The following is a 173,807-nucleotide window of genomic DNA, read 5'->3' on the forward strand; positions in this document are numbered from 1 at the left end:
CCGCGACGTCTGGACGCTCAACGGCCTGATGCGGGAGCTGTCCGCGGAGAACCCGCGTCGGCACAGGATCCTGCGTGCCCTGGAACGGATGATGGACATCGCGGATCCGGCCGACATCGCCGGCACCGCCGCCGACGCCCGCACCGAGATCGCCGAGGTCCTGGCGAGCCCCGCCAGCGCGAGCGCGCACGAGGTCGTGGCGATCGGCCACGCGCACATCGACTCGGCGTGGCTCTGGCCGTTCCGCGAGACGATTCGCAAGTGCGCGCGTACGTTCTCGAACGCGCTGTCGCTGATGGACGAGTACCCGGAGTTCCGCTTCGCGTGCTCCTCGGCGCAGCAGCTGAAGTGGATGAAGGACTTCTATCCGGCGCTGTTCGCGCGGATCAAGGAGAAGGTCGCGGGCGGACAGTTCCTCCCCGTAGGCGGCATGTGGGTCGAGCCCGACATCAACATGCCGGGCGGGGAGGCGATGGCCCGCCAGTTCGTTGCCGGCAAGCGCTTCTTCCTTGAGGAGTTCGGCGTCGACACCCTCGAGGTGTGGGTGCCGGACACGTTCGGCTATTCCGCCGCTCTTCCGCAGATCATTGCGGCGAGCGGATCGAAGTGGTTCGTCACGCAGAAGATCTCCTGGAACCAGACCAACCAGATGCCGCACCACACCTTCCTCTGGGAGGGCATCGACGGAACGCGCGTCCTCACCCACTTCCCCTCGGCCGACACGTACATCTCGGAGCTGAACGGCGAGGAGCTGGCGCACGCTGAGCGCAGCTTCCGCGAGGCGGGGGCGTCCTCGCTCTCGCTTGTGCCGTTCGGCTGGGGTGATGGGGGCGGCGGCCCGACCCGCGAGATGATCGCGGCGGCATCCCGACTGCGCTCCCTCGAAGGGTCCCCCACGGTCACGATCGACTCGCCCGCACGCTTCTTCGAGCGGGTGGAGGAGGAGTACCCGGAGCCGCCGGTCTGGTCCGGCGAGCTGTACCTGGAGCTGCACCGCGGGTCGCTCACCTCGCAGCACCACACGAAGCAGAACAACCGACGCAGCGAGCACGTCCTGAGGGAGGCGGAGCTGTGGGCGGCCACCGCGGCGGTGCGCGAAGGCGTTCCCTATCCGTACGACGTGCTGGAGACGAGCTGGCACACGGTGCTGCTGAACCAGTTCCACGACGTCCTGCCCGGGTGCTCGATCGCCTGGGTGTACGAGGACGTGGCGCGCAGCTACGCGGAGGTCGCCGACGCGGCCGAGCGGATCATCGCCGACTCCGCGGCAGCCCTGGTCGGTGCGGGCGAGCGCACCCTCGTGCTGAATCCGCGGCCGCAGAACGACGACGCGGTCGCCGCCTTCGGCATCGCCGAGGCCGCGTCGTCCGCATCCACGGCGACAGTGACGGCGGAGGGCGACGGCTTCGTCCTCGACAACGGACGAGTCCGCGCCATGATCGACGGACGGGGCCTGCTGGTCTCTCTGATCGATGCCGCATCCGGACGGGAGGCGATCGCCCCCGGCGCGGCCGGCAACCTGCTGCAGCTGTTCCGCGACATCCCGAACAAGTGGGACGCGTGGGACATCGACGAGCACTACCGCCGGGTCGGGAGGGATCTCGTCGACGTGGACGCGATCCGGGCGGAGCAGGACGATCGCGGGGCCGCCGTGGTCGTCGAGCGCTCGTTCGGCGGATCCCGCATCGTCGAGACCATCCGCCTCGACACCGACGCCGACGCCCTTCGTCTGCTGTTCGACGTGGATTGGCACGAGACCAGGCATCTGCTCAAGCTCGCCTTCCCGCTCGACGTGCACGCCGACCGGTCGGCGGCCGAGACGCAGTTCGGCCACGTGTTCCGCCCCACCCATACGAACACGTCGTGGGACGCCGCGCGCTTCGAGATCTCCGCGCACCGCTGGATCCACGTCGCGGAGCCGGGCTACGGCGTCGCGATCGCGAACGAGTCCACCTACGGCCACGACGTATCGCGCACGACCCGTGCCGACGGCGGAGCCACCACGACCGTGCGGCTGTCGCTGCTGCGCGCCCCCGTCTTCCCCGACCCCACCGCGGACATCGGCACGCACACCCTCGCCGTCTCCATCCGCCCCGGCGCCGACATCCGTGCGGCCGTCGACGAGGGGTACCGGATCAACCTCCCCGTGCGCACCGTGACCGGGGCGCGCGAGGTGGCGCCGCTGGTGCGCGTGACCCATCCCGCCGTGCGCGTGGAGTCCGTGAAGCTGTCCGAGGACCGCTCGGGCGACCTCATCGTGCGTCTCTACGAGTCCGAGGGCGCACGGGCGACCACCGAGGTCGTCTTCGACGTCCCCGGCATCGCCGGCCTGCGCGTCGTCGATCTTCTCGAGCGAGAGGTCGAGCCGCCCGCGGACGCCGTCCTGGGCGGCGCCGATGCCCGCCTGACCCTCCGTCCCTTCCAGCTCCTCACCCTGCGCGTCGCGAGAGGAACGGCCGCGCAGGGATGAGCGCGGCGAGGCCCCGTGCCGTCGTCGCAGACCCGAAAGAAGCACCACGACCCGAACTCTCGCCATCCCGATGCACCACAGCGGACGCGGTGCCGTCCCCTACGAAGGAGTAGCAATGCACATCACCAGGAAGACCAGGGCGCTGGGCGTCATCGCCACGGCGGCCGTCGCCGGCATCACCCTTGCCGGCTGCTCGTCCGGCGCCCCCGCCGGCGGCGACGCGAAGCCGGATCCGGACGCCAAGGTCACGATCATCGTCGGAGAGATGCCGACGGCCGACCAGGCCGAGTCGCTGGCGACCTTCAACGAGCGCGTGGAGGCCTTCGAGAAGGAGAACCCGAACATCACGGTGAAGGGCGAGGAGACGAAGTACGACACCTCGACCTTCAACGCCCTGCTCGTCGGGGGCACCGCCCCCACGACGCTCGCCATCCCGTTCACGGACATGCAGGCGCTCATCCAGCGCGGGCAGGCCGCGGACGTCACCGAGCTCGTCGACGAGATCCCCGCGATCGCCGACCTCAGCCCCGAGCTGAAGTCGGTCGTCCAGGCCGACGACCGCACCTACGGGATCGTGCGCCAGGCCTACACGATGGGCCTCATCTACAACCGCGCGCTCTACACGCAGGCGGGCCTGGACCCGGACGCCGCCCCGACGGACTGGAAGGGCGTGCTCGAGAACGCGAAGACCATCGCCGAGAAGACCGGCAAGACGGGCTTCGTCATCCCGACCACGGGCAATCAGGGCGGCTGGCTGCTGACGACCATGTCGTACAGCAACGGCGCGCTCGTGCAGGAGGTCAAGGGCGACAAGGCCACCGTGACGATCGACACCGACGCGATGAAGGACTCGCTGCAGCTGTTGAAGGACGTCCGGTGGACTGCGAACGCGGCCGGAGCCAACTTCCTGCTCGGCGGTGACGACATCCGCAACGAGTACGCCGGCGGCAACGTGGGCCAGACGATCAACGGGGCCACGATCTACAACGACCTCGTGGTCAACCGCGGCATGAAGGGCGAGGACATCGGCATCGCCCCGCTCCCGCAGGGCTCGAAGGGCCTCGGCGCCCTCGGCGGCGGCGCGATCCAGTGGTTCAACCCCAAGGCGACGCCGGAAGAGCTGGCCGCGGCGGTGAAGTGGACCGACTACTACTGGCTGAGCAAGTACACCGACGAGGCCAAGGCGGTCGACCTCGCCGCGTCCCAGGCCGCGGACGGGCGCCCGGTCGGCGCGCCGGAGCTGCCGATCGTGAGCCAGGAGGCGTACGACCAGTACCTGGAGTGGATCGCCGGCAGCATCAACGTCGCGCGGGAGAACTACACCGCGTACCTGGAGTCCGACCTCGACATCGTGCCGGAGCCGTCCGTCAAGGCGCAGGAGCTGTACGCCGCGCTCGACCCGATCGCGCAGGCGGTGCTGACCGACGAGAACGCCGACATCGACGCGCTGCTGGCCGAGGCCGAGAAGCAGGTGCAGGCGCTCGTCGACGCCGGCTGATCCGAACTGCCGGGTGCGGGGACATCGCCCTCGCACCCGGCACCCCACCCCTTCCATCCGCGAGAGGATCGAGCCCATGGCGCAACCGATCACCTCGGAGGCTCCCGACCTCCGTCCCGCGACACGCCGACCCCTCGGACGCCGTGTCGTCGCCTGGGTCCGAAACGGCGGGATCTCCACGTTCCTGTTCTTCGTCCCGATGCTGTTCGTGTTCGGCTACTTCGCGTGGTGGCCCATTCTGCGCAGCCTCACCCTGGCGCTGCAGAAGACGAACCTGGTCACCGAGCCCAGCTGGGTCGGCCTGGAGAACTTCCACCGCGTCCTCGCGGATCCGCTGCTGGCGACCGCCGTGGGCAACACGCTCCTGTTCGCGGTGCTCGCTCTGCTGATCGGCTTCCCCGTCCCGATCCTGCTCGCGACCTTCATGGCGGAGATGCGACGCACCCGCCAGGTTGCGAGCGTGCTCGCCTATCTGCCGGTGATCATCCCGCCCGTGGTGTCGGTGCTGCTGTGGAAGCAGTTCTACGACCCGTCGCCCAACGGCCTGTTCAACTCCGTGCTCGGTGTCTTCGGCGTCGGCCCCCTGCCCTGGCTGCAGGACGGCAACTCGGCGATGCTCTCGATCGTCATCCAGGCCACCTGGGCCGGGTTCGGGCAGTCCACGATCATCTACCTGGCCGCGCTGATGTCCGTCCCGCCGGAGCTGTACGAGGCGGCGGAGATGGACGGCGCGCGCGTGGTCCGCCGCTTCTGGCACATCACCCTGCCGCAACTGCGCGGAATCATGCTGCTGATGCTCCTGCTGCAGATCATCGGCACGATGCAGGTGTTCACGGAGCCGTTCGTGATGACCGGCGGCGGCCCCGTCAACCGCACCACCACGGTGCTGATGCTCATCTACAACTACGCCTTCCAGCAGGGCGACTACGGCAAGGCGACGGCGTTGAGCCTGTTGCTGGCCGTGGTCCTCACGATCGTCTCCGCCGTGTATCTGCGGCTCACCCGGAGCTGGAGCAAATCATGACCGACACCCTGATCCCGCCGAGCACCGAGGCCATCGTCACGGGAAAGCAGGCCACGCCGCGCGTGCGACCCACCCGCCTGGAGAAGAAGGCGGAGTCCCAAGACCGCACCAACCTCTCCGAGCTCGACCGCCGTCAGCGCAGCACCCGGATCGGCCTCGGCATCCTCAATGTCGTCCTGATCGCGGTGCTCGTGGTCATCTCGGCGGGGCCGCTGATGTGGCTCGCCAAGGCGGCGGTGTCGACGTCGCAGGACATCCTCCGCGAGCCCTTCGGCTGGTGGCCGAGCGGCATCCAGTGGCAGAACCTCGTCGACGCCTGGTTCAAGATCGACATCGGCACCTACTTGATGAACACGGTGTGGATCGCCGTGGGCGTCTGGTTCTTCGGGATGTTGGTCGCGCTCACCGGGGCGTACGGGCTGACGATCCTGCGACCGAAGTACGCCAAGGTGATCAACGGCGCCGTGCTCGCGACCCTGTTCATCCCGGGCGTCGTCTCGCTGATCGCGCAGTACGTCACCGTGCTGGACATGCCGCTGCTGCACCTGAACCTCATCAACACGTTCTGGGCCGTGTGGCTGCCGGGAGCCGCGAACGCCTTCAACGTGCTGCTGGTGTCGCGCTTCTTCGAGAGCCTGCCGCGCGACGTGTTCGAGGCGGCGCGCATCGACGGCGCGAGCAACGTGCAGATCTTCTGGCGGATCGTGCTGCCCATGTCGAAGCCGATCATCGGCGTCACGTCGCTCATCACCATCATCGGCGCATGGAAGGAGTTCCTCTGGCCGCTGCTGGTGCTGCCCAAGCCGGACATGCAGCCGCTGTCGGTGGGGCTGTACAAGGTCACGTCGAGCGCGGAGATGAGCCTGCTCATGGCGGGCATGTTCATTTCGGTGATCCTGCCGGTGCTGCTCTTCCTGATCTTCCAGAAGCAGTTCCTACGCAGCGCGGGTCAGGCCGGCGCGATCAAGGGCTGATCCGGGACGACGAGCGACGGTCGTCGTCCCGGGGCTCAGCGGCCGGACGGGAAGGCGCGCAGCCAGCCGCACATGCCGAGCCGGCCATCGGGCTCGGCACCGTGGATCCCGGCCTCCGCGAAGTGCGTGACGTCCCCGGCGGCGATCGCGGAGAGCTGGACGTCGGTGGCCGCGGTCGCGCTCCACGCGCCGGCGCGCCAGCGCTCGCGCCAGGCATCCGTGCGGTCCGCCACGAGGGCTGCGGCCCGGGCGTGGAAGGCGTGCAACGGTCCGGGATCGCCGGCCTCCGAGGCCCAGCGCAGCGCGAGGAAGCCGGTGACCGCGCGGTCACGACGACGACGGACCGCGGCGAGCCGAGCAGCGTCGTCCGCGCCCGTCACGCGCGCGGCGGCGTCGTACGCGACGCGGGCGCGCAGATCCTCGTCGGGAAAGGTGAGCACGGCGTCGCCGGCCTCCGGCAGCCCGGAGTTCTGCATGAGCACCACGAGCTCGAGATCGCCGTCGTTGACGAGACGGTGGATCGTGCCCGGCCCGAACCAGAGCAGCGCACCCGGGGCGAGCGCGGTCTCGCGGAACCCGTCGGCGAGGGTGAGCGTCTGCACGCGTCCTCGCCCGCCGGTGACCAGATACCCCTCGGTGCACACGGTGTGCAGGTGCGGGCTGCCCCCGTGCGCACCGTCCGGGGCGGCATCGGTGTAGACGCGCAGCAGGGAGACGCCGACGGCTCCCGGGAACAGCCCTCGTCCCGCCTGCGACGTCGTCATCGGGCGGCCTCGACGCGGTGTCTCTCCACGTCCTCGACATCCCAGGCGCCGTCCGCGACCGTCACCCGATGGGCGATGTCGATGCTCTCTCCTGGGGCGAGCGGGAACGGCTCGGTGAACGCCCACGACGGGTTCACGATCGCGAACTCGGCCGAGCGGACGAACCAGCGGGTGGCGATGCGTTCGGGGGTGAGGATCGGCTCGAACACGAGGGTCGAGGAACGGTCGACGCCGTCGTGGGCGCCGACGAACGCGAGCCAGGCGGCCTCCGCGCCGCGGGCGTCCTCCTCGGGCGTCTCCCCGCTCGGCAGGAGCACGCGCCCGCCGCTGAAGCTGCGCGGCCCTCGCCACATCAGACCGCTGTAGCCGGAGCCCGGCAGTCCTCGTGTGGCCGGGCTGCCGAAGGACAACGGCTCGGGAGTGAGAGCGGTGAGGGTGCTCCGCCACTCCAGCGACCAGGTCACGCCGTCGTGCGCGCGGAAGGCGAGGCGACGCTCCTCCCGCACCAGGTCGTCCCCGCGGGCGGTGCGCCACACGAGCCGATGGGAGAGGGCCCCGTCGGCGGCGGCGACGGGGCCGTCCGCGTCCATCCGCCCGACGTTGTCGAGCGGGACGTAGCCCTCGCCTTGCACCCACGTGTTCCCGCCCCAGAGGTTGGCGCCGGACAGGTCCGTGCAGGTGAGCTGCAGACCCTTGTGCCAGCGGTGGTCGTGCGGGCGGTGGTTCGTGACGACGTCTCCGGCCAGGGTCCGCAGCGGGTGCAGATACGGCTTGGGCCCCTCGAACGGCGCGGGATCCGGCGTGGTCGCGTAGTGCGCGATCTCGACGCCGTCGTGCACGACGGCCCATCCGCGGTCGGTCGGGCGCAGGCCCGGGAGCACCCCGCTCACGAGCGCCGCTCCGGGACGGGCCGGCCGCCGTCGAGCGCCGCGTGGAATGGATCGCCCTGGCGGATGCTGCCGCGCGCGACTGTCCGGCCGGTCAGCGCGGACTTGTACAGCGCCGTGACGAGCTCGAGCGCGCGGCGCCCGTCCTCGCCCGTGGCCGCCGGTCGCCGCCCCGCGCGCAGATCCGCGAGCACCGCACGCAGCTGCGGGGTGTGGGTGCTGTGCTCGTCGGGGAGCGGATTGGTCCATCCGGCGGCCTCCTCCGCGTCGACGTCGGGCGCCGGCGTGTACGTCCAGTCGTCGTTGCCGTGGCCGTACAGGTGACTCAGCTCGACGGTCGCGCGCTCCGCGTCGATCCGTATCCGGCTCTGCTGCGCTGCACCGAGCGGCGTGTTCGCGATCGTCGCGAGCGTGCCGTCGTCGAAGCGCACCCAGGCCACCGCGACGTCGTCCGTCTCGATGTCGCGCGCGCGGCGGACGACCTGGGCCGACACCTCCGCCCATTCCGTGCCGAGCAGATCGAGCATCAGATCGATCTGATGGATGCCGAGGGCCATGACCGGTCCGCCGTCGCCGGAGAAGGACCCCCGCCACGGCGCCGCGAAGTAGGCGTCGTCGCGGAACCAGGTGGTCTGGCACTGGGCGAGCAGCGGGCGCCCCAGCGCACCGGAGCGGAGCAGGTCCCTGGCGTGCCGAGAACCGGACCCGAAGCGCTGCTGGAACACGATCGGCGCCCAGGGGCCGCCCTCGCGTTCCCCGGAGGTCATGTCGTCGTACTCGGCGAGGCTCAGGGCGGGCGGCTTCTCGCACCACACGGTGACGCCCGCGGCGAGGCACCGCGCGACCTGGTCGCGGTGCACCGTCGGCGGAGTGCAGAGGATGACGAGGTCGGGGCGGCGCGTGAGCGCCTCCGTCAGGGAGGCCGTGGAGAACGGGACCCCCCACTTCGCGGCGAACTCCGCACCGCGGGCCTCGTCGACCTCGACGACGGCGTCAACGACGATCTCGTCGGGTCCGAGCTCGGTGATCGCTGCCATGTGCACGGCATCGGCGATGTGCCCCGCCCCGACGAGGACAGCGCGGACCGGCCGGTCCGGATCGATGCCGGTCACGAGCCCAGCACCCGTTCCAGGAAGTCGAGGTGACGGCGGGTCTGCACCCACTGGCCGCCCTCATGGCCGTTGTACGGGTACACGGCCATCTCCTTGTCGGTGCCCGCGTAGGCGTTGTACGCGGCGTACACCGTGGACGGCGGGCAGACCGCGTCGCGCAGGGCGACGGAGAACAGGGCGGGGGCGCTAGCGCGCGCGGCGAAGTTCACGCCGTCGAAGTACGACAGGGTTCGGAACACGTCGTCCTCCTCGCCCCGCCGCGACTGCAGGTAGGTGGCGAGCTCGAGGTACGGCAGCGCATCGGTGATCTGCACTGCGCGGCGGAAATGGCTGAGGAACGGCACGTCGGCCATCACCCCGGCGAGCCCGTCGCACAGTCCCGCGGCCGCGAGGGCGATCCCGCCGCCCTGGCTGCCACCGGCGACCACGACCTTCGCCGGGTCGACGGCGGGGTGGCTGCGAGCGGCCGCCACGGCGCCCACGGCGTCGGCGAAGAGCCGGCGGTAGTAGTAATCGCGCGGGTCGGTGATGCCGCTGGTGAGCCGACCGACGTGCTGCGGGCCGCTGCCGATCGGATCCGTCGTCGCGCCCGCGTTGCCCGCCGACCCCTGACCGCGGCTGTCCATGATGAAGTGGGCGTAGCCGGCGCTCGGCAGCAGCGTCCACTGCTCCGGCACGCCGCGGCCGCCGTTGTAGCCGATGAACTGCACGACGGTGCCGCGCACCGGGGCGTCCGGGTGGCGCAGCATCCAGCCCTTGATCGGGTGCCCCGCGAAACCGGGGAAGGTCACATCCTCGACCACGAGGTGCGGCATGCGCGTCTCGATCCGGACGAACTCGGCGTCGCCGTGACCGCGGGAGAGATCCCGGGTCTCCTGCCAGAAGGCGTCGAAGTCGGCGGGCTCCTCGCGCTCAGGTCGGTAGGTCTCGAGCTGGGCGAGGGGGAGATCGAACTGTGCCATGGGATTCCTTGTCTGAATCGGTGCGCGGTCAGCGGACGGGGGCCGGTGCGTCGGCCTGAGCGGGAACGAGGGCGTGGTCGAGGCGCGAGCCGGGCGTCGTCGGGGCGATGAGCACGAGCGGGGTGCGGTCGCCGCCCGTGTGGGCGAGACGGATCACGCCGTCGGTCTCGTCCGTGGTGAGCACGGCGTCGTCGTCCAGCTCGGCGGCGTCGGCGGCGTCCCGCATCCGCAGGCGGCCGGCGACCGTCGTGGCGCCGAGCTGCGCGATCACGAGGGGCAGAGGGCGCTCGCCGCGGATCCAGCAGATCTCGATCACCACCCGGTCCGCGTCGATCCGCACGGACGCCGGCCGGTCCGCGCCGTCGAACGCGGCGAGGGCGAGCTCCCAGTCGATCGCGACGGCCGGGCTGCGTACCGACAGGCGCCGGACATCGGGGTGCTCGGTGCCCGGGGCGGCAGGCTCGCCGTCGACCCTCACCTCGGCGAGCTCGGTGCCGGCGAGCGTGAAGCGCACGGCGAGCTCGGTGGTCGCCACCGCGGCACCGCTGGCGATCGCGTCCAGGTGGATGTGGGCGTCGCCGGAGGGCGTCGCCAGCCCGAGAGACCACAGGACGTCTCCGCCCTGCTGCGCGGCGCGGAACGACCCGCCGGCGAAGCCGTGCCCGTCGCGGATGACCTCGACCTCGATGAAGCGGGCGCGCTGGGCGGGATCCGTCGGGTCGTCGTCCTGCTCGACCCAGTAGCCGAGGAGCGGCCGCCGCTGCAGCCAGGTGTCGCCGTGGTTGACGGTGCCGAGGGTGGCCGTCGCCCCGCGCCAGGTCGCCCCGGCGGTCGGGACGACGACGGGCGGGAAGCCCTCGGCGGCTGCCGCCGAGACTCCGGCGACCTGGCCGGGGATGAAGTGCGTGTCCGCGAAGGTCTCGCGCACGAACGGCTCGGCGTCGCGATCCAGCAGCGGACGCAGGTCGGCGGGGATCCGGTAGTCGAGCACGGCATCCTGCGACAGGTGCACGCTCGGCGGAAGGGTGGACGGATCGAAGAGGGTCCACGACTCCGGGGCGACGCGCTGGACGACCAGCAACGGCCCCGGCCGCTCGCGCAGGTTCGTCTCGTAGCAGCGCGCCATCGGTCCCGACAGCTGACCGGTCGGCGGGTGCCAGCGGGCGAGGAAGTGCTCCCAGGCGACGCGTTCCAGCTCCGCCGCCGCCACGGCGTGCTCCGGCAGGTACTGGCGGATCGCCGAGAACGCCTGGATGACGACGTGCCAGTATGACGGCGAATTGTACTCGGCGATGCTGCGTTGCCTCATGAGACGGTCGTGCAACCGGGCGAGGCGCTCGGTCCCGTACGCCGTCAGGGCGGCGTCGTAGAGCAGAGACCCGGCGGCGAGGGTGACGAAGGCGCCCTTGACGGCGATGTTCGTGTAGTCCAGGTCCACGTTGCGGCGGACGATCGCGGCGGCGGCCCGGGCGAGGGCGGTGCGGATGCGCTCGACGAGCTCGTCGCCGAGCGCATCCGCGCGCCGGAACAGGATGAGAGCGAGGAGCTCGCCCATGAAGTCGGCCCAGTTGTGGTCCGGCGGCACCATCTCGGCGAGCGGCTCCTCGGCCCAGTACGCCCAGATCCCGAACGTCGGGCTGTCGGGATCGGTATCCTGCAGGTCGGCGACCGCGTCCAGTGTTCGCGCCGCCCGAGCGCGCCGGGACTCTCCGTCGACCGTGTGGTCGCCGATCCCGTCCAGCTCCAGCAGGGCGAGCGCGTACGCGAGGCTCTCGCGGATGCCGTGCGCGGAGCCGCTGACGATCCGGGTGTGGATCGGGTTGGGTTTCGTGGGGATGAGCAGCAGTCCGCGGGCCGGGTCGTAGGAGGCGTCTCCGCTGCGGCGGGCGGCGTCGAGGGCCAGCATGTCGGGGGTCACGATCATCCTTCGTTCGGAGGGAGCGGGGTCGTAGTGTGTGCGATCAGGGAGCGTGCGTGAGCGGCGAGCGGTGTGGTGGACGCGTCCGCGCGGGTCGGGATGCCGTGGGTTCCGAGGCGATCTCTTGCATCGGGACCATCCGTAGACCGAGGTTGTGAGCACGCGCGAGGATGGCGGCGAGGCGGTCGGGGTGGATGTGGTTGCCGGGTCCGCGCGCGGCGATGTCATGGGCGTACAGGATCAGAGACCCGTCGCCGTCGGCCAAGTCGTGCAGCAGGGTGTCCAGCACCGCCTCGTCCGCTAGATGAGCCTCTGCCCCGCGCCCGGTGTCGATTCCGCGTGCGGGATGCGTCGTCTGGGGGGAGTCGGCCGGCACGATCGCGCCCCGTGCGGCATCTGGGTCGAGAGTGCGTGGCCCACCGCCGCGCAGGCGGGAGAAACGCGTGAGGAGTGCGGCGTCGCTGGCGTCGTCGCGGCGGGAGTTCGGATAGGCGAAAACGGAAGGATAACCGCCGAGCGCGCAGAGCGCGTCGATGCTGGGGTCGATCTCCTCGGCGAGATAGGCCGCAGCGCCGCGCGCGGCGATTTCAGCGTCCGCGTTCCTGTGGCGAAGGCCGTGGCTCCCGATCCCATGGCCGGCGTCGAGGAGCGTGCGGATGGCAGCGCGTTCGTCGGCGTCGAGGAGATCCGCCTCGACGATGAAGAAGGTGACGCGGGCGCCGGCCGCGTCGAAGGCGGGCAGTGCGTCGACCCACGAGCGAAGGTGCCGGTCGTCGAAAGTGAGCGAGAGGAGGCCGGTCATCGGCATGGCTCCAAAAGACCGTCTCGCGGTCGGGTCCGTCCTGCGCGTGTGGATGACACCTGCTCGCCTCTCGCGACGTGTTCGGGATCCCCACTCTATTTCAAATCTTTAGATTAAGTCCACACGGGGTCGGTGAATCGTCGTTCGAGGACCGCGACCGGTTTCCGCGCCGGGCGGACGGAGGCTGATCTGTATCCTCGGAACGGTCTTGCCCGGTAGCGGGGGAGACCTCCCAGCGCCGGCGATCGCGCTGGGGTCAATCCCGAGCTTCGCGGGTCTGCGCGGCCTCAGTACGGCCCACCCGTCGGCCGGCAGGTTCGGACGACGAACCAGGTAGCCACCCGCGGCCCCGGACCCGAAGATCTCCTCGGACGTGAACACCGTCGCTCCCTGCGGGCGCCGGTACAGGCCTCGCGTCTCCTGCATCGCCTCACGGTCCTCGTGCAGTCGTCCCAGCCAGATCCGGAACGCGGTGAAGACCCGCGCGGCCTGCTCGGTCGTCCACCACACGGGGAGCGCGTGCGCGTGGTGGCAGGGATTCTCGGGTCGTGCCTTGCGACGGTGCGGGATCACGAGGAACCAGCGGTGGTGTCGGTCGACGCACGTGACGAATCCGCCGACACCGTCTGGTCCGAACTGCAACTCGGTCGGGAGCACCTCGGGGTCCTCGCGCCTCCAGCGCCGCCAGAACTCCGTGTAGGCAGTGGGGTCCTTCTCGAGCTGGGTCGCCCACTGCCCGCATGCTCTGACGATCCTGACGGCCTGCTCACCGCCGATCCGCACGTGGTCGCCGTCGATGCCGCCCCCGCCGAGGAGGATGGTCGCGACCGCGGCGTCCGACGGGTGCTTCCGTAGCCGCAACCGGTACGGATGCGCCTCGCACAGCATCGCGTGCCCAGCCACCCACGCGGCAGGCCCCCACGCGTGTCGCGGGTACAGGAGCAGGAGCAGACCCATCCAGACCATCGCTGCGAATCCTGCGGGGATCAGCGCCAGGACGGGGATCATCGTCCACGTGAAGTGCTCGGATGTCAGCTGCGACGATGCGGTATCGACGAAAGACGGCGCGAAGGAAGCGAGCACAGCTGATCCGATCAGCAGCGCGACCCCGGACACGCGGTTCGTGAGACCGCTCATCCTCCGCAGACGCGCGCTGAGGTCGTTTATGCGCGGGACCGAGGCGGGCCGGTCGGAGAGCCGCTGCGTCTTGGCGTGTCCTCGACGGCGGCCCATGCCGAGTCGGGGTTGCCGGGCCAGGGGCGAGTCATGATGCCTCTCCTTCGATCTTCGAGCGCACCTGATCCGCACGGTGTCCGCAGGCCACGTAGACCCAGAACCCCATCGGCACCGCGACGACGCTCGCCGCGAACACCACGACGGGCTGCAGCCAGGCAGGAAGGCCGCCGACCGTCTCCGTCCCGAAGATCAGCTCACCGACGAGGCTGCACAGCGACGCCATCAGGAGCAGGATCCCGCCGCTGCCGATCACGAAGCCGAGCCCCCAGAGAAACGACCACACGCGATACGCGGACGCTCCTCGCCCCCGAGGACGGGCCGGTTTCAAAGCTGCAATCTCATTCGGCCATTGCTCCACGAGCACATCGTCGGCGAGGGACGCATCGAGCGTCGTGTGGCGCACGAGCACTTCGCGTCCGACGAGCTTGCGCCCCGCGCCCGCGCCGAGCAGCGGGGAGGGCACGGTCCGCAGCAGCGTCACGGTCCCGTCGGGTCCCTCTGCCTGTATCTCGATCACCAGGTCATCGTCGAAGTATCCGCCTTCGGGGGGCTCGTCCGACCGCGCAGAGATGATCACTCCGACGGCACTGCGCCCACTCTGGAGCTCGGCGCGCGTGGGGTGGGGTCGCGGCTCCGGCGGTGGCGCGTACTCCCGGATCGTACGACCGATCCGCTGGAGCGCCGCGCGGATCGGACGCCGAGGAGAAGGAGTTTCAGCCATGATCGATCCTCCTAACCCATCCACGACGGCCAGGCGACGAGCCGCGGTCGCCGGTCGTGACCTGTCGGAGGCCGCCCTTCGTTCTGTACTCGATGCGGAACCCCCGCCTGCGGGCTTCTCGGTCGCGGGACCCGAGTGGAGGGGACGCTCACCCGGCAGGACTTCTGCATCCCGGCTCTCACAGCCGGCTCCCGGTCCGGCTGATGCTCACCGCAGCTCGGTATCGGAGTCGATCAGGCAGGTATCGCACCTGCATCCGCTGTCCCGTCGTTGCCTCGCCGGCGATGGTGTCGCTGGCCCAGCGGCTGTTGCCCTGTTGGTCGGTGAACTTCACGGTGACCTTCGTGACCCGCTGATAGTTCATCGAATAGCCACGGGCTCGCGTGACGACACCGGTGGTGGTGACGCCCGAGCGTGCGACTCTCTGCTGTAGAGCCTCATTGCGCTGGGCGCGTCTGCGCAGCGGGATCGACACGATGATCGCGACGATGCCGGCGACGGCAAAGGCGACGAACTGGAGATGCCACCATTCCAGACCACCGGGTGACACTGCGCCGCCGAAGACGGCTCCGACGCCCATGGCGATGAACAGGCCCGCCAGCGGCCAGACGACGTACCGTGAATCCATCTCGTCCGGAGTGCCGAAAGCGATGAGGAACGAACCGCCCAGGAGCAGCGGCAGCGGCGGGATCACCAGGAACACGAACCACTCGGGCAGCACGGAGGCTTCTCCGGCCATCACGTGCGCCATGCTCACCGCTGCCGTCACGAACGAGAGCCCGAACAAGACAGAGGCGAGGATCCGGCGCGTGGAGTCTCGGTTCCACCAGCGGGATTCCGGGTCGACGAGGCTCATGACGGGGACCCCTCTCCGATGCTGCGTTTTCTGCTCTCCGCGCCGTCGTCCGTCCAGCCGACCAGCTGCACGTCGTCGAACGCCTCCGGATCGAGCGTGTTGTGGCGGAACCTGATCGGGCCGCCCACGCGGCGGTCGTGTCGTTCGCCGTCGAGGTGCAGCCGTCGACGCAGCGTCGTGCCGTCGGACAGCTCCGCGCTGATCCGCAGGTCCCACCAGGTCGCGTCATCGCCGCTGCCGGGATGCTCGATCGCTCGATCCACGGTGCCCGTCGCTTCTTGGCCGTCGGCGAAGCAGGCCCGCTGCCGTCGCGAGGTGGCGACCAGGCTCGCCGCCGTCCCGCTCGCGAGCACTCCGAGTGTGACGCCCCAGATCCACCAGTGCAGCCAGGGTTGGTCGACGTCGCTCACGCTCGACCAGATCGCGACCGCGATCGAGGCGAACGGGGCCAGGCAGAGCAGCGCGATGCCCACCAGCGTCATGAGCATGCCGAGGGTCTCGATCTTCGACCAGAATCGGATGCGCGCCCGGGTCTCCGGAGTACGCGCCGCGGCCATCCACTCCCGGGTCTGCTCGTCGGTCGCGATCAGGCCGATGAGGGAGAGCTGCTTCATCACGTTCATCGCCCGCGCCTCTCGGCTCTCCGGCGCAGCGTCGACCGGATCTTCTCCCGCTTCTTCGGCACCGGCACCGGCGTGACGATCACGTCGCGCGCCTCGCCGTCGCGGGCAGGGGACTCCGTGATGAGCACCCACTGGTGCTCCGCCGACTCGCCCCCGGTCTGGGACACCGGCAGGTGCAGGAAGTAGTAGCCACCCTTCGCCTGCGGGCCGAACAGCGTCTCCGAGGAGATCGGCCCTGAACCGGAGGGCGGCGTGCCCGTGCCGGCGAGCCACTGCTCGAACGCCTCGTGGATCCGGGCGGCTTGTCTGTAGCCCAGCCGGTGATCCAGCGCGATGTGGGTCGCCCAGGTTCCACCCTCGCCGTCGTCGTAGCTCACCGATGCCGGGTGGATCGAGTGTGCGATGCCGTGCTCGTAGATCCACTGGTTCTCGCTGTCCAACCGTCTCCATGCGCCCAGCCGCAGCGCCAGCACGCAGACCGCCACGAGCAGCCAGACACCCACCGCGATCCAGACGAGCCAGAGGAACCATGCCGGCCAGACCTCCACAGTCTCGCCGAAGAAGGACTTGTTCCACCCCTGGCCCGTCGGGTCCGTGACCGTCTGCTGGATGAGGAAGCCGAGCGCCGCCAGCGGCAGCAGCACCCAGAAGACCGGTGCCGTGACGAGCACAGTGCGGCGGAAGTCCTCGCTGCCCGCCCACGCGGCGACCTCGTCGACCGATTCCGGCCGAGGCACGGAAGAAGGGCGCTGGACGCCGGGCGCCCGTCCGGCGATCACGCGCTCCCAGATCTCGGCGTAGGAACCTGGCGTGGTCTGCATCGCGGCTCTCTCCCTCATCGTCCAGGAGTGCCACGGCGGCGAGTCGACGGTGGATCGCGTGGTGTTCGGGAGCGGCAGGTGCCGCCTCGACGGACACCGGTGACGCCCCTCTCTTCCTCGACAGTGTCTCATCGGGCGCTCTCCCGATCACAGCTCACGACGGGCGGATCGGCTCAGACGACCGCTCTGACGACCACTCCCACTGTGGTGTTTCCGCACTGTCGCCTCTGCTCGTGGAGCAGATTCGGGGAACTCCTGAACCCCGACGACGCGGGTGAAGGCTTCCCGCAGATTCCGTATCAGGAGGCCATCGAGGCGATGGGCCGTGCCGCCGATACGGGCGACGTCGACTCCATGCGCGGCATATGGAACGACGAACTGAAGGCCATGTTCCGTGACCCCGTCGTCATCGATCAGATTCAGAACGAGTTGGATTCCGGAGACCTGACGGTGCTCAGCCAGATGTTCTCCTGACGGAAGCCTCTACCGCTGACGGAAACGCGGTGGCGTCCCGTTTCACGAACACCTCACGCTTGCGGCTCGCGACATGCCGAGCGCCGCGCTCGGAGAGGCGACCACGACGGGGACACCCGCGACGGTGCATCGGGCGAACGGCGCCCGATGCAGAGAAGGTTGGCGGAACGCGGTGGAGATCCCTCATCGAGTGACCTGCGGCGCCCGTCAGGGGACCACCGGCTTCGTCCACTCGACGGTGTGACGGAAACCGAGCTGCCGACGGAGCATTGCTCCCGGCATCGTCTGCCGCAGGGCGGTGCGGATCTGGGCGATGGTGTACTCCGGATCCCGGACGGGGAACGGCGGAATCGCCGAGGCGGGCTGCTGCGCCACCCAGGGGTGCTTCACGAACCCGATCACCGGGTTCGTGAGCATCGAGGCCACGTCCCAGGCCTGGTCGACGACGGAATCGGGCCGGGCCAGCCCGACGCAGAGGAAGCGCCCGCCGGGCTTCAGGATCCGAGAGACCTGCCGGAGCGCCGGGACGAGGTCGAGGTGATGCAGCACCGCGATCATCGTGACCACGTCCTTGCCTGCGGGCACGCCTTCCAAAGGGGTCTCGTCCACGGTGACCTTCGGAAGACCCGCGCAGCGCGCAGCGCTCGCCTGGCGCATGGCGGGGTCGACGTCGATGCCGTGTGCCGCGGTGAAACGCCCGCCCAGCAGCGCGAGGAGCTCGCCTCGGCCGCAGCCGACGTCCAGCGCCTCGTTCCGTCCCGGGGGGAGGCGGCTTTCGATCCATGGATGGAAGGCGTCGTTGTGACTCCACGGGTGTCGGGCGTTCAGGGTGCGCATGGCGGCGGCGGCCCGGGCTCCGACTCCGGTACGCAGCGCATTCCTCACCTGCATGCTGGCCAGTGTCGCACGCCGTCTTCGGGGGAGCCTTGTGCGAGGCAGCTTGCCCCCGGCGGCGCTGCCGGGCGCCCTGTCCCGCGGCCAGGTCCTTCCTATGCTGGAAGCTCGGTGTCTCCGCGCGGATGAGTTCTCGCGGCAAGGAGACTTTTCGGGGATGCGGCCGTCGGTTGGGACCGATGCGGTCGCGGCTAGGGGAGCCCATGTTTCGTGTTGCTGTTGTCGAGGACCATCTGCTTCAGCGCAAGTACGCGACGGCGTTGATCAATGCGCAGTCGGACATGACCGTCGCGTACGACGGTGAAGACCTGCCGTCGTTCGTGAGCTGGGTGGGGGAGCAGCCGCCGTTCTCCCGACCGGCTCTCCTCCTGCTCGACCTCATGGTGGAGCGTGGCCCGAACGCGAGCCCGGAGCTCGTGAAGCGTCTGGTGGCTTCCGGAATGAAGGTCGTCCTGTTCTCCGGGTTGGCGTCCCCGCCGTTGGCCAGACAACTGATCCGGGCTGGAGCGAGTGGCGTCGTCGGCAAGCGGGACAGTGAGACGAGCATCCTCGCCGCGCTGCGCGCGGTGCTCGCCGGAGAGGTCTGGGTGTCTCCGGACCTCGCCGTTCTGATCGTGCAGGACCCGAACCAGCCGAGGCTCAGCGATCAGGAGGAACGCGCGCTCGTTCTCTTCGCGTCGGGTCTGTCGATCGATTCCGTGGCGCGCTCGATCGGCGTCAAACCCGGCACCGTGAAGAAGTACCTTCAGCGGGTGAGGGAGAAGTACGCGGCCGTGAACCGCCCGGTCCGGACTCGCGAGGAGCTCATCAGGGCTGCCGCGTCCGATGGGTACCTCATGTCGTTCGGATGACGTACATCCCGCCGCTCCCAGGTCGGGGCACTCCGTGAACCGTCACGAGGCACGCCGGGCGAGCGACCACCACCGGTTGTCAATTCGAGATCGGCTGACCGCGCGGAGTGGTCATTTTCGATCCGCGAACAACCGGGTCTCGTGTGTGCGCGATTGGCTCGAGCCGAGGGAGGCTGCGTGACGTTCCCGCCGATACGACCGGGCGGTGTCACGCATCGTCGGTCGTTCGGCGCGCGGCGTCCGAGCGACCCTGTGTCATCACGCCCGTGATGCGCGCACGTCCCTCGTGGCGATCGACGTCATGAGGCTCCGAGGAGCCTCATGATCATGCGAGAGGAATCACGTGCACGACAGGAATGGATGGAGCCTTCGCGGCTCGGATCGCACTGAGGGGGTGGCGATCGATCGGAGACGGCGCAGAGTCGGCATCCGGGGTACGAGGTCTCTCGCTGCGGTCGCCGCGATCTCGCTGCTGACGGTCGGGGTCTCGGGGGCCGCGTACGCGGTGGAGTCGTCGACTCCGCCGGCGCCGAACCCGCCGATGCCCGGGCAGTGCGAACTGGACCTGGCGCTGAGCCTGGATCTGTCCAACTCGGTGGATGACACGCAGTTGCAGCAAATGCGCGACGGCGTGACCGAGCTGGCTCAGGCATTGAGCGAGTACCCGGTGCGGGTGGCGCTGCACAACTTCGCGTCCAATGCGCCGGCAACCGGCGGTGGGATCAACGCGCCGCTGCCACTGACGGCTCTCGACGACGCGGGGGTCACGTCGGTCACCGACTGGGTGCAGGGCATCCAGCGCCCGGCATCGGCGCAGGGCGGTACGAACTGGGATCGCGCCTTCGCGGCGGTCGATGCGGCTGACGAGTCCTACGACGCGCTGCTGTTCGTCACCGACGGCAACCCGACCCAGTACAGCAGTCCTGCTCAAGGTCCGGGGAACTCCACGAACGCCGCCACGATCACGGCGGCCGTGGACTCCGCGAACGCGCTGAAGGCCTCGGGCACGCGGGTCGTGGGCGTCGGCCTGACCGACAACATCACGAACATGGACGAGTTCCGCGAGCACATGTCGCAGATCTCCGGCTCGGTCGAGGGAAGCGACTACCTGTCCACCAACTTCGAAGACCTGGCGGACGTCTTGCGGGCGCTGGTCGAGGAGAACTGTGCCGTCACGCCGTCACCGGCGATCGAGCTCGTGAAGACCGCGAGGCTCGCGCACGGAGCGACCGGCGCGGTCGGCGACACCGTCGAGTACACCTTCGCCGCGACGAACACCGGCGACCAGACCCTCACGGACGTCACCATCGATGACCCGAAGCCGGGCCTGTCCGACCTCGACTACACCTGGCCGGGCGAGCCGGGAGTGCTGGAGCCCGGACAATCGGTGACGGCGACGGCGACGTACCACGTGGCCGAGTCCGACCGTGACAACCGGGTCGTCCAGAACTCGGCGAGCGTGTCCGGCAACCCGCCGACCGGCCCACCGGTCACGGACGAGGACGCCGCCGAGCTGACGCTGCCGGATGATCCGGAAATCGAGCTGGTGAAGACCGGCGCGCTCGCGCAGGGATCGACCGGCGCGGTCGGCGACACCGTCGAGTACACCTTCACGGTCACCAACACCGGCAACGTCACGCTGACCGGGGTCTCGGTCACGGACAAGCTCGACGGCCTGTCTGCGCTCGTCTACGGCCCCTGGCCGGGCACCGAGGGCACGCTGCGGCCCGGGGAGCAGGTCACCGCGAGGGCGACTTACGTCCTGACCCAGGCCGACGTGAACACCGGCCTGGTCGAGAACACCGCGACGGCGACAGGTACGCCGCCCGCGGGCGACCCGGTCACGGATGAGGACGTCGAGATCATCCCCGTCGATCCCGCACCCGCGATTGAAATGATCAAGACCGGCGGCCTGGAAGCGGGCGCGACCGTCGCGACCGGTGAGCGGGTCGAGTACACGTTCACCGCTACCAACACCGGCAACGTGACGCTCACGAACGTGTGGATCAGCGATGAGCTGGCGGGCCTGGCGGAGATCGTCTACGCGTGGCCGGGGGCGACGGGCGTTCTCGCGCCCGGGCAGTCCGTCACCGCGACGGCGACCTATGCGCTCACCCAGGCCGACATCGATGCGGGCACGGTGCACAACGCCGCGACGGTGGCGGGCACCCCTCCCTCGGGCAAGACGGTCGAGGACGAGGATGAGCACGATGTGCCGCTCCCGCAGCTGCCGAGGATCGACCTGGTCAAGACCGGGGCGCTCGACGGCGACGGCGGGGCCGGGGACGTCGTGACCTACGCGTTCACGGTCACCAACACCGGAAACGTCACCCTGTCGGGAGTCGCGATCGACGACGCGCTGGCCGGGCTGTCAGAGATCGCGTACGCGTGGCCGGGTGAGGCCGGCGTGCTCGCGCCGGGCGAACGCGCCACGGCGACGGCGACGTACGTACTGACGCAGGCCGACGTGGATGCCGGCGGCGTCGACAACACCGCGACCGCGACGGGGAACCCGCCCAGTGGCGCGCCCGTCTCCGACGAAGACGACGTGACCGTTCCGGTGGTGCCCGGCCCCGGAATCGATCTGCGCAAGACCAGCGGCCTCGACCGGGGTGCGGGTTCGGTCGCCGGAGATCCGGTGACGTACTGGTTCACCGCCTCCAACACGGGCAACGTGACCCTCACCGGCGTCTCGATCAGTGATGAGCTGGCCGGGCTGTCGGAGATCGTGTACGCGTGGCCGGGCGAGGCGGGCGTGCTCGCGCCGGGTGAGTCGGTGACGGCGACGGCGATCTACACGCTGACGCAGGCGGATGTCGACGCGGGGAGCGTGGATAACCACGCACTCGTGCGCGGAACCTCGCCCGAGGGGCGGACCGTGCAGGACGAGGACGAGGTGACCACGCCGCTGCCGCAGCACGCGGCGATCGGCATCGTGAAGACCGGGAAGCTGAGCGGAGACACGATCACCTACACGTTCGTGGTGACCAACCGCGGCGCCGCCACCCTGTCGGGCGTCGAGATCGCGGACAAGCTTCCGGGCCTGTCCGCGATCGCCTACGGCCCGTGGCCGGGTGAGACCGGGTCGTTGGCCCCGGGCGAGCGGGTGACGGCGACCGCGACCTACATCGTGACCGGCGCGGATCGCAGCCGCGGGCACGTGGACAACCACGCCTCCGTGACCGGGGTGCCGCTGGTCGGGGATCCGGTCACGGCCGGGGACGACGAGCGGATCGGGGTCGGTTCGCTCGCAGTGACCGGTGCCGAGCCGGCCTGGGGCATCTCGACCTTTGCTCTGCTGCTGCTGGCAGGAGGCGCCATCCTGCTGCTGCTCCGCCGCCGCACCGCGGCGAGTTAGCGCGCCGGTGCCGGAGCGGTCCTCCTTCCGCGAGGGGCCGCTCCGGCACCTACACCGGCAGCACCGAGGCGCGCGGAGGTGTCAGTCACGGCGATCGAGACGGACTTTGTCATATGGACGGCGGTCGTTGGCACTCGGGTCCTATGGGCGTGGCGATGAGCGTTGCTCAGGTATCGACTCCAGCATCTCTGAGAGCAAGTCGAACGTCACCAGCGGAGTCTCGACCTCCAGCTCACGTTCCGACATGTAGGTGTCGATTCCCTCAATGACGATCATCGCCAGATCGACATCGCGGCCAAGGGATCTCTCGCACCAGTCGCGTTTTCTGCGGAGCCTCGTTCGCCATTCATGGCTGTCGGGCCCGAGCTTCTCTGCGATGTTCCGGATCTTGCCCATCGAGAAGATCGACTTGCATTCGAGGACGAACAGGGCGTCGCCCCGGATCGCGAGGACATCGATCTGGCCAGGGAGCTGCGCGCCAAGCGGCAGATGCTCACGCCCCGTCTGAGTCGTCCACGTTCCGCTCCGGTCCACCGGACCCGCGGTGAACCCATGGGCGCGAAGATGCTCCACGACCTTGTCTTCGAACGGTTGCGATATGACCCGCTCGCGGAGATCGGTTCGCTGAATCGCAGAGAGGAGCCACGGGGCGAGGGAGTCTGCGAGGAGGTAGGAACTGGTCCAGCATGCTCCGGCGGAATCGATGACCGGATAGGCCGCAACCTCTTCGTCGCTATTGATGAGCAAGGTCCGGGCTTCGGGATACCCGAGCACGCGTGACTGACCAGTCTCGGAGTAGATCTGCGTGGAGAACTGCTCCGAGATCGGCGCAAGCTCCGGGTCCCACGGCGCCAGGCGAATGATCAATGAGAGTCGAAGGTACAGGGCCAGCCAGATCGGTTCGGCTTCTCCAGTCGCGGGAAGTCGTGAGAGATGGGGAAACCTAGCGGCGGGAAGAACGTCGCCAGGGTCCGTCCTGTGCGAGACGATCTCCGCGATCGCCATGATGCTGCGGCTGAGGTCTGACACCAGGGCGCGCGCGTCGCCCGCCGTAGGGAGGCGCGCGCCGCTGATCTGAATCGTCACCGCGCGGTCCGGCTCGGTCGACGTCCACAGGGCCGCGAGGTCCTGCGCATCGGCCTCGTGACGGAGCCAACATGATGACACCAGTTCGGCGAGGTCAGTGAGTGCCCTGGACCTACCGGTCCCCGGCTTTCTCTGCAGCAACTCCAGTGCCCGTTTCACATGCGGACGGACCGCGTCCCCGGGCGCACGCAGCGAGTTCCAGAATGCGAGCAGAACGATCGAGGCCCACTCCGAATCGATCTCGGCAGCGAGTTCGCCGAACTTCGCTCGTAGCCGGATCTCATCGATCTCGTGGTCGTCGCGCATCTTGTCGAGAAGGGTGGAGAGGCCGGCGGCATCGAGCTGCGCGCGCCTTCCGACATGACGCAGCTCTTTCCTCACCGTCTCTCCGATCTTGCCGGCCGCCTGTCGTTCGGTCGCCGTCCTCGGTTCGGGTTCAGCCGGGGGGCGACGTCCATGCTGGGCAGTGTATCTGTCATGTCGAGGCGCCTCAGGTCAGGTCGGTTGTCGGCCCTTAGTCCTTCCTGAGCCGTTTGGACGGGCGCTCCACCCGACGTTGCCAGAGGAGCACCAGCGCATAACCGAGAGCGATCCCGATCGGCTGCAGCGTGAGCAGCAGCGGGGCAGGGAGCGTGCCGCGCAGGAACAGCACAGCGCTGCCGGCGAGGACGCCGTGCATGAGCATCCCCGACAGCAGCAGCGGGAGGATCGCCGTCGGGCGGAACGGTCCGCCGCGGCCGGCCGTCGTCGCCATCGCCCAGATGCTCAACGGCAGGAAGAGCAGTGTCGCCGTGAGGAGCCCGGGGTCGTACTCGCGCGATGCGATCGCGGGAACGATGTGCACGACGGCGTTGACCGCGATGACGCCCCACAGGGTGAGGGCGATCAGCCGCGATCCGGCGAGTATGGCCGCCAGCGGCGCGGCGACCCAGACGAGCGGAAGGTTAACGAGCAGATAGAACCCGGTGGGCAGGGCGCAGTCCGGGTACGGCTGCTGGCCGAGGACCGTGCACAGGGAGTCGGGGAAGGCGTGCACGACGCCGGTGGCGGAGATCCCGTACTCCTCGACGTTGTGCACCATGTAGGTCGCGACGGCGAGGAACGACAGCCAGCGCGTGTCCTGCCACCGAGAGCGCCCCGCGTCGGCGCGGAGCAGATCGGTGGCGAAGAGCAGGACGAGGAGCACGGCGGCGAAGCACAGGCCGATCCACGGCCACGCGTAGTCGAACCATCCGAACACGCCCACATGATAGGCGCGTGGCTCCCGATTCGCACAGAGCGGGCCGCGTGACCTCCCGACGGCGGCATAGCGGGGGTCGGTACGATGTCGGAGCCGGCGTGATCCGCTGCGCAGCGGCGGTCCGCCCGACATCGGCACCCTTCGAGAGGACACACGAACAGTGAGCGAGAGCAGCATCTTCGAGCCGGACGGCCGCGCGATCCCGTACTTCGACGAGGGCGTGGGCGACGGACCGTCGCTCGTCCTCATCCCGGGGCGCGGCGCAGAGGGCGGAGCGCTCGGCTCGATCGCGCACATCCTCGAGGGGGAGGGCATCCGCGTGCTGCGGATCGGCACCCGCTCGACCCCGGAGGGGGAGGAGCTCTCGATCGAGCAGCGCGTCGAGGACGCGATCGCCGTGATGGACCACGTGGGATTCGCGGGCGGCTGGATCGGCGGCCACGGTACGGGCGGCACCGTGGCGCGCTCCCTCGTGCTGGCGCATCCCGAGCGGGCTCTCGGCCTCCTGCTGCTGGGCGTCGAGGACGTCGAGGTGCCCCTGGCCCCGGCGATCCCGGTCCTCATCATCCAGGGCTCGGCCGACGACGTGACCCCGCCCGTGAACGGCGAGCGCCTCCAGGCGACGGCGCCGGATCGGGCGAGCATCGTGACGATCGACGGCGGCGGGCACCTCTTCCCCGTCACCGACCCGGTCGACACGGCGTTCGCGATCGAGGACTACCTCGCCTGGGACTGACCCGTCCCGCCGGTGAGGCGGCTCGCCCGCATCACCGGCGCGAGAGCAACGAGGTGATCCTGAGTCGGTTGCTGTCTACCCAGACGTCCGAGTACTCGACAGGACGGCCGTCGGCGAGATAGGTCACCTGCTGCAGATACTGCACGGGCCGGTCCTTCGGGATGTCCAGAGCCGCGCTCACGGTGTCGTCCGCAGCCTCGGCGGAGAATGTCCGACGCGCCGAGCCGATCTTGAGGCCGTAGCGGCCCTCCAGCGTGCCGAACAGCGACTGCGTCGTGAAATCGACCGTCTCGATGCCCGGGGCGAGATCCGTGCGGACGTAGTTGACGATCAGCGCCACCGGTCCCGCGTCGGTCGAGCGCACCCGGACGAGGCGGAGGGGGAGGCTCTCCCTGGGCAGGTCGAGCAGGGCGGCGACCTGTTGCGGCGCAGCGGTCGGTGCGCACTCCCGCACCGACGTCCGCGTCGCGATCCCCAGGCCGTTCAGGTCCTCGCTGAGGGTGCTCAGCCGCTGGGCGATGGCCGGCTCGATCGTCGGCGCGGTCACGAAGGTGCCGCGTCCTCGCACCTGGCGCAGAAGGCCCTCGTCGATGAGCGTCGAGAGCGCCCGGCGCAGCGTGCCGCGACTCACGCCGAGTTCGTCCGCCAGCTCCGGCTCCGGCTTGAGCCGGTAGTTGGCCGGCCACTCGCCCGCGGTGATGCGGCTGCGCATCCGATCAGAGATCTGCCGGTGCAGCGCGATCGGCAGATCCCGCTGCGGGGCGGCGTTCTCGGGGGCGGAGGGCGTGTGCATCGAGGTCTCTCCGGTGTGTGGTGCGCCGACATGGCGGCGGGGGTCATCAGCACCATATCCCGTCGCCGCGTCGGGGATTGACAGGCGTGGCCAGCGTCTCTATGTTCTTATATGTTCATAGACAAGAACCGAGTGAAGGCGAGACCAATGAAGGTCACGGTCGCGGGCGGCTACGGAGTCGGCCTCGTCATGCGTGTGCATCGTGCACCGGAGGCGGGCGAGTCCCTGAGCGACGGGGTGCTGTCGCGAGGACACGGCGGGAAGGGATCGAACCAGGCGGTCGCCGCCCGTCGCCTCGGCGCGAGCGTGGCACTCCTCACCGCCGTCGGCGACGACGCCGCCGGGGCGGACGCTCAGCGTCTGTGGGCGCAGGAGGGGATCGACGCGACCGGCGTACGGGTCGTGCCGGACGCCTCGACCATGACCGGATTCATCGTGGTGGACGCCACGGGGGAGAACCGGATCATCATCGCCCCCGGCGCGCTGGAGGCGCTCACGCCCGAGGACGCCGAGGCCCAGCGCGCGACGATCGCCGGCTCCGACGCCCTCATCGTGTCGCTCGAGGTGCCGGCGGCCTTCGCGGGTGCGGCGCTGCGTATCGCCCGGGAGGAAGGCGTGCTGACCGTGTTCAACCCGGCGCCCGCCACGGACGTGCCCGCCGATCTCTGGGCCGCCGCGGACATCGTGACTCCGAACCTCACGGAAGCCCGAGCCCTGCTGGGCCTCGGAGACGAGACGGCCCCGGCGCACGAGCTCGCGTCCCGGCTGCGGGCGCGGCTGGGAGCCGACGTCGTCCTGACTCTCGGCGGCGAGGGCAGCGTCGTTGCGGATGCGAGCGGGATCCGCCCCGTCGCCGCCGTCGCGCCCGACCGGGTCGTGGACACGACGGGCGCGGGCGACGCCTTCACCGCCGCGCTGACCGTCGGCCGGCTTGCGACCGGGTCGCTCGCCGCGGCGGCGGCGTTCGCCGCCCACGCGGGCGCGCACGCGGTGGCACGTCCCGACGTGATCCCGGCGCTTCCTCGACGGGACGAGCTGCCCGCCTTCTGACCGGTGCCGTCCTGACAGGCAGACGCCGGCCCACGATCCACCTCCGGCCTCGGCACCTCGAGGCCACACCTCCGACGGAGGGCGACGACCGTCGCCCGGATGGGAAGACACATGACCACGACCGATTACCGCGCGCTCGCTCCCGCCGAGCTCGCGCCCTTCATCCAGCACACCAAGATCGGAGTCGGCATCACCCGCGATCAGATCGTGGCTCATGCCGAGGAGGCCGCTCGCTACGGGTTCGGTGCCGCGATGGTGCCCGGATCCTGGGTCCGCACCGTCGCCGAGGTCCTCCGCGGCACGGGCGTCCCGGTCGCGTCGGCACTCGACTTTCCGACCGTGGGAGTGATGAGCAGCGCAGGCAAGGCGGCGGAGGCCGCTGAGCTCGCCCGTCTCGGTGCCCAGCAGCTCGACATCGGGGTGCAGATCGGCTGGCTGAAGTCGGGCGAGTTCGATCGGTTCCGCGACGACATCGCGGGCGTCGTCCGTGCCTCGGGCGTTCCGGTCAAGGTCATGCTCGAGCTGCCGCTGCTCACCGATGCGGAGAAGGAGGCCGCCGTGGCGCTCAGCATCGAGGCGGGAGCCGCCTACCTCAAGAACGCCAGCAGCGGTCAGATCGAGACGGCGAGCCCCGAGAACGTCCGGTACCTGGTGCAGAGGGCGCCGGAGGGCGTGCGCGTCAAGGCGTCCGGGGCCATCACCGGGTTCGCGCAGACGATCGAGCTCCTGGAGGCCGGCGCCGCCTGCGTCGGGACCAGCGCAGGGATCGAGATCGTCACCAACACCGCAGACCGCGACACCACCAGCTACTGACCGGTCCGCCGGTCGCTTCGTTCAGAGAGGAACACCCGCGCATGACCCGCATGATCATCGACACCGACACCGCACAGGACGACTGCATCGCCCTGCTCGTCGGTCTGCTCGATCCCGGCGCGACGCTCGAGGCCATCACCATGGTCGTCGGCAACGTCGGCTTCGAGCGTCAGGTGCAGAACGCCTATCTGACCCTCAACGCCGCGGGACGCCTCGGCGACGTGCCGATCCATCTCGGCTGCACCCGTCCCATGGTGCGCGAGTGGGTCTCGGCCGAGGACGTCCACGGCGATGGCGCGGGCGGGCTCACGATGGACACGACCGGATGCGCTCCGGAGGCCGAGCACGCCGTCGACGCGCTCATCCGGCTCACGGCAGAGAGCCCCGGTGAGATCGACATCGTGGCGATCGGACCGCTCACGAACATCGCGATGGCGCAGGTCAAGGATCCCTCGTTCGCGTCGAACGTGCGCTCGCTCACGGTCATGGGCGGCTCGAACAACGGCCGCGGCAACATCACGGCGGCCGCGGAGTTCAACTTCTACGTGGACCCGGAGGCCGCCCGGACCGTGTTCGAGGCGGGGTTCCGGATCACGGTCGTCCCGTGGGCGCCGCTGACCTTGAACGATGCGGTGTTCGGCCGGGAGCGCCTGGTGGAGATCGCCCGGATCGGGACGCCGCTGGCCCAGTTCTTCGAGCGCGTGTGCGCGGCGACCCTGGCGTTCGACGAGGCCGTCGGGATCCCGGGGACCACGCATCCGGACTCGCTCTCGGCCAGCGTGCTCCTTCATTCGGAGCTGATCACGCGCCAGGCGGAGTACCACGTCGCGGTGGAGACCGGGTCGGAGCTCACCCGCGGATACTCCGCGATGTCGTGGGGCGTGCACGGTCTGACCCCGAACGCGACGGTCGTCGAGGCGGTGGACGCCGACGCGTTCTTCGCCTACATCGTCCGGATCCTGTCGACTCCCACGACGCCCGATCGTCCCTTCGGCGGCACCGCGTGACCGTCGCCGAGCTGCGGACCATGCGCGGCGGCGCGGTCCGTCCGCCCCTGGTCCTCACGGCGCTCCTGGTGGCGGTGGCGAGCTTCCAGATGAACGCCACCATGCTGGCGCCGGCGGTCACCTCGATGACCACCGAACTGGGCACCGATGCGCCCACGATCGGGATCTCCGCCTCGGTGTTCACCTTCGTGGCGGCGCTCGCCGGGCTGTTCTGGCCTCCCCTGAGCGACGGGATCGGCCGGCGCAGGGCGCTGCTCGTCTCGCTGTCGGTGATGTCCCTCGGCAGCCTGATCGCGATGCTCGCGGTGGACGTGCCGATGCTGATGGTCGGACGCGCGCTCCAGGGAGCCTGCGGCGCGACGTTCTCCCTCGCCTTCCTGCTCCTGCGGGAGATGCTGGATGCGCGGAGGTTCGGACGCTATCTCGGCATCGTCACCGCGGTCAACGCCGGCGTGGGCGGCGTGGACACGCTGCTCGGCGGCGTCATCGCGGACGCGATCGGGTTCCGGGGGATCTTCGGGCTCACGCTGGTCCTCGAGATCCTGGCGGTCGTGCTCATCGCCGCGTGGGCGCCGGAGGTGCGTCCCGCCGGGAAGACGCGGATGGACTGGGGCGGCATCGGGGCGCTCACCCTGGCGCTGTTGGGAATCAACTTCGCGCTCTCCAGCGCGTTCTCGCCCGGTGGCTGGGGCGCCGTCGCGACGTGGGCGTGGTTCGGGGTCGCGGCGATCGCCCTGGTCGCGTTCCGCTTCATCGAGGATCGGGTGGCCCAGCCGCTGCTCCCGGTGCGCGACTTCGCGGACCGCGCGGTCTGGGGCACGCTGCTGACCACGTTCTTCACACTCGCGTCGAGCTTCGCCCTGCTGATCTTCCTCGTGCCGACCCTCAGTCAGGATGCGACCGCCGGGTTCGGCCTGAACGGCACGGTGTCCGCGCTGATGTTCCTCGTCCCGTACTCCCTTCTGGGCTGGGCCACCGCGCCGCTGGTCGGCACCTTCGCGCCGAGGATCGGCTATCGGCTCCTGCTGCGATGCGGGCTCGGCGGGAGCCTGCTCCTCGCCACCGGCATGGTCCTCGGCCACCAGAACCCGTGGACGCTCGCGATCCTCGTGTTCTTCATGGGCGCGACGTACTCGGCGTGCGCGGCGACGACGCTGAACGGACTGGGCATCATCTATGCGCCGAAGGCGCACCCGGGGATCCTCCCGGGGTTGACGTCGACCATGTTCAACTTCGGCGCGTCGGTCGGGATCGGCATGCTGGCCGCGACCGTCGCCGCCAGCCCAGGGCCGGACGGATACCGGCAGGCGTTCGTCGTGGCCGCCGTGCTGGCGGGGCTGGCACTGCTGGTCTCCTTCGCGCTCCCTGCCCGTGAGCGAGAAGGCGAGCGCGTCTGAGCGGTCGCGTTCCCGGGCGCCCGGACGCATCCGCGACCGGGCGCCCGGTGCTGCTCGTCGCGGGGCCGCACCGATGTCGGGGACGGGTGGCAGGATGTCGGCATGCCCGAGTCGCCGGAGGTACAGGCGCTCGCCGAGTTCCTCGGCGAGCGGATGACGGGTCGCGCGATCACGGCGGTCGACGTCGTCGAGCCGCGGATCGTGAAGACGAGGCAGCGTCCGCCTGCGGAGGTGCGGGGTGCACCGGTCGCCTCGGTGACGCGCCGCGGCAAGCATCTCGGCATCCTGCTCGGAGCCCGCTGGCTGGTCGTGAGCTTCGGCCGCAACGGATGGGTGCGGTGGCATCCGCCGGGAGCCGCGGACGCCGGTGACGACCAGTCCGCTCCGGCGGTCCCCGTGGTGGCGACGTTCGTCCTCGACGACGGTGCCCGCGTCGACCTGGTCGAGACCGGCGATTTCCTCGCCGTCGGGATCTGGGTCGTCGACGCGCTCGAGGACGTTCCGGCGATCGCGACGCTCGGCCCGGACCCTCTCGCCGCGGAGTTCACCGCGGACGATCTCGCCCGGGCGCTCGGCACGCGCCGCAAACAGGTGAAGGCGCTGCTGCAGGAGCAGCGGTCGCTCGCCGGCATCGGCAACGCCTACTCGGACGAGATCCTGCACCGAGCGCGCATCGCCCCGACCGTCCACGCGGTCGCGCTCGGGGCGAAGGAGCGGGACCGCCTGTTCCGCGCGACGACCACTGTCCTCCGTGACGCGGTCGAGCAACGCCGCGGACTGGCGCCGACGCAGCTGAAGCCTGCGAAGGTCGCCGCGATGGCCGTCCACGGACGCGGCGGACAGGCGTGTCCGGTGTGCGGTGACACCATCGTCGACCACGTGTTCTCCGGAGCGTCGGCGCAGCTCTGCCCGACCTGCCAGGCGTCGCCCTGACGGGGCGGCCGGGTCGGGCGGGATATTCTGCGGACATGAACGCGCTGGGTCCCCGCAGGCAGTGGCGGCTGCGCGCGGTGATGGGTCTCCTGGCCGGGATCATCGTGGGCACCGGAGCGGGCCTTGCGCTGGGCGTGGCGGCAGGACTCCTCGCCGGTTGGACCGCCCTCGCCCTCGTGGAGGTGATCTGGGTGGTGCTCGTGGTGTGGCGCATGGATGCGACGCAGACCCGTGCCCACGCCACGATCGAGGATCCCGGCCGGCGTCTGGCGCGCGTGATCGCGCTCGTGGGCAGCCTGGCGAGCATCGCGGCCGTGCTCGTCGTGGTCGTCCAGGCCCGGCACGCCGACGGGTGGACGGCGTTCGCGCTGGCGGGCGTGTGCGTGCTCAGCGTCGCCGCCTCGTGGTCCCTCATCCAGGTGGACTACATGCTCCGGTACGCGCGGATGTACTACGCCGAGCCCGCGGGCGGGATCGTGTTCAACCAGGATGCGGATCCCGAGTACACCGACTTCGCGTACTTCTCCGTGGGCCTCGGCATGACCTATCAGGTCGCCGACACGAACGTGACCACCAATCCGATCCGGCGCCTCGTCATCGCCCAGACGATGCTGGCGTATCTGTTCGGCGCGCTCATCCTCGGGACGATCATCAACCTGATCACGGGCCTCGGCTGACCGGACGCACGAGACCCCGCGTCCGACAGGAACGCGGGGCCTCGGCGAGACGGTCGTCAGGCGGTCTGAGGGAGGACGGCGAAGGACACCGCCCCCTCGTCGTCGACCCCCGCGTCCAGCACCTTGTCGTCGAGGGCGATGGCGGCCCCCTCCTCGAGGTAGACGCGGGCGCCGGGCACCTGGATGACCTGATCCTGGGGCTCCGGGGTGGGGACGACCACGACGGCGAGTCGGGACTCGCCCGCAGGACCGGTCGTCTCGGCCGTGTGGATGCGCAGGCCGGCGTCATCGGCGTCGCTCTGGCGGTTGACCAGGGTGGCGACGATGGCGGAGGCGTTGTCGGTCAGGGTGAGCACGATGGGCTCTCCTTCCGGTTGCGGACATGCCGCGGTCGCGGGCATGTCCGTGCCACGATTCCCCATCCGGTGCGGGGTCTCAATCCGAGGCGGGGGATTCGGAGGGTCTTCCCACCTGCGGGCTCTCCGGCGCGGCATCCCGGTAGCGGCGCCGGACGCCGAACGGAAGCACCGCCCAGAGGACGATGACGACGAGCGAGGCGACCACCAGCGCGACGATCCCCGCCGTGCGGCCCAGCGCGACGTCCACGATGAGCGCGGTCACGCCGACGGTGAGCAGCGCCAGGATCACGAGCGCGGCCGTCATGGCGCGGGCGGCGATGCGCACGAGGTCGGGCTTGCGGCGGCGTCCGAAGAGCGCGCGGTGGATCCCGACCGGGGTCAGAGCCACCATGGTCGCTGCCGCGGCCAGGCCCACGAGGACGATGTACGTCGCGAGCTGGAGCGTGTCGAGCTCCTGGAACCGGGGCTGGAAGACCACGGCCAGAAGGAAGCCCGTCAGGATCTGGGTGCCGGTCTGCAGGACCCGGAACTCCTGGAGGAGCTCGATCCAGTTGCGGTCGGCGCGTTCCGTGCGTGTCTCGTCCCGGCCGTCGTGCCAGTAGTCTCCGGGACTCTCATCGGGAAGGGGCTGCGGATCCATCGCCTCAGTCTCTTGAGCCGCACGCCCTCCTGTCCAGGGGTTGCGCGTGTGCGCCGACTCACTCCGCGGCGGCCGAGACGAGGGCGCGAGCGATCGCCGGATCGAGCCCGGGAACGTCGTCGACCGGCACGGCCAGCGCGAGCAGCGCGCGGCTGAAGTAGTTGCGTGCCGCCGCAGCGAGGGTGATGTCGACGATCTGGCGGTCGTCGTACCCGACGGCGCGGAGCTCGGCGGCGTCCTGGTCGGTCATCGCCGAGGCGTCGCGCGAGAGCCGCGCCGCGTAGCGCACCACCGCCTGCTCTGCGGGGGAGAACGCGGTGTCCTCGCCACGGGCGAACCCGGCGAGTCCGTCCTCGGAGAGGACCTCCGCGCGCAGAGCCTTGCGCCCATGGGCGAGCAGACAATGGGCAGAGCCGATCGCCCGAGCGGCCCCGAGCGTGGCGGCCTCGTACGTCCGCACACCGATGCTCGGGACGATCGCGCGGATCAGGTTCTCGAAGGCCGCGTGCGCTTCCGGGTTGACGGCCATCACGCGCGTGTGATGGAAGACGAGGCCGTCGTTCTCCACGTCGTCGGCGTACATCTCCGCGGCATGCCCCGTTGCCGTCTCCGTCGGTGGAGTGCTGATGATCATGGATGCCCCTTTGCGTCCGCGCGGGCGTCATCGCGACGAGCCCGCCCGATCGAACAGTACGCCGGGCGGACGCGGAGCGGTATAGCGATCGCGAACGGCGCCACCGTGTGCGTGCGGGCGTACCATCGAGGGATGACCACCGCAGCCGACCGCGTGCCGCACACCCCCGTCGAGGCGCAGACGCCGCCGGGGGAGCCCTCCGCGGCGAGCCTGCTCACGCTGCTCCCCGTCGCGGACGCGACCGACGCCGGTCTCTGCGCGGGCGGGTTCTGCCGACTGCCCGGTGCGGCGTCGGACTGAGCCCGCGCACGACGCACGGCGGCGGACCGATCACCCACACGGACGACGAGACCCCGCACCCGGTGGGTGCGGGGTCTCGCGCGTGGGGCGTCAGTGCGCGATCGGCGCGTCCTCGGCGTGGGCGCCCTCGGCGACCGTGTCCGCGGGCTTGCGGATGATGAATGCGCCGACGATCGTGACGGTCGCGATCACGGCGCCGATGATGAACGCCAGCTGGGATCCCGCGGCCACGGCGGCGGGGTTCTCCGTGCCGCCGTGCGCGTTCACGACCAGCGTGAACACGGCGATCATGACCGCGATGCCGGCGGCTCCCGCCACCTGCTGCACGGTGCCGATGACCGCGCTGCCGTAGGAGTAGAACTTCGGCGTGAGCGAGGCCAGCGCGGCGGTGAACAGCGGGGTGAACGACAGCGCGAGCCCCACGGACAGCAGGGTCTGGGCGATGAGGACGAGCCACACGCTCGTCGACGGCGTGAGCGTGGTGAAGTACCACAGCGTCGCGGTCGCGAGGATCGACCCGGGGATCAGCAGCACCTTGGTGCCGCGGGCGTCGTAGATCCGGCCGATGACCGGGCCGAGAAGGCCCATCGCCAGCGCGCCGGGAAGCACCACGAGGCCCGCCTGGGTCGTGTCCAGCGACAGCGCCTTCTGCAGGAACAGCGGGATCACCGTGATCGTGCCGAAGAACGCCAGGGACAGCAGGAACATCTGCACCATCGACAGGGTGAAGTCGCGGGAGGCGAAGACACGGAGGTCGAGCAGGGCGTCGTCCTTGCGCTGCAGGACGATCTGGCGCCAGAGGAACAGGGCAAGGCCGATGACGCCCACCACCAGCGACAGGACCATCGGCACCGAGGAACCGCCGCCGCCCGCGAGGGCGCCGATCTGGCTCAGACCGAAGACCAGGCCACCGAACCCGAACGCCGACAGGACGATGGACAGCACGTCGATCGGGGCATCCGTCCGCTCGCCGACGTTCGTCAGCCAGCGCCAGCCGATCGCCATCGCGACGAGCGCGATGGGCAGCACGACGACGAAGATCGAGCGCCAGCTGAAGTGGTCCAGCAGGAACCCGCTCATCGTCGGGCCGATCGCGGGGGCCAGCGACATCACGATGCTGACGCGCCCCATCATCCGGCCGCGCGAGGACGGCGGGACGAGGTTCATCATCGTCGTCATCAGCAGCGGCATCATGATCGCCGTCCCCGACGCCTGCACGATGCGGGCGCCGAGCAGCATCGGGAAGCCGACGGCGAGCGCGGCGAGGAGCGTCCCGGCGGAGAACAGCGTCAGCGCGCCGAGGAACATCTGCCGGGTCGTGAACCGGCGAAGGAGGAACCCCGTGGTCGGGATGACGACCGCCATGGTCAGCATGAACGCGCTGGTCACCCACTGGGCGGCCAGCGGCGTGATCTGAAGGTCGTCGATGAGGTGCGGGATCGCCATGTTCATCGTCGTCTCGTTCAGGATCGCGACGAAGGCGGCGGCGAGCAGCACCCAGATGACCGCCATGTCCCGACGGGGGATCAGCGACGGCGTGGAGGAGGTCGGTAGGGAACCGGTTTGGGTTGCGGACATGCGTCTCCTCCGGAAGAAGTGTGTCAGGGGAAGCGGCGCGATCGCGCGGCGGAAGTACACAGCGTAACCGTCATGTCGGACATTCCATTCCCGTTCCGGGGAAATCGGTTCCCGATCCGCTCTCGGCGGCCGCGCCGCCGTGTCCGCGACCGCGGATACGCTGATCCTCATGAGCATGGGCGGCATGGGCGGAATGGGTCCTCGCGGAGGCTTCCGCGGCGTGGACGAGGCCAGCCAGCGCCGCCTCAACGCCCAGGCGCCGGTGGTCCCGGGGCTCGGACGCCGCGTGGCCGGCCTCTTCCGTCCCTACCGCGGACGGCTGCTGCTCACGGGCGTGCTCGTCGTGGTGGGTGCCGCCCTGGCCGTCGTCCCGCCGCTGCTCGTCCAGCGCATCTTCGACGAGGCGCTGTTCCCGCTGGACGGCGGGCCGCCCCGCCTGGAGCTGCTGCTCGTGCTGGTCCTGTCCATGATCGGCCTGTTCCTGCTGTCCGCGGCGTTCAACGTGGTGCAGACCTGGCTGACGGCGACGGTCGGCAACAGCGTCACGGGAGATCTGCGGGTGCGGCTGTTCGAACACCTGCAGGCCATGGAGCTCGGCTTCTTCACCCGGACGAAGACCGGCGTCATCCAATCGCGTCTGCAGAACGACGTCGGCGGGGTGTCGGGCGTCCTCACCAACACCGTCACGAGCATCCTCGGCAACACGGTGACGGTCGTGGCGTCCCTGGTCGCGATGCTGCTGATCGATGTCCGACTGACGCTCATCGCCGTCGTGATCATGCCGGTCCTGGTGGTGGTGCAGCGCCGCGTCGGCCAGGTGCGCGCGCGGATCGCGGGCGAGACCCAGGAGTCCCTGTCCGAGCTGACGAGCATCACGCAGGAGACGCTGAGCGTGTCCGGGATCCTGCTGTCGAAGTCGTTCAACCGCCAGCGCACGGAATCGGCGCGCTATCAGGACGAGAACCGCAATCAGGTGCGCCTGCAGGTGCGGCGGGCGATGAGCGGTCAGGGGTTCTTCGCGGTCGTCCAGGTGCTGATGTCCTCCGTCCCGGCGATCATCTACCTCGTCGCGGGGTATCTCGTCGCCGGGGGCACGGGAGCGATCACCGCCGGAACGATCGTGGCGTTCACGACGGTCCAGGCGCGCCTGCTCATGCCGCTGATCGGCCTCATGCGGGTCGCGCTGGACGTGCAGACGTCCTCGGCGCTGTTCGCCCGCATCTTCGAGTACCTCGATCTCGTGCCCCGGATCACGGACGCGCCGAACGCGCTGCCGGTCGCCTCGGCGCCCGGTCCGCGCGGTCGGATCGAGTTCCGGGACGTGGTGTTCCGATACCCGGACGCGGGCCCCGACGCGCCTCCCACTCTCGACCGCGTCTCCTTCACGGTCGACCCCGGCCGGCACGTCGCCTTCGTCGGTCCGTCCGGGGCGGGGAAGACCACCGTCCTGTACCTGGCACCGCGGCTCTACGAGGCCGACAGCGGCGCGGTGATGTTCGCGGGCGCCGATGTCCGCGAGCTGTCGCAGGAGTCCATCATCGACGAGATCGGGATCGTGTCGCAGGACACCTATCTGTTCCATGCCTCGATCCGGGAGAACCTCCGCTACGCGAAACCGGACGCCACGGACGACGAACTGGTCGCTGCCTGCACCGCCGCCAACATCCACCACATCATCGCGGGGTTCGAGAAGGGCTACGACACGGTCGTGGGGGAGCGCGGCTACCGATTGTCGGGCGGGGAGAAGCAGCGCATCGCGATCGCCCGGGTGCTCCTCAAGGACCCGCCCGTGCTGCTGCTGGACGAGGCGACCTCCGCGCTCGACACGGTCTCCGAGCGCGTCGTGCAGGAGGCCTTGGACGAGGCGGCCAAGGGGCGCACCACGCTGACTATCGCGCACCGCCTGTCGACGGTCATGGGCGCGGATGAGATCCACGTGATCGAGGCGGGGCGGATCGTGGAGTCGGGCACGCACGCCGAACTGCTGGCGGCGGGCGGTCTGTACGCCGATCTGGCCGCCCAGCAGGTGGCGGCGGCACGGGTCGACGGCGACACGCGGGCCTGACCCCGGGCGCACAGCGCGCGACGTCCGCGCACCGGCTCAGTGCACGGAGAGCCCGCCGTCGATGAACAGGGACTGGCCCGTGACATAGGCCGAACCAGGCCCGGCGAGGAAGACCGCGGCCGCGGCGAAGTCCTCGGGGAGGCCGTTGCGGCCGACCATCGTTCGCGCCGCGAGCGCCTGGACCTGGACCGGATCCTCCTGGAGGCGCGCGTTCAGCGGCGTCAGGACGAAGCCGGGCACGAGGGCGTTGCTCGTGACGCCGCGCGCGCTCCAGGCCTCGGCCTCCGATCGCATGAGGGACTGCACCGCTCCTTTGGAGACGCCGTAGACGCCGCTCTCGACGAACGCGCGGTGCGCCTGCTGGGAGCTGATGTGGATGATCCGCCCGTAGCCGCGTGCGGCCATGCCGGTGCCGAAGCGCTGCCCGAGGAGGAACGGCGCGAGGGCGTTGACGGTCATGGTCGCGTCCCAGTCCGCCACGCTGATCTCCGCGTACGGCGGGCGGATGTTGATCCCGGCGGAGTGGACGAGGATGTCCGGCTCCCCGAAGGGCGCCGCCGCGTTCTCGGCGGCGTCGCGGATCCCCTCCCGGCTGCTCAGGTCCCCGACCACCCCGGCGGCGACGCCCCCGGCGGCGGTGAGCTCCCGCACCGTGTCCGCCACGCGATCCCCGCCCCGGGCGAGCACGACCACGCGCGCGCCGGCACCGGCGAGCGCCGTCGCGATCCCGCGGCCGATCCCGGAGGATCCCCCGGTGACGATCGCCGTGCGTCCGTCGAGCGAGAACAGGGTGGACAGGTAGTCGGTCACGGTCTCTCCTTCGTCAACGGCCGGCCCCCTCACCAGGAGAGGGCCTCGGCGAGGGACGGGTCCGGTGCGGCGCCCTCGTACTCCGGGAGCGCGCGCAGACCCTCCAGGAACGCGGAGAGCACGGCGCCGTACAGGGGGTCCGGGTGCGTGGACGCGATCCGCTCCAGCGGGGGGACGTCCATCGCGAGGACCAGGCCCAGCCGGGCGCGGACGGCGTCGCCGGCCCCGGCGTCGCGCAGCACCTCGACGCCGCCGCGCAGCGCCGTCAGGTAGTCGCGGAGCACGTCCACGCGATGCTTCGACTGGGTGAGGGAGGATCCGTCCGCGCGGACGCGCCAGTGGACGACGGTGTCGGGGATCACGTCGAACGCCGCGGCCCGTGTGTACATGACCTGGGCGACGATCTGGTCCTCGTAGGCGACGCCCTCGGGGAAGCGCAGGTCGCTCCAGAACTCCGTGCGGCTGACCTTCGACCAGGCGACGACGTTGGCCGAGGCGTCGGGATGCTCGTGGATCGTCGTGCCGCGGCGTTCCGGAGCTGTCGACGACGCGACCCACGGCTGCACGCGACCCGGTCGGTAGTGCCCGGTGTCGTCCATCCGCGAGCGGACGTAGGCGCCGGTGACGAAGTCGCTCCCCGTCTCGCCCAGCGTCCCGACGAGCCGGGCGAGGGCATGCGGCGCGAACTCGTCGTCTCCGTCGAGGAAGCCGAGGTAGGGGGTGTCCACCAGGGCCAGCCCGCTGTTGCGGGCGGCTCCCAGCCCGCGCGGCTCGGCGTGCGAGACGAGCCGGAAGCGCGGGTCCTCCGCCGCGGCGGAGCGGAAGACGTCGCCGGTCGCATCCTGCGATCCGTCGTCGACGAGGACCGCACGCCAGCGCCCGTCGCTCTGGGCGCGCAGCGACGCGAGGGCCGCCGGGGCGTAGGCGGCGATGTCGCGGCCGGGCACGATGACGGTCACGAGCGGGGCGTCGGGCACGCACTCATCCTAGGGCCGCACGCGCGCAGGACGGGGTCAGAGGGCGCTCACGCGGTCGACCGCCTCGGCGACGAGACCCGCGAGCCGTTCCGGTGCATCCTCCGGCGCGCCCGGCCCGAGTCCCGCGCGTCCGAAGGTGAACCGCACGGCGGTCTGCGCCACGGCCGGGTCGATGCCGAGGGCGAGGAGCACGGGGGAGGGCTCGTCGCTTCCGGCCGCGCAGGCGGAGCCGCTGGAGGACACCACGCCGCGGCGTTCGAGCTCCAGCAGCACGGCCTCGCCGCTGGTCCCCGCGAATGTGAAGCTCACCGTCCCCGGAAGGCGGTGGACCGGGTCTCCGGTGAGGCGTGCGGAGCGCACCGCGGCGAGGACCGCGTCGGTGAAGCGCCGGCTCTGCGCGCCCACCCGACGGCAGGCCTGCTCCCGCTCGGCCTCGGCCAGCTCCAGAGCAGTGGCCAGCGCCACGGCCCCGGCGACGTTCTCCGTGCCGGAACGACGCCCGCGCTCCTGCCCGCCGCCGTGGAGGATCGGTTCGAGCGGGATCCGGCCCCGCACGGCCACGGCCCCCGTGCCCTTCGGCGCGCCGAGCTTGTGCCCGGCGATCGAGACGGCGTCGGCGCCGAGGCCGCGCAGCGCCAGCCAGCCGGCGGACTGGACGGCGTCGACGTGCAGGGGCACGCCCGCGCCCGATGCGACGGCGGCCAGACCGGGCACGTCCTGCACGGTGCCGACCTCGTTGTTCGCATGCCCGAGGGAGACCAACGCCGTGTCGGGCCGCAGCGCCGCGGCGAGCTCCGCGGGCGTGACCATTCCGGTCCCGCTCACCGGCAGCATCGTGGTCTCCACGTCCTGGAACCGCGCCAAGTGGTCCGCCGAGGCGAGGATCGATTCGTGCTCGATCGGCGTGGTGACGAGGTGCTTTCGGCCCCGTGCGAGCGCCGCGAGGACGATGCCCTTGACGGCGAGGTTGTTCGCCTCTGTTCCTCCGGACGTGAAGACGACGTCTCCCGGGCGCATGCCGAGCACTGCGGCGACGCGCGCACGGGCGTCGTCGAGGGCGGCGGCGGCGGCCTCGCCGACGGTGTGATGGCTGGACGGGTTGCCGAACGTGTCGCCGAGGAAGGGGGCCATGGCGGCGCGCACCTCCGCGCGGACCGGCGAGGTGGCGGCGTGGTCGAGGTAGAGCATGGCGTCCTCGTCAGTCGATCCGCACGTCCAGACCCAGATCCAGTGCGCGTGCGGAATGGGTGAGCGCCCCGACCGAGACGACATCGACGCCGGTCTCGGCGATCGCCCGCACCGTCTCCCGCGTCACCCCGCCGGAGGCCTCGGTCGTCGCCCGGCCGTCGATCAGCGCCACCGCCGCGCGGAGATCGTCGAGCGTGAAGTTGTCGAGGAGGACCGTGTGCGCGCCGCCGGCCAGGACGTCGGGGATCTGGTCGAGGCGGTCGACCTCCACCACGACATGGGTCGTGTGCGGGAGTCGGGACGCCGCGTCCCGCAGGGCCGCCGCTAGGTCGGCGCCACCGCGGCGCAGCACGGCGAGGTGGTTGTCCTTGGCCATCACGGCGTCGGAGAGGGAGAAGCGGTGATTGTGTCCTCCGCCCGAGGAGACGGCGTGCCGTTCGAAGGCACGCAGGCCCGGGGTCGTCTTGCGCGTGTCGGCGATGCGCGCCGCCGTGCCCTCCACGGCGCGGACGTACTGGGAGGTGAGTGTGGCGATGCCGCTCAGCCGCTGGGCGAAGTTGAGCCCGACGCGCTCCGCGGTGAGGATCGCGCGCGCCGGACCGGTGACGGTCGCGAGCACGTCGCCGGGCCCGAACGCGTCGCCGTCGGCGACGTGCAGGTCGACGACGACGGCGGGATCGGTCAGCGTGAACGCCGCGGCGAAGACCTCGCCGCCGCTCAGGATCCCGGCCTCCCGTGCGACGAGGTCGGCGGTTGCGGTCGAGGACTCCGGGATCAGGGCGGCGCTGGTGAGGTCGCCCCACGGGGCGTCCTCCTCCAGGGCGGCGCCGACGACGCGGTTCAGGAGAGCGGGGGTGAGCATCAGACTCCGATCAGGGCCGGTTCGGGTTCGAGGTGATGCGCTCCGACGGAGTCGGGGCGCGAGCGGGCCGCGGTCACCATGGCGAGGGCGACGAGGAGGAGGTTGGCGTCCTCGTGCTCTCGGACCGTGCCGGGATCCGGGGTGCCACGGCTCCACGCGCGGAGAGTGCGCTCGGCGACCGCGAGCCCCTCGCGGGTGCGCAGGAGGCCGGCGTGCCGCCACATCAGCTCCTGCAGCGCGGCGCGGCTGAACGCGGGCGCGGAGCGGTGATCCGCTGCGCCGGCCTCCGTGGCGGCCTCGGAGGCGGCGGGACCCGGCGGGACGGTCGGCATCGCAGGGGCGGGCACGTCGAGGGCGGCCGCGGCACGGGCGCCGAACACGGCGCCCTCCAGCAGGGAGTTCGATGCGAGCCGGTTGGCGCCGTGGACCCCGGTGCGGGCCACCTCGCCGACGGCGAGGAGCCCCGGGATGCTCGTGCGCCCGTCGAGGTCGGTCGTCACCCCGCCCATCAGGTAGTGCGCGGCAGGGGTGACCGGGATCGGCTCACGGGACCAGTCGAACCCCCGGGCCCGCGTCACCCGATCGATCGTCGGGAAGCGCCGGGCGAGCAGCTCCGCGCCGAGCGCCGTGGCGTCCAGGCGCACGGGCGAGCCCTGGGCTGCGGCCTGTCGCACGATCGCGCGCGCGACGACGTCCCGCGGGGCCAGCTCAGCGTCCGGGTGGGACTCCGCGAGGAACCGCCGCCCGTCGGCGTCCACGAGCACCGCCCCGTCGCCGCGGACCGCCTCGGACACGAGGAACGCCGCCCCCGGTGCGTCCAGGACGGTCGGGTGGAACTGCACGAACTCGAGGTCCGCGACAGCCGCTCCGGCCCGCAGCGCAGCGGCGACGCCGTCGCCGGTGCTGCCTGCCGGGTTCGTCGTCCGCGCGTACACGGCACCGGCGCCGCCGGTGGCGAGGACCACGGCATCCGCCGGGATCTCCCGAGGCCTGCCGCCGACGAGCGCGACGATGCCGGCGCACACCCCGCGTCGAACGTCGATTTCCCGCAGCAGAGCGTCCTCCACGACGGCGATGCCGGCCCGGCGGACCTCCTGCACGAGCGCCCGGGAGATCTCGGCGCCGGTCGCGTCCCCGCCGGCGTGCACGACGCGGGCGAACGCGTGCGCGGCCTCCCGGCCGCGCTGGAGGCCGCCGTCGGCGGCGCGGTCGAAGCGGACGCCGCGAGCCACGAGGTCGAGGATCCGGGCGGAGGCGTCGGCGGTGAGCACGGCGACGGCCTCGGGGTCCGCGAGTCCGGCGCCCGCCGCGAGGGTGTCGGCGGCGTGCTGGGCGGGGGAGTCGCCGGGGCCGTAGCAACCGGCGACCCCGCCCTGGGCGAGCGGGGTGCAGCCGCCGCCGAGGGCGCCCTTGGTCACGATCGTCACCCCGTGCCCGCGGTCATGGGCGTGCAGCGCGGCGGTGAGACCGGCGATGCCGGAGCCGACGACGACGACGTTCATCGGCGGTGGGCGTCCTGCGGCGGCTCGGTCGTCGGCCGGGCCGCCAGCATCCGCTCCAGCGCGACGCGGGCCGGGGCGGCGACGTCGTCCTGCACCCGGATGCGGTTCGGGGTGCGCCCCTCGACGAGCTCCTCGAGGACCCACGCGAGATACCCCGGGTGGATGCGGTACATCGTGGAGCACGGACACACGACCGGATCGAGGCAGAAGATCTCGTGCTGCGGATACTGGGCGGCCAGCCGTCTGACGAGGTTGATCTCCGTGCCGATCGCGAACACGGTCGGCTCCGTGGCGGCCGCGATGGCCCGGCGGATGTAGTCGGTCGAGCCGGACTCGTCGGCGGCGTCGACGACGTCCATCGGGCACTCGGGGTGCACGATCACCCGCACGCCGGGATGCTCGGCCCGCGCCTGGTCGATCTGGGCGACGGAGAACCGGCGGTGCACGGAGCAGAAGCCGTGCCACAGGATCACCCGCGACGCGACGAGGTCCTCGGCGCCGTTCCCGCCGAGCGCCTGCCGCGGGTTCCACAGCGGCATCCGCTCCAGCGGCACGCCCATCGCCTTCGCCGTGTTCCTGCCCAGGTGCTGGTCCGGGAAGAACAGCACGCGCCGCCCGCGTGCGAACGCCCACTCCAGGACGGTCCGGGCGTTCGAGGAGGTGCAGACGATGCCGCCGTGGCGACCGACGAACCCCTTGATCGCGGCGGACGAGTTCATGTAGGTGACCGGGATCACCGGGACGAGGCCGTCTGCGTCGGGCTCGTCGAGCGGCCCGAGCACGTCCGCGAGCTGCTCCCAGCACTCCTCGACCTGGTCGATGTCGGCCATGTCCGCCATGGAGCATCCCGCGGCGAGGTTCGGCAGGATCACGGCCTGATCGGGACCGGACAGCAGGTCGGCGGTCTCAGCCATGAAGTGCACGCCGCAGAAGACGATGGCCTCGGCGTCGGGGTGCTCGGTGGCCGCCGTGGCGAGCTGGAACGAGTCGCCGACGTAGTCGGCGTGCCGCACGACCTCCTCCCGCTGGTAGAAGTGGCCGAGCACCACGACGCGGTCGCCGAGCGTGCGCCGGGCGGCGCGGATCCGCTCGTCCAGCTCCGCCTCGTCGGCCTCGCGATACGCGGCGGGCAGCGCGCCCTGACGCGGAGCGCCGACCGGGATGACGTCGCCCATGGAGGAGCCGGGGCCGTAGCCGGGTCGCGCGTCGAAGTCCCACGGCCCCGCGGCGAGGTCGGTGCTGCAGGTCGCCTCGACGGACGAGCCGCCCGTGATCGCCTGGATGGCGTGGTCCACGGAGGGATCGACGCCTCGGAGCGCGGGGTCTCGGGCCTCGACGGTGTCGGCAACCGGGCGGGGGGTCATGACGTCCTCGTTTCTTCGGGGGCGAGCGGGCCGCGGTCGGCCAGTTCGACGTCGGTGTTGGATCGGTACAGCCGCGCGGGGCGGTGGCTTCCGGTGCGGAAGGACTCGGTGGGCACGAGGCTTCCCGCGCTCTCGACCTGCCGGCGGAAGTTCGCCGGGTCCAGGCGGCGGCCCAGGATCGCCTCGTAGGCCTCGCGCAGCTCGGCGAGAGTGAACTCCGGGGGCAGGAACCCGTGCGCGACGCGGCTGTAGCCGACCTTGTTGCGCAGGCGCCAGAGGGCGTAGTCGATGATCCGGGCGTGGTCGAACGCGAGGGAGGGGAGGCCGGCCGCGTCGAACCAGTCCACGTTCTCGGGCGCGGCCCCGGTCGCCCGGTAGGCGGCGCTCTGCGCGTCGACCGCGTCCGAGCGCAGCAACGCCCAGTACACGACCGAGACCACGCGGGTGGGGGAGCGGTGGACCGCTCCGAACGCATACAGCTGCTCCAGGTAGCTCGGCGCGAGCCCGGTGGTCTCGGCGAGGGTGCGCCCCGCGGCCTCCTCCAGGCTCTCGGCCACGTCCAGCCAGCCGCCCGGGAGCGCCCACGCGTCGCGGTGCGGGTCGCGGGTGCGGCGGACGAGGGGGAGGGAGATGCGGGGCGCTCCGTCGGCGTCGCGGCGCAGGGTGAGGATGACCGTCGAGACGGCGACGCGGATCCTGTCCTCGGGATCGCGAGTTCTGGTCATCATGACTTTAACCTCCGACTCGATCTTAGGGTGCGAACGACCTGAAGTCCAGGTCGATGACGCCGCCGATGGCGAGTCCGAAACGTTACCTTTCGGCGCGGGTCGCCACTTGGCGGACGGGGCGCTATTTGTTAGGTTGCTGTCCTAACAAACCCCAACCGGGGTCTGTCCTCAACGGGGAGTAGTCCCCTCCTCCTGCAACGCAGCACCGAGAGGAAGTCAAGGAATGATCCGTAACGGCAAGCGCGCGCTCGCGCTCACCGCCGTGGCGGGGGCCACGGTCCTCGCCATCGGCCTCACCGGTTGTTCGACCGGGGGCTCCGGCTCCGGCGGCTCGGGCGACGGCGACCGGGCACTGCGGGTCTGGGCCGGAAGCCAGACCCCGATCACGGCGAACTACAACCCGTTCGCGCCCACCGTGCTCCACGGAGCGCTCGGCCCGATCTACGAGCCGCTGTTCTTCTACAACAAGACCGCCGACGACAAGCCGGTCGGCCTGATCGGCGACTCCTTCGAGTACAACGAGGACGGCACCCAGATCACGGTCACCATCAAGAGCGGCCTGAAGTGGAACGACGGCAAGCCGCTCACCGCCAAGGACGTGGCGTTCACCTTCCAGTACGAGGCGAACAACCCCGAGGGCAACGGCCTGGTCTCGGCCGAGGCGACCGACGACACCACGGTCGTGCTCACGTACAGTGCCGCGCAGTACACCACCGAGTTCCAGCGGATGGGCTCGACGTACATCCTTCCCGAGCACGTGTGGGCGGACATCACCGACTTCGCGGACTTCGCCAACGAGGAGCCGGTCGGATCCGGCGCCTACAAGGTGCAGAAGACCACGGGCGAGTCCTACACGCTCGTGGCGAACGAGGAGTTCCGCGACGCCGACAAGCTCGGGGTGAAGAAGGTCCAGTACATCGCGGTGGACAACAACCAGACCGCGCAGGACCTCCTCGCCGCAGGCAAGCTCGACTGGGCGGGCATGTTCATCCCGAACCCGGACGACGTGACCGGCAACGGCAAGACCGACTGGATCAACACGCCGCAGGACCCGACGGTGCTCTACACCTGCTCCAACGCGGAACTGGGCTGCACGGGGCCGCAGACGGACGTCGCCGTGCGCCAGGCGCTCAACGTCGCCATCGACCGCGGGACCATCAAGGACAAGGCCTTCGTCGGGCTCACCGGCGACGTCTCTCCGACGTACGCGCTCCTGCCGCGCGACGAGAAGTGGCTCGCCGACCCCGCCAACGAGGTCAGCCCGCAGGAGGCGAACGCCGCCGAGGCCGGGAAGATCCTCGAGGCCGCCGGCTACGTCAAGGGCGGCGACGGCATCTACGCCAAGGACGGCCAGCCCGTCGAGCTCAGCCTCACCTCGGTGGACGGCTGGACCGACTACAACGACGCGGCGAAGCTCATCGCCGAGCAGGCGGCGAAGGCCGGCATCAAGGTCAACGCCTCCACCGTGCAGTGGCAGGAGTTCTCCGACGCCCGCCAGACCGGCAATTACCAGCTCATCGTGGGCGGAATGATCGGCACCTCCGTCGCCGACCCGTTCCAGATCTACCGCGACTGGTTCGGCGGCACCACCGTGGAGTCCACCTCGAAGGTGGGCGAGGAGGTCCCCGCGGGCCGCTGGAACTTCAGCCGCTACAGCAACCCGACGGTGGACGCCGCCATCCAGGCCGCCATCAGCACGAACGACGAGGCGAAGAAGAAGGAGCTCTACACCACGATCCAGAGCGAGATCGTGCGCGACCTGCCCTACATCCCGCTCGTGATCAACGCCACGCAGACCTTCTACAACACGAAGGACTACACCGGCTGGCCCACCGAGGAGGAGCTCTACGCCTTCCCGCCGTCGTGGGGCGCGATCGCCGCCGGGTACATCCTGCAGCACCTGCAGCCGGCGAAGTGAGCTGAGTGAGTCCGTGGGAGCAGGAAGTCTGAGGTGACAGTGACATGAAGTTCTATGCACGAAGGATCGGGTTCTACGCGTTCACGTTGTGGGCCGCGATCTCCCTCAACTTCCTGCTCCCGCGGCTCATGCCGGGGAACCCGGCCGACATCATGATCGCCAAGATGCAGCGCGCGGGCGGCGAGGTCTCCGAGACGACCATCCGCAACATCAAGCTGCTTCTCGGCTCCGACGACCAGCCCCTGTGGGATCAGTACCTCGGGTACTGGGGCCGGATGTTCCAGGGGGATCTCGGGGTCTCGGTCACGAAGTACCCCACTCCCGTCGCCGACCTGATCGGCGAGGCGCTGCCGTGGACGCTGATCCTCGTCGGCACCGCCACCGTCATCTCCTTCATCCTCGGCGTCGTCCTCGGCGCCTGGGCCGGATGGAAGCGCGGCACCTGGGTCGACAACCTGATCCCGGCGACGACCGTGCTGCAGTCCATCCCGTACTTCTGGCTCGCGCTCATCATGGTGTCGGTGTTCGCCGTGGGCTTGGGCTGGTTCCCGATCTTCGGCGGCTACGACGTCTTCGACTTCCCCGACGGGCCGGAGCCCACCTGGGCGTTCTTCGGCAACGCGGTGTCGCACGCGATCCTGCCGGCGGTGACGATCGTGCTGAGCTCGGTCGGCGGCTGGCTGTTCGGGATGCGCAACATGATGGTCCAGATCCTCTCCGAGGACTACATCACCACCGCCGAGGCCAAGGGGCTGCGCCCGCGCCGGATCCTGATGACGTACGCCGCGCGCAACGCGGCGATCCCCTCCATCGCCGGGTTCTCGATCACCCTCGGCTTCGTCGTGGCCGGCTCCATCGTCATGGAGCAGGTCTTCACCTATCCGGGCATCGGCAAGCTGATGTTCCAGGCGGTGACCAACAACGACTATGCGCTCCTGCAGGGGCTGTTCCTCGTGATCACCGTCACCGTGCTCGCCGCCAACTTCTTCATGGACCTGGTCTACGGGTTCATCGACCCGAGGGCTCGCCAGAATGTCTAACGCCGAGAAGACCGCACCGGACCTCATCGTCAAGGAGGCCCCGTCCGTCGAGCCGCCGAGCACGGTCGCGCTGGCGACGGCGCGCCGCCCGCGCAGCGGCCTGCGGGCCATGCTGCCCCGGCGCTCGCCGAAGCTCGTGACCGGGCTGGTCCTCGTGGCCGGGATCGTGCTCTTCGCGGTGCTCGCCCCGTTCCTCACCCAGAACCCGCGGGCGACCGGCAACGCGGCCCTCCAGCCGCCGTCGGGCGAGCACTGGCTCGGCACGACCAAGCTCGGCAACGACGTGCTCGCCCAGCTCGCGCACGGCGCCCAGGGCTCGCTCCTGGTGGGGCTCGTCGCCGGCGGCATCGCCATCGTCCTTTCGCTCCTGTTCGGCGTTCTCGCCGGCTACCTCGCGGGCTGGCGGGAGGACGTGCTCGCCCTCATCACGAACGTCGCACTGGTGATCCCGGGGCTCCCGCTCGTGATGGTGATCGCGGCCTCCTTCAACTCCCGGAGCTGGCAGCTCGTCGCGTTCGTGCTCGGGATCACGTCCTGGGCGGGAGCCGCCTACGTGCTCCGGCTCCAGGCGCGCTCCCTGCGGTCGCGCGACTACGTCTCCGCGGCGAAGGTGGCGGGGGAGAGGAGCGCCCGGGTGATCCTCGTCGAGATCCTGCCGAACCTCCTGCCGCTGCTCACCGCGCAGTTCCTGTTCGCGATCATCTTCGCGATCCTCGGCGAGGCGGGCCTGTCGTACCTCGGCCTCGGCCCCACCGACTCGATCACGTGGGGCACGATCCTCAACGACGCGCAGTCCGGGCAGGCGCTCGGGCGCGGGGCGTGGTGGTGGTTCGTCCCGCCGGGCGTGATGATCGCGCTCCTGGGCTGTGGTCTCGCGCTGATCAACTTCGCGATCGACGAGATCATCAACCCGAAGCTCCGCAACGCCCCGCAGGCGGCCCGCTCCGCCCGCAAGGCCACCAAGACGAAGGGGGTCACCGCATGAGCGGCGCCACCGAGGCGGTCCTCACCGCCCGCAACGTGTCGATCGAGTACGAGGTCGACCCGCCTGTGCAGGCGGTGCGCGACGTCTCCCTGACGCTGAACCGGGGCGAGATCCTGGGCCTGGCGGGGGAGTCCGGCTGCGGCAAGACGACCCTCGCCTACGGGATGAACCGGCTGCTGAAGCCGCCGGCCGTGATGACCGGCGGCGAGATCGTCTTCCACGACCGGGACGGCCACGACATCGACGTCGTGGGACTCGAGGCGGAGGGGCTGCGGGCCTTCCGCTGGGACAAGATCTCGATGGTGTTCCAGGGAGCGATGAACTCGCTCAACCCCGTCATCAGCGTCAAGGCGCAGATCTTCGACATCTTCGACACGCATCGTCCCGGCATGAGCACGGCGCAGAAGACGGCTCGCGCCCAGGAGCTGCTGCAGCTCGTCGGCGTGGATCCCGCCCGTCTGACCAGCTTCCCGCACGAGCTGTCGGGCGGCATGCGCCAGCGCATGATGATCGCCATGGCGCTCGCGCTGGACCCGCAGGTCATGATCATGGACGAGCCGACCACCGCGCTCGACGTGGTCGTCCAGCGCGGCATCATCCGCGAGATCATGCGCCTGCGCGAGCGGCTCGGGTTCGCGGTCATCTTCATCACCCACGACCTGCCGATGCTCATCGAGATCAGCGACCGCATCGCGGTCATGCTGCAGGGGCGGATCGTGGAGCAGGGCACAGCGGAGGAGATCTACCGGAACCCGCAGCACGAGTACACCCGGCGTCTGCTCTCGAGCTTCCCGAGCCTGCGCGGCGATCGGGGCGACTTCGTGCGCACCGGCGTCCAGACCCCTCAGGAGCAGGCCCGATGAGCGCATCCCCCTCCACCCCGACCCTCGAGGCGCGTCGTCTCGTCAAGGACTTCACCCTGCGCTCCGGGCTGAAGACCCGGAAGCTCCACGCGGTGAAGGACGTGTCGTTCACGCTCGAGGCCGGGAAGACCATCGCGCTCGTCGGCGAGTCGGGCTCCGGCAAGTCGACCATCGCGCGGATGCTGATGAAGCTGGAGACGCCGACCTCGGGGGCCATCCTGCTCGACGGGCGCGAGACCGGCACGCGCGGCCGCGACCTCGCGCGCTACCGCTCCGAGGTGCAGATGGTCTTCCAGGATCCCTTCGCGTCCTTGAACCCGTTCCACACCATCGCCCACCACCTCGAACGGCCGCTGCGCATCCACCATCCGGAGCTGAGCGCCGCGCAGGTGCGCGAGCGCGCCCTGCAGCTGCTCGAGCGCGTGCGCCTGTCCCCGGCGGAGAGCTTCGCGGAGCGCCGGCCGCACGAGCTGTCCGGCGGGCAGCGCCAGAGGGTGGCGATCGCGCGGGCGCTGGCTCCCGGGGCGCGGTTCATCGTGGCCGACGAGCCGGTCTCGATGCTCGACGTCTCCATCCGGCTCGGGGTCCTGAACCTCCTCGCCGACCTGCAGCGGGAGGACGACCTGGGCGTCCTGTACATCACGCACGACCTGGCCACCGCCCGCCACTTCAGCGACGAGATCATGGTGCTCTACCACGGCGACGTCGTCGAGCGCGGTCCCAGCGACGAGGTGATCCTGAACCCGCAGCACGAGTACACGCGGACGCTCCTGGATGCGGCGCCCGAGCCGGAGAACCTCGGACGCCTGCGCGACGAGGTGCGCCGCGAGCTCGCCGGCGCCTGACGACCTCCGTCCGCGCGCGGTCCCCCACGGCCGCGCGCGGACGGGGCACCTCCCGGTCCGTGCGGCGCCTTCCCAGCCGCCGAGCGCCGCGGGCGGCTAGCGTCAGCGCATGCAGCAGCCCACTCGGCTCGAAGCGCGGATCGACGCGGCCGCCCGTCGTCTCCTTCTCCGTGCGCCCTCGCGCGGTGTGCCCGGGTTCCTCGTGGAGGCCGCCGTGTTCGTCGCGAAGCAGGCGTGGGCGTGCGTGTTCGGCGCGGTCCTGCTCCTGGCGATCGTGGTCGTGCGCACGCTGTATCCCGCCGATCTCGCGCTCAGCCGGAACGATCTGCTGACGATCGTCGCGGTGCTCATCCAGGTGGTGATGATCACGACCCGCCTGGAGTCCGGCAGGGAGCTGTGGGTGATCATGCTGTTCCACGTCACGGGCACGGTCATGGAGCTCTTCAAGACGGACGTGGGCTCCTGGGCCTATGAGGCCGAGGGCGTGCTGCGCCTGGGCGCGGTGCCGCTGTTCAGCGGCTTCATGTACGCGGCCGTGGGCTCCTATCTCGTCCGGGTGCACCGGCTCTTCGACCTGACCTTCACCCGGTATCCGCCGCTGTGGGCCACGGTGGTCGTGGCCGGGCTGATCTACGCGAACTTCTTCACCCACCACTGGATGTGGGACGCCCGGTGGGTGCTGACCGCGGCGGTGGTCGCGCTGTGGCTGCCCACGGTCATGCACGCGCGGGTGTGGCGCGCCACGCTGCGGATCCCGCTGCTGCTGCCGTTCGTCGGCGTGGCGCTGTTCATCTGGATCGCCGAGAACATCGGCACGCTCACCGGCGCCTGGCTCTATCCGGACCAGGTGCAGGGATGGCAGCTCGTGTCGGCGTCCAAGATCTCGAGCTGGTTCCTCCTGATGATCATCTCGGTGGTCCTCGTCACCCTGGTCGCCCCGCCCCGGCCGCCGGCCCCCGCGCGGTCCCGGCTGCGTGGCGACGCCGGCGGCGCGCCCGTCACGGTAGAGTGAGCCACGACAAGTGAAGACGGCCGTACGATGCGTGCGGGAGAGCCCGGTGCACGCAGCCGGGCACCGAAGGAGCAAGCCTCCCCGCCAATCTCTCAGGTACCCCCACCGCAGGCATCCGGCCACTCTGGAAAGCGAGATCGCACGCTGCGATCTCCGCCGACGGTGAAAGCCCCCTCACGGGCGAAGCTCTCAGGCCCATGACAGAGGGGGAGTTCTCGGATGCCCGTGCCGCGGGTGCCCTTCCGACCCACGGGGAGAACTCCATGACCGACGCCCGCTACACCCCGCTCCGCGAGCGCCATGAGGCGCTGGGAGCGTCCTTCACCGACTTCGGCGGCTGGCAGATGCCGGTGCGGTACACCTCGGACCTCGCCGAGCACCACGCGGTCCGCGAGGCCGCCGGGGTGTTCGACATCTCGCACATGGCGGAGTTCACCGTCGACGGAGCGCGCTCCGGCGAGTACCTCGACTACGCGCTGGCGGGCCGGCTGTCGGCGCTGCCCGTCGGCAAGGCCAAGTACTCGCTGCTGCTCGCCGAGGACGGCGGGATCATCGACGACGTGATCGTCTACCGCCTGGCCGAGGAGCGTTTCCTCATCATCTCCAACGCCGGCAACCGGGAGGCCGTGAGCGCGGCGCTGAGCACGCGTTCCGCGCCGTTCGACGTGACGGTGGCCGACGTGTCCGACGACTACGCGCTGATCGCCGTGCAGGGCCCCGCCGCCGAGGCGATCGTCTCGGCGGTCGACGGGATCGACGACGTCAGCGTGCCCTGGGCCGAGCAGCGGTACTACGCCTGGGCGGACGCCACGTTCCGGGGTGAGCCGCTCCTGCTCGCGCGGACCGGCTACACCGGCGAGGACGGCTTCGAGCTGCTCGTCCCGGCGGCCGCCGCGGCGGCGCTCTGGGACGCGGTCCTCGCTGCGGGCGACGGGCACGGCATCGTCCCCGCCGGTCTCGCCGCCCGCGACACCCTCCGTCTGGAGGCGGGCATGCCGCTGTACGGCCACGAGCTCACGCGCGATACCAAGCCGGCCCAGGCGGGCCTCGGGCGCGTCGTCGTCACCGACAAGGACCGCTTCATCGGCAAGGACGCTGTCGTGCCCGCCGAGGACGCCCGGGTACTCGTCGGCCTGTCCGCCGAGGGACGCCGGGCCGGGCGCGCCGGCTACCCGGTCGTCACCGAGGACGGCGCCGTCGTCGGAGAGATCACCAGCGGCGCCCTGAGCCCCACGCTCGGGCATCCCATCGCCATGGCCTACGTCGATCCCGCGCTCGCCGCGGGGGAGACCCCCCTGTTCCTCGACGTGCGCGGGACGAGGATCCCCGCGAACGTCACCGCCCTGCCTTTCTACCGGAGGAAGAAATGACCGATCTGAACACCCTGCGTTACAGCGAAGAGCACGAGTGGGTCGCCGCTGACGGCACCACCGCGACGGTCGGGATCACCGACTACGCCGCCGACAAGCTCGGTGACGTCGTCTTCGTGGAGCTGCCCGCCGTGGGCACCGAGATCACCGCCGGAAGCGTCGTGGGCGAGATCGAGTCCACCAAGTCCGTCGGCGAGCTCTACGCGCCGGTGGCCGGCACCGTCGTCGCCGTGAACGAGGCCGTCGTGGACGACCCGTCCCTCGTGAACGCGGCGCCGTTCGAGGGCGGCTGGCTGCTCAAGCTCGAGGTCGCCGACGGCGCCGTCGACGCGCTGATGGACCGCGCCGCCTACGTGGCGCTCACGGAGGGCTGAGGGTGACCGCGTTCGCCGACCGCCACATCGGGACCACCGCCGCCGCGCAGCGCGAGATGCTCGCCGCGATCGGCATCGCCGTCGCCGAGCAGGAGCGTCCCGTCGACGCGCTCATGCGCGACGCCGTGCCCGCGTCGATCCGCGACGAGGGCCGCGAGAGCGTGCTGCCGGCCGCCGCCAGCGAGGCGCAGGCCCTGGCGGAGCTGCGCGGACTCGCCGCGCAGAACGTCGTCAACCGCGCCATGATCGGCCTCGGCTACCACGGCACGATCACCCCGAGCGTCATCCAGCGCAACGTCCTGGAGAACCCGTCCTGGTACACGGCGTACACGCCGTACCAGCCCGAGATCTCGCAGGGGCGGCTGGAGGCGCTGATCAACTTCCAGACGATGGTCTCTGAGCTCACCGGCCTGGACACCGCGAACTCGTCGATGCTGGACGAGTCGACGGCCGTCGCCGAGGGCATGCTCCTGGTCCGGCGGGCGTCGAAGGCCACCTCGAACGTGTTCGTGGTGGACGCGGACGCCCTGCCGCAGACCAAGGCCCTCCTTGCGACGCGCGCCGAGGCGGTGGGGATCGAGCTCGTCGAGCGCGACCTCGCCGGGGGCGAGACGCTGCCGGAGGAGCTGTTCGGCCTGTTCGTGCAGTACCCGGGGGCGTCGGGACGCGTCTGGGACCCGTCGGGTGTGATCGATGCGGCGCATGTCGCCGGCGGTCTCGCCGTGGTCGGTGCGGATCTGCTCGCGCTCACCCTGATCGCCTCGCCCGGCTCGCTCGGCGCGGACGTCGCGGTGGGCACGACCCAGCGCTTCGGCGTGCCGATGGGCTTCGGCGGCCCGCACGCGGGATACATGTCGGTGCGGTCGGGGCTGGAGCGCCAGCTGCCCGGCCGTCTGGTCGGGGTCTCGCAGGACGCGGACGGCCACCCGGCCTACCGCCTCGCGCTGCAGACCCGCGAGCAGCACATCCGCCGCGAGAAGGCGACGTCCAACATCTGCACCGCGCAGGTGCTGCTGGCCGTGATGGCCTCGATGTACGCCGTCTACCACGGCCCCGAGGGGCTGGCGCAGATCGCCCGTCGCATCGCCGCGCTGGCCTGGTTCGTCGCCGAGGAGCTGCGCACGTCCGGGGTCGAGGTCGTCCACGACGCGTTCTTCGACACCGTGACCGTGCGCGTCCCGGGCGGCGCGGCCGACGCGGTGGCGCGGGCCCGCGACGAGCACGGGATCCTGCTGCGCCTGGTCGACGCCGACACCGTCGGGGTCACCCTCGACGAGACGACGACCTTCGAGGAGGTGCTCGCCGTGCTCGGCGTCCTGGGTGCGGGGGGCGGGGCGTTCGGGTTCGCCGTCGGCACGAACGACGCCCTTCCGGACGGCCTGCGTCGGCGGGACGACTACCTGACGCACCCGGTCTTCCACGCGCACCGGTCGGAGACGGCCATGATGCGGTACCTGAAGACGCTCGCGGACCGCGACTACGCGCTCGACCGCGGGATGATCCCGCTCGGCTCGTGCACGATGAAGCTGAACGCCGCGACGGAGATGGCGGCCATCACCTGGCCCGAGTTCGCCCAGCTGCACCCGTTCGCCCCCGAGGAGGACGTCCGGGGCTCGCTGGCGCTCATCGATCAGCTCGAGTCCTGGCTCGCCGACGTGACCGGGTACGACGCCGTGTCGCTGCAGCCGAACGCCGGCTCGCAGGGGGAACTCGCGGGCCTGCTCGCCATCCGCGGCTACCACCACGCCAACGGCGACGCTCACCGCACCGTGTGCCTCATCCCGTCCTCCGCGCACGGCACGAACGCCGCGTCGGCGGTCCTCGCCGGGATGAAGGTCGTCGTGGTGGCGACGGACGAGCAGGGCAACGTCGACCTCGGCGACCTGCGCGCGAAGATCGACGCCCATGCGGACGAGCTCGCCGCTCTGATGATCACCTACCCGTCGACGCACGGCGTGTACGAGCACGACGTCCTCGACATCACCGCCGCGGTGCACGCGGCGGGCGGTCAGGTGTACATCGACGGGGCGAACCTCAACGCGCTGCTCGGCTACGCGCGCTTCGGCGACCTCGGCGGCGACGTCTCGCACCTGAACCTGCACAAGACCTTCGCCATCCCGCACGGCGGCGGCGGTCCCGGTGTGGGCCCCGTCGCGGCCAAGGCGCACCTGGCTCCGTTCCTGCCCGGGCACCCGCAGGCGCAGCGGGCCGAGCACGCCGGAGGTTTCGTGTTCGAGGGCGGACCGGTCTCGGCGGCCCCGTACGGGTCCGCCGGCGTCCTGCCGATCTCGTGGGCGTATGTGCGGATGATGGGCGCGGCGGGCCTGGCCGACGCGACGGCCGCGGCCGTGCTGGCGGCGAACTACGTCGCCGCGCGCCTGGAGGCCCACTACCCGGTCCTCTACACGGGCGAGACCGGGCGGGTCGCGCACGAGTGCATCCTCGACCTGCGTCCCCTCAAGGACGCGACGGGGATCACCGTGGACGACGTCGCCAAGCGGCTCATCGACTACGGGTTCCACGCCCCGACCATGTCCTTCCCGGTGGCGGGCACCCTCATGGTGGAGCCGACCGAGTCGGAGGACCTCGGGGAGCTGGAGCGCTTCATCGAGGCGATGATCCAGATCAAGGCGGAGGCGGACGCCGTCGCGTCCGGGCGCTGGCCCGCCGACGACAACCCCCTCGTGAACGCGCCGCACACGGCGGCGTCGCTGATCGCGGGGGAGTGGGGGCACGCCTACACCCGCGAGCAGGCCGCCTACCCGGTGCACTCCCTGATCGCCGGCAAGTACTGGCCGCCGGTGCGGCGGATCGACAACGCCTACGGCGACCGCAACCTCGTGTGCGCCTGCCCTCCGGTGGAGGCCTTCACCTGAGCGTGCGCGACCGATCGACGCGGGCCCCGGACACCGTCCGGGGCCCGCGGTGCGTTTCCGTCAGGCGGGGCTGAGCGCATAGAAGGACGATCGAACCACCAAATCTCGATGATATTCACACATTCACAATGTGAAATGGTGGCCTATAATCGATGAGTCCGTCTGGTGGCGGCGAATTTATCGGTAGAACCCCGCGATGGTGGTCAACTGGCCAGGCAGGACGATGTAGTTTGTCACCCGGAACACTTCGCCCGAGCTTCCCTTCGTCCATGTCTGGTTGACTGCCCAGTCTGTGCAGGGGGCGGGCATGCCTGCTCCCTTGATCATGTTCCTGGCAGGGCCGAGAGAGGTCTGATTGCTGCCCTCCCTGCTCAATTCCGGTCGAACCCAGATTCCGGAATTGTCTGGCCCGCTATAGCACAACCGAATGAAATCGATGTGGACTGAATCGGCCGTCTTATTTCCAAAGTAGGCGTTTACGGTGAGAACGTGCTTGTTGCCTGCGCTGTCGTACCAGTCCGTGACCAGGCCGAGGGCGGATGCCGAACCGATCGTTCCCGTCGCCAGAGGGGCGGCTTGCGCGGGAACCGAACCGACCAAGGCCAAAGCTGCGGATGCGCAGAATGCTGCTATGAGGCGAACTAGTCGAATTCGCTGGCGCGTTCCTTTGGATGTGTTGGCATGCTTCTGGGTGATTGAGTGGAACATCCTTGTCTCCTTTGGCTGCGGATGATTCCCTACTCAGTAAATGTGTGCATCCAAAAATTTCAAAGGCATATCCCCAAGGGGTTATAACCTTGTATGCTTATGTCTGGAGATTGGAATGCATAACTTAGTCAACACGCTGGTCCAGCATGGGGGCAGTCAGTCGGCCAGAATACTGGCGTGGTGAGTATTCGAGTAGTCCGGGCTGGTGAATCTTCGAGTTGAGACACGAAACTGTCGATCCTTTTTAAGGGATCCTCATAGCGTGCGAGGTTTCCTCGCCGAGCCTTGGCGGTCCTGCTGGTGGGCAACCAATGAGCCGCGAACGGCGCACGGGCACTCTGGGGCGTCACGGGGTGAGACAGCGTCGATCTGATCGCGCCACTGGAGGTACGTTCTGTCCTCAGGTCACCACTCAGTAACGGTTGATTCACGCGGTTACGGGATCGGCAGGACGGCGGTTACCCTGGGGTATCCCTACGCGCTCGATGACGAGCGCGCAGTTTGCTGTATCAGGTCCACAGGAGGACACAAGTGAAGCGCAACAAGATCGCCCTCACGGGCGTCGCGCTGCTCGCGGCGGGTACCCTCGCGCTCGCGGGCTGCGCAGGTGGTGGATCCGGATCGACCGACAAGGGCGACACCGGAAGCAACGCCAAGGCGGATCCCGACGCCATCATCACGACGAACGGTTCGGAGCCGGAGAACCCGCTGATCCCGACCAACACCAACGAGGTCGGCGGCGGCAAGATCCTCGACGAGATCTTCGCCGGTCTCGTCTACTACGACGCGGACGGCAAGCCGGTCAACGACATGGCCGAGGAGATCGTCACCGAGGACCCGCAGCACCTCACGATCAAGCTCAAGAAGGGCCAGAAGTTCACCGACGGCGAGGAAGTCACCGCGGACAACTTCATCAAGGCCTGGAACGAGGGCGCGAAGGCCTCCAACGCGCACCTGTCCAGCTACTTCTTCGAGGACATCGAAGGCTACAACGCCGAGACCGACTCCCCGCTCACGGGGTTGGAGCAGGTCGACGACTACACGTTCACGGTCGCGCTGAACAAGCCGGCCTCGGACTTCGCACTGCGCCTGGGCTACTCGGCCTACTACCCGCTCCCGGACGTCGCGTTCGAGGACATGGCCGCGTTCGGTGAGAACCCGATCGGCAACGGCCCGTACATGATCGGCGGCGACGGCTGGCAGCACGACGTGCAGATCGACCTCGTCCGCAACGACGACTACCAGGGCGGTCGCAAGGCGCAGAACGGCGGTCTGACGATCAAGTTCTACGCGACTCAGGAGGCGGCGTACGCAGACCTGCAGGGGAACGACGTGGACGTTGTCGACGCCATTCCTGCTATTGCGCTGCCGACGTTCCAGGACGACCTCGGCGACCGCGCGGTAAACCAGCCGTCGGCCGTGTTCCAGTCGTTCACGATCGGGCAGTTCCTCCCGCACTTCTCCGGTGAGGAAGGCGTCCTCCGCCGCCAGGCGATCTCGATGGCCTTCGACCGCGCGCAGATCACCGAGACGATCTTCTCGGGCACCCGGACCCCTGCTGCGGACTTCACCTCGCCGGTTATCGCCGGCTGGTCGGACGACATCCCCGGCAACGAGGTCCTGCAGTACGACCCCGAGAAGGCGAAGGAGCTGTGGGCCGAGGCCGACAAGATCTCGCCGTGGGACGGCACCTTCCAGATCGCCTACAACTCGGACGGCGGCCACCAGGAGTGGGTCGACGCCGTGACCAACCAGATCTCGAAGAACCTCGGGATCGAGGCCTCGGGGGCTCCGTACCCGACCTTCGCGCAGATCCGTGAAGAGGTGAACAACCGCTCCATCAAGACGGCTGCTCGCTCCGGCTGGCAGGCCGACTACCCGGGGCTGTACAACTTCCTCGGCCCGCTCTACGCGACGGGCGCCGGCTCGAACGACGGCGACTACTCGAACCCCGAGTTCGATGCCGCCATCAAGGCCGGTATCGGCAACACCGACGCGGACGCTCAGGTCAAGGACTTCCAGAAGGCTCAGGAGATCCTCTTCAAGGACCTGCCCGCGATCCCGCTGTGGTACTCGAACGTGACCGGCGGTTACAGCGAGAACGTGGACAACGTCACGTTCGGCTGGAACTCCGTCCCGCTGTACTACGAGATCACCAAGGCCGCGAAGTAGGCCATGTGTGACGCCTACGAGGCGGTGACGACACTCGTCACCGCCTCGTAGGCCGTCTGCGTGCACTGCTCGCGGTCCTCGAGAAGGGACAGCGGATGCTCGGATACATCCTCAGACGTCTACTGCAGGTGATCCCGGTCTTCTTCGGGGCCACCCTGCTCATCTACTTCCTCGTGTTCGCCATGCCCGGCGACCCGATTCTCGCGCTCTTCGGCGACCGCACCCCGGACGAGGCGCTCATCGAGCGCCTCCGGGAGCAGTACCACCTGAACGAGCCCTTCCTCGTCCAGTACTGGTACTACATCTCGGGCGTCTTCCGGGGAGATCTCGGAACGAGCTTCTCTGGGCGCCCGGTTGCTGATGTGCTCGCCCAAACTCTCCCGGTCACCGGACGTCTTGCCGTCATGGCGATCGGCATCGAGTTCGTGCTGGCGATCGTGATCGGCTCGATCGCCGCGCTGCGCAAGGGGAAGATCTTCGACAACGTATCACTGCTGGTGGCTCTGGTAGCCCTCGCGGTGCCGATCTTCGTCGTCTGCTTCCTCGCCCAGTACTTCCTCGCGATCCAGTGGGGCTGGTTCAAGCCGACGGTGGGCGCGGACAATGACTGGGGCGGACTGTGGCTGCCGGCCATCGTGCTGGGGTTCAGCCTGTTCGCGGTGAGCATGCGCCTCATGCGCAGCTCGATGATCGACACCCTGAACCAGGAGTGGGTGCGCACCGCCTACGGCAAGGGTCTGCCGCGGCGTCGCGTGATCCCTGTGCACGTGATGCGCAACTCCCTCATTCCCGTGATCACGAACTCCGCGACGAACTTCGGCGTGCTGCTGGTCGGTGCCACCGTCACGGAGGGCATCTTCAACGTGCCGGGGGTCGGGAACACCCTCTTCCAGGCGATCACCCGCGGCGAGGGACCCACGGTCGTGTCCTTCGTGACCGTGTTCGTCATCCTGTACGTGCTGGTGAACCTGGTCATCGACCTGCTCTACGGCCTGCTCGACCCGAGGATTCGCTATGCCTGAGCCCACAACGCCAACGCACTATGTCGCCCCGGTCGAGACCGAAACGATCTCGGTCGACGCTGTGCGCGTGTCCGAGAAGCCGAGCAACCTGTGGAACGATGCTTGGCGGGACCTCCGTCGAAGGCCGCTCTTCTGGTTCTCGGCGGTGCTCGCGGTGCTGTTCTTCCTCGTGGCCCTGTTCCCGGGTGCGTTCACGCAGGTGAACCCTCGGGACTGCGATCTTGTGTTCAGCAACCAAGGGCCCTCCGCGGGACATCCCTTTGGATATACGTTCCTGGGGTGCGATATCTATGCTCGGGTGATCTGGGGCGCACAGACGTCCCTGTCGGTCGGCATCATCGCGACGCTGCTCTCGGCCGTCATCGGTCTCATCATGGGCTCGCTCGCGGGGTTCTACGGGGGCTGGCTCGACAGCCTGCTCTCGCGCGTCGGCGACATCTTCTTCGCGATCCCGTACATCCTCGCGGCGGTGGTCGTGATGACGGTGTTCCACGAGTACCGCTCGGTCTGGACGCTCGCGCTCGCGATCGGCGGGTTCGCGTGGGCCTCGACGGCGCGGGTGTTCCGTGCCGAGATCCTCCGCGTCCGGCAGGCGGACTTCGTCATGGCGTCGCAGGCGCTGGGGCAGTCCAAGTTCCGGATCCTGGTGAGCCACGTGATCCCGAACGCCATCGCTCCGCTGCTCGTGGTGTCGACGCTGTCGCTGGCGGCGTCGATCGTGGCCGAGGCGACGCTGTCGTTCCTCGGCGTCGGTCTCGGCAGCACGGTCATGTCGTGGGGCAATGACATCAGCCAGGCTCAGGCCTCGCTGCGCGTCGCTCCGATGGCGCTCATCTATCCGTCGATCGCGCTCACTCTCGCGGTGCTCGCGTTCGTGACCCTGGGCGAGCTCATCCGAGACGCCCTCGACCCGAAGGCGAGGGCCCGCCGATGAGCGCGTCCGTACTGAATCCGGGCGGCGGCCCCGTGCTGTCCGTGCGCGACCTCAAGGTCGCGTTCAAGGGGCAGGACGGCGTCCGCGAGGTCCTGCACGGCGTCAGCTTCGACATGTTCGCGGGCGAGACCGTCGCGATCGTGGGGGAGTCCGGCTCGGGCAAGTCCACCACGGCCACCGCGATCATCAACTTGTTGCCGGGCACGGGTCACGTGACCGCCGGCAGCGTCACGCTGGAGGGGCGGGAGCTCACGACGCTCAGCCGCCGGGAGATCGAGGGGGTGCGCGGCCGGGACATCGGCTTCGTCCCCCAGGATCCGATGGCGAGCCTCAACCCGGTGTGGTCGATCGGCTTCCAGGTGAAGGAGGCGATCCGGGCGAACGGTGTCGCGCACGGACGCGAGGCCGTCAAGGACCGGGCTGTCGAGGTGCTGCAGCAGGCGGGGCTTGCCGATGCGGCCGCGCGTCTGCACCAGTATCCGCACCAGTTCTCCGGCGGCATGCGTCAGCGCGCGCTCATCGGCATCGGCCTCGCGGCCGACCCGAAGCTGCTGATCGCGGACGAGCCCACCTCGGCGCTGGACGTCACCGTGCAGCGCGTGATCCTGGATCACATGGCCCGGCTCACGAAGGAGCGGGGCACGGCCGTGCTGCTCATCACGCACGACCTCGGGCTCGCCGCCGAGCGTGCCGAGAAGATCATCGTGATGAACAACGGCAACATCGTGGAGGCGGGACCCAGCCGGCAGATCCTGGAGGATCCGCAGCACCCGTACACGAAGCGCCTCGTCGCGGCCGCGCCCAGCATCGCCTCGCAGCGCATCCAGGCCGTGGTCGAGGACCGCGGCGTGGAGACGATGCAGGACCTCGCCGACATCCCGCCGACGGTGCGGGTGGCGGGGCTCACGAAGGACTACAAGATCCGTCAGGGGTCGTTCCGGAGCATCCCGTTCCGTGCGGTCGACGACGTGTCCTTCGAGATCCCGCGCGGCAAGACCCTCGCCCTGGTGGGGGAGTCGGGCTCCGGCAAGTCCACGGTGGCGAAGATGGTGCTGAAGCTCGAGGAGCCCACCTCCGGCACGATCGAGATCGACGGCAAGGACGTCTCGAAGCTGTCGAACGCCCAGGCGTTCGGTCTGCGCCGCCGCATGCAGCCGGTGTTCCAGGACCCGTACGGGTCCATGGATCCGCTCCGCAACATCGGAAACACGATCGCGGAGCCGCTGAACATCCACGACATCGGAGACACGGCGTCGCGGCGCGAGCGGGTGCTGGAGCTGCTGGACCAGGTCTCCCTGCCGCGGGTGCTGGCGACGCGGTACCCGAACGAGCTGTCCGGCGGTCAGCGTCAGCGCGTGGCGATCGCCCGCGCGCTGGCGCTCAAGCCCGACATCGTGGTGCTCGACGAGGCGGTCTCCGCCCTCGACGTCCTCGTGCAGGACCAGATCCTCAAGCTCCTCGCCGACCTGCAGTCGGAGCTGGACCTGACGTATCTGTTCATCACGCACGACCTCGCGGTGGTCCGCGTCTCCAGCGACCTCGTGTGCGTCATGGAGAAGGGACGACTGGTCGAGAAGGGGACGGTCGACGAGATTTTCTCCAACCCGCAGGAGGAGTACACCGAGCGGCTCCTGCAGGCGATCCCTGGCGCATCGATCTCCCTGGGAGGCGGCGCGTCGTGAGCGGCGCCTCCCAGCCCGGGGGCGGACGGACCTACCGTTCGCCCCTGGGGCCGATCGTGCTCACCCTCGTTTCTGCGCTGGCGCTGTTCCTCCTCGGCGACGCCGTGGCGCGGGGCAGCTGGGGGCTCATGCTGCTGTACGCGCCGTGGGTGCTGCTGGCGGTGTGGATCGTCTACGAGATCAGCTTCGTCTCCGCCGTCCGCGTGGACGGCGAGGGCGCGACGGTGCGGAACATGCTGCGGACGACCCGGTTCGGCTGGCGTCGGGTCCGCGACGTGGACCTGCGCTGGCAGCTCGAGTTCGCGCTCGACGACGGGACCAGGGTGTCCTGCTTCGGCGGGCCCGGGCGCTCCCGCCCGCCGCGGCAGAGCGGCCGGGGCGAGGGGGAGGTCAGGGTTCCCGCGAGCTTGCAGGCGCTGACCGAGATCCGCGACCGGTGGGAGGCGGCGGTCGACGCCGCGCCCGGGCCCGCCCGTGAGGGCGCCGACGCGCCGATCCGCCGCGGCTGGGACCTCCCCGCCGTCGCGGCGCTGGCGATCATCGCGATCTGGGCCAGTGCCGCGATCCTCATCGCCTACGCCTGATCCCGCGCGCCTCGCGCACCCTGCATGCAAACCGCGTGGGTTCAGGCACACGCGTGGGTTCAGGCGTTCATCGCACGTACGTGCCTGAGCTCGCGTGTTCGCCTGATCTGGCGTGTTCGTCTGATCTCGCGTGTTCGCCGGATCTCGCGGTCCTCGCCTGCTGATTGCCTACCCTCTGCGTGTGCGTTCCGCGCGGGTTCAGGCAAACGCGTGGGATCAGGCGTTCATCGCACCTAAGTGCCTGATCTGGCGTGTTCGCCTGAACTCGCGTCGTGCGCCGCGGCACCCAAGAAGCACCCAGGCAGCGCCCCAGAATCAGCCGGGAGGCACCCCGCATCGGCCAGGACGCGCATCGCGCGGGGGAGCGGTCAACCGGGCAGCCCGAACAGGGCCGGCCAGGTCGCGGCGGCCCACGGGTACCCCACGAAGACGGCCGCGTCGATGAGGAAGTGCGCGACGAGGAAGGGCAGGAGCCTCCCGGTCCGCAGGAAGAGCAGCCCGAACAGCAGGCCCATGGCGAGGTTCCCGATGAACGCGCCGGGTCCCTGGTACAGGTGGTAGGTCGCGCGCAGCAGGGACGTCGCGGCAACGATCGCCCAGGGGGACCAGCCGAGCTGCCGCAGCCGGGCGAAGAGGTAGCCCAGCACGACGAACTCCTCCTCGATCGAGGCGCGCGCCGCCGCGAGGAGCAGGACCGGCACGGTCCACCAGTACGCGGACTGCGCGCCCGGGTCCACGGCGACGAACAGTCCCATCATCCGACCCACGAGGTACAGTCCGAGCCCCGGGATGCCGATCGCGAGCACGAGACCCGCGCCCAGGCCTGCGTCACGGCCGATCCGCGTGCCGTCCAGCCCCAGCGCGCCCAGATGCGGACGGCTCGTGCGCCACAGGAGGAAGCAGACCAGGAGCACGGGGACGACCGAGAACGCGATGCCGAGGAGCTGATAGACGAGATCGAACACCTCGCGGTCGCTGCGCGCGGGGTTGAGCGTCGCCGTCTGGTCCCCGAGGGGCGTCTCGGCGGTCAGCCGGTAGAGCAGCTGCACGATCGCATACACCGCGGACTGGCCGAGTCCGAGGGCGAGCACGATCCCGATCTCCGCCCACAGCCGTCCGCGGGTTTCGGGCACGGGGGCGGCGCTCAGGCTCATGACGACCGATCGTACGCGGATCGCCCCGCCCTCGCGTTCAGGCGCGGTTCAGAGCCGGCGTCGGCGTGTGCGCTATCCTGGAACGTCGCCCCTTCGAACGGATCAGGGACGGCGCTGCCACCTCCCACCTTCCTCTTCTTAGGACTTTCTGCATGGCGCACGCCCTCCGCCCCGATCTCCGAAACGTCGCGATCGTCGCCCACGTCGACCACGGCAAGACCACCCTCGTGGACGCGATGCTCCGCCAGACCGGTTCGTTCGGCGAGCACGCTCACGTCGAGGAGCGCGCCATGGACTCGAACGACCTGGAGCGGGAGAAGGGCATCACGATCCTCGCCAAGAACACGGCGATCACCTACAACGGCGCCCACACGGACGTCCCGGTGACGATCAACGTCGTCGACACCCCGGGACACGCCGACTTCGGCGGCGAGGTGGAGCGCGCGCTGTCGATGGTGGACGGCGTCGTGCTGCTGGTGGACGCGAGCGAGGGCCCGCTCCCGCAGACCCGCTTCGTCCTGCGCAAGGCGCTGGAGGGCAAGCTCCCCGTCATCCTCCTCGTGAACAAGACGGACCGCCCCGACGCGCGGATCGCCGAGGTCGAGGAGGAGGCGCACGATCTGCTCCTCGGACTCGCCTCCGACCTCGTGGACGACGTTCCCGACCTCGACGTCGACGCGCTCCTCGACGTCCCCGTGGTGTACGCGTCCGGCCGTGCCGGCGCCGCCTCCGCGAACCGCCCGGAGAACGGCACGCTGCCGGACAACGACGACCTGGAGCCGCTGTTCGCCGCGATCCTGGAGCACGTCCCGGCCCCGTCGTACGACGACGAGGCGCCGCTGCAGGCCTGGGTCACGAACCTCGACTCGAGCCCGTTCCTGGGCCGGCTCGCGCTGCTGCGTATCTTCAACGGCACCCTGAAGAAGGGGCAGACCGTCGCCTGGGTGCGCCACGACGGCTCCCACTCGAACGCCCGGATCACCGAGCTGCTGATGACCAAGGCGCTGGAGCGGTATCCGGCCGAGTCGGCCGGTCCCGGTGACATCGTCGCGATCGCGGGCTTCGACCAGATCACGATCGGCGAGACGATCGCGGATCCGGAGGACGTGCGACCGCTTCCGGCCATCACGGTCGACGACCCGGCGATCTCGATGACGATCGGCACGAACACCTCGCCGTTGGTCGGCAAGGTGAAGGGCCACAAGCTCACGGCGCGGATGGTCAAGGACCGTCTGGACCGCGAGCTCATCGGCAACGTCTCGCTGAAGGTCGTCGACATCGGCCGCCCGGACGCCTGGGAGGTGCAGGGCCGCGGTGAGCTCGCGCTGGCGATCCTCGTGGAGAACATGCGTCGCGAGGGCTTCGAGCTCACGGTCGGCAAGCCCCAGGTCGTCACCCGCAAGAGCGCGGACGGCAAGGTCCAGGAGCCCTACGAGCACCTCACGATCGACGCCCCGGAGGAGTACCTCGGCGCGATCACCCAGCTGCTCGCCGCCCGCAAGGGGCGCATGGAGGGCATGACGAACCACGGCACCGGATGGGTCCGCATGGAGTTCATCGTGCCGTCGCGGGGGCTGATCGGCTTCCGCACCGAGTTCATGTCCGTGACCCGCGGCACCGGCATCGCGAACGCGATCTCGCACGGTTACGACGACTGGGCGGGACAGATCGTCGCGCGCGCGTCCGGCTCCATCGTCGCCGACCGCGCGGGCGTCGTCACGCCGTTCGCGATGATGGCGCTGCAGGAGCGGATGAGCTTCTTCGTCAACCCGACCGAAGAGGTCTACGAGGGGATGGTCGTCGGCGAGAACACCCGCGCCGACGACATGGACGTCAACATCACCAAGGAGAAGAAGCTCACCAACATGCGCTCCTCGACGGCGGACGAGCTGGAGAAGCTCACGCCGCCGCGCCAGCTGTCGCTGGAGGAGAGCCTGGAGTGGGCCCGCGACGACGAGTGCGTCGAGGTGACTCCGGAGAAGGTGCGCATCCGCAAGGTGATCCTGGACCAGACGATCCGTGCGCGGGAGACCGCCCGCCAGAAGCGCCAGGACGCGAACGCCTGATCCCGGCCGGGCGCGCTCGTCAGCGCTGTTCGGAGATCAGCACGGCGATCGTGCCCGGCGCCAGCGCTTCGAAGACGTGCGGCGCGTCGCCGCGGTAGCGGAGGTAGTCGCCCGGCGCGAGGGTCTCCGGCGCCTCGGCGGGGCCGAGCAGCGCCGACCCGGCGACGAGCACGACGTGCTCGGTGGTGCCGGTGCGGTGGGGGAGCGAGCGCCGCGGCTCTCCCGGCTCGGCCTGGATGAGATAGAGGTCGCGTCGGGCGGAGGGCGGGCACACGGACAGGATCGTCGCGGAGTAGGGGGCGTCCGAGGACGGCACCCGTGCGGCGCCGCCGAGGTCGGCCAGGCGCACCAGCGTCGGCTGCTCCGCAGGCCGGTCTACGAGGTCGGCGAACGGGATGCCGAGCGCGTCCCCGAGGGCCCACAGCGTCTCGACGCTGGGGTTGCCCGCACCGCCTTCGAGCTGGGACACGGTGGCCTTCGAGACCCCCGCGCGCCGGGCGAGCTCGGACACCGAGAGGCCCGCCGCCTGGCGTTCCTGCCGCAGGGCCGTGGCGATACGCTGACGAAGCTCCATGTGGTCAGTATCGCAAACGATCGTTCATCTTGACGATCAGCCGGCGAGTGTTCAGAATGGTGGACATGCGTTCAGCAGGGCGAACATCGGGAGACCCGGCCTCCGCGGAGGAACGCGACGAGGTACGCCTCGCGCGCCGGGAGGGCCTCGGCGTCGTGATCGCCACGAGCGCGTACGGCGTCTCGTTCGGGGCACTGTCGGTCGCCTCGGGCCTGGACATCTGGCAGACCTGCGTGCTGAGCCTGGTGATGTTCACCGGGGGCTCCCAGTTCGCCTTCGTCAGTGTGGTGGGCGCCGGTGGCCTGGCGGCGCTGCCCGCCGCGATCGCATCCGCGGTGCTCCTCGGCGTGCGCAACGTCGCCTACGGCATCCGGATGTCCCCGGTGATCGGCCGGGGCTTCGCGCGGCGGGCCGCGGCGGCCCACTTCACGATCGACGAGTCGACCGCCGTCTCCCTCGCGCAGAGGTCCGAGCGCGCGCGACGCGCGGGATTCTGGCTGACCGGCATCGGCGTGTTCGTCGGGTGGAACCTCACGACCCTCGTCGGCGCGCTCCTCGGCGATGTCCTCGGGGACCCGAAGACGTGGGGGCTGGACGCCGCCGCGGCTGCGGCCTTCCTGGCCCTCCTGTGGCCGAGGCTGCGCCAGCGCCAGGCGATCGCGGTCGGCGTCGCGGCCGCGGTGGTCGCCACGGCGCTCACGCCGGTCCTCATCCCCGGGCTCCCCGTCCTCGTCGCGGCCGCGGTCGCCCTGATCGTCGGCTGGTTCAACTGGCTCGCCCCGCCCGGCGACGCCGCCGCCCGCCCCGCGGCGGGAGCGAGCGCATGACCCTGTGGAACGCCATCCTGCTCGCCGCCGTCGTCTGCTACGGCCTGAAGGCGATCGGGTACCTCGTGCCCCCGCGGGTGCTGGAGGCGCCCCGCCCGGCGCGCATCAGCGACCTGCTGACGGTCGCGCTGCTGGCGGCGCTGGTCGCCGTGCAGTCGCTGGCGGTCGGGCAGGCCGTCGTCGTCGACGCGCGGGTGCCCGCCGTGCTGGTCGCGGCCGGACTCCTGTGGCTGCGGCAGTCGTTCCTGGTGGTCGTGTTCGCCGCCGCGGCCACGGCGGCTCTGCTGCGGCTCGCCGGCCTGGCCGCCTAGGGCAGCCCGTGCGCCCGCGACAAGGGCACGCATAACCGGGCGGACTAGGCTCGTCCCGTGCCTGAGAACTGGATCTCCCGCGTGCTGTCGTGGGTCGGAGTGCTGGTGGTCGGAGCCGTGTTCGGGCTCGCGACGACGATCGCCCACGGGTCGGAGCTCGGCCCGATCCCGATCGGCATGATCATCGGCCCGATCGCGTGCGCCGCCCTGCTCGTGGCCGTCCGCGCCCTCACCCGCGACCGCTGGGCCGCGCTCGCGGCCGGGATCGGGATGCTGGCGGCCGTCCTCCTGATCTCGGGTCGCGGTCCCGGGGGATCGGTGCTCGTGCCGGACGACCTGCGCGGACGCATCTGGGGCTACCTGATCGCCGGGCTGGTGCTCGTCATCGTGGCGTGGCCCGACCTGTCCCGGCTTCCGCGGGCCGCCGTAACCGGCGGACCCGACGCGGCCGCCGATCGCGCGCGCGACGTAGACTGAAACCGTGACGTATGTGATCGCCCTTCCGTGCGTCGATGTCAAGGATCGCGCCTGCATCGACGAGTGCCCCGTTGACTGCATCTACGAAGGGGAGCGCTCGCTGTATATCCACCCGGACGAGTGCGTGGACTGCGGTGCGTGCGAGCCTGTCTGCCCGGTGGAGGCGATCTACTACGAGGACGACCTGCCCGACGAATGGCAGGACTACTACAAGGCGAACGTCGAGTTCTTCGAAGAGGTCGGGTCTCCGGGCGGCGCCGCCAAGGTCGGCGTGATCCACCACGACCACCCGATCATCGCCGCTCTGCCGCCGCAGGGCGACGCCGCCCACTGATGTCGGTCCGCGATCTGGCCGACTACCCCTGGGACGCGGTCGCCCCCTTCCGCGAGCGGGCGGCAGCGCATCCCGACGGGATCGTGGATCTGTCGATCGGATCGCCGATCGACCCGACACCCGAGATCATCCGCGCGGCGCTCGCCGAGGCGACCGACGCGCACGCCTACCCCCAGACCGTGGGGACCGCGGAGCTGCGCGAGGCGATCGTCGACTGGTACGCCCGGCGGCGGGGCGTGCCGGACCTGAGGCCGGACAACGTCCTGCCCACGATCGGTTCCAAGGAGCTCGTCGCGCTGCTGCCGACCCTGCTCGGGCTCGGCCCGGGGGACCGGGTCGTCCACCCGCGCGTCGCCTACCCGACGTACGAGGTCGGGGCCCGCGTCGCGGGGGCCACGCCCGTTCCGGCGGACGACCCGGCCGAGTGGCCCGAGGGGACCCGCCTGATCTGGATCAACACTCCAGGCAACCCCGACGGCCGCACCTGGACGCGCGAAGAGCTCGCCGCGGCCGTGCGCCGGGCGCGGGAGCTGGGTGCGGTCCTCGCCAGCGACGAGTGCTATGCGGAGCTCGGATGGGACGGCCCGTGGGCGAGCGAGCCCGTGCCGTCCGTGCTGGATCCTCGGGTCACCGGAGGCACCCGGTCGGGACTGCTCAGCGTGTACTCCCTGAGCAAGCAGTCGAACCTCGCCGGCTACCGCGCCGCGTTCGTGGCGGGCTGCGCCCGTGTCGTCGGCGATCTGCTGGCGGCGCGCAAGCACCTGGGTCTCATGCCGCCGGCACCGGTCCAGCACGCGATGGCCGTCGCTCTCCGCGACGACGAGCACGTCGCGGCCCAGAAGGAGCGCTACCGTGAGCGCCGCGCCCTGCTGCTGCCGGCGATCCAGGCGGCCGGCTTCCGCGTCGACGGCTCGGAGGCGGGGCTCTACCTCTGGGCGACGGAGGGCCGGGACGCCTGGGAGTCGATGGAGCGCCTGGCGGGACTCGGCATCCTGGGCGGCCCCGGCGCATTCTACGGCGACTTCTCCGCAGAGCACGTGCGGCTGTCGCTCACCGCGCCGACCGAGCGCGTGGCCCGCGCCGCCGAGCGCTTACGCGCGTCGACCCCGTGACCCGCGGGCCGTCCGGAGTGATTCTGTGGCAACCCACGACGGATCCGTGCATCCCTTGTCGGGTGCCACAGTAGGCTCTCACCCGCACTAGGCTGTAGGGGCGATTCGGCTGTGCATCGGCCCCGGCGCGCCACCCGCGCGTGTTTCCGGCATCGCCCTCGACGAACAACCCGCAAGGAGGTCCGCGTGAGTGCAGCGGCAGATCGGCCCACGAAGGCGACTCTGACGATCGGCGGCACGACGGCCGAGTTCCCGGTCCTGCAGGCCACGGCCGGGCACGACAGCATCGACTTCTCGACGCTGACCCGCCAGACCGGGCACACCGCCCTGGACTACGGCTACGTGAACACCGCGTCCACGAAGTCGGCCATCACCTTCATCGACGGCGACGAGGGGATCCTGCGCTATCGCGGCTATCCCATCGAGCAGATCGCCAAGAACTGCACCTACCTCGAGGTCGCCTGGCTGCTCATCTACGGCGAACTGCCGTCGGCCTCGGAGCTGGCCGAGTTCGACGAGAAGATCCGCCGCCACACCCTGCTGCACGAGGACCTGAAGCACTTCTTCTCGGCTCTGCCCCACACCGCCCACCCGATGTCGGTGCTGTCCTCGGCGGTCGCAGCGCTCTCGACCTACTACGAGAACGAGACGGACCCGCACAACCCGGAGCACGTCGAGCTCAACACGGTCCGCATGCTGGCGAAGCTGCCGGTGATCGCCGCGTACGCGCACAAGAAGAGCGTGGGGCAGGCGTTCCTGTATCCGGACAACTCTCTGAGCTTCGTCGACAATTTCCTGAAGCTGAACTTCGGCGTCCACAGCGAGCCGTACGAGCTCAACCCGGTGATGTCGAAGGCGCTGGAGCTGCTGCTGATCCTGCACGAGGACCACGAGCAGAACGCCTCGACGTCCACGGTCCGGCTCGTCGGCTCGACCGGGGCGAACCAGTTCGCCTCGATCTCCGCGGGCATCCAGGCGCTCTCCGGCCCGCTGCACGGCGGCGCCAACGAGGCGGTCCTCACCATGCTCGGGCAGATCCGGGCGTCCGGCGAGAGCGTCCAGCGGTTCGTCGAGCGGGTGAAGAACAAGGAGGAGGGCGTCAAGCTCATGGGCTTCGGCCACCGGGTCTACAAGAACTACGACCCGCGCGCCAAGCTCGTGAAGGAGGCGGCCGACGAGGTCCTCGCCGAGCTGGGCGTGACCGATCCGCTCCTGGATCTGGCGAAGGAGCTCGAGGAGATCGCCCTCGCCGACGACTACTTCCGTGAGCGCCGCCTCTACCCCAACGTGGACTTCTACACCGGCGTCATCTACAAGGCGATGGGCTTCCCGACCCGCATGTTCACGGTGCTGTTCGCGATCGGGCGCCTCCCGGGCTGGCTCGCGCAGTGGCGCGAGCTCCAGAACGACCCGCAGACCAAGATCGGTCGCCCCCAGCAGCTCTACACCGGATCGGCGGAGCGGGCCTTCCCGACCCGCTGACGACGACGCGCGACGGCCCCGGCAGGATCCCTCCTGTCGGGGCCGTCGCGCATCGTGCCGTCAGGCGGCCTCCGCAGCCGCCGGCTGGGCGACGGCGTGCTCGGAGGCGCGGGCGGCGGGGTCCGCGTCCGCTCTGCGCTCGTCGCGACGTCGCACCGGCACCAGCGCGACGAGACCGGCGGCGGCCAGCGCCACGACGCCGATCGTGATCCACGCGGCGGCGTACCCGGCTTCGAAGGGGAGGCCCTCCGCGTCGACCGAGCCGAACACGATCGCGGTCATCAGCGCGGAGCCGATCGCGGAACCGATCGAGCGGAGGTTCGCGTTGACCCCGGTCGCGACGCCGACGCTGCCCAGCGGCACGCTCTCGACGATGATGCTGGCCATCGCGGCATAGGCCATGCCGCCTCCGGCGCCGAAGACGGCACCGAGGACCGCCAGCTGCCACACCGCGCCGTGCAGGGCGACGGCGCCGAGGATCGCGAGCCCCATGACGGCCGTGCCGAGCACCAGCTGGCGCCGGAGCGGAAGCACCCGGCTCAGCGGCCCCGTCAGGAAACCGGCGGCCGACATGCCGACGAGCAGCGGAAGCAGGACCAGTCCTGCCTGCTCCGCACCCAGGCCGAACGCCCAGCCGGTGGAGGCGGGGACCTCCAGGAACATCGGCAGGTATCCCCAGAACCCGAACATCGCGATGCCGATCAGGAGGGCGCCGACGTTGACCGGCCAGATCGTGCGGTGCAGGAGCAGGCGGATGTCGACGAGCGGCTCGGCGGATCGGAGCTCGGCGAGGACCCACGCCGCGAGCAGGCAGAGCGCGAGCGCGAAGAGGCCCAGGGTGAGCGGGCTCGCCCAGCCCCATCGGGAGCCCGACGACAGCGGGAGCATGAGGGCGACGAGCCACCCGGACAGGAGGGCGGCGGAGACGAGGTTGATGCGTCCGGCGGCACGCACCCCGCCGGACGGCACGGCCCGCAGGACCGCGACCGCTGCCGCGAGCGCCACGACGAGAGCGACGACGAACAGCGCCCGCCAGCCGAGCGCAGCGGCGACGGGGCCGGCGAGCACCGTGCCTGCGGCTCCGGCGATCCCGAACAGCGCGCCGACCGCGCCGATCGCGCCGGTGAGCCGCTCCGGCGGCTGGGTCTCGCGGAGCAGGCCGAACCCCAGGGGGAAGAGCGCGCCGCCCACGCCCTGCAGCACGCGCCCGGCGAGGAGGATCTCGAGGCTCGGCGCCAGGGCGGCGACGAGATCGCCGACGGAGATGACGGCGAGGACCACGAGGGTGAGCGTCCGCCGCCCGCGCAGGTCTCCCACCCGGCCGAGCAGGGGGGTGGCGACCGCGGCCGCGATGAGCCATGCGGTCATCGTCCAGGCGACGGCATCAGAGCCTACGTCGAGGTCGTCCTCGATGAGCGGCAGCACGGGGATGACGAGGTTCTGGAGCAGGGCCATGGAGCCGATGCTCAGGGCGATCGCGGCGAAGGCGCGGCGTGGGGTCGACATGGAGGGTCCTCCGGTGGGGTCGAGGGGGAGCGCGGATGGCGCGAAGGGCGAACGCGCGGACGGTCGAGCGGTTCGCGGTCGAGCGGTAAAATGGAAGGAGGACTCCGAACGGAGGCTGCCTCCGTTTTCACGGTAGTGGAGGAGTCCTCCGTTTTGCAACCCCGAGATTGGCGACCCATGAGCACCGCGACGCCTCGTGTCACCGCGCTGGAGGAGCGACGACCCAAGCGTGCGGACGCCGCACGGAACTTCGACGCGCTCATCGAGGCCGGCAGGGCCGAGTTCGCCGAGCGGGGCGCGGAGGCGTCTCTGGAGGACATCGCCCGTCGCGCGGGCGTCGGGATCGCGACGTTGTACCGCAACTTCCCGACGAGGGACGACCTCATCGAGGCTTTGTACGTCACGGAGGTGCTCGCGCTCGCCGACGCGGCGGAGGACGTGGCCGGTCTGGATCCATGGCCGGCGCTGGAGGCGTGGCTTGACCGCTTCATCCGTTACGTGGGGACCAAGCGCGTGCTCCTGGAGGGGTTCAACCGCGGCTCGCCGATCCTCGTCGAGTGCCGGGGGATCATGGTGTCCGCCGCGGAACCGCTGCTCTCGCGGGCCCAGGCGGCCGGGGAGATCGCCGCGGACGTCACGATCCTCGACGTCATCAAACTGGTCTCCGGCGTCGCCGCCGTCGCCTACGACGACGACGCGCAGAGACAGCGGGTGCTGGCTCTCGCGATCCGCGCGATCCGGAGCTGAGGCGGACCGGAGCGGACCGCCTCAGCCTCGAAACCGGTCCGGGATCAGCGTCCGGCGGTGCCGTTCGCGCTGCGGGGCCGACGCCGACGGCGTCGAGAGGGCGCGCCGTTGTCCCGTCCGCCCTCGGCGGGCGCGGCGACGCGGGCACCCGTTCCGGGACGCGGCGCCCCGCCGTTCCCGCGCGAGGCGCCGGACCGGGCCGGCCGGGAGGCGGCCTGAGGGCGCTGCGGCTGCTGCGGCGGGGCCGGGCGCACATGCGGGGCGCGCTCTCCGACCAGTGCCGAGACCGCGTCGTCGGTCGCCGACTCCAGGGGCGCGGTGATCTGCGCCTTGCGGAGGAGGTCCTTCACGTCCCGGCGCTGCTCGGGCAGGACCACCGTGACGACGGTCCCGGCGGCGCCGGCGCGCGCGGTTCGGCCGGAGCGGTGCAGGTACGCCTTGTGCTCGACGGGCGGGTCGACGTGCACCACCAGGTCCACGTCGTCCACATGGACGCCGCGCGCGGCGACGTCGGTGGCGACGAGCACACGCACGCCGCCCTGCGCGGGATCCGAGGAGAAGGCGCTGAGGTTGCGCTCGCGGGCGTTCTGCGAGAGGTTCCCGTGCAGGTCCACCGCGGGGATGCCCGACGCGGTGAGCTGCTTGGCGAGCTTCTTCGCCTGGTGCTTCGTCCTCGTGAACAGGATGCGCCGCCCGGTCCCGGCGGCGAGGTCCTGCACGAGGGCCTTCTTGTGCTCCGCGTCGTCGGCGAGCAGCACGCGGTGGGTCATCTCGCCTACCGGCACGCTCGCCTCGTCCACCTCGTGGCTGACGGCGTCGCGGAGGAAGCGGCGCGCGAGGGTGTCGATGCCGCGATCGAGGGTGGCGCTGAAGAGAAGGCGCTGGCCGCCCGCCGGGGTGGCGGCGAGAATGCGCGTGACGCCGGGGAGGAAGCCGAGGTCGGCCATGTGGTCGGCCTCGTCGAGCACGGCGATCTCGACGGCGTCCAGGGAGACCAGCCCCTGCTTCATGAGGTCTTCGAGGCGGCCGGGGCACGCGACGACGATGTCCACGCCGCTGCGGAGCGCCTGCTCCTGCGGACGCTGGCTGACGCCGCCGAAGACGGTGGTGACGCGGAGCCCGACCGCCTGAGCGAGCGGGGAGACCGTCGCGGCGATCTGGGTGGCCAGCTCCCGCGTCGGGGCGAGGACGAGACCACGGGGGTGGGCGGGACGACTCTTGCGGCCGGCCGCCGACAGCCGGGCCACGAGCGGCAGGGAGAAGGCGATGGTCTTGCCGCTGCCGGTGCGGCCGCGGCCGAGGAGGTCGCGGCCGGCGAGCGAGTCGGGAAGGGTGTCGCGCTGGATGGCGAACGCCTCGGTCTTGCCGGAGGCGGCGAGCACGTCGGCCAGGGGCGCGGGCACGCCGAGTTCGAGGAAAGTAGGCAAAAGAGAAACTCCGTCTGCGCGCGCGGTGAAGCGCGGCGGGATCGTGGGTGAGGGACGGCGGCACACGGACGGTGCGCGACCTTCGCCGTGCGAAAGGCCGGTGGCTGCCGGTGGGGGAGCAGGATGCCCGCCCGGTCCTCGGAGACCCCGTGACGACGACGATGCTGCCCGCTCGAGGCGAGCAACCTTCATAGTCTACCAGCCGGAGATCAGAGACCCCCGGAACGGCGCGAATCGCCGCGTGTCAGGCGTGCAGGGCCTCGTTGAGGGTCACGCCGACCCCCGCGCGGCGGACGGCCTCGACCGCTCCGGAGACGGAGTTGCGGCGGAACAGGAGCCCGTCGCGCCCCGAGAGCTCGGCGCCCTTGACGACCGGATGCGCACCGTCGGCGGTCGGCGCCTCGTCCGCGAGCACGATCTTGGACCCGGCGGTGACGTACAGTCCCGCCTCGACGATGCAGTCGTCACCCAGCGAGATGCCGATGCCGGCGTTCGCCCCGAGGAGCGTCCGCGCCCCGATCGAGACACGGTGCTGCCCCCCGCCGGAGAGGGTGCCCATGATCGAGGAGCCTCCGCCGATGTCGCTGCCGTCGCCGACGACGACGCCCTGCGAGATGCGTCCCTCCACCATCGATGCGCCGAGCGTGCCGGCGTTGAAGTTCACGAAACCCTCGTGCATGACCGTCGTGCCCGGCGCGAGGTGCGCCCCGAGCCGCACGCGCGACGCGTCGGCGATGCGCACGCCCTCCGGCAGGACGTAGTCCGTGAGACGGGGGAACTTGTCCAGGCCCTGCACCTGGATCCCCGCCCGCTGCAGGGCCGGGCGCAGACGCACGGCGTCCGCGGGGCGCATCGGCCCGGCCGTCGTCCATGCGACGGTGGGGAGGTGGGCGAAGATGCCGTCCAGGTTGAGCTCGTTCGGCCGCACGAGGAGCGTGGAGAGGGCGTGGAGGCGGAGGTAGGCATCCGCCGTGGACGTCGGCGCCTCGTCCAGGTCGATCCGCAGGTGTACGGCCTCGACGCTCACGCGACGGCGCTCGTCCGCACCCGCGTGCGGATCCCAGGTCTCCGCCGCGGCGGCGAGGTGTTCGGGAGAGAACTCCGCCGTGCCGATCTCCGGGAACCAGGCGTCGAGGGCCGTCCCGTCCGACGCGATTGTGGACAGTCCGAAGCCGAAGACGGTGCGCGCTTGGGTCATGTCTCCACGCTACCGAACACGGGCACGCCCGTGACGCGCGCCAGGACGCACGGCCTAGGCTGGTGGGCATGGTGCTCGATCTGACCGCGTCCTCCGTCGATCTGACCCGCGCGATCTGCGACGTGCCGAGCGTCTCGGGGGCGGAGAAGCCGCTCGCGGACCTCATCGAGTCCTCGGTCCGCGCCTTCCCGCATCTCGAGGTGATCCGGCACGGGAACACCGTCGTCGCACGCACCGACCTCGGTCGCGCGCAGCGGGTGGTCATCGCCGGCCACATCGACACCGTCCCCATCAACGGCAACGTCCCGACCCGCGACGCCGAGGTCGACGGAGTCCCTGTCCTGTGGGGGCGGGGGACCGTCGACATGAAGGCCGGCGTCGCCGTGCAGCTCAAGCTCGCGGCGGAGCTGTCCGCGCCCGCCGTCGACGTGACCTGGATGTGGTACGACAACGAGGAGGTCGAGGCCTCCCGCAACGGGCTCGCCCTCCTGGCGGCGAGCCGGCCGGACCTGTTCGCCGCGGACTTCGCCATCCTCGGCGAGCCCAGTGACGGCGAGGTCGAGGGCGGCTGCAACGGGACGCTGCGTGCGATCGTCCGCACGAGCGGCGTGCGCGCCCACAGTGCGCGGGCGTGGATCGGCGAGAACGCGATCCACGCGGCCGCGCCGATCCTCGCGCGACTCGCCGAGTACCGTCCGCGGGAGGTCGGGGTCGAGGGGCTCGTGTACCGGGAAGGGCTCAACGCCGTGCGCATCACGGGCGGCGTGGCCGGCAACGTCATCCCCGACGCCTGCGAGGTGGAGGTCAACTACCGGTTCGCGCCCAGCAAGACGGCCGCCGAGGCCGAAGCGCACGTGCGGGCGGTGTTCGCCGGGTTCCCCGTGGAGATCACCGACTCCTCCGAGGGCGCCCGCCCGGGCCTCGACGCCCCGATCGCGCAGCGGTTCGTCGCCGCGGTCGGCGCCGTCCCCCGCCCGAAGTACGGCTGGACCGACGTCGCGAGGTTCTCCGCACTGGGGATCCCGGCCGTGAACTACGGCCCGGGGGACCCGCATCTGGCGCACCATGACGAGGAGCGCGTGCCGCTCGCGCAGATCGTCGCCGTGGAGGAGGGGCTGCGCGCCTGGCTCGGGGGATCCGGGGCGTGAGCGCCGCCGCGCCCTCCGCGCGTGTTCCGGCACGGACCTGGTCGCGCGCCCTGCTGCGGCTGAGCCCGGCCCTCATGGTCGCGCTGGTGTACCTGGCGGCCCGCGTGCTGACGACCGGGATGCTGGCGGTGGCCGCCGGGCTCTCCGGTCCCGGGTCGCGGTTCGGCCCCGACGCGGGGATCGGCAGCTTCGTGCTGGCGTGGGATGCGCAGTGGTACTGGTGGGTCGCCGAGAACGGGTACCCGAGCGAGCTCCCGCTCACCGAGGGCGGCCAGGTCGCGGAGAACGCGTGGGCGTTCATGCCCCTGTACCCGATGCTTGCCAAGCTCGTGGGGTTCCCGCTGGGGTCGTGGGGCGCCGGCGCCCTCGTCGTCTCGCTCGTCGCCGGATACCTCGCCTGTCTCGTCCTCTACCGGATACTTGCCGGGAAGGTCGGGCGGCGTGCCGCGATGTGGTCCGTCGCGCTCTGCGCGGCCGGGCCGCTCGGCGCGCTCTTCCAGGTCGGCTACGCGGAGGCGCTGTTCCTCCTCTTCCTGCTCCTGGGGATCGATGGGCTCATCCGGCGACGATACGTCCGCCTGTACGCGCTCATCCCGCTCATGGGCTTCACGCGCCCCGGCGTGCTCGCCTTCGCCCTGCTGCTGGGGCTCGTGCTCGTCCTGCGATGGGTGCGCCGGAAGGACGATCCGCTCTACACGCGGGAGTTCGTCCACATCCTGGCGCTCGGGGCCCTCGCCACCGTGGTGGGCTTCTCCTGGCAGTTCATCGCCGGCATCGTGACCGGGGATCCGGGGGCCTACCTCGCCACGGAGCTGGCGTGGCGACGGAACTGGGTGGAGGGCGGTGCCGCCGGCTTCTTCCCGTTCGAGGGCTGGGTCACGGCCGCACCCCTGTGGTTCGGGATCTGGGGCCTTCCCGGCTGGCTCGGTCTCGTCGTGCTCGTGCTGCTGGTCGCCGGTGCGGCGCTTCTCCTTCTCCGGGATCCGCGGGTCCGCCGGCTCGGCCCGGTGATCCGCCTGTGGAGCGCGAGCTACCTGCTGTATCTCTTGGCGGTGTTCTTCCCCCAGTCGAGCACGCTCCGGCTCCTGTTCCCCCTCACACCGCTGTGGGGCGCTCTCGCCGTGGGCCGTTCCCGGGGCTTCCGGATCGGCGCCGTCGTGGTGGGCCTCGTGCTGCAGTGGGCATGGATCTACAACGTCTACGCCCTCGGCGACACGTTCTGGCGGGTGCCCTAGGGGGTCATCGAGCCTCCTCTGCTCCGGGTGACCCGATAGACTTGCCTCCTAGACCACCGAGGAAAGGGAGCACCGCGATGGCAGCGATGAAGCCGAGGACCGGAGACGGACCCATGGAGGCCGTGAAGGAGGGGCGCCTCATCATCGTTCGGGTTCCGCTCGAAGGCGGCGGACGTCTGGTCGTCTCCGTCAACGACGCCGAGGCGAAGGAGCTTCACGACGTGCTGAGCGCCGTCGTCGATGCGGCGTGACGACGCGTCCGGCCTCCCACACAGAACCCCGCGTTCCCGTTTCGGGACGCGGGGTTCTCGTGTCGTCGCCCGAGCTCAGTGTTCGTGCTCAGTCGCGGTCGGCCACGCTGACGAGCTGAAGCAGCCCCTCTCCTGTGGCGGACAGCGCGGCGAGCACCGCCGGGGACTGCTGCGTCTCCTGGATCAGCGATCGATAGGCCGTCGTGACGGCATCGCGCTGGACGGGGTCCGCCGCGCGCCCTCCGCTGAGCACGCGCGGAACCAGGACCACACCGCCCTCGCGGACCAGGCGCAGTCCGTGCGCGACGTACTCGATGACGTTCTCCGGGTCGGCGTCGACCAGGACCACGTCGTATGCCGCCTCGTTCATGCGCGGGAGCACGTCCGACGCCCTCCCGGCGATGAACCGGGCGCGCGTCGGAGCGATGCGGGCGTCCTGGAAGGCCGACCGTGCCGCCGCCAGATGCTCGGGCTCGTTGTCGATCGAGGTCAGCACCGCGTTCGGGGCTCCGCGCAGCAGCCACAGGCCGGAGACGCCGGCACCGGTGCCGATCTCGACGATCGAGCGCGCGGCGACCGTCGCGGCGAGCACGGCGCACTCGGCGCCGACCGCTGCGCTGATGGGCGCGGCGCCGAGCTCGCGGGCATGCGCCCGCGCCCGGGCGATGGCGTCCGGTTCGACGATGGCCTCGCGTACGAAGCGCGCGTTCGCGTCCTGCTCGCTCATGTTCCTCTCCGACCCGCCGTGGCGCGGGTGATCCGCGGTACCACGGCCTCCTCCAGGGTAGGGGCACGTCGTGCGTCGCGCGGGCAGGCGCGGCGGTAGCCTGGTCACATGTTCTTCGGCATCACCTTCGAGAAGCTCCTGCTGATCGGCGTGATCGCCGCGCTTCTCGTCGGCCCCGAGCGGCTTCCGCGATACGCCGAGGCGCTCGCGCGGTTCACGCGACGGGCGGGGGAGTACGTCCGCGGCGCGAAGGACCGCATGCGCGAGGAGGTCGGGCCGGAGATCGACGAGCTCGACTGGCGCAAGCTCGATCCGCGTCAGTACGATCCGCGCCGCATCATCCGCGATGCCCTGTTGGACACGAATCCGTCGTCCGGCCCCGCGACGACCGCCGCCGCGACGTCTGCGGCGGCGGGTGTGGGAGTCGCGGGCGCGGCGGCTGCGGGGGCATCGGCGAGCACGGGTGCGAAGCCGTCCGCTCCGCGCCAGTTCAGCGCGGACGATCCGCCTCCCTACGACCGCGAGGCCACCTGATCCGGCGCGCGGCCCCCTGACCCCGCTCCCGGTCACGCGAGCTCCTGACCCCGCGCGTGGGATCAGGCGTTCGCGCGAGTTCAGGCTGTTTCGGGCGCCCTGCGCCTGATCTGGCGTGTTCGCCTGATCCCGCGCGGCCGCTCACTTCGCGCGTTGCCGCCCGAGCCCCGCGTCGGGTCCCTGTCCTACCCGCGTGGGATCAGGCGTTCGGGCGAGTTCAGGCGGGGAGGGGCGCTGCGCGCCTGATCTGGCGTGTTCGCCTGATGCGGCGAGTGCGGACGCGGTGCGTGGGGAGAGCGCGTCACGTCCCCGGGGCGAAGGGCAGGGAGCGCCCCGACAGTCCGCGGCCCCGCCGATCCACCGCGTCCGCGAGCCGCTGCAGAGCCTGCGCCGCCGGGTCCGCCGGATCGGACAGCACGATCGGCGTCCCGGCGTCGCCACCCGTCCGCAGCGCCGTGCTGAGCGGCACGGACGCCAGCAGGTCCACGGTCTCGTCCGGGGTCGACAGCGCCGCCGCGACGGCCGCGCCGCCGCCGGATCCGAACAGGTCGAGCACCGTCCCGTCCGGGAGAGTGAGGGCCGCCATGTTCTCGACGACGCCGATGAGACGCTGGCCGGTCTGGCGCGCGACGAGCCCGCTGCGGATCGCGACGTCCGCGGCGGCCTCCTGCGGGGTGGTGACGACGAGCACCTCCGCGTGGGGAAGGAGCTGGCCGAGCGAGATGGCGATGTCGCCGGTGCCGGGCGGCATGTCGATGAGGAGGACGTCGAGGTCGCCGAAGAAGACGTCGGTGAGGAACTGCTGGACCGTCCGGTGCAGCATCGGCCCGCGCCACGCCACCACCGACTCGCCGTCGCGCAGGAACATCCCGATCGAGATGGCCTTCACGTCGTAGGCCACCGGCGGCAGCATGAGGTCGTCGATCCTCGTGGGCTGCGGGGCCCTGCCGTCCTGGACCATGCCCAGAAGGCCCGGGATGGAGAAGCCGTGCACGTCCGCGTCGATGAGCCCCACGCGACGACCCCGCGCCGCCAGGGCGACGGCGAGGTTCGCCGTGACGGACGACTTGCCCACGCCGCCCTTGCCGCTGGTGACCGCGATCACCCGCGTGAGCGAGTCGGGGCCGAACGCCATCTGCCTCGCGGGTCGTCCGCCGCGCAGCCGCTCGGTCAGCGCCCGCCGCTCGTCCGGCGTCATCACGCCGACGTCCACCGTCACCGCGTCGATACCGGCCACGCCCAAGGCCGCGGCGTGCACCTCCCGCTCGATCCGGTTCGCGGCCGGGCACCCCACGATCGTCAGCGCGATGCCGACGCGGGCCTCGGTCCCCTCGACGGAGATGTCGCGCACCATGTCCAGCTCGGCCAGCGGTCGGCGCAGCTCAGGATCCACGACGGCGCCGACCGCGCGACGGACGTCCTCGGCGCTCGCGGCGGTCACGGACGCTGCTCCGCCGCCGGCTCCGGCTCGTCCTCCCGGAGTTCCGCGAGGAGCGCGCGCAGCTCGTGCCGCAGCACGTCGCGGGTGACGGGCTGGGCGGTGCGCTCCTCCAGAGCCATCCGCAGGGCGACGATCTCGCGGGCGAGGTACTCGGTGTCCGCGAGGTTGCGCTCCGCCCGCTGACGGTCCTGCTCGATCTGCACCCGGTCGCGGTCGTCCTGGCGGTTCTGCGCGAGCAGGATCAGCGGCGCCGCGTACGAGGCCTGCAGCGAGAGCATCAGCGTCAGCGCCGTGAAGCCGTTCGCGGCGGAGTCGAAGCGCCAGGACTCCGGCACGAGCGTGTTCCAGGCGAGCCACGCCGCGCAGAAGAGCGTCAGCAGCACGAGGAACATCGGCGTGCCCATCGCCCGCGCGACCCACTCGGTGAACCGGCCGAAGCGATCGCGCGAGACCTGCGGGCGGGAACGCACCGCGCCGCGGCGGGGCGCGTCGAGCCCCGCCGACGACGACGGCCGCGCCATCATCCGGCCACTCCCTTGGCCGGTGCGGACGGTTCATCCGCGGCGTCCTGCGAGCGCCAGTCCTCGGGCAGGAGGTAGTCCAGGACGTCGTCGACGCTCACGGCGCCGACGAGCCGGTGCGCCTGATCGACGACCGGCAGCGAGACGAGGTCGTAGCTGGCGAGCATGCGCGCGACCTCCGCGGCCGACGCCGTGACCGGGACCGGTTCGAGCGTGTCGTCGACGATCGCGCCGAGCCGCTCGTGCGGGGGATACCGCAGCATCCGCTGGAAGTGCACGACGCCGAGGAGCCGGCCGGTCGGGGTCTCGAACGGCGGGAGCGTCAGGAACACGGCGGCCGCGAGCGCGGGATGCAGCTCGTGGCGGCGGATGAGCGCCAGCGCCTCGGCGACGGTCGCATCGGCGGAGAGGATGATGGGCTCGGGTGTCATGAGACCGCCGGCCGTGTCGGGACTGTAGCGCAGGAGCATGCGGACGTCCTCGGCCTCCTCGGGCTCCATCAGCTCCAGCAGGTGCTCCAGGCGCCCCTTCGGGAGCTGCGCCAGCAGGTCCGCGGCGTCGTCCGGCTCCATCTGGTCCAGGATGTCGGCGGCGCGCTCGTCGCCGAGCCGGTCGAGGATCGTCATCTGCTCGTCCTCCGGCATCTCCTCGAGAGCGTCGGCCAGCCGCTCGTCCGGCAGTTCCTCCGCCACCTCGATGCGGCGCTGCTGCGGAAGGTCGAGCAGGGTGTTGGCGAGGTCGGCCGGGCGCAGCTCCGAGAAGGTGGCGACGAGCTGCTCGGCGGACTGCGACTCCCCGGGGCGGAGCTGCTCGCGCACCTCATTCCAGGCGGCGAAGGTCGTGGGCCCCTTGGCGAACGGCGACGCGCTCGTCTTGGGCTTGCGGAGGAAGAGCTGGCCGATCGACCACTCGCCGAGGCGGTTCGGCTCGATCGCGACGTCCTCGATGGCGGCGGTGCCGCTCCCGTCGGCGAAGTCGACACGGCGTCCCAGCAGCTCGGCCATGACCCGGACCTCGCCGTTTCGCGGCTTGAACCGGCGTACGTTCATCAGACCGGTGGTGATGACCTGCCCCGTGCTGATCGACGTGACGCGTCCGATCGAGAGGAAGACCTGGCGTCGGCCGGGGATCTCGCAGACGAGCCCGATCACGCGCGGGGCTGCCGTACTTCGATACACGACGACGACGTCACGGACCTTGCCGAGCCGGTCGCCGGCGGGGTCGAACACGGCGCACCCGGCCAGGCGCGCGACGAAAACCCGCTGTGTGCTCATGGGTTCCAGCGTACTGTCCCGGGTATCGGCGGACGCCCGTCGTTTCCGCGCAGGACCGGGATGTTCACCCGCGGGGCACCGCTCGCGGGAACCTCATGAGAACGGCGTGGAAGAATGGCGGGATGAGCATGCTGAACCGCCCTGCCGGCGCCGCCGAGGTCGGCGAGACCGTCGCCTCCGTGCGCGAGTACGAGGCCGCCCAGAAGCTCGTGTCCAAGCTCATCGCCGCGGAGGTCCCGGCCCGAGACATCGCGATCGTGGGGATGGGCGTGCGCACCATCGAGCGGGTCACCGGCCGGCTCGGCTATGCCAACGCCGCGCGCTCGGGCGCCATCAACGGCGTGCTGATCGGCCTCTTCCTCTCCGCGATCTTCGTGCTGGGCAACCCCGTCGCCCCGATCCAGGCCTTCGTCGGCGTGCTGTTCGTCGGCGTGGCGATGGGCATGATCCTCAGCCTCGTCACCTACGCGATCGTCCGTCGCCGCCGCGACTACGCGAGCGTCATGCAGCTCGCCGCCGATCACTACGAGGTCACCGTGCAGGCAGGCTCGCTGGCCAAGGCGCGCAAGGCCCTCGGCGGAGGGGCGCCCGCGCCCCGCCCCGCGCCGGTCGTCACGGACGAGCCGCCGCGGTACGGGGAACGCGTCGCCCCGGGAACGACGGCGCCCGCGGCCCCGTCCGAGCCCGCGGCGACGCCCGCCCCCTCGGCCGCCCCGGCCCTGGCGTCCGACGAGCCGCCGCGTTACGGCGAGCGGATCGCGCCGCCTCCGCCGGCCGCGATCCCGCCGCGTCCCGCGGACCCGCAGCCCGCCGCGAGCGAGCCGTCGGTGCCGGCCGAGGCCGAGCCGGAGCCGAGCGGAGCCGGCGCGCCGGCGGACGACGCGCCCGCGGCGGAAGCGCCCCGCGCCGATGCCCCTGCGCCCGACGCGCCGGCGGAAGACACCCCGGCGGGCGAAGCGCCCGGCACGGATCCGGAGTCCGACGGAGGATCCGTCCGCTCGTGACCGAGGGCACCGAGGCGCAAGACGAGCGGGCGCTGAGCGTGCCCGTGGAGCTCCCCGCCGGGCGGGTGGCCGTGCGGGCCGCGTTCGGCGCGGTGTCGGACTCGCCGGCCGTCGTCGCGATCGCGCACGGCGCCGGCGCGGGCATGGACCACCCGTTCCTGACCGGGTTCGCCCGCGGGCTCCGCGACGAGGGCCTGTCGACCGTGCGCTTCAACTTCCCCTACGTCGAGGCGGGCCGGCGCATGCCGGGGCCCGCCGCCCACGCGATCCTCGCCTGGCGGGCCGTTGTGGCCCTGATCCGGGAGGCGCTGCAGCCCGAGGTCGGCGCCGGCCTCGTCGTCGCCTGCGGCAAGTCCTACGGCGGTCGGATGGCGTCGATGGCCGCGGCTGACGGCCTCGACGTCGACGCCCTGGTGTACCTCGGCTACCCGTTGCACCCGCCGGGACGGCCGGACAAGCCGCGGGTCGAGCATCTGCCCGCCGTCACTGCGCCGCAGCTGTTCGTCGAGGGCACCGAAGACCCGTTCATCCAGCCGCGTCCGCAGCTCGACGAAGCGGTCGCCTCCTGCCGGGATGCCCGGATCTCCTGGATCGACGGCGGCGGGCACTCCTTCGAGGTCAAGGGCGCGAAGAGGCCCGCGCCCGAGGTGGGCGCGGGCCTGGCTCCGCTCGTGGCGGGTTTCGTCGGCGCCGTCTGACCGCCCTCGCCGTGCTCCGCGCGGCGGGCGGGGCAGGACGGGCGGGCCCGGTCAGGGACGCGGCGGGACGGCGGGCGGAGCACCTGGCGCGCCCGGCGCCGGCGGGGCGCCGTACGGCGGCGGGGCGCCCGGGGTCTGCGGAGGCGCGGGCGGCCCCGAGGGCTTGCCCGCATCGATCCACCGCGTGTGGGACTTCAGCGCATGCAGGACGGCGAACCGGACGGCGAGGTAGACGGTGCCGCCGAGGATCACGATCGTGAGGAGCCAGAAGAGCAGCATGCCGACGGCCGGGAAGCCTCCGTAGAACATCATCGGCCCTGCAGGCGGGCGATCCAGGCCTCCACCTCGGCGGAGGTGCGCGGGATCCCGGCGGAGAGGTTCACCGGCCCGTCCTCGGTCATGAGGATGTCGTCCTCGATGCGCACGCCGATCCCGCGGAGCTCCTCGGGAACGGTCAGGTCGTCGATCTGGAAGTAGAGACCGGGCTCGATCGTGAACACCATCCCCGGCTCGATGATCCCGTCGTAGTACATCTCCCGTCGCGCCTGGGCGCAGTCGTGCACGTCGATGCCGAGGTGGTGGCTCGTGCCGTGCACCATGTATCGGCGGTGCTGTCCGCCCCGGTCCGCGTCCAGCGCCTCGTCCGCGGATACCGGCAGCAGTCCCCACTCCGCCGTGCGGCGAGCGATCACGCGCATGGCGGCCTCGTGCACGGTGCGGAACGGGACGCCGACCCGGGCGGCGGCGAAGGCGGCGTCGGCGGCCTCGACCACCGCGTCGTAGACCCGCCGCTGCACGTCGCTGAAGGTGCCGGAGACCGGGAGCGTCCGGGTGATGTCGGCGGTGTAGAGGCTGTCGGCCTCGACACCGGCGTCGATGAGGATCAGGTCCCCGGGGACGACGGCGCCGTCGTTGCGGGTCCAGTGCAGATAGCAGGCGTGCGGGCCGGACGCCGCGATGGTGTCGTAGCCCTCCCAGTTGCCGTCGCTGCGGGCGCGCTGGTGGAACACGCCCTCGACGATCCGTTCGCCGCGGCTGTGCGCGATGGCGCGGGGAAGGTCCCGGACGATGTCGTCGAAGCCGTCGGCGGTGATGGCCACCGCGCGACGCATCTCGGCCACCTCGTACTCGTCCTTGACGAGGCGCAGCTCCGAGACGACACGGGTGAGATCGGGGTCGGCGTCGACGACGAGATCGTCGTCGCCCGCGGCGAACTGCTCCAGGTGCGCGGTCGGGATGTCGAGATCCGCCGCCACGCCCGCCAGCGACGGGCGCGGCCCGATCCAGAACTCGCCGATCGTGGCGTCCGAGTAGAACTCGGCGGTCGTGCGGTCGGCGCGCTCCCGGAAGTAGAGGGTGGCGGTGTGGCCGTCGGCGGTCGGGTCGAGCACGAGCACCGAGTCGGGCTCGGCGTCCGCGGCCCAGCCCGTCAGGTGGGCGAAGGCGGAGTGCGCGCGGAACGGATAGTCGGTGTCGTTGCTGCGCTGCTTGAGCGACCCCGCCGGGATCACCAGCCGCCTGCCGGGGAACGCGGCGGAGACCCTCGCGCGGCGCGCGGCGGCGAACGACGCCTGCGCGCGGGGAGCGGGCAGGGACTCGGGACGGTCCGCCCAGCCGGTGGAGATCGTGTCCAGGAAGCCCTGGGGGAAGGGCTGGCGGCGGTTGGTCTTCTCCGTGGCCTCGCCGGCGTCGTCGCGGGTCTCGGCGATCGTGTCGCGCTCTGCAGTGCTCATGCGTCCATCCTCTCACCGGGCCGCCTCCCGGGTGCGATCCGGCGGATCCGCGCGGGTAGTCTGGCGAGGACATGACCCCCGACACCTCTGCACCGACCCGCTGGCTCTCCGCCGCCGGCATCGACGTCGTCCTCGTCCTCGTGTTCGCCGCGATCGGGCGCGCCAGCCATGAACGGGGTCTGACCCCGCTCGGCGTCGTGGAGACCGCCTGGCCGTTTCTCGCCGGGCTGGCGCTCGGCTGGCTCGTGCTGATGGCGTGGCGCGCGCCCCGTGCGGTGCTGCGGACGGGGCTGCCGCTGGCGGCGATCGCCGTCGCGGGCGGCATGCTCCTGCGCCTCGCGACGGGTGCGGGCACGGCCCTGCCGTTCGTCGTCGTCGCGACGGCGACGCTGCTGCTGTTCCTCGTCGGGTGGCGACTGATCGCCGCGCTGATCGCCCGCCGCTCGCGCCGGGGCGCCTGAGCGGGCCCGACGCCGGGGCTACGGCGCCACGGGCTCCAGCTGAGTGATCAGGGCCCGGTGATCGCTCCCGCCCGTCGCGGGCAGCACCTGCGATCCGCTCGGTCGCCACTGGTCGGTCGCCATGACGTGGTCGATCGGCGCGCCGACGAGCTCCGGGACGAGGGTCGGCCACGTGCCCAGCGCACCGGCGCCGGTCCGGGCGGCGGCATCACGGCAGGCGCCAAGGTCTCCGCCGTCGACGCCGAGGCCGGCCATGTGGTCGATCGTCGCGTTGAAGTCGCCGGCGAGGATGACGTTGCCGCCCGGGCACTGGTCCGCGACCCAGCGCAGGTCCTCGCGCCATCCGTCCATGTCCTCCGGGCGAGGGGCCACGGTGTGGACCGCGACGACGGTGGGCCCGTCGCCGTCCACCGGCATCACGACGACGCTCGGCACGGAGCCGGTGTTGCTGGTGCCGTCCGCGGCCGATTCGACGACGGCGTAGTCGCCGAGGTCCGGGGAGATCAGGATCGTCGTCTGCCAGGAGTCGGGACCCTGCTCGACCTCGGGGCGGAACTGGACGTGGTGCACCCACATCGGGTGCCCCTGCTCGCGCAGCATGATCGCGATCTGCTCGCCCACGTCCTCGGTGGTCTCGGGGAGCGCCACGATGTCGGCGCCCTGTCCGACCACGGTCCGGGCGATCTCCTCCGCCGGGACCGCCTCGCCGGCCGTGTTCCAGGCCAGCACTCGGACGCTGCTCCCGGTCTTCTCGGGGAGCGCCGCCGGCGCGAAGCCGCGGACCGCGCCGATCGCCGCCGACGCGCCGGCGCCCAGCAGCGCCACGATCGCGAGGGACGCCGCGAAGCCGCGAAGGGGCCGGGCGATGGCGAGCAGCAGCGCCAGCACGACCACGCCGAGGAACGCCGCGGCGAGGAGGCCCCGGGAGGCGATCATCTGGGTCACGGGGAAGGTCTGCTCGAGGCGGAAGAACTGCGGCCACGTCAGAACGGCCGTCAGCATCGCGAAGAGCACGGTGACGAGGATCCCCAGGAGTCGGAACATCGCGTCGAGCCTACGGGAGACGCCTGGGAGGGGACTGGTGCGCCGCGGGCGCGCCGGTGGCCGTCGGCGCTCGCTACGCTCGGAGCATGACGGATGTTGCGGCGCCCGGCGGGCCCCGGTTCCAGGGCCCCGGCGACCTGCACCTGCATTCGAACCGCTCGGACGGGACCGAGCCGCCCGCGACCGTCGTCGCGCAGGCGCACGCTCACGGCGTCCGAACGATCGCGCTCACCGACCACGACACGACCGCGGGCTGGGATGAGGCGCGGGCCGAGGCGGTCCGGCTCGGCATGACGTTCCTCCCGGGGATGGAGCTGTCCACGCGAGACGGCTGGCGCAGCATCCACGTCCTGGCGTACCTGTTCGATCCCGCCTCGCCGGCCCTGGCCGCGGAGATGCAGCGTATCCGGGACGACCGCGTCGGACGGGCCGAGCGGATCGTGCGGAACATCGGCCGCGACTACCCGATCACCTGGGCCGACGTGCTCGCCCAGACCTCCGGCGACGCGACGGTGGGCAGACCGCACATCGCGGACGCCCTCGTCGCGCGGGGGATCGCCGTGGACCGCACGGCGGCGTTCGACGGCATCCTCCACCCGCGGGAGGGCTACTACGAGGGGCACTACGCCCCGGATCCCGTCCGCGCCGTGCGCCTGATCACGCGGGCGGGGGGAGTGGCGGTGGTGGCCCACCCCGCCCCGTCCGGACGCAGCCAGATGGTGCCGGTCCCGCTGCTGGAAGAGCTCATCGCGGCCGGTCTCGGAGGACTGGAGATCGAGCACCGCGAGAACACCCCGTCGGGCAAGCGCGTGCTGCGCGACCTCGCGCGCGCGCACGACCTCATCGTCACCGGATCCAGCGACTACCACGGCCACGGCAAGCCGAACCGGCCCGGCGAGAACACGACCTCGGACGACATGGTCCGGCGCATCCTGGAGCGCGGCACGGGCTCCCCGCCGTCCTTCCCCGCCTGACCTCTCGGCGCGCGAGCGCCGTTTCGGGGCGCGGGATGGGGAAGAAACACCCCGGGGCGCGCCCCGAACGACCGAATGCCGCCCCGAAACGGCTCGGGACCTCAGGCGCCGGACGGGGCGGCGCCTCCGGACCGGCGGCGGCGACGGCGGCGCTGCGGAGCAGGCTTGCCGTCGTGGTGCTCCTTCGTGGTGTCGCCGTCGTGGGTGCCGGCCCCCTCCGCGTTGCGGTCGGTCTCGCCCGCGGGGGCGGACTTCGCCGGCTGCGCGGAAGCGCCCTCGGCGAAGGTCGACCCCACGTCGCCCGACGCGCGGCGGCGGCGCCGGCGGCGACGCGTGCCGCCCTCGGCCGTTCCCTCGGCGGCCGCGTCCGCCGCGCGCTGCGGCTCGCGGGGCTTGCGGGCCGGCTTCTCCGCCGCGGGTGCCGTGCGCAGGCGCCCCTTCGTCCCCTCCGGGATGTTCAGGTCGGTGTAGAGGTGCGGGCTGGAGGAGTACGTCTCGATCGGCTCGGGCTGGCCGAACTCCAGCGCGCGGTTGATGAGGGCCCACTTGTGCAGGTCCTCCCAGTCGACGAACGTGACGGCGATCCCGGTCTTGCCGGCGCGGCCGGTGCGACCGGCGCGGTGCAGGTACGTCTTCTCCTCGTCCGGGATCGTGTGGTTGATGACGTGCGTCACGTCGTCCACGTCGATGCCTCGTGCGGCGACGTCGGTCGCGATCAGGACGTCCTTCTTACCGGCCTTGAACGCCGCCATGGACCGCTCGCGCTGCTCCTGACCCATGTCGCCGTGCACGCCGCCGACGTTGAACCCCCGGTCGGCGAGCTCGTCGACCAGCCGCTGGGCGGCGCGCTTGGTCCGGGTGAAGATGACCGTCTTCCCACGGCCCTCCGCCTGCAGGATGCGGGCGATGACCTCGTCCTTGTCGAGCGAGTGCGCGCGGTAGACGATGTGCTTGATGTTCGCCTGGGTCAGCCCCTCGTCGGGGTCGTTCGCGCGGATGTGGATCGGGTTCGACATGAACCGGCGGGCGAGGGCCACGATCGGGCCGGGCATCGTCGCGGAGAAGAGCTGGGTGTGGCGCACCGCCGGCACCTTCTGGAAGATCTTCTCGATGTCGGCGAGGAAGCCGAGATCCAGCATCTTGTCGGCCTCGTCGAGCACGACCTCGGTCGCGTTCGAGAGGTCGAGCAGTCGCTGCCCCGCCAGGTCGATCAGTCGGCCGGGGGTGCCGACGACGATCTGCGCGCCGGCCTTGAGCTGCTCGATCTGACCCTCGTAGGCCTTGCCGCCGTAGATCGCTACGACGTTGGTCGAGCGTCCGGAGGTCAGCAGGTCGATGTCCTCGTAGACCTGGACGGCGAGCTCGCGGGTGGGCACCACGATGAGGGCCTTGACGCCGGGCTCGGGGTCGATGCCGAGCCGCTGGACGACCGGGATGCCGAACCCGAAGGTCTTCCCGGTGCCCGTCTTGGCCTGTCCGATGATGTCCTGGCCGGGAAGGCCCAGGGGGATGGTCTGCTCCTGGATGGGGAAGGCATCCACGATCCCCTTCGCCGCGAGGGCGTCCACGATGTCCTGATCGATGCCGAGTTCGGCGAAAGTCGTCACTGTTGCACAGCCTGTCCGGCGGCCCGTCGTCTTCCTCGGGCACCGCCTAGAGTACGGATCCACGCCGTTCTTCGAAGCACAGGCGCGGGGCCCCGGTCCGACGCCGGAGCGACATAAGCCTACCCGAGGGCCGGCTCCGCGCCGGAGGAGCCGTGTCGCAGAGGGCTCGCGCCGCTTCGTCCGGGCAGGGGGCGCCCGCCGCAGTAGGCTGAGCGCGTGGTGAGGTGGTTCTGGCAGAGGAAGTCCCCGCGGCGCGCGCTCGTGCTCCGCTCCCGGGGCGACCTGGGCGATGCGACCCGGGTGGATTTCGCGGAGCTCGCTCCGGATCTGAACACGTTCCTGGGCCAGGCGGCGTACCTGCAGCTGGGCTATTTCGAGACCCTCACCCGCCTCATCCGCGCGACGCCGGAGCTCGCCGAGAAGGAGGCGCTGTCGCGCGCGGCCGGCGCGGCGCTCACCAAGCACACGCGTCTGGTGGACGTGATCCGCGAGCGCGGGGACGACCCCACGGAGGTCATGCTCCCGTTCCGAGAGCAGCTCGACGCCTTCCGGCGCAAGACGATCGGCGTGCGTCCGCGGGAGACGCTGCTCGCGGTGTACCTCACTGCCGGGATGCTCGACGACTTCTATCTCGCCCTGGCGTCGAGCTACGGACGTGCCGGCGGGCAGGTCGTGGACATCCTCGCCGCGGCGGACGACCGCAACGAGATCGTGGACATCATCCAGGCGACGATCTCCAGCGACGAGGAGTGGCGCTCTCTGCTGTCGATGTGGGGGCGGCGCCTGGTCGGCGACGCGCTCCTCGTCGCGCGGGCGGCGCTGCGGCCGCGTCAGCTCGGCGAGGACGACGAGCGTCGCGTCGAGCCCGTCTTCACGGAGCTGATGGGCGCCCACGCCCGTCGGATGGACGCGATGGGGCTCGCCTCCTAGAGGTCGGGCCGCGCCGGTCCCGTGTCGGCGGGATCAGATGCCGAGCTCGGCCCGCTGCGCCGCGTCCGAGCGGGTGCGCGCCGAGGTGAGCACGAGCGTCACGGCGACCCCGACGACCACGGCCCCGCCGAGGGAGGCCAGCCACAGCCAGACGCTGCTCTCGGCCAACCCCGCCCACTGGGCGAGCGTGTAGACGGCGGCGGCCGTCGCCGTGGTCACCGCGGGGGCGACGGCGACACCGCGCGTCTCGCGCCCGGGGAGGGCGAAGTGGATCGCCACTCCCGCGGCGCAGGCGGCGATGATCGCGAGGAGGATGTACATCGCGATCAGGCGACGAAGCCGACCCGGCGCGACTCCTCGGTGCCGAGCTCGACGTAGCCGAGGTGCGCGGTCGGCACGATGTAGGAGTTGCCCTTGACGTCGGAGAAGCTCACGTGGCTGGAGTTCTGGTCGAGCGCCGCGGCGACCTGGCTGCGGACCTCGTCGGCGGGGGTGCTCGTCTCGAAGCTGAGCTCGCGGCCGGTGTTGATGATGCCGATGCGGATTTCCACGCGTGCGCTCCTTGCAGATCGTGCAGGTCGGTGAGTTCTCGGCCACTCTATCGCGGGGCCGGGTCCCGGGAGCCGGGAACGGGCGGCGTTCGCGGACAGCGATTCCCGCCCCGGCGACGGCCGCCGTCGGGGCGGGAAGGACCCCGGTGTCGGGCGTCACGGCTAGCGTGGACGACATGCCCGAAGACCCCCGCCAGCGCGCCGTCGTCACCGCGCCCGTGGACGCCTCGGGAACCGTGATCGGGGCGCCGGGGACGGGGAAGACCACCGCGCTCGTCGACCGGGTCGCGCGACTGCTCGAGGAGGGGACGAAACCGGACGAGGTCCTCGCCCTGACGCCGAGCCGCCAGGCGGCGACCGCCCTGCGCGACCGCATCGGCGTCCGCATCGGCGTCGCGACGCCGGGTCCGCTCGCGCGCTCGATCGGATCCTTCGCCTTCCAGATCGTGCGCGGTGCGATGGTCAGGGCCGGGCAGGAGCCGCCGGCCCTGCTCACCGGGGCCGACCAGGACCGCCTGGTGGCGGCCCTGCTGGAGCAGGATGCGGAGGACGAGGCGGAAGGGATCGTCCGGTGGCCGAGCACGCTGAGCGCCACCGTGCGGTCCTCACGGGTGTTCCGGTCGGAGCTGCGTGCCTTCCTCGCCGAGTGCGCCGAGCTGCGCGTCAGCCCGAGTGAGCTGCGGGCGACGGATCGAGCCGCCTGGCACGCCGTGGCCGACTTCCAGACCGGTTACCGCCGTGTCCTCGACCGCGCTCGGTCGAGCCACCGCGACGCCGCGGACCTCGTCGCCGAGGCGTCCGCGATCCTGCGCTCCGCCGATGCCGCGCTGCTGGGGCCTCTCGGCGCGCTGCGTGCGGTGCTCATCGACGATGCCCAGGAGCTCACCGCGGGAGGGGTCGACCTGGTTCGCGCCCTGCGGGAGCGCGGTGTCGCGGTGCTCGCGTTCGGCGACCCGGACATCTCATCGGGAGCGTTCCGCGGTGTCGGTCCGGAGCTGTTCGCGGGACTGGCGGCGGTCCTCGGCGACGTCCATGTGCTGGACGAGCCGCATCGTCAGGTGCCGGCGCTGACGGCTCTCACCCGGACCGTGACGCAGACGATCGGCACCGCGGGGCGGATCGAGCACCGTCGCGCTCCGGACGCCGCTGCTCCCGCGGACGACGGCCCCGAGGCGGACCCGCCGGTGACGACGGCCCTCGCTCCCTCACCGCACGCGGAGATCGATCGGATCGCGGTCACCCTGCGGGACTGGCACCTCACGCACGGCATCCCCTGGGGGCGCATGGCCGTGATCGCGCACGACACCCGGCAGATCTCCGAGCTGGAGACGGAGCTGGCGGCCCGCGAGGTCCCGACGCGCGCCGCGGGGGTCCAGCACCCGCTGGGCAGCGAGGCGATCGTGCGCGACCTGCTGGGGGTCGTCCGGCTGGCCCTGCAGCCCGCCGCCGATCGGGACGCGCTGGAGCTCGCCGAGGCGCTGCGGACACCGTTCGGGGGTCTGGACGGCGTCGGACTGCGCCGCCTGCGCGCGCATCTGCGACATCGAGAGCTCGAAGCGGGGGGAGCCACGCCGGCACGAGAGCTGCTGCGGAACGCGCTCGCGGAACCGGCGCTGCTGGCGCACATCGACACGGCGGAGGCACGGACGGCGGATCGGTTCGCGGTGCTTCTGCGCGACGTCGCGGCCGCCGCGGCCCGAGGCGAGACGATCCACGATCTGCTGTGGCGGGTGTGGGACGCCTCGCGCGCGCCGGACGGCCGGCGTCTGGCGACGGCCTGGCAGGAGGCGGCGGCGTCTGCGAGCGGAGCCGAGACGGCTCGTGCCCTGGACGCGCTCGTCGCGCTGTTCGACGCCGCGAAGCGCTCCGTGGAACGCTCGCCCGAGAACGGCCCGGAGAAGTTCCTGCACGAGATCCTGGAGAGCGACGTCCCCGAGGACTCCCTCTCCGCCCCGGAGCGCGCGGGGACGGTCACCCTGCTCACGCCCGCATCGGCGCTGGGCACGGAGTTCGACGCGGTCGTCGTCGCCGGGGTGCAGGACGGCGTCTGGCCGAACCTGCGCCTGCGGGGCGGTCTGCTAGAGACCTGGCGGCTCGCGGACGTCATCGCGGCGGCGCGCACCGGGGAGCCGGAGCACGTGCACACCACCGTCGACCGCCGACGCGCGGCGCTGCACGACGAGCTGCGGCTGTTCGTGCGCGCGATCTCCCGGGCTCGCCGCCGACTGATGGTGACCGCCGTCGACGACGACGATCACAGCCCGAGCCCGTTCTTCTCCTTCCTGCCGGCGCCGCGCACGGACGACGACGACCTCCTCGCGCACCCGCTCACCCTGCGCGGGCTGGTCGCGCGGCACCGGCGCACGCTCACGGCGACGACGCCGATCCCCGCGCATGCCGCCGCTCGCGCCGAGGCGGCGGGGCAACTGCGGCTGCTCGCCGAGGCGGGCGTCCCCGGCGCCGCACCGGAGGAGTGGTACGGCGTGCGCCCCGCGTCCATCTCCGCGCCGCTGCGGGACCTGGAGACGACCGGCGTCCGGGTCTCGCCGTCCAAGGTCGAGTCCTTCGAGGAGTGCGGTCTCAACTGGGTGGTGTCGGCTCTCGGGGGCGACACGGTGCTGCCGCCGTCCGCCGGGCTCGGCACGATCGTGCACGAGGCCATGGAGCGGGTGCCGGACGGCGACCTGGAACGACTGCGCGCGGTCGTCGAGGAGCACTGGCCCGAGCTCGACTTCGAGACGGCGTGGATCGCGCGCAAGGAACGACGCCGGGCCGACCTGTACATCGAGCGGCTGCACGCCTACCTGTCCGCCGTCGCCCGGGACGGAGGCCGGGTGGTCGCCGCCGAGGGCACCTTCCGCTTCGCCGTGGATCTGACCGACCCCGATGCGCCCGTGGTGCGCGCACCGGACCCCGAGCGCGCGGCGCATCAGGCCCTCGTCAACGGTGCGATCGACCGTGTCGAGGTCTACCCGGCCGGGGCCGGGGAGCACGCTGCGGCGCGGGGGCAGCGATGGACGGAGATGGCCGGGGGAGAAGCAGGGGAGCGCGTCGTGGTGGTCGACCTGAAGACCGGCAAGTACGAGCCGGACACGGAGTCGGCCGTCGCCGCGCACGCGCAGCTGTCGGCCTACCAGATCGCCGTGCAGGAAGGACTCGTGGACGGGGCGAGCCCCGCTGCGCTCGCGGGCGCGCGGCTGGTGATCGTGTCGAAGACGGTCGGGAAGGCGGACTACCGGGTGGCGCATCAGCACACGCTCGCCGACGAGGCGCGGGAGCAGTTCCTCCTCCGGGTGGCCGACGCCGCCAGGGGGATGGCGGCGTCGAGCTTCACCGCGCAGGTGGAGGCGCACTGCGCCGACACGCAGGTCCGCGTGCAGACCTGCCGGATCCACACCGTCCCGGCGGTGTCCGCGTGAGGCCGGAGGGGGCCCTGCTCCGCGATCCGGCCCGGCCGGACGGCGACGGCGTCTCCGCCGTCGAGATCGCGGCGGCACTGGGTCTTCCCACTCCGACGCCGGCGCAGCAGCGGGTGATCGAGGCGCCGCCGGCGCCCGCTCTGGTCGTCGCCGGTGCGGGCAGCGGCAAGACCGAGACGATGTCGGCGCGCGTCGTGTGGCTGGTCGCCAACGGGCACGTGCGGCGTGACGAGGTGCTCGGGCTCACCTTCACCCGCAAGGCGGCGGGTGAGCTGGGGGAGCGCATCGGCGCCCGCCTCGCCGTGGTCGACGAGTTCGGTGTCCGCGGTCTGCTTCCGCACGTGCCGGAGATCGTCGCGGGCGATGCGTTGCGGCGCGTCCAAGAAGCCGCGCCGGGGCGGCAGCGAGCGCTCGTGCGCAGCCACGTGCTGGACGAGCTGGCCGAGCGATTCGACACGGGATGGGATCCGACGGCGCCGCGCGCGATCGAGGACCTGATGATCCGCCCTCGCGTCTCCACGTACAACGCCTTCGCCGACGCGCTGGTGCGCGAGCACGCCGCGCGCATCGGACGGGACCCCGAGGCGGCGATGCTCAGTCAGTCCGCGTCCTGGCTGATCGCGCGTCACGTGGTCCTCCGGGCCGAGCTTCCGGGGCTGGAGGAGATCGACCGGTCGGTGACCGGGGTGATCGACGCCGTGCAGAGGCTGGCCGGCGACGTCTTGGACCACCGGGTCGATCTCGATCGGATGGAGCAGCTCGCCCTCGACCAGGCTCGCGCGTTCGAGCCGTACCGCGCGCGTGCCGAGGTCGAGACGGCCGTGAACAACCTGCTCACGATGCCCGTGCTCGTCCGGCTCGTGCGCGACTACATCGCCGAGAAGGACCGGCGCGGGGTCCTGGACTTCGCCGACCAGGTCGGCGGCGCCTTCGACATCGTGGAGGCGGCCCCGGAGGTCCGCGCGGAGCTGAGGGAGCAGCACCGGGTCGTCCTGCTGGACGAGTACCAGGACACCTCGGTGATCCAGACGCGGTTCCTGTCCGCGCTCTTCCACGACTCCGCCGTGATGGCGGTCGGCGACCCGCATCAGTCGATCTACGGATGGCGCGGGGCGAGCGCCGACAATCTGTACGCCTTCGGCGGCGCGTTCGCCCGGGAGAGCCGCGCCGCGACATACAGCCTGATGACGAGCTGGCGGAACGACCGGCGGATCCTGGACGCCGCGAACCGGGTCCTCGTCCCGCTGCAGCGTCCGGGGCTCGATGTGCCCGGGCTCGAGCCGCGTCCCGGCGCGGGAATCGGGGACGTGCAGGTGCGCTTCCCCCTCACCGTGGACGACGAGGCGGCGGAGGTGGCCGAGTGGTTCGTGGCGCGTCGCGCGGCGCACGCCGCCGGTGCCGATCCGGGCTCGTCGGGCGAGGGCCCCGCCCCGCACACCGGCGCGATCCTGTTCCGCTCGAAGCGCCACATGCAGACCTTCGCCGCCGCGCTGGCCCAGCGGGGCGTGCCGCACCGCATCCTGGGACTGGGCGGGCTCCTGTCCACACCGGAGGTCGTCGACGTCGTGTCGGCGCTGCGGGTGATCCACGATCCGACCTCGGGCTCGGCTCTGATCCGGCTCCTCGTCGGCCCTCGCTTCGCGGTCGGGGTCGCGGACATGGCCGCTCTATACGACCTCGCCGTCACGCTGGCCGAGCGCGATGGCGCCTACACGCCCCTGCCGGAGGAGGTCCGACAGCGCCTCCGTGCCTCGCGCGGAGCCGACGAGGCGGTCTCGATCGTCGACGCCGTGGATGTCGTCCGCTCCCTGCCGGACGACTACCGCCTGCTCGCCGGGATCAGCCCCGAGGGTCGGGCTCGTCTCCGAGAGGCGGGTGAGATGCTCGAGCGGCTGCGCCGGGCCGCCGGACAGCCGATCCCCGAGCTCATCCGCGCCATCGAGCTGGAGCTCCGGCTGGACATCGAGCTCGCCGCGAACGAGTCCCGAGGACCCGCTCGGCTCGCCGGGACGCAGCTGCGGGCGTTCGGCGACGAGGTGCGCGCCTTCCTCGCCGCGGACGAGCGGGGGAGCATCGGGAGTCTCCTGGCCTGGCTCGACAAGGCCGAGAGCACGGACGAGCTCATGCCGCGGCCGGAGCCGCCCGAGCCCGGCGTCGTCCAGCTGTTGACGATCCACGGGTCGAAGGGACTCGAGTGGGACGCGGTCGCCGTCGTGCGGCTGGTCGAGGACGAGCTTCCCGGGCGGGTGACGGATGCGCAGGGCTGGTTCGGCTTCGGTGTCGTGCCCTTCCCGCTCCGCGGCGATCGGGACGCGCTGCCCCGGTTCGACTGGGACCCCGAGGCCGCGAGGGAGGCGGCGGGACCGGACGCCCGCGCTCAGGACAAGGCGGCGCTGGATTCCCTGGCGAGCGGCAGCCGGGACCCGGACAAGCGCGGCGCCCTCCCGAGGTTCAAGGACGCGTACCGCGAGTACCAGCGTGCCGAGGAGCGCCGTCTCGCGTACGTGGCGTTCACCCGGGCACGGCACGACCTGCTGCTGTCGGGGTCGCACTGGGCGGGTCAGAAGACGCCGCGGACGCCCAGCCCGTTCCTGCGCGAGGCGATCGACGCGCTCGGGCTGGAGGAGATCGGCGAGACGGATCCGGACGAGAACCCCTACGACGGAACCGGTCTCACCCGATCCTGGCCCCTCGACCCGCTGGGCGATCGGCGTTCGCGCGTGGTCGACGCAGCCGAGGCCGTGCGGGCGGCGGCGGACGGCCCGGCCCCCGCACCGGACCGCGTGTTGCAGCGGCTGCTCGCGGAGCGGGAGGCGCGACGCCGCGGCACCGATGCCGACGCACCGACTCGCGTCCCCGCATCGCGGTTCAAGGACTACGTGACGGACTTCTCCGGCACCGTCCGGTCGTTGACGAGGCCGATGCCCGAACAACCGTACCGGCAGACACGACTGGGGACGCTCTTTCACGCCTGGGTGGAGCACCGGTCCGGTCTCGTCGGGGCCGGCGCCTCCACCGATGATGCGCTCTGGGAACAGGACGCCGAGGAGAACCAGGGCGACGAGATCGGTCGAGCGGACGCCGCGGACCTGGCACGACTGCGGGAGATCTTCGAGCGGTCCGAATGGGCGCCCCTGCGTCCGATCGCGGTCGAGACCGAGATCGACTTCGCGCTCCCGCCGTCCGCAGGCGATCCCGGTCGCATCGTGATCTGCAAGCTCGACGCCGTGTACCGCCGGGAGGACCGCGGCGGTCGGATCGAGATCGTCGACTGGAAGACCGGGCGCCCTCCCGCGACGCCGGCGGAGCGGGAGGAGCGGATGCTCCAGCTGGCGCTCTACCGTCTCGCCTACCACCGAAGCACGGGGGTGCCGATGGCGGACATCGACGTCGCCCTGTTCTACGTGGGGGACGACCTCGTGATCCGCGGGGACCGGGTCTACTCCGAGGAGGAGCTGCTCCAGCGCTGGAACGCGGCGCGGGCAGCGCGCTGAGCCTCCTCCTCGTCGGAGGAGATGGCGGCCGCGGGCGAGGAGGAGGCTGCACCGCCCGCGGGATCGTCGTCCGGTCGCAGGCCTGCGGCGTCGAACGCGTCCCCGTCCAGATCAATCGGGGCCGTGTCGTCCGGATCCGCCCCGTCCGTCCCGGGCACCGTCCGATCCGCCGCCGGCGACTCCCCGGTGTCGTGCCGCGGTCCGAAGGCGGCGGTGTCGTCCGCGGCGATGCCGGCGAACGCGCTCGGATCGTAGGCGTCCGTCTGCATCGAGGTGTCCACCTCGGCGGTCGCGGTGGCCGGCACGCTCTCGAGCGCGACCATGGCCTCGTCCACGCCCGCCCCGGGACCGCGACGGGGCACGAGATCGTCGGTGCGGATCCCCTCGGCGAGCGAGTCCAGCAGCTGCGCGGCGTCGTCGACGATGTCCGGACGCCGCGTCTCGTCGCCGTGGAGCAGCCAGCGGGCGAACTCGAGCTCGGCGAGCAGCCGGGAGCGGACGCGCAGCGCCGGATCCGGGGAGCGCAGCGTCGCGGAGGCGTAGGCGGAATGGACGTCCTCGCGCGCATCCGGGGCGGACGCCAGCCATGCGAGATCCGCCGCGGGGTCGCCGATGCGCAACCCGTGCCATCCGATCACTCCGGAGACCTCCGGCCCGAAGTCGGGGTCGTCCTCGAACAGGAACGAGCCGGCGTGCGCGCCGCCGAGCACGACGGCGGACTCGAACCGCCAGACGTCGTCGGTCTCCACCGCCTCGCGCCAGCGCACGGTGAGCCGCGCCGAGACCCGTCCGGTCGCCGCGGCGCGGTCGACGAGCTCGCGGATGTCCTCGCGGACCTGTTCCGGCGTGCGCTCACCGAGACCGGCGGCCCGGACGACGGACAGCGGCAGGGCGTGGATGCCGGCGATCGCGGCGCCGATCGCCGTCGCGGCGCCGCGCCCGGCGGGGATGTGGGCGGCCTCCACCTGGAAGCCGGGGACGAGCGAGGAGACCAGCGCCCGCGCTTCGCCCACGCGCGTCTCGCCCAGCGCTTCGGGGACCGCGAAGGGGAGCATCTCCCGCGCGCCGGCGGTGAGCGCGCGCAGGGCGATCGCCTCCGACGCCAGCTCCGCGCTCGTCTCGTCGTCGCTCGCGACGCGGATGGCGACCTCGCGGCCGTCGGCCAGCGTGGCGACGGCGGAGTCGAAGCGCCCGTCGCCGTCGGCGGACAGCGCGCGGGCGCCGACGACCTCGGCTCCGGGCACGGCGGCCGTGACAGCCGCGGCTAGAGTGAAGGGAGAGCGAGCCATGCCACCAGGGTAGGTCGGCGGCACCGCCCGCCGGGCCGCGCCACGCCTGGAACGCCAGCCCGCGGAGAGGGAACGGATGAACGAGGCGCACGCCGTCCTGGACCGTGCCGGTGCCGAACGGGACCGGCCCGAGATCCTGGAGCAGCTGCGTGCGGAGACCGCGACCCGGGTCCTTCCGGTCCGCGCGGGCCGGGCGCCGCTCTCCGCCGACGGTCTGCGACTGTACCCGGCCACGGATCCGGCGTTCGCGGGGGATGACGTCGAGTGGGCGCTGCTCGGGCGACGCGCGGACGGCACCGCCGTGCTGCTCGCGGCTCTCGACCGGGACGCCGCGCTCGACCACGACGGGTCCTGGGCGGACGTCCGCGACGCGGCGGCGCGTCTGTCACCCGAGGAGACCGAGATCCTCGTCTCCGGGGCCGCGCTCAGCGGCTGGCTGGGCGAGGCGCCGTTCTGTCCGGCCTGCGGCACCCGTGCGCAGCTGCGGCAGGCCGGCTGGTCGCGCCGCTGCCCGGCGTGCGGGCGCGAGCATTTCCCGCGAACGGACCCGGCGGTGATCGTGGCGGTGGAGAGCGCGGACGGCGACCGCCTCCTCCTCGGCGCGAACGCGAACTGGCGAGGGGCCTTCTACTCGTGCTTCGCGGGCTTCGTCGAGGCGGGGGAATCGCTGGAGACGACCGTGCACCGCGAAATCCTCGAAGAAGCCGGGGTCAGGTTGCGGGACCTGCGCTACCGCTCGTCGCAGCCGTGGCCCTACCCCCGATCGCTCATGATCGGGTTCCGGGCGACCGCGGTCGACGAGAGCGCGGCGCTCGGCGACGGCACCGAGATCATCGACGTGCGCTGGCTCACCCGCGCCGAGGTCGGTTCCGCTCTCGCGGGAGACGGACCTGTCGGGCTTCCGGGGCCGGCCTCCATCGCGCGGGCGCTGATCCGGGACTGGTACGAGGAGCGCGCGTGAGCGCGCTGGACGGGCTCGACGAACGACAGCGTGAAGCCGCCTCGGTGCTGCGTGGGCCCGTGGCCGTCCTGGCCGGTGCGGGCACCGGGAAGACCCGGGTCATCACGCACCGGATCGCTCACGGCGTCGAGACCGGCGCGTACACGCCGTCTCGGGTGATGGCGGTCACCTTCACGGCCAAGGCCGCGGGGGAGCTGCGCGGGCGCCTGCGCGCTCTGGGCGTCGAGGGCGTCGCCGCGCGGACCTTCCACGCCGCCGCGCTCTCGCAGCTGAACTACTTCTGGCCGTCACTCGCCGGCGCGCCGGCGCCCGGCATCATCGACAACAAGGTCCGGCTCCTCGCCCAGGCGGCCGATACGCTGCGCATCCGGCCGGACACCGCGACGCTGCGGGACGTCGCCTCGGAGATCGAATGGCGCAAGGTCTCGATGCTGTCGATCGACGAGGCCGCGGCTCAGGGGCGGTCGGTCGGCCGCCTGGATGCGACGGCGCTCGCCGAGCTCTCCCGGGCGTACGAGGCGCTCAAGGACGAGCGGCGCCGCCTCGACTTCGAGGACGTGCTGCTCGCCTGCGCGGGCATGCTGGAGGCGGAGCCGAGGGTCGCCGCCGCGGTGCATGAGCAGTACCGTCACTTCACCGTCGACGAGTACCAGGACGTGTCCCCGCTGCAGAACCGTCTGCTGGAGCTGTGGCTCGGCGACCGGCGGGACCTGTGCGTGGTCGGGGACGCCTCGCAGACCATCTACTCCTTCGCGGGCGCGGACCAGCGCTTCCTCCTCGAGTTCGAGCGACGGCACCCGGACGCCGTCGTCGTTCGCCTGGAGACGAACTACCGTTCGGACGGTCCGGTGCTGAGCGCCGCGAACGCCCTCATGCACGGTCGCCCGGGCGCGCTCGAGCTGGTCGCCGCACGGGCGACGCCGACGGCCGAGCCTCCGACGGTGACCGCCTTCGACTCCGACGCGGAGGAGGCCGCAGCGATCGCCGCGGCGATCGGGGCGCGCGTGGCCCAGGGGGAGCCCGCCGAGGACATCGCCGTGCTGTATCGCGCGCACTCCCAGTCGGCGCCGCTCCTGCAGGCGCTCGCCGCCGAGGGGATCGCCGCGACGGTGCTCGGAGGACGCCGCTTCTTCGACATGCCGGAGGTCCGACAGGCGGTCCTGGCTCTTCGCGGAGCGGCGGTCGCCCCGACGGAGCACGGCTTCCTTCCCGCGGTCCGGGACGTGCTGCGCAGCCTCGGGTTCCGTGACGACCCTCCGGAGGCGGGTGGCGCCCTGCGTGAGGTCTGGGAGGCCCGGCGCGCCCTCCTGCAGCTGGCCGAGGACGCCCCGCCCGGGGAGACGCTGCGCAGCTTCAGCGACGCGCTGCTGGCCCGTGCGAAGGATCAGCACGAGCCGACGCTGCGCACCGTCACGCTGTCCACCCTGCACGCCGCGAAGGGGCTGGAGTGGCCGCACGTGTATCTGGCCGGGTGGTCCGAGGGGCTGCTGCCGATCTCGTACGCGACGGGGTTCGACGCCATCGACGAGGAGCGCCGACTCGCCTATGTGGGGATCACGCGGGCCGCGCGTACCCTCGCGGTGACGTGGTCGCGATCGTCGGGACGGGCGGAGCGGCGGCCGTCGCGATTCCTCGCGGAGATCGGCACCGGCACTCTGCGTGAAACCGCACCGAGCGTGATGCGCGGCGGCCGTCGACGCCGACCCTGACGATCCGGCTCGACCGGTCGCGGATCGCGTCCTCGCGTTCCGCGAGGAGCTCGGCCGCGATCTCGGCAGCATCCGCGATGCGCGCGAGCGGGATGCGTCCGGGATCGTGGGTGAGCAACTGGGTGTGCACGGCCGCCCACGAGGGATCGTGCTCCCGGTCCGCGGCGTCTCGGCAGGACAGGCACGGGGTGCGTCCGGGAACGACGAGCGGGCCGGCCGTCGCTCCGCCGGCGTCGAACGCGATCGGCAGGTGGATCCGGTCGTCACGCAGATGCGCGACCGCGCCCGCTGCGGGGTCACGCCGCGGCGCAGCAGGAGGATCGGGACCGCGTCGGCGGCGTCGTCGATCGTCACGGCCTGGTCGGCGAGCGCCTCGATCATCCGCAGCTGGGCCCACGGGTCGAGGAGGGGAGCGGCATCGAGGCGCACCGTCACGCGGGGCCTCGGTGCGATCAGAACGGGCGCCAGCTGCGTGCGAAGCCGCCGCGCGGCCTCCCGGGGCGCCCCGCAGCCGTGGGCCACGACGTCGAACGAGATCTCGGGAACTCCACGGGCGAGCTCGTGGAGGAGCCGCTCGGCCCAGGGCTCGACCGCGTCCAGCCGGACGATGCCGTCGACGCCGAACTGCGCCGAGTCGGCGTCTCGCCACAGCAACGGGTGCGCGGGGTCGAGTCTGATCTGCGGCATGCTCCGAGTCTGATGCTCGGGGCTTCGCCGCAGGGCCGAGGCAGACGATCCGTGGAGAACCGGGGGGTCTGCGCGTGCGGGGGAGGAGGAGTCAGACGGGCTTCTCGCCGCCGCTGCCGTCGTGCGGGTCCGTGCCGTCCCGCCCGTCGTCGACGGGCCCGTCCTCGCCCTGGTCGACGTCGGGATCGCCCGGGCCGGTCTCGGGCCGGGCGTGGGAGGACCCGGCCTCCTCGGACGTCGCCGCGTCGGAGTCCGCGCCGGAGAAGTCGTCCCCGTCCAGGAGCCGGGCCAGGGCCTCGTCCATCTCGTCCGGCTGCGGCTCCTCGCCGCGGGCGCGGGCCTGGAGGCGGGCGACGAGGGCGGACGGATCGTCGATGTCGGAGGCGTCGGGCATCAGGTCCGGATAGTCCCACAGCGCGTCCCGCTCGGCGATGCCGACCGCGTCCGTCACCGCGCGCCACATCGCTGCCGCCTCGCGCAGGCGACGCGGCCGCAGCTTCAAGCCGACGAGAGCCCCCAGCGCGTCCTCGGCGGGACCGCCGGCGGCGCGGCGGCGCCGCGCCGCCTCGGCGATCCGGGCGCTGTCGGGCAGGCGCGAGGTCGCCGCCGTGGTGACGACGTCGACCCAGCCGTCGATGAGCGCGATGAGGTTCTCCAGGCGTTCGAGCGCCTCGCGCTGCGCGTCGGACTGCGTCGGCAGCAGCGCTCCGCCCTCGATCGCCGCACGGAGCTCTTCCGGATCGGACGGGTCCAGGCGGCCCGCGACGTCCTCCAGCGCCTCGATGTCGACCGTCACCCCGCGGGCGAACTCGGTGATCTGGGACATCACGTGCAGGTGCAGCCAGCGCGCGTGGCGGTACAGGCGCGCGTACGCGAGCTCGCGGGCCGCGAGATAGAGCGCGATCTGGTCCTCGGAGATCTCCAGTCCCTCGCCGAACGCGGCGAGGTTCTGCGGGATCACCGCGGCGGTGCCCGCCGGGAGCACCGGGATGCCGACGTCGCCGCCGGAGACGACCTCGAGCGAGAGGTTGCCCAGCACCTGCCCGAACTGCATCGCGAACACGGAGGAGCCGAGTCCGCGCATCAGCTTGCCGGCCCCGGCGACGATGCCGCGCATCTCTTCGGGCGTCTGGCCCTCCAACGCGGTGGTGAGGGCGTCCGCGATGCTCGTGGAGACGGGCGCCGCGACCTCCTTCCACACGGGCAGCGTCTGCTCCACCCACTCGCCGCGGGTGAGCGCTCGCGGAGACGTGCTCAGCTCGGAGATGGTCGTGGCCTCGCCGACCCAGAGGTTCGCCAGGGAGAAGGCGTCGGCGAGCGACGACCGGCCGCCGTCGGTGACGCCCAGACCGTCACGGTTCGCGATGTGCAGCGCCTGGCGCAGCGTCGTCTCCCACGGGTCCGAGCCCTGCGCGGCCTGGAACTGCTGGAGGAAGGCGTTCATCATCGCCGGATCGAGGCGGATCCCCTCCATGCCCTCGATGCCGTCGAGCGCGCTCAGATCGATGTCCTCGCCGGATGCTCCCAGCATCCGGCGCAGGAACTCTCGGAAGTCCTCGGGATTCGGGTCGTTCTCTGCCATCGCCAGGCCCTCTCAGCACGTCTATAGCCGTGCGTCCTACGCTAGTCATACGATGCCGACCGCGGCCCGGAACGGGGACGCTTCGCTGTACGCCGGTCGCGAACGACCCTGTCTGGAGGACCTGTGACGACGACGCGCGCACGCCGTGCCACGCCCGCGATCGGCGTGGTCGCGCTGATCGTCAGCCTCGCCGCGCTGCTCGTGGTCACGTTCCTCCCGCTGCCGTACGTCGTGCAGCAGCCGGGCCCCGTCTACAACACCCTCGGCGACGTCGAGGTCGAGGACGGCGAGCAGGTCCCGCTCATCTCGATCTCCGGTGCGCAGACGCACGAGACCGGCGGCGCGCTCGATCTCGTCACCGTCCAGGTCGTCGGCAACCGGGAGCACACGCCCTCGTGGGTCGAGGTCGCGATGGCGTGGCTCGATCCCTCCCGGGCCGTCGTGCCGATCGACGCGGTCTTCCCCGAGGGCGTCACCACGAAGCAGCGCGACGAGCAGAACCAGGTCCTCATGGTCGACTCCCAGCAGGAGGCCACGGCCGCGGCGCTGCGGGAGCTCGACTACGACGTGCCCGTCACGATCGAGGTGGCCGGCGTGGTCGAGGACGGCGCGGCGTCGGGCGTGCTGCGCGAGGGCGATCGCATCCTGGCGCTGAACGGCGCCGCCGTCACCGACGTCGACGACCTCCGTGCCCGGATCCAGGAGAGCGGCGGCGCGCCCGTGACGCTCCGGGTCGCCAGGGACGGCGCGGAGGAGGACCTCACGGTGACGCCCCGTGAGGAGAAGGCCCAGGACGGCTCGGCCGTGTGGCTGATCGGCGTCACCCTGACGCACGACTACACCTTCCCGATCGACGTGAAGCTGCAGCTGGACAACGTCGGCGGCCCGAGTGCGGGGATGATGTTCGCGCTCGGGATCATCGACGTCCTGACGCCGGGCGAGCTCAACGGCGGAGAGCAGGTCGCCGGCACGGGGACGATCGCCGCGGACGGCACCGTGGGGCCGATCGGCGGGATCCGCCAGAAGATGTACGGCGCCCGGTCGGCGGGGGCGGACTACTTCCTCGCCCCCGGCGCGAACTGCAACGAGGTGGTCGGGCACGTCCCCGACGGGCTCACGGTGATCCGCACCGATTCGCTGGGCGAGTCCCTGGACGCCCTCGAGGTGATCGCGGACGGTGGCGACGTCGCGGCCCTGCCGACGTGCACGGGGGCGAACGGCTGACCTGTGACGGTCCCGAGCGCCGGAGGGCGTTCGCGACGGGCGAAGCGCGGATCCGCCGTCCCAGGTGGCGCATGAACTCGCCGACCTAGGATGGAGGACGTGACCACGACCTCCGCGCCGAACCCGGCCACGCCCCGCACCTCCCGACGAATACTGATGATCTCGGTGGTGATCATCGCGGCGCTCATCGCGGCCTTCTTCGCGTTCGCGTCGCTCTACACCGACTTCCTCTGGTATGACCAGCTCGACTTCGCGCAGGTGCTGACCACGCGGTGGCTGGCCACGGCGGTGATGTTCGTCGTCGGGTTCCTCGGCATGGCCCTGCCGCTGTTCCTCGTGATCCAGCTGGCCTACCGGCTGCGACCGGTCTACGTGCGCCTGAGCTCGCAGCTGGACCGGTACCAGGAGGTCATCGAGCCGCTGCGTCGCCTGGCGATGTGGGGCATGCCGGTCTTCTTCGGCCTGTTCGCGGGCTTCGCCGCTGCCGGCCAGTGGGAGACGGTCTGGATGTGGGCGAACGGCGCCTCCACGGGCGTCCTCGACCCGCAGTTCCAGATGGACACCGGCTTCTACATGTTCGCGCTGCCCTTCTACCGGGCGGTGCTTGGCTTCGCCTCCGCAGTGATGATCCTGTGCCTCCTGGTGACGGCGCTCGTGTCGTACCTGTACGGATCGGTCCGCGTGGGCCAGGGCGAGCTCCGTATCTCCAAGCCGGCGCGGATCCAGCTCGCGGTGCTCGCGGGGGTCTACCTCCTGCTGCAGGCGGCGAGCCTCTGGCTCGACCGGTACGTGACGCTCGTGACCCCCGAGGACCGCATCACCGGTGCCGCGTACACCGGGGCCAACGCGACGATCCCCGGTCTGTCGATCCTCGCGATCCTGGCCGCGCTCGTGGCGATCCTCTTCTTCATCACCGCCGTGATCGGGCGCTGGCGCTTCCCGCTGGCGGCGACCGCGCTGCTGGTGGTGGCCTCGCTCGTGGTCGGCATCGGCTACCCCTGGGTCGTCAACACCTTCCAGGTGAAGCCGAACCAGAACTCGCTGCAGGCGGAGTACTACCAGCGCAACCTCGACGCGACCAAAGCCGCGTACGGCATCGACGGGCTCGAGACCACGCCGTTCAAGGCGGCCACCGACGCCGAGCCCGGACAGCTGCGCGCCGACGCCGACACGACCGCCTCGATCCGCATCCTGGACCCGGCGATCATCAGCCCGACGGTGCGCCAGCTCGAGCAGTACCGCGCGTACTACCAGTTCCCGGAGAACCTGGACGTCGACCGCTACGAGATCGACGGCGAGAAGCAGGACACCGTCGTCGCGGTCCGCGAGCTCGACATGAACCAGCTCAGCGACGCGGGCAACTGGAACAACCGCGCCGCGGTCTACACGCACGGCTACGGGCTTGTGGCCGCCGCGGGCAACCAGCGCACGCCCGACGGCGAGCCGGTGTTCCTGGAGCGGGGGATCCCGTCCGACGGATTCCTCACCAAGACGGAGAAGTTCGAGCCGCGCGTGTACTTCGGCGAGCAGTCGCCGCCGTACTCGATCGTCGGCGCGCCCGAGGGCACCGCGCCGGTCGAGATCGACTACCCGCGCGGGCAGGACGGCGCCACCGACACGAAGACGACCTTCACCGGCGACGGCGGGCCGCGGATCGGCAATTTCTTCAACAAGCTGCTGTACGCGCTGAAGTTCCAGTCCGAGCAGATCCTCTTCTCCGACCTCGTGAACGAGGAGTCGCAGATCCTCTACGACCGGGATCCGAAGACGCGCGTGCAGAAGGTGGCGCCGTACCTGACGCTCGACAACGACCCGTACCCGAGCGTCGTGGACGGTCGGATCGTCTGGATCGTCGACGGTTACACCACCAGCGCCAGCTACCCCTACTCCACGGGGGTGAGCCTGCAGGAGGCGATCGGTGACGCCAGCACGGCCATGCCGGGCTTCGTGGCGGACGAGGTCAATTACATCCGCAACTCGGTGAAGGCGACCGTCGACGCGTACGACGGCAGCGTCACCCTGTACGCGTGGGATGAGGAGGACCCGGTCCTGAAGACCTGGCAGAAGGTCTACCCGTCCACCCTCAAGCCGATCAGCGACATGTCCGGCGAGCTGATGTCGCACGTGCGCTACCCGACGGACCTGTTCAAGGTCCAGCGGGCGATGCTCGGGGTCTACCACGTGGACGACGCGTCCTCGTTCGCCCAGCGCGACAACGCCTGGAAGACGCCCAACGATCCGCAGAACCAGGAGCGGCTCCAGTCGCCGTACTACCTGTCGATGAAGATGCCGGGCCAGGACTCGCCGCGGTTCTCGATGTTCACGACCTTCATCCCGTCGGCCGAGGGGACGAGCAGTCGCGACGTGCTGCTCGGCTACCTCGCCGTGGACTCCGACGCCGGATCCGAGGCGGGGGTGAAATCGAAGGGCTACGGACAGCTCCGGATGCTGGAGATCGACGCCGACACGACCGTCCCGGGCCCCGGACAGGTGCAGAACACCTTCGACACCGACACGGACGTGGCCCAGCAGCTCAACCTGCTGAAGCAGGGCCAGTCGGAGGTGCTGCACGGCAACCTGCTGACCCTTCCCGTCGGCGGCGGACTGCTGTACGTCCAGCCGGTCTACGTCCAGGCGTCCAAGGGCACGCAGCTTCCCCGGCTCCAGAAGATCCTCGTGGCCTTCGGCGACCGGATCGCGTTCGCCGACACGCTCACGGGCGCGCTGGACGAGCTGTTCGGCGGGGATGCCGGCGCGGTCGGTGGCGATGAGGAGGTGCCTCCCACCACGCCGGGCGGTTCGACCACCGAGCCGCCGCAGACCGGCGCCGCCGCGCGTCAGGCGGCGCTGGAGGACGCGAAGGCGGCGATGCTCGCCCGCGACGAGGCGCTCAAGTCGGGTGACCTGACGAAGTTCGCGGAGGCGGACAAGCAGCTCACCGAGGCCGTGAACCGCCTCATCGAGCTCGAGGGCGACGCCGCCGAGACGCCCGCGCAGTGACACGACGAGAGGCGCCTCTCCGCACCGGGGAGGCGCCTCTCGCGTCCCGTCCCCGGTCTGGCGGATCGGGTGACGACGGCGCACACTGGAGAGGACCCCACGCGTCCCGGCGGAGGCCGGGGGAGAGGCGGTTCCCATGCATGTCACCGCAGGCGATCGCGTCGTGATCCACGGCGCGCAGGTCGGTCGCGCGGAGCGCCACGGCGAGGTCCTCGAGACCAGCGAGGACGGCGGACCTCCGTACCGCATCCGCTTCGACGACGGGCACGAGTCGCTCGTGTTCCCCGGGCCGGACTGCGAGCTCGAACGGCCCTCGGAGGGCTGAGCCCGGCGCTCGGAGCGTGGGGGACGCGCCCGGGATCCGGCCTCGATTCGACCGCGCTCCGAACCCGTGCTAAGCTCAATTCTTGTGCCGCGGGGTGGAGCAGTTCGGTAGCTCGCCGGGCTCATAACCCGGAGGTCGCAGGTTCAAATCCTGTCCCCGCAACAAGAGAAGGCCCCCTGATCAGGAGAAATCCGATCAGGGGGCCTTCGCCATTCCTTAGTGCGCGGCACGGGCGCGGCCCGCGACCCGGCGGCGTGATGGAATGGACGCACGATCCCCTCAGGAGCAGACGATGACCGATTCGCGCATCCCCTCCGTCCTCTTCGTCTGCGTGCACAACGCCGGGCGCTCGCAGATGGCCGCCGGCTTCGTCCGGGCCCTCGCGGGCGACCGTGTGGAGGTCCGCTCGGCGGGCTCGCTCCCGGCGGAGCGCATCAACCCCGTCGCCGTCGCCGCGATGGCCGAGGCCGGGATCGACATCGCCGGCGAGCAGCCGAAGGTCCTCACGACGGAGGCCGTGCAGGACTCCGACGTCGTGATCACGATGGGGTGCGGCGACGCGTGCCCGTTCTTCCCCGGCAAGCGCTACGAGGACTGGCAGCTCGAGGATCCCGCGGGTCAGGGGATCGAAGCGGTCCGCCCGATCCGGGACGAGATCCGTGCGCGCGTGGAGGATCTGTTGGCCGGGCTCGGCGTCTGATCAGGGATGGGGGAGGATGGGCGCATGACCGCCTCCGCGCTCCTCGTCGCCGTGTGCCAGTTCGCCCCGACCGCGGACCGGGCGGCCAACCTCGACAGAGTCGCGGAGCTGACCGCCGCGGCTGCGGAGCGCGGCGCGCGCGTGGTGGTCTTCCCGGAGTACGCGAGCTTCTTCGTCGATCCGATGGACGAGACACTTACGGACAACGCCGAGACCCTCGACGGTCCGTTCATCCGCCGGCTCCGCGCGCTCGCCGCCGCGCACGGGGTCGTCCTCGTCGCTGGACTCGTGGAGCAGGCGGGCGACGGCGCACACGTGTACAACACTCTCGTCGCGGTCGACGCGGACGGGATCCGCGCCCGCTACCGCAAGCAGCACCTCTACGACGCATTCGGACAACGCGAGTCGGACTGGATCGCGGCAGGCGATCTCGAGGTACCCGAGACCGTCGACATCGACGGGATCCGCATCGGTCTGATGACCTGCTACGACCTGCGGTTCCCCGAGGTCGCCCGCACGCTGGTGGACGCCGGGGCGGATGCGATCGTGGTGCCTGCGGAGTGGGTGCGCGGGCCGCTCAAGGAGCACCACTGGCAGACGCTCCTGGCCGCACGGGCCATCGAGAACACCGTCTACGTGCTCGCCGCGGACCACCCGACGCCGATCGGGGTGGGCCATTCCGCCGTCGTCGACCCTCAGGGCGTCACGGTCGCCGCCGTCGGCACCGGAGAGGGGACCGCGGTCGCCGAGCTCGATCCGGCGCTCGTCGCCCGCGTCCGGGAGGTCAACCCCGTGCTGCGGCTGCGACGCTACGCCGTCGTGCCGCGACAGGCGGACTGAGGCGCACCGGCAGACCGGAGTCGCGCCATCAGGTGCGGAGCGCGGTGAGCCTCTCCGACGCTTCGGCGATCACCGCGGTCCGCTTGCACGCGGCGAAGCGGACGAGCCCAGCGTAGTCACGACGGTGCTCGGGGAGCACGAAGGCCGACAGCGGGATCGCCACCACACCGCACCGTTCCGGGAGGCTCCGGCAGAAGGCGTCGGCGTCGCTCCCGCCGAGCGCGGTGGCGTCGGCGACCGTGAAGTATCCGCCCTGCGGGGCGGTCACCTCGAAGCCGGCGGCCTCCAGCCCGCGTGCGAGGAGTGCGTGCTTCTGATGCAGGGCGGTGCGGGCGTCCTGGAAGAACGCGTCGGGAAGGCCCAGTCCGATCGCGACGGCGGGCTGGAACGGTCCGGCGTTGACGTAGGTGAGGAACTGCTTGACGGTCAGCACGGCGGTGATCAGGTCCGCCGGCCCGTGGACCCAGCCGACCTTCCAGCCGGTGACGGAGAACGTCTTCCCCGCGGAGGAGATGGTGAGCGTGCGCTCCCGGGCGCCCGGCAGCGTGGCGAGCGGGACGTGCGCGCCGTCGAACGCGAGGTGCTCGTACACCTCGTCGGTGACGATGACGGCGTCATGGCGTTCGGCCAGCCGGACGATCTCCGCGCGCACCTCGGCGGAGAGGACCGTCCCGGTGGGATTGTGCGGGTCGTTCACGAGGATGACCCGTGTACGGTCCGTGATCGCCCGGGCGAGATCGGCGGGATCCGGCTGGAAGTCGGGCCGGCGCAGCGGAACGGCGCGAAGGCGTGCCCCGGCGAGCGCCACGACGGCGGCGTAGGAGTCGTAGAACGGCTCGAGGACGACGACCTCGTCGTCCGGCGACTCGACGAGGGCGAGGAGCGTCGCGGCGATCGCCTCGGTGGCTCCCGCGGTGACGATCACCTCGCGTTCGGGGTCCACGTCGAGGCCGTAGAACCTTCGCTGATGCTCCGCGATCGCCTGAAGGAGCTCGGCGCGTCCGCGTCCTGGCGGGTACTGGTTCGCGCCCGTGTCGATCGCGGCGCGCGCGGCGTCGAGGACCTCCGCGGGCCCGTCCTCGTCGGGGAATCCCTGTCCGAGGTTGATCGCGCCCGTCCGGGCCGCGAGGGCCGACATCTCTGCGAAGATGGTGGGCGCCACGCCGCCCTGCGCGGTGAGGAGGCCGGCGCCGCGGGCAGTGCGCCGCCAGGCGCCGGACACGATTCCCATGCAGGCCAGGGTAACGGCATAGCGGAATCCCAAGCGCGGCATAAGAAACGCACAGATGCGCACGCGACTCTGTAAGGGCGATGTCCGAAGGAGCAGAAATGAACGAACAGACCCCCCGCCCCGAATCCGGTGCCGGTCACGACGTCCCGGCGGCGTTCTCCTCGCAGGGCTCGTCGGCGGCGTCGTCCCCGGGGACCGCGTCGAACGCGTTCACGGCGAGCGCGGCTCCGGCCGCCGACGCCACCGCGACCGCTGTCACGGAGCCGATCCCGCCGAGCGGCCCCTACGCGCGGCCGACGTCGTACGGCGTCTCCGCGCCTCACGCCACCGGCGCCGCGTTCGGTCCCGCGGCGACCGGGGAGACCGACAAGCCCAAGGAGCGCAAGGCCGGGATCGGCGCGACGAAGGTCGCCGCGATCTTCCTGGCCGCCGCGCTCGTCGGCGGTGCGGCCGGCTTCGGCGGGAGCGTCCTGGGGAACCAGCTCAACCCGCCGTCGTCGTCCTCCCCGGCTTCCGGCCCTTCCACGGTCACGGTGAACAACCCCGAGTCCGTGTCCGAGGCGACCGCGATCGCGTCCAAGGTCGTTCCCTCGGTGGTGACGATCGAGGTCGCCGGCTCCTCGGCGAGCGGCAGCGGATCCGGCGTCGTGCTCGACAAGAAGGGCCACATCCTCACCAATGCGCACGTGGTGACGCTCGACGGCGAGGCCGCCGACCCCTCGATCCGCGTGACGACCTCGGACGGACGGCTGCTCGACGCGGAGATCGTCGGTGTCGACCCCGTCTACGACCTCGCCGTCATCAAGGTCGCGGACACGGCCGATCTCACGCCGATCGAGTTCGCGGACTCGTCCGACCTCAACGTCGGGTCCCTCACGGTCGCCGTGGGCGCTCCGCTGGGGCTGTCGAACTCCGTGACGACCGGCATCGTCAGCGCCCTGAACCGCAGCATCCAGATCCAGTCCGCGGCGCTGCCGTCGGACGGGAACCAGGATGAGCAGCAGCCCGACCAGCAGGATCCGAACCAGCAGCCGTTCCAGTTCGACTTCCCGGGTCGGGGCGAGCAGAGCACACCGTCGACCGGCGACACCATCTCCGTCGCCGTGATCCAGACGGACGCGGCGATCAACCCGGGCAACTCCGGCGGGGCGCTGGTCGACGGCGACGGCAAGCTGATCGGCATCAACGTGGCCATCGCGAGCGCCGGGAACTCCGGGTCGGGCCAGTCGGGGAACATCGGCGTCGGCTTCGCGATCCCCTCGGACATCGCCCAGCGCGTCTCCCAGGAGATCATCGAGACCGGTGCGGCGACCCACGGGCTGCTCGGCGCGACCGTCCGCTCCGCCAGCGGCCTGCAGGACGCCCAGGTCGTCGGCGCCGCGATCCAGGACCTCACGCCGGGCGGTGCCGCCGAGGCCGCGGGACTGCGCTCCGGGGACATCGTGACGTCGCTCGACGGTGCTCCGATCACCGACGCCTCGGACCTCACGGCGCAGGTCCGCGCGGCCGCGGCGGGCAGCAAGGTCGAGATCACCTACGTTCGCGACGGACGTGAGCAGAAGACCACGGCGACATTGGGGACGCTGTCGCTGTGACCGGGTGCGGTCCTGTGCTCCCCCTGGGGACCGCTCCGGACTGACCGATGGTCAGAATCGAGGACGCCACCCCGCGATAGGCTCGCGGGGTGGCGTCCTTCTCTTTCCGCACGGGCAACGCCGGCAAGCTGCTGCGCGCGCCGCTGTACGCCGCGGGACGCTTGGCGAACCTGGTCATCCCGCGCGGCGGGGGATGGGTGATCGGCTGCGGGGCGGGGATCGGGGACGGCGCGCTCGCCCTGTGGCGCGTGGCCCGTGCGCACGGCGTGGATCCGCTGTGGCTCACCGCGTCGGACCGTGAGGATCGCGAGGCCGCGGCGCAGGGGATCCGCACCGCGCGCAAGGGCGGCATCCGCGGATGGTGGGCGACGGCCCGCGCGGGCGTCGTCGTCGTCACCCATGGCCTCGGCGACGTGAATCGTTACGCGTCCTCGGGGGCGTTCGTCGTGCAGCTCTGGCACGGCATCCCGCTCAAGCGCATCGGCCTGGACTCCCCGGCGACCGTGCAGAGTGCCTTCCTCCCGCGCTCCCGGCTGCTCCCACGGCTGCTGGGACTGCTGTACCGCGAGTCGGTGCGGCGGATCCGGGTCCTTCCCGCCGCCTCCGAACGCGCGCGTGGGCGCCTGGAGTCCGCCTTCGGGCTCGGGGTGGAGCAGGTGCTCGTGACCGGCGAACCCCGTGTGGACGTCCTCTCGCACGGCGAGCCCGAGGAGCGCCGCGCGTCGGCCGCCGCACTCCGTGACGCGGCGATCGGGCGGCTCCCCGACGGGGCGCGCACGATCCTCTATGCGCCGACGTGGCGGGACGGGGCCGCGGACCCCGCCGTCCCCGACGAGGCGGAGTGGGCGCACATCGAGCAGGTGCTGCGGGACGAGAACGCGGTGCTGATCGTCCGCTCCCACCCGCTCGGCGCGGGCGTGTACCGGCCGCCGTTCCCCACGGACCGGGTCCGTGCGCTCGGTGCGGACGTCCTCGCGGACGTGACGCCGGTACTGGCGTCGATCGACGTCCTCGTCACGGACTATTCCTCGCTCGCGTACGACGTGGGACTGCTCGGGATGCCCGTGGTGTATCTGGCACCGGATCCCGAGGACTATGCCCGGACCCGCGGCTTCTACGGCTCCTACCGGGAGCTGGCCGGCGACGACTTCGCGCGGGACTGGGCCACGGCGGCGGCGCAGCTGCGCCGTGTCCTCGCCGACCCCGAGGAGCACGCCGCCCGCCGTCGCCGCTCGGCGGCGGTCAGCGCGGAGATGCACGCGTACCGCGACGGCCGCAACGCCGAACGGGTCTACCGGGCGATCCGGGCCCTCGCCCCGCGTACGATGGGGACTTCTGCGCCCGCACGGAAGGGATCCGCATGACCAGCGTCCTCATCGACGAGGAGAAGGAGACGCTCGTCGTCTCCGGCACCGGGAACCGGCCCGCGTCCGCGGACCTCGTCGGCGCGCGCGCCAGGACGGCCGCGAGGATCACCGGGGGAGGGAAGATCTGGAAGGCCGTGTTCCCGCTCCGCGTCGCCCGCTGGGGCGGGCCTGCCCTGCCGCTGCCGTCCGGGGACTACACGCTGACGGTGGACGGTGTCGACCTGGATGCGCTGGACCTCGCGGTCACCCTGTTGCCCATCCTCCGGGTGTCGGTGAGGGGCCCCCTCGTGCGCATCGGAGCGCCGGTGGACCCCGTGCACGAGACCGCCGAGGGGCAGGCGGTGCTGGAAGGCCGCTATGCGGCGCAGCCGGGGGGCACGGAGAACGCCGTCTTCTTCGAGAGCTTCTACGGGCAGAGCACCGGGTGCAACCCCGGCGCGATCGATCGCGAGCTGGCGGTCCGCGCCCCGGGCGTCACCCGGTACTGGAGCGTCGTCGACCTGTCGGTACCGGTACCCGCCGGCGCGATCCCCGTCGTGGAGGGGTCGCCCGAGTGGTGGCGCGCGCGCGGCGCCTCGCGTCTGCTCGTGGTCAACGACTGGCTCCGGCGCCGGTTCGTGCGCAAGGACGGCCAGCGCGTGTTGCAGACCTGGCACGGCACGCCGCTCAAGCGCCTGGCTCTTCACCGCCCCGGATTCCATCCGCGGCGCATGGTGGCCGTGCTCCGCGAGGCGCGTCGCTGGGATGTCCTGCTCGCGCAGAATCCCTATGCCGCTCGCGTGCTCCGCAAGGCGTATGCGTTCCTCCGGCGTCCGATCTGGGTCGACGGCTATCCGCGCAATGACGCGCTCGTCACCGGGGACCGGGACGCTGTGCGCCGCGCCCTCGGCATCGACGAGGACGAGAACGTCCTGCTCTACGCCCCGACGTGGCGGGACGACCGGGCGGAGATGGTCGACTTCGTCGATCCGGAGGCGCTCGCCGAGCAGACGGACTCCGTGGTGCTCGTCCGCGGACACTCCCGCACCATCCGGCCGGGCCGGGACCGCAACGGGGCGCGGGTCGTCGACGTCACCGGGTATCCGGACACCTCGGAGCTGCTGCTGGCCGCGGACGCCCTCATCACCGACTACTCGTCGGTGATGTTCGACTTCAGCGTCACCGGCAAGCCGATGTACTTCCTCGTCCCCGATCTGGAGCACTATCGCGGGCAGCTCCGGGGCTTCTATTTCGACCTCGCCGCACGAGCGCCCGGGCCGCTGGTCCGGACCCAGGCCGAGCTCGTCGCCGCGCTCGCGGACCTGGGCTCCGTGGCCCGTCACGCCGAGCAGTACGTGACGTGGCGCGCGCAGTTCAACGCCCGTGACGACGGCGCGGCGGCGGCGCGAGTGGTCTCGCGCCTGCTCGACCTCGGATTCGTACAGACCTGATCCCGGCCGGGGGAGGATCAGGGCAGCGGGGTGTTGCGGGTGCCGAGGCGTGAGGCGTCCACGGTGCCGCGGGCACCGCGGAGGACGCCCCCGAGGAAGCCGAGGCCCCAGGACAGGTGCATGGTGGGCAGGACGGCGAGCGTCCACAGCCGTTCCCGGAAGCTGCGTGGCGGATCGGTCGGGCGTCCCGGGACCACCGCCATCCCGACGACGAGGAGCACGTAGAGCACCAGGGGCAGGTACACCACGGATGCGAGCAGACTCGCCATGCCGGACAGCGCCCCGGTGAGTTGCAGAACGGCGACGATCACCGCCAGCGCGAGATCGAGGACCAGGATCGGAGGGGCGAAGAAGCGGACGCCGTTGCGGCGGCCGTACCGGCGGACCAGTTCCCCTCGCCATGCCCCCGTCGCGCGGAACTGCCGGGCGAGGCGCGCCCAGCTCTCCCGCGGCCAATACGTGACCGCCAGCTCCGGGTCGAACCACACGCGGTGTCCGGCGCGGCGGATGCGGAGGTTGAGCTCCCAGTCCTCTCCGCGGCGAATGGACTCGTCGAACAGACCGACCTCGTCGAGCACCTCCCGGCGCATCACCCCGAGGTAGGCGGATTCGGCGTCGCCCTCGCGCGTTCCGCCGTGGTACGCCCCGCCGCCCAGGCCGACGGGGGAGTTGTACGCCCGCGCCACGGCGCTCTGGAAGGGGGTCCGCCCGTCGGCGCGCATGACCCCGCCGACGTTCGCGGCGCCCGTTCGCCTCAGGGTCTCGAGGGCCCGTCGGGTGTACCCCGGGGCGAGCTCGGAGTGCGCGTCCACCCGCACGATCGTCGGGAAGCGGCTGGCGCGGATCGCGGCGTTCAGGCCGACGGGGATGTGCGCGGCGGGATTGTCCACGATGCGAAGCCGGGGCTCTTCCTCCGCGAGGCGATGAGCCAGCGGCGTGGTGCCGTCGGTGGACGGCCCGAGAGCCAGCACCAGCTCCATGGGCCCGTCGACGTCCTGGGCGAGCACGGAGGCGACGGCATGTTCGAGGTAGTCCCGCTCGTTGAGCACGGGCATGACGAAAGAGACCCCGGCCAGGGAGGAGTCGTCGTGCGCGGTCACGCTCCGATCCTTTCACGGCCGACGTGAACGGCGCCGCAGGCCGGGCCGGGCGGGCGGCGAGCGTGGGGGCACGACCCCTGCCGTGCAGGGGCGCCCCATCCCCGCTCGGTACCCTGGAGGAATGCCTGTCGTGTCCGATGCCCGCAAGGCGTACCGCCTCCTCCGCCGGGCGCTCGCGTCCCGATCCGCCGTGCAGAGGGTCCGCCGCACCGTCGCCGCGATGCCGGAGCACCCCGAGGGCGCCTACCAGGTCGCCGTGTACTTCGCCGACGGTGCCGTGAACATGTACCAGATGCGGCAGTGGTACCGGCCGCTGGCGGAGCTCGCGAAGACCCGACCCGTCGTCGTGCTCGCCCGATCCGCGGCCGGGGCCGAGGCGCTTCTCGCGGAGGACGCGCCACCGGTCGCGTTCGTCCCCACGGTCCGTGACCTCGAACGCTATCTGGCCACGCAGGACATCCGCGTCGTCCTGTACGTGAACCAGAACACGCGCAACTTCCAGATGTTCCGGTACGGCCGACGGTGGCACGTCTTCATCAACCACGGTGAGTCCGACAAGATGTACATGACCACCAACCAGTACAAGGCCTACGACTACGCGATGGTGGCCGGCCAAGCGGCGAGGGACCGACTGTCCCGCGTGCTGTGGGACTACGACGTCGACGCGCGCACGATCGAGATCGGGCGTCCTCAGGCCGACCACTACTCGGGGGCGTTGCCGTACACGCCCGACGAGCGGACCGTGGTCCTCTATGCGCCGACCTGGGAGGGGGATCGCCCTGCGGCTCACTACGGGTCCGTCCGCACGCACGGCGAGACGCTCGTCGCCGCCCTGCTCGCGACGGGCCGCCATCGGGTGATATACCGTCCGCATCCGCGCAGCGGTGTCGTCGACGCCGAGTACGGCGCGGCGAACCGGCGGATCATCGAGGCGATCGCGGCGGCGAACACGGCGGACCCCGGCGCCCACCACGTCTACGACGACGGCCCCGATCTCGGTTGGCAGCTCGCCGCAGCGGACGTCGCCGTCGTCGACATCTCCGCCATGGTGTACGACCGGCTGGCGGCGGGGCGCCCGCTGCTGATCACGCGCCCGGCCGACGAGCGCGCGGCCATCGATGCCGGGGGCTACCTGTCCGCGTGCGAGTGGCTCACGACGGACGGCGCCCGGACTATCGTCGACGAGGTCTCGCGGGTTCAGGACGACCAGGCGGCCATCGAACGCCTGCAGACGTGGGTGCGGCACTACTTCGGCGACACCTCCCCGGGCGTCGCGACGGCCAAGTTCCACGCGGGCATCGAGCGACTGTTCGCCGAATGGGACGCCTGGCACGCTCGCGAGGCGGATCGGCCCGATGCCGGCGACGAAGGCGAGGAGGCGGACGAGGAGGACGAGCTGGGGCTCTGAGAGCGCAGCCGGCGACGACGAGACGGGTCGGCGGTATGATGGTATAAAACCTCACGCCTATAACCTTCTCATCAGAACAGGGCGCGCACAGATGCTTGACGCATGAAAGAACCACGCTCTCGTGCGTCCGAACGTGTCGGACGGCTGGTCCGGGAGCTCCGTGCCCAGGCGGCACTGAGCCGCGTGAAGCTGGCCGCCCGTGCCGACCTCGACGTCTCGCACCTGGCCCGCATCGAAGGCGGAGAGGGCAACCCCACGCTCTTCGTCCTCATTCAGCTCGCCACCGCCCTCGAGGTGCCGCCGACCCGCTTCCTGGAGGGCTTGAGCGCCGAGGACCTGCCCGACGACATCCGTCCATACTCCGAGGCGGACTTCCGACGCGAGCTGCGCTCGCGGCACGCGGTCTGAGGCCGGCTCACACCACGAAGCGCCAGACGTACTCGAGACCATCCGAGGGACGGAACCAGGCGAGGGTGAGCACGGTGTCGTCGACATCGGCCTCGCAGAGGCAGATCTCCAGCTGTTGCCCGGACCGGACCCGCCCCCAGAGCTGCGTCTGCTGCGGGCCGGCCGGGGAACTGGCGAAGACGCGGACGAAATCCGCCTCGGTCGAGAGGTTCGTGATGACCGGATGGAGTCGGTCGCGGCGGTCGACGTCCCACGGCACGGCGTAGGCCGGCGGCGGAGACTGATCGCGCGAGCTCGGAGGCATGACCCGATGCTAGGCAGGGGCACGGACGCCACCCCCGCCCCACAAGGGGCTCCGACGGCGGCTGTGCAAACTCCGCGAGGGACGGGGGCGGTGCAGGACGAGCGTCTCAGTCGCCGGCGCCGAGCTCCTCGGTCCGTCCATCGCGATCCCGGCGGACGACACCGATCGCCTTGCGTCCGACCCAGCCCGCGCCGCGCACCGCGGAGCCGGCGGCGCCCGCGACGGCGGTGCCCGCGAGCACCGCGCCGCGCTTGATCCTCGCCTCGACGCGCTGCGCCCCGGGGACCGGCTCGAGCTCCGCCGGAAGGGTCGCCGGGGCGACGCCGAAGGCGCGCCGGGAGGCCACCAGGACGCGCCTGCCGAGAATGTTGTTGCCGGCCCCGCCGACGGCGGCTCCGACGCCGAACGGGAGCGCCTTGCCGAGGAAGGAAGCGCCGCCCGCCGCCGCGAAGTGCTTGACGAACATCGATTTCAACCGGTCGACGAGCGGTCCCACCGCCGCGCGCGGCAGGGTTTTCGTCACCAGCTCGCCCCAGTACGCCGGACGTGACGTGCCCTTGCCCGCGGCCTGCCCGGCGAGCTGGGCCACCAGATCCACGCCCTCCTTGCCGAGCATGAGCGTCATGACGAGGGCGCGAGCGCGGTCCGGGTCGGTGACGGAGATCCCGTGGACCTCCGCGACCGATTGCGCGAACAGGGCGGTCGACTCGACGAACCCCACGGTCTCGACGCCCGACAGAGCGAGGGTGACGCCGGTCGTGATGCCGGGGATGACCGCGGTCGCCCCGACGGCCGCCCCGCCGGTCGTGACCGCGGCCAGGTAGCGGCGCTCCAGCGAGCGCACGATCTGGGCGGGAGTGGCCTCGGGGTGGCGCAGGCGGATGCTGCGGATGTGCGCAAGGACGAGCGGCCGCTGGACCGCGAGGACACGGTCGATCCCGCGGACCACCAACGGGTGCTCCGCGGAGCCCGACGGCGGAAGCCCGGTGTCCCAGGGGGCGTCCTCCGGAAGCGAGTGGATCCGATGCACCTTGCCAGCCATGCGACGATCCTACGGTCGGGATCCGGGAGGAACCCGCAAGCCTGTGGGCCCGGAGACGGCGCCGGAGGACGGCGGAAGGGCCGTCCCGACCGGGACGGCCCTTCCGATGGTGCGCGGGCTGCGCCGCGTCACACGAACAGGTTCGCGCGCTCGAGATCCTCGGCGAAGTCGACCTCGACCGCGTAGAGGTCGGAGATGTCCATGGGCTCCAGCAGGACCCCGTTCTCGGCGATCGCCAGCTCGAGACCGCGCTCGAAGTAGTCCTGGTCGTCGACACGCTGGAGCTGACGCATGAACGCGGGCTTGTGCGCGGCGGAGATGTAGTTGATGCCCACCGCCTCGCCGATGCCGCCGACCACCGTCTTCGAGAGCTCCTTGATGTAGCCCTCGGCGCTGACGGTGTACTTGACCTCCTCGTCGCTGACCTTCGCCGTGTTGACGGTGACGAAGGACTGGTCGCGCTCGATCAGCTCGATCGCGCGGCCGAGGATGCGCGGGTCGAAGACCACGTCGCCGTTCATCCAGAGGACGCCGCTGCGTCCCGTCGCGGCGAGGCCGCGCAGCAGGCTCTTGGAGGTATTGGTCTCGTCGTAGCGCTCGTTGTGCACGTAGTTCACGTGGGGGAAGGCCTCGATGACCGTTTCCGCGCGATAGCCGACGACCGTCGTCAGCCGCACGTCGCGGCCGAACGCGGCCCGGATGTTGTCATGCTGCTGCTGCATGATCGAACGCCCGTCGGCGAGCGGCGTCAACGGCTTCGGCAGCGAACGGCCGAGACGCGAGCCCATGCCCGCGGCGAGAATGATGGTCTGAAGAGTCACAGAACTGCTCCTGTTACGTGTGTTCACGGTTGGTTAACCGGCAAGACACTCCTTCGTGCCGTCGTTCATGCTAGTGACCGCGCCTGGGAATCCCAGGGAAAGCGCAGGCCCGTTGCCGTTTCGTGATCGACTGCACGGGTCGTTCCCAGGAACACGGGCGGCATGACGACGCGTGTATCCGAGCACGATGTTACGCGGCAGCAGGGAATTCGCGGATCGCCTCCCATAGGAGGCTGCGCCGATTGATACCGTGTGGGGGTGAGCCCCGCACCGCCTGATCCCGTGTCCGATGACGAGACCCCGACGACTGCGAACGAGGAGACGGTCTCGTCCGGTTCTGCGACGGCGGCGGGTTCGGCCAAGAAGACGACGAAGCGCACGGGGGCGGCCCGCTCCGGCGTGAGCGCTGCGGAGCGTGCGAAGGCGGCGCAGATCCGCGCGGCCGCGCGGGGCTCGGCAGCGCGGACGAGCGAGACGAAGCGGACGGCGGCGAGCACGGCGGCGGCGCGGACCGCGGCGGCGAGGGCGGCGGCGGAGAAGGCGGAGGCGGCGAGAGCCGAGGCCAAGGCCCGAGAGGCGGAGAGCGCCGCGGCGAAGGTGGCTGCGGTGAAGGCGTCTTCTCCGGCGCCCGCGCCCACGGGGAGACGGTCCTCGACGGCGAAGAAGAAGGCCGACGCCGCGCCGGTCTCCGAGGCCGTGGCTGACGCCGGATCCGCGGCGACCGCAGAGAAGCCGGCGGCGGCCGGGAAGCCCGCGACGACCAAGAAGCCGGCGACCGCGAAGACGACGGCGGCGAAGAAGTCGACGACCGTCCGGAAGACGGCGACGCCGCGGACCTCGGCAGCGGCCCCGGTGCCCGCCGAGACCGCCCCTGATGCCGCGTCGGCACCGGACCAGCCGGCCGCGGTCCGCAAGACCTCGTCCGCGTCGAAGGGGACGACCAGGAGCACGACGCCGGCGAAGAAGACCGCGCCGGCGCGGAAGGCCCCGGCGAAGGCGGGCCCCGCGAGGAAGTCCCCGGCGTCGCGCGCGGCAGCGGCCGCGGACCTGGCCGAGGTGGGCGCTCCCGCACGTCCGACGGAATCGGCCGTCGCCGAGGACGGGGCCGGGGTGACGCACGCCGCATCGCAGGATCCCTCGAGCGCGCCGTCCGGGAGCGACGCGGAGAACGCCGCGGCGCCGGCGGAGGAGGCCGTCGTGCCGGAGGCGGAGGGGCAGGCGGCCGAGCCCGCGGCGCCGGAGGAGCCGGCGCACCCGGGGACGGACGGCGCCGTGGCCCAGGACGCATCGTCCGCGACAGACGAGGTGCCGGCGGCGACCGTGGCGGACCGAGCCCCGGACGATGGCGCGGAGACCGGCGGCGACGACGCGCCCGCCGCCGTGGTGTCCTCGCTGCCGGATCCCGACGACGGCTCCGAGCATGCCCTCGTGATCCGCGACCTGGTGAAGTCGTTCGGGGATTCCCGCGCGGTGGACGGCATCAGCCTCACCGTTCCGTCGGGATCGTTCTACGGGATCGTCGGGCCGAACGGCGCAGGCAAGACGACGACCCTCTCGATCGTCGCAGGTCTTCTCAGCGGGGACTCCGGGACCGTCCGGGTGTGCGGCGTCGATCGTGCGGAAGACCCCCGCGGCGCGAAGAAGCTCATGGGGGTTCTGCCCGACCGGCTGCGCACGTTCGACCGCCTCACGGGTCGCCAGCTCCTGCACTACTACGGACTGCTGCGCGGCCTGAGCGCCGACGTCGTCGAGGCGCGCACGGTCGATCTCGCCCGCGCGTTCGATCTCACGGGTGCGCTCAGCCGAGTGGTCTCGGACTACTCCGCCGGCATGACGAAGAAGATCATGCTCGCGGGAGCGATGATCCACTCGCCGCGCGTCCTCGTGCTGGACGAGCCCTTCGAGTCGGTCGACCCGGTCTCCTCCGGGGTCATCCTGGACATCCTGCGCGCTTACGTGGCGCACGGCGGCACGGTGATCCTCTCCAGCCACGGCATGGACCTGGTGGAGCAGGTCTGCTCGCGCATCGCCATCATCGTCGGGGGAGAGGTGCTCGCGGAGGGCACGGTGGACGAGGTGCGCGCGGGCCAGACGCTCGAGCAGCGGTTCGTGGAGCTGTCGGGCGGGATCGCCGAGGTGGAGGGGCTGGAGTGGTTGCACACGTTCTCCGACTGAGGCTGATGCTCCTGGTCGGCGCTCTGCGCGGCGACCGGGAACGCGTCATCCGCTCCGTCGTCGGATTCCTGCTGACAGCCGCCGCGACGCTCGTCACGGTGCTGGCTGTGACGAGTCTGGGCGAGAGCACGCCCAACTCCGCGCGCACCGTCGTGGTCCTGGGCGGATCCGCGATCGTGCTCGGGTACTTCCTCGCCCCGGCTCTCGCGGGGACGGTCGATCAGCTCGACCCCCGCCGGTTCGCGGTGTTCGGCGTCGACGAGAAGAGGATGCCGGCGATCCTCGCGGCGGCCTCGGTGGTCAGCGTCCCGTCCGCGGCGCTGCTGGCGGTCGACGTGGCGGTCGCCTTCGCGGCCGTCTCGCTCGGCGCTGCGTGGTATCTCGCTGCCGCGGGAGCCATCCTGGCGTTCGTCACCGCCGTCCTGGTCGCACGCGTCGGAATGGCGCTGAGCGCGTTGATCCTCCCCGAACGCCGCTCGCGGGAGCTGACCGCCCTCTTCGCCCTGGCGATCGTCGTCGTGGCCGTTCCGGTCGGGGTCTTCGTCGCGTCGCTGCGGTGGGACGGCGCTGTGCCGGGAGCGCTGCACACCACCGCCGACGTCCTCGGATTCACGCCGCTCGGCGCCGCCGTCGCGCTCCCGTTCCTCGCCGCGGCGGGGGACGTCGCGGGGGCGTGGGTCGCGGGCGTCGTCGCGGTCGCGACCGCGGCGGGCATCGGCGTCGCCTGGACCGCGCTGGTCCACCGCGCGCTCACCCGGGCCGATCGTGCCACGGCGGTCCGCGAGCGCCCGGGCCTCGGCTGGTTCGCCCTGCTGCCCTCGAATGCCTTCGGCGCCGTCGCCGCGCGCAGCCTCGTCTACTGGCTGCGGGACCGTCGGTACATCGTGAACGTCGTCATCGTCCCGATCGCCGGGCTGCTCACCGTCGTCCCGCTGCTCGTGGCGGGAGTGCCGCTCGTGCTGGCCGCGGCGCTGCCCGTGCCTGTGATGGCGCTGTTCTTCGGATGGCTTCCCCACAACGACGTCGCCTACGACTCGACGGCGTTCTGGACCCACGTGGCCAGCGCGGTGCGCGGGCTGCCGGATCGGCTCGGCCGCCTGATCCCCGTGCTCCTCATCGCTGTGCCCGCCCTGGCGATCGCGATTCCCGTCACCCTCGCGGTGATCGGACGCTGGAGCCTGCTCCCCGTGTTCATCGGCGTCTCGGCGAGTCTGCTGCTCAGCGGGCTGGGACTGTCGAGCATCGCCTCGGTGGTGGGTCCGTACGCCGTCTCGCGGCCCGGCGACAGCCCGTTCCAGCAGCCGCAGCGCTCCGCGTCCCGCGGTGCGGCGGGGCAGGCCGGAACCCTGATCGGAGCGCTCGTCCTCAGTGCACCGACCATCTGGCTGGCCTGGAGCGCCCTGGTCGACCCCGGGCAATCCGTGTTCCCCGCACTGTGGGCGGGGCTCGCGACGGGCGTGTTCGTCCTCGTGGTCGGCGCGCTGATCGGCGCCCGCATCTTCGAGCGCAGCGGAGAGCGCCTGATGGAGTTCGTGGAGACGGCGTGAGCACGGGGATCGCACGGATCGGTTCCCCCGCGGTTCGGCACGACTAGAATCGCCGCTATGAGTACCCCGCTGGATGCCCCCGATCAGGGTGGGATCGCCACCCTCGACCGCGAACTCGAACAGCTCCTCGAGGAGGAGCGGATCGAGCCGGGAGACCACGAGCGGTTCTCCCACTACGTCAAGAAGGACAAGATCCTCGAGTCCGCGCTGACCGGTAAGCCGGTGCGGGCGCTGTGCGGCAAGAAGTGGACTCCCGGTCGCGATCCGGAGAAGTTCCCCGTGTGCCCGACCTGCAAGGAGATCTACGAATCCATGCAGAACTGACGCCCGACGCGTCGAGGCCCCTGCTTCCGTCCGGATGCGGGGGCCTCGTGCTCGGGCGAACGCGCGGTCACCCAGCGTCGACGAAGACGGTCGGAATGGCGGGGTCGGACTTGCTCAGTGCGAGGGCGCGCACCGGGAGCTCCTCCCGGACGCGCAGGTGGTGCTCGCGCGCGGCCGCGGTGCCGTCGACGCCCTCGTAGGCGGTGTCGATCTCGCCATTGTCGACGAGGACGACCTGGAGCGCGCGCCCGTCGGGGTGCTGCTGCACGGTCTCCACCGGCTCGAATCCGTCGGAGACCGCGACGGTCTCCGACCGGGCCACACCGTCCGAGACGATCCGGAACGCGGCCTTGCGTCCGCCGCGAGAGGCCTTGTCCTGGGACGCCTTGGCCACCGCGACCCAGCCGCCGTCCGCTCCCTGACGGGCGACGAGCTTGTAGACCATGCTGGCGGTGGGGTAGCCCGACCCGGTCACGACCGAGGTCCCGACGCCGTAGGAGTCCACGGGCGAGGCGGCCAGGGCGGCGATGGCGTACTCGTCGAGGTCGCTCGTGACCGTGATCCGCGTTCCGGTGGCGCCGAGCTCGTCCAGCTGGGCGCGGACCTCCGCGGCCACGATCGGGAGGTCGCCCGAGTCGAGTCGGACGCCGCCCAAGCCGGTGCCGGCGACGCGGACGGCCGTCTCGACGCCGGTGCGGATGTCGTACGTGTCGACGAGCAGGGTCGTCTCGGTGCCGAGAGCGTCCACCTGCGCGCGGAAGGCGTCCTCCTCCGAATCGTGCAGCAGGGTCCACGAATGGGCGGCGGTCCCCATCGTCGGGATCCCCCAGCGTCGACCCGCCTCGAGATTGCTGGTGGCTCCGAAGCCGGCGATGTATGCAGCCCGTGCCGCGGCGACCGCGGAGTCCTCGGCCGCGCGTCGCGATCCCATCTCGGCCAGGGGCCGGTCGCCGGCGGCGATGCTCATGCGCGACGCCGCGGTGGCGACGGCGGAGTCGTGATTGAGCACGCTCAGTGCCAGCGTCTCCAGGATGACGGCGTCCGCGAAGGTCCCCTCCACCGTGAGGATCGGCGAACCGGGGAAGTAGAGCTCCCCCTCGCGATACCCGCGGATCGTGCCGCGGAACCGGTATCCCTCCAGATAGGAGAGGGCCTCGGCGTCGAGGACCTTCGCGTCGCGGAGGAAGCGCAGCTCCTCCTCGCCGAAGCGGAAGTCGCGCAGCAGCGAGAGCAGGCGCCCCGTGCCGGCCACGACGCCGAACCGCCGGCCCCCGGACAACCGTCGGGAGAACAGCTCGAACACGCACGGGCGGGACGCGGTGCCGTCCCGCAGGGACGCCTCCAGCATCGTGAGTTCGTAGCGGTCGGTCTTCAGCGCGCTCGAGCCGGTCATGCCCCACAGTGTAGGGGCGGCACGGGCGTCGTCGGCGAAGGCGGCGCGCAGGAGCGGGCTAGGCTGGGGGATCATGAACGACGCGCCCATCGGCATCTTCGACTCCGGTGTCGGCGGGCTGACGGTGGCCAGGGCCATCCGTGCGCAGCTCCCGCGCGAGTCCTTCGTCTACATCGGTGACACCGCGCACTCGCCGTACGGACCGAAGCCGATCGCGGACGTGCGCCGCTACGCCCTCGAGGTGCTCGACACGCTCGTGGAACAGGGCGTGAAGATGCTCGTCATCGCCTGCAACACCGCGTCCGCCGCCATGCTGAGGGACGCCAGGGAACGCTACGACGTGCCGGTCGTCGAGGTGATCGGCCCGGCCGTCCGCCGCGCCATGTCGACCACCCGCAACGGGCGGATCGGCGTCATCGGGACGGTGGGGACGATCGCGTCGCGCGCGTACCAGGACATGCTCGAGGTGAACGAGCGGCTGGAGGTCTTCGCGGCGGCGTGCCCCCGCTTCGTCGAGTTCGTCGAGGCCGGGATCACGGACTCCCCGGAGCTCCTGGCGATCGCCGAGGAGTACCTCGCGCCGCTGCGCGAGGCCAACGTCGACACCCTCGTGCTCGGCTGCACCCACTATCCGTTCCTGCGCGGCGCCATCGGCTACGTGATGGGGGAGGGCGTCACGCTCGTCTCCAGCGACGACGAGACGGCCGCGGACGTGTACCGCCAGCTCCTGCGCGGCGAGCTGCTCGCCGACCGGCACGCCGAGCCGAGCTACGTCTATGAGGCCACCGGGGACTCGGCGGACGACTTCACCGCGCTCGCCAACCGGCTGATGGGGCGCGAGGTGCGCGACGTGCAGCTCGTGCAGACGGGCGTCATCGACCTCCCCGCCGCCGCGCGCCTGCAGGATTGATCCGTTCCGAACGAGGAGAACCATGACCGACACCGCCCCTGCCGAGATCGTCCGCGCCGACGGCCGCTCCGTGGACCAGCTCCGACCGATCACGATCGAACGCGGATGGAGCGCCCAGGCCGAGGGCTCCGCGCTGATCAGCTTCGGCGGCACGAAGGTGCTGTGCACCGCGTCGTTCACCAACGGCGTGCCGCGCTGGCTGACCGGCAAGGGCAAGGGCTGGATCACGGCCGAGTACGCCATGCTGCCGCGGGCGACCAACGACCGCAACGACCGCGAGAGCGTGAAGGGCCGCATCGGCGGGCGCACCCACGAGATCTCCCGCCTCATCGGCCGCGCGCTTCGGGCGGTCGTCGACACGAAGGCGCTGGGGGAGAACACGATCGTGATCGACTGCGACGTCCTCCAGGCCGACGGCGGCACGCGCACCGCCGCGATCACCGGTGCGTACGTGGCCCTGGCCGACGCGATCGAGTGGGGGCGGCGCAAGAAGTTCATCGGACAGAAGTCACGCGTCCTCCACGACTCCGTGGCCGCGGTGTCGGTGGGCATCATCGACGGAGAGCCGATGCTGGACCTGGCCTACGTCGAGGACGTCCGCGCCGAGACCGACATGAACGTCGTCGTGACCGGCCGGGGGCTGTTCGTCGAGGTGCAGGGGACAGCCGAGGGCGCGCCGTTCGACAAGCGCGAGCTCGATGCGCTGCTGGACCTCGGCGTCGCCGGGTGCGCCCGGCTCCGCGACATCCAGGCCGAGGTCCTGGCCCCGGCCGAGGGCACGGAGTGACCGCGCCCTCCCGCACCGTGGTCCTGGCCACGCACAACCCGCACAAGATCGAGGAGTTCGGCGCCATCGTCGCCGCGTCCCGTCCGGACGTCGCCGTGATCGGCTACGACGGCCCCGAGCCGGTCGAGGACGGCATCACCTTCCGGGAGAACGCGCTGATCAAGGCCAGGGCCGCCGCCGCGCACACCGGGCTCCCGGCGCTCGCCGACGACTCGGGCATCTGCGTCGACGCCCTCGGCGGGGCGCCCGGCGCCTTCTCCGCCTACTGGGCCGGCCAGCGCAAGGACGCCGTCGCCAACCGCGACCTCCTGCTGGACCAGCTCCGCGACATCGCGGACCCACGCCGCCGTGCGCAGTTCGTCTCCACGATCGCGCTCGTCATCCCGGTGCCGGACGCCGACGCCGTCGAGCACATCGTCGAGGGCATATGGCCCGGCCGCCTTGCGCACGCCGCAGTCGGGGAGGGCGGGTTCGGATACGACCCGGTGTTCATCCCGGACGGGCAGCCCGAGGGCGCAGAGCGAACGGTCGCGCAGTGGACCGCCGAGGAGAAGAACGCCGTGTCGCATCGGGCGCGGGCGTTCGCCGCGCTCGTCCCGCTGTTGGCGACGCTCTGACCGGCGTCGCCAGGGGGCCGGGAACGAGGGCTCGGCGCCGCCGCGGCAAGTGAGAATCATCCCCATTCCCGACATGGCGAAACGGCCCCTGACCGGGTCATCCCCGTCCTAGCCTGGAGGCATGCACGATCACGCGCACGCCCACGGCACGGCCCCCGGCGGCATTCGCTCCGCCGGTCACCGCCGGCTCCTGGCCATCTCTCTGACCCTCACCGCGACCGTCATGGTGGTCCAGGTCGTCGGTGCCATCCTGACCGGCTCGCTCGCCCTGCTCGCGGACGCGGCGCACATGTTCACGGACTCCTCCGCGCTGGTCATCGCGCTGATCGCGAGCGCTGTGGCGGCACGGCCCGCGGATGAGCGGCGGACGTTCGGCTATCAGCGCGCCGAGGTGTTCGGCGCGCTGATCAACGGCGTGATCCTCCTGGTGCTGGCCGGCACTGTCGCCGTCGAGGGCATCGGGCGCCTGGTGAACCCGTCCGAGGTCGAGGTCGCGGGTCCCCTGATGCTCGGTGTCGCCGTGGTCGGCCTCATCGCGAACGCCATCTCGATGTGGCTCCTCAGCGCCGCCCAGCGCACGAGCATCAACGTGCGCGGGGCCTACCTGGAGGTCATGGGGGATCTGATCGGATCTGCCACCGTAATCGTCGCGGCGATCGTGATCGTGACCACGGGATGGATGCCCGCCGACGCCCTGGCCTCGCTGGTGATCGCGGCGATGATCATCCCCCGCGCGATCATGCTGCTGAAGGAGGTGTTCTCCGTCCTCGCCGAGTCGGCGCCGAAGGGGACCGCCGTCGGGGAGATCCGCACGCATCTGCTGGACTATCCGGGAGTCACGGGGGTGCACGACGTGCACGTGTGGCAGCTCACGCGCGGCGCGCCCGTCTTCACCGCGCACGTCTCCGTCGACCCGGCGCTCCTGGAGGAGGGGCGCTCCGCGACTCTCCTCCAGGAGCTGCAGAGCTGTTTGGCGGATCACTTCGACGTGGAGCACTCGACCTTCCAGATCGAGCCCGCCGGCCGTCAGGACTGCGAGGCCGCCCACGCCTGAGGGGCGTGCGGGGGGTCAGGACTCGACCCGGACCTGCGCGGGACTCTTGTCCGGCCGGAGCCCCCGCCATCGAGCGTGACGGACCGAGCCGTCCGGCGTCCAGTTCGCGAACTCCACCTCGCCGACGAGGTCCGGGGAGAGCCACACGGCATCACCGGCGTCGGCGACGGGGACGCCGTCCACCGCGCGGCGGGGGATGCGCAGAGGCTCGAGGCGCTGCTGGAGATCGCGCAGCGTGCGATCGTTGAACCCCGTCCCGACCCGGCCGATGTAGCGCAGTCCGCTCTCGGTGTCCGGCGCGGGCACCGCGAGCAGCAGCGATCCGATGGTCCCCGACCGCGCGCCCTTCCCGGGCCGAATGCCGACGATCACGGCCTCCTGCGTCCGCGTGTGCTTGATCTTGAGCCACCGCGATGAGCGCGTCCCGGGGAGGTACGCCGAGGCCGCGTCCTTGACGACCACGCCTTCCAGTCGCAGCCGGTCGCTCGCCTCGAGCGCAGCGTCGAGGTCGTCGAACACGGGAGGGAGGACGATCGCGTCGTCGGTGCCCTCGACGATGCCCTCCAGGAGCTCGCGACGATCGCGCAGGGGGAGCCGGGTGACGTCATGGCCGTCCAGCCGAAGGAGATCGAAGAGGTGGTATCGGACCGGGGTCCGCACCGCCTCGCGTTCGATCTCCCTGCCGCGGGTGAGGTGCATCCGCGCCTGCAATCGCGCGAAGCTCGGCCGTCCGGAGGCGTCGAGGGCGACGATCTCCCCGTCGACGACGGCGTCGGCGACCGCGAACCTCGGTGCGCCGTCCGCGGTGAGCTCCGGATAGCGGTCGGTGATGTCTATGCCGCTGCGGGCATGCAGTCGGAACCGGCCGTCCTCGCCCCGACCGGACCCGGTCCATGTGCCCAGCGCACGGATGCCGTCCCACTTGACTTCCACCCAGCTCGGCGTCCCGAGGCGGCGAGCCGTGCCGGGAGTGCCGTGCTCCGCGAGCATGGGCGCGAGGGGCTCGTCGCCCTCCGGCACCGGGTCGGCGGCGCCGGATCGGGACGGGGCAGCGGATGCACGGCGCGCGGGCGGGCGGGGCTTCTCCGTGCGCGCGGAGCGGTCGACCATGCGGTGCAACAGCCAGGACGACTTCTCTCCTGCGTCGGAGGTGCGGATGAGCGCGAGCCGGGCGACGCCGAGCGGTCCGCCGGGGCGACCGGTGAACGTTCCGATCACCTCGTCGTCGCGCCACTTCTCCAGGCGGACCGTGCCGGTGTCCCAGACGCTCATCTCGCCGGCCCCGTACTCCCCGGCGGGGATGGTCCCGGCGAAGGTCAGGTACTCGATCGGGTGCGGCTCGGTCATCACAGCCAGGTGGTTGCGTTCCGCGGTGGGCGGCACGCCCTTGGGAACCGCCCAGCTCACCAGCACTCCGGCGTCCTCGATCCGCAGATCGAAGTGCAGGCGCCGGGCGTGGTGCTCCTGGATCACGAATCGGCGTTCGCCGCCCGAGGCCGTCGGCTCCTCGGGGACCTCGTCCGCGCGCGAAGAGCGTCCACGCGCCCGAGCCACCGGGACGGGCTCGGGCGTGCGCGCGGCATCGCGCTTGGCGCGGTAGGCGTCGAGGCGGTCCTCCTCGCTCGGCGCGAGGGCGTGGAAGGGGTCGATCCCGTCGGCGACCCGGTCGAGGACCTCCGTGAACGAGAGCTGGCGCAGCGCCGGAACGTCCAGCTCCTCCCACGTGCGCGGCGCGGCGACCCAGGGCTGTGGCCGGCCGCGGAGCGAGTAGGGCGCGATGGTGGTCTTCTTGGCGTTGTTCTGGCTCCAGTCGATGAAGACCTTGCCGCCGCGGACCGCCTTGGCCATGCTGCTGACGGCGAGGTCGGGATGGTCCGCCTCGATCGCCCGCGCCAGTTCGTGGGCGACGGCGGAGACCTGATCGCTCGTCTGCCCGCCGTCGAGCGCCGCGTACAGGTGGATGCCCTTGCTGCCGCTGGTGACGGGGACGAGGTCCAGTCCCATGCCGTCCAGGATCCTGCGCGCGATCCGCGCCACCTCGGCGCACTGCGCGAGATCGGCGCCGGGGCCGGGATCCAGATCCAGGACGAGCCGATCGGGATGACGGCGCTCGCCGCCCGGGCCGAATCGCCACTGCGGGACGTGCAGCTCGATGCTGGCGACCTGTGCGCACCAGACGAGGGCGGCGACCTCTTCGATGAGGGGATACTCCTTCGGTCCGCCGGAGTGCTCGATGGGAAGACGCGGGAGCCAGCTCGGCGCGCCGGGCTCGAGCTGCTTGGCGAAGAAGACGGCCCCGGGCTCCTCGGCCGTACCGACGCCGTCCACCCACCGCTTGCGCGTGACCGGTCGGCCCGAGACGGCCGGAAGCAGCACGGGCGCGATCCGGGCGTAGTAGTCGATGATCTCGCCCTTGGTCGTCCCGGTCTCGGGATAGACCACCTTCTCCAGGTTGGTCATGCGCAGGCGGCGGCCGCCGATCGTCACGATCTGCTCGGTTCCGGCGGCTCCGGCGCTGGCCATGCCCCCAGGCTATCCGCAAGCCCCTCGCCCTCGGCGGCGCCGGTGGTGTTCACTGGTGCCATGAGGACGATCTGGAAGGGCGCGCTCACGTTCGGCCTGGTCAACGTGCCGGTGAAGGTGTACTCGGCGACCGAAGACCACGACGTGCCGCTGCACCAGGTGCACGACGCCGACGGCGGCCGGATCCGGTACCAGCGCACGTGCGAGGTGTGCGGCCAGGTCATCCCGTACTCGGAGATCGATCGCGCCTACGTGGAAGACGGCACCACGGTGGTGCTGACCAAGGACGACCTCGCCGCGCTCCCCGCCGAGCGCAGCCGCGAGATCGACGTCGTGGAGTTCGTGCCGACCGAGCAGGTGGATCCGCTCACGTACGACAAGGCCTACTACCTCGAGCCGGACTCGTCCTCCCCGAAGGCCTACGCGCTCCTGCGCAAGACGCTGGAGCAGACGGATCGCACGGCGATCGTGCGCTTCACGTTGCGGCAGAAGACGCGGCTGGCGGCGCTGCGCGTGCGCGGGAAGGTACTGGTGCTCCAGACCCTGCTCTGGGCGGACGAGGTGCGCGAGGCCGCCTTCCCGTCGCTGGACGAGGACGTGAAGATCTCCGACAAGGAGCTGGAGCTCTCGGCGAGTCTGGTCGACAGCTTCTCCGGCGACTTCGACGCGGCCTCGTTCGTGGACGAGTATCAGGCGGAGCTGCGCACCCTCATCGACGCCAAGATCGAGAAGGGCGAGGCGTTCGAGGTGGAGGAGACCTTCGCGGCCCCGGAGGAGGGAGGCGGCGAGGTCATCGATCTCATGGAGGCCCTTCGCGCGAGCGTCGAGCGCTCCCGCGCGGCGCGCTCGGGAGGCGACGAAGAGAAGAAGCCGAAGGCGAAGAAGAAGCGGGCCGGCTGAGCCGACCCGCTTCTGCGCGCGAGCGCGCTCGTTAGTGCTTGCCGTCGCCGTCGAGGTCGGGGGCGCGATCGAAGACCTCCGGGTCGAGCTGCAGGGCGGCGGCGTCGGCGCGTCCGGCCGCGGCCTCCTTCTTGGCCTTGCGGCGCTCGTTGAGGTAGTGCCACAGCGTCACGAGGGCCGTGCCGCCGACGGCGGCGAGGAGGATCAGGTCGATGTACTCCTTGACGAACCAGGCGACCGGCGGGATGAAGCCGATGAGGTAGCCGAACATCGTGAGGCCGAAGCCCCACAGCACGGCGCCGATGAGGTTGTAGAGGGTGTACTTCCGCCAGGGCATGTGGCCCACGCCCGCGGCCACGGGGGCGAAGGTGCGGACGATCGGCACGAACCGGGCGAGGATCACCGTGATGCCGCCGAAGCGCTCGAAGAACGCGTTCGTGCGCTCGACGTTCTTGCGACTGAACAGTCCGGACTCCTTGCGTTCGAACACGGCGGGGCCGCCCTTGTGCCCGATGACGTAACCCACTTCTCCGCCGACGAACGCGGCCAGGCCGATGAGGAGGGCCACGATCCAGACATTGATGCCGAACACGCCGTGCTCGGCGGCGCCGATCGGGTGCGACAGCAGCCCGGAGATCACCAGGAGGGTGTCACCGGGGAGCAGGAAGCCGACGAGGAGGCCCGTCTCGGCGAAGACGATGAAGCAGACGACGAGAAGCGCCCAGGGGCCGGCGGCGCCGATGATCGTCTCGGGGTCGAGCCAGGGGATGAGCGCGGCGTGATGCAAGAGAGTGGTCCCGTCGGTCGTGGGGGTCGGCGGTGCGGTGCAGCCTCGTCGGACGAGGGCGTCCGGGAGCCGTGCAAGCGACGGTCGACGTCGCTCGTGCGGAAGGTGGGACTTGAACCCACACGCCCGGAGGCACAGGAACCTAAATCCTGCGTGTCTGCCAGTTTCACCACTCCCGCGAAGCCCGTTCAGTCTACTGATCCGTGCCCTGTGCGTCTTGGGGGAGCTCCGGAAACATGCGGAGGGCTTTCCCTACCTCTGCGCTCGTGCCCTGTGGATAACTCCTGCACGCGCCACCGTGTCCTTGACAGGATGCTCCCGTGCTCCTCTCCACCTCGTCCGCCGTCGTCGCCGAACGGGTCCGCGCCCGGCTGCGGGCGGAGCGGACGGATCCCGCCCTGCACCCCGAGCAGGCCCGCCGGGTCGCCCAGTCCGAGATCCGCCGACACAACGACCGAGCGCTGGTGCAAGGCACCGAGCTGATCGAGGATGAGGCCGCCTGCGTCCGGGATGTGCTGGCCGGCGTCAGCGGATACGGCCCGCTCCAGCCGCTGCTGGACGCCGAGGACGTGGAGGAGATCTGGCTGAACGGGCCCTCCGCCGTGTTCGTCGCGCGCCAGGGCCGTTCGGAGCGCGTGCCCGTCCGGCTGACCGATGCCGAACTGCGGGACGTGGTGGAGCGGATGCTGCACAGCACCGGCCGGCGGGTGGATGTCGGCCAGCCCTTCGTGGACGCCTCCCTGCCGGACGGCTCCCGTCTGCACGTGGCGATCGCGGACGTGGTCCGCGGCGGCTGGGCGGTCAACATCCGCAAGTTCCTCCCGCGCTACCGGGGTCTGAACGCGCTCGTGGATGGCGGGATGCTGTCGGCCGAGGACGCGGCGCTGCTGTCGCGCGCGGTGCGCGGCGGCGGCACCGTGATCGTGTCCGGACCGACGCACGCGGGGAAGACGACGCTGCTCGGCGCGCTGATCGCCGAGTGCGAGCACCAGCGGGTCGTCACCGTGGAGGAGACGTTCGAGCTCGGGGTGGACCTGCCCGACGTGGTCGCCCTGCAGGGTCGCCAGGCCGGGCTGGAGGGGACGGGCGAGGTGACGCTGCGGCGTCTGGTCAAGGAGGCGTTGCGGATGCGACCGGACCGGATCGTCATCGGCGAGGTGCGCGGCGAGGAGGCGCTCGACCTCCTGCTCGCGCTCAACACCGGGATTCCGGGCGCGGGAACCGTCCATGCGAACTCGGCGACGGACGCGGTGGAGAAGCTCGCCCTGCTGCCGCTGCTGGCGGGGCGGAACATCGACCGCGCCTTCGTCGCCCCCGCTCTCGTCTCCGCGGTCGACCTCGTCGTGCACTGTGCCCGCGACGGGTCCGGCCGGCGCACGGTCGCCGAGATCGTGGAGCCCGTGGGGGTGGACCCGGACGGACGGATCCGCACCCGTGTCGTCGGGGCGGCGGTGGCGACATGACGATCCTGCTCGGGGTGATCCTCGCGGCCGGGCTGCTCCTCGCGGTCTCTCCGTGGCTGTGGCCGCTGCGCGAGCCATCCGCCCCGGTGGCCAGGGCCGGTCGGATCGACCGGCTCTCGCACGAGGCCGGATTCGCGGCATCCGGGCGCATGGTGATCACCGCTTCAGCCGGTGGGGGAGCGCTCGTCGCATCGATCGCGTGGCTGGTGACGACCTCCGCCGCCTTCGCCGTCGTCGCCGGAGCGGCCGGGGCGGCCGCGCCGTTCGCGTACCTGCGGGGCCGCCGACACCGACTGCTCCGCTCGCGGCGAGCGCTGTGGCCGGATGTCTGCGATCTGCTGGTGTCGGGCATACGCGTCGGTCTCCCGCTTCCGGACGCGCTCGCCGGGCTGGCCGAATCCGTACCGGCTCCGCTGCGACCGGCCTTCGCCGCGTTCGCCCGCGACCTGCACGCCACGGGCCGCTTCGACGTGGCGACGGCGCGCCTGAAGGACGCGCTGGCGGACCCCGTGGCGGATCGCATCCTCGAAACGGTGCGCATGGCCCGTGAGGTCGGCGGCACGGAGCTCGGGACGGTGCTGCGCAGCCTGTCCGGCTCGGTGCGGGCCGAAGCGGCGCTGCGAGCGGAGGTGGAAGCGCGCCAGTCCTGGATCCGGGGCGCCGCCGTGCTCGGTGCGATCGCACCCTGGGTGATCCTCTGCCTTCTGCTGCTTCGGCCGGAGGGCGCGCAGGCGTACGCCACGGCGGAAGGCATCGCCGTGATCCTCGTCGGCGCCGGTGTCTCCGCCTTGGCGTTCCGGATCATGCTCCGCATCGGACGCCTTCCGGAACAGCGGCGGTGGTTCCGGTGAGCATCGTCACGGACGCCGCAACGGCGGTGCTTCTCGGGGGCCTTCTCGCCGTCGGCACCCTGATCCTGCTCGCGGCCTTCCCCCGGTGGCGGACCGCGTCCCTCATCCTCCGCGTGGCTCCGCATGTCCGTGACGTCGTGGACCTCCCCGAGGGGCGGACCGAGCGTCGCTGGCGGATGCCGGTCGCCGGACGCGGGCTCGCGATCCTGCGTACCGCGATCGCCGGCATCGGACCAGGCGATGCCGCCGTCGCAGTCCGCCTCGCGCAGGCGGGAAGCCGCCGTGACGTCGCCTCGTTTCGGAGCAGGCAGCTGGCGGCTGTGGTCCTGGGGCTCCTCGCCGGCGCCCTCGCGACACTCCTGTTGGTGCTTCTCGGCCGGATGAGCGTGCCGGCGCTCCTGCTTCCCGCCGTCTCGGCGGGCATCGCCGGGCTGGGGGCGGATGCACTGCTGACCGTGCGCGCCCGCGCCCGCGTCGATCGCATCGCCGAGGAACTGCCCACGGTCCTGGAGTTCTTCGCCCTCTGCCTGTCCGCCGGCGAGGGGCTGCGCGAGAGTCTCCGTCGCGTGGCTTCCGTCGGCAGCGGCGAGCTGAGCGCCGAGCTCCGCGGCGTGATGCTCGCGGTGGGCACGGGATCCACGCTGGCCGACGCTCTCACGGAGTGCGCGCAGCGGCTGCAGATCCCCGCGTTCTCCCGCGCCGTGGACCAGGTGGTCGCGGCGCTCGAACGCGGCGCTCCGCTCGCGTCCGTGCTTCAGGCCCAGGCGGCGGACGCCCGCGAGGAGACCAAGCGAGACCTGATCGAGCGCGCCGGGCGGAAAGAGATCCTCATGCTCCTGCCGCTCGTCTTCCTCATCCTGCCCCTCAGCATCGTCTTCGCCGTGTTCCCGGGACTGGTGATCCTCCGCATGGGGATCGGATGACGCCGCAACCCCGCTCTCGCACGAATCCGATGACGTTTCCGCCGACAAAGAAGGAGAACCCATGAACACCCTGCGCCTCCTGCGTGACCGCCTCGCCATCCCGACAGAGGCCGCGTCGGGACTGTCCCACGACAACGACCCGGAGCGCGGAGACGTTCCCGGATGGGTCCTCATCACGTTGATGACGGCCGGGCTCGTGGTGCTGATCTGGGCCGTCGCGGGCCCCGCGCTCACCAGCCTCTTCGAGCAGGCCATCGGCAAGGTGGGCGGGATCTGACGTGCGGTGCGGCCGTCGCGAGCGCGCCCGGACGGATCGGATGTCCGGCGTCGAGATCGCCTCGGCGAGACGGGAGGACGGCGAGCGCGGATCCGGCCCGGTCGAGTTCGTGCTCGTCGGCACCCTGCTGACCGCGGTCACGCTCGCCGTGCTTCAACTGGGCATCGCCGTGTACGTGCGCAACGTCGTCCACGACGCCGCCGTCGATGGCGCACACGTCGCCGCGCTCGCCGACACGGATGATGCCGACGGGATCCGGACCGCGCGCGAGGCCATCTCGCGGACGGTCGGCGCGGGCTATGCCGAGGACATCTCGATCGCCGCGACCACGGAGCTGGGTGTTCCCACGGTGGAGGTGACGGTGCGGTCGCCGTTGCCGGTCCTGGGCCTCGTCAGCATCCCGTTCGCACTGGAGGTGACCGGACGTGCTCCCCAGGAGTCCTTCGGCCCGGAATGAGCGGAGACGACGGGAACCGTGGGACCTGATCCTCGGGGACCGGGGTTCTGCGGCGTTGGAGTTCATCGCGGTCGGCACGATCCTGCTCGTCCCCGTGGCCTACCTGGTCGTGGCTCTGGGCGTCGTCCAGGACCAGCTCCTCGGCGTGCAGTCGGCTGCCCGGCACACGGCGCGGCTCGTCAGCACCGCCGCCGGAGCGGAGGAGGCGCAGGAGCGCGCGGACAGGGTGATGGCCACAGCGGTCGTCGAGTACGGGATGGACCCGGAGGCGGTGCAGGTGTTCGTGACGTGCATCCCGGCGGGAGCGTCGTGTCCGTCCGCCGGGGCGACGGTCATCGTCACCGTCGGCACGCGCGTGGCGCTTCCGCTGATCCCGCCGTTCCTGGGCGGGGATCTCCCCACCGGCATCCCGATCGAGGCCTCCGCGGCCTACAAGGTCTCCCGGACCTGGGGCAGCGGATGATCGGGGGCACGGCGGTCGGAGGAGAGCGCGGAAGCACTCTGCCCCTGCTGCTCGGGTACGTCGTGCTGGCCCTCGCCCTGCTGGTCGTGTGCGTCTGCGCGACCGATCTCCACCTCGCCCAGAAGCGTCTCGACGCTGTGGCGGATGCGGCGGCGCTCGCCGGGGCGGACGGCTTCACGGTGGCGTCGGTCGACGGGGTCGCGGTTCTCCGGCTCAGCGATGCCGCGGTCCGCGAGCAGGCGGCGGCGGTCCTCGCCGCCGAGGAGGGCGGACGAGCGGAGCTGGTGTCGGCAGGCACGCCGGATGGCACCTCGGCGCGGGTGACGGTGCGGGCGGTCTGGACGCCGCCGTTGCTCGCCGACGCCGTGCCGCCTCTCGTGGAGCTGCGCTCCACGGCGACCAGCCGCACCGTCCTGCGATGACGGACCCGGTCGCGGCGGCCGGCTACTCGGTGGGAGGGCGAGGGACGAACCGCGGGATCCAGCGCAGGAATCCGAGCGCGCCCACGAGCCCGATCGCGCCGATGACGCCGGTCGCCAGCGACAGGGAGGTCGCCGCGGCGACGCCGGAGAAGAGGAGTGGGGCGATCGCGCCGCCGGCGTCGGTCAGCGTGCGCCACGAGCCAAGGAACGCCGCCGGCTCGGTGCGGGGAGCCACGTCCGCGCCCAGGGTGAGCAGGATGCCGCTGGACAGGCCGTTGCCGACGCCGAGCACTGCCGCGACCATCCCGAACCACAGGACGGCGGCGTCTCCGTCGTGGGTGAAGGAGAGGACGAGGAAGCCGGCTCCCATCAGCAGCATCGCGGGAAGGGCGGCCCAGAGGCGCCCGAACCGGTCCATGACCTGTCCGCTGGCGTAGAAGAGCGCGAAGTCGATGGCCCCGGAGACGCCGACCACCAGGGCGATCGTCTGCGCGTCCAGCCCGATCGAGACGCCCCACAGCGGCAGCACCACCTGGCGGGCGGAGCGCACCGCGGACAGGGACGCCGCCGCCAGCCCGAGACGCCCGAGCACACCGCGGTTGCGCCACATCGTGGCGAAGACCCCGACGCGCTCGAAAGTGGGGATCGATCCGCTGACCGCCTCGCCCGAGTCCTCGGCCGGCGCCGGGGCACGCAGCTGGCGTTCCGCGGCGTCCTTCGCCAGCGCCTGCTCCTCCGGATCCGGCCCGAGCAGGACCAGCAGCACGAGTCCGACGAGGCACACGGCGAAGAACCAGAGCGTGGAGATCTCCGTCCCGAACACGCTCAGCAGGACCGCCGCGAGGAACGGGCCGAGGAACATGCCCAGGCGGAAGGAGCCTCCGAGCAGCGACAGCGCCCGAGCCCGGAACTCCAGCGGCACGCGCGTGGTCATGAACGCATGACGGGCCAGCCCGAAGGCCGCCGCGGACATCCCGACCACGAAGACGGCGGCGGTGAACAGGATCAGGCTGGGTGCCAGGGCGCTGGCCACGGCGCCGACCAGCGACAGTCCGCCGGCGATCACCATGGTGTAGCGCTCGCCGATGCGGGCCACGAGCCATCCCGCGGGGAGGTTCCCGCAGAGTTGCCCGACCACGAGGGCGGAGGCGACGAGGGCGGCGGTCGCGAGATCGGCGCCGCGTCCGGCCGCGATGACCGGGATGAGCGGCAGCACCGCGCCCTCGCCGATCGCGAAGAGCAGCGTCGGCAGGTACACCATGGGCCCGTACTGCCGCAGGACGGCGCTCGCGCGGGTTGCCATGGTCCCCACGCTACGCCGTCGGCGCGCGGTCGCCGGGCAGGCGGCGCGGCGAGGCCGCGGTGCCCGGGGATGCCGCGCGCGGCGGAAGGCCCGCCGGCGCGATAGTCTGAAGTGCCATGCTCGAACTCGATCTCTCCGCCGACATCGCGGCCCTCCGACAGACCTTCGGCGACATCCGCGAGGTCGTGAACACCGACGGTCTGCGCACCGACATCGCCCGCCTCAGCGAGGAGGCCGGCGCGCCCGACCTCTGGGACGACCCCGAGAAGGCGCAGAAGGTCACCAGCGCCCTCAGCCACAAGCAGGCCGAGCTCAAGCGGGTGACCGAGGTGGAGCAGCGCCTCGACGACCTGGAGGTGCTCGTCGACCTCGCCAACGAGATGGACGACGAGGACTCCGCCGCCGAGGCGCGCAGCGAGCTCGCCGCGCTCACCGAGACGATCAACCAGCTCGAGGTGCAGACCCTGCTGGACGGCGAGTACGACGAGCGCGCCGCCATCATCACCATCCGCTCGGGCGCCGGCGGCGACGACGCCACGGACTTCGCCGAGATGCTCCTGCGCATGTACCTGCGCTGGGCGGAGCAGCACAAGTACCCCGTCAAGGTGATGGACACCTCCTATGCGGAGGGCGCCGGCATCAAGTCGGCCACGTTCGAGGTCGACGCCCCCTACGCGTTCGGCACCCTGTCCGTCGAGGCCGGCACGCACCGTCTCGCACGCATCAGCCCGTTCGGGTCCGCCGACAAGCGGCAGACCTCGTTCGCCGCGGTCGAGGTCATCCCGCTCATGGAGGAGGCGACCGAGGTCGACATCCCCGAGGGCGACATCCGCGTCGACGTCTTCCGCTCGTCGGGCCCCGGCGGCCAGTCCGTGAACACCACGGACTCCGCGGTGCGCATCACGCACCTCCCGACCGGCATCGTCGTCTCGATGCAGAACGAGAAGTCGCAGATCCAGAACCGCGCGGCCGCCATGCGCGTGCTGCAGACGCGGCTCCTGCTCCTCCAGAAGGAGGAGGAGGCGGCCAAGAAGAAGGAGCTGGCGGGCAACATCACCGCGAGCTGGGGCGATCAGATGCGCTCGTACTTCCTCTACGGACAGCAGCTCGTCAAGGACCTGCGCACCGGATACGAGTCCGGCAACCCCGCGACCGTCTTCGACGGCGACCTGGACGGCTTCATCTCGGCGGGGATCCGCTGGCGCAAGCGCAAGGACGACGACGACTGATCCTTTCGTCGTCCGACACGGCGCGATTCTGTGAGTCCGCTGAACGGAATCTCGCCGGGCGGTCGTAGGGTGGTCTCTCGATGGCTTGGACACGGAGAATAGCGGCGTCGTCCGCGATAGCGACCCTGATCGTCCCCTTCGCCGCAGTGGCCGCACACGCGGCGCTCCCCGGGGAGGCTCCGCCGCCCGTCCACACGGTGTCGCTCGCCGTGCCCGCGCAGACGTACATCGTGGCCTCGGCCGCTCAGGATCGTCCGCAGCCGGCCCGCGAGGGGTACACGGTCGAGGTTCCCCCGCCGCCGGCGCCGGAGCCGGTCGCCGCCCCGGAGCCCGGACTCGCCTCAGTGCCTGACGGTGTCGACGAGGAGCCGTCCGCCGACGAGCAGCCCCCCGAGGAGTACGTCGCGTCGCCGGTCCCGCAGGGGTACTCCGGAGCGAACATCGTCGCTCTTGCAGAGACCTTCGTCGGCGTCGTGCCCTACGGGTACGGCAACGACCCGTCCGACTCCTTCTCGTGCGACGGGCTCGTCCAGTACGTGTTCGGGAAGTACGGGATCAGCCTGCCGCGCGGCGCCGACAGCCAGGCGGCGCTCGGTACCGTCATCTCGCCGGCTGAGGCGCAGGCGGGGGACCTGCTGTGGTGGCCCGGCCAGCACATCGGCATCTACGACGGTGCCGGCGGCATGATCGACTCGCCGGACTTCGGCCGCTACGTCGAGCACCGCGGGATCTGGGGATCCCCGGTCTACGTGCGCCTCTGACCGTCCGTTCAGAGCGCGGGGTCGAGATCGATCGAGGAGGGCTCCCGTTCCGCCTCGTTCTGCGCGATCTCCTCGGCGAAGTGGCACGCGACCTCCCGCGGTGTCACCGGCCCGTCGGGCGTCCGCAGTACGGGGAGCCGATCCCGGCACTCCTCTCGTGCGAAGGAGCACCGCGGGTGGAAACGGCACCCGTCGGGCGGGTCCAGCGGTGACGGCGGTTCCCCCGTGAGCAGATGCCGGCGACCGAGCTTGCCGCGTTCAGCCCGCGTACGCGGCGGGACCGCGGAGAGCAGCGCCCGCGTGTAGGGATGCGCGGGGCGGGTGTAGACGTCCTCGGTCGCGCCCGTCTCGGCGATCCTGCCCAGGTACATCACCGCGACGCGATCAGCGAGATGCTGAACGACGGAGAGATCGTGGGCGATGAAGACCATGGCGACGCCCAAACGGTCGCGGATGCCCGACAGCAGGTTGATCACCTGCGCCTGCACGGAGACGTCCAGCGCGGACACCGGCTCGTCGCACACCAGGACGTCCGGATCGAGCACAAGCGACCGCGCGATGCCGATCCGCTGCCGCTGCCCGCCGGAGAACTGGTGCGGGTACCGACCCATCATCGACGGCGAGAGCCCGACCACATCGAGCAGCTCTGCGACGCGTTCGCGCCGGGAGGCGGGGGAGCCGCGTCGCACGGCGGCCATCGGCTCGGCGATGATCTCTCCGACGGTCATCCGTGGGTTCAGTGAGGTGTACGGGTCCTGGAAGATCATCTGGACGCCCCGTCGCAGGTGCTTCCGGTCGCGATGGCGACCCCCTGTGACGTCGATGCCCCGGTAGGCCAACGAGCCGCCATCGGGTGTCTCCAGACCCACCAGCATCCGCGCGAGGGTGGACTTGCCGCATCCGGATTCCCCGACGACGCCGAGCACCTCGCCGGAGCGGAGGGTGAGATCGACCCCGGCGACCGCGGAGACCTTCGTCGGACGCAGCCGGGAACCGGCGTTGAACGTCCTGGTCAGGGCGTGGGCCTCGAGCACGACCTCGCCGGAATCCTTAGGCGACATCATGGAGGAGATCCTCGGTGCGGAAGCAGGCTGAGACCTGAGATGCGCGAGCCATCGCCAGCGGAGGGCGCTCGCTGCGACAGCGCTCGATGACCATGTGGCAGCGGGGCGCGAACGCGCAGCCCGAGGTGTGCGTCGCCGGGTTCGGCGGGGAGCCGGGGATGGCGAACAGCGCCTCGCCGCGGGTGGCGCCCTGCGGGATCGAGCGCAGAAGCGCCTCCGTGTAGGGGTGCGCGGGGCGGGTGAGGACCGAATCCGCCTCTCCGGCTTCCACGATGCGACCGGCGTACATGACGCAGACGCGGTCGGCGACCTCCATGACGACGCCCAGGTCGTGCGTGATCAGCAGCACGCCCATGCCCAATTCCCTCCGCAACCGTTCGAGCAGATCCAGGATCTGCGCTTGGACGGTCACGTCCAGCGCTGTGGTCGGCTCGTCCGCGATCAGCAGGCGCGGCTCAAGGGCGATGGCCATCGCGATCAGGATCCGCTGGCGCATTCCGCCCGAGAACTGGTGTGGGTAGTCGTCGATCCGACGGGATGCGGAAGGGATGCCGACGAGCGTCAACAGCTCGGCAGCGCGGCCACGGGCGGCCGCCCGAGGCAGGGCGCGATGCGCCCGGATGAGCTCGCCGATCTGGTCGCCGATGGTGAGCACAGGGTTCAACGCGGACAGGGCGTCCTGGAGCACGAGGCTCATCGACTCCCCTCGCAGTCGGCGGCGTTGCTCAGGGGCGCACGTGAGGAGGTCCGTGGAGCCCAGCACGAGTCGCTCGGCGGTGACGACCGCATCCTCCTGCAGCCCCATGAGGGCCCGTGCCGTCACGGACTTGCCGGATCCGGACTCGCCGAGCAGCGCCACCACCTCGCCGCGCCGCACGCGGAGATCCACCCCGTGCACGATCGGCGTCGCGTCCGCGCCCTTGCCGATCACGACCCGAAGACCGGCGGTGTCCAGGACGACGTCGTCCTTCGCCGACGAGGTCGGCCCGGCGACTGCGTCTTTGCTCATGCGTGCCACTCTGCCTCAACCCATCATTCGATGCAACGATCATGCCGAATTTTCTCAAATTGCTTGACATGTGCGCCGAATTAGCTGAGATTCGAGATGGCCACGTCGACGATGCGGGACGGACCCCACGGGCGGGCGGCAAGGAGCGTGACGTGATCGAACCAGCAGAGCGGTACACCGGCTACACCGCGTATGACTACCTGGAGCCCGGTACGGACTTCCGCCGGTTCCGCTACGCGAAGCAGATCGGGCGGGTGCCCGCCTATCAGGGCCTGCAGCTGAGCGAGGGGCAGACCGAGCGGACCGAGCGCCTACTCCGCGAGGAGACGGTGATCTCCCTTCATGAGCACGTGCAGGTGTTCCCCGAGGACATGGGAGAGCTCCGCGATCACATCCGCCAGGGCCGAGAGCCCACTGCATACGAAGGGCTGTCGCGATCCGGCCTGACCGCCGTCTTCGACAACGGCATGGACGGCACCTGCTGCATCTCGTCAGACGCGGGGTGGAAGTATCAGGATGTCCTCTTCGACCTCGGCGTCCGGATGGCGGACATGGCCCACCAGGACTTCGTCATCAAGGCGGAGTCGATCACCGACATCCGGCACGCGGCCGAGACCGGTCGCATCGCACATGTCTTCGCGCTTGAAGCAGCCACCATGATCGAGAACGAGATCGACCGGCTGGACGTGCTGTACGGCTTCGGGGTGCGTCAGATGGGCATCGCGTACTCGGAGGCCAACACCCTCGGCAGCGGCTTGAAGGAGCGCGGCGACGGCGGCCTGACCTACTTCGGCGAGCGCGCCGTCGAACGGATGAACAAGCTCGGCATCGCGATCGACATCTCGCACTCCGGCGACCGTACCTGCCTCGACGTCATCAAGCACTCCAAGGTCCCGGTCTTCATCACGCACGCTGGCGCCCGGGGACTGTGGCCGACGAACAGGATGAAGACCGACGAGACCATCATCGAGTGCGCCCGGCGCGGCGGGGTCATCGGCATCGAGGCGGCGCCGCACACCACACTGTCGCCCACCCACCCCCGGCACTCCCTGGACTCGGTCATGGATCACTTCCAGTACTGCGTGGACCTGGTCGGCATCGACCACGTCAGCTTCGGACCGGACACGCTGTTCGGCGACCACGTCGGACTGCACGACGCGTTCGCTTCGAACCTGTCCATCGGGCAGGCACACGGACACGTCGACTACGAGAAGCAGCCGTACGTCGACGGGGTGGAGAACCCCGCCGAGGCCTTCTACAACATCATCGGCTGGCTGGTGAAGAACGATTACTCCGACGATGAGATCCGCAGGGTCGTCGGGGGCAACACGATGCGGGTCCTCGAGGAGGTTTGGGTCTGATGAGAAGAAGCGCAGTGGCGGCCGCCCTGGTCGCGGCCGCCTTGGCGCTGTCGGCTTGTGCGCCGTCGGCGCCGGCCGAGCCGAGCGGCACGGGCACGGGAACGGGGCCGACGGACAAGACGCTGTCGATCGGCACCACGAGCGACGTGGTCAACTTCAATCCGGTGCTCGGCAACAGCCGCACCGACTCGTGGGTCACCAATCTGATGTACCCGCATCTGCTCTCGATCGCCGACGACGGCTCCAAGGAGCCGTTCCTCGCGGAGAAGTGGGGGTACGTCGACGACACGACCGGGTTCTACGAGATCAGACCCGGCCTGACCTGGAGCGACGGGACGCCCCTCACGGCGGAGGACGTCGCCTGGACGCTCAACGCCGTGAAGAGGGATCAGGCGCCCGGGACGTTCTACGGTCAGCTCGGCAACCTGGACGTCGCGACCGCCGTGTCCGACACCAGGGTCGAGATGACGCTGCTCAAGCCCGACGCCTCGATCGTGGAAGAGATCGGGTTCTGGGGTGTGGTCGTCCCTCGGCACGTGTTCGAAGCGCACGGGTCGATCGCCACGTTCGCCAACGACGGCAAGGACGGGGGCTGGGTGGGCCTCGGTCCTTTCATCATGACGGACTACCAGGTGGGTCAGCATTACACGCTCGCGCGCGTCGACGACTACCCGTTCGTCGAGGGCGGCGTTCCCGGGCCCGCCAAGGTCGTGTATCGGGTGTACCCCGACGTCAACACGGAGATCCTCGCGCTGCAGAGCGGTGAGATCGACGTCATCGCCAACGCGCTTCCGCCGGCTCAGGTCGACAAGCTGTCGTCCGCGCCGGGACTGCAGGTCATCGAGGCGCCAGGCCTTGGCTACGCCCACATGGTCTACAACATGGACAACGCCGACCTGAAGAAGACCGAGGTGCGCCAGGCGCTCGCACACGCCGTGGACTACGACGCCATCCGCAGCGTGGTGCTGCAGGGCCAGGCCGTGTCGACCGAGTCGAGTGCCCTCATGCCGGTGCTCAAGGACTACGTCGACACGAGCATCGAGGAATACGCCTACGACCCGGAGAAGGCGCGCACGCTGATGGAGAAGGCGGGGTACACCGCCGACGCATCGGGGAAGTTCCCGGTGAAGTTCACCCTCATCTACTCGCTGCAGGACGCCGTCACCAGCCAATGGGCGCAGATGGTGAAGGACGGCGCAGCCAAGGCCGGCATCACCGTCGAGCTGAAGGGCGCCGAGAGGAACACCTATCTGTCCATGACCAACGAGGGCGCCTACGACATCTACGCGGGCAACTTCGCGATCATGGACGACCCTGCGACGAACTTCTCGCTGTCGTACCTCCCCGGGGGTGCGATCAACTACACCCATGTCGACGACCCGCAGTTGAACGCGCTCATCGAGCAGGCCATGGTGACCTTCGACAAGAAGGAGCGGATCGACGTCATGCAGCAGGCGAACAGGATCGTGCACGAGGAGGTCTACGACAACGTCATGTACACGCAGAACCTGTTCTTCGCCGCGAGCGACAAGTGGACGGGCTTCGTCTCGAAACCCAGCGAGCTGCTGTCGATCGTCAACCCGGTCTCGATCGCGTCGGCCACGCCGGCCGGCTGACCGGAACCCACAGGAAGGTCGCCCGGGTGTCCCGTTTCTCCTTCATCCTCGGCAGGCTCGCACGCGGAGCGCTCACGATCTGGTTCGCCGTGACCGTCACTTTCCTGCTGCTGCGCATCCTGCCGGGCGATCCGGCGACGGCTCTTGCGAGCCCGAACATGACGCCGGAGATCCGGGCGACCATCCTCGAACAGTACGGGCTCGACCAGCCCCTCATCGTGCAGTACCTGCTGTACATGTGGCAGCTTCTGCAAGGCAACCTCGGCATCTCGTTCACGCAGTCCATCCCGGTGACCGAGGTGCTGATGCAGCGGCTGCCATGGACGCTGCTGCTCACACTGACCGCTCTGGCGATGACGATCATCATCGGCATACCGCTGGGCGTCGCCGCCGCAGCGCGCAAAGGCACGTTCGTGGACCGGGCGCTGCAGGTCATCGGCGTCACCGGACAGTCTTTGTTCGTGCCCAGCGTCGCGGTGTTTCTGCTGTTCGTGTTCGGGCTGATGCTGGGTTGGTTCCCGATCGGCGGTGCCTACGACAACGACGCCTACGGCGGGGACTGGTACCTCAGCGTCGCCAGGCACCTTGTCCTGCCCGCCGCATCGCTGATGCTCGTGCAGGTCGGCTCCTACATCCTGACGATGCGTTCGACCCTGATCGACGCGCTCGGCGAGGACTACGTCACGCTCGCTCACGCGAACGGGCTGCCGTACCGCCGGATCCTGTGGAAGCACTCGCTGCGCAACGCGCTGCTGCCTACGACGACCCTGATCGGCCTGCAACTGGGGTTCCTCGTGGGCGGCGCCGTGCTCACCGAGACCGTGTTCGCGTATCCCGGCATCGGTCGAGGCATCTACGACGCCGTCACCCAGCTCGACTTCCCGGTGCTACAGGGCGCGTTCCTCATGCTCGCGCTGACCGTCGTCGTCGCGAACACCGCCACCGACATCGTTTATGGATACCTCGACCCCCGGGTGAAGACCTCATGACCGAAGCACTGGTGAACTCGATCGCGACGGCCGAACCGGTCGCCACCGAGACCTCTCGCGCCTCCGCGCAGACCTGGCGGGCTTTCCGCCGAGACCCGCTGGGGATGATCTCGCTGGCCTGTCTGCTGCTGCTCGTGGTCATCTCGGTGGCGGCGCCCCTGATCGCCCCCTATCCGGCCAGTTACGGGACGGACGTGCTCAAGCCGCCGAGTTCCGACCACTGGTTCGGGACGGACAGCCTGGGGCGCGACGTGTTCGACGAGGTCATCTGGGGTACGCAGCAGAGCGTGCTCGTCGCCGTCGCCGCATCGGTGATCGCTATCGCCTTCGGAACGCTCGTCGCCGTGCTGGGCGCCTACTTCCGCCGGTTCGACGGCTTCATCAGCGTGATCGTCGACATGACCCTGTCGCTGCCGGTGCTCCCGCTGATGATCCTCATCGCGGCGCTGGCCGGGCCCAGCACGTCCACCATCATCTTTGTCGTCGCTGCATTCTCCTGGCCCGAGGTCACCCGTCTGGTGCGCTCACAGGCCCTCACCGTCGTGAACCTGCCCTACGTCGACGCCTCCCGTCTGATGACGACCTCCCCGTGGTGGATCATCAGCCGGCACGTGCTTCCCGCGGTGACCCCGGTGGTCGTGGTGTCCGTGGTCGTCACCGCGTCCCGAGCCGTCCTCTCCGCGGCGGGGCTCGCGTTCCTCGGTCTCGGTGACCCGACCACCTGGTCCTGGGGGCGGATCCTCTTCGAGGCGCAGCAGGCGGGTGCGATGTCCAGCGCCTGGTGGCTCACCCTCTTCCCGTCGATCGCGATTCTCGTGCTGGTGCTCTCGGCGACGCTGCTCTCGATCGCCTACAACGACGCGCGCAACCCCCGCAGCCGCAAGCGATGACGACCAGGAACGGAGCCACACGATGACCGCGTTCTCGCAGCGCCTGCCCGAGGACTTCTTCAACCGCCCGCAGGAGCGGGTTCGGGAGCGCATGGCCGCGGCCGGGTTCGACGCGATCCTCACCGACCACCCCGAGGACGTCGCGTACCTGACCGGCTTCTTCCACCACGCCTCCGAGCGACCGGTCGCGGTGTGGATCGATGGAGACGGCCGCACCGTGATGCTGCTGCCCGAACTGGAGCGTGAGTACGCGACCGCGCAGTCCGCCCGTGCGGAGCTGGTCGCCTTCCCGGAGTTCCCCGGCGTGGTTGCGCCGTTCTCTTTCCTCGCCGCCGCGGTGGGCCGTCGTCGCCGCCGGATCGGCGTCACGACAATGATGACCACGGAACGGCTGCTGGCCGCGCAGAAGGTCTTCACGGAAACCTCCTGGGTGCCGACCGACCTCGTCGCTCGCGCGCGGTACGTGAAGTTCCCCGAAGAGATCGCCCTGCACCGTGAGGCAGCGAGGATCACGGACCGCATGCTCGAGTCGGCGGTCGCGCTGATCCGCGACGCGGTCGGCCGCGGCCGACCGCCCTCCGAGGCCGAGCTCGCCGCGCACGTCGCCGCGGTCGGAACCGAGATGATGTACGACGAGCACCGAGACGTCGTGGTCTCCTCGTTCCAGGCCGGCGGTCTCGTGTACACCGGTGACAATTCGTCTTACCCGCACGGCCTGCCCTCCGAGCGACGTCTAGCGCCTGGCGACACCTTCATGCTGTCCCTGGGGTGCGCGGTCGGCGGACGCTTCGTCGAGGGCGAGCGCACGTTCGTGCTCGGCGAGCCGACGCCGAGGCAGCGAGCGTTCCATGACGCGGTCCGACGTGCGCAGGAGACCGGATCCCGGGCGATCCGCGCGGGCGTGGAGTGCCGCGAGTCGAACCGGATCTGCCTGGACGTGATCAGAGCCGCGGGGTTCGGCGAGCACATCAGACATCGTCAGGGGCACGGCATCGGACTCGGGATGCACGAGCCGCCGTGGCTGGAGGATGGCGATGCGACCGTGCTGGAGGCGGGCATGGTCGTCTCCAACGAGCCGGGCATCTACATCCGTGGGCATGCCGGCTACCGGATCAGCGACAGCATGCTCGTCACGGACCACGGCGCCGAGGCGCTCACCTCGTATCCGCGAGGGCTGGACGACTGCACGATCGCGCTCTGACGGGCACGATCCGCAGTCATCAGGAACAGGAAGAGAGGAACGTAGACGATGAGCGGCAACGAGGTTTCGCCGGAGTTCGCGGCGGCGACGACGGACGCGCAGTGGGTGGAGGTCAATGGAAACCGCCTGGCGGTGGAGGTGCTGGGGCCGGAGGACGCCCCGGTGATCATCGCGCACCACGGCGCGCCGGGGCTCGGCTCCCGAGCAGAGCCGCGCGCCAGCTTCGGCAGGCTCGCGGACGAATACCGGGTCGTGGTCTTCGACGCCCGCGGCAGTGGACAGAGCGAGGGCAAGGGCGCGTTCAGTCACGAGCAGTGGGCGGCGGATATCGACGGGCTGCGGGAATGGGTCGGCGCCGACGAGATCGCGATCGCAGGCGGGTCGTACGGCGGCTTCCTGGCGATGGAGTACGCCGTGCGCTACCCGGACCGCGTCGCCGCGGTCGTGCTGCGGGACACGTCACCGGACAACCGCAACGCCGATGCGGCACGGAGGAACGCGCTGGCCACTGACCGGGTCACGATCGACATGGAGAAGTTCGACCGCATCGACGAGGGGCGGGTTCGCGACGACGCCGATCTGAAGGACTGCTGGCGCGAGATCCTGCCGCTGTACGACTTCGTGTACGACCCGGAAGCGGTCGAACGCAAGGTCGAAGCGACCCCCTACCGTTACGAGGCGCACAATTACGCCTTCTCGGTGAACATGCCGCACTACGACATCAAGGCGCAGCTGCCTTCGATCGCCGCTCCGACACTGATCACGGTGGGCAGGACGGACTGGATCACGCCGGTATCGTGTAGCGAGACAATCGCCGAGCTGGTTCCGGACTCCGAACTCGTCGTCTTTGAGCGTTCGGGCCACTCTCCGCAGATCGAAGAGGCCGACGCGTGGACACGGACCGTTCGGGAGTTCCTGCACAGGGTGTACCCGTCGTCGCGGGCGCGATGACCCCTTCGGTCACCGGCCGCGTCGTGGACGAGCTCGATCGCCGGATCATCATCGGCCTGCAGCAGGACGGCCGCGCGAGCTGGACGGCGCTGGCGGAATTCGCCGACGCGCCGGTGTCGACCGTCGCTCGGAGGGGGCAACAACTGCTGAACGACGGCATCGTCCGGGTGGATGTGCTGCCGACCCTCGGGTACGACGGATACGTCGAGACCTACCTGATCCGGATCAACTGCACACCGGGCCGGCAGGTGGAAGTCGCGGAGAAGCTCGTGGAGTCGCCGCATGTGCGCTTCGTGGCGCTGGTCACGGGGAAGTTCGACATCTTCGCGGAAGTGATCATCTCGGGGGAGTCTGCCAACTACACGCGGGTCCTGACGGGGTTGCAGTCCATTCCCGGTGTGGAGCGCTGGCGCAGCGACTTGCTGCTGCACACCCACAAAGTGAGTTTCGACTGGGGCAGGCAACTGCTTCCGGCGGCGGAGCGCCAGAAGCAGGTGCGGGTACGGATGCCGGCCCCCAACACCTGCGACCCCGGCCACTTCGACGACACGGACCGTCGCATCATCGCGGTACTCGCGGAAGACGGGAGAGCCTCCTTCTCATCGATCGCCGCCGAGCTGAATGTGAACGAGTCCAGCGTGCGCCGGCGCTACGAGCGCATGCGCGCGAACGGATGCCTGACGCCGGGGACGGTCGTGTCCGCCGCCGCTCTCGGGATGAGCGCCGAGACTCTCCTGCTGCTGCGCATCGAGCCTTCCCGGCTGACCGCAGTGGCCGAGGAGCTCGCCGAGCACGACGCCGTTCGATTCCTCGCGGCTCCGCTCGACGAGAGCGCGCTGTACTGCGAGCTGATCCTTCCCGGCACCGAGGCGCTCCACCAGTATCTGACGCATACGATCGGCACGCTCGAGGGCGTGAAGGGGTGGTCGGCTCATCAGGAGCTCGTCTTCCTCAAGCGCGGTTTCGTCGAGACGTCCTGGTGGCGCGATCAGGTCGGCCAGCGCGGCCTCGACTGATCGGGTCCCCGTTGCGCGCGCGGGGTCTGTGCGTGTCCCGGGTGCGGGGTGTCGCTCGCGGGCACGGCCGGTCGCCCGCTTAGGCTCAAGACGCCATGATCCGATTCGACAACGTCACCAAGCGCTACCGCGGGACGAAACGCCCCGCGCTGTCCGGAGTCGACTTCGAAGTGCAGCGGGGCGAGTTCGTCTTCCTCGTCGGAGCCTCCGGATCCGGGAAGAGCTCCTGCCTTCAGCTCATCCTCCGTGAGGAGTCCCCGACCTCCGGTCGCGTCGCGGTGCTCGGCCGCGACCTGAAGACCATCGCGAACCGCAAGGTGCCGTACTTCCGGCGCAACATCGGCTCGGTCTTCCAGGACTTCCGCCTGCTCCCGTCCAAGACCGTGTTCCAGAACGTCGCGTTCACGCTGCAGGTCATCGGATCCTCCCGCGGGTTCATCCACCAGGCCGTTCCCGAGGCGCTGGCCCTCGTCGGGCTCGCCGGCAAGGAGAAGCGGCTCCCGCACGAGCTCTCCGGAGGCGAGCAGCAGCGCGTCGCGATCGCCCGCGCGATCGTGAACCGGCCGGCCATCGTCCTCGCCGACGAGCCCACCGGAAACCTCGACCCCGCCACGTCCGTGGACATCATGCAGCTGCTGGCCCGGATCAACGCCGGCGGCACCACCGTCCTGATGGCGACTCACGAGGCGGGCTTCGTGGACCAGATGCGCCGGCGCGTCATCGAGCTGCGCGACGGAGAGCTGGTGCGCGACGAGGTCCGCGGCGGCTATGGCGACACGTCCAACGTGCCGCGGCTGACGCCCGAGGCGATCAAGGGCGCGGCGGCGACCGCGGCGCTGACCGCCGCACTGGAGGTGCAGCGCGAGACCGCGGCCCAGATCGCCGAGCCGATCGTCCCCGCTGCCGAGCGCCCCGCCGAGGATCCGCGCACCGCGGAATCCGCCGCCGACGTGGCCGCTGAGCAGCGACCGGCGGAGAAGCCGGCGGGGGAGAAGGAGCCGGTCGCGCCCGCGGCCCCGGCACCGACCGTCGAGGTCGCCGAGCTGGGAGTCGCTGATCGCCTGGGGCTCGACCGGGGCGACGACGAGGAAGTGGGGCCGACGTCATGAGGTTCGGACTCATCCTCTCCGAGGCCTTCACCGGGCTGCGGCGCAATGCGTCGATGGTCATCTCCGTGGTGCTCGTCACGTTCGTCTCGCTCACCTTCGTCGGGGCGGCGATCCTGATGCAGTCCCAGATCGGCACCATGCGCGCCTTCTGGGAAGACCGGGCGCAGGTCGGCGTGATCATGTGCTCGGCCGTGTCGACGAACGAGGAATGCGTCGACGGCACCGCGACCGAGGAGCAGCTGGCCGCGGTCAAGGCGGAGCTGGAGAGCGCGACGCTCGCACCGCTCATCTCGGACGTGCGCTTCGAGAACCGCGACGAGGCCTACCAGAACACCCTCGCGCTCGTCGGCGAGGACTACGCCGACGTCATCACTCCGGAACAGATGAACGAGACGTACTGGGTGAGTCTGAAGGACCCCGCCCAGTCGCCGGTCATCACGGAGGCCTTCCAGGGGGTGAAGGGCGTCGAGGAGGTCAAGGACCAGCTCGAGTACCTGGACCCGCTGTTCTCGGCGCTGACCGTCGCCACCTACATCGCCGTGGGCATCGCGGTGCTGATGCTCATCGCCGCCGTGCTGCTGATCGGGACGACGATCCGGCTGTCCGCCTACGCGCGGCGCCGGGAGATCGGGATCATGCGCCTGGTCGGCGCGTCGAACCGGTTCATCCAGACCCCGTTCGTGCTCGAGGGCGTCTTCGCCGCGGTGATCGGATCGATCCTGGCGAGCGTCGCGGTGGTGCTCGGGGTCCACTTCGGAGTGAACCAGTACCTGGCGGGGAGGGTCCCGTTCATCACCTCGTGGGTGACGATGCAGGACGCCTTCCTCGTCGTGCCGGTGCTCATCGCGATCGGGATCGTGCTGGCGGCGCTGTCCGCGGGGTTCGCCATCCGTCGCTGGCTGCGGGCCTGATCCGGTAGGCTGACAGGCTGGCCCGCTGAGGATGCGGGCCGCAGTCAGGAGAGAGAGCCATGCCCAGGGAACGCGGGGAGAAGGTCGTCGCGACCAATCGTCGTGCCCGTCACGACTACAACCTCGAGAAGTCGTACGAGGCCGGGCTGGTGCTCACCGGCACGGAGGTGAAGTCGCTGCGTCAGGGACGCGCGAACCTCACCGACGGCTATGCGTTCGTCAAGGGCGGCGAGGCGTTCCTCGACGCCGTGCACATCCCGGAGTACTCGCAGGGACACTGGACGAACCACTCCGCCAAGCGGATCCGGAAGCTCCTGCTGCACAAGGAGGAGATCGCCAAGCTCTCGCACGCGGTCTCGGCGGGCGGCTACACCCTCGTGCCGCTGCGACTGTACTTCTCCGACGGCCGCGCCAAGGTCGAGATCGCCCTCGCCAAGGGCAAGCGCGAGTTCGACAAGCGCCAGACGCTGCGCGAGCGTCAGGACACGCGCGACGCGGAGCGGGCCATGCGCCTGCGCAACCGCCTCGGAGAGTGACGCACCACCGCTGACTCGCCCGCCCGGCAACAGGCGAACGCGCGAGAACAGGCATCGAGCGGCGCGCGTCGCCTGTTCTCGCGCGTTTGCCTGAGCTCGCGCGGACGCTCGGGACTCGAATTCGGATTCGGGGTCAGGGGCGCGGATCGAAGCCGAAGACGGAGCCGAGGAACCGGAGCTCGCGCTCGGCGGCGTCGGCGATGGTGGCCGCCTGCCGGAATCCATGCCCCTCTCCGGGGTACAGCACGTACTCATGGGGCACCCCGCGCGCAGCCAGGGCGTCGCGGATCGCCTCGGACTGCGCAGGCGGCACGACCCGGTCCTCCTCGCCCTGGAGCAGGAGCACCGGGACGTCGATCCGGTCGACGTGCGTGAGCGGCGAACGCGCGATGTAGACGTCCTCGGCCTCCGGGAGCGGGCCGACGAGGCCATCGAGGTAGTACCGCTCGAAGTCGTGCGTGTCCTCGGCGAGGGCCCGCAGGTCGCTCACGCCGTATCGGCTGATGCCGGCGGCGAAGACGCCTCCGCGGACGAGCGCCGACAGCACCGTCCACCCGCCGGCCGAGCCCCCGCGGATCGCCAGGCGCGCCGGGTCCGCGAGGCCGGAGGCCGCGAGCCCCTCGGCGGCGGCCAGCACGTCGTCGACGTCCGCGATGCCCCACTGTCCGTCCAGGCGCTCCCGGTACGCGCGGCCGTATCCGGTCGAGCCGCCGTAGTTCACCTCCAGCACACCGATCCCGCGGCTGGTCAGGTACGTGATCCACATCGCCACGGCACCGGAGACATGCGCCGTCGGGCCGCCGTGCACCGAGATGACGAAGGGCGGGAGCTCGCCCTCCGGGGCCGGAGCCGCGGCGTCCGGGTTGGCCGGCAGATGGGCGAAGGCGTGGACCGGACCGTGCGGCCCGGAGAAGGTGAGCGGCCGGGCGCCGGGCACCCACCTCGGGTCGACCGGATCCCCGCCGCGGACGACCTCGGCCGTCGCGGCGTCCAGGTCCACGCGCCACAGCCCGGGCGTGACCTGCGCGCCCTGCCCGGTGAGGAGGAGGTGGGCGCCGTCGGCGTCGACGAGGACGTCCTCGAGGCTGAGGTCTGCCGTCGCGGGGATGTCGAGGAGGCGGACGACCGGATCCTCGCCGGGCTCGATGACGACGAGTTCGTCGGCGCCGTTCGTCCGGACCGCCACGATGCGTCCGTCCTCGAGCGGGCGATACCAGCGCTGACCCAGCACCCACAGGCCGCCGCCGGTGTCCGCGTCGGCGGGGGCGACGGCGGACGGCCCGCGGCGCACCTCGATCCCGTCCAGGCGCACGCGTTGGAGGTTCCAGCGGCCGCCGGCGTCGTCCGAGAACAGCAGCTCGTCCTCGCCGATCCACTCCGGCTGCAGCGCGGCGTGGGTCCGCAGCGCCGCGACATCGCCCCCGCCGGAAGCGGTCACGCACAGACGGGCGCCCTCCCAGGGCATCTCATGCCCGCTCCACTCCACGAAGGCGACCCGGGAGCCGTCCGGCGACAGGGCGGGATGCGCCCAGAACGCCGAGCCGCGCACGTGCCAGACGAGCGCGTCCTCGTCGTCCGCGGCGGAGCCGTCCCGGGGGATCTCGACGATGCCGCGCCGGTGCGGATCGGGACGGAGGTCCTCGGCGACGGCCAGCAGGCGTCCGCCGCGGACGGAGAGGCCTCCATAGCGGATCCCCGGCGCCGTGAGCGGCACGGGGTCCGAGGCGGGATCGAGCCGGTACACCCGCTGGTCGGAGTCCTCGACGAAGTAGAGGGCGCCCGCGTCGTCGACGGTCCAGGCACCGCCGCCGTACTCGTGCACGCGCGAGCGCGCGCTCCACGGGGCCGGGAGCACGTCGACGATCCCGCCGTCGGCGCGCCGGCGCACCGCGACGCGTCCCCGCTCGGCGGGGATCGACTCGCCCCACCAGATGTCACCGCCGACGAAGCGCGCACCGTCGAGGCGGACCCCGGCGACGGCGAGGTCCGCGGCGGACAGCAGGGAGGGCCAGGATCCGTACGGGTCAGACATGCTTCGAGCGTATCGGGGAGCACCGGCCGGATCGCGGCACGGCGAGGTCGGGCGGCTTCGGGGGGCCTGCGGGCCTGCGGTCGCGGCGCGATGACATACGGCGTCACAGAGGATGCGCGGTCGTGGCGTCGCGCTCTACCGTGAGGGTCGAGCACGCGGAGACGTCCTTCGTCCTCCGGGTGCGGTGCGACAGCCGAGCCCGGCACCCGCCCGCGAACGACCAGGATCTGGCGTGCGCGGCCGCCGTCCGACTGCCACCCCGGGAGAGCGAATGTCCTTCGATCCGTCCCTCGGCGTCCCCGCTCCGGAGCCGAGCGAGAGTGTCGACGCCTCGTCCGTCCCCTTCTCGTTCGAGCTGTACCCGCCGCGCAGCGACTCGTCCTCCGAGGCCCTGCACGACACCGTCCGCCATCTCGCGGCAGCCGGGCCGCAGTTCATCTCCGTGACGTACGGTGCCGGCGGTTCGACGGGCGGCCGCTCCCTCGAGGTGCTGCGGTTCATCCGCGAGCACACCGACGTCGAGCCGCTCGCCCACCTGACGTGCGTCGGCAACACCTACGCCGGCGCGACCCGGCTCATCCGCGAGTTCCTGGACGCGGGGATCCTCAGCTTCCTCGCCCTGCGGGGGGACCCGCCGGCGGACGCCGGGGACGGCCCTTTCCTCGGGGACCTGGAGAGCGCCGCGCAGCTCGTGCAGCTGATCGACCGGGTGCAAGCGGAGCGCGCGCCGTACGAGGAGCAGCCGGTCCCGGGCGCGCCGGGAGCGGTCCGCGTATCGCCGAGGCGACGCGTCCGGATCGCCGTGGCGGCGTTCCCCAAGGGACATCCGCGGTCCGCCCACCGCACCCAGGACGTCGAGGCACTGCTGGCGAAGCAGGCCGCGGGCGCGACCGTCGCCATCACGCAGCTGTTCTTCCACGCGGACGACTATCTGGCGTTCGTCGAACGGGCGCGTCGCGCCGGCGTGACCATCCCGATCCTGCCCGGCATCATGCCGATCACCTCCCCGGCACGGTTGAACCGCGTGCTGGAGCTGACGGGCGAGGACCTGCCCAGCGAGCTCGCGATCGCCCTGGAGGTGGAGCCCACCGCGGAAGGACGACGTGAGATCGGGATCCGGTGGGCCGCCGACCTCGTCCGGGACGTCGTCGCCGGGGGAGCGCCCGGCGTGCACCTGTACGCGTTCAACCAGCACACGACCGTCCTGACCGTGCTGGAGGACGCCGGAATCCTCCGACCCCGGGCGTCCCTCCCGACCCGGCCGGCGCCGTAGCCGCTCACGAACCCCGACCTTCGAGACTTCCCACCCAGAGAGAGGACCGCCATGACCGCATTCCCCGTAGGAACGATCCTCGGCTACCCCCGCATCGGACCGCGCCGCGAGCTGAAGAAGGCCGTCGAGGCGTTCTGGGCCGGGCGGATCGACCAGCAGGAGCTGGAACGGACCGCCGCGGAGCTGCGTGCGAAGACCCGTGACCGGCTGGCCGCACGCGGCCTCGGTCGCGCCGACTCGGCCATCCCGGAATCGTTCTCGTTCTACGACCACGTCCTGGACGCGGCGGTGACCGTCGGGGCCATCCCCGAGCGCTTCGAGGACCTCCGCGACGCCGACGGATCGATCGGTCTCGCGGCCTCGTTCACCATCGCCCGCGGCGAGGGCGAGCGTGCGCCGCTGGAGATGACCAAGTGGTTCGACTCGAACTATCACTACCTCGTCCCGGAGATCGGCCCGCAGACCTCCTTCTCACTGTCGAGCGAGCGTCTCGTCCGCGAGGTCGAGGAGGCCCGCGCGGCGGGCTTCGTGACGCGTCCGGTCGTCGTGGGGCCGGTGACCCTGCTCGCTCTCGCCAAGGCGGCGGACGGCGCTCCCGAGGGCTTCGACCCGCTCACCCGCCTCGATGACCTCCTTCCCGTGTACCGGGAGCTGCTCGCGCGGCTGCGGGCCGCGGGCGCGGAGTGGGTCCAGCTCGACGAGCCGGCCCTCGTGAGCGAGTCCCTTCCCGCCGCTCCGACGATCCTGGGCGCAGCAGCGTCGCGGGCGTACGCGGCGCTCGGCTCCGCGACGGACCGGCCGTCGATCTTCGTGGCCGCTCCGTACGCCTCGCTGGGGGAGAACCTCGCCGTCCTCGCCACGGCACCGATCGAGGCGATCGGGCTGGATCTCGTCCGCGGGGAGGTCCCGGCGGCGGTTCCGGGGCTGGCGGAGAAGACCCTCGTCGGCGGCGTCGTCGACGGGCACAACATCTGGCGGGGCGACCTCGCCGGGGCGTTCGCACGCCTCGAGGCGCTCCGAGAGCTCGGTGCCGCAGCCGTCTCCGCGTCGACGTCCACCTCGCTCCTGCACGTCCCGCACGATGTCGACGACGAGTCGAAGCTGGATGCCCGCCTGGTCTCGTGGCTCGCCTTCGCGGATCAGAAAGTCGCGCAGGTCGTCACGCTGGCGCAGGGCCTCGTCGAGGGACGCAGCGCCATCGCCGCGGAGCTGGACGCCGCCTCCGCGGCCCTGGCCGACCGCCTCGGGGCTCCGGGCGTCCGGGACGGATCGGTGCGGGAGCGCACCGCGGCGCTGACCGCCGAGGACTTCTCCCGCGGCGACTACGACGCCCGCGTGGCCGCGCAGGAGGCCGCCCTGGACCTGCCGAGCCTGCCGCTGACGACGATCGGGTCCTTCCCTCAGACGGGCGAGATCCGCCGGGCCAGGGCGCGCTACCTCCGGGACGAGGTCACGAAGGAGGACTACGAGGACTTCCTGCGCGAGGAGATCCGCCGCGTCATCGACCTCCAGGAGGACCTCGGTCTCGACGTGCTCGTCCACGGGGAGCCGGAGCGCAACGACATGGTCCAGTACTTCGCCGAGCACCTCGACGGGTTCGACGTCACCGAGCACGGGTGGGTGCAGTCCTACGGCTCGCGCGCGACCCGTCCGTCGATCCTCTGGGGGGACGTCTCGCGCCCGGCGCCGATCACCGTCGACTGGTCCGCGTATGCGCAGTCGCTCACGGCGAAGCCCGTCAAGGGGATGCTCACCGGACCGGTGACGATCCTCGCCTGGTCGTTCGTGCGCGACGACCAGCCGCTGACCGAGACCGCGAACCAGGTGGCCCTGGCGCTGCGCGACGAGATCGCCGACCTCGAAGCAGCCGGGATCGGCGTCATCCAGGTGGACGAGCCGGCGCTGCGCGAGCTCCTGCCGCTGAAGAAGGACGACCAGCCGGCGTACCTGCGGTGGTCGGTGGACTCCTTCCGTCTGGCCACGGCCGGCGCCGCGCCGGCGACGCAGGTGCACACGCACCTCTGCTACTCCGAGTTCGGCGTGGTCATCGACGCGATCCGCGCCCTCGACGCCGACGTCACCTCGATCGAGGCCGCGCGCAGCCGCATGGAGGTCGTCGCGGACATCGCGGGCTCCGGATTCGATCACGGGATCGGTCCCGGCGTGTACGACATCCACTCGCCGCGCGTCCCCAGCGCGGACGAGGTCGAGACCCTGCTGCGCCGCGCCGTCGCGGAGATCCCGGAGCGTCAGCTCTGGGTCAACCCGGACTGCGGGCTGAAGACCCGCGGCTACGAGGAGACCAACGCCTCCCTGCGCAACATCGTGGAGGCGACCCGTCGCGTCCGTGCCGAGGTCCCGGCCGCGGTCTGAGCGGCCAAAGGAAGAGGCGCCCTCCCGCGGGAGGGCGCCTCTTCTCGCACCGGGCCGGCGCGCGGATTCAGACGGCGCGCAGGACCGCGACGACCTTGCCGAGCACCACGGCGTCGTCGCCGAGGATCGGCTCGAACGCGGAGTTGCGCGGGAGCAGCCACGTGTGCCCGTCGCGCTGGCGGAACGTCTTCACCGTCGCCTCGCCGTCCAGCATCGCCGCGACGATCTCGCCGTTGTCGGCGGTGTTCTGCGACCGCACGACGACCCAGTCGCCGTCGCAGATGGCCGCGTCGATCATGGACTCGCCGGACACCTTGAGCATGAACAGGTCGCCCTTGCCGACCAGCTGGCGCGGGAGCGGGAAGATCTCCTCCACCTGCTGCTCGGCGGTGATCGGGATGCCCGCGGCGATGCGGCCGACCAGCGGCACGAGGGCGGCGTCGCCCACGGACGGCGCCGTGTCCGCCGGGTTCTCGCCCGCGGTGCCGGGGAGGTCGATCAGCACCTCCATCGCCCGGGTCTTGCCCGGATCGCGCCGCAGATAGCCGCTCAGCTCGAGCTGGCCGAGCTGGTGCGTGACGCTGGAGAGGGACTTGAGCCCCACGGCGTCGCCGATCTCGCGCATGCTCGGCGGGTAGCCGTGCCGCGCGATCGAGGTCTGGATCACCTCGAGGATCGCCATCTGCTTGGCGCTGAGGCTCTTGCGGCGTCGCGTGCGGGGGATGTCTGCGTCGGTCGTGGCGCCGTCGCTCATGGCTGATCCTCCAGGTGCTTGCGGGCGTCGGGACCCGAGGCGGATTCGAATGTCGGTGGTCCGTGATGGGCTTCCGATATCGAAACCGTATCCGAGTATTCGCCGGATGCGGAAGATCTGTTCGAGCGTGTCGGGATCCCGTCCGAAGGTTTTCTCGAAGAATGGTTGACAGATGTTCGAATTCGAAGATAGGTTCGGTACGTAGGTTCACCTCGACGGTGGACCAGACGTCGAGATCCCCGAAGGAGCAGACGACATGAGCAGCATCACCCTCACCCCGGCCCCGCGCACCCAGCTGCGTCTCACCGTCCGGGGTCGCCGCGTGCTGGCCGGTCTCGTCGCTGTCCCGGTCGCCGCGGCGATCGGCTTCGCTGTCCTCAGCGGCGGCTCCGCGCTCGCCTCGGGAGAGGCGTCCACGCCGGGGTCCTTCGCCACCGTGACCGTCATGCCGGGTGACACCCTGTGGTCCATCGCGGCCGAGGTCGCCCCGGAGTCCGATCCGCGTGACGTGGTGGACGCCATGGCCCGCCTCAACCTGGTGGACCCGGGCGCGCTGGTGGTCGGCGACGAGCTGTCGATCCCCGCGGAGTACGCGGCCGGTCGCTAGCCGGTCGCCGACCCAGGCCTCTGGCCGAAGCGTCATCTGGAGGACCCGGCTCGGCTCCGCGCCTACGATGGTGAGGGTGACCGTCTCCCTCGATGACCTGCCGCTACGCGACGACCTCCGCGGCCTCCGCCCCTACGGTGCTCCGCAGGCTCCGCTTCCTGTCGCGCTGAACGTGAACGAGAACACGCATCCGGTCCCGGATGCGGTGGCCGACGACATCCTCGATGACATCGCCGTCGCGCTTCACGAGGTGAACCGGTATCCCGACCGGGAGTTCACGCCCCTGCGCGAGGCGTTCGCGTCCTACCTCGGGCACGATCTCGACGCCGCGAGCATCTGGGCGGGGAACGGGTCGAACGAGGTGCTGCAGCACATCCTGCAGGCCTTTGCAGGACCCGGGCGCACCGTCTTCGGCTTCGCGCCCACGTACTCGATGTACCCGCTGCTCGCACAGGGGACCGGGGCGCGGTGGGTGGCGGGGGAGCGTCAGCCCGACTACACCGTCTCGGTCGACGACGCGGTCGCGCAGGTCGCGGCCGCCGATCCCGATGTCATCCTGCTGTGCGCGCCGAACAACCCCACCGGGACCCCCCTTCCGCTTGAGCTGATCGAGGCGGTGTACGAGGCGTCCCGCGGTGTCGTGGTGGTGGACGAGGCTTATCAGGAGTTCGCGCCGCACGAATCGCCGTCCGCGCTGACCCTGCTGCCGGGCCGGGAGCGCCTGGCGGTATCGCGGACGATGAGCAAGGCGTTCGCGTTCGCCGGCGCCCGGGTCGGGTATCTGGCCGCCGACCCCGCGTTCATCGACGCGCTGCGGCTCGTGCGCCTGCCGTACCACCTCAGCGGCCTCACGCAGGCGGCGGCGGTGGCCGCGCTGCGAAACGCCCCGACGATGCTTGCGATGGTCGACGAGATCGTGGTCCAGCGAGACCGGATCTCGGCGACTCTCGAGGCTCTCGGGTACCGCCCGCACGAGTCCTGGACGAACTTCGTGCTCTTCGGCGGCGTCGCCGATCCAGCGGCCACGTGGCGGGCGCTGTACGACCGCGGCGTCCTCATCCGCGACGTCGGGATCCCCGGGCACCTGCGCGTCACCGCGGGGACGGAGGCCGAGACGACGGCGTTCCTGGACGCCCTGGCCTCGGTAGGATCGGCAGCATGACCGCCCGCACCGCCCGCCGCGACCGCGCGACCTCGGAGTCGACGGTGGAGGTCGAGCTGAACCTCGACGGCTCCGGCCGCAGCAGCATCGACACGTCCGTCCCGTTCTTCGACCACCTGCTGACGGCGTTCGCCAAGCACTCGCTGACGGACCTGACCGTGCGCGCCTCCGGGGACACGCACATCGACGCGCACCACACCGTGGAAGATGTCTCGATCGTGCTCGGTCAGGCGATCCGCGAGGCGCTCGGTGACAAGAGCGGGATCTCCCGCTACGGCGACGCGCTCGTGCCGTTGGACGAGGCGCTCGCGCAGGCCGTCGTCGACATCTCGGGACGACCGTATCTGGTGCACGACGGCGAGCCGAGCGGGTTCGAACTGCACCTCATCGGCGGCCACTTCACGGGTTCGCTCGTGCGGCACTCCTTCGAGGCGATCACGTTCCACGCTGGACTCACCGTGCACGTGCGGGTGCTCGGCGGACGCGATCCGCACCACATCGCCGAGGCCGAGTTCAAGGCGTTCGCGCGGGCGTTCCGTCAGGCGAAGGCCGCCGATCCGCTCGTCGACGGCATCCCCTCGACGAAGGGCGCGCTGTGACGCGAGCCGGCGCCGCCCCCCGGGTCGTGGTCTTCGACTACGGCTCCGGCAACGTGCACTCCGCGGTCAAGGCACTGCAGGAGGCCGGGGCGGAGGTCGAACTGACGGGCGACCGCCGGGCCGCCCAGGAAGCTGACGGGCTGGTCGTCCCCGGTGTCGGGGCGTTCGCGGCGGTCCGTGAGGCTCTCGCGGCGCAGCGCGGCGACGAGCTCATCGAGCGTCGCCTGGCCGGCGGGCGTCCGGTGCTCGGGATCTGCGTCGGCATGCAGGTGCTCTTCGAGCACGGCGTCGAGCGCGGCGTCGACGTGGAAGGGCTCGGGGAGTGGCCGGGTGCGGTCACGGAGCTCGAGGCGCCCGTGCTGCCGCACATGGGGTGGAACACCGTCTCGCCCGGCGAGGGCAGCGTGCTGTTCCGCGGTCTCGAGGACGAGCGGTTCTACTTCGTGCACTCCTTCGCCGCGCAGCGCTGGGAGCTGGAGGCGGCGGGGCCGTTCGCGTCGCCCGTCCTGACCTGGACGACGCACGGCGTGCCGTTCCTGTCTGCGGTGGAGAACGGTCCGCTGTCGGCGACGCAGTTCCACCCCGAGAAGTCGGGGGAGGCCGGGATCCGGCTGCTGCGCAACTGGCTCGGAAGCCTCTAGTCCTCACGGCGCCGCCCTGGCGCCCGCGTTCCTCGCGCCGCCCTGGCGCCCGCGTCCCTCGCGCCGCCCAGGCGCCCGCGTCCCTCGCTCAGAGCCCCCGTGCGACGGCGGCCCCGGCGGCCAGCCATGCGCGCTGGGTCGCCGGTGACAGCGCGCCGTAGCGGAGGTGTCCGTCCACCATCTCGTGGTCGAACGGAATGCTGACGACCTCCCGCGCGAGCGGACGATATCCCTCGACGACATGACGGACGTCGCCCGCGGTCGCCTTCGGGTCGGCCTGCGACACGACCACCACCGACTGGCGCGCCAGCCGTGCGGATCGGTCGTCCCGCTCCTCCAGCGCCTCGAGCAGCAGCGCCCCGGCCTCGGCGTGATCGTCGCGGGTGGTGGTGGCGACCACGAGCTGGTCGGCGTGGTCCACCATCCGCAGCCACATCGGGTCCGATTCGTCGTTGCCGGAGTCGATGATGATGAGCCGGTAGAACTTGGCGGCCACGGCGTGGATCGCGTCCACGTCTGCCGGGTGCAGCCGGTTCTCGTGCGCGAGCCGGATCGGCTTCGAACGCAGCACGTCGTACTTCTCCCGGGGCTGGTGGTGCACGAAGTCCGTGAGATCCGCGGACCGGGCCCCGACGCCGAGGAGACGCTCGGTCTCCGGCAGCATCTCCAGCAGGGTGCGATCGTGGTCGCCGCCGGCCGTGCGCCAGCCGAGGGTTCCGCGCGTCTGGTTGTTGTCCCAGGCGAGGACACCGGCTCCGCCGAACCGGGCGAAGACCGCGGAGAGGAGAACGGTCGTCGGGGTCTTTCCCGCCCCGCCCTTGCCGTTGACGACGGCGATCGTGCGGGGACCGGACCAGTGACGGCTGACGGCCTTCTCGTCGTCGCGCGCGGACTGCTCCGCGGCGCCGGGCCGCAGCCGCAGGCCCAGTCGGTTCAGCGTGCCCCGCACGCCCTCGCGCGCGGGTTCCTCGGGACGAGGATCGGTCTGGAGGAAGGATGCGCGCTCCCCGGCCTCGCGCTGCTGGCGGCGGGTCGGCTGCTCGGGGGTCCCCGTCGGGGCGGCGCCGACCGGGGCTGCCGGCATCGGCGGGGTCGCGGTCGGCGGCTCGGTGTCCGGCGTCTCGTCGGCCGCCGGCGCGCTCCGCCGGTAGCGAGGAACGTCCGCCGAGGTCACCGGTGCCGGCGCGGAATCCGGTCCGGCGGCGGACGGCGAGGACCCGGACGGGACCGGGGGAGCCGAGGGAAGGGGAGCAAGCGGGGGCTCACCCGTCGGACCGGGGGTGCCGTCGATCGGCGTCTCGTACTCAGGCGCTTCGGACATTTCTGAGAGCCTAGCGGCATTTGAGGCGCGACCCACGCGGGGGTACCCTCGGTTCTCGTGCCCGCACCGGGCGTTTCCCTCCCTTTCCTCAAGGACGACATGAACGACTTCGCGTCAATCCCCTCGCTGACCCTCCTCCCCGCCGTGGATGTCGCCGGCGGACAGGCCGTGCGTCTCACCCAGGGGGAGGCCGGCTCGGAGACGAGCTACGGCGACCCCATCGACGCGGCGGCGGAGTGGGCCGACCAGGGGGCGCAGTGGATCCACCTCGTGGATCTGGACGCCGCCTTCGGGCGGGGCAACAACGCCGCGCTCCTACGCAAGGTGATCAAGCGCTTCCCGAGCGTCAACGTCGAGCTCTCCGGCGGCATCCGCGACGACGCGAGCCTGGAGGCCGCTCTCGACAGCGGTGCCGCGCGCATCAACCTGGGAACGGCGGCGCTGGAGAACCCGGAGTGGGCGGCAGACGTCATCGCCCGGTTCGGTGAGGCGATCGCCGTCGGCCTGGACGTGCGGGGCACGACGCTCGCCGCGCGCGGATGGACGAAGGAGGGCGGGGACCTCTGGACCGTGCTCGATCGTCTGGAGGACGCCGGATGCAGCCGCTACGTGGTCACGGACGTGACCAAGGACGGCACGCTCAAGGGCCCGAACCTGGAGCTCCTCCGCGAGATCACGGCGCGCACCCCCAAGCCGATCGTGGCCTCCGGCGGCATCGCGACTCTGGACGACATCGCCGCCCTTCGCGAGCTGGTGCCGCTGGGCGTCGAGGGCGCCATCGTCGGCAAGGCCCTGTACGCCGGGGCGTTCACCCTGGCCGAGGCGCTGGATGTCGCCGGAGACTGACGCGCACGGCTGCGAGCACGGTTCGCCCGGCGAGGATCACGGCTCCCCAGGCGGCACGGCGGACTCCGCGGGCGTCCCGTGGGCGGGGCGCCGATTCGAGGACAATGCCCACGCCGCCGACGACGGCTCCGCGGATCCCGCGCTGCTCGCCGCTCTCACCGGCTTCCGTGCCGGTGAGCTCCCGCAGGAGGCCGTGGTCGACGCCTTCCGTCAGGCGCGCGTGCTCGTGCCCCTCGTCGCCGAGAAGGGCGACGAGGGGATCGGGCCGACCGGTCTGCGGGTCGACAAGACGCAGGAGCTCTCCCTGGTGACGGTCGCGGCGCCGGACGGCCGTCGTGTCCAGCCCGTGTTCACCTCGGTCGAGACGATGTCCCGATGGGACGCCAAGGCGCGTCCCATCCCGGTGGCGGCGACGCACGTGGCGCTCGCGGCGTCCTCGGAGGACACGGAGCTGATCGTCGTCGACCCAACGTCGGCGACCGAGTTCGTCATCCGGCGCCCCGCCGTCTGGGCGATCGCGCAGGCGCAGCCGTGGGAGCCGAGCCCCGTGTCCCCGGAGGTCTTCCAGGGTCTGCAGGACAGCGTGGCCGCGGAGCTCGCCGTGATCGACGTGGCCGTGTCGCCGGGGGATCCCGAGGCGAGGCTGAGAGGCCCCGAGCTGGTCGTGACGCTGGATCTCGTGGACGGGCTGGATCGGGAGGTGCTGGACGCCGTGCTCGCGCGGCTGGCGCAGCGGTGGGCCGCCGACGATCGGATCGCCGTTCTCGTCGACTCGCTCACCGTGAAGCTGCGCAAGAGCGCCTGAGTCGCCTCGCTCCGCGGTACGGGACGGGTCAGGTGACGGGGCCGGTCCACTTCTCGCCGGGGCCCTGACCGATCGGATCGGGGATCGTGGACGCCTCGCGGAAGGCCAGCTGCACCGAGCGCAGTCCGTCGCGGAGAGAGCGCGCGTGCATGTCGCTGATCTCCGGTGCCGCCGCAGTGATGAGTCCGGCGAGGGCGTTGATGAGCTTGCGGGCCTCGTCGAGGTCCATCTGGGACTCCGGGTCGTCGGCCAGTCCGACCTTCACCGCGGCCGCGCTCATCAGGTGGACCGCCGTGGTCGTGATGACCTCGACCGCCGCGACGTCGGCGATGTCGCGGGTCGCGGCTCCGACCGATTCGTCGCCCGCCGTGTCGGCGGGTGCGTCGTCATGGTGGTCGTGGTCGGCGTGAGTCGTCACGGAGGGCTGCCTTCTGGTAGACTTCTGCGGGCTCCGGGGCGTTCCGCTCCGGCACGAAAGAGGATTCGATTCCCACCCGCGCTTGCCGCTCCAGGCTACCGGGTCCAGCACTCCGCCGGCGCGAGCCGGTAGGCCTCGACAAGAGGCAAGGGTGCGGCCGATGTCTGAACGTCGGCCGGGTGGGGAGACTCCGATTTCGCCCGCGATCTCCGATCGCGGTGGCCGAAACCCTCGTCTAAGGAGTTCCGCATCAGCGATCCCCGCACCAATGAGCGCATCCGCGTCCCCGAGGTCCGCCTCGTCGGGCCCGCGGGTGAGCAGATCGGCGTCGTCCGCATCGAGGCGGCGCTGCGTCTCGCACAGGAAGCCGACCTCGACCTCGTCGAGGTCGCTCCGAACTCGAAGCCGCCCGTGGTCAAGATCATGGACTACGGCAAGTTCAAGTACGAGGCTGCGCAGAAGGCCAAGGAAGCCCGTCGCAACCAGGCCAACACGATCCTCAAGGAAGTCCGCTTCCGTCTGAAGATCGAGGCGCACGACTACACGACCAAGCTCAAGCGCGCCGAGGGCTTCCTCAAGGCCGGCGACAAGGTCAAGGCGATGATCCTGTTCCGCGGTCGCGAGCAGTCGCGTCCGGAGCAGGGCGTGCGCCTGCTGAAGAAGTTCGCCGAGGACGTGGCCGAGTTCGGGACCGTCGAGTCGAACCCGACCATCGACGGACGAAACATGGTCATGGTCATCGCCCCGGTCAAGAACAAGTCCGAGGCCAAGGCCGAGCAGAACGCCGTCCGCGCCGCCAACAAGCAGGCGGCGCGCGAGGCCAAGGCGGGCGCGCCGACGCCGGCCGAAGACGCGGAGTGACCGACCGGTCGCCTCGCCCACAGACCCCCGCGTCCACGCGGGTGAACCCTGTCGCCTGACACAGGCGCCATACGAAGGAAGAGAAGATGCCGAAGCAGAAGACCCACTCGGGGGCCAAGAAGCGCTTCAAGATCACCGGTAGCGGGAAGCTGAAGAAGCAGCAGGCGAACATGCGCCACAACCTCGAGCACAAGTCGAGCCGCCGCACCCGTCGTCTGAACCAGGACCAGGTGCTCTCGAAGAACGACACCAAGGTCGCCAAGAAGCTCCTCGGCCGCTGACGCGCCGAACGCAGGAATAGGAACACAGGAAAATGGCTAGAGTCAAGCGCGCCGTCAACGCGCAGAAGAAGCGTCGCGTCATCCTCGAGCGCGCCTCCGGTTACCGTGGGCAGCGTTCGCGCCTGTACCGCAAGGCGAAGGAGCAGGTCACCCACTCGCTCGTCTACGCGTACCGCGACCGCCGCAAGCGCAAGGGCGACTTCCGTCGTCTGTGGATCCAGCGCATCAACGCCGCTGCTCGCCAGAACGGCATCACCTACAACCGCTTCATCCAGGGTCTCGGCCTCGCCGGCGTCCAGGTCGACCGCCGCATGCTCGCCGAGCTCGCGGTCAACGAGCCGGCCACGTTCGCCTCGCTCGTCGAGACGGCGAAGAAGGCTCTGCCTTCGGACGTGAACGCTCCGAAGTCGGCTGCGTAAGCACCTCTCTCCGAGACGGGCGCTCCCTTGTGCGGGGGCGCCCGTCTCGTCATCTGTGCGGGGGAGTGGGGCGGCCTGGGCGCGGGATGTCAATAGACTGTCCCCGTGCTGGAGAATCCCCGGTCCCCGCGCGTCCGAGCCGTCGCGAAGCTCACCAAACGCAGTGCCCGTACCGAGACCGGGCTGTTCCTCCTCGAAGGACCGCAGGCGGTGCGCGAGGCCCTCGCGTACCGCGCCGACGCGATCGTCGACCTGTTCGCGACTCCCACGGGCTGGGAGAAGCACCCGGACATCCGCGCTTCCGCGGAGGAGCACGGGGTCGGCGTGGAGTACGTCACCGAGTACGTGCTGGGAGCGATGGCGGACACCGTCACCCCGCAGGGACTGGTGGCGGTCGCCCGGCAGACCCCGACGTCCGTGCGCGACATCTTCGCCGCGAGCCCTCGGCTGCTCGCGATCTGCGAGGAGGTCCGCGACCCCGGGAACCTCGGCACGATCATCCGCGCCGCGGACGCGTCCGGCGCGGACGGCGTCGTGCTCACCGGCCGCACGGTCGACCCCTACAACCCGAAGGTCGTCCGGGCGACGACCGGGTCGCTGTTCCACCTGCCGATCTCGGTCGGCGGCGATCTCGCCGACGTGGTGAACCGCGCGCACGAGGTCGGTGTCCAGGTCCTCGCCGCGGATGTGAAGGGCGAGGATCTGCTCGCCGCGCGTGCCGAGGGCGTGCTGGACGGGCCCACGGCCTGGCTCTTCGGGAATGAGGCGCGCGGGCTCGAGCCCGGGGCGCTGTCTTTCGCCGACCGCGCGCTCAAGCTGCCCATCTTCGGCCGCGCCGAGTCGCTCAACCTCGCCACGGCGGCGAGCGTGTGCCTGTACGAGAGCGCGTTCGCCCAGCGCGCCGGCTCGGACTGACCGCCGGGGGCGCCGGCCGGAGCCGACGCTCAGGGGCGTGCGAGCCGCCGCGCGTCCGCCGCGCGCTCATTACAAGTTTGTAAACGGCGCGTGGGTGGTTGGCGGATCGGATCCGCGCCCGTAGGTTTATGGCATGGCAGAGAGCAATGGCGCTGCGCGCCTGGAGACCCCCTCGGCAGGTACGGGCGCCGGCTCGCCCCTCGTGGTGGTGGAGAACGTCCAGAAGCACTACGGCGATTTCCAGGCCCTCACCGACATCGACCTGCAGGTCGCGAAGGGCGAGGTCGTGGTCATCATCGGGCCCTCGGGGTCCGGCAAGTCCACGCTCTGCCGGACGATCAACCGGCTCGAGACGATCACGAGCGGCTCGATCCGCATCGACGGCAAGGAGCTTCCGGCCGAGGGCAAAGGGCTCGCGAACCTGCGCGCCGAGGTGGGGATGGTGTTCCAGTCCTTCAACCTGTTCGCCCACCTGACGATCCTCGAGAACGTGACGCTGGGGCCGATCAAGGTGCGCGGCCTCAAGAAGGCGGATGCCGAGAAGGAGGCCATGCAGCTCCTGGAGCGCGTGGGCGTCGCACAGCAGGCGTCCAAGCTTCCCGCGCAGCTGTCGGGCGGCCAGCAGCAGCGCGTCGCGATCGCCCGGGCGCTGGCGATGCATCCCAAGGTGATGCTGTTCGACGAGCCCACCAGCGCGCTGGACCCCGAGATGATCAACGAGGTCCTGGACGTCATGGTGGAGCTCGCGCGCGAGGGCATGACGATGATCGTGGTCACGCACGAGATGGGCTTCGCCCGCAAGGCCGCCAACCGGGTGGTCTTCATGGCGGACGGACGCATCGTCGAGGAGGCGACGCCTGAGGAGTTCTTCACGAATCCCCGGAGCGACCGCGCCAAGGACTTCCTGTCCAAGCTCCTCACCCACTGAGCCCCCGGCACGGCCGCGGGGGGAAGACCGGACACCGAGACTCAGCACCGAGAGAAGGAGAATCACATGCGACGTACACGAGGACTCGCCGCGGTCGGCATCGCGGCGGCGGCGCTGCTCGCCCTGACCGCCTGCAACAGCGGCAGCCCGACAAGCCCCGGCGGCGGAACGGGCGGCGGTGAAGAGACCGGTGGCAGCGACAAGCCGCTGTTCGAGGTCGCCACCGACGTGACGCTGGAGGGCAGCCCCACCTTCGACAAGATGACGAAGGCGGGCAAGGTCACGATCGGCGTGAAGGAGGACCAGCCGGGACTCGGCTACCTGGACCCCGTCACCAATGAGCGGACCGGTTTCGATGTCGACATCGCGCGTTGGATGGCCGCCTCGTTGGGCTTCGACGAGGACAAGCTCGAGTTCCAGGCGATCGCATCGGCGAATCGCGAGCAGGCGCTCGTGAACGGCGACATCGACTACTACGTCGGCACCTACTCGATCACCGACAAGCGCAAGGAGCAGATCTCCTTCGCCGGTCCGTATTTCCTCACCGGGCAGGGTCTGCTCGTCGCGGCCGATAGCGACATCAAGAGCGTCGACGACCTCAGCGCGTCGACGACGGTCTGCTCGGCGACCGGTTCCACGCCGATTCAGAACATCAAGGAGAACTACCCCGAGGTGCCGACCAAGGAGTACGACACGTACTCCAAGTGCGTGGAGGACCTGAAGAACGGGCAGGTCGACGCCGTGACGACTGATGAGGCCATCCTCATCGGCTACGCGGCACAGGACCCGGACAACCTCAAGGTGGTCGGAAAGCCGTTCAGCGAGGAGCGCTACGGCATCGGGGTCTCGAAGAACGACCCGGCGCTCGTCGAGTTCTTCAACGAGCAGCTCACCGACGGCGGAGACATCTGGCAGGGCATCTTCGACAAGAACCTCGGCGCGTCCGGGGTGAAGGCGACTCAGCCGAAGGTCGACGCGGCCGGGTGATTCCCGCGGGGGGGGGGGGGGGGCCGCCCCCCCCCCCCGCGCCGAGGGTGGGCAGGGCCGCGGCGTATCCGGGGAAGGGCGTCTGCGCGTCGAAGCGGAACGCGCTATAAAGG

The 173,807-nt window shown here is 71.1% G+C and carries 161 protein-coding genes, 2 tRNA genes and 2 riboswitches (1 of these 165 cut by a window edge); of the genes, 103 read left to right on the forward strand and 60 right to left on the reverse strand.

Translation table 11 applies throughout. The features are described 5' to 3' along the window. From V6R91_RS14330 to V6R91_RS14345, 4 genes are all read left to right on the forward strand, one after another. On the forward strand, positions 1-2,470 hold the 3' portion of the coding sequence (locus V6R91_RS14330) for an alpha-mannosidase (protein ID WP_336395825.1). Its footprint begins 587 nt before the window's first position; the window shows 2,470 of its 3,057 coding nt (coding positions 588-3,057); the start codon falls outside the window, past its left edge; the stop codon is at positions 2,468-2,470. Between the two features lie 115 nt (positions 2,471-2,585). Continuing rightward, the gene (locus tag V6R91_RS14335; RefSeq protein ID WP_336395826.1) at positions 2,586-3,968 is read left to right on the forward strand and encodes an ABC transporter substrate-binding protein; all 1,383 of its coding nucleotides are present in this window, start codon (positions 2,586-2,588) and stop codon (positions 3,966-3,968) included. Between the two features lie 76 nt (positions 3,969-4,044). Further along, the gene (locus V6R91_RS14340; protein ID WP_336395827.1) at positions 4,045-4,992 is read left to right on the forward strand and encodes a carbohydrate ABC transporter permease; all 948 of its coding nucleotides are present in this window, start codon (positions 4,045-4,047) and stop codon (positions 4,990-4,992) included. Beyond that, positions 4,989-5,966, forward strand: coding sequence for a carbohydrate ABC transporter permease (locus tag V6R91_RS14345; RefSeq protein ID WP_336395828.1), 978 nt, complete (start codon positions 4,989-4,991; stop codon positions 5,964-5,966). The genes V6R91_RS14340 and V6R91_RS14345 overlap by 4 nt, the downstream gene beginning before the upstream one ends. A gap of 35 nt (positions 5,967-6,001) precedes the next feature. Here the strand turns inward: V6R91_RS14345 and V6R91_RS14350 are convergent, their stop codons facing one another. The 11 genes from V6R91_RS14350 to V6R91_RS14400 all read right to left on the reverse strand — a co-directional run bounded on the left by V6R91_RS14350 (position 6,002) and on the right by V6R91_RS14400 (position 16,668). Next, positions 6,002-6,730, reverse strand: a complete 729-nt coding sequence (locus V6R91_RS14350) for a cupin domain-containing protein (RefSeq protein WP_336395829.1) — start codon at positions 6,728-6,730, stop codon at positions 6,002-6,004. Then, on the reverse strand, positions 6,727-7,620 hold the full coding sequence (locus V6R91_RS14355) for a PmoA family protein (RefSeq protein WP_336395830.1): 894 nt from the start codon (positions 7,618-7,620) through the stop codon (positions 6,727-6,729). Before V6R91_RS14355 ends, V6R91_RS14350 begins: the two co-directional genes overlap by 4 nt. Further along, a complete protein-coding gene (locus V6R91_RS14360) occupies positions 7,617-8,729 on the reverse strand; it encodes a Gfo/Idh/MocA family protein (RefSeq protein WP_336395831.1) in 1,113 nt (370 codons plus the stop codon). Before V6R91_RS14360 ends, V6R91_RS14355 begins: the two co-directional genes overlap by 4 nt. Beyond that, positions 8,726-9,691, reverse strand: a complete 966-nt coding sequence (locus V6R91_RS14365; RefSeq protein ID WP_336395832.1) for an acetylxylan esterase — start codon at positions 9,689-9,691, stop codon at positions 8,726-8,728. Before V6R91_RS14365 ends, V6R91_RS14360 begins: the two co-directional genes overlap by 4 nt. A 28-nt stretch (positions 9,692-9,719) precedes the next feature. Further along, positions 9,720-11,609 (reverse strand): hypothetical protein, encoded by a 1,890-nt coding sequence (locus V6R91_RS14370; RefSeq protein WP_336395833.1) that lies wholly within the window; start codon positions 11,607-11,609, stop codon positions 9,720-9,722. Positions 11,610-11,652: 43 nt separating this feature from the next. Then, positions 11,653-12,411, reverse strand: a complete 759-nt coding sequence (locus V6R91_RS14375; RefSeq protein WP_336395834.1) for a polysaccharide deacetylase family protein — start codon at positions 12,409-12,411, stop codon at positions 11,653-11,655. 108 nt (positions 12,412-12,519) lie between these two features. Then, positions 12,520-13,548, reverse strand: a complete 1,029-nt coding sequence (locus V6R91_RS14380) for a hypothetical protein (protein ID WP_336395835.1) — start codon at positions 13,546-13,548, stop codon at positions 12,520-12,522. Positions 13,549-13,675: 127 nt separating this feature from the next. Then, positions 13,676-14,164: a hypothetical protein gene (locus V6R91_RS14385; protein WP_336395836.1), complete on the reverse strand. Its 489-nt coding sequence runs from the start codon at positions 14,162-14,164 to the stop codon at positions 13,676-13,678. Positions 14,165-14,546: 382 nt separating this feature from the next. Beyond that, on the reverse strand, positions 14,547-15,224 hold the full coding sequence (locus V6R91_RS14390) for an NfeD family protein (RefSeq protein WP_336395837.1): 678 nt from the start codon (positions 15,222-15,224) through the stop codon (positions 14,547-14,549). Beyond that, entirely contained in the window at positions 15,221-15,847 is a 627-nt protein-coding gene (locus V6R91_RS14395) for a hypothetical protein (RefSeq protein WP_336395838.1), read from the reverse strand. The genes V6R91_RS14390 and V6R91_RS14395 overlap by 4 nt, the downstream gene beginning before the upstream one ends. Beyond that, positions 15,844-16,668: a hypothetical protein gene (locus tag V6R91_RS14400; RefSeq protein WP_336395839.1), complete on the reverse strand. Its 825-nt coding sequence runs from the start codon at positions 16,666-16,668 to the stop codon at positions 15,844-15,846. Before V6R91_RS14400 ends, V6R91_RS14395 begins: the two co-directional genes overlap by 4 nt. A gap of 204 nt (positions 16,669-16,872) precedes the next feature. On the opposite strand from V6R91_RS14400, the gene V6R91_RS14405 reads away from it, so the two are divergent. Then, positions 16,873-17,142, forward strand: a complete 270-nt coding sequence (locus V6R91_RS14405; RefSeq protein ID WP_336395840.1) for a hypothetical protein — start codon at positions 16,873-16,875, stop codon at positions 17,140-17,142. A gap of 207 nt (positions 17,143-17,349) precedes the next feature. Here the strand turns inward: V6R91_RS14405 and V6R91_RS14410 are convergent, their stop codons facing one another. Then, on the reverse strand, positions 17,350-18,033 hold the full coding sequence (locus V6R91_RS14410) for a class I SAM-dependent methyltransferase (protein ID WP_336395841.1): 684 nt from the start codon (positions 18,031-18,033) through the stop codon (positions 17,350-17,352). Between the two features lie 206 nt (positions 18,034-18,239). On the opposite strand from V6R91_RS14410, the gene V6R91_RS14415 reads away from it, so the two are divergent. Further along, positions 18,240-18,887, forward strand: a complete 648-nt coding sequence (locus tag V6R91_RS14415) for a response regulator transcription factor (protein WP_336395842.1) — start codon at positions 18,240-18,242, stop codon at positions 18,885-18,887. Positions 18,888-19,230: 343 nt separating this feature from the next. Further along, complete coding sequence (locus V6R91_RS14420; protein WP_336395843.1) at positions 19,231-22,245, forward strand: DUF7507 domain-containing protein; 3,015 nt, start codon at positions 19,231-19,233, stop codon at positions 22,243-22,245. Between the two features lie 141 nt (positions 22,246-22,386). Here V6R91_RS14420 and V6R91_RS14425 read toward each other — a convergent pair whose 3' ends face one another. Beyond that, positions 22,387-23,712: a hypothetical protein gene (locus tag V6R91_RS14425; RefSeq protein ID WP_336395844.1), complete on the reverse strand. Its 1,326-nt coding sequence runs from the start codon at positions 23,710-23,712 to the stop codon at positions 22,387-22,389. Positions 23,713-23,845: 133 nt separating this feature from the next. Continuing rightward, positions 23,846-24,571, reverse strand: coding sequence for an HXXEE domain-containing protein (locus V6R91_RS14430; RefSeq protein WP_336395845.1), 726 nt, complete (start codon positions 24,569-24,571; stop codon positions 23,846-23,848). Positions 24,572-24,731: 160 nt separating this feature from the next. Here V6R91_RS14430 and V6R91_RS14435 point away from each other — a divergent pair, with 160 nt between their 5' ends. After that, positions 24,732-25,307 (forward strand): alpha/beta fold hydrolase, encoded by a 576-nt coding sequence (locus tag V6R91_RS14435; protein ID WP_271062051.1) that lies wholly within the window; start codon positions 24,732-24,734, stop codon positions 25,305-25,307. A 31-nt stretch (positions 25,308-25,338) separates the two neighbouring features. Here V6R91_RS14435 and V6R91_RS14440 read toward each other — a convergent pair whose 3' ends face one another. Next, positions 25,339-26,100, reverse strand: coding sequence for a GntR family transcriptional regulator (locus V6R91_RS14440; RefSeq protein ID WP_067247478.1), 762 nt, complete (start codon positions 26,098-26,100; stop codon positions 25,339-25,341). Positions 26,101-26,247: 147 nt separating this feature from the next. On the opposite strand from V6R91_RS14440, the gene V6R91_RS14445 reads away from it, so the two are divergent. The 6 genes from V6R91_RS14445 (at position 26,248) to V6R91_RS14470 (ending at position 31,977) form a co-directional block, all read left to right on the forward strand. Continuing rightward, positions 26,248-27,150 (forward strand): ribokinase, encoded by a 903-nt coding sequence (locus V6R91_RS14445; protein WP_271062267.1) that lies wholly within the window; start codon positions 26,248-26,250, stop codon positions 27,148-27,150. 111 nt (positions 27,151-27,261) lie between these two features. Further along, a complete protein-coding gene (deoC, locus tag V6R91_RS14450; protein WP_271062268.1) occupies positions 27,262-27,963 on the forward strand; it encodes a deoxyribose-phosphate aldolase in 702 nt (233 codons plus the stop codon). A 41-nt stretch (positions 27,964-28,004) separates the two neighbouring features. Further along, positions 28,005-28,970: a nucleoside hydrolase gene (locus V6R91_RS14455; protein WP_336395846.1), complete on the forward strand. Its 966-nt coding sequence runs from the start codon at positions 28,005-28,007 to the stop codon at positions 28,968-28,970. Next, complete coding sequence (locus V6R91_RS14460; RefSeq protein WP_336395847.1) at positions 28,967-30,367, forward strand: MFS transporter; 1,401 nt, start codon at positions 28,967-28,969, stop codon at positions 30,365-30,367. The genes V6R91_RS14455 and V6R91_RS14460 overlap by 4 nt, the downstream gene beginning before the upstream one ends. 102 nt (positions 30,368-30,469) lie before the next feature. Beyond that, positions 30,470-31,300 (forward strand): Fpg/Nei family DNA glycosylase, encoded by an 831-nt coding sequence (locus tag V6R91_RS14465; protein WP_271062271.1) that lies wholly within the window; start codon positions 30,470-30,472, stop codon positions 31,298-31,300. A gap of 35 nt (positions 31,301-31,335) precedes the next feature. Beyond that, positions 31,336-31,977 (forward strand): DUF1345 domain-containing protein, encoded by a 642-nt coding sequence (locus V6R91_RS14470; RefSeq protein WP_336395848.1) that lies wholly within the window; start codon positions 31,336-31,338, stop codon positions 31,975-31,977. 56 nt (positions 31,978-32,033) lie between these two features. Here V6R91_RS14470 and V6R91_RS14475 read toward each other — a convergent pair whose 3' ends face one another. From V6R91_RS14475 to V6R91_RS14485, 3 genes are all read right to left on the reverse strand, one after another. Next, positions 32,034-32,333: a Fe-S cluster assembly protein HesB gene (locus V6R91_RS14475; RefSeq protein WP_067247459.1), complete on the reverse strand. Its 300-nt coding sequence runs from the start codon at positions 32,331-32,333 to the stop codon at positions 32,034-32,036. Between the two features lie 79 nt (positions 32,334-32,412). Next, a complete protein-coding gene (locus V6R91_RS14480) occupies positions 32,413-32,976 on the reverse strand; it encodes a DUF6328 family protein (protein WP_336395849.1) in 564 nt (187 codons plus the stop codon). 58 nt (positions 32,977-33,034) lie between these two features. Then, positions 33,035-33,610, reverse strand: coding sequence for a carboxymuconolactone decarboxylase family protein (locus V6R91_RS14485; protein ID WP_336395850.1), 576 nt, complete (start codon positions 33,608-33,610; stop codon positions 33,035-33,037). Positions 33,611-33,742: 132 nt separating this feature from the next. On the opposite strand from V6R91_RS14485, the gene V6R91_RS14490 reads away from it, so the two are divergent. After that, a complete protein-coding gene (locus V6R91_RS14490; protein ID WP_336395851.1) occupies positions 33,743-33,910 on the forward strand; it encodes a hypothetical protein in 168 nt (55 codons plus the stop codon). Between the two features lie 90 nt (positions 33,911-34,000). Here the strand turns inward: V6R91_RS14490 and V6R91_RS14495 are convergent, their stop codons facing one another. After that, positions 34,001-35,488, reverse strand: coding sequence for an MDR family MFS transporter (locus tag V6R91_RS14495; protein ID WP_336395852.1), 1,488 nt, complete (start codon positions 35,486-35,488; stop codon positions 34,001-34,003). Between the two features lie 175 nt (positions 35,489-35,663). Here V6R91_RS14495 and V6R91_RS14500 point away from each other — a divergent pair, with 175 nt between their 5' ends. Then, entirely contained in the window at positions 35,664-37,553 is a 1,890-nt protein-coding gene (locus V6R91_RS14500) for an ABC transporter ATP-binding protein (protein ID WP_336395944.1), read from the forward strand. A 36-nt stretch (positions 37,554-37,589) separates the two neighbouring features. Here the strand turns inward: V6R91_RS14500 and V6R91_RS14505 are convergent, their stop codons facing one another. Genes V6R91_RS14505 through V6R91_RS14535 form a run of 7 tightly spaced genes read right to left on the reverse strand, consistent with a single transcriptional unit; the run spans position 37,590 to position 44,981 of the window. Next, a complete protein-coding gene (locus V6R91_RS14505) occupies positions 37,590-38,363 on the reverse strand; it encodes an SDR family NAD(P)-dependent oxidoreductase (protein ID WP_271062278.1) in 774 nt (257 codons plus the stop codon). A 29-nt stretch (positions 38,364-38,392) separates the two neighbouring features. Next, positions 38,393-39,340, reverse strand: coding sequence for a glycosyltransferase family 2 protein (locus V6R91_RS14510; RefSeq protein ID WP_336395853.1), 948 nt, complete (start codon positions 39,338-39,340; stop codon positions 38,393-38,395). 36 nt (positions 39,341-39,376) lie between these two features. Next, positions 39,377-40,528 (reverse strand): cysteine desulfurase family protein, encoded by a 1,152-nt coding sequence (locus V6R91_RS14515; protein WP_336395854.1) that lies wholly within the window; start codon positions 40,526-40,528, stop codon positions 39,377-39,379. Positions 40,529-40,538: 10 nt separating this feature from the next. Continuing rightward, positions 40,539-41,390: a carboxylating nicotinate-nucleotide diphosphorylase gene (gene nadC / locus V6R91_RS14520; protein WP_271060816.1), complete on the reverse strand. Its 852-nt coding sequence runs from the start codon at positions 41,388-41,390 to the stop codon at positions 40,539-40,541. Then, positions 41,390-42,892 carry an L-aspartate oxidase gene (gene nadB / locus V6R91_RS14525; RefSeq protein WP_271060817.1) on the reverse strand — a complete coding sequence of 501 codons (1,503 nt, stop codon included), beginning with the start codon at positions 42,890-42,892 and terminating at the stop codon, positions 41,390-41,392. Before nadB ends, nadC begins: the two co-directional genes overlap by 1 nt. Beyond that, complete coding sequence (nadA, locus tag V6R91_RS14530; protein ID WP_271060818.1) at positions 42,889-44,256, reverse strand: quinolinate synthase NadA; 1,368 nt, start codon at positions 44,254-44,256, stop codon at positions 42,889-42,891. Before nadA ends, nadB begins: the two co-directional genes overlap by 4 nt. Further along, on the reverse strand, positions 44,253-44,981 hold the full coding sequence (locus V6R91_RS14535) for an NUDIX hydrolase (protein WP_336395945.1): 729 nt from the start codon (positions 44,979-44,981) through the stop codon (positions 44,253-44,255). The genes nadA and V6R91_RS14535 overlap by 4 nt, the downstream gene beginning before the upstream one ends. Positions 44,982-45,207: 226 nt before the next feature. On the opposite strand from V6R91_RS14535, the gene V6R91_RS14540 reads away from it, so the two are divergent. The 9 genes from V6R91_RS14540 (at position 45,208) to gcvP (ending at position 56,267) form a co-directional block, all read left to right on the forward strand. Then, positions 45,208-46,902, forward strand: a complete 1,695-nt coding sequence (locus V6R91_RS14540; protein ID WP_271060820.1) for an ABC transporter substrate-binding protein — start codon at positions 45,208-45,210, stop codon at positions 46,900-46,902. 44 nt (positions 46,903-46,946) lie between these two features. Next, positions 46,947-47,942, forward strand: a complete 996-nt coding sequence (locus tag V6R91_RS14545) for an ABC transporter permease (RefSeq protein ID WP_219085136.1) — start codon at positions 46,947-46,949, stop codon at positions 47,940-47,942. Beyond that, positions 47,935-48,927, forward strand: a complete 993-nt coding sequence (locus tag V6R91_RS14550) for an ABC transporter permease (RefSeq protein ID WP_336395855.1) — start codon at positions 47,935-47,937, stop codon at positions 48,925-48,927. The genes V6R91_RS14545 and V6R91_RS14550 overlap by 8 nt, the downstream gene beginning before the upstream one ends. Next, complete coding sequence (locus V6R91_RS14555) at positions 48,924-49,790, forward strand: ABC transporter ATP-binding protein (RefSeq protein WP_219085138.1); 867 nt, start codon at positions 48,924-48,926, stop codon at positions 49,788-49,790. Before V6R91_RS14550 ends, V6R91_RS14555 begins: the two co-directional genes overlap by 4 nt. Further along, entirely contained in the window at positions 49,787-50,635 is an 849-nt protein-coding gene (locus V6R91_RS14560) for an ABC transporter ATP-binding protein (RefSeq protein WP_067247398.1), read from the forward strand. Before V6R91_RS14555 ends, V6R91_RS14560 begins: the two co-directional genes overlap by 4 nt. Positions 50,636-50,744: 109 nt before the next feature. Continuing rightward, positions 50,745-51,647, forward strand: a complete 903-nt coding sequence (locus tag V6R91_RS14565) for a DUF817 domain-containing protein (protein ID WP_336395856.1) — start codon at positions 50,745-50,747, stop codon at positions 51,645-51,647. A gap of 24 nt (positions 51,648-51,671) precedes the next feature. Continuing rightward, a riboswitch (glycine riboswitch) is annotated at positions 51,672-51,765 on the forward strand. Then, positions 51,766-51,861, forward strand: a riboswitch (glycine riboswitch). A gap of 49 nt (positions 51,862-51,910) precedes the next feature. Continuing rightward, a complete protein-coding gene (gene gcvT, locus V6R91_RS14570; RefSeq protein WP_271060824.1) occupies positions 51,911-53,017 on the forward strand; it encodes a glycine cleavage system aminomethyltransferase GcvT in 1,107 nt (368 codons plus the stop codon). Continuing rightward, positions 53,014-53,391: a glycine cleavage system protein GcvH gene (gene gcvH, locus V6R91_RS14575; protein WP_231820426.1), complete on the forward strand. Its 378-nt coding sequence runs from the start codon at positions 53,014-53,016 to the stop codon at positions 53,389-53,391. Before gcvT ends, gcvH begins: the two co-directional genes overlap by 4 nt. A 56-nt stretch (positions 53,392-53,447) precedes the next feature. Further along, a complete protein-coding gene (gene gcvP, locus V6R91_RS14580; protein WP_442928130.1) occupies positions 53,448-56,267 on the forward strand; it encodes an aminomethyl-transferring glycine dehydrogenase in 2,820 nt (939 codons plus the stop codon). A gap of 177 nt (positions 56,268-56,444) precedes the next feature. On the opposite strand, the gene V6R91_RS14585 is transcribed toward gcvP, so the two are convergent. Then, positions 56,445-56,975: a hypothetical protein gene (locus V6R91_RS14585; RefSeq protein WP_336395858.1), complete on the reverse strand. Its 531-nt coding sequence runs from the start codon at positions 56,973-56,975 to the stop codon at positions 56,445-56,447. Positions 56,976-57,506: 531 nt separating this feature from the next. On the opposite strand from V6R91_RS14585, the gene V6R91_RS14590 reads away from it, so the two are divergent. The 5 genes from V6R91_RS14590 (at position 57,507) to V6R91_RS14610 (ending at position 63,369) form a co-directional block, all read left to right on the forward strand. Continuing rightward, positions 57,507-59,147: a peptide ABC transporter substrate-binding protein gene (locus tag V6R91_RS14590; RefSeq protein WP_336395859.1), complete on the forward strand. Its 1,641-nt coding sequence runs from the start codon at positions 57,507-57,509 to the stop codon at positions 59,145-59,147. Positions 59,148-59,242: 95 nt separating this feature from the next. Continuing rightward, the gene (locus V6R91_RS14595; RefSeq protein ID WP_336395860.1) at positions 59,243-60,169 is read left to right on the forward strand and encodes an ABC transporter permease; all 927 of its coding nucleotides are present in this window, start codon (positions 59,243-59,245) and stop codon (positions 60,167-60,169) included. Next, on the forward strand, positions 60,162-61,103 hold the full coding sequence (locus tag V6R91_RS14600; protein ID WP_336395861.1) for an ABC transporter permease: 942 nt from the start codon (positions 60,162-60,164) through the stop codon (positions 61,101-61,103). The genes V6R91_RS14595 and V6R91_RS14600 overlap by 8 nt, the downstream gene beginning before the upstream one ends. Further along, on the forward strand, positions 61,100-62,785 hold the full coding sequence (locus tag V6R91_RS14605; RefSeq protein WP_067247374.1) for a dipeptide ABC transporter ATP-binding protein: 1,686 nt from the start codon (positions 61,100-61,102) through the stop codon (positions 62,783-62,785). Before V6R91_RS14600 ends, V6R91_RS14605 begins: the two co-directional genes overlap by 4 nt. Continuing rightward, positions 62,782-63,369, forward strand: a complete 588-nt coding sequence (locus tag V6R91_RS14610) for a PH domain-containing protein (protein ID WP_336395862.1) — start codon at positions 62,782-62,784, stop codon at positions 63,367-63,369. Before V6R91_RS14605 ends, V6R91_RS14610 begins: the two co-directional genes overlap by 4 nt. Before the next feature lie 368 nt (positions 63,370-63,737). Here V6R91_RS14610 and V6R91_RS14615 read toward each other — a convergent pair whose 3' ends face one another. Then, a complete protein-coding gene (locus V6R91_RS14615) occupies positions 63,738-64,523 on the reverse strand; it encodes a CPBP family intramembrane glutamic endopeptidase (protein ID WP_336395863.1) in 786 nt (261 codons plus the stop codon). Between the two features lie 152 nt (positions 64,524-64,675). Between V6R91_RS14615 and typA the strand changes: the two genes are divergently transcribed. Then, a complete protein-coding gene (gene typA, locus V6R91_RS14620) occupies positions 64,676-66,589 on the forward strand; it encodes a translational GTPase TypA (protein ID WP_271060832.1) in 1,914 nt (637 codons plus the stop codon). Between the two features lie 19 nt (positions 66,590-66,608). On the opposite strand, the gene V6R91_RS14625 is transcribed toward typA, so the two are convergent. Then, on the reverse strand, positions 66,609-67,163 hold the full coding sequence (locus V6R91_RS14625) for a helix-turn-helix domain-containing protein (protein WP_067247361.1): 555 nt from the start codon (positions 67,161-67,163) through the stop codon (positions 66,609-66,611). Between the two features lie 65 nt (positions 67,164-67,228). Here V6R91_RS14625 and V6R91_RS14630 point away from each other — a divergent pair, with 65 nt between their 5' ends. The 6 genes from V6R91_RS14630 to V6R91_RS14655 all read left to right on the forward strand — a co-directional run bounded on the left by V6R91_RS14630 (position 67,229) and on the right by V6R91_RS14655 (position 71,706). Continuing rightward, positions 67,229-67,990 (forward strand): AzlC family ABC transporter permease, encoded by a 762-nt coding sequence (locus V6R91_RS14630; protein WP_336395864.1) that lies wholly within the window; start codon positions 67,229-67,231, stop codon positions 67,988-67,990. Further along, a complete protein-coding gene (locus V6R91_RS14635) occupies positions 67,987-68,301 on the forward strand; it encodes an AzlD domain-containing protein (RefSeq protein ID WP_067247359.1) in 315 nt (104 codons plus the stop codon). Before V6R91_RS14630 ends, V6R91_RS14635 begins: the two co-directional genes overlap by 4 nt. Before the next feature lie 57 nt (positions 68,302-68,358). Beyond that, the gene (locus V6R91_RS14640; RefSeq protein WP_336395865.1) at positions 68,359-68,778 is read left to right on the forward strand and encodes a histidinol dehydrogenase; all 420 of its coding nucleotides are present in this window, start codon (positions 68,359-68,361) and stop codon (positions 68,776-68,778) included. Positions 68,779-68,782: 4 nt separating this feature from the next. Further along, complete coding sequence (gene fdxA / locus V6R91_RS14645) at positions 68,783-69,112, forward strand: ferredoxin (protein ID WP_067247353.1); 330 nt, start codon at positions 68,783-68,785, stop codon at positions 69,110-69,112. Then, complete coding sequence (dapC, locus tag V6R91_RS14650) at positions 69,112-70,224, forward strand: succinyldiaminopimelate transaminase (protein WP_336395866.1); 1,113 nt, start codon at positions 69,112-69,114, stop codon at positions 70,222-70,224. Before fdxA ends, dapC begins: the two co-directional genes overlap by 1 nt. 186 nt (positions 70,225-70,410) lie before the next feature. Then, the gene (locus tag V6R91_RS14655) at positions 70,411-71,706 is read left to right on the forward strand and encodes a citrate synthase (RefSeq protein ID WP_336395867.1); all 1,296 of its coding nucleotides are present in this window, start codon (positions 70,411-70,413) and stop codon (positions 71,704-71,706) included. A gap of 60 nt (positions 71,707-71,766) precedes the next feature. Here the strand turns inward: V6R91_RS14655 and V6R91_RS14660 are convergent, their stop codons facing one another. Then, positions 71,767-73,212 carry an MFS transporter gene (locus tag V6R91_RS14660; protein ID WP_336395868.1) on the reverse strand — a complete coding sequence of 482 codons (1,446 nt, stop codon included), beginning with the start codon at positions 73,210-73,212 and terminating at the stop codon, positions 71,767-71,769. 177 nt (positions 73,213-73,389) lie between these two features. Between V6R91_RS14660 and V6R91_RS14665 the strand changes: the two genes are divergently transcribed. Continuing rightward, the gene (locus V6R91_RS14665; RefSeq protein ID WP_219085154.1) at positions 73,390-73,959 is read left to right on the forward strand and encodes a TetR/AcrR family transcriptional regulator; all 570 of its coding nucleotides are present in this window, start codon (positions 73,390-73,392) and stop codon (positions 73,957-73,959) included. Positions 73,960-74,003: 44 nt separating this feature from the next. Here V6R91_RS14665 and V6R91_RS14670 read toward each other — a convergent pair whose 3' ends face one another. Further along, positions 74,004-75,362, reverse strand: coding sequence for a DEAD/DEAH box helicase (locus V6R91_RS14670; RefSeq protein WP_378821694.1), 1,359 nt, complete (start codon positions 75,360-75,362; stop codon positions 74,004-74,006). Between the two features lie 268 nt (positions 75,363-75,630). Continuing rightward, positions 75,631-76,584: a 2,3,4,5-tetrahydropyridine-2,6-dicarboxylate N-succinyltransferase gene (dapD, locus tag V6R91_RS14675; RefSeq protein ID WP_336395869.1), complete on the reverse strand. Its 954-nt coding sequence runs from the start codon at positions 76,582-76,584 to the stop codon at positions 75,631-75,633. A gap of 68 nt (positions 76,585-76,652) precedes the next feature. Between dapD and dapE the strand changes: the two genes are divergently transcribed. The 3 genes from dapE to V6R91_RS14690 all read left to right on the forward strand — a co-directional run bounded on the left by dapE (position 76,653) and on the right by V6R91_RS14690 (position 79,218). Further along, complete coding sequence (gene dapE / locus V6R91_RS14680) at positions 76,653-77,732, forward strand: succinyl-diaminopimelate desuccinylase (protein ID WP_271062382.1); 1,080 nt, start codon at positions 76,653-76,655, stop codon at positions 77,730-77,732. Next, on the forward strand, positions 77,729-78,967 hold the full coding sequence (locus V6R91_RS14685) for a hypothetical protein (RefSeq protein WP_336395870.1): 1,239 nt from the start codon (positions 77,729-77,731) through the stop codon (positions 78,965-78,967). Before dapE ends, V6R91_RS14685 begins: the two co-directional genes overlap by 4 nt. Before the next feature lie 77 nt (positions 78,968-79,044). Next, positions 79,045-79,218 carry a DUF3117 domain-containing protein gene (locus tag V6R91_RS14690; RefSeq protein WP_084344892.1) on the forward strand — a complete coding sequence of 58 codons (174 nt, stop codon included), beginning with the start codon at positions 79,045-79,047 and terminating at the stop codon, positions 79,216-79,218. Between the two features lie 88 nt (positions 79,219-79,306). On the opposite strand, the gene V6R91_RS14695 is transcribed toward V6R91_RS14690, so the two are convergent. Further along, positions 79,307-79,945 carry an O-methyltransferase gene (locus tag V6R91_RS14695; RefSeq protein WP_336395871.1) on the reverse strand — a complete coding sequence of 213 codons (639 nt, stop codon included), beginning with the start codon at positions 79,943-79,945 and terminating at the stop codon, positions 79,307-79,309. 108 nt (positions 79,946-80,053) lie between these two features. Here V6R91_RS14695 and V6R91_RS14700 point away from each other — a divergent pair, with 108 nt between their 5' ends. Further along, positions 80,054-80,479, forward strand: a complete 426-nt coding sequence (locus V6R91_RS14700) for a Sec-independent protein translocase TatB (protein WP_336395872.1) — start codon at positions 80,054-80,056, stop codon at positions 80,477-80,479. Between the two features lie 301 nt (positions 80,480-80,780). On the opposite strand, the gene V6R91_RS14705 is transcribed toward V6R91_RS14700, so the two are convergent. Genes V6R91_RS14705 through V6R91_RS14715 form a run of 3 tightly spaced genes read right to left on the reverse strand, consistent with a single transcriptional unit; the run spans position 80,781 to position 83,715 of the window. Then, complete coding sequence (locus V6R91_RS14705; RefSeq protein ID WP_336395873.1) at positions 80,781-81,920, reverse strand: Mrp/NBP35 family ATP-binding protein; 1,140 nt, start codon at positions 81,918-81,920, stop codon at positions 80,781-80,783. Then, positions 81,917-82,441 carry a DUF1003 domain-containing protein gene (locus V6R91_RS14710; RefSeq protein WP_336395946.1) on the reverse strand — a complete coding sequence of 175 codons (525 nt, stop codon included), beginning with the start codon at positions 82,439-82,441 and terminating at the stop codon, positions 81,917-81,919. The genes V6R91_RS14705 and V6R91_RS14710 overlap by 4 nt, the downstream gene beginning before the upstream one ends. Continuing rightward, positions 82,441-83,715 carry a magnesium transporter MgtE N-terminal domain-containing protein gene (locus V6R91_RS14715; RefSeq protein WP_067250242.1) on the reverse strand — a complete coding sequence of 425 codons (1,275 nt, stop codon included), beginning with the start codon at positions 83,713-83,715 and terminating at the stop codon, positions 82,441-82,443. The genes V6R91_RS14710 and V6R91_RS14715 overlap by 1 nt, the downstream gene beginning before the upstream one ends. Positions 83,716-83,837: 122 nt before the next feature. On the opposite strand from V6R91_RS14715, the gene V6R91_RS14720 reads away from it, so the two are divergent. Together V6R91_RS14720 and V6R91_RS14725 are read left to right on the forward strand one after the other, a co-directional pair. Then, positions 83,838-84,719, forward strand: coding sequence for a general stress protein (locus V6R91_RS14720; protein WP_271063109.1), 882 nt, complete (start codon positions 83,838-83,840; stop codon positions 84,717-84,719). Further along, positions 84,716-85,417 carry an alpha/beta hydrolase family protein gene (locus V6R91_RS14725; RefSeq protein WP_336395874.1) on the forward strand — a complete coding sequence of 234 codons (702 nt, stop codon included), beginning with the start codon at positions 84,716-84,718 and terminating at the stop codon, positions 85,415-85,417. The genes V6R91_RS14720 and V6R91_RS14725 overlap by 4 nt, the downstream gene beginning before the upstream one ends. Positions 85,418-85,468: 51 nt before the next feature. Here the strand turns inward: V6R91_RS14725 and V6R91_RS14730 are convergent, their stop codons facing one another. Next, entirely contained in the window at positions 85,469-85,729 is a 261-nt protein-coding gene (locus tag V6R91_RS14730) for a hypothetical protein (protein ID WP_336395875.1), read from the reverse strand. Beyond that, complete coding sequence (locus tag V6R91_RS14735) at positions 85,726-87,150, reverse strand: aminopeptidase P family protein (RefSeq protein WP_336395876.1); 1,425 nt, start codon at positions 87,148-87,150, stop codon at positions 85,726-85,728. Before V6R91_RS14735 ends, V6R91_RS14730 begins: the two co-directional genes overlap by 4 nt. 71 nt (positions 87,151-87,221) lie before the next feature. Here V6R91_RS14735 and V6R91_RS14740 point away from each other — a divergent pair, with 71 nt between their 5' ends. Next, positions 87,222-87,611 (forward strand): DUF3054 domain-containing protein, encoded by a 390-nt coding sequence (locus tag V6R91_RS14740; RefSeq protein ID WP_336395877.1) that lies wholly within the window; start codon positions 87,222-87,224, stop codon positions 87,609-87,611. 18 nt (positions 87,612-87,629) lie between these two features. On the opposite strand, the gene V6R91_RS14745 is transcribed toward V6R91_RS14740, so the two are convergent. After that, positions 87,630-88,655, reverse strand: coding sequence for an endonuclease/exonuclease/phosphatase family protein (locus V6R91_RS14745; protein ID WP_271062417.1), 1,026 nt, complete (start codon positions 88,653-88,655; stop codon positions 87,630-87,632). Positions 88,656-88,741: 86 nt separating this feature from the next. On the opposite strand from V6R91_RS14745, the gene V6R91_RS14750 reads away from it, so the two are divergent. Further along, positions 88,742-89,629, forward strand: coding sequence for a PHP domain-containing protein (locus V6R91_RS14750; protein ID WP_336395878.1), 888 nt, complete (start codon positions 88,742-88,744; stop codon positions 89,627-89,629). 101 nt (positions 89,630-89,730) lie between these two features. Here V6R91_RS14750 and V6R91_RS14755 read toward each other — a convergent pair whose 3' ends face one another. Then, on the reverse strand, positions 89,731-91,236 hold the full coding sequence (locus V6R91_RS14755; RefSeq protein ID WP_219084916.1) for a DEAD/DEAH box helicase: 1,506 nt from the start codon (positions 91,234-91,236) through the stop codon (positions 89,731-89,733). A gap of 216 nt (positions 91,237-91,452) precedes the next feature. On the opposite strand from V6R91_RS14755, the gene V6R91_RS14760 reads away from it, so the two are divergent. Continuing rightward, a complete protein-coding gene (locus V6R91_RS14760; RefSeq protein WP_219084917.1) occupies positions 91,453-92,166 on the forward strand; it encodes a ferritin-like fold-containing protein in 714 nt (237 codons plus the stop codon). 33 nt (positions 92,167-92,199) lie between these two features. Here V6R91_RS14760 and V6R91_RS14765 read toward each other — a convergent pair whose 3' ends face one another. Next, positions 92,200-92,487, reverse strand: coding sequence for a hypothetical protein (locus V6R91_RS14765; RefSeq protein WP_219084918.1), 288 nt, complete (start codon positions 92,485-92,487; stop codon positions 92,200-92,202). 5 nt (positions 92,488-92,492) lie between these two features. Further along, a complete protein-coding gene (locus V6R91_RS14770) occupies positions 92,493-92,717 on the reverse strand; it encodes a DUF3107 domain-containing protein (RefSeq protein WP_067249077.1) in 225 nt (74 codons plus the stop codon). A gap of 176 nt (positions 92,718-92,893) precedes the next feature. Between V6R91_RS14770 and V6R91_RS14775 the strand changes: the two genes are divergently transcribed. After that, a complete protein-coding gene (locus tag V6R91_RS14775) occupies positions 92,894-96,136 on the forward strand; it encodes an ATP-dependent helicase (RefSeq protein WP_336395879.1) in 3,243 nt (1,080 codons plus the stop codon). Next, positions 96,133-99,630 (forward strand): ATP-dependent DNA helicase, encoded by a 3,498-nt coding sequence (locus V6R91_RS14780; RefSeq protein WP_336395880.1) that lies wholly within the window; start codon positions 96,133-96,135, stop codon positions 99,628-99,630. Before V6R91_RS14775 ends, V6R91_RS14780 begins: the two co-directional genes overlap by 4 nt. On the opposite strand, the gene V6R91_RS14785 is transcribed toward V6R91_RS14780, so the two are convergent. Next, complete coding sequence (locus tag V6R91_RS14785) at positions 99,576-100,919, reverse strand: phosphotransferase (RefSeq protein WP_336395881.1); 1,344 nt, start codon at positions 100,917-100,919, stop codon at positions 99,576-99,578. The two genes, V6R91_RS14780 and V6R91_RS14785, sit on opposite strands and share 55 nt — an antisense overlap. 76 nt (positions 100,920-100,995) lie before the next feature. On the opposite strand from V6R91_RS14785, the gene nudC reads away from it, so the two are divergent. After that, on the forward strand, positions 100,996-101,880 hold the full coding sequence (gene nudC, locus V6R91_RS14790; RefSeq protein WP_336395882.1) for an NAD(+) diphosphatase: 885 nt from the start codon (positions 100,996-100,998) through the stop codon (positions 101,878-101,880). Continuing rightward, positions 101,877-103,589 carry an ATP-dependent helicase gene (locus V6R91_RS14795; protein ID WP_336395883.1) on the forward strand — a complete coding sequence of 571 codons (1,713 nt, stop codon included), beginning with the start codon at positions 101,877-101,879 and terminating at the stop codon, positions 103,587-103,589. Before nudC ends, V6R91_RS14795 begins: the two co-directional genes overlap by 4 nt. Before the next feature lie 778 nt (positions 103,590-104,367). On the opposite strand, the gene V6R91_RS14800 is transcribed toward V6R91_RS14795, so the two are convergent. Further along, the gene (locus V6R91_RS14800; protein ID WP_336395884.1) at positions 104,368-105,858 is read right to left on the reverse strand and encodes a zinc-dependent metalloprotease; all 1,491 of its coding nucleotides are present in this window, start codon (positions 105,856-105,858) and stop codon (positions 104,368-104,370) included. Positions 105,859-105,981: 123 nt separating this feature from the next. Between V6R91_RS14800 and V6R91_RS14805 the strand changes: the two genes are divergently transcribed. From V6R91_RS14805 to V6R91_RS14830, 6 genes are all read left to right on the forward strand, one after another. Further along, on the forward strand, positions 105,982-107,082 hold the full coding sequence (locus V6R91_RS14805) for a YlbL family protein (RefSeq protein WP_336395885.1): 1,101 nt from the start codon (positions 105,982-105,984) through the stop codon (positions 107,080-107,082). A 99-nt stretch (positions 107,083-107,181) separates the two neighbouring features. After that, positions 107,182-110,082 (forward strand): UPF0182 family membrane protein, encoded by a 2,901-nt coding sequence (locus V6R91_RS14810; RefSeq protein WP_336395886.1) that lies wholly within the window; start codon positions 107,182-107,184, stop codon positions 110,080-110,082. Positions 110,083-110,218: 136 nt separating this feature from the next. Further along, on the forward strand, positions 110,219-110,407 hold the full coding sequence (locus V6R91_RS14815; RefSeq protein WP_067243536.1) for a DUF1918 domain-containing protein: 189 nt from the start codon (positions 110,219-110,221) through the stop codon (positions 110,405-110,407). Positions 110,408-110,495: 88 nt separating this feature from the next. Further along, positions 110,496-110,569, forward strand: a tRNA-Met gene (locus tag V6R91_RS14820). A 130-nt stretch (positions 110,570-110,699) separates the two neighbouring features. Then, positions 110,700-111,107 carry an arsenate reductase ArsC gene (locus tag V6R91_RS14825; RefSeq protein ID WP_067243533.1) on the forward strand — a complete coding sequence of 136 codons (408 nt, stop codon included), beginning with the start codon at positions 110,700-110,702 and terminating at the stop codon, positions 111,105-111,107. Positions 111,108-111,131: 24 nt separating this feature from the next. Then, positions 111,132-111,947: a carbon-nitrogen hydrolase family protein gene (locus tag V6R91_RS14830; protein WP_271062895.1), complete on the forward strand. Its 816-nt coding sequence runs from the start codon at positions 111,132-111,134 to the stop codon at positions 111,945-111,947. Between the two features lie 28 nt (positions 111,948-111,975). Here the strand turns inward: V6R91_RS14830 and V6R91_RS14835 are convergent, their stop codons facing one another. Continuing rightward, the gene (locus V6R91_RS14835; protein ID WP_336395887.1) at positions 111,976-113,178 is read right to left on the reverse strand and encodes an aminotransferase class I/II-fold pyridoxal phosphate-dependent enzyme; all 1,203 of its coding nucleotides are present in this window, start codon (positions 113,176-113,178) and stop codon (positions 111,976-111,978) included. A gap of 98 nt (positions 113,179-113,276) precedes the next feature. Between V6R91_RS14835 and V6R91_RS14840 the strand changes: the two genes are divergently transcribed. The 3 genes from V6R91_RS14840 to V6R91_RS14850 all read left to right on the forward strand — a co-directional run bounded on the left by V6R91_RS14840 (position 113,277) and on the right by V6R91_RS14850 (position 117,570). Beyond that, positions 113,277-114,773, forward strand: a complete 1,497-nt coding sequence (locus V6R91_RS14840) for a S1C family serine protease (protein ID WP_336395888.1) — start codon at positions 113,277-113,279, stop codon at positions 114,771-114,773. Positions 114,774-114,862: 89 nt separating this feature from the next. Continuing rightward, on the forward strand, positions 114,863-116,137 hold the full coding sequence (locus V6R91_RS14845; RefSeq protein ID WP_336395889.1) for a CDP-glycerol glycerophosphotransferase family protein: 1,275 nt from the start codon (positions 114,863-114,865) through the stop codon (positions 116,135-116,137). Beyond that, entirely contained in the window at positions 116,134-117,570 is a 1,437-nt protein-coding gene (locus V6R91_RS14850) for a CDP-glycerol glycerophosphotransferase family protein (RefSeq protein ID WP_336395890.1), read from the forward strand. The genes V6R91_RS14845 and V6R91_RS14850 overlap by 4 nt, the downstream gene beginning before the upstream one ends. Positions 117,571-117,587: 17 nt before the next feature. Here the strand turns inward: V6R91_RS14850 and V6R91_RS14855 are convergent, their stop codons facing one another. Beyond that, complete coding sequence (locus tag V6R91_RS14855) at positions 117,588-118,625, reverse strand: glycosyltransferase family 2 protein (protein ID WP_336395947.1); 1,038 nt, start codon at positions 118,623-118,625, stop codon at positions 117,588-117,590. 166 nt (positions 118,626-118,791) lie between these two features. Here V6R91_RS14855 and V6R91_RS14860 point away from each other — a divergent pair, with 166 nt between their 5' ends. Continuing rightward, positions 118,792-120,078: a CDP-glycerol glycerophosphotransferase family protein gene (locus V6R91_RS14860; RefSeq protein ID WP_336395891.1), complete on the forward strand. Its 1,287-nt coding sequence runs from the start codon at positions 118,792-118,794 to the stop codon at positions 120,076-120,078. A gap of 102 nt (positions 120,079-120,180) precedes the next feature. Beyond that, complete coding sequence (locus tag V6R91_RS14865) at positions 120,181-120,486, forward strand: helix-turn-helix domain-containing protein (protein ID WP_271062699.1); 306 nt, start codon at positions 120,181-120,183, stop codon at positions 120,484-120,486. A 7-nt stretch (positions 120,487-120,493) separates the two neighbouring features. On the opposite strand, the gene V6R91_RS14870 is transcribed toward V6R91_RS14865, so the two are convergent. The 3 genes from V6R91_RS14870 to V6R91_RS14880 all read right to left on the reverse strand — a co-directional run bounded on the left by V6R91_RS14870 (position 120,494) and on the right by V6R91_RS14880 (position 122,653). Beyond that, a complete protein-coding gene (locus V6R91_RS14870) occupies positions 120,494-120,790 on the reverse strand; it encodes a hypothetical protein (protein ID WP_271062700.1) in 297 nt (98 codons plus the stop codon). Positions 120,791-120,896: 106 nt separating this feature from the next. Further along, positions 120,897-121,832: a hypothetical protein gene (locus V6R91_RS14875; RefSeq protein WP_271062701.1), complete on the reverse strand. Its 936-nt coding sequence runs from the start codon at positions 121,830-121,832 to the stop codon at positions 120,897-120,899. 128 nt (positions 121,833-121,960) lie between these two features. Continuing rightward, positions 121,961-122,653 (reverse strand): phosphocholine cytidylyltransferase family protein, encoded by a 693-nt coding sequence (locus V6R91_RS14880; protein WP_336395892.1) that lies wholly within the window; start codon positions 122,651-122,653, stop codon positions 121,961-121,963. Positions 122,654-122,911: 258 nt separating this feature from the next. Between V6R91_RS14880 and V6R91_RS14885 the strand changes: the two genes are divergently transcribed. The 3 genes from V6R91_RS14885 to V6R91_RS14895 are packed head-to-tail and all read left to right on the forward strand — an operon-like array spanning position 122,912 to position 126,699. Then, positions 122,912-124,828 (forward strand): ATP-binding cassette domain-containing protein, encoded by a 1,917-nt coding sequence (locus V6R91_RS14885; protein ID WP_336395893.1) that lies wholly within the window; start codon positions 122,912-122,914, stop codon positions 124,826-124,828. A 5-nt stretch (positions 124,829-124,833) separates the two neighbouring features. Then, positions 124,834-126,375 carry a hypothetical protein gene (locus tag V6R91_RS14890; protein WP_336395894.1) on the forward strand — a complete coding sequence of 514 codons (1,542 nt, stop codon included), beginning with the start codon at positions 124,834-124,836 and terminating at the stop codon, positions 126,373-126,375. Positions 126,376-126,432: 57 nt separating this feature from the next. Continuing rightward, on the forward strand, positions 126,433-126,699 hold the full coding sequence (locus V6R91_RS14895; protein ID WP_067243521.1) for a DUF3039 domain-containing protein: 267 nt from the start codon (positions 126,433-126,435) through the stop codon (positions 126,697-126,699). Positions 126,700-126,766: 67 nt separating this feature from the next. Here the strand turns inward: V6R91_RS14895 and V6R91_RS14900 are convergent, their stop codons facing one another. Continuing rightward, complete coding sequence (locus V6R91_RS14900; protein WP_336395895.1) at positions 126,767-128,092, reverse strand: nicotinate phosphoribosyltransferase; 1,326 nt, start codon at positions 128,090-128,092, stop codon at positions 126,767-126,769. 73 nt (positions 128,093-128,165) lie between these two features. Here V6R91_RS14900 and murI point away from each other — a divergent pair, with 73 nt between their 5' ends. The 4 genes from murI to V6R91_RS14920 all read left to right on the forward strand — a co-directional run bounded on the left by murI (position 128,166) and on the right by V6R91_RS14920 (position 131,460). Further along, entirely contained in the window at positions 128,166-129,002 is an 837-nt protein-coding gene (murI, locus tag V6R91_RS14905; protein ID WP_336395896.1) for a glutamate racemase, read from the forward strand. 22 nt (positions 129,003-129,024) lie between these two features. Next, complete coding sequence (gene rph / locus V6R91_RS14910) at positions 129,025-129,789, forward strand: ribonuclease PH (protein WP_336395897.1); 765 nt, start codon at positions 129,025-129,027, stop codon at positions 129,787-129,789. Next, a complete protein-coding gene (gene rdgB / locus V6R91_RS14915; RefSeq protein ID WP_336395898.1) occupies positions 129,786-130,406 on the forward strand; it encodes an RdgB/HAM1 family non-canonical purine NTP pyrophosphatase in 621 nt (206 codons plus the stop codon). Before rph ends, rdgB begins: the two co-directional genes overlap by 4 nt. A 121-nt stretch (positions 130,407-130,527) precedes the next feature. After that, on the forward strand, positions 130,528-131,460 hold the full coding sequence (locus V6R91_RS14920) for a cation diffusion facilitator family transporter (RefSeq protein WP_336395899.1): 933 nt from the start codon (positions 130,528-130,530) through the stop codon (positions 131,458-131,460). A 15-nt stretch (positions 131,461-131,475) separates the two neighbouring features. On the opposite strand, the gene V6R91_RS14925 is transcribed toward V6R91_RS14920, so the two are convergent. Further along, on the reverse strand, positions 131,476-133,983 hold the full coding sequence (locus V6R91_RS14925) for an ATP-dependent DNA ligase (protein ID WP_336395900.1): 2,508 nt from the start codon (positions 133,981-133,983) through the stop codon (positions 131,476-131,478). 60 nt (positions 133,984-134,043) lie between these two features. On the opposite strand from V6R91_RS14925, the gene ku reads away from it, so the two are divergent. Beyond that, entirely contained in the window at positions 134,044-134,883 is an 840-nt protein-coding gene (gene ku / locus V6R91_RS14930; protein WP_067243514.1) for a non-homologous end joining protein Ku, read from the forward strand. A gap of 31 nt (positions 134,884-134,914) precedes the next feature. On the opposite strand, the gene V6R91_RS14935 is transcribed toward ku, so the two are convergent. Then, on the reverse strand, positions 134,915-135,670 hold the full coding sequence (locus V6R91_RS14935; protein WP_067243513.1) for a DedA family protein: 756 nt from the start codon (positions 135,668-135,670) through the stop codon (positions 134,915-134,917). A 97-nt stretch (positions 135,671-135,767) separates the two neighbouring features. Next, positions 135,768-135,849, reverse strand: a tRNA-Leu gene (locus V6R91_RS14940). Between the two features lie 141 nt (positions 135,850-135,990). Here V6R91_RS14940 and V6R91_RS14945 point away from each other — a divergent pair. From V6R91_RS14945 to V6R91_RS14975, 7 genes are all read left to right on the forward strand, one after another. Then, entirely contained in the window at positions 135,991-137,133 is a 1,143-nt protein-coding gene (locus tag V6R91_RS14945; protein WP_336395901.1) for a CpaF family protein, read from the forward strand. Next, the gene (locus V6R91_RS14950; RefSeq protein ID WP_336395902.1) at positions 137,130-137,984 is read left to right on the forward strand and encodes a type II secretion system F family protein; all 855 of its coding nucleotides are present in this window, start codon (positions 137,130-137,132) and stop codon (positions 137,982-137,984) included. Before V6R91_RS14945 ends, V6R91_RS14950 begins: the two co-directional genes overlap by 4 nt. After that, a complete protein-coding gene (locus V6R91_RS14955) occupies positions 137,981-138,907 on the forward strand; it encodes a type II secretion system F family protein (RefSeq protein WP_336395903.1) in 927 nt (308 codons plus the stop codon). Before V6R91_RS14950 ends, V6R91_RS14955 begins: the two co-directional genes overlap by 4 nt. A 61-nt stretch (positions 138,908-138,968) precedes the next feature. Next, complete coding sequence (locus tag V6R91_RS14960) at positions 138,969-139,184, forward strand: hypothetical protein (protein WP_336395904.1); 216 nt, start codon at positions 138,969-138,971, stop codon at positions 139,182-139,184. A 40-nt stretch (positions 139,185-139,224) separates the two neighbouring features. After that, positions 139,225-139,641 (forward strand): TadE family protein, encoded by a 417-nt coding sequence (locus V6R91_RS14965; RefSeq protein WP_231820471.1) that lies wholly within the window; start codon positions 139,225-139,227, stop codon positions 139,639-139,641. 55 nt (positions 139,642-139,696) lie between these two features. Then, positions 139,697-140,104 (forward strand): TadE family protein, encoded by a 408-nt coding sequence (locus V6R91_RS14970; RefSeq protein WP_336395905.1) that lies wholly within the window; start codon positions 139,697-139,699, stop codon positions 140,102-140,104. After that, positions 140,101-140,526 carry a pilus assembly protein TadG-related protein gene (locus V6R91_RS14975; protein WP_336395906.1) on the forward strand — a complete coding sequence of 142 codons (426 nt, stop codon included), beginning with the start codon at positions 140,101-140,103 and terminating at the stop codon, positions 140,524-140,526. Before V6R91_RS14970 ends, V6R91_RS14975 begins: the two co-directional genes overlap by 4 nt. A 22-nt stretch (positions 140,527-140,548) precedes the next feature. Here V6R91_RS14975 and V6R91_RS14980 read toward each other — a convergent pair whose 3' ends face one another. Continuing rightward, on the reverse strand, positions 140,549-141,829 hold the full coding sequence (locus V6R91_RS14980) for an MFS transporter (protein WP_336395907.1): 1,281 nt from the start codon (positions 141,827-141,829) through the stop codon (positions 140,549-140,551). 116 nt (positions 141,830-141,945) lie between these two features. On the opposite strand from V6R91_RS14980, the gene prfB reads away from it, so the two are divergent. Both prfB and V6R91_RS14990 read left to right on the forward strand, forming a co-directional pair. Further along, a complete protein-coding gene (gene prfB, locus V6R91_RS14985; RefSeq protein WP_067243506.1) occupies positions 141,946-143,058 on the forward strand; it encodes a peptide chain release factor 2 in 1,113 nt (370 codons plus the stop codon). An 80-nt stretch (positions 143,059-143,138) separates the two neighbouring features. After that, a complete protein-coding gene (locus tag V6R91_RS14990) occupies positions 143,139-143,819 on the forward strand; it encodes a C40 family peptidase (protein WP_336395908.1) in 681 nt (226 codons plus the stop codon). Between the two features lie 8 nt (positions 143,820-143,827). Here V6R91_RS14990 and V6R91_RS14995 read toward each other — a convergent pair whose 3' ends face one another. Next, complete coding sequence (locus V6R91_RS14995; protein ID WP_336395909.1) at positions 143,828-144,883, reverse strand: ABC transporter ATP-binding protein; 1,056 nt, start codon at positions 144,881-144,883, stop codon at positions 143,828-143,830. Continuing rightward, positions 144,870-145,892, reverse strand: coding sequence for an ABC transporter ATP-binding protein (locus V6R91_RS15000; RefSeq protein ID WP_336395910.1), 1,023 nt, complete (start codon positions 145,890-145,892; stop codon positions 144,870-144,872). Before V6R91_RS15000 ends, V6R91_RS14995 begins: the two co-directional genes overlap by 14 nt. A 152-nt stretch (positions 145,893-146,044) precedes the next feature. Between V6R91_RS15000 and V6R91_RS15005 the strand changes: the two genes are divergently transcribed. The 10 genes from V6R91_RS15005 to smpB all read left to right on the forward strand — a co-directional run bounded on the left by V6R91_RS15005 (position 146,045) and on the right by smpB (position 156,472). Continuing rightward, positions 146,045-147,253: a dipeptidase gene (locus tag V6R91_RS15005; protein WP_336395911.1), complete on the forward strand. Its 1,209-nt coding sequence runs from the start codon at positions 146,045-146,047 to the stop codon at positions 147,251-147,253. Next, the gene (locus tag V6R91_RS15010; protein ID WP_336395912.1) at positions 147,253-148,869 is read left to right on the forward strand and encodes an ABC transporter substrate-binding protein; all 1,617 of its coding nucleotides are present in this window, start codon (positions 147,253-147,255) and stop codon (positions 148,867-148,869) included. The genes V6R91_RS15005 and V6R91_RS15010 overlap by 1 nt, the downstream gene beginning before the upstream one ends. A gap of 26 nt (positions 148,870-148,895) precedes the next feature. Further along, positions 148,896-149,858 (forward strand): ABC transporter permease, encoded by a 963-nt coding sequence (locus tag V6R91_RS15015; RefSeq protein ID WP_336395913.1) that lies wholly within the window; start codon positions 148,896-148,898, stop codon positions 149,856-149,858. Then, a complete protein-coding gene (locus V6R91_RS15020; protein ID WP_336395914.1) occupies positions 149,855-150,748 on the forward strand; it encodes an ABC transporter permease in 894 nt (297 codons plus the stop codon). Before V6R91_RS15015 ends, V6R91_RS15020 begins: the two co-directional genes overlap by 4 nt. A 22-nt stretch (positions 150,749-150,770) precedes the next feature. Then, the gene (locus V6R91_RS15025) at positions 150,771-151,949 is read left to right on the forward strand and encodes a M24 family metallopeptidase (RefSeq protein WP_336395915.1); all 1,179 of its coding nucleotides are present in this window, start codon (positions 150,771-150,773) and stop codon (positions 151,947-151,949) included. 48 nt (positions 151,950-151,997) lie between these two features. Then, on the forward strand, positions 151,998-152,900 hold the full coding sequence (locus V6R91_RS15030; RefSeq protein WP_336395916.1) for an alpha/beta fold hydrolase: 903 nt from the start codon (positions 151,998-152,000) through the stop codon (positions 152,898-152,900). After that, positions 152,897-153,916: an Lrp/AsnC family transcriptional regulator gene (locus V6R91_RS15035; RefSeq protein WP_336395917.1), complete on the forward strand. Its 1,020-nt coding sequence runs from the start codon at positions 152,897-152,899 to the stop codon at positions 153,914-153,916. Before V6R91_RS15030 ends, V6R91_RS15035 begins: the two co-directional genes overlap by 4 nt. A 95-nt stretch (positions 153,917-154,011) precedes the next feature. Next, positions 154,012-155,025: a cell division ATP-binding protein FtsE gene (ftsE, locus tag V6R91_RS15040; RefSeq protein ID WP_336395918.1), complete on the forward strand. Its 1,014-nt coding sequence runs from the start codon at positions 154,012-154,014 to the stop codon at positions 155,023-155,025. Then, entirely contained in the window at positions 155,022-155,936 is a 915-nt protein-coding gene (ftsX, locus tag V6R91_RS15045) for a permease-like cell division protein FtsX (RefSeq protein WP_336395919.1), read from the forward strand. Before ftsE ends, ftsX begins: the two co-directional genes overlap by 4 nt. Before the next feature lie 59 nt (positions 155,937-155,995). Continuing rightward, positions 155,996-156,472 carry an SsrA-binding protein SmpB gene (smpB, locus tag V6R91_RS15050; protein ID WP_067243502.1) on the forward strand — a complete coding sequence of 159 codons (477 nt, stop codon included), beginning with the start codon at positions 155,996-155,998 and terminating at the stop codon, positions 156,470-156,472. Positions 156,473-156,605: 133 nt separating this feature from the next. On the opposite strand, the gene V6R91_RS15055 is transcribed toward smpB, so the two are convergent. After that, positions 156,606-158,504 (reverse strand): S9 family peptidase, encoded by a 1,899-nt coding sequence (locus tag V6R91_RS15055; RefSeq protein WP_336395920.1) that lies wholly within the window; start codon positions 158,502-158,504, stop codon positions 156,606-156,608. Between the two features lie 271 nt (positions 158,505-158,775). On the opposite strand from V6R91_RS15055, the gene V6R91_RS15060 reads away from it, so the two are divergent. Together V6R91_RS15060 and metE are read left to right on the forward strand one after the other, a co-directional pair. After that, positions 158,776-159,777, forward strand: coding sequence for a methylenetetrahydrofolate reductase (locus V6R91_RS15060; protein WP_336395921.1), 1,002 nt, complete (start codon positions 158,776-158,778; stop codon positions 159,775-159,777). A gap of 51 nt (positions 159,778-159,828) precedes the next feature. After that, a complete protein-coding gene (gene metE / locus V6R91_RS15065) occupies positions 159,829-162,150 on the forward strand; it encodes a 5-methyltetrahydropteroyltriglutamate--homocysteine S-methyltransferase (protein ID WP_336395922.1) in 2,322 nt (773 codons plus the stop codon). A gap of 67 nt (positions 162,151-162,217) precedes the next feature. On the opposite strand, the gene lexA is transcribed toward metE, so the two are convergent. Further along, a complete protein-coding gene (lexA, locus tag V6R91_RS15070) occupies positions 162,218-162,904 on the reverse strand; it encodes a transcriptional repressor LexA (protein ID WP_219084948.1) in 687 nt (228 codons plus the stop codon). Positions 162,905-163,160: 256 nt separating this feature from the next. Between lexA and V6R91_RS15075 the strand changes: the two genes are divergently transcribed. The 4 genes from V6R91_RS15075 to hisH all read left to right on the forward strand — a co-directional run bounded on the left by V6R91_RS15075 (position 163,161) and on the right by hisH (position 165,913). Then, positions 163,161-163,511: a LysM peptidoglycan-binding domain-containing protein gene (locus tag V6R91_RS15075; protein ID WP_271060748.1), complete on the forward strand. Its 351-nt coding sequence runs from the start codon at positions 163,161-163,163 to the stop codon at positions 163,509-163,511. Between the two features lie 67 nt (positions 163,512-163,578). Continuing rightward, a complete protein-coding gene (locus V6R91_RS15080) occupies positions 163,579-164,673 on the forward strand; it encodes a histidinol-phosphate transaminase (RefSeq protein WP_336395923.1) in 1,095 nt (364 codons plus the stop codon). Beyond that, complete coding sequence (gene hisB / locus V6R91_RS15085; protein ID WP_219084950.1) at positions 164,670-165,272, forward strand: imidazoleglycerol-phosphate dehydratase HisB; 603 nt, start codon at positions 164,670-164,672, stop codon at positions 165,270-165,272. The genes V6R91_RS15080 and hisB overlap by 4 nt, the downstream gene beginning before the upstream one ends. Beyond that, the gene (hisH, locus tag V6R91_RS15090; RefSeq protein WP_336395924.1) at positions 165,269-165,913 is read left to right on the forward strand and encodes an imidazole glycerol phosphate synthase subunit HisH; all 645 of its coding nucleotides are present in this window, start codon (positions 165,269-165,271) and stop codon (positions 165,911-165,913) included. The genes hisB and hisH overlap by 4 nt, the downstream gene beginning before the upstream one ends. Before the next feature lie 88 nt (positions 165,914-166,001). On the opposite strand, the gene V6R91_RS15095 is transcribed toward hisH, so the two are convergent. Beyond that, positions 166,002-167,234 (reverse strand): MinD/ParA family ATP-binding protein, encoded by a 1,233-nt coding sequence (locus V6R91_RS15095; RefSeq protein ID WP_336395925.1) that lies wholly within the window; start codon positions 167,232-167,234, stop codon positions 166,002-166,004. 99 nt (positions 167,235-167,333) lie between these two features. Between V6R91_RS15095 and priA the strand changes: the two genes are divergently transcribed. Both priA and V6R91_RS15105 read left to right on the forward strand, forming a co-directional pair. Further along, positions 167,334-168,080 carry a bifunctional 1-(5-phosphoribosyl)-5-((5-phosphoribosylamino)methylideneamino)imidazole-4-carboxamide isomerase/phosphoribosylanthranilate isomerase PriA gene (gene priA, locus V6R91_RS15100; protein ID WP_067243493.1) on the forward strand — a complete coding sequence of 249 codons (747 nt, stop codon included), beginning with the start codon at positions 167,334-167,336 and terminating at the stop codon, positions 168,078-168,080. Next, positions 168,064-168,885 carry an SseB family protein gene (locus V6R91_RS15105; protein ID WP_336395926.1) on the forward strand — a complete coding sequence of 274 codons (822 nt, stop codon included), beginning with the start codon at positions 168,064-168,066 and terminating at the stop codon, positions 168,883-168,885. The genes priA and V6R91_RS15105 overlap by 17 nt, the downstream gene beginning before the upstream one ends. 28 nt (positions 168,886-168,913) lie before the next feature. On the opposite strand, the gene V6R91_RS15110 is transcribed toward V6R91_RS15105, so the two are convergent. Beyond that, positions 168,914-169,303, reverse strand: a complete 390-nt coding sequence (locus V6R91_RS15110) for a DUF1844 domain-containing protein (RefSeq protein ID WP_067243491.1) — start codon at positions 169,301-169,303, stop codon at positions 168,914-168,916. A gap of 249 nt (positions 169,304-169,552) precedes the next feature. Between V6R91_RS15110 and infC the strand changes: the two genes are divergently transcribed. The 6 genes from infC to V6R91_RS15140 all read left to right on the forward strand — a co-directional run bounded on the left by infC (position 169,553) and on the right by V6R91_RS15140 (position 173,694). Then, on the forward strand, positions 169,553-170,164 hold the full coding sequence (infC, locus tag V6R91_RS15115) for a translation initiation factor IF-3 (protein ID WP_084344372.1): 612 nt from the start codon (positions 169,553-169,555) through the stop codon (positions 170,162-170,164). Positions 170,165-170,250: 86 nt separating this feature from the next. Further along, complete coding sequence (gene rpmI / locus V6R91_RS15120; protein ID WP_067243489.1) at positions 170,251-170,445, forward strand: 50S ribosomal protein L35; 195 nt, start codon at positions 170,251-170,253, stop codon at positions 170,443-170,445. Between the two features lie 32 nt (positions 170,446-170,477). Next, the gene (gene rplT / locus V6R91_RS15125; RefSeq protein ID WP_067243488.1) at positions 170,478-170,864 is read left to right on the forward strand and encodes a 50S ribosomal protein L20; all 387 of its coding nucleotides are present in this window, start codon (positions 170,478-170,480) and stop codon (positions 170,862-170,864) included. 105 nt (positions 170,865-170,969) lie between these two features. After that, positions 170,970-171,779 carry a TrmH family RNA methyltransferase gene (locus V6R91_RS15130; RefSeq protein WP_336395927.1) on the forward strand — a complete coding sequence of 270 codons (810 nt, stop codon included), beginning with the start codon at positions 170,970-170,972 and terminating at the stop codon, positions 171,777-171,779. A 133-nt stretch (positions 171,780-171,912) separates the two neighbouring features. Further along, positions 171,913-172,707 carry an amino acid ABC transporter ATP-binding protein gene (locus tag V6R91_RS15135; RefSeq protein WP_231820484.1) on the forward strand — a complete coding sequence of 265 codons (795 nt, stop codon included), beginning with the start codon at positions 171,913-171,915 and terminating at the stop codon, positions 172,705-172,707. A 66-nt stretch (positions 172,708-172,773) separates the two neighbouring features. Further along, positions 172,774-173,694 carry a glutamate ABC transporter substrate-binding protein gene (locus tag V6R91_RS15140; RefSeq protein WP_271060753.1) on the forward strand — a complete coding sequence of 307 codons (921 nt, stop codon included), beginning with the start codon at positions 172,774-172,776 and terminating at the stop codon, positions 173,692-173,694. Positions 173,695-173,807 lie beyond the last annotated feature (113 nt).

It is taken from the genome of Microbacterium sp. CCNWLW41 (assembly GCF_037083505.1).

Bases quoted from the DNA above. Each gene is read 5' to 3' on its own strand.
- V6R91_RS14335 (WP_336395826.1), top strand. From the start codon at position 2,586: ATGCACATCACCAGGAAGACCAGGGCGCTGGGCGTCATCGCCACGGCG.
- V6R91_RS14340 (WP_336395827.1), top strand. From the start codon at position 4,045: ATGGCGCAACCGATCACCTCGGAGGCTCCCGACCTCCGTCCCGCGACA.
- V6R91_RS14345 (WP_336395828.1), top strand. From the start codon at position 4,989: ATGACCGACACCCTGATCCCGCCGAGCACCGAGGCCATCGTCACGGGA.
- V6R91_RS14350 (WP_336395829.1), bottom strand. From the start codon at position 6,730: ATGACGACGTCGCAGGCGGGACGAGGGCTGTTCCCGGGAGCCGTCGGC.
- V6R91_RS14365 (WP_336395832.1), bottom strand. From the start codon at position 9,691: ATGGCACAGTTCGATCTCCCCCTCGCCCAGCTCGAGACCTACCGACCT.
- V6R91_RS14375 (WP_336395834.1), bottom strand. From the start codon at position 12,411: ATGACCGGCCTCCTCTCGCTCACTTTCGACGACCGGCACCTTCGCTCG.
- V6R91_RS14380 (WP_336395835.1), bottom strand. From the start codon at position 13,548: ATGAGCGGTCTCACGAACCGCGTGTCCGGGGTCGCGCTGCTGATCGGA.
- V6R91_RS14390 (WP_336395837.1), bottom strand. From the start codon at position 15,224: ATGAGCCTCGTCGACCCGGAATCCCGCTGGTGGAACCGAGACTCCACG.
- V6R91_RS14395 (WP_336395838.1), bottom strand. From the start codon at position 15,847: ATGAACGTGATGAAGCAGCTCTCCCTCATCGGCCTGATCGCGACCGAC.
- V6R91_RS14400 (WP_336395839.1), bottom strand. From the start codon at position 16,668: ATGCAGACCACGCCAGGTTCCTACGCCGAGATCTGGGAGCGCGTGATC.
- V6R91_RS14410 (WP_336395841.1), bottom strand. From the start codon at position 18,033: ATGCAGGTGAGGAATGCGCTGCGTACCGGAGTCGGAGCCCGGGCCGCC.
- V6R91_RS14415 (WP_336395842.1), top strand. From the start codon at position 18,240: ATGTTTCGTGTTGCTGTTGTCGAGGACCATCTGCTTCAGCGCAAGTAC.
- V6R91_RS14440 (WP_067247478.1), bottom strand. From the start codon at position 26,100: ATGCACACGCCCTCCGCCCCCGAGAACGCCGCCCCGCAGCGGGATCTG.
- V6R91_RS14445 (WP_271062267.1), top strand. From the start codon at position 26,248: ATGAAGGTCACGGTCGCGGGCGGCTACGGAGTCGGCCTCGTCATGCGT.
- deoC (WP_271062268.1), top strand. From the start codon at position 27,262: ATGACCACGACCGATTACCGCGCGCTCGCTCCCGCCGAGCTCGCGCCC.
- V6R91_RS14455 (WP_336395846.1), top strand. From the start codon at position 28,005: ATGACCCGCATGATCATCGACACCGACACCGCACAGGACGACTGCATC.
- V6R91_RS14465 (WP_271062271.1), top strand. From the start codon at position 30,470: ATGCCCGAGTCGCCGGAGGTACAGGCGCTCGCCGAGTTCCTCGGCGAG.
- V6R91_RS14470 (WP_336395848.1), top strand. From the start codon at position 31,336: ATGAACGCGCTGGGTCCCCGCAGGCAGTGGCGGCTGCGCGCGGTGATG.
- V6R91_RS14480 (WP_336395849.1), bottom strand. From the start codon at position 32,976: ATGGATCCGCAGCCCCTTCCCGATGAGAGTCCCGGAGACTACTGGCAC.
- V6R91_RS14485 (WP_336395850.1), bottom strand. From the start codon at position 33,610: ATGATCATCAGCACTCCACCGACGGAGACGGCAACGGGGCATGCCGCG.
- V6R91_RS14490 (WP_336395851.1), top strand. From the start codon at position 33,743: ATGACCACCGCAGCCGACCGCGTGCCGCACACCCCCGTCGAGGCGCAG.
- V6R91_RS14495 (WP_336395852.1), bottom strand. From the start codon at position 35,488: ATGTCCGCAACCCAAACCGGTTCCCTACCGACCTCCTCCACGCCGTCG.
- V6R91_RS14500 (WP_336395944.1), top strand. From the start codon at position 35,664: ATGGGCGGCATGGGCGGAATGGGTCCTCGCGGAGGCTTCCGCGGCGTG.
- V6R91_RS14515 (WP_336395854.1), bottom strand. From the start codon at position 40,528: ATGCTCTACCTCGACCACGCCGCCACCTCGCCGGTCCGCGCGGAGGTG.
- nadC (WP_271060816.1), bottom strand. From the start codon at position 41,390: ATGCTCACCCCCGCTCTCCTGAACCGCGTCGTCGGCGCCGCCCTGGAG.
- nadB (WP_271060817.1), bottom strand. From the start codon at position 42,892: ATGAACGTCGTCGTCGTCGGCTCCGGCATCGCCGGTCTCACCGCCGCG.
- nadA (WP_271060818.1), bottom strand. From the start codon at position 44,256: ATGACCCCCCGCCCGGTTGCCGACACCGTCGAGGCCCGAGACCCCGCG.
- V6R91_RS14535 (WP_336395945.1), bottom strand. From the start codon at position 44,981: ATGACCAGAACTCGCGATCCCGAGGACAGGATCCGCGTCGCCGTCTCG.
- V6R91_RS14540 (WP_271060820.1), top strand. From the start codon at position 45,208: ATGATCCGTAACGGCAAGCGCGCGCTCGCGCTCACCGCCGTGGCGGGG.
- V6R91_RS14545 (WP_219085136.1), top strand. From the start codon at position 46,947: ATGAAGTTCTATGCACGAAGGATCGGGTTCTACGCGTTCACGTTGTGG.
- V6R91_RS14550 (WP_336395855.1), top strand. From the start codon at position 47,935: ATGTCTAACGCCGAGAAGACCGCACCGGACCTCATCGTCAAGGAGGCC.
- V6R91_RS14555 (WP_219085138.1), top strand. From the start codon at position 48,924: ATGAGCGGCGCCACCGAGGCGGTCCTCACCGCCCGCAACGTGTCGATC.
- V6R91_RS14560 (WP_067247398.1), top strand. From the start codon at position 49,787: ATGAGCGCATCCCCCTCCACCCCGACCCTCGAGGCGCGTCGTCTCGTC.
- V6R91_RS14565 (WP_336395856.1), top strand. From the start codon at position 50,745: ATGCAGCAGCCCACTCGGCTCGAAGCGCGGATCGACGCGGCCGCCCGT.
- gcvT (WP_271060824.1), top strand. From the start codon at position 51,911: ATGACCGACGCCCGCTACACCCCGCTCCGCGAGCGCCATGAGGCGCTG.
- gcvH (WP_231820426.1), top strand. From the start codon at position 53,014: ATGACCGATCTGAACACCCTGCGTTACAGCGAAGAGCACGAGTGGGTC.
- gcvP (WP_442928130.1), top strand. From the start codon at position 53,448: ATGCTCGCCGCGATCGGCATCGCCGTCGCCGAGCAGGAGCGTCCCGTC.
- V6R91_RS14585 (WP_336395858.1), bottom strand. From the start codon at position 56,975: ATGTTCCACTCAATCACCCAGAAGCATGCCAACACATCCAAAGGAACG.
- V6R91_RS14595 (WP_336395860.1), top strand. From the start codon at position 59,243: ATGCTCGGATACATCCTCAGACGTCTACTGCAGGTGATCCCGGTCTTC.
- V6R91_RS14600 (WP_336395861.1), top strand. From the start codon at position 60,162: ATGCCTGAGCCCACAACGCCAACGCACTATGTCGCCCCGGTCGAGACC.
- V6R91_RS14605 (WP_067247374.1), top strand. From the start codon at position 61,100: ATGAGCGCGTCCGTACTGAATCCGGGCGGCGGCCCCGTGCTGTCCGTG.
- V6R91_RS14615 (WP_336395863.1), bottom strand. From the start codon at position 64,523: ATGAGCCTGAGCGCCGCCCCCGTGCCCGAAACCCGCGGACGGCTGTGG.
- typA (WP_271060832.1), top strand. From the start codon at position 64,676: ATGGCGCACGCCCTCCGCCCCGATCTCCGAAACGTCGCGATCGTCGCC.
- V6R91_RS14625 (WP_067247361.1), bottom strand. From the start codon at position 67,163: ATGGAGCTTCGTCAGCGTATCGCCACGGCCCTGCGGCAGGAACGCCAG.
- V6R91_RS14630 (WP_336395864.1), top strand. From the start codon at position 67,229: ATGCGTTCAGCAGGGCGAACATCGGGAGACCCGGCCTCCGCGGAGGAA.
- V6R91_RS14635 (WP_067247359.1), top strand. From the start codon at position 67,987: ATGACCCTGTGGAACGCCATCCTGCTCGCCGCCGTCGTCTGCTACGGC.
- dapC (WP_336395866.1), top strand. From the start codon at position 69,112: ATGTCGGTCCGCGATCTGGCCGACTACCCCTGGGACGCGGTCGCCCCC.
- V6R91_RS14660 (WP_336395868.1), bottom strand. From the start codon at position 73,212: ATGTCGACCCCACGCCGCGCCTTCGCCGCGATCGCCCTGAGCATCGGC.
- V6R91_RS14665 (WP_219085154.1), top strand. From the start codon at position 73,390: ATGAGCACCGCGACGCCTCGTGTCACCGCGCTGGAGGAGCGACGACCC.
- dapD (WP_336395869.1), bottom strand. From the start codon at position 76,584: ATGACCCAAGCGCGCACCGTCTTCGGCTTCGGACTGTCCACAATCGCG.
- dapE (WP_271062382.1), top strand. From the start codon at position 76,653: ATGGTGCTCGATCTGACCGCGTCCTCCGTCGATCTGACCCGCGCGATC.
- V6R91_RS14690 (WP_084344892.1), top strand. From the start codon at position 79,045: ATGGCAGCGATGAAGCCGAGGACCGGAGACGGACCCATGGAGGCCGTG.
- V6R91_RS14695 (WP_336395871.1), bottom strand. From the start codon at position 79,945: ATGAGCGAGCAGGACGCGAACGCGCGCTTCGTACGCGAGGCCATCGTC.
- V6R91_RS14700 (WP_336395872.1), top strand. From the start codon at position 80,054: ATGTTCTTCGGCATCACCTTCGAGAAGCTCCTGCTGATCGGCGTGATC.
- V6R91_RS14710 (WP_336395946.1), bottom strand. From the start codon at position 82,441: ATGGCGCGGCCGTCGTCGTCGGCGGGGCTCGACGCGCCCCGCCGCGGC.
- V6R91_RS14715 (WP_067250242.1), bottom strand. From the start codon at position 83,715: ATGAGCACACAGCGGGTTTTCGTCGCGCGCCTGGCCGGGTGCGCCGTG.
- V6R91_RS14720 (WP_271063109.1), top strand. From the start codon at position 83,838: ATGAGCATGCTGAACCGCCCTGCCGGCGCCGCCGAGGTCGGCGAGACC.
- V6R91_RS14730 (WP_336395875.1), bottom strand. From the start codon at position 85,729: ATGATGTTCTACGGAGGCTTCCCGGCCGTCGGCATGCTGCTCTTCTGG.
- V6R91_RS14735 (WP_336395876.1), bottom strand. From the start codon at position 87,150: ATGAGCACTGCAGAGCGCGACACGATCGCCGAGACCCGCGACGACGCC.
- V6R91_RS14740 (WP_336395877.1), top strand. From the start codon at position 87,222: ATGACCCCCGACACCTCTGCACCGACCCGCTGGCTCTCCGCCGCCGGC.
- V6R91_RS14745 (WP_271062417.1), bottom strand. From the start codon at position 88,655: ATGTTCCGACTCCTGGGGATCCTCGTCACCGTGCTCTTCGCGATGCTG.
- V6R91_RS14750 (WP_336395878.1), top strand. From the start codon at position 88,742: ATGACGGATGTTGCGGCGCCCGGCGGGCCCCGGTTCCAGGGCCCCGGC.
- V6R91_RS14765 (WP_219084918.1), bottom strand. From the start codon at position 92,487: ATGTACATCCTCCTCGCGATCATCGCCGCCTGCGCCGCGGGAGTGGCG.
- V6R91_RS14775 (WP_336395879.1), top strand. From the start codon at position 92,894: ATGCCCGAAGACCCCCGCCAGCGCGCCGTCGTCACCGCGCCCGTGGAC.
- V6R91_RS14785 (WP_336395881.1), bottom strand. From the start codon at position 100,919: ATGGCTCGCTCTCCCTTCACTCTAGCCGCGGCTGTCACGGCCGCCGTG.
- nudC (WP_336395882.1), top strand. From the start codon at position 100,996: ATGAACGAGGCGCACGCCGTCCTGGACCGTGCCGGTGCCGAACGGGAC.
- V6R91_RS14800 (WP_336395884.1), bottom strand. From the start codon at position 105,858: ATGGCAGAGAACGACCCGAATCCCGAGGACTTCCGAGAGTTCCTGCGC.
- V6R91_RS14815 (WP_067243536.1), top strand. From the start codon at position 110,219: ATGCATGTCACCGCAGGCGATCGCGTCGTGATCCACGGCGCGCAGGTC.
- V6R91_RS14825 (WP_067243533.1), top strand. From the start codon at position 110,700: ATGACCGATTCGCGCATCCCCTCCGTCCTCTTCGTCTGCGTGCACAAC.
- V6R91_RS14830 (WP_271062895.1), top strand. From the start codon at position 111,132: ATGACCGCCTCCGCGCTCCTCGTCGCCGTGTGCCAGTTCGCCCCGACC.
- V6R91_RS14835 (WP_336395887.1), bottom strand. From the start codon at position 113,178: ATGGGAATCGTGTCCGGCGCCTGGCGGCGCACTGCCCGCGGCGCCGGC.
- V6R91_RS14840 (WP_336395888.1), top strand. From the start codon at position 113,277: ATGAACGAACAGACCCCCCGCCCCGAATCCGGTGCCGGTCACGACGTC.
- V6R91_RS14850 (WP_336395890.1), top strand. From the start codon at position 116,134: ATGACCAGCGTCCTCATCGACGAGGAGAAGGAGACGCTCGTCGTCTCC.
- V6R91_RS14855 (WP_336395947.1), bottom strand. From the start codon at position 118,625: ATGCCCGTGCTCAACGAGCGGGACTACCTCGAACATGCCGTCGCCTCC.
- V6R91_RS14860 (WP_336395891.1), top strand. From the start codon at position 118,792: ATGCCTGTCGTGTCCGATGCCCGCAAGGCGTACCGCCTCCTCCGCCGG.
- V6R91_RS14865 (WP_271062699.1), top strand. From the start codon at position 120,181: ATGAAAGAACCACGCTCTCGTGCGTCCGAACGTGTCGGACGGCTGGTC.
- V6R91_RS14870 (WP_271062700.1), bottom strand. From the start codon at position 120,790: ATGCCTCCGAGCTCGCGCGATCAGTCTCCGCCGCCGGCCTACGCCGTG.
- V6R91_RS14875 (WP_271062701.1), bottom strand. From the start codon at position 121,832: ATGGCTGGCAAGGTGCATCGGATCCACTCGCTTCCGGAGGACGCCCCC.
- V6R91_RS14890 (WP_336395894.1), top strand. From the start codon at position 124,834: ATGCTCCTGGTCGGCGCTCTGCGCGGCGACCGGGAACGCGTCATCCGC.
- V6R91_RS14895 (WP_067243521.1), top strand. From the start codon at position 126,433: ATGAGTACCCCGCTGGATGCCCCCGATCAGGGTGGGATCGCCACCCTC.
- V6R91_RS14900 (WP_336395895.1), bottom strand. From the start codon at position 128,092: ATGACCGGCTCGAGCGCGCTGAAGACCGACCGCTACGAACTCACGATG.
- murI (WP_336395896.1), top strand. From the start codon at position 128,166: ATGAACGACGCGCCCATCGGCATCTTCGACTCCGGTGTCGGCGGGCTG.
- rph (WP_336395897.1), top strand. From the start codon at position 129,025: ATGACCGACACCGCCCCTGCCGAGATCGTCCGCGCCGACGGCCGCTCC.
- V6R91_RS14920 (WP_336395899.1), top strand. From the start codon at position 130,528: ATGCACGATCACGCGCACGCCCACGGCACGGCCCCCGGCGGCATTCGC.
- V6R91_RS14925 (WP_336395900.1), bottom strand. From the start codon at position 133,983: ATGGCCAGCGCCGGAGCCGCCGGAACCGAGCAGATCGTGACGATCGGC.
- ku (WP_067243514.1), top strand. From the start codon at position 134,044: ATGAGGACGATCTGGAAGGGCGCGCTCACGTTCGGCCTGGTCAACGTG.
- V6R91_RS14950 (WP_336395902.1), top strand. From the start codon at position 137,130: ATGACGATCCTGCTCGGGGTGATCCTCGCGGCCGGGCTGCTCCTCGCG.
- V6R91_RS14960 (WP_336395904.1), top strand. From the start codon at position 138,969: ATGAACACCCTGCGCCTCCTGCGTGACCGCCTCGCCATCCCGACAGAG.
- V6R91_RS14965 (WP_231820471.1), top strand. From the start codon at position 139,225: ATGTCCGGCGTCGAGATCGCCTCGGCGAGACGGGAGGACGGCGAGCGC.
- V6R91_RS14975 (WP_336395906.1), top strand. From the start codon at position 140,101: ATGATCGGGGGCACGGCGGTCGGAGGAGAGCGCGGAAGCACTCTGCCC.
- V6R91_RS14980 (WP_336395907.1), bottom strand. From the start codon at position 141,829: ATGGCAACCCGCGCGAGCGCCGTCCTGCGGCAGTACGGGCCCATGGTG.
- prfB (WP_067243506.1), top strand. From the start codon at position 141,946: ATGCTCGAACTCGATCTCTCCGCCGACATCGCGGCCCTCCGACAGACC.
- V6R91_RS14990 (WP_336395908.1), top strand. From the start codon at position 143,139: ATGGCTTGGACACGGAGAATAGCGGCGTCGTCCGCGATAGCGACCCTG.
- V6R91_RS14995 (WP_336395909.1), bottom strand. From the start codon at position 144,883: ATGATGTCGCCTAAGGATTCCGGCGAGGTCGTGCTCGAGGCCCACGCC.
- V6R91_RS15000 (WP_336395910.1), bottom strand. From the start codon at position 145,892: ATGAGCAAAGACGCAGTCGCCGGGCCGACCTCGTCGGCGAAGGACGAC.
- V6R91_RS15010 (WP_336395912.1), top strand. From the start codon at position 147,253: ATGAGAAGAAGCGCAGTGGCGGCCGCCCTGGTCGCGGCCGCCTTGGCG.
- V6R91_RS15020 (WP_336395914.1), top strand. From the start codon at position 149,855: ATGACCGAAGCACTGGTGAACTCGATCGCGACGGCCGAACCGGTCGCC.
- V6R91_RS15025 (WP_336395915.1), top strand. From the start codon at position 150,771: ATGACCGCGTTCTCGCAGCGCCTGCCCGAGGACTTCTTCAACCGCCCG.
- V6R91_RS15030 (WP_336395916.1), top strand. From the start codon at position 151,998: ATGAGCGGCAACGAGGTTTCGCCGGAGTTCGCGGCGGCGACGACGGAC.
- V6R91_RS15035 (WP_336395917.1), top strand. From the start codon at position 152,897: ATGACCCCTTCGGTCACCGGCCGCGTCGTGGACGAGCTCGATCGCCGG.
- ftsE (WP_336395918.1), top strand. From the start codon at position 154,012: ATGATCCGATTCGACAACGTCACCAAGCGCTACCGCGGGACGAAACGC.
- ftsX (WP_336395919.1), top strand. From the start codon at position 155,022: ATGAGGTTCGGACTCATCCTCTCCGAGGCCTTCACCGGGCTGCGGCGC.
- smpB (WP_067243502.1), top strand. From the start codon at position 155,996: ATGCCCAGGGAACGCGGGGAGAAGGTCGTCGCGACCAATCGTCGTGCC.
- V6R91_RS15055 (WP_336395920.1), bottom strand. From the start codon at position 158,504: ATGTCTGACCCGTACGGATCCTGGCCCTCCCTGCTGTCCGCCGCGGAC.
- V6R91_RS15060 (WP_336395921.1), top strand. From the start codon at position 158,776: ATGTCCTTCGATCCGTCCCTCGGCGTCCCCGCTCCGGAGCCGAGCGAG.
- metE (WP_336395922.1), top strand. From the start codon at position 159,829: ATGACCGCATTCCCCGTAGGAACGATCCTCGGCTACCCCCGCATCGGA.
- lexA (WP_219084948.1), bottom strand. From the start codon at position 162,904: ATGAGCGACGGCGCCACGACCGACGCAGACATCCCCCGCACGCGACGC.
- V6R91_RS15075 (WP_271060748.1), top strand. From the start codon at position 163,161: ATGAGCAGCATCACCCTCACCCCGGCCCCGCGCACCCAGCTGCGTCTC.
- V6R91_RS15080 (WP_336395923.1), top strand. From the start codon at position 163,579: ATGGTGAGGGTGACCGTCTCCCTCGATGACCTGCCGCTACGCGACGAC.
- hisB (WP_219084950.1), top strand. From the start codon at position 164,670: ATGACCGCCCGCACCGCCCGCCGCGACCGCGCGACCTCGGAGTCGACG.
- V6R91_RS15095 (WP_336395925.1), bottom strand. From the start codon at position 167,234: ATGTCCGAAGCGCCTGAGTACGAGACGCCGATCGACGGCACCCCCGGT.
- priA (WP_067243493.1), top strand. From the start codon at position 167,334: ATGAACGACTTCGCGTCAATCCCCTCGCTGACCCTCCTCCCCGCCGTG.
- V6R91_RS15105 (WP_336395926.1), top strand. From the start codon at position 168,064: ATGTCGCCGGAGACTGACGCGCACGGCTGCGAGCACGGTTCGCCCGGC.
- rpmI (WP_067243489.1), top strand. From the start codon at position 170,251: ATGCCGAAGCAGAAGACCCACTCGGGGGCCAAGAAGCGCTTCAAGATC.
- rplT (WP_067243488.1), top strand. From the start codon at position 170,478: ATGGCTAGAGTCAAGCGCGCCGTCAACGCGCAGAAGAAGCGTCGCGTC.
- V6R91_RS15135 (WP_231820484.1), top strand. From the start codon at position 171,913: ATGGCAGAGAGCAATGGCGCTGCGCGCCTGGAGACCCCCTCGGCAGGT.
- V6R91_RS15140 (WP_271060753.1), top strand. From the start codon at position 172,774: ATGCGACGTACACGAGGACTCGCCGCGGTCGGCATCGCGGCGGCGGCG.